This is a genomic window from Oceanospirillum sanctuarii (assembly GCF_002150805.1).
GTDB lineage: Bacteria > Pseudomonadota > Gammaproteobacteria > Pseudomonadales > Halomonadaceae > Oceanospirillum > Oceanospirillum sanctuarii.
The window spans coordinates 576,573-807,258 of the sequence record NZ_MTBA01000004.1; the positions used below are offsets into that span (position 1 = coordinate 576,573).

Annotated in this window: 216 protein-coding genes, 7 tRNA genes, 1 other RNA gene and 3 pseudogenes (2 of these 227 only partly in view); 74 read left to right on the top strand and 153 right to left on the bottom strand. The window is 49.9% G+C overall.

What is annotated here, in order from left to right:
* The 11 genes from BV405_RS09550 to BV405_RS09600 all read right to left on the bottom strand — a co-directional run.
* Positions 1-432: the start of a methyl-accepting chemotaxis protein gene (locus BV405_RS09550; protein ID WP_086480629.1), read on the bottom strand. Its footprint begins 1,206 nt before the window's first position; 432 of the gene's 1,638 nt are visible here — the first part of the coding sequence; it begins with the start codon at positions 430-432; its stop codon lies off the left edge, out of view.
* A gap of 34 nt (positions 433-466) precedes the next feature.
* Entirely contained in the window at positions 467-712 is a 246-nt protein-coding gene (locus BV405_RS09555; protein ID WP_086480630.1) for a hypothetical protein, read from the bottom strand.
* Positions 709-2,679 (bottom strand): NHL repeat-containing protein, encoded by a 1,971-nt coding sequence (locus BV405_RS09560; protein WP_217895619.1) that lies wholly within the window; start codon positions 2,677-2,679, stop codon positions 709-711. Before BV405_RS09560 ends, BV405_RS09555 begins: the two co-directional genes overlap by 4 nt.
* 395 nt (positions 2,680-3,074) lie before the next feature.
* Positions 3,075-4,754 (bottom strand): 30S ribosomal protein S1, encoded by a 1,680-nt coding sequence (rpsA, locus tag BV405_RS09565; RefSeq protein WP_086480632.1) that lies wholly within the window; start codon positions 4,752-4,754, stop codon positions 3,075-3,077.
* Positions 4,755-4,978: 224 nt separating this feature from the next.
* Complete coding sequence (gene cmk, locus BV405_RS09570) at positions 4,979-5,665, bottom strand: (d)CMP kinase (RefSeq protein WP_086480633.1); 687 nt, start codon at positions 5,663-5,665, stop codon at positions 4,979-4,981.
* Between the two features lie 23 nt (positions 5,666-5,688).
* On the bottom strand, positions 5,689-7,896 hold the full coding sequence (locus BV405_RS09575; protein WP_086480634.1) for a bifunctional prephenate dehydrogenase/3-phosphoshikimate 1-carboxyvinyltransferase: 2,208 nt from the start codon (positions 7,894-7,896) through the stop codon (positions 5,689-5,691).
* 6 nt (positions 7,897-7,902) lie between these two features.
* Entirely contained in the window at positions 7,903-9,033 is a 1,131-nt protein-coding gene (gene hisC, locus BV405_RS09580) for a histidinol-phosphate transaminase (protein WP_086480635.1), read from the bottom strand.
* 150 nt (positions 9,034-9,183) lie between these two features.
* A complete protein-coding gene (gene pheA, locus BV405_RS09585) occupies positions 9,184-10,290 on the bottom strand; it encodes a prephenate dehydratase (RefSeq protein ID WP_086480636.1) in 1,107 nt (368 codons plus the stop codon).
* 6 nt (positions 10,291-10,296) lie between these two features.
* Entirely contained in the window at positions 10,297-11,382 is a 1,086-nt protein-coding gene (gene serC, locus BV405_RS09590) for a 3-phosphoserine/phosphohydroxythreonine transaminase (protein WP_086480637.1), read from the bottom strand.
* 202 nt (positions 11,383-11,584) lie between these two features.
* Positions 11,585-14,341, bottom strand: a complete 2,757-nt coding sequence (gene gyrA, locus BV405_RS09595; RefSeq protein WP_086480638.1) for a DNA gyrase subunit A — start codon at positions 14,339-14,341, stop codon at positions 11,585-11,587.
* 288 nt (positions 14,342-14,629) lie between these two features.
* Positions 14,630-16,615 carry a methyl-accepting chemotaxis protein gene (locus tag BV405_RS09600; protein ID WP_086480639.1) on the bottom strand — a complete coding sequence of 662 codons (1,986 nt, stop codon included), beginning with the start codon at positions 16,613-16,615 and terminating at the stop codon, positions 14,630-14,632.
* Positions 16,616-16,918: 303 nt separating this feature from the next.
* Between BV405_RS09600 and rdgC the strand changes: the two genes are divergently transcribed.
* The 4 genes from rdgC to BV405_RS09620 all read left to right on the top strand — a co-directional run bounded on the left by rdgC (position 16,919) and on the right by BV405_RS09620 (position 20,903).
* A complete protein-coding gene (gene rdgC / locus BV405_RS09605; protein WP_086480640.1) occupies positions 16,919-17,839 on the top strand; it encodes a recombination-associated protein RdgC in 921 nt (306 codons plus the stop codon).
* Between the two features lie 184 nt (positions 17,840-18,023).
* A complete protein-coding gene (locus BV405_RS09610; RefSeq protein ID WP_086480641.1) occupies positions 18,024-19,181 on the top strand; it encodes a 1-acyl-sn-glycerol-3-phosphate acyltransferase in 1,158 nt (385 codons plus the stop codon).
* 116 nt (positions 19,182-19,297) lie between these two features.
* Positions 19,298-20,428, top strand: a complete 1,131-nt coding sequence (locus BV405_RS09615; RefSeq protein ID WP_086480642.1) for a cation diffusion facilitator family transporter — start codon at positions 19,298-19,300, stop codon at positions 20,426-20,428.
* 199 nt (positions 20,429-20,627) lie between these two features.
* Entirely contained in the window at positions 20,628-20,903 is a 276-nt protein-coding gene (locus tag BV405_RS09620) for a hypothetical protein (RefSeq protein WP_086480643.1), read from the top strand.
* Between the two features lie 109 nt (positions 20,904-21,012).
* On the opposite strand, the gene BV405_RS09625 is transcribed toward BV405_RS09620, so the two are convergent.
* On the bottom strand, positions 21,013-21,501 hold the full coding sequence (locus BV405_RS09625; protein WP_086480644.1) for a DinB family protein: 489 nt from the start codon (positions 21,499-21,501) through the stop codon (positions 21,013-21,015).
* 6 nt (positions 21,502-21,507) lie between these two features.
* Positions 21,508-21,930, bottom strand: a complete 423-nt coding sequence (locus tag BV405_RS18005; protein ID WP_086480645.1) for a pilin — start codon at positions 21,928-21,930, stop codon at positions 21,508-21,510.
* Between the two features lie 216 nt (positions 21,931-22,146).
* On the opposite strand from BV405_RS18005, the gene pilB reads away from it, so the two are divergent.
* The 5 genes from pilB (at position 22,147) to yacG (ending at position 27,053) form a co-directional block, all read left to right on the top strand.
* Positions 22,147-23,862 (top strand): type IV-A pilus assembly ATPase PilB, encoded by a 1,716-nt coding sequence (gene pilB / locus BV405_RS09635; RefSeq protein WP_086480646.1) that lies wholly within the window; start codon positions 22,147-22,149, stop codon positions 23,860-23,862.
* A 27-nt stretch (positions 23,863-23,889) separates the two neighbouring features.
* Complete coding sequence (locus tag BV405_RS09640) at positions 23,890-25,125, top strand: type II secretion system F family protein (RefSeq protein WP_086480647.1); 1,236 nt, start codon at positions 23,890-23,892, stop codon at positions 25,123-25,125.
* Entirely contained in the window at positions 25,125-26,009 is an 885-nt protein-coding gene (locus BV405_RS09645) for a prepilin peptidase (RefSeq protein ID WP_086480648.1), read from the top strand. The genes BV405_RS09640 and BV405_RS09645 overlap by 1 nt, the downstream gene beginning before the upstream one ends.
* Before the next feature lie 59 nt (positions 26,010-26,068).
* Positions 26,069-26,677, top strand: coding sequence for a dephospho-CoA kinase (gene coaE / locus BV405_RS09650; protein WP_086480649.1), 609 nt, complete (start codon positions 26,069-26,071; stop codon positions 26,675-26,677).
* 169 nt (positions 26,678-26,846) lie between these two features.
* Positions 26,847-27,053, top strand: coding sequence for a DNA gyrase inhibitor YacG (gene yacG / locus BV405_RS09655; RefSeq protein WP_086480650.1), 207 nt, complete (start codon positions 26,847-26,849; stop codon positions 27,051-27,053).
* A gap of 171 nt (positions 27,054-27,224) precedes the next feature.
* Here the strand turns inward: yacG and BV405_RS09660 are convergent, their stop codons facing one another.
* From BV405_RS09660 to BV405_RS18010, 4 genes are all read right to left on the bottom strand, one after another.
* Positions 27,225-28,178, bottom strand: a complete 954-nt coding sequence (locus tag BV405_RS09660) for a Nudix family hydrolase (RefSeq protein ID WP_086480651.1) — start codon at positions 28,176-28,178, stop codon at positions 27,225-27,227.
* Positions 28,179-28,341: 163 nt separating this feature from the next.
* Positions 28,342-29,556, bottom strand: coding sequence for a bifunctional glutamate N-acetyltransferase/amino-acid acetyltransferase ArgJ (gene argJ, locus BV405_RS09665; RefSeq protein ID WP_086480652.1), 1,215 nt, complete (start codon positions 29,554-29,556; stop codon positions 28,342-28,344).
* 74 nt (positions 29,557-29,630) lie between these two features.
* Positions 29,631-32,345 carry a preprotein translocase subunit SecA gene (secA, locus tag BV405_RS09670; protein ID WP_086480653.1) on the bottom strand — a complete coding sequence of 905 codons (2,715 nt, stop codon included), beginning with the start codon at positions 32,343-32,345 and terminating at the stop codon, positions 29,631-29,633.
* Between the two features lie 113 nt (positions 32,346-32,458).
* Complete coding sequence (locus BV405_RS18010; RefSeq protein ID WP_086480654.1) at positions 32,459-33,388, bottom strand: M23 family metallopeptidase; 930 nt, start codon at positions 33,386-33,388, stop codon at positions 32,459-32,461.
* A 67-nt stretch (positions 33,389-33,455) separates the two neighbouring features.
* On the opposite strand from BV405_RS18010, the gene BV405_RS09680 reads away from it, so the two are divergent.
* The gene (locus BV405_RS09680; protein ID WP_086480655.1) at positions 33,456-33,914 is read left to right on the top strand and encodes a DciA family protein; all 459 of its coding nucleotides are present in this window, start codon (positions 33,456-33,458) and stop codon (positions 33,912-33,914) included.
* A gap of 70 nt (positions 33,915-33,984) precedes the next feature.
* Here the strand turns inward: BV405_RS09680 and lpxC are convergent, their stop codons facing one another.
* The 17 genes from lpxC to rsmI all read right to left on the bottom strand — a co-directional run bounded on the left by lpxC (position 33,985) and on the right by rsmI (position 53,484).
* A complete protein-coding gene (gene lpxC / locus BV405_RS09685) occupies positions 33,985-34,896 on the bottom strand; it encodes a UDP-3-O-acyl-N-acetylglucosamine deacetylase (RefSeq protein WP_086481153.1) in 912 nt (303 codons plus the stop codon).
* A 144-nt stretch (positions 34,897-35,040) separates the two neighbouring features.
* Complete coding sequence (gene ftsZ, locus BV405_RS09690) at positions 35,041-36,213, bottom strand: cell division protein FtsZ (protein ID WP_086480656.1); 1,173 nt, start codon at positions 36,211-36,213, stop codon at positions 35,041-35,043.
* A gap of 35 nt (positions 36,214-36,248) precedes the next feature.
* The gene (gene ftsA, locus BV405_RS09695) at positions 36,249-37,520 is read right to left on the bottom strand and encodes a cell division protein FtsA (protein ID WP_245832288.1); all 1,272 of its coding nucleotides are present in this window, start codon (positions 37,518-37,520) and stop codon (positions 36,249-36,251) included.
* Positions 37,521-37,604: 84 nt separating this feature from the next.
* Positions 37,605-38,303 (bottom strand): cell division protein FtsQ/DivIB, encoded by a 699-nt coding sequence (locus tag BV405_RS09700; RefSeq protein ID WP_086480657.1) that lies wholly within the window; start codon positions 38,301-38,303, stop codon positions 37,605-37,607.
* A 28-nt stretch (positions 38,304-38,331) separates the two neighbouring features.
* Entirely contained in the window at positions 38,332-39,279 is a 948-nt protein-coding gene (locus tag BV405_RS09705) for a D-alanine--D-alanine ligase (RefSeq protein ID WP_086480658.1), read from the bottom strand.
* Positions 39,272-40,675: a UDP-N-acetylmuramate--L-alanine ligase gene (gene murC / locus BV405_RS09710; protein ID WP_245832311.1), complete on the bottom strand. Its 1,404-nt coding sequence runs from the start codon at positions 40,673-40,675 to the stop codon at positions 39,272-39,274. The genes BV405_RS09705 and murC overlap by 8 nt, the downstream gene beginning before the upstream one ends.
* Positions 40,676-40,703: 28 nt before the next feature.
* The gene (gene murG / locus BV405_RS09715) at positions 40,704-41,867 is read right to left on the bottom strand and encodes an undecaprenyldiphospho-muramoylpentapeptide beta-N-acetylglucosaminyltransferase (RefSeq protein ID WP_342743950.1); all 1,164 of its coding nucleotides are present in this window, start codon (positions 41,865-41,867) and stop codon (positions 40,704-40,706) included.
* On the bottom strand, positions 41,845-43,137 hold the full coding sequence (gene ftsW, locus BV405_RS09720) for a putative lipid II flippase FtsW (RefSeq protein ID WP_245832289.1): 1,293 nt from the start codon (positions 43,135-43,137) through the stop codon (positions 41,845-41,847). Before ftsW ends, murG begins: the two co-directional genes overlap by 23 nt.
* Positions 43,127-44,461: a UDP-N-acetylmuramoyl-L-alanine--D-glutamate ligase gene (murD, locus tag BV405_RS09725; protein WP_086480660.1), complete on the bottom strand. Its 1,335-nt coding sequence runs from the start codon at positions 44,459-44,461 to the stop codon at positions 43,127-43,129. The genes ftsW and murD overlap by 11 nt, the downstream gene beginning before the upstream one ends.
* A gap of 137 nt (positions 44,462-44,598) precedes the next feature.
* Complete coding sequence (mraY, locus tag BV405_RS09730; RefSeq protein WP_086480661.1) at positions 44,599-45,681, bottom strand: phospho-N-acetylmuramoyl-pentapeptide-transferase; 1,083 nt, start codon at positions 45,679-45,681, stop codon at positions 44,599-44,601.
* A 131-nt stretch (positions 45,682-45,812) separates the two neighbouring features.
* Positions 45,813-47,213, bottom strand: coding sequence for a UDP-N-acetylmuramoyl-tripeptide--D-alanyl-D-alanine ligase (locus tag BV405_RS09735; RefSeq protein ID WP_086480662.1), 1,401 nt, complete (start codon positions 47,211-47,213; stop codon positions 45,813-45,815).
* Positions 47,210-48,823 (bottom strand): UDP-N-acetylmuramoyl-L-alanyl-D-glutamate--2,6-diaminopimelate ligase, encoded by a 1,614-nt coding sequence (locus tag BV405_RS09740; protein ID WP_176330103.1) that lies wholly within the window; start codon positions 48,821-48,823, stop codon positions 47,210-47,212. The genes BV405_RS09735 and BV405_RS09740 overlap by 4 nt, the downstream gene beginning before the upstream one ends.
* Positions 48,813-50,504 (bottom strand): peptidoglycan D,D-transpeptidase FtsI family protein, encoded by a 1,692-nt coding sequence (locus tag BV405_RS09745; protein WP_086480664.1) that lies wholly within the window; start codon positions 50,502-50,504, stop codon positions 48,813-48,815. The genes BV405_RS09740 and BV405_RS09745 overlap by 11 nt, the downstream gene beginning before the upstream one ends.
* Entirely contained in the window at positions 50,504-50,986 is a 483-nt protein-coding gene (ftsL, locus tag BV405_RS09750; protein ID WP_086480665.1) for a cell division protein FtsL, read from the bottom strand. The genes BV405_RS09745 and ftsL overlap by 1 nt, the downstream gene beginning before the upstream one ends.
* Positions 50,987-51,046: 60 nt before the next feature.
* Positions 51,047-51,985: a 16S rRNA (cytosine(1402)-N(4))-methyltransferase RsmH gene (gene rsmH / locus BV405_RS09755; protein WP_086480666.1), complete on the bottom strand. Its 939-nt coding sequence runs from the start codon at positions 51,983-51,985 to the stop codon at positions 51,047-51,049.
* A gap of 78 nt (positions 51,986-52,063) precedes the next feature.
* Positions 52,064-52,425: RNase P RNA component class A (gene rnpB, locus BV405_RS09760), an RNA gene on the bottom strand.
* A 213-nt stretch (positions 52,426-52,638) separates the two neighbouring features.
* A complete protein-coding gene (gene rsmI / locus BV405_RS09765; protein WP_086480667.1) occupies positions 52,639-53,484 on the bottom strand; it encodes a 16S rRNA (cytidine(1402)-2'-O)-methyltransferase in 846 nt (281 codons plus the stop codon).
* Between the two features lie 212 nt (positions 53,485-53,696).
* Here rsmI and BV405_RS09770 point away from each other — a divergent pair, with 212 nt between their 5' ends.
* From BV405_RS09770 to BV405_RS09780, 3 genes are read left to right on the top strand one after another with little or no spacing between them, the layout of a single operon-like run.
* Positions 53,697-55,604: a penicillin-binding protein activator gene (locus BV405_RS09770; protein ID WP_086480668.1), complete on the top strand. Its 1,908-nt coding sequence runs from the start codon at positions 53,697-53,699 to the stop codon at positions 55,602-55,604.
* 40 nt (positions 55,605-55,644) lie between these two features.
* On the top strand, positions 55,645-56,010 hold the full coding sequence (locus tag BV405_RS09775; RefSeq protein ID WP_086481157.1) for a YraN family protein: 366 nt from the start codon (positions 55,645-55,647) through the stop codon (positions 56,008-56,010).
* Between the two features lie 14 nt (positions 56,011-56,024).
* On the top strand, positions 56,025-56,621 hold the full coding sequence (locus BV405_RS09780) for a phosphoheptose isomerase (protein ID WP_086480669.1): 597 nt from the start codon (positions 56,025-56,027) through the stop codon (positions 56,619-56,621).
* Positions 56,622-56,725: 104 nt separating this feature from the next.
* On the opposite strand, the gene BV405_RS09785 is transcribed toward BV405_RS09780, so the two are convergent.
* From BV405_RS09785 to zapE, 8 genes are all read right to left on the bottom strand, one after another.
* On the bottom strand, positions 56,726-57,148 hold the full coding sequence (locus BV405_RS09785; RefSeq protein WP_086480670.1) for a ClpXP protease specificity-enhancing factor: 423 nt from the start codon (positions 57,146-57,148) through the stop codon (positions 56,726-56,728).
* 11 nt (positions 57,149-57,159) lie between these two features.
* Positions 57,160-57,792, bottom strand: a complete 633-nt coding sequence (locus BV405_RS09790) for a glutathione S-transferase N-terminal domain-containing protein (RefSeq protein ID WP_086480671.1) — start codon at positions 57,790-57,792, stop codon at positions 57,160-57,162.
* Between the two features lie 114 nt (positions 57,793-57,906).
* Complete coding sequence (locus BV405_RS09795) at positions 57,907-58,668, bottom strand: cytochrome c1 (protein WP_086480672.1); 762 nt, start codon at positions 58,666-58,668, stop codon at positions 57,907-57,909.
* Positions 58,668-59,924: a cytochrome b gene (locus BV405_RS09800; protein WP_086480673.1), complete on the bottom strand. Its 1,257-nt coding sequence runs from the start codon at positions 59,922-59,924 to the stop codon at positions 58,668-58,670. The genes BV405_RS09795 and BV405_RS09800 overlap by 1 nt, the downstream gene beginning before the upstream one ends.
* Positions 59,924-60,517, bottom strand: a complete 594-nt coding sequence (gene petA, locus BV405_RS09805) for a ubiquinol-cytochrome c reductase iron-sulfur subunit (protein WP_086480674.1) — start codon at positions 60,515-60,517, stop codon at positions 59,924-59,926. The genes BV405_RS09800 and petA overlap by 1 nt, the downstream gene beginning before the upstream one ends.
* Before the next feature lie 330 nt (positions 60,518-60,847).
* The gene (rpsI, locus tag BV405_RS09810; protein ID WP_086480675.1) at positions 60,848-61,240 is read right to left on the bottom strand and encodes a 30S ribosomal protein S9; all 393 of its coding nucleotides are present in this window, start codon (positions 61,238-61,240) and stop codon (positions 60,848-60,850) included.
* Between the two features lie 13 nt (positions 61,241-61,253).
* Positions 61,254-61,682 carry a 50S ribosomal protein L13 gene (gene rplM / locus BV405_RS09815; protein ID WP_086480676.1) on the bottom strand — a complete coding sequence of 143 codons (429 nt, stop codon included), beginning with the start codon at positions 61,680-61,682 and terminating at the stop codon, positions 61,254-61,256.
* Between the two features lie 220 nt (positions 61,683-61,902).
* Positions 61,903-62,994, bottom strand: coding sequence for a cell division protein ZapE (gene zapE / locus BV405_RS09820; RefSeq protein ID WP_086480677.1), 1,092 nt, complete (start codon positions 62,992-62,994; stop codon positions 61,903-61,905).
* Between the two features lie 339 nt (positions 62,995-63,333).
* Here zapE and BV405_RS09825 point away from each other — a divergent pair, with 339 nt between their 5' ends.
* Positions 63,334-63,777 (top strand): Z-ring associated ZapG family protein, encoded by a 444-nt coding sequence (locus BV405_RS09825; protein ID WP_086480678.1) that lies wholly within the window; start codon positions 63,334-63,336, stop codon positions 63,775-63,777.
* Positions 63,778-63,815: 38 nt separating this feature from the next.
* Here BV405_RS09825 and BV405_RS09830 read toward each other — a convergent pair whose 3' ends face one another.
* Complete coding sequence (locus BV405_RS09830) at positions 63,816-64,574, bottom strand: Nif3-like dinuclear metal center hexameric protein (protein WP_086480679.1); 759 nt, start codon at positions 64,572-64,574, stop codon at positions 63,816-63,818.
* A 173-nt stretch (positions 64,575-64,747) separates the two neighbouring features.
* Between BV405_RS09830 and BV405_RS09835 the strand changes: the two genes are divergently transcribed.
* Entirely contained in the window at positions 64,748-65,908 is a 1,161-nt protein-coding gene (locus tag BV405_RS09835; protein WP_086480680.1) for a trypsin-like peptidase domain-containing protein, read from the top strand.
* Positions 65,909-65,982: 74 nt separating this feature from the next.
* Here BV405_RS09835 and BV405_RS09840 read toward each other — a convergent pair whose 3' ends face one another.
* The 5 genes from BV405_RS09840 to folE all read right to left on the bottom strand — a co-directional run bounded on the left by BV405_RS09840 (position 65,983) and on the right by folE (position 68,486).
* Positions 65,983-66,720 carry a TIGR04219 family outer membrane beta-barrel protein gene (locus tag BV405_RS09840; RefSeq protein ID WP_086480681.1) on the bottom strand — a complete coding sequence of 246 codons (738 nt, stop codon included), beginning with the start codon at positions 66,718-66,720 and terminating at the stop codon, positions 65,983-65,985.
* Between the two features lie 119 nt (positions 66,721-66,839).
* Positions 66,840-67,106, bottom strand: a complete 267-nt coding sequence (locus tag BV405_RS09845; RefSeq protein ID WP_086480682.1) for a hypothetical protein — start codon at positions 67,104-67,106, stop codon at positions 66,840-66,842.
* A 50-nt stretch (positions 67,107-67,156) separates the two neighbouring features.
* On the bottom strand, positions 67,157-67,489 hold the full coding sequence (locus tag BV405_RS09850; RefSeq protein WP_086480683.1) for a thioredoxin family protein: 333 nt from the start codon (positions 67,487-67,489) through the stop codon (positions 67,157-67,159).
* Positions 67,490-67,491: 2 nt separating this feature from the next.
* Positions 67,492-67,887: a dihydroneopterin triphosphate 2'-epimerase gene (folX, locus tag BV405_RS09855; protein ID WP_086480684.1), complete on the bottom strand. Its 396-nt coding sequence runs from the start codon at positions 67,885-67,887 to the stop codon at positions 67,492-67,494.
* 44 nt (positions 67,888-67,931) lie between these two features.
* The gene (folE, locus tag BV405_RS09860; protein WP_086480685.1) at positions 67,932-68,486 is read right to left on the bottom strand and encodes a GTP cyclohydrolase I FolE; all 555 of its coding nucleotides are present in this window, start codon (positions 68,484-68,486) and stop codon (positions 67,932-67,934) included.
* A 548-nt stretch (positions 68,487-69,034) separates the two neighbouring features.
* Here folE and BV405_RS09865 point away from each other — a divergent pair.
* The gene (locus tag BV405_RS09865; RefSeq protein ID WP_086480686.1) at positions 69,035-69,556 is read left to right on the top strand and encodes a hypothetical protein; all 522 of its coding nucleotides are present in this window, start codon (positions 69,035-69,037) and stop codon (positions 69,554-69,556) included.
* Between the two features lie 103 nt (positions 69,557-69,659).
* Here BV405_RS09865 and BV405_RS09870 read toward each other — a convergent pair whose 3' ends face one another.
* The 3 genes from BV405_RS09870 to BV405_RS17670 all read right to left on the bottom strand — a co-directional run bounded on the left by BV405_RS09870 (position 69,660) and on the right by BV405_RS17670 (position 72,675).
* A complete protein-coding gene (locus BV405_RS09870; protein WP_176330104.1) occupies positions 69,660-70,982 on the bottom strand; it encodes a murein transglycosylase domain-containing protein in 1,323 nt (440 codons plus the stop codon).
* Between the two features lie 228 nt (positions 70,983-71,210).
* Positions 71,211-72,251, bottom strand: a complete 1,041-nt coding sequence (locus tag BV405_RS09875) for a serine/threonine protein kinase (protein ID WP_086480688.1) — start codon at positions 72,249-72,251, stop codon at positions 71,211-71,213.
* 55 nt (positions 72,252-72,306) lie between these two features.
* A complete protein-coding gene (locus BV405_RS17670) occupies positions 72,307-72,675 on the bottom strand; it encodes a ComF family protein (protein WP_217895620.1) in 369 nt (122 codons plus the stop codon).
* A 579-nt stretch (positions 72,676-73,254) separates the two neighbouring features.
* Between BV405_RS17670 and bioB the strand changes: the two genes are divergently transcribed.
* From bioB to BV405_RS09935, 11 genes are all read left to right on the top strand, one after another.
* Entirely contained in the window at positions 73,255-74,379 is a 1,125-nt protein-coding gene (bioB, locus tag BV405_RS09885) for a biotin synthase BioB (RefSeq protein ID WP_086480690.1), read from the top strand.
* Positions 74,380-74,390: 11 nt separating this feature from the next.
* A complete protein-coding gene (gene bioF / locus BV405_RS09890) occupies positions 74,391-75,590 on the top strand; it encodes an 8-amino-7-oxononanoate synthase (protein WP_245832290.1) in 1,200 nt (399 codons plus the stop codon).
* Positions 75,587-76,384 carry an alpha/beta fold hydrolase gene (locus tag BV405_RS09895; protein WP_086480691.1) on the top strand — a complete coding sequence of 266 codons (798 nt, stop codon included), beginning with the start codon at positions 75,587-75,589 and terminating at the stop codon, positions 76,382-76,384. The genes bioF and BV405_RS09895 overlap by 4 nt, the downstream gene beginning before the upstream one ends.
* The gene (gene bioC, locus BV405_RS09900) at positions 76,381-77,211 is read left to right on the top strand and encodes a malonyl-ACP O-methyltransferase BioC (RefSeq protein WP_086480692.1); all 831 of its coding nucleotides are present in this window, start codon (positions 76,381-76,383) and stop codon (positions 77,209-77,211) included. The genes BV405_RS09895 and bioC overlap by 4 nt, the downstream gene beginning before the upstream one ends.
* Before the next feature lie 63 nt (positions 77,212-77,274).
* Positions 77,275-77,970: a dethiobiotin synthase gene (gene bioD, locus BV405_RS09905; RefSeq protein ID WP_086480693.1), complete on the top strand. Its 696-nt coding sequence runs from the start codon at positions 77,275-77,277 to the stop codon at positions 77,968-77,970.
* A gap of 121 nt (positions 77,971-78,091) precedes the next feature.
* A complete protein-coding gene (locus BV405_RS09910) occupies positions 78,092-78,775 on the top strand; it encodes a DUF1826 domain-containing protein (protein WP_176330106.1) in 684 nt (227 codons plus the stop codon).
* Between the two features lie 111 nt (positions 78,776-78,886).
* Positions 78,887-78,971, top strand: a tRNA-Leu gene (locus tag BV405_RS09915).
* 152 nt (positions 78,972-79,123) lie between these two features.
* Positions 79,124-79,208, top strand: a tRNA-Leu gene (locus BV405_RS09920).
* A 405-nt stretch (positions 79,209-79,613) separates the two neighbouring features.
* Positions 79,614-81,161, top strand: a complete 1,548-nt coding sequence (locus BV405_RS09925) for a lipoprotein N-acyltransferase Lnb domain-containing protein (protein WP_176330107.1) — start codon at positions 79,614-79,616, stop codon at positions 81,159-81,161.
* Positions 81,162-81,304: 143 nt separating this feature from the next.
* A complete protein-coding gene (locus BV405_RS09930; protein WP_086480696.1) occupies positions 81,305-81,778 on the top strand; it encodes a DUF3015 family protein in 474 nt (157 codons plus the stop codon).
* 57 nt (positions 81,779-81,835) lie between these two features.
* Complete coding sequence (locus tag BV405_RS09935; RefSeq protein WP_086480697.1) at positions 81,836-83,683, top strand: Lnb N-terminal periplasmic domain-containing protein; 1,848 nt, start codon at positions 81,836-81,838, stop codon at positions 83,681-83,683.
* A 69-nt stretch (positions 83,684-83,752) separates the two neighbouring features.
* Here the strand turns inward: BV405_RS09935 and BV405_RS09940 are convergent, their stop codons facing one another.
* The 6 genes from BV405_RS09940 to rpsU all read right to left on the bottom strand — a co-directional run bounded on the left by BV405_RS09940 (position 83,753) and on the right by rpsU (position 93,213).
* Positions 83,753-85,549, bottom strand: a complete 1,797-nt coding sequence (locus BV405_RS09940) for an acyl-CoA dehydrogenase C-terminal domain-containing protein (RefSeq protein ID WP_086480698.1) — start codon at positions 85,547-85,549, stop codon at positions 83,753-83,755.
* Positions 85,550-85,909: 360 nt separating this feature from the next.
* Positions 85,910-87,715 carry an acyl-CoA dehydrogenase C-terminal domain-containing protein gene (locus tag BV405_RS09945; RefSeq protein WP_086480699.1) on the bottom strand — a complete coding sequence of 602 codons (1,806 nt, stop codon included), beginning with the start codon at positions 87,713-87,715 and terminating at the stop codon, positions 85,910-85,912.
* A 227-nt stretch (positions 87,716-87,942) separates the two neighbouring features.
* A complete protein-coding gene (locus BV405_RS09950; RefSeq protein WP_086480700.1) occupies positions 87,943-88,728 on the bottom strand; it encodes a putative metalloprotease CJM1_0395 family protein in 786 nt (261 codons plus the stop codon).
* A gap of 289 nt (positions 88,729-89,017) precedes the next feature.
* Positions 89,018-90,844 (bottom strand): RNA polymerase sigma factor RpoD, encoded by a 1,827-nt coding sequence (gene rpoD / locus BV405_RS09955; RefSeq protein WP_086480701.1) that lies wholly within the window; start codon positions 90,842-90,844, stop codon positions 89,018-89,020.
* 99 nt (positions 90,845-90,943) lie between these two features.
* Positions 90,944-92,833: a DNA primase gene (gene dnaG / locus BV405_RS09960; RefSeq protein ID WP_086480702.1), complete on the bottom strand. Its 1,890-nt coding sequence runs from the start codon at positions 92,831-92,833 to the stop codon at positions 90,944-90,946.
* A gap of 164 nt (positions 92,834-92,997) precedes the next feature.
* A complete protein-coding gene (rpsU, locus tag BV405_RS09965) occupies positions 92,998-93,213 on the bottom strand; it encodes a 30S ribosomal protein S21 (protein WP_028304873.1) in 216 nt (71 codons plus the stop codon).
* A gap of 224 nt (positions 93,214-93,437) precedes the next feature.
* Here rpsU and tsaD point away from each other — a divergent pair, with 224 nt between their 5' ends.
* The 3 genes from tsaD (at position 93,438) to folK (ending at position 95,425) form a co-directional block, all read left to right on the top strand.
* Positions 93,438-94,496, top strand: a complete 1,059-nt coding sequence (gene tsaD / locus BV405_RS09970; RefSeq protein WP_086480703.1) for a tRNA (adenosine(37)-N6)-threonylcarbamoyltransferase complex transferase subunit TsaD — start codon at positions 93,438-93,440, stop codon at positions 94,494-94,496.
* A gap of 69 nt (positions 94,497-94,565) precedes the next feature.
* Entirely contained in the window at positions 94,566-94,946 is a 381-nt protein-coding gene (folB, locus tag BV405_RS09975) for a dihydroneopterin aldolase (protein WP_086480704.1), read from the top strand.
* Positions 94,943-95,425, top strand: a complete 483-nt coding sequence (gene folK / locus BV405_RS09980; RefSeq protein ID WP_086480705.1) for a 2-amino-4-hydroxy-6-hydroxymethyldihydropteridine diphosphokinase — start codon at positions 94,943-94,945, stop codon at positions 95,423-95,425. The genes folB and folK overlap by 4 nt, the downstream gene beginning before the upstream one ends.
* A gap of 43 nt (positions 95,426-95,468) precedes the next feature.
* Here the strand turns inward: folK and BV405_RS09985 are convergent, their stop codons facing one another.
* Positions 95,469-96,593 (bottom strand): tRNA nucleotidyltransferase/poly(A) polymerase-related protein, encoded by a 1,125-nt coding sequence (locus BV405_RS09985; protein ID WP_086480706.1) that lies wholly within the window; start codon positions 96,591-96,593, stop codon positions 95,469-95,471.
* A 213-nt stretch (positions 96,594-96,806) separates the two neighbouring features.
* Here BV405_RS09985 and BV405_RS09990 point away from each other — a divergent pair, with 213 nt between their 5' ends.
* From BV405_RS09990 to BV405_RS10000, 3 genes are all read left to right on the top strand, one after another.
* Positions 96,807-97,061 (top strand): hypothetical protein, encoded by a 255-nt coding sequence (locus BV405_RS09990; protein WP_086480707.1) that lies wholly within the window; start codon positions 96,807-96,809, stop codon positions 97,059-97,061.
* A gap of 58 nt (positions 97,062-97,119) precedes the next feature.
* The gene (locus BV405_RS09995; protein ID WP_245832291.1) at positions 97,120-97,710 is read left to right on the top strand and encodes an LPP20 family lipoprotein; all 591 of its coding nucleotides are present in this window, start codon (positions 97,120-97,122) and stop codon (positions 97,708-97,710) included.
* A 126-nt stretch (positions 97,711-97,836) separates the two neighbouring features.
* Entirely contained in the window at positions 97,837-99,066 is a 1,230-nt protein-coding gene (locus BV405_RS10000) for a flagellar assembly protein T N-terminal domain-containing protein (RefSeq protein ID WP_086480708.1), read from the top strand.
* An 83-nt stretch (positions 99,067-99,149) separates the two neighbouring features.
* Here the strand turns inward: BV405_RS10000 and glpE are convergent, their stop codons facing one another.
* The 7 genes from glpE to BV405_RS10035 all read right to left on the bottom strand — a co-directional run bounded on the left by glpE (position 99,150) and on the right by BV405_RS10035 (position 106,554).
* Positions 99,150-99,467: a thiosulfate sulfurtransferase GlpE gene (glpE, locus tag BV405_RS10005; RefSeq protein WP_086480709.1), complete on the bottom strand. Its 318-nt coding sequence runs from the start codon at positions 99,465-99,467 to the stop codon at positions 99,150-99,152.
* Between the two features lie 137 nt (positions 99,468-99,604).
* A complete protein-coding gene (locus tag BV405_RS10010) occupies positions 99,605-100,423 on the bottom strand; it encodes a symmetrical bis(5'-nucleosyl)-tetraphosphatase (RefSeq protein ID WP_086480710.1) in 819 nt (272 codons plus the stop codon).
* A gap of 91 nt (positions 100,424-100,514) precedes the next feature.
* Entirely contained in the window at positions 100,515-100,922 is a 408-nt protein-coding gene (gene apaG, locus BV405_RS10015; RefSeq protein ID WP_086480711.1) for a Co2+/Mg2+ efflux protein ApaG, read from the bottom strand.
* Positions 100,915-101,727 carry a 16S rRNA (adenine(1518)-N(6)/adenine(1519)-N(6))-dimethyltransferase RsmA gene (gene rsmA, locus BV405_RS10020; RefSeq protein ID WP_086480712.1) on the bottom strand — a complete coding sequence of 271 codons (813 nt, stop codon included), beginning with the start codon at positions 101,725-101,727 and terminating at the stop codon, positions 100,915-100,917. The genes apaG and rsmA overlap by 8 nt, the downstream gene beginning before the upstream one ends.
* A gap of 25 nt (positions 101,728-101,752) precedes the next feature.
* The gene (gene pdxA / locus BV405_RS10025) at positions 101,753-102,781 is read right to left on the bottom strand and encodes a 4-hydroxythreonine-4-phosphate dehydrogenase PdxA (RefSeq protein WP_086480713.1); all 1,029 of its coding nucleotides are present in this window, start codon (positions 102,779-102,781) and stop codon (positions 101,753-101,755) included.
* A gap of 12 nt (positions 102,782-102,793) precedes the next feature.
* Complete coding sequence (locus BV405_RS10030) at positions 102,794-104,074, bottom strand: peptidylprolyl isomerase (RefSeq protein ID WP_086480714.1); 1,281 nt, start codon at positions 104,072-104,074, stop codon at positions 102,794-102,796.
* A gap of 20 nt (positions 104,075-104,094) precedes the next feature.
* Positions 104,095-106,554, bottom strand: a complete 2,460-nt coding sequence (locus BV405_RS10035) for an LPS-assembly protein LptD (protein ID WP_086480715.1) — start codon at positions 106,552-106,554, stop codon at positions 104,095-104,097.
* 420 nt (positions 106,555-106,974) lie between these two features.
* Here BV405_RS10035 and BV405_RS10040 point away from each other — a divergent pair, with 420 nt between their 5' ends.
* The 3 genes from BV405_RS10040 (at position 106,975) to djlA (ending at position 109,765) form a co-directional block, all read left to right on the top strand.
* Positions 106,975-108,030, top strand: a complete 1,056-nt coding sequence (locus tag BV405_RS10040) for an aminoglycoside phosphotransferase family protein (protein WP_086480716.1) — start codon at positions 106,975-106,977, stop codon at positions 108,028-108,030.
* A 1-nt stretch (position 108,031) separates the two neighbouring features.
* Entirely contained in the window at positions 108,032-108,748 is a 717-nt protein-coding gene (locus tag BV405_RS10045; RefSeq protein ID WP_086480717.1) for a nucleotidyltransferase family protein, read from the top strand.
* Positions 108,749-108,841: 93 nt separating this feature from the next.
* Entirely contained in the window at positions 108,842-109,765 is a 924-nt protein-coding gene (gene djlA / locus BV405_RS10050) for a co-chaperone DjlA (RefSeq protein WP_176330108.1), read from the top strand.
* 97 nt (positions 109,766-109,862) lie between these two features.
* Here djlA and BV405_RS10055 read toward each other — a convergent pair whose 3' ends face one another.
* Positions 109,863-111,128, bottom strand: coding sequence for a DUF3530 family protein (locus BV405_RS10055; protein WP_176330109.1), 1,266 nt, complete (start codon positions 111,126-111,128; stop codon positions 109,863-109,865).
* Between the two features lie 337 nt (positions 111,129-111,465).
* On the opposite strand from BV405_RS10055, the gene rpe reads away from it, so the two are divergent.
* The 7 genes from rpe (at position 111,466) to BV405_RS10090 (ending at position 120,284) form a co-directional block, all read left to right on the top strand.
* Entirely contained in the window at positions 111,466-112,140 is a 675-nt protein-coding gene (rpe, locus tag BV405_RS10060; protein WP_086480720.1) for a ribulose-phosphate 3-epimerase, read from the top strand.
* 143 nt (positions 112,141-112,283) lie between these two features.
* The gene (locus BV405_RS10065; protein ID WP_086480721.1) at positions 112,284-112,958 is read left to right on the top strand and encodes a phosphoglycolate phosphatase; all 675 of its coding nucleotides are present in this window, start codon (positions 112,284-112,286) and stop codon (positions 112,956-112,958) included.
* Positions 112,959-113,225: 267 nt separating this feature from the next.
* Entirely contained in the window at positions 113,226-114,710 is a 1,485-nt protein-coding gene (gene trpE / locus BV405_RS10070; RefSeq protein ID WP_086480722.1) for an anthranilate synthase component I, read from the top strand.
* Positions 114,711-114,879: 169 nt separating this feature from the next.
* On the top strand, positions 114,880-115,464 hold the full coding sequence (locus BV405_RS10075; protein ID WP_086480723.1) for an anthranilate synthase component II: 585 nt from the start codon (positions 114,880-114,882) through the stop codon (positions 115,462-115,464).
* Positions 115,465-115,639: 175 nt separating this feature from the next.
* Entirely contained in the window at positions 115,640-116,677 is a 1,038-nt protein-coding gene (gene trpD, locus BV405_RS10080) for an anthranilate phosphoribosyltransferase (protein ID WP_086480724.1), read from the top strand.
* Between the two features lie 66 nt (positions 116,678-116,743).
* A complete protein-coding gene (gene trpC, locus BV405_RS10085; RefSeq protein WP_086480725.1) occupies positions 116,744-117,541 on the top strand; it encodes an indole-3-glycerol phosphate synthase TrpC in 798 nt (265 codons plus the stop codon).
* A 334-nt stretch (positions 117,542-117,875) separates the two neighbouring features.
* Positions 117,876-120,284, top strand: coding sequence for an EAL domain-containing protein (locus BV405_RS10090; RefSeq protein WP_086480726.1), 2,409 nt, complete (start codon positions 117,876-117,878; stop codon positions 120,282-120,284).
* Positions 120,285-120,380: 96 nt separating this feature from the next.
* Here the strand turns inward: BV405_RS10090 and crp are convergent, their stop codons facing one another.
* A complete protein-coding gene (crp, locus tag BV405_RS10095) occupies positions 120,381-121,013 on the bottom strand; it encodes a cAMP-activated global transcriptional regulator CRP (RefSeq protein WP_086481160.1) in 633 nt (210 codons plus the stop codon).
* 210 nt (positions 121,014-121,223) lie between these two features.
* Between crp and BV405_RS10100 the strand changes: the two genes are divergently transcribed.
* Positions 121,224-121,643 carry an OsmC family protein gene (locus tag BV405_RS10100; protein ID WP_086480727.1) on the top strand — a complete coding sequence of 140 codons (420 nt, stop codon included), beginning with the start codon at positions 121,224-121,226 and terminating at the stop codon, positions 121,641-121,643.
* Positions 121,644-121,801: 158 nt separating this feature from the next.
* Positions 121,802-122,590, top strand: a complete 789-nt coding sequence (speD, locus tag BV405_RS10105; RefSeq protein ID WP_086480728.1) for an adenosylmethionine decarboxylase — start codon at positions 121,802-121,804, stop codon at positions 122,588-122,590.
* 122 nt (positions 122,591-122,712) lie between these two features.
* Here speD and BV405_RS10110 read toward each other — a convergent pair whose 3' ends face one another.
* From BV405_RS10110 to phaR, 11 genes are all read right to left on the bottom strand, one after another.
* Positions 122,713-123,111, bottom strand: a complete 399-nt coding sequence (locus tag BV405_RS10110) for a hypothetical protein (protein ID WP_086480729.1) — start codon at positions 123,109-123,111, stop codon at positions 122,713-122,715.
* Between the two features lie 214 nt (positions 123,112-123,325).
* Positions 123,326-123,973: a 2-polyprenyl-3-methyl-6-methoxy-1,4-benzoquinone monooxygenase gene (gene coq7, locus BV405_RS10115; protein ID WP_086480730.1), complete on the bottom strand. Its 648-nt coding sequence runs from the start codon at positions 123,971-123,973 to the stop codon at positions 123,326-123,328.
* A 218-nt stretch (positions 123,974-124,191) separates the two neighbouring features.
* Complete coding sequence (locus tag BV405_RS10120) at positions 124,192-125,391, bottom strand: acetate/propionate family kinase (protein WP_086480731.1); 1,200 nt, start codon at positions 125,389-125,391, stop codon at positions 124,192-124,194.
* 30 nt (positions 125,392-125,421) lie between these two features.
* On the bottom strand, positions 125,422-126,396 hold the full coding sequence (locus tag BV405_RS10125) for a bifunctional enoyl-CoA hydratase/phosphate acetyltransferase (protein WP_086480732.1): 975 nt from the start codon (positions 126,394-126,396) through the stop codon (positions 125,422-125,424).
* Positions 126,397-126,593: 197 nt separating this feature from the next.
* Positions 126,594-126,935, bottom strand: coding sequence for a histidine triad nucleotide-binding protein (locus tag BV405_RS10130; protein ID WP_086480733.1), 342 nt, complete (start codon positions 126,933-126,935; stop codon positions 126,594-126,596).
* Positions 126,936-127,131: 196 nt separating this feature from the next.
* Positions 127,132-128,313, bottom strand: coding sequence for a methyl-accepting chemotaxis protein (locus BV405_RS10135; protein WP_086480734.1), 1,182 nt, complete (start codon positions 128,311-128,313; stop codon positions 127,132-127,134).
* A 150-nt stretch (positions 128,314-128,463) separates the two neighbouring features.
* Complete coding sequence (locus BV405_RS10140; protein ID WP_086480735.1) at positions 128,464-129,336, bottom strand: phosphoribulokinase; 873 nt, start codon at positions 129,334-129,336, stop codon at positions 128,464-128,466.
* Positions 129,337-129,345: 9 nt separating this feature from the next.
* Positions 129,346-129,792: an acyl-CoA thioesterase gene (locus BV405_RS10145; protein WP_086480736.1), complete on the bottom strand. Its 447-nt coding sequence runs from the start codon at positions 129,790-129,792 to the stop codon at positions 129,346-129,348.
* Between the two features lie 226 nt (positions 129,793-130,018).
* Entirely contained in the window at positions 130,019-131,311 is a 1,293-nt protein-coding gene (gene purD, locus BV405_RS10150) for a phosphoribosylamine--glycine ligase (RefSeq protein ID WP_086480737.1), read from the bottom strand.
* A gap of 387 nt (positions 131,312-131,698) precedes the next feature.
* A complete protein-coding gene (locus BV405_RS10155) occupies positions 131,699-132,055 on the bottom strand; it encodes a hypothetical protein (protein WP_086480738.1) in 357 nt (118 codons plus the stop codon).
* 222 nt (positions 132,056-132,277) lie between these two features.
* Entirely contained in the window at positions 132,278-132,727 is a 450-nt protein-coding gene (phaR, locus tag BV405_RS10160; RefSeq protein ID WP_086480739.1) for a polyhydroxyalkanoate synthesis repressor PhaR, read from the bottom strand.
* Between the two features lie 332 nt (positions 132,728-133,059).
* On the opposite strand from phaR, the gene BV405_RS10165 reads away from it, so the two are divergent.
* Positions 133,060-133,437 carry a hypothetical protein gene (locus BV405_RS10165; RefSeq protein ID WP_086480740.1) on the top strand — a complete coding sequence of 126 codons (378 nt, stop codon included), beginning with the start codon at positions 133,060-133,062 and terminating at the stop codon, positions 133,435-133,437.
* A gap of 232 nt (positions 133,438-133,669) precedes the next feature.
* Complete coding sequence (locus BV405_RS10170; RefSeq protein WP_086480741.1) at positions 133,670-134,065, top strand: PilZ domain-containing protein; 396 nt, start codon at positions 133,670-133,672, stop codon at positions 134,063-134,065.
* A gap of 14 nt (positions 134,066-134,079) precedes the next feature.
* On the opposite strand, the gene BV405_RS10175 is transcribed toward BV405_RS10170, so the two are convergent.
* From BV405_RS10175 to BV405_RS10185, 3 genes are all read right to left on the bottom strand, one after another.
* On the bottom strand, positions 134,080-134,685 hold the full coding sequence (locus BV405_RS10175; RefSeq protein ID WP_086480742.1) for a YigZ family protein: 606 nt from the start codon (positions 134,683-134,685) through the stop codon (positions 134,080-134,082).
* A gap of 25 nt (positions 134,686-134,710) precedes the next feature.
* On the bottom strand, positions 134,711-135,229 hold the full coding sequence (lexA, locus tag BV405_RS10180) for a transcriptional repressor LexA (protein WP_086480743.1): 519 nt from the start codon (positions 135,227-135,229) through the stop codon (positions 134,711-134,713).
* 98 nt (positions 135,230-135,327) lie between these two features.
* On the bottom strand, positions 135,328-136,671 hold the full coding sequence (locus tag BV405_RS10185; RefSeq protein WP_086480744.1) for an ABC1 kinase family protein: 1,344 nt from the start codon (positions 136,669-136,671) through the stop codon (positions 135,328-135,330).
* A gap of 243 nt (positions 136,672-136,914) precedes the next feature.
* Between BV405_RS10185 and BV405_RS10190 the strand changes: the two genes are divergently transcribed.
* Complete coding sequence (locus BV405_RS10190) at positions 136,915-137,379, top strand: peroxiredoxin (protein WP_086480745.1); 465 nt, start codon at positions 136,915-136,917, stop codon at positions 137,377-137,379.
* Positions 137,380-137,486: 107 nt separating this feature from the next.
* Here the strand turns inward: BV405_RS10190 and BV405_RS10195 are convergent, their stop codons facing one another.
* Both BV405_RS10195 and BV405_RS10200 read right to left on the bottom strand, forming a co-directional pair.
* Positions 137,487-138,326, bottom strand: a complete 840-nt coding sequence (locus BV405_RS10195; RefSeq protein WP_086480746.1) for a CheR family methyltransferase — start codon at positions 138,324-138,326, stop codon at positions 137,487-137,489.
* A 79-nt stretch (positions 138,327-138,405) separates the two neighbouring features.
* On the bottom strand, positions 138,406-139,347 hold the full coding sequence (locus BV405_RS10200) for a chemotaxis protein CheV (RefSeq protein ID WP_086480747.1): 942 nt from the start codon (positions 139,345-139,347) through the stop codon (positions 138,406-138,408).
* Positions 139,348-139,517: 170 nt separating this feature from the next.
* Here BV405_RS10200 and flgA point away from each other — a divergent pair, with 170 nt between their 5' ends.
* The 4 genes from flgA to BV405_RS10220 all read left to right on the top strand — a co-directional run bounded on the left by flgA (position 139,518) and on the right by BV405_RS10220 (position 142,007).
* Positions 139,518-140,210, top strand: a complete 693-nt coding sequence (gene flgA, locus BV405_RS10205) for a flagellar basal body P-ring formation chaperone FlgA (RefSeq protein ID WP_140054546.1) — start codon at positions 139,518-139,520, stop codon at positions 140,208-140,210.
* Positions 140,211-140,376: 166 nt separating this feature from the next.
* Entirely contained in the window at positions 140,377-140,685 is a 309-nt protein-coding gene (flgM, locus tag BV405_RS10210) for a flagellar biosynthesis anti-sigma factor FlgM (protein ID WP_086480749.1), read from the top strand.
* A 9-nt stretch (positions 140,686-140,694) separates the two neighbouring features.
* A complete protein-coding gene (locus BV405_RS10215; RefSeq protein WP_086480750.1) occupies positions 140,695-141,183 on the top strand; it encodes a flagella synthesis protein FlgN in 489 nt (162 codons plus the stop codon).
* A 32-nt stretch (positions 141,184-141,215) separates the two neighbouring features.
* Entirely contained in the window at positions 141,216-142,007 is a 792-nt protein-coding gene (locus BV405_RS10220) for a flagellar brake protein (RefSeq protein ID WP_086480751.1), read from the top strand.
* Positions 142,008-142,050: 43 nt separating this feature from the next.
* On the opposite strand, the gene BV405_RS10225 is transcribed toward BV405_RS10220, so the two are convergent.
* The 3 genes from BV405_RS10225 to arsS are packed head-to-tail and all read right to left on the bottom strand — an operon-like array spanning position 142,051 to position 144,410.
* Complete coding sequence (locus tag BV405_RS10225) at positions 142,051-142,677, bottom strand: TIGR04282 family arsenosugar biosynthesis glycosyltransferase (RefSeq protein ID WP_086480752.1); 627 nt, start codon at positions 142,675-142,677, stop codon at positions 142,051-142,053.
* Entirely contained in the window at positions 142,674-143,438 is a 765-nt protein-coding gene (locus BV405_RS10230) for a TIGR04283 family arsenosugar biosynthesis glycosyltransferase (protein ID WP_086480753.1), read from the bottom strand. Before BV405_RS10230 ends, BV405_RS10225 begins: the two co-directional genes overlap by 4 nt.
* 6 nt (positions 143,439-143,444) lie before the next feature.
* A complete protein-coding gene (gene arsS / locus BV405_RS10235; RefSeq protein ID WP_086480754.1) occupies positions 143,445-144,410 on the bottom strand; it encodes an arsenosugar biosynthesis radical SAM (seleno)protein ArsS in 966 nt (321 codons plus the stop codon).
* Between the two features lie 64 nt (positions 144,411-144,474).
* On the opposite strand from arsS, the gene BV405_RS10240 reads away from it, so the two are divergent.
* The 3 genes from BV405_RS10240 to BV405_RS10250 all read left to right on the top strand — a co-directional run bounded on the left by BV405_RS10240 (position 144,475) and on the right by BV405_RS10250 (position 146,700).
* Positions 144,475-144,551 (top strand) — tRNA-Arg (locus BV405_RS10240).
* A gap of 539 nt (positions 144,552-145,090) precedes the next feature.
* The gene (locus tag BV405_RS10245; protein WP_086480755.1) at positions 145,091-146,152 is read left to right on the top strand and encodes a hypothetical protein; all 1,062 of its coding nucleotides are present in this window, start codon (positions 145,091-145,093) and stop codon (positions 146,150-146,152) included.
* On the top strand, positions 146,152-146,700 hold the full coding sequence (locus BV405_RS10250; RefSeq protein WP_086480756.1) for a hypothetical protein: 549 nt from the start codon (positions 146,152-146,154) through the stop codon (positions 146,698-146,700). Before BV405_RS10245 ends, BV405_RS10250 begins: the two co-directional genes overlap by 1 nt.
* 658 nt (positions 146,701-147,358) lie before the next feature.
* On the opposite strand, the gene BV405_RS10260 is transcribed toward BV405_RS10250, so the two are convergent.
* The 9 genes from BV405_RS10260 to BV405_RS10300 all read right to left on the bottom strand — a co-directional run bounded on the left by BV405_RS10260 (position 147,359) and on the right by BV405_RS10300 (position 154,322).
* The gene (locus tag BV405_RS10260; RefSeq protein ID WP_086480758.1) at positions 147,359-148,933 is read right to left on the bottom strand and encodes a YfjI family protein; all 1,575 of its coding nucleotides are present in this window, start codon (positions 148,931-148,933) and stop codon (positions 147,359-147,361) included.
* On the bottom strand, positions 148,923-149,843 hold the full coding sequence (locus BV405_RS10265) for a primase/helicase family protein (protein ID WP_086480759.1): 921 nt from the start codon (positions 149,841-149,843) through the stop codon (positions 148,923-148,925). The genes BV405_RS10260 and BV405_RS10265 overlap by 11 nt, the downstream gene beginning before the upstream one ends.
* Entirely contained in the window at positions 149,836-150,096 is a 261-nt protein-coding gene (locus BV405_RS10270; protein ID WP_086480760.1) for a hypothetical protein, read from the bottom strand. The genes BV405_RS10265 and BV405_RS10270 overlap by 8 nt, the downstream gene beginning before the upstream one ends.
* Complete coding sequence (locus tag BV405_RS17675) at positions 150,093-150,260, bottom strand: hypothetical protein (RefSeq protein ID WP_176330110.1); 168 nt, start codon at positions 150,258-150,260, stop codon at positions 150,093-150,095. The genes BV405_RS10270 and BV405_RS17675 overlap by 4 nt, the downstream gene beginning before the upstream one ends.
* A 299-nt stretch (positions 150,261-150,559) precedes the next feature.
* Positions 150,560-151,063, bottom strand: coding sequence for an AP2/ERF family transcription factor (locus BV405_RS10280; protein WP_086480762.1), 504 nt, complete (start codon positions 151,061-151,063; stop codon positions 150,560-150,562).
* Positions 151,060-151,380 (bottom strand): hypothetical protein, encoded by a 321-nt coding sequence (locus BV405_RS10285; RefSeq protein WP_086480763.1) that lies wholly within the window; start codon positions 151,378-151,380, stop codon positions 151,060-151,062. The genes BV405_RS10280 and BV405_RS10285 overlap by 4 nt, the downstream gene beginning before the upstream one ends.
* A gap of 13 nt (positions 151,381-151,393) precedes the next feature.
* On the bottom strand, positions 151,394-151,642 hold the full coding sequence (locus BV405_RS10290; protein ID WP_086480764.1) for a helix-turn-helix domain-containing protein: 249 nt from the start codon (positions 151,640-151,642) through the stop codon (positions 151,394-151,396).
* A 167-nt stretch (positions 151,643-151,809) separates the two neighbouring features.
* Positions 151,810-152,652 (bottom strand): DUF6387 family protein, encoded by an 843-nt coding sequence (locus BV405_RS10295; protein WP_086480765.1) that lies wholly within the window; start codon positions 152,650-152,652, stop codon positions 151,810-151,812.
* A gap of 317 nt (positions 152,653-152,969) precedes the next feature.
* Positions 152,970-154,322 carry a site-specific integrase gene (locus tag BV405_RS10300; RefSeq protein WP_086480766.1) on the bottom strand — a complete coding sequence of 451 codons (1,353 nt, stop codon included), beginning with the start codon at positions 154,320-154,322 and terminating at the stop codon, positions 152,970-152,972.
* A gap of 159 nt (positions 154,323-154,481) precedes the next feature.
* Between BV405_RS10300 and BV405_RS17680 the strand changes: the two genes are divergently transcribed.
* Positions 154,482-154,550: transfer RNA gene (locus BV405_RS17680), tRNA-Ser, on the top strand.
* Positions 154,551-154,797: 247 nt separating this feature from the next.
* Positions 154,798-155,940 (top strand): sensor domain-containing diguanylate cyclase, encoded by a 1,143-nt coding sequence (locus BV405_RS10310; RefSeq protein ID WP_140054548.1) that lies wholly within the window; start codon positions 154,798-154,800, stop codon positions 155,938-155,940.
* An 18-nt stretch (positions 155,941-155,958) separates the two neighbouring features.
* On the opposite strand, the gene BV405_RS10315 is transcribed toward BV405_RS10310, so the two are convergent.
* Complete coding sequence (locus tag BV405_RS10315) at positions 155,959-157,044, bottom strand: AI-2E family transporter (RefSeq protein ID WP_086480769.1); 1,086 nt, start codon at positions 157,042-157,044, stop codon at positions 155,959-155,961.
* Between the two features lie 8 nt (positions 157,045-157,052).
* Positions 157,053-157,289: a sulfurtransferase TusA family protein gene (locus BV405_RS10320; RefSeq protein ID WP_086480770.1), complete on the bottom strand. Its 237-nt coding sequence runs from the start codon at positions 157,287-157,289 to the stop codon at positions 157,053-157,055.
* Between the two features lie 287 nt (positions 157,290-157,576).
* Here BV405_RS10320 and BV405_RS10325 point away from each other — a divergent pair, with 287 nt between their 5' ends.
* A complete protein-coding gene (locus BV405_RS10325) occupies positions 157,577-159,106 on the top strand; it encodes a M48 family metalloprotease (protein ID WP_217895622.1) in 1,530 nt (509 codons plus the stop codon).
* 117 nt (positions 159,107-159,223) lie between these two features.
* On the opposite strand, the gene nadA is transcribed toward BV405_RS10325, so the two are convergent.
* From nadA to BV405_RS10370, 9 genes are all read right to left on the bottom strand, one after another.
* A complete protein-coding gene (gene nadA / locus BV405_RS10330) occupies positions 159,224-160,261 on the bottom strand; it encodes a quinolinate synthase NadA (RefSeq protein ID WP_086480772.1) in 1,038 nt (345 codons plus the stop codon).
* Positions 160,262-160,521: 260 nt separating this feature from the next.
* A tRNA-Lys gene (locus tag BV405_RS10335) sits at positions 160,522-160,597 on the bottom strand.
* A 69-nt stretch (positions 160,598-160,666) separates the two neighbouring features.
* Positions 160,667-160,742: transfer RNA gene (locus BV405_RS10340), tRNA-Lys, on the bottom strand.
* Positions 160,743-160,799: 57 nt separating this feature from the next.
* Positions 160,800-160,875, bottom strand: a tRNA-Lys gene (locus tag BV405_RS10345).
* 83 nt (positions 160,876-160,958) lie between these two features.
* Entirely contained in the window at positions 160,959-161,759 is an 801-nt protein-coding gene (gene rluB / locus BV405_RS10350) for a 23S rRNA pseudouridine(2605) synthase RluB (protein WP_086481161.1), read from the bottom strand.
* Positions 161,760-161,831: 72 nt separating this feature from the next.
* Entirely contained in the window at positions 161,832-162,761 is a 930-nt protein-coding gene (gene scpB / locus BV405_RS10355; RefSeq protein ID WP_086480773.1) for an SMC-Scp complex subunit ScpB, read from the bottom strand.
* Entirely contained in the window at positions 162,751-163,674 is a 924-nt protein-coding gene (locus BV405_RS10360; RefSeq protein WP_245832312.1) for a segregation and condensation protein A, read from the bottom strand. Before BV405_RS10360 ends, scpB begins: the two co-directional genes overlap by 11 nt.
* 433 nt (positions 163,675-164,107) lie before the next feature.
* Positions 164,108-164,728, bottom strand: coding sequence for an L-threonylcarbamoyladenylate synthase (locus BV405_RS10365; protein WP_086480775.1), 621 nt, complete (start codon positions 164,726-164,728; stop codon positions 164,108-164,110).
* A gap of 129 nt (positions 164,729-164,857) precedes the next feature.
* Entirely contained in the window at positions 164,858-165,715 is an 858-nt protein-coding gene (locus BV405_RS10370; RefSeq protein WP_086480776.1) for a PHP domain-containing protein, read from the bottom strand.
* A 232-nt stretch (positions 165,716-165,947) separates the two neighbouring features.
* On the opposite strand from BV405_RS10370, the gene BV405_RS10375 reads away from it, so the two are divergent.
* The 5 genes from BV405_RS10375 (at position 165,948) to BV405_RS10395 (ending at position 171,505) form a co-directional block, all read left to right on the top strand.
* Positions 165,948-166,565 carry a septation protein A gene (locus tag BV405_RS10375; RefSeq protein ID WP_086480777.1) on the top strand — a complete coding sequence of 206 codons (618 nt, stop codon included), beginning with the start codon at positions 165,948-165,950 and terminating at the stop codon, positions 166,563-166,565.
* Between the two features lie 58 nt (positions 166,566-166,623).
* Positions 166,624-166,923, top strand: a complete 300-nt coding sequence (locus BV405_RS10380) for a YciI family protein (protein WP_086480778.1) — start codon at positions 166,624-166,626, stop codon at positions 166,921-166,923.
* Between the two features lie 411 nt (positions 166,924-167,334).
* Positions 167,335-169,440, top strand: a complete 2,106-nt coding sequence (gene mnmC, locus BV405_RS10385) for a bifunctional tRNA (5-methylaminomethyl-2-thiouridine)(34)-methyltransferase MnmC2/FAD-dependent 5-carboxymethylaminomethyl-2-thiouridine(34) oxidoreductase MnmC1 (RefSeq protein ID WP_086480779.1) — start codon at positions 167,335-167,337, stop codon at positions 169,438-169,440.
* Between the two features lie 9 nt (positions 169,441-169,449).
* A complete protein-coding gene (locus BV405_RS10390; RefSeq protein ID WP_086480780.1) occupies positions 169,450-170,043 on the top strand; it encodes a class I SAM-dependent methyltransferase in 594 nt (197 codons plus the stop codon).
* Between the two features lie 163 nt (positions 170,044-170,206).
* Positions 170,207-171,505, top strand: a complete 1,299-nt coding sequence (locus BV405_RS10395) for a peptidoglycan DD-metalloendopeptidase family protein (RefSeq protein WP_217895623.1) — start codon at positions 170,207-170,209, stop codon at positions 171,503-171,505.
* Here BV405_RS10395 and BV405_RS10400 read toward each other — a convergent pair.
* The gene (locus BV405_RS10400) at positions 171,467-172,408 is read right to left on the bottom strand and encodes a DMT family transporter (protein WP_086480781.1); all 942 of its coding nucleotides are present in this window, start codon (positions 172,406-172,408) and stop codon (positions 171,467-171,469) included. The two genes, BV405_RS10395 and BV405_RS10400, sit on opposite strands and share 39 nt — an antisense overlap.
* Before the next feature lie 253 nt (positions 172,409-172,661).
* Here BV405_RS10400 and BV405_RS10405 point away from each other — a divergent pair, with 253 nt between their 5' ends.
* Positions 172,662-173,564, top strand: coding sequence for an AraC family transcriptional regulator (locus BV405_RS10405; protein WP_086480782.1), 903 nt, complete (start codon positions 172,662-172,664; stop codon positions 173,562-173,564).
* A 16-nt stretch (positions 173,565-173,580) separates the two neighbouring features.
* Entirely contained in the window at positions 173,581-174,468 is an 888-nt protein-coding gene (locus BV405_RS10410) for a hypothetical protein (RefSeq protein WP_086480783.1), read from the top strand.
* Between the two features lie 21 nt (positions 174,469-174,489).
* Here the strand turns inward: BV405_RS10410 and BV405_RS10415 are convergent, their stop codons facing one another.
* The 17 genes from BV405_RS10415 to ccmA form a co-directional block, all read right to left on the bottom strand.
* The gene (locus tag BV405_RS10415; RefSeq protein WP_086480784.1) at positions 174,490-174,768 is read right to left on the bottom strand and encodes a helix-turn-helix domain-containing protein; all 279 of its coding nucleotides are present in this window, start codon (positions 174,766-174,768) and stop codon (positions 174,490-174,492) included.
* On the bottom strand, positions 174,765-175,088 hold the full coding sequence (locus BV405_RS10420) for a type II toxin-antitoxin system RelE/ParE family toxin (RefSeq protein WP_086480785.1): 324 nt from the start codon (positions 175,086-175,088) through the stop codon (positions 174,765-174,767). The genes BV405_RS10415 and BV405_RS10420 overlap by 4 nt, the downstream gene beginning before the upstream one ends.
* 66 nt (positions 175,089-175,154) lie before the next feature.
* Positions 175,155-177,338 (bottom strand): FAD-dependent oxidoreductase, encoded by a 2,184-nt coding sequence (locus BV405_RS10425; RefSeq protein WP_086480786.1) that lies wholly within the window; start codon positions 177,336-177,338, stop codon positions 175,155-175,157.
* A gap of 157 nt (positions 177,339-177,495) precedes the next feature.
* Positions 177,496-177,738, bottom strand: coding sequence for a YheU family protein (locus tag BV405_RS10430; protein ID WP_217895624.1), 243 nt, complete (start codon positions 177,736-177,738; stop codon positions 177,496-177,498).
* 61 nt (positions 177,739-177,799) lie between these two features.
* Positions 177,800-178,465 carry a transglycosylase SLT domain-containing protein gene (locus tag BV405_RS10435; protein WP_245832292.1) on the bottom strand — a complete coding sequence of 222 codons (666 nt, stop codon included), beginning with the start codon at positions 178,463-178,465 and terminating at the stop codon, positions 177,800-177,802.
* Positions 178,466-178,533: 68 nt separating this feature from the next.
* On the bottom strand, positions 178,534-180,621 hold the full coding sequence (gene ligA, locus BV405_RS10440) for an NAD-dependent DNA ligase LigA (RefSeq protein WP_086480787.1): 2,088 nt from the start codon (positions 180,619-180,621) through the stop codon (positions 178,534-178,536).
* Between the two features lie 226 nt (positions 180,622-180,847).
* Complete coding sequence (gene zipA / locus BV405_RS10445; RefSeq protein ID WP_086480788.1) at positions 180,848-182,497, bottom strand: cell division protein ZipA; 1,650 nt, start codon at positions 182,495-182,497, stop codon at positions 180,848-180,850.
* Positions 182,498-182,578: 81 nt separating this feature from the next.
* Entirely contained in the window at positions 182,579-186,106 is a 3,528-nt protein-coding gene (gene smc / locus BV405_RS10450) for a chromosome segregation protein SMC (RefSeq protein ID WP_086480789.1), read from the bottom strand.
* 252 nt (positions 186,107-186,358) lie between these two features.
* Complete coding sequence (ccmI, locus tag BV405_RS10455) at positions 186,359-187,591, bottom strand: c-type cytochrome biogenesis protein CcmI (protein WP_140054550.1); 1,233 nt, start codon at positions 187,589-187,591, stop codon at positions 186,359-186,361.
* 67 nt (positions 187,592-187,658) lie between these two features.
* Positions 187,659-188,159 carry a cytochrome c-type biogenesis protein gene (locus BV405_RS10460; protein ID WP_086480791.1) on the bottom strand — a complete coding sequence of 167 codons (501 nt, stop codon included), beginning with the start codon at positions 188,157-188,159 and terminating at the stop codon, positions 187,659-187,661.
* A 4-nt stretch (positions 188,160-188,163) separates the two neighbouring features.
* Positions 188,164-188,694 (bottom strand): DsbE family thiol:disulfide interchange protein, encoded by a 531-nt coding sequence (locus BV405_RS10465; RefSeq protein WP_086480792.1) that lies wholly within the window; start codon positions 188,692-188,694, stop codon positions 188,164-188,166.
* Entirely contained in the window at positions 188,691-190,715 is a 2,025-nt protein-coding gene (locus BV405_RS10470; protein ID WP_176330141.1) for a heme lyase CcmF/NrfE family subunit, read from the bottom strand. The genes BV405_RS10465 and BV405_RS10470 overlap by 4 nt, the downstream gene beginning before the upstream one ends.
* Before the next feature lie 127 nt (positions 190,716-190,842).
* Positions 190,843-191,304, bottom strand: coding sequence for a cytochrome c maturation protein CcmE (gene ccmE, locus BV405_RS10475; RefSeq protein ID WP_086480794.1), 462 nt, complete (start codon positions 191,302-191,304; stop codon positions 190,843-190,845).
* Entirely contained in the window at positions 191,301-191,480 is a 180-nt protein-coding gene (ccmD, locus tag BV405_RS10480) for a heme exporter protein CcmD (protein WP_086480795.1), read from the bottom strand. The genes ccmE and ccmD overlap by 4 nt, the downstream gene beginning before the upstream one ends.
* Positions 191,481-191,574: 94 nt before the next feature.
* Complete coding sequence (locus BV405_RS10485) at positions 191,575-192,327, bottom strand: heme ABC transporter permease (RefSeq protein WP_086480796.1); 753 nt, start codon at positions 192,325-192,327, stop codon at positions 191,575-191,577.
* 28 nt (positions 192,328-192,355) lie between these two features.
* On the bottom strand, positions 192,356-193,105 hold the full coding sequence (gene ccmB / locus BV405_RS10490; protein WP_086480797.1) for a heme exporter protein CcmB: 750 nt from the start codon (positions 193,103-193,105) through the stop codon (positions 192,356-192,358).
* Entirely contained in the window at positions 193,105-193,752 is a 648-nt protein-coding gene (gene ccmA, locus BV405_RS10495) for a cytochrome c biogenesis heme-transporting ATPase CcmA (RefSeq protein WP_086480798.1), read from the bottom strand. Before ccmA ends, ccmB begins: the two co-directional genes overlap by 1 nt.
* 321 nt (positions 193,753-194,073) lie before the next feature.
* Between ccmA and fliK the strand changes: the two genes are divergently transcribed.
* Entirely contained in the window at positions 194,074-195,867 is a 1,794-nt protein-coding gene (gene fliK / locus BV405_RS10500; RefSeq protein ID WP_176330112.1) for a flagellar hook-length control protein FliK, read from the top strand.
* Positions 195,864-196,220, top strand: a complete 357-nt coding sequence (locus tag BV405_RS10505; RefSeq protein WP_086480800.1) for an EscU/YscU/HrcU family type III secretion system export apparatus switch protein — start codon at positions 195,864-195,866, stop codon at positions 196,218-196,220. The genes fliK and BV405_RS10505 overlap by 4 nt, the downstream gene beginning before the upstream one ends.
* A 122-nt stretch (positions 196,221-196,342) precedes the next feature.
* On the opposite strand, the gene BV405_RS10510 is transcribed toward BV405_RS10505, so the two are convergent.
* From BV405_RS10510 to BV405_RS10650, 29 genes are all read right to left on the bottom strand, one after another.
* Positions 196,343-196,777 (bottom strand): DUF2802 domain-containing protein, encoded by a 435-nt coding sequence (locus BV405_RS10510; protein WP_086480801.1) that lies wholly within the window; start codon positions 196,775-196,777, stop codon positions 196,343-196,345.
* Between the two features lie 21 nt (positions 196,778-196,798).
* Positions 196,799-197,290, bottom strand: coding sequence for a chemotaxis protein CheW (locus BV405_RS10515; RefSeq protein ID WP_086480802.1), 492 nt, complete (start codon positions 197,288-197,290; stop codon positions 196,799-196,801).
* A 74-nt stretch (positions 197,291-197,364) separates the two neighbouring features.
* Complete coding sequence (locus tag BV405_RS10520) at positions 197,365-198,465, bottom strand: chemotaxis protein CheW (RefSeq protein WP_086480803.1); 1,101 nt, start codon at positions 198,463-198,465, stop codon at positions 197,365-197,367.
* Between the two features lies 1 nt (position 198,466).
* A complete protein-coding gene (locus tag BV405_RS10525; protein WP_086480804.1) occupies positions 198,467-199,267 on the bottom strand; it encodes a ParA family protein in 801 nt (266 codons plus the stop codon).
* Between the two features lie 51 nt (positions 199,268-199,318).
* Entirely contained in the window at positions 199,319-200,455 is a 1,137-nt protein-coding gene (locus BV405_RS10530; protein ID WP_086480805.1) for a protein-glutamate methylesterase/protein-glutamine glutaminase, read from the bottom strand.
* Between the two features lie 17 nt (positions 200,456-200,472).
* The gene (locus BV405_RS10535; RefSeq protein ID WP_086480806.1) at positions 200,473-202,653 is read right to left on the bottom strand and encodes a chemotaxis protein CheA; all 2,181 of its coding nucleotides are present in this window, start codon (positions 202,651-202,653) and stop codon (positions 200,473-200,475) included.
* Between the two features lie 12 nt (positions 202,654-202,665).
* Positions 202,666-203,454, bottom strand: a complete 789-nt coding sequence (locus BV405_RS10540) for a protein phosphatase CheZ (protein ID WP_086480807.1) — start codon at positions 203,452-203,454, stop codon at positions 202,666-202,668.
* Positions 203,455-203,511: 57 nt separating this feature from the next.
* Positions 203,512-203,889 carry a chemotaxis response regulator CheY gene (locus BV405_RS10545; RefSeq protein ID WP_202931181.1) on the bottom strand — a complete coding sequence of 126 codons (378 nt, stop codon included), beginning with the start codon at positions 203,887-203,889 and terminating at the stop codon, positions 203,512-203,514.
* 86 nt (positions 203,890-203,975) lie between these two features.
* Complete coding sequence (locus tag BV405_RS10550; protein ID WP_245832293.1) at positions 203,976-204,704, bottom strand: RNA polymerase sigma factor FliA; 729 nt, start codon at positions 204,702-204,704, stop codon at positions 203,976-203,978.
* A 19-nt stretch (positions 204,705-204,723) separates the two neighbouring features.
* On the bottom strand, positions 204,724-205,992 hold the full coding sequence (gene flhF / locus BV405_RS10555; RefSeq protein WP_086480808.1) for a flagellar biosynthesis GTPase FlhF: 1,269 nt from the start codon (positions 205,990-205,992) through the stop codon (positions 204,724-204,726).
* A gap of 64 nt (positions 205,993-206,056) precedes the next feature.
* Positions 206,057-208,174, bottom strand: a complete 2,118-nt coding sequence (flhA, locus tag BV405_RS10560) for a flagellar biosynthesis protein FlhA (protein ID WP_086480809.1) — start codon at positions 208,172-208,174, stop codon at positions 206,057-206,059.
* A 98-nt stretch (positions 208,175-208,272) separates the two neighbouring features.
* On the bottom strand, positions 208,273-209,409 hold the full coding sequence (flhB, locus tag BV405_RS10565; RefSeq protein WP_086480810.1) for a flagellar biosynthesis protein FlhB: 1,137 nt from the start codon (positions 209,407-209,409) through the stop codon (positions 208,273-208,275).
* A complete protein-coding gene (fliR, locus tag BV405_RS10570; RefSeq protein WP_086480811.1) occupies positions 209,409-210,194 on the bottom strand; it encodes a flagellar biosynthetic protein FliR in 786 nt (261 codons plus the stop codon). The genes flhB and fliR overlap by 1 nt, the downstream gene beginning before the upstream one ends.
* A gap of 4 nt (positions 210,195-210,198) precedes the next feature.
* Positions 210,199-210,468, bottom strand: coding sequence for a flagellar biosynthesis protein FliQ (gene fliQ, locus BV405_RS10575; RefSeq protein WP_086480812.1), 270 nt, complete (start codon positions 210,466-210,468; stop codon positions 210,199-210,201).
* Between the two features lie 2 nt (positions 210,469-210,470).
* The gene (fliP, locus tag BV405_RS10580; protein ID WP_086480813.1) at positions 210,471-211,214 is read right to left on the bottom strand and encodes a flagellar type III secretion system pore protein FliP; all 744 of its coding nucleotides are present in this window, start codon (positions 211,212-211,214) and stop codon (positions 210,471-210,473) included.
* Positions 211,214-211,717, bottom strand: a complete 504-nt coding sequence (fliO, locus tag BV405_RS10585) for a flagellar biosynthetic protein FliO (protein ID WP_086480814.1) — start codon at positions 211,715-211,717, stop codon at positions 211,214-211,216. Before fliO ends, fliP begins: the two co-directional genes overlap by 1 nt.
* Positions 211,717-212,247 (bottom strand): flagellar motor switch protein FliN, encoded by a 531-nt coding sequence (gene fliN / locus BV405_RS10590; protein WP_086480815.1) that lies wholly within the window; start codon positions 212,245-212,247, stop codon positions 211,717-211,719. Before fliN ends, fliO begins: the two co-directional genes overlap by 1 nt.
* 21 nt (positions 212,248-212,268) lie before the next feature.
* On the bottom strand, positions 212,269-213,240 hold the full coding sequence (gene fliM / locus BV405_RS10595) for a flagellar motor switch protein FliM (RefSeq protein ID WP_086480816.1): 972 nt from the start codon (positions 213,238-213,240) through the stop codon (positions 212,269-212,271).
* A 13-nt stretch (positions 213,241-213,253) separates the two neighbouring features.
* Positions 213,254-213,754: a flagellar basal body-associated FliL family protein gene (locus tag BV405_RS10600; protein ID WP_086480817.1), complete on the bottom strand. Its 501-nt coding sequence runs from the start codon at positions 213,752-213,754 to the stop codon at positions 213,254-213,256.
* Positions 213,755-213,831: 77 nt separating this feature from the next.
* Positions 213,832-215,439 (bottom strand): flagellar hook-length control protein FliK, encoded by a 1,608-nt coding sequence (locus BV405_RS10605; protein ID WP_086480818.1) that lies wholly within the window; start codon positions 215,437-215,439, stop codon positions 213,832-213,834.
* Between the two features lie 53 nt (positions 215,440-215,492).
* On the bottom strand, positions 215,493-215,948 hold the full coding sequence (gene fliJ / locus BV405_RS10610; RefSeq protein WP_086480819.1) for a flagellar export protein FliJ: 456 nt from the start codon (positions 215,946-215,948) through the stop codon (positions 215,493-215,495).
* A gap of 10 nt (positions 215,949-215,958) precedes the next feature.
* Complete coding sequence (fliI, locus tag BV405_RS10615; RefSeq protein WP_086480820.1) at positions 215,959-217,317, bottom strand: flagellar protein export ATPase FliI; 1,359 nt, start codon at positions 217,315-217,317, stop codon at positions 215,959-215,961.
* Between the two features lie 16 nt (positions 217,318-217,333).
* A complete protein-coding gene (locus BV405_RS10620; protein ID WP_086480821.1) occupies positions 217,334-218,185 on the bottom strand; it encodes a flagellar assembly protein FliH in 852 nt (283 codons plus the stop codon).
* Positions 218,186-218,223: 38 nt separating this feature from the next.
* A complete protein-coding gene (gene fliG / locus BV405_RS10625; protein ID WP_086480822.1) occupies positions 218,224-219,234 on the bottom strand; it encodes a flagellar motor switch protein FliG in 1,011 nt (336 codons plus the stop codon).
* Positions 219,227-220,963, bottom strand: coding sequence for a flagellar basal-body MS-ring/collar protein FliF (gene fliF, locus BV405_RS10630; protein ID WP_086480823.1), 1,737 nt, complete (start codon positions 220,961-220,963; stop codon positions 219,227-219,229). The genes fliG and fliF overlap by 8 nt, the downstream gene beginning before the upstream one ends.
* Positions 220,964-221,018: 55 nt before the next feature.
* Complete coding sequence (fliE, locus tag BV405_RS10635) at positions 221,019-221,375, bottom strand: flagellar hook-basal body complex protein FliE (protein ID WP_086480824.1); 357 nt, start codon at positions 221,373-221,375, stop codon at positions 221,019-221,021.
* Between the two features lie 79 nt (positions 221,376-221,454).
* A complete protein-coding gene (locus BV405_RS10640; RefSeq protein WP_086480825.1) occupies positions 221,455-222,861 on the bottom strand; it encodes a sigma-54-dependent transcriptional regulator in 1,407 nt (468 codons plus the stop codon).
* Between the two features lie 5 nt (positions 222,862-222,866).
* On the bottom strand, positions 222,867-224,009 hold the full coding sequence (locus BV405_RS10645) for a sensor histidine kinase (protein ID WP_086480826.1): 1,143 nt from the start codon (positions 224,007-224,009) through the stop codon (positions 222,867-222,869).
* Positions 224,006-224,281 carry a hypothetical protein gene (locus tag BV405_RS10650; protein ID WP_086480827.1) on the bottom strand — a complete coding sequence of 92 codons (276 nt, stop codon included), beginning with the start codon at positions 224,279-224,281 and terminating at the stop codon, positions 224,006-224,008. Before BV405_RS10650 ends, BV405_RS10645 begins: the two co-directional genes overlap by 4 nt.
* A 347-nt stretch (positions 224,282-224,628) precedes the next feature.
* Between BV405_RS10650 and hisH the strand changes: the two genes are divergently transcribed.
* The 7 genes and pseudogenes from hisH to BV405_RS18115 form a co-directional block, all read left to right on the top strand.
* On the top strand, positions 224,629-225,267 hold the full coding sequence (hisH, locus tag BV405_RS10655) for an imidazole glycerol phosphate synthase subunit HisH (RefSeq protein ID WP_140054552.1): 639 nt from the start codon (positions 224,629-224,631) through the stop codon (positions 225,265-225,267).
* Entirely contained in the window at positions 225,260-226,069 is an 810-nt protein-coding gene (locus tag BV405_RS10660) for an imidazole glycerol phosphate synthase cyclase subunit (RefSeq protein ID WP_086480829.1), read from the top strand. Before hisH ends, BV405_RS10660 begins: the two co-directional genes overlap by 8 nt.
* A gap of 8 nt (positions 226,070-226,077) precedes the next feature.
* Positions 226,078-227,352 (top strand): N-acetyl sugar amidotransferase, encoded by a 1,275-nt coding sequence (locus BV405_RS10665; RefSeq protein ID WP_086480830.1) that lies wholly within the window; start codon positions 226,078-226,080, stop codon positions 227,350-227,352.
* Between the two features lie 3 nt (positions 227,353-227,355).
* Entirely contained in the window at positions 227,356-228,462 is a 1,107-nt protein-coding gene (locus tag BV405_RS10670) for an N-acetyl sugar amidotransferase (protein WP_086480831.1), read from the top strand.
* A 170-nt stretch (positions 228,463-228,632) separates the two neighbouring features.
* A pseudogene (locus BV405_RS10675) lies at positions 228,633-229,559 on the top strand (integrase core domain-containing protein); the annotation flags it as partial.
* Between the two features lie 27 nt (positions 229,560-229,586).
* Positions 229,587-230,006, top strand: a pseudogene (locus BV405_RS10680) (transposase); the annotation flags it as partial.
* 121 nt (positions 230,007-230,127) lie between these two features.
* Positions 230,128-230,686: pseudogene (locus tag BV405_RS18115) on the top strand (IS256 family transposase) (its annotated part continues 536 nt past the right edge of the window); the annotation flags it as partial.

Consider the following 230,686-nt stretch of genomic DNA (forward strand, 5'->3'; position numbering starts at 1 on the left):
ATCAACAAAACCGCCGCCGCTTTTCGCCTGAGTATATAGCTCCTGCACGAAAGGCTTACCGGTTGGATCCTTCAGACCCATGATATTTTTACCCACCAACGCCTTAACGCCGCTGGCCAGCTGCACCCCCTGATTATCACCGACAAACAGGTAATTGCCGTTATCAAAGCGCATCGCAGACACTGCCGCTAACGCCTGACGCTGAGCTTCAGCTTCTGACAACGTGCCATCCTGACTGAGCTGATAGTAGTGATCAATCACGCCAACACCGCTTTCTACCAGTAGCGTGACCCCTTTCTCGTAGCTTGCACGCAGGTGATCACGCATCTTGGACGCATCCAATAAAGTATTGATCACAAGCCCCAACGCAAACAATCCCAGTATCATCCACGCCCGGGTAGCAATGGATATTCTTGATAAACTGGTTTCCATGATTTTCCCTCTATTCCTTGCCTGAGGCATCTACCTAAGGCCCTGTAATGCACTTTCCGGACAGGAGCTTGTGATGCTTTTCCTGTAACCGGTTCAGATGTTCAACAGCAGCTTCCCGATCCATTTTCGGGTCAGCTGATGTTTTCCGGATGACTTCCCTGATGGTTTCAAGCAGCTCTTCTGAATCTGCTTCGGAAACTGCACCCATGCTGTTCCCTTGTTGCTCTATTTGCTGGCGATCTTTTCTTCGCTTGGCCGATGCACGGGCAAAAACACTCATGCCTGATCTCCTGCTTCAAAGTGGTAAACATTGACCCGGTTGAGCGCACAATCCGGCAGATAGATCCGTTGATTACGAACATGCATCAGATAAGGCATCCATAACTGCCCCTTTGAGCTGTCAGCCCCAAAAGCAGCAAAAGAAGACACACACTCATCATTTCGGTCAAAAACCTTCACCGCACGGTTAACCAGATCTGAAACAAACAGATGCCCCTGCTCAAACTCAACACTGGTTGGCAGCAGAAAATGATCATCATCCGTGCCATAACCCGGTTTTCCAAAGCGCCTGACTGGCTGCCCTTCAAGAGTAGTTATCTGAATTCTGTGATTGAACTGATCTGCGATATAGCAAAGACCGTCCTCGGAAACCGCAATATCTGATGGCGTATGGAACTCATTATCGCCATCACCCTGAGTACCAAACGTATCCACCAGACCAGCAATACCCAGTCCATTCAGACGCCAACGTACAATGCGGTTATTGCCGGAGTCGGCAATGAAGATATCCCGACTGACAGGGTCAATAGCCAGCCCCTGAGGCTTATTTAATTGCCAGGGGGCGCTACCCTGAGCACCAAAAGCGGTATAAGGAATCAGCTCACGGTAGAAGGGATGGTATTGATAAATTGTGACAATTCCACTGAGATAGTTACTGACAACCAAAAGGGGAACATCGGGGGCCAGCTGCCCGGGTAAAGGGTTAAGCGGGGTAAGAGCTGCAATTCCCAATGATCCCGGCAACAAGGGCATACTCGCCGAGCGCAGACTATTGGGTTTCAGATTATCGGTAGATTGCAGCTGATAATTTCCAGCATCCACCACCCAAAGACTTTCATCTTCATCCGCAACAGCAGATGGGATAAATAGAGATAGCCAGCTTCTTTGCCAACGCTGCATCCATTCCATCTGCCAGTTCAGCCCCATATTCAACCAGGTTGGAACGCCGGACATCTCAGTCAACTTCAGGAACTTTTCCTGCTGTTGCTCCAGCTGGTCCATCTGCTGCTGAGCCAACCAATGCATCAGTGTTGGAGATTGCTCATTAGGGAGGTTCTCTTGCGCCGGACCAACATCGCCAGCTGCCGAGGTCGCAAAATGCAACTGACCATGACGATCACGCTCATCACCGATCTGTGTCAAAACAACCGGGAAGACCTCACGCCCACGCTGCACTTGCTTTAGGTTCGCCTTATGCAGCTGAAGTGAAGCAAGAATCGGCTCGGTCACCAGAAAGGTATTTTCCTGTGGAAATTCCGTCAGCTGAATCGGTGAAAAATAGCCAGCCAATGCTCCCTGAGAAACACCGTTCTGGCCGTAAACTGAGATAGCATTAGCCTTACCACCGGTTATCAATACCTTGCCCTGAATGATGGCCACATCACGGGCTAACTCAAGCCCGTCGATGTAGGGTTTTCCGGTGGCAGAAAAGGGAATGCCTTTGCCCTGCCAATCACAACGGACAACTGTATTAAAGCCGGTATTGGCAATATAGATACGCCCCTGACGATCAACGCTCAAGCCCTGAGGCCAGAGTAATTCCACAGGGTTCTTATAGCCTGTGATCTGATGGATATCGTAGAGGTAATCACCCTCATCGCTGAATACCACCAGCCGACTGACACCATCGGGACCTTCATAAAACTCATCAGCAACACAGAGCTTGCCCTGATAGTAAACAATGCCATTCGGGCCTTTCAGATCAACATCTGGCGTATCACCGAAAGTTGAGACGGGCGAAATATTGTCTTCATCGTAGGAGAGAATATGAACACGATAGTTACCGATATCGGTAACGTAGATCAGTTGTTTATCAGGGTGGGCTAACAACCGAAAGGGCATATTAAACTGGCCATCGCCATTACCGACGGTGCCAAAAGAGAGCAATACAGTATCCAGATCAGCATCAAGCACCAGCAATCGGTTATGTGCGGTATCAGCCAACCAGACACGTCCATAATGATCCACGCAGCTGCCAACAGGAGTGTTTAGAGAAAGGTTACCAGAAGCCGATACGGGTAAAGCAGGTAAAGAATGGTCCACGCTTCCCAAATGCGATTTGAACTGAATCCCCACTGGCCACTCCTTGTCCGGGACGTTTAATCATTTTAAGTTCTCACTGCTTTTGCAGTGCAACAGGTGTAAATGTAGTCCCCGAAAAGAGGTATGCCAACTGCTTTATCAATCTGATTAATATAAATGTGATTCAGTTACTAAAATCCCTGCAGGCCACGCCGTACGTGACTCTCAGCTAATATAAAAACCGAACTCATCATTATTTAAATGCTTATAACAAATGTTCCGGCAAAAAAAAACCACCGCTTTCGCGGTGGTTTTTATGGATCTCAGCTAATCAGTAATGATTAGTTGTTTTCCATCTGCTGCTTGATCAGATCACCAATGGTGGTAGGACCAGCAGTTTCAACTTCCTGGCTGCGAACTTTCTGCAGAGCTGCTTTTTCGTCAGCTGCGTCTTTCGCTTTAACAGACAGGTTGATTACGCGGTTCTTACGGTCGATGCTAACGATCTTAGCTTCAACTTCATCACCTTCGTTCAGTACGTTGCGAGCATCTTCAACCTTATCACGGCTGATTTCAGAAGCTTTCAGAGTAGCAGTAACGTCAGTTGCCAGCTCGATAGTTGCTTCTTTAGCGTCTACAGCGATAACTTTACCAGTTACCAGAGCGCCTTTGTCGTTCTCAGCTACGTATTCCTGGAACGGATCGCTATCCAGCTGCTTGATACCCAGGGAGATACGCTCACGCTCTGGATCGATAGACAGGATGATAGTTTCGATCTCGTCGCCTTTCTTGTACTTGCGAACAGCTTCTTCGCCAGCTTCGTTCCAAGAAATGTCGGACAGGTGAACCAGACCGTCGATGCCGCCATCCAGACCGATGAAGATACCGAAGTCAGTGATAGACTTGATAGAGCCAGTCACTTTGTCGTTCTTGTTGAACTTGCCAGAGAACTCTTCCCATGGGTTTGGAGTGCACTGCTTGATACCCAGAGAAATACGACGACGCTCTTCGTCGATGTCCAGTACCATAACTTCAACGTCATCACCCACGTTAACAACTTTAGATGGGTGGATGTTTTTGTTAGTCCAATCCATTTCAGAAACGTGAACCAGACCTTCAACACCTTCTTCCAGCTCAGCGAAGCAGCCGTAGTCAGTCAGGTTAGTAACGCGTGCAGTTACCTTGGTGTTTTCTGGGTAACGGGAGATGATGTTCACCCATGGATCTTCGCCCAGCTGTTTCAGACCCAGAGATACGCGGTTGCGCTCGCGGTCGAACTTCAGGACTTTAACGTTGATTTCGTCACCAACGTTTACGATTTCGCTAGGATGCTTGATGCGCTTCCAAGCCATATCAGTGATGTGCAGCAGGCCGTCAACACCGCCCAGATCTACGAATGCACCGTAGTCGGTCAGGTTCTTAACGATACCTTTAACTTCCTGGCCTTCTTGCAGGTTAGCCAGCAGCTGCTCGCGCTCTGCAGAGTTTTCAGCTTCCAGAACCGCGCGACGGGATACAACAACGTTGTTACGCTTAGGATCCAGTTTGATTACGCGGAAGTCCAGCTCTTTGCCTTCCAGGTGAGTGGTGTCACGTACAGGACGTACGTCAACCAGAGAACCAGGCAGGAACGCACGGATGTTGTGAACGTCTACAGTGAAGCCGCCCTTAACTTTACCGTTGATCACACCTTTAACGATTTCGTTCTTCTCGAAGGCCGCTTCCAGACCTTTCCATGCTTCAGCACGTTTCGCTTTTTCACGAGACAGACGGGTTTCACCGAAACCATCTTCAACGGCTTCCAGAGCTACCTGAACTTCGTCGCCTACAGACAGGGCAAACTCTTCACCTTCGTTAAAGAACTGAGAGCGTGGGATAACGCCTTCAGATTTCAGGCCAGCGTGTACAGTTACCCAGTCGCCATCGATGTCAACAACAGTTGCTGTAACAATGGAGCCTGGCTCCATGTTGACTTCCTGAAGGCTCTGTTCAAACAGTTCAGCAAAGCTTAATTCGCTCATTATTTTTCCTACGTGATCTACAAGTTAAGGGCTTCACAATGCCACCTTTAAAAGGGTTTGGCTTGCGTCACCACAGTCTCCGTATCACCAGCAAATACGGGCTTCATTTTATCCGTACCCAGAAGTGTTAACGCCGGTTCAGGTGAATATCCGTTTATCAGTTAAAGGACAGATATTCCCTATGACACTTTTCTGGGCACCCCCCGAAAATAGAAAACAGAAAATCAGACCAAAGCGCGAGCTTTAGCCAGATCGATAATCTGTGCAACCACTTCCGGAATCGACATTTCAGTTGTATCGAGTGTAATAGCATCGTCAGCAGGCTTTAATGGCGCTACTGCACGGTTCATATCACGCTCGTCGCGAGTTTGTATCTCGCTTAAAATGGCTTGGAATTTAGCATCAATGCCCTTTTCTTGCAACTGTTTTACCCTTCTGCGAGCGCGTTCGTCGGCGCTGGCGGTCAGGTAAATCTTCAGCGGAGCATCGGTAAAAACCACCGTTCCCATATCACGACCATCGCCAACCACACCCGGAGCCTGACGGAAGTCCCGCTGACGCTGCAGCAGAGCATCACGCACAGGTGTCAGAGCCGCCACGATAGAGGCGTTGTTACCGGTTGTCTCGGTACGGATTTCTTTGGAAACTTCTTCGCCATCCAGCATCACACTGACAGGCTCATTCTCTGCACCGGGCAGGAAAGCGATATCCAGATTACGGGCCACTTCAGCCAGCGCAGCTTCATCATCAAAAGCAACACCTTTACGTTCTGCCGCAAGCGCGGTCAGGCGATAAAGAGCGCCGCTATCCAGCAGATGCCAGCCGAGTTTACCGGCGATAATCTGACTGATGGTGCCTTTACCGGCACCGCCCGGTCCATCAAGAGTAATTACAGGTGCAGATGCACTCATTTTCTTTCCTCTGGCCTGACGAATCAGGCTTCTTCAACACTAATATTCATACCTACGCCATTCGCGAGCTCAACAAAGCCTGGGAAGGAGGTCGCAACGTTGGCGCAGTCTTCGATAAAGATCTCGCCTTCAGCACGCAAAGAAGCAACGGCAAAAGACATAGCGATACGGTGATCATCATGGCTGTGGACACGGCCACCACCCAGCTTGCCGCCAACGATGTCGATACCGTCGTCATAAACGGTACACTCGATACCCAGTGCCAGCAGACCATCCGCCATCACCTGAATACGGTCACTCTCTTTTACACGCAGTTCTTCCGCACCGCGCAGACGGGTAACACCTTCAGCACAGGCCGCTGCAACAAACAGCACAGGGAATTCATCGATCGCCAGCGGCACCTGATCCTGAGGAATATCGATACCCTTCAGATCCGCAGAACGCACACGAACATCCGCAACCGGCTCTCCACCCACTTCAGATTCATTCTCAAGTGTAATATCTGCGCCCATTTCACGCAGGATATTCAGAATACCTACACGGGTCGGGTTCATACCCACGTGCTCAATCAGAATCTCAGAACGATCTGCGATAGAGCCTGCCACCATAAAGAAGGCCGCCGAGGAGATATCCGAAGGCACATCGATATCGCTTGCCGTCAGCTTACCACCACCCTGCAGCGCCGCCGTTGCGCCCTCACGTACCACTTCGTAACCGAAACCGGTCAGCATGCGCTCGGTATGGTCACGGGTTGGTGCCGGTTCTGTGGTCTTGGTTTCACCGTCCGCATACAGACCTGCCAGCAGCACACAGGATTTCACCTGAGCACTGGCCATCGGCATCTGATAGTCGATACCTTTCAACTGCTGACCACCACGGATCAGCATTGGCGGACGGCCACCTTCAGCGGTTTCCACAACCGCACCCATTTCACGCAACGGCTTAGCCACACGCTCCATAGGGCGCTTGGTCAGAGAAGCATCACCGGTCAGCTCAACATCAAACGCCTGACCCGCCAGCAAACCTGCCAGCAGACGCATAGATGTACCTGAGTTCCCCAGGTACAGGGCTCCGGCAGGCTTTTTAAGACCATTCAGACCTACGCCATGAATAGTCACTTCACCCTGATGCGGGCCTTCAATAACCACGCCCATATCACGGAACGCCTGTAGCGTTGCCAGACTGTCTTCCCCTTCAAGGAAGCCCTTAACATGGGTAACGCCTTCAGCCAGCGAACCCAGCATGATGGAGCGGTGAGAAATCGATTTATCACCCGGAACACGAATACGGCCACTCAGGGCGGTACCCGGAGCGGTACGGTAGTGGATTAGCTTGTTTTGCATAGGGATATACGCCGAATTGTCCAGAATTCTTGAAAAATGCTCACGGGCGGCTTTTGCCCGGGTAAAGATACCCAGCATAGCGTCACTATCCGACTCTTCAATGGCCGTTCTTAAGCGTGACAAGCCTTGCTCAAACTCCGTAAGCGCTTGTAATACAGCGGGTTTGTTTGCGATGTAGATATCACGCCACATCACAGGGTCACTGGCAGCGATTCGGGTAAAATCGCGGAAACCGCCAGCGGCATAACGAAAAATTTCCAGGCTTTCATCCTGGGAAGCCAGAGTATCGACCAGAGAGAACGCCAGCATGTGCGGTAAGTGACTGGTTGCCGCCAGAACTTCATCATGGCGTTCGATATCCATGGTCAGTACTTCAGCACCGGCGGCCTGCCACATTTCGGTGATGGTCGTGACCGCCTGTGGATTATTTTCCGGTGCAGGCGTCAGAATCACCTTGTGCTTCTGATAGAGATCTACCAGAGCAGCACTGACGCCGCTTTTCTCAGAACCTGCAATCGGGTGACCGAGAACAAAGTTCTCCGGTAGCTGCCCCCAGATCTTAATCGCGGATTCCAGCACAGAGCCTTTACTACTGCCCACATCCGTTACCAGAGTGTCTCTTCGCAGCAGCGGCTTCAGCTGCGCCATCACAGATTCCATGGCGATAACCGGCACGGAAACCACGATCAGATCCGCATCAGCAATCCAGTCTTCAGCCTGAGTCGAACCTTGGTCGATCATGCCGATCTGTATGGCCAGATCGACCTCATCCTGATCCCGGTCACAACCGATGATGGTGCCACCAAGACCTGCTTTACGCAGGGCCAGCGCCAGAGAGCCGCCAATCAGACCAAGGCCGATAACGAGTGTTTTCTTAATGGATTTCACCCGGGGTCAGTCTCCCTGTTGGCTTGCAGCACCAGAAGCCGACAGCACTTTTTCCAGTGCCTCGATAAATCGACGGTTCTCTTCCATGGTGCCGATAGAGATACGCAGATGGTTTGGCATCTGATACGGTGCAACAGGGCGAACAATCACGCCTTCCTGCAGCAGCGCCTGATCAACAGGACCTGCCGGCTGCCCAACATCTACGCTGATAAAGTTGCCAACAGACGGGATAAAATCCAGCCCCATACGTTTGAATTCCGCTTCCAGATACGCCATACCTTCAGCGTTTACCTGAACACTTTTAGTCAGATACTCATCATCATTCAGCGCAGCAATAGCCGCTTCCTGCGCGGGCATATTGGCGTTAAACGGCTGACGGATACGATTCAGAATATCCGCAACCTGCGGATGGCTGACGCTGTAACCGATGCGCAGGCCAGCAAGACCATAAGCCTTGGAGAAAGTACGGGTTACCACCAGATTCGGATAATCTTTCAGCAGGCTGATGCCATCCGGGAAATCCGGCTGATCCACATATTCGGTATAGGCTTCATCCAGCACAACGATAATGCGCTCCGGTACTTTGTCCAGAAACGCGCGAACCGCTTTTTCACTCAGCCAGGTACCGGTTGGATTGTTCGGGTTGGCGACAAAAATAACACGGGTCTTATCGGTGATCGCCGCCGCCATCGCGTCCAGATCATGCCCCCAGTTCACAGCAGGCACCGCAATATGCTGGGCACCAATGGCTTGGGTCACAATCGGATAAACAGCGAAGGCGTGTTGAGAATACATAGAGGCGCTATGCGCGGTCAGATAAGCACGGGCGATCAGCTCCAGTACATCATTGGAACCGTTACCCAGAGTGATCTGATCGATCTCGACACCCAGCTTATCAGCAATCGCCTGCTTCAGACGGAAAGCATTACCGTCGGGATATCGCGTCAGCTCCGGCATTATTTCACGGATCGCATCCAGCGCTTTCGGGCTTGGACCCAAGGGGTTTTCGTTACTGGCCAGCTTAACGATGTTGCTGATACCCAGTTCACGCTCCAGCTCTTCTACCGGCTTACCCGGCTGATACGGCTGCAGACCCTGAACGCCTTTATTTGCTAATTCAATGTAATCACACGCCATAGTTATTCCGCCTTAGCTGCTTGCTTGTTCTTGTTTGTTCTTGCCTGTTTTTAGCCCGTCACAATATGTACCGGAACAGGACAATAAAACGGGAGGCCTAGCCTCCCGTCCGGTTCTTTATTCGTGTTATACGATAACCTCAGGGAGTACTCAGAGCACGCCCTTTGGATAAGAACCCAGAATTTTGATATCGGAAACGCGCTGGCCAATTTCCGCCAGAGCCACCTTAACCTTCTCACTTTCTGCGTGATCCGCAAAATCGATAAAGAAGACGTAGTTCCACGCACCCACTTTAGATGGACGGGTTTCTACGCGGGTCAGGTCGATACCGTGACGGTGGAATGGCTCCAGCAGGTCATGCAAAGCACCCGGCTGGTTACGGGTTGCCACCATCAGAGAGGTTTTGTCTTCACCACTGGCCGGCACTTCCTGATTACCGATAATCAGGAAACGGGTGGAGTTATCCGGCTGATCTTCAATCTTCTCAGCCAGTTTTTCCAGACCGTACAGCTGAGCGGCCATATCACCGGCAATCGCCGCGGAGTGCCACTCGCTCTTCACCAGACGCGCTGCTTCTGCGTTGCTGCTTACGGCAATACGCTCAGCGTTCGGGTAGTGCTGATCCAGCCACTTACGGCACTGTGCCAGAGAAGAGGCGTGGGAGTAGATACGGGAGATCTTGTCTTTACGGGTGTTCTCACCCACCAGCAGGTACTGGTGAATACGCAGCACCACTTCACCGGAGATCTTCAGGGAAGAATCGATAAAGCTGTCCAGCGTGTGACTGATCACACCTTCGGTGGAGTTCTCAACAGGAACCACACCGTAAGCTACTGCGCCCGCTTCCACTTCACGGAATACATCGTCGATTGCTGCCATTGGCAGGCTAACCGCCGAGTGACCAAAGTGCTTCAGCGCTGCTTCCTGAGTGAAGGTACCTTCAGGGCCAAGGAAGGCCACTTTAACCGGCTCTTCAAGGGCCAGACAGGCGGACATAATTTCGCGGAACAGACGCGCCATCTCTTCATCAGACAGCGGGCCTTCGTTACGCTCCATCACACGACGCAGCACCTGAGCTTCACGCTCCGGGCGGTAGAACTGAATATCACCGGAACCGGAAGCCTGCTTAACCTCTGCAACCTGCTGTGCACAACGGGCACGCTGGTTGATCAGCTGCTGAATCTGCTGGTCAATATTGTCGATCTGGTCACGCAGCAGGCCAAGCTGCTCCGCTTCCGTTAGATTTACTTCTGACATGGCAACTTACCCGTGACGTTTCTCGAAATCAGACATGAAGGAGATCAGTGCATCGATCGCCGCTTCCGGTACCGCGTTGTAGATACTGGCGCGCATACCACCTACTGAACGGTGACCCGCCAGATTCAGCAGACCCGCTTTTTCAGACTCCGCCAGGAATACTTTTTCCAGAGCAGTATCTGCCAGAGTGAACGGCACATTCATCTGAGAGCGGTTAGCAACGGCAATCGGGTTACCGTAGAAGTCACTGCCATCGATTGCCTGATACAGCTTCTCAGCTTTACGGGTGTTGATCTCAGCCATCTTTTCAAGACCGCCAACATCATTTTTCAGCCAGTCAAACACCAGACCCGCCAGATACCAGGCGTAGGTCGGTGGTGTGTTGTACATGGAATCGTTATCGGCACAGATGCGGTAGTTCATCATGGATGGCGTTACGGCCATCGCCTGATCCAGCAGATCATCACGGATAATCACCAGAGTCAGACCCGCAGGGCCAATATTCTTCTGGGCACCAGCGTAGATCACGCCGTATTGGGTCACATCCAGCGGCTTGGACAGAATGTCAGACGACATATCACATACCAGTGGCACATCGACCTGTGGCAGGTAATCAAACGCCAAGCCACCGATAGTTTCGTTACTGGTAAAGTGCAGATAGGCTGCATTGTCAGACATCTGAAGCTCAGACTGAGAAGGCGTACAGGTGTAGTTGCGATCTTTACTGCTACCTGCGATATGCAGACCTTCTGCATAACGGGAAGCTTCTTTAATCGCTTTGCCCGCCCAAACACCGGTTTCGATATAGTTAGGAATGCCGCCCTTGCCCAGCAGATTCAGAGGAATCATCGCAAACTGGCTGCTGGCACCGCCCTGCATAAAGAGCACTTTATAGTTATCCGGGATGTTCAGCAGTTCACGAAAATCTTTTTCCGCCTGAACTGCGATCGCCACGTAATCGTCGCTACGGTGGCTCATCTCCATGACCGACAGCCCACGTCCCTGCCAGTCCAGCATTTCGTATTGAGCTTTTTTCAGTACCGCTTCAGGCAGAGCCGCAGGTCCCGCACAAAAATTATAGAGACGTGTCATTTAGGTCTTCTCAAAATCGAAGTTCTGGCAGAACAGCTGCCGCAGGATGATCAAATAGGGTATTGAGCCATCACAGGAACTTCAGGTCGTATCAACGCGGTAAAACCGCATCCGGTATAAAACAGCTCCGGCGAGGAAGCCCTCGCCGGATGGGTAACGCTTTTAAAGGGTACACCCAATCAATTGTGTACCCGGGTCATGATTAACCCTCTGCGTCATCACCCTCTTCAGGGCTTGCGCTTTCGCCGGTCTCAGCATTTTGCTCCGCTGAGTTCTGATCCGCTGCATTCACAGCGTCTTCAGATTCATCAGCCACTTCATCGTCTGTGCCTTCCGGCTCATCGATGCGCACTGCAGTTACCAGGCTTTCGTCATCACCCAGACGAATCAGGGTCACACCCTGAGTATTACGTCCGGAGACAGAGACTTCAGAAACACGGGTACGCACCAGAGTGCCCTTGTCCGTGATCAGCATCATCTCATCCAGATCGCTCACCTGCATCGCCGATACCAGCTGACCATTACGCTCGCTGGTCTGCATGGCGATAACACCCTGACCACCACGGTTACGAACCGGGAAGGCTTCCAGACAGGTACGCTTACCGTAGCCGTTTTCAGAAGCAGTCAGAATGTAGATCTGGTTATCAGACAGTACTTCAGCACCACCTTCTACAGTTTCGATATCGGAAACATTATCCGCATTTTCGTCTTCTTCCGCAGCCACTTCGTTAGTCTGAGGAATAATCAGGGAGATAACCTGCACATCCTCATCTTCCGGCAGGCGCATACCACGAACACCACCAGCGGTACGGCCCATGGCGCGCACGTTAGACTCATCAAAGCGGATCATCTTACCGGCACTGGTCAGCAGCATCACATGGTTGCTGCCGTTAGTGATAGCAGCACCGATCAGACGGTCGCCTTCTTTAATATCTAGAGCGATCAGACCACTGCTACGAGGACGGGAGAACTGGCTCAGAGCCGTCTTCTTAACCGTGCCTTTAGCAGTCGCCATAAATACGAAGTGGTCATCCGGGTATTCACGAACCGGCAGAATAGTACTGATCTGCTCGCCTTCTTCCAGCGGCAGCAAGTTCACCATAGGGCGACCACGGGAACCACGGCCTGCCTGAGGCAACTCGTACACTTTCAGCCAGTACACCTTACCCTTGTTACTGAATAGCAGAATCGTATCGTGGGTTGAGGCAACCAGCAGGTGCTCAACGACATCTTCATCTTTCACGGAAGTTGCAGACTTACCACGACCGCCACGACGTTGAGCACGGTAATCGCTCAACGGCTGAGACTTGGCATAACCACTACGGGAGATAGTGACTACCATGTCTTCTTCGTTGATCAGATCTTCCATGGTCAGATCCAGCTGACTGCTGATGATCTCGGTGCGACGCTCTTCGCCGTACTGATCACGGATCGCTTCCAGCTCTTCGCGGATAACCTGCAGCAGTTTTTCTGCATCAGCCAGAATACCGGCCAGTTCCGCAATCTTCTCAAGGATATCTTTGTATTCGTTGAGCAGTTTTTCATGCTCTAAACCGGTCAGACGGTGCAGACGCAGTTCCAGAATAGCCTGTGCCTGAGCAGGTGACAGACGGTATTCACCATCGTCCTGCAGACCAAACTGAGCTTCCAGTTCATCCGGACGGCAGGAGTCAGCACCAGCACGCTCCAACATGGCAACCACGTTGCCTGGGGTCCAGCTACCGTTGATCAGCTTCTCTTTTGCTTCAGCAGCCGATGGCGACTGACGGATCAGCTCGATCACAGGATCGATATTCGCCAGCGCAATCGCCAGACCTTCCAGAATATGACCACGCTCACGGGCTTTACGCAGCTCGTAAACGGTACGGCGGGTTACCACTTCACGGCGGTGACGCAGGAAGGCTTCCAGCAGTTGCTTCAGGTTCAGAATCTTCGGCTGGTTGTTCTCCAGCGCAACAATATTGATACCGAAAACGCTCTGCAGCTGAGTCTGAGCAAACAGGTTGTTAATCACGACATCGCCGGACTCACCGCGCTTCAGTTCAATAACAACACGCAGACCGTCTTTATCGGACTCATCACGCAGTTCGGAGATACCTTCGATCTTCTTATCTTTCACCAGCTCCGCGATCTTTTCGATCACACGGGCTTTGTTCAACTGATAAGGGATCTCGGTGATGATGATGGTTTCTTTGTTAGTCTTGTCGTCACGCTCAATATGGTGACGGGCACGCACATAGATACGGCCACGACCGGTACGGTATGCCTGCAGAATACCGGCACGACCGTTAATGATGCCCTGAGTCGGGAAATCCGGTCCCGGAATAAATTCCATCAGCTCGTCGATGGTCAGTTCGCTGTTATCCAGCAACGCCAGACAGCCGTTAACCACTTCGGTCAGGTTATGTGGCGGGATATTCGTCGCCATACCTACCGCAATACCGGAAGAACCGTTTACCAGCAGGTTAGGTACACGGGTCGGCAGCACTTCAGGAATCTGCTCAGTGCCGTCGTAGTTGTCTACGAAATCAACGGTCTCTTTATCCAGGTCCGCCAGCATCTCGTGGGAGATGCGCGCCATACGCACCTCGGTGTAACGCATCGCTGCTGCGCTGTCGCCGTCGATAGAACCGAAGTTACCCTGACCATCCACCAGCATGTGGCGCATGGAGAACGGCTGTGCCATACGTACGATGGTGTCATAAACTGCGCTGTCACCGTGCGGGTGATATTTACCGATTACGTCACCGACCACACGGGCCGATTTCTTATACGGTTTGTTCCAGTCGTTACCAAGCTGTTGCATGGCAAAAAGTACACGACGGTGTACCGGCTTGAGGCCATCGCGAACATCGGGAAGTGCACGACCTACGATTACGCTCATGGCGTAATCCAGATAGGACTGTTTCAGCTCATCTTCGATGTTGACTGGCAGAATTTCTCTTGCAAATTCACCCATGAGTATCGGAATCCTTTATCGGCAACACTGCGTTGCAACCCAGTGCGCAACACTCTTATTCAAAATTCACCCGATTATACTCTTTATTCACCCCTTGCAGCAATTTGGTCACTTATGAGCAAGAATTGGCAAAAAGTCCGTAAATCAGTTTGTTAAGGCTTTTCCTGATTCCGAATTGAAAGCGCGGGCTTTTGTAGCGGCATAAAAAAACCGGCCAGGGTTACCAGGCCGGTTTATGGGGCAATCTCAGGTCAAATAGACCTGAGCAGAAGGGCTAGAACTGAAGGATCAGAGCAGAAACTCTTTCTTGCTGCGGGAGACCCCAAGAGCATTGGAGATCCAGAGCACTTTTTCATGCACTTCAGTCTGTACCGAGAGAATCACATCCTCTGCCTGCTGCGCTTGTTTCTCCATCTCTTCCATACTGGTGATAAAGACTTCCACCTGTTCTACCTGATTTCGGGCAACTTTCGCGCCCTGATGAGCAAAGCTGGCGGCTTTATCAGAATGCTCCTGAACCGTCTTCGACATCTCCAGAAGATAGTTTGACGCTTCTTTCTGCTCCTGAGCCGCATCGGAAATATCGGTCATATTGTTTTTCAGGTTACTGGAGGAGTTGCGCAACTGCCCCAGAATACCGCCAATTTTGGTCACCGAGTTCTGGGTTTCCATGGAGAGATTACGTACCTCATCCGCCACCACCGCAAAGCCTCGACCATGCTCACCGGCTCGAGCCGACTCAATCGCCGCATTCAGCGCCAGCAGGTTGGTTTGTTCAGAGATACCTGAGATCACATCAAGAATACTGGTCACTTCATCCACTGCCGTGATCAGCTCATCCAACGACTGATGACCGCTGGATAGCGTCTCAATCGCCTGTTCACTGGCGCGTTCAACATTACGGGCGCTGATCTGACTGTTTTCCATAAAGCTTGCGGTTTCACGGGCAAAGCTCTCTACCTGAGTGGAGCTTGCATCCACATCCTTGGCCAGACGGGTCAGCTCATCGGTAAAGCTGTGGGATTTGGAGATATAGTCACGGGTCTCGTTAGCGGTTTTGCTGATGGTATCGATATCCGTCAGCACCACTTCCAGCGAGTCTGTAATCTGAGTCAGCTGGGCATGTTTTTCTTGTTGCTGGCTCTGCATGGTTTCAATCATGTGATTGAAGTTCTGTGCGATCTGACCGGTTTCACTTTCTGGATTATGCACCTTGATCTGACGCATCTCACCGCTACGTACCAGCGAAGCGATACCGTCTGACAGCTCACGCAGCGTCTTCAGCACAACACGGCTCTGGAACAGGTGCAGAATCACCGCCACCAGAACAATCAGGCCGACATAGGCGATAAAGATCTGCTTCACCTGCTTCTCAAGAGCATGGCGGTGCGCGATCACGTCTGCCTGGCCGGACAAAATACGGGACTCTACATCAGAGATCAGCTGATTAACTGCGGCACGGCTTTGAACGCCGGTTTCAATATTATCCAGCGTATTATCCAGCTCAGTCGGATAGCGGCGTACAAAACCCTGCAGGTTACTGATCAGCTCATCACCCAGATCCACTTTTTTCTGCTCGGTTTCGGAATCATCTCCCCACCCCATCAGAGCCTGCATTTCATCCACTTCAGCCTCTGCGTAGACACCCAGCCGCGGCAAAGCATTCAGCTCGGCCACATCCGCTTTCAACTGAGCAACCTGCTCCAGAAGGGATTCACGGTAACTGATATTGGCGGTATCCATGTACTGTTCACGCAGATACTTCACCTGAACCAGTGTCTGATTCACCCGGTGCAGAAGCTTGAAATAACCGGCCGCGACACGGGGGCTGTCAGCCTCGCCTTCATCAGCGTAGTCATAGATCACATCAGCAGCATCAGCGATCTCTTTTTCAGCCTGTAGCAACAGACCTTTCTGGTTTCCTGCCAACTTGCCGGCACCCCGGAACTCTCCGGTAACGCCTTCTTTAAGACGATTCAGAGAGTCCGCAATATCAGAGGCCAATGCAGGTGGCAGCAGATTAAGACGCTCAGATGTTAAACGGTCGATCTCCTGCTCAGCAGCGCTCAGCTTTAATGCGTTACCGGTCTGGAGGTATTCCTGAAGTGTACGCCGAAGGTCAAGGGCAACCTCTTCTTTCAGCTCGGTATATGACTGGGTCGCCGAGAAAGCGCTATCCAGTCTCTGCATTCCCCAAAACAGCGTTGCTGCCAGAGAAACCGCGATTAAAACCAGAACAACAGAAGTAGCCCGAGTAACCGTAGCAATTTTCATAGATGGGTAGCCTTCATCTGCGGGACTTAGTACCCGCTCATCATTGTGCAGTAGTGGGCATTCGCCCTTTATTCATGTTTATGGCGCACACCTTGCCAAAGCTAAATGACATATTTCTTACACTTAAATGACAGTAATATTTCTGCAATACTCCTGTCGCAGCAAAGCCTTATAGCTGCTTTGCCACTGTGACCACGGAGTTTTGTTACAAAGTGTAATCAAAACACTTTCCTCCCGATTCTCTGGCCTCCGGATGACCTTTATTGGATAATGTCGCGCCCCGAATCTATGGAGCCCTGCGGCATGTGGTTTAAGAATCTTCAGCTGTTTCAGTTAAACAAAGATATCGAGCTGGATCTCAGTAAGCTGGAATCTCAGCTGGAAGCCTTCCGCTTTGAACCCTGCAAAAGCATTGAGACCTATCGTCTGGGCTGGACACTTCCGGCGCCCACTGCAGTTCAACTGCACCATGCCAGTGGCGGAGCCATCCTGCTGTGCCTGCGCCGTCAGGAAAAAGTGATTCCTGCTGCCGTGGTCAATGAAACCCTCAAAGAACGGGTTGAAGAGCTGGAAGCCAAAGAGAATCGTCATGTGGGTCGCAAAGAGAAACTCACCATCAAAGAAGATATTCTCAGCGAGCTAACCCCACGCGCCTTTGTACGCTCAAGCTTCACCTGGGGATATATTTCACCAGCCGATAAACTGGTGGTGGTAGATGCTTCAAGCGCTAAAAAAGCGGATGAGTTTCTGGATCTGCTGCGCCAGACCATCGGCTCATTACCTGTGGTGCCTTTTAATACCGAACAAAGCCCGAGCATCGTGATGACTGAATGGCTTCAGGATGCCAGCAAACGCCCTCAGGGTCTGGAGCTGGACGGCCAGTGTGAGCTTCGTTCCGATCTGGAAGAGGGCAGCGTAATTCGCTGCAAGCAGCAGGAACTGGACGCTGAAGAGATTCTGGCCCACATTGAAACCGGCAAACAGGTGGTGAAGCTGGCGATCAACTGGCAGGAACGCATTCAGTTTATTCTGCAGGAAGATCTGGTCATTAAGCGTCTGCGCTTTGGTGACGACCTGCTGGATGAAGCGAAAGACAGCTATGGCGATGAAGATCCTATGACCCGACTGGATACCGACTTCAGCCTGATGACCCTTGAGCTGAAACGCTTTATCCCGACCCTTGCGGAATGGCTGGGTGGCCAGACCAATCTGGGATCAAACTGATCAGTGCTTTCTTTATAAAAAGAAGCCTGAACAGATACACTGCAAACCCAAAAGATAACCGACCCCGTTTCCGGTTTGGCTGATAAAAAGCTACTAAAACCGGAAGCGCCCCGAAAGGCGATGACCGATAAGAAGCCCAAGGCCAACGGTCAGCCTGACAGAAACCTACGGACACAGAGAGACAATGAACACAACGGAAAACGATAACTTTAAAGAGATTCGCCCCTACTACGACCATGAAGTTAAAGAGGTCGTACAGGAGGTTATCAACAACCCAGAACTGATCAGTGCGATCTGCCAGTTCCGTTTTCCTCAGCTGCATCAGAGTCTGGGCTTTCTGCTGCGCCCTCTGATCCGCCGCAAGCTGAAAAGCCAGTTTGCCAATATCGACCGTGTGGATGTGTTCCAAAGCCAGATCGCGGACTATATGAACCGCATGATCCGTAACTCCACCGATGGTTTTACTGTGTCCGGTCTGGATAAACTGGATCCGAATCAGGCGTACCTCTTTGTGGCGAACCACAGAGATATCGCTATGGACCCGGCCTTTGTCAACTACGCCCTGTACCAGCAAGGTGTAAATACGGTGCGTATCGCCATCGGCGACAACCTGCTGCAAAAGCCCTATGTCAGCGACCTGATGCGCCTGAACAAGAGCTTTATCGTTAAGCGCTCTGCCAAGGGCGTACGTGAAATGATGAAAGCCCTGACTCAGCTGTCCGGCTACATCAACTTCTCACTGCTGGAAGAAAAGCATTCTATCTGGATCGCTCAGAAAGAAGGCCGCGCAAAAGACGGTATCGATCTGACCGATCCGGCCATCATCAAAATGTTCTACATGAGCCGCAAGAAGAAAGGCTCAGGCCCGACTTTCTCTGAAGTGGTTAATGAACTGAATATCGTGCCGGTTACCATCTCCTACGAGTATGACCCTTGCGATGAGATGAAAGCCCGGGAACTCAACGCTGTTGCCACCGAAGGCAGCTATAACAAGGTTGAGTTTGAAGATATCGACAGCATCGTAAAGGGTATCTCAGGCTATAAAGGCCGTGTACACGTTCACTTCTCCCATCCGCTGAGTGGCGAGTTTGCCGATGCCGATGAAGCAGCAGCTCAAATTGATCGTCAGATCTGGGATAACTACTGCTTCTACCCATCCAACTGGCTGGCACTGGAGCAACTGGGTGAGCACGATCACATCAGCGGTAAGCCGATGATCACCGATCAGGAGCGCGCCAAGTTTGAACAGCGCATGCAACAGATTCCTGAAGCGCTGCGCCCTTACGTGCTGAAAATGTACGCCAACCCGATTCTGAACAGCCGCGGTTTAATCAAAGCTTAAGCTTGCTCAGCCAGTATCCCTTTCCGACAAAACCTTCTCGGGACAGTCGGAAAGGGAAACGCTATTCTTTTCCCTATCTTCCCGTTTCTTATCTTCTGTCGTAACAGGACATAGCCATGCTGCAGGAACAGGCAAAAGCTGCTCATAAAGTCACCCTGATTGGTGCCGCTCTGGATGCCGTACTGGGTGTCGCCAAGATTATTGTTGGTTGGATCAGCAACTCTCACGCCCTGATCGCCGATGGTATCCACTCCTTGTCTGACCTGCTGACCGATGCCCTGGTGATTGTGGTCACTCACTATGGACGACAGGAACCGGATAAAGACCACCCCTACGGTCATGCCCGTTTTGAAACCATGGGCACGCTGGTTCTGGGTAGCCTGCTGATCGCCGTAGCAGGGGCGATCTCTTACGACAGCCTGATCAGACTCTGGCAGGCAGAAAACCTGGCTATTCCTGGCTGGCCTGCATTAGTGGTCGCGGCGGCTTCTATTCTGGGTAAAGAGTGGATTTTCCACTACACCATGCGGGTTGCGCGCAAGATTAAGTCCGATCTTCTGGTCGCTAACGCCTGGCACAGCCGAAGCGATGCGCTCTCCTCTATCGTGGTGTTTATCGGTATCGGCGGCACCATGATGGGCTATCAATGGCTGGATCAGGTCGCCGCTCTGATTGTCGGTCTTATGGTGGCCCATATCGGTTGGAAGCTGATGTCCGACAGCATCAAAGAACTGGTGGATACTGCGCTACCGGAAGAAGAAACCCGGGAAATGCTGCGTCATGCCGAGAGCATCAACTGCGTTAAAGCGATCCACAGCTTGCGCACCCGTAAGATGGGTTCTCAGGTGTTTCTGGACATCCATATTGAGGTTAATCCACGTATCAGTGTTTCTGAAGGCCACCAGATTGGCGTTAAGGTCACCCAGATGATTCGGGAGCATCACCCTGAAGTAGCCGACGTTACCTTCCATATCGATGCAGAAGATGATTCCGATAATAGCCTGCCGCCGCTGGATGAGCTGCTACCCTTAAGAGAAGAGATTATTGAACAACTGCAGTACGCGTGGCGCTCTTTGCCCATTGAATTCAAAGCGGATCAGCTGGTGCTGCACTATCTGAATAACCGGATCGATATCGATCTTTATCTGGCGGATTGCCTTCCGGTGACGCTGTCAGAAACGATACTGAAACAGCATCTTGAGGATAAAGCCTGGCTGGGGCAATTAAGGGTCTGGCAGCGAAACTAAAGCAGACTTCAACTGGCACTAAATATCCCTGAGGAAAAAACGTCTATTTAATCTGGCAGACAGCTTATATAATTCTGAATACAGGCGGCTTTAGATACAGAGTGATATAAAGAGAGTATTCCGCCGCATCCACAGAACAATCGACAGTAATACTCTGCAAAACGATTATAAGATTGCGAACGGCATCTAAGGAGCCATCATGAGCAGCGCAAATGAAATGAATAAAACCCGCGTCATCAACGAACTACGTCAGTTCATTAAAAAGCTTCTGCAGGACCCGGAAATCATCCCGGCTTCACTTGAAGTTGCCCGTAAACACTATGGCACTCAGAATGCTTCTGCAGTTATCGCCAGCGAAATCAGCGGCCTGACCAGTGTAAAAATCCCGGATGATCCGGAAGATTTCTCCGACGCAGATCGTCTGTTTCTGGAAGTGCTGAAAGAAGTGATGGATGAAGAGCAGGCGATGTACTGATCGCTAATTCCTAGAATCACATCCATAAAAAAAGCCGAAGACAACCTTCGGCTTTTTTTGTTTCTGGCTTTCTGAGGCCAGACCATCAGCTTCTCTCGAAGATGAATATCTAACGACGGACAAAGTAGTAATAATCCATCTCAGGCACAGGCACACCGAAAGCGACCAGCGCGGCAGAGATTTGCCCGCGATGATGAGTGCCGTGGTTAAACACATGGATCAGCAGATCTCCCGTGTTTAACTTACAAGGCTCATCAGACAGATTACGGAAAGCAATATCCTGAGTCAGGCGACGCTCAGTCAGCGCCGCGCAGGTTTTAAACCAGTTATCACACTGGCCTAACAGGGCGGTTTCAAGAGCTTTAGCATCCTGCTCAATTTCATGACCCAGGTTGTTAACCGTATAAGGGACACCCTCAAGGCGGGCATACCAGAGCTGATCAACCAGCAACAAATGGTTCAACGTCCCGTGGACACTGCCAAAAAACAGATCCGTCGGCTGACGGTACTGCTCTTCAGTTAACAGGGAGACTGATTCAAACAGCTTCTCCGTCGCCCAGCGGTGATAACGGGATAGTTTAGCCAGATGTTGTTGCATGACTTATTACTCTTCTGTCTCAGCCATTGTCCACTTAAGGCCACCATTCACTGCCGATGGAGTATATACGCGCTTCACAGCTTTAGTGCCATCAGATGCTAATCCAGCAACACTTTTCGCGGTAATCACACCGTTCGCAACACCTAATGTATCCAGATTTGAATACGTTCCGGTTGTTACAGCTGACGGGATATTATTAGAGCCTGCATCACAATCTGCAGCAGCATTCATCTGCATACACACAGATACAGCTGTCTTATAGCCATCAACAATAGAATCAAGCTCAGTAAGCTTAGCTTGCTTCGTGTAATCCTGATAAAGCGGAGTACCCACTGCCGCCAAAATACCGATAATCGCCACTACAATCAGAAGCTCTACCAGAGTAAAACCCTGTTGCGCTTTAGCTGCTGCTTTATTAATTGTCTTCATTCTAATCATCCTTAAGTTGGTGAAACCTGCCCATAAGGTGGTAACCTGATTCAGCCTGAACAGAAACCGACTAACACCTGTGTCAGTAAAATATCAAAAGGGCAGTTTAGGCAAGGAGCCCTTTTGTTACAATAGGTAAATTTTTAAAAGTTTATATTTTCTATTTCTTTTCTGACACATCGCAAATACCCTGTGACATCCGGCAGAAATACGCTGATGACATCGATTAAGGAGAGCCCAGTGACGCTAGGTGGAATCGCCAAACGACTGATCATGGAAGGCATTATCAGTGAAGAGCGGGCGCAGACTATCGCCGATGAGGCTAAAAAACAGGAAACCTCCTTTCTGCAATACGCGGCGGCCAATAACAAGGTCGCGCACAAGGCGCTGGCCTTGGCGGCAGCCCGTGAATTCGGCGTGCCTTTTCTGGATCTCTCTGCCTTTGATCGAGAACACTTCCCAAAGGATCTGGTGAGCGAAAAGCTGATTCGTCACCACATGGCACTCCCGCTTTATCGTCGGGGCAGTAAGCTGTTTCTGGCGATCGCGAACCCAACCAACCTTGCCGCTGTTGATGAAATTCAGTTCCAGACGGGCCTCAACACAGAGGCGATTCTGGTGCCTTACGACCAGCTGGCAAAAGCGGTAGACGCCTATCTGGAAGGTGATGAGGAAGCCCTCGCCCGCCTTGAAGATGAAGATATTGAAAGTCTGGATATCTCCACGGAAGACAGCAGCCGGGCTAACGAAGATTTTTCCAGCGGTGCCGACGATGCGCCTATCGTTAAATTCGTGAATAAGGTGCTGTTAGATGCCATTAAGATGGGATCTTCTGATATTCACTTAGAGCCCTACGAGCGTAGTTTCCGCATCCGTTACCGCACCGATGGCATCCTGCATGAAGTGTTGAAACCGCCCTTTAATCTGCGCCACCGCATCACCAGTCGTCTTAAGGTGATGGCTCATCTGGATATCTCAGAGCGTCGGGTTCCTCAGGATGGCAGCATCAAACTGAAAGTATCCAAAACCCGCACCATCGATTTTCGTGTGAATACCTTGCCGACACTTTGGGGTGAAAAGGTTGTACTTCGTGTGCTGGATTCCGGCGCAACCCGAATGGGTATCGATGAGCTGGGCTTTACCGAAGCACAGAAAAACGCTTACGAGAAAGCACTGGCTCAGCCTCAGGGGATGATTCTGGTGACCGGCCCTACCGGTAGCGGTAAGACTGTTACCCTCTATACCGGTCTGAATATCCTAAATACGCCGGAGCGCAATATCTCAACCGCAGAAGACCCGGTAGAGATCAATCTGGAAGGGATCAATCAGGTTAACGTCAATCCTAAGGTAGGGCTCGATTTTGCTGCGGCACTGAGGGCTTTCCTGCGTCAGGACCCTGACATTGTGATGGTTGGTGAGATTCGGGATTTGGAAACCGCCGAGATCGCTATCAAAGCCGCTCAAACCGGCCACCTTGTGTTATCGACTCTGCACACCAATAGTGCTGCAGAAACCCTGACCCGTCTGAATAACATGGGTATTCCTGCCTTCAATATCGCAACCTCTGTCAGTCTTATTATTGCCCAGCGCCTGGCTCGTAAGCTGTGCAGTAGCTGTAAAGCTCCGGCCAATATTCCTGAGCAGATTCTGGTGGATGCAGGCTTTAAAGCGGATGAAGTTCAAAGCCTCAAGCTGTTTGAACCTGTGGGCTGTGAGCTATGCAACAGTGGCTATAAAGGACGGGTCGGCATCTACGAAGTGATGCCGGTGACCACAGAGATCTCACGGATGATTCTGGATGGTGCTAATGCCCTTGAGATCAGCCAGCAGGCTTTAAAAGAAGGTTACCCCAGCCTGAGAGCATCTGGTCTCGATAAGGTACGCTCCGGCGCAACAAGTCTGGCAGAAATTAACCGGGTCACTCAGGACTAAATCAGAGGGATCTGGAGGTAAGGCACAATGGCGACAAAACCGGAAAAAAGCAAAAAACAGCAGTACCACGTTTTCAGCTGGAAGGGTAAAGACAATCAGGGACAGCCGGTAAAAGGTGAGCTGCAGGCACTGAACCTGAACCTCGCAAAAGCCCAGCTCAGAAAGCAAGGTATTACCGCAGAAAAGATCCGTAAAAAAACACCGGCTCCTTTCGGATTGGGTGAAAAGAAGATCACCACTCGTGAAATCACCCTCTTCACCCGTCAGCTTTCCACCATGATTCGGGCGGGCGTACCTCTGGTCCAGTCTCTGAACGTGGTTGCCGAAGGGCTGGAGAATCCGGCCATGCAGAAGATTATTCTGAATATCCGTAACGAAGTGGCTGACGGTAATATGCTCAGTATGGGACTGCGCAAACACCCTAAATACTTCGACAAGCTGTTCTGTAACCTTGTTGAGGCTGGCGAACGCTCCGGTTCGCTGGATGCCATGCTGGATCGGGTTGCCATCTACAAAGAAAAAACTGACCGCATCAAGGCCAAGATTAAAAAAGCCCTCTACTACCCCGTTGCTGTGATGGCAATCGGAGTTGTGGTCATGTTGATTCTGCTACTCAAAGTGGTGCCTCAGTTCGAGTCTCTGTTTAACAGCTTTAATGCTGAGTTACCGATGATCACTCAGGTGGTTATTGATCTGTCAGAGTTTGTACAGCAATGGTGGTGGCTGATTATCGGCATTCTGGTGCTGACACCAATTCTCTTGATCAGAAGCTATAAGTCCTCAGAGCTATTTGCCTACCGGGTCGATGCCCTGACCTTGCGCCTACCCGTGATCGGCCAGATTGTCAGAAAGTCCTCTATCGCCCGTTTTTCCAGAACGCTATCGACTTCGTTTACCTCTGGTGTCCCTCTGGTTGAGTCTATGGCGGCCGCTGCCGGCGCTGCCGGTAATCGTGTTTATTCCCGTGCGGTCTTTCAGGCAAGGGATAATATTTCCGTTGGCCAACAGCTGAACTTTGCTCTGAAAACCACCCATGTTTTTCCGGCTATGGTGACCCAGATGGTTTCTATCGGTGAAGAGTCCGGCTCTCTGGATACCATGCTCGATAAGGTTGCGGGATTCTACGAGGAAGAAGTGGATGATGCCGTTGAGGGTATGACCACCCTTCTGGAACCTATCGTGGTCGCCGTCTTGGGCGTTATGGTGGGCGGTCTGGTACTGGCGATGTATCTGCCAATCTTCAAAATGGGTAGCCTGTTCTGATGAGCGAACTGATTCAACTTCTGGAAAGCTCACCGCTACTGGCGATCACTTTCCTGCTGATTATCGGCCTTTTGATCGGCAGTTTTCTTAATGTGGTGATCTATCGTCTGCCACTGATGATTGAGAATGAGCTGGCAGAACAGTGCCAGTTACTGACGGATTCGAGTGTTACTCAAGCTACAGATCTAGAAGCCGAAGAAAAAAGCTTTAACCTTGCCAGGCCGAACTCTCATTGCCCGCACTGCAAGGTGCCCGTAAAAGCCTGGCAGAACATTCCTGTAATCAGCTATCTACTGCTTAAAGGGCGCTGTCAGGCCTGTAAAACGCCTATATCACTACAGTACCCGCTGACTGAAATTACCGCAGCCTTACTGGCTGTTATCAGCTGGCTGTTATTTGGCTTCAGCCCACAGGGCATAGCTCTGTTTACTGTCAGCCTTGTGCTTCTGGCCCTTAGCATTATCGACTTTAAGACCTTTCTGCTACCGGACCGCTTAACCTTACCGCTACTCTGGGCTGGCCTGCTTTACCAGACGCTCTATCAACCCGGCGAGCTATCTGCAGCTATTTGGGGAGCCGCACTTGGCTATCTGACACTTTGGCTGATCTACTGGTTATTCAAACTGGTTACAGGTAAGGAAGGCATGGGTTATGGCGACTTTAAACTATTGGCTGCATTAGGCGCCTGGCTGGGGGCAACCATGTTGCCCGCCCTAATGCTGATGAGCGCCCTAAGCGGCCTGATCATTGGACTGCTCTACAAAGCACTGAATCGAGATCATCAAGGTGGAGTTCCCTTCGGCCCCGCTTTGGCGCTTTCCGGCTGGTTCTGTCTAGCATTTCCTGATACCGTGCGCTCCATTATGGCTCAGTTATTTCTGTAAATTCCCGGCAGAAATTTAACCTTATAGCCAACTGTTAATCATCCCGACAGATAAAACTTATGCAGAACAAAAAGCTCATCATAGGACTGACCGGCGGAATCGGTTCCGGTAAAACAGCCGCTTCTGATTATTTTGAAACTCTCGGTATCTGTGTGGTCGATGCTGATGTTGAAGCCCGTAATGTTGTTGAGCCTGGTACAGAGACGCTGGAAAAAATTAGGCAGCATTTTGGCTCTGACGTACTGAATGAGGATGGCAGCCTGAATCGCCCCTGGTTGAGGGATAAGGTATTCCAAAATCCGGAAGAGAGAGTCTGGCTGGAATCCGTTACCCACCCTGCAATCCGACAGTGTATTGTGGATAAACTGGCAGCATCCGAGTCACCTTACAGCATTCTGGTTTCGCCTTTGCTGTTTGAAAGCGGTCAGGACAAACTCACCGACAGAGTGCTGCTTATAGATGTTCCGGAAACCCTCCAGATTGAACGTGCAAGCCGAAGAGACCAGAACAGTGAAGCGCAGGTAAAAGCGATTTTAAAAGCCCAGCTATCCCGGGAGGACCGACGTAGCAAGGCGGATGATATTATTATCAACGATCAGGATCTGGGTTATTTGCAGGCTGAATGCCTGAAACTGCACAAGTACTATCTATCTCTGGCAAGTAGCTGACCCATAAAACGACTTGTCATAAGCCACCGGCTATCACAACAGCAAGCCACACATAGCTCTGTTAAAATATCGGACACAGTTCAGGAAGGGTCGATCAGTGACGACCTTTTTCCGATACGGATAAACTGTCCTGAAACGCATTAGAAAGCAGCTAAACGGATAAAACACGATGTCGAAAAAACCTCTCACCGTAAAATGCCCCACCTGTAAAACCGACGTTATCTGGGGTGAAGAAAGTCCGCATCGTCCATTCTGTAGTGATCGTTGCCGTTTGATTGACCTTGGCGAATGGGCCAGTGAGAGTCATAAAATTGCCGGTGAATCTGCCTTTGATGAGGCAAGCAGCGACCTGATGGATCTCTATCCGAAGGATTAAATACTTTATCAGTAAAGGGACACGGCTAAGGACACTTAGCCAAACAGTTCACTGAGAGCAATCTGCTTAGCCCCCCATTAAACGATCTATTAAGAAGTACAGGCAAAAAAATACCCGCACTTGTTATACAAGGCGGGTATTTTTCATTCGGACTGGCAGGTTCGCGTTTAATCAGCCTGCTTTATTTTGCGGCCAAAAGGCACGAATACCAGCAACACCCTGACCACCCAGACCACGGGTACGACGGATATCTGCACGACCCAAGCCTCCGAGAGCATAAACAGGCATAGGCACAGGTTCGACCGCCTCATGGAATGCCTGCCAGCCAATGGGTTCAACACCCGGATGACTTTCGGTTTCCTGAACCGGACTTAAAGTCGCAAGGTCTGCATTCAAAGCCAAAGCAGCCTGAAGCTGAGCCTTATTGTGGCAGGCGCAGGAGAGCCATTTGGCAGCAGGAACAGGACGACTGGCGTAATGGGAAAGACGGTCAGATGTCAGGTGAATACCGTCGGCATCGACACGCTCCAGCATCGAAGGCTCAGCATTCAGAATCAATCGTGCACCTGCAGCCTTAGTCAGCTCTAAAGCCGCCGCAGCACGTTTTGCATATTCATCTTCAGGCAAACCATGGGCACGTAGCTGGACCAGCTCAACACCGGTATTTAGTGCAGACTGTAGCTTCTCAAGCCAATCTTCTTCGCTATCCGCATCACCAGTGATCATGTAGTGATCGGGTAGGCGCAGCGCCTTAAGAATCGGCTTGTTGGCTTCAGGAAAGCTGTACTGAGCCAGATCCTGCTCTTTCACCCAGCGTACAGCCTGACCTTCACGGCCGTAGGCTTCACCGGAAAATGCTTCAACCTGCCAAACATCCAGAAGCACAGCGCGCTCTGGGTATCGATGATGCACACGAATCAGAGGCGATGCGCTTTCAATGCGAATACCCACTTCTTCACACAGCTCGCGATCCAGTGCCTGACGACCTGTTTCATAGGGAGCCAACTTACCGCCGGGAAACTCCCATAAACCACCCTGATCAACAGTAGCAGGACGACGGGCGATGAGAATTTCACCTTTTTCGTTACGCACAACAGCAGCGGCAACATGAAGATGCTTGGGCATAGGGCACCTGTATTTCATAAATTCTAAAACAAAAAAGTGAGGTACCTATTAGTGACTGCGGCTCTTGATGCCCACTAATCTGTACCTCACCCTCTATGATCATCCTGGCTTTCCTATCAGGAAACACAGGATGCTGATCCTTTAACAGCTGATAAAAGCTGGCTTAGCTACGGTAGTCCGCGTTGATGCTGACGTAGTCATGGGAAAGATCTGTTGTCCAAACCGTTTCCGAAACATCACCTCGAGCCAGATCGATACGGATTGCGATGTTTTCTTTAGCCATCACTGCCGCACCAGCTTCCTCTGTGTAAGCTGAACAGCGGCCACCATTTTCAACAATCTGCTCGTCACCCAGCCAGATATTGATCTTATCAACATCCAGCTGCTCAACATTCGCACGACCTACTGCAGCCAGAATACGACCCCAGTTAGCGTCACTGGCAAACAGCGCTGTTTTAACCAGAGGTGAATGGGCAACCGTGAAGGCCACATCAAGTGCTTCTTCATCATTGCCAGCGTGGGTCACTGTGATCTCTACAAACTTGGTTGCACCTTCACCATCTTTAACAATGGCATGTGCCAGAGGCTGTGCCACGCTATCCAACGCTTGCTGGAAAGCTTCAACAGCTGCAGCATCATCCGCTTTGATTTCAGCGGATGCGCCAGTAGCAACCAGCATACAAGCATCGTTAGTCGAGGTATCGCTATCAATGGTAATACGGTTGAAAGAGCGATTCGTCGTAGTCGTCAACATCTGCTGAAGCAGCGCCTGATCAATCTTAGCATCCGTTGCAATATAGCCCAGCATGGTCGCCATATTCGGCTTAATCATACCGGAGCCTTTAGAGATACCGCTGATTTTGACGGTCTGGCCATTGATCTCGACAGTCGCAACAGCACCCTTAGGACGCGTATCCGTTGTCAGGATACCTTCTGCAGCCAAGGCCCAGTTATCTTCCGCCAGATTAGCAATCGCATCGGACAGCACCGCTTCAATTTTCTCAACCGGCAGAGGCTCACCAATCACACCAGTAGAAAATGGCAGCACTTCGAAATCCTGTACGCCTGCCTTTTCGGCCAGAGCAGAACAGCAACGAGTAGCATTTACCAAGCCGGAAGGGCCAGTCCCTGCATTCGCATTGCCAGTATTAACCAGAAAGTATCGTGGCGTCGCTTTCTCCAGATGCTTTTTAGCAACCTGTACAGGAGCTGCACAGAAAGCATTTTTGGTGAAAACGCTGGCGACAGTAGCACCTGCAGGACATTCAATAACCACAACATCTTTGCGGCCGGGCTTTTTAATGCCCGCACTGGCTACGCCTAAACGTACACCAGAGATGATGTTAAATACCGGCAATTCCGATGGGCCAACAGCCATGACCACACTCCTCAATTCACAAATGTCGACTTGATCGCGACAACTAATAACGCACCATAATCAAAGCAATGAGGTTAGCTTAGCTTTCCGTGACACTGCTTGAATTTTTTGCCTGAACCGCATGGGCAAGGCTCGTTACGGCCAACTTTACGGCCTTCACGCACAAAAGGTTGAGCTGCATTTTCATCTTGCTCAGTAGATGTGTCTTCAGAGCCCATTGCACTGCTTTCAGCATGCTGGTATTGATAAGCCTGCTCCGCCTGAGCTTCACGACGACGACGCTCCATCTCTTCAACATCAGATTCCTGCTGAACCTGAACATGACTCAGAATACGGATCGCATCGTGCTTGATATTACCCAGCATATCCTGGAACAGTTCAAAAGATTCTCGCTTATATTCCTGTTTCGGGTTCTTCTGAGCATAACCTCGCAGGTGAATACCCTGACGCAGGTGGTCCATCGCAGCCAGGTGCTCTTTCCAGCGGGTATCCAGAACCTGCAGCAGAACCTGCTTCTCGAACTGACGAATGGTACCTTCACCAACGTGAGCTTCTTTAGCCCGATACACGTTGGTCAGTTCTTCCAGAATCTTCTCACGCAGGCTGTCTTCAAACAGCTGCTGGTCTTCATCCAGCCATTGCTGGATCGGCAGACGCAGTGCGAACTCAGCTTCCAGGTGCGACTCAAGTCCAGCGACATCCCACTGTTCAGGCATACTCTGAGGCGGGATAAAGGTGCTGATCGCATCATTAAGTACGTCACTGCGGATAGAATCAATAATCTCAGCGATCGATTCACTTTTCAGTACTTCTTCACGCTGCTGATAAACAACAGTACGCTGATCGTTCGCGACATCATCGTATTCAAGCAGCTGCTTACGAATATCGAAGTTACGGCCTTCAACTTTGCGCTGGGCTTTTTCAATCGCGTTGGTCACCATGCGGTGCTCAATAGCTTCGCCATTTTCCATACCCAGAGCCTGCATGAAACCACGCACTCGCTCAGAGGCAAACAGACGCATCAGGTCATCTTCAAGCGACAGGAAGAAACGGGTAGAGCCCGGGTCACCCTGTCGTCCGGAACGACCACGCAACTGGTTGTCGATACGACGGGATTCATGACGCTCAGAGCCGATCACATGTAGACCACCGGCATCCAGAACAGCATCGTGACGCTGTTTCCATTCAGTTTTGATCTTATCGATCTGCTCCTGAGACGGGGAATCCAGCTGCTCGATCTCATTTTCCCAACTACCGCCCAGCACGATATCAGTACCACGGCCAGCCATGTTGGTAGCGATGGTTACAGCACCCGGACGACCTGCCTGAGCAATGATGTGGGCTTCTTTATCGTGTTGCTTAGCGTTCAGTACGTTGTGCTTCACACCAGCCTTTGTCAGCAAGCGACTCAGATACTCAGATGCTTCAATGGATGCAGTACCCACCAGAACGGGACGCTGACGCTCAACTTCATACTTCACATCTTTGATGATGGCGTTGAACTTCTCTTCCATAGTCAGGAAGATCAGGTCATTCAAATCCTGACGCAGAATCTCTTTATTAGTCGGAATAACGACAACATCCAGACTATAGATTTGACGGAATTCGAATGCTTCTGTATCTGCAGTACCTGTCATACCAGACAGTTTGTCATACAGACGGAAGTAGTTCTGGAAGGTGGTTGAAGCCAGAGTCTGACTCTCGTTCTGGATAGTCACACCTTCACGAGCTTCCACCGCCTGATGCAGGCCTTCAGACCAGCGACGGCCGGGCATAGTACGACCGGTATGCTCATCAACGATAACAATTTCATTATCCTGCACGATGTAATGCACATCACGCTGGAACAAAGTATGGGCACGCAGACCCGCGTTGATGTGATGCAGAAGTCCCAGGTTCGCAGGCGCATAAAGGCTTTCACCCTCAGGCAGCAGACCTTTCTCAATCAGCAGGTCTTCAACAAACTGGTGACCATCTTCTGTCAGCTCGACAGAACGGTGCTTCTCATCCTTGGTAAAGTGGCCTTCACCACCTTCTTCAACGCATTCCTGCAGCTTTGGAATCAGCTCATTGATTGTACGATACATCTCAGAGCTGTCTTCAACAGCACCGGAAATAATAAGCGGTGTACGTGCTTCATCGATCAGGATGGAGTCAACTTCATCGACAACAGCAAAGTGCAGTTCGCGCTGAACACGATCCTCGAGACTGAACGCCATGTTGTCACGCAGGTAATCGAAACCAAATTCGTTGTTGGTGCCATAAGTGATATCACAGGCGTAAGCACCGCGTTTCTGTTCAGGCGTCATACCCGGCACAGAAACACCAACAGTCAGTCCCAAAAATTCATATAGCGGACGCATCCATTCAGCATCACGACGAGCCAGGTAATCGTTCACAGTAACAACGTGAACACCTTTACCCGGCAGGGCATTCAGGTATACAGCCAGAGTCGCTACCAGTGTTTTACCTTCACCGGTACGCATTTCAGCGATCTTACCGGAATTCAGAGCCATGCCACCGATCAACTGAACATCAAAGTGACGCATTCTCATAACACGGGAACTGGCTTCACGGCAGACCGCAAAGGCTTCAGGAAGGAGAGAGTCTACGTTTTCGCCATTTTCAAGACGTTGGCGGAATTCTGGAGTTTTAGCCTGTAGCGCTTCATCAGTGAGGGATTTGATCTGATCTTCAAGACTGTTAATAACATTAACTGTCTTTCTCAACCGCTTCAGTTCACGGTCATTCTTACTGCCGATAATTTTTTTTAATAGTGATGCAACCATGTTCTTTCTTCAGCTTTGAGAACGCATAAGAGCGTTAAGGCACGGAAAAATAAAAAAATTCTGCCCGCATAGTAACACGTACTTATGCGGGCAGAAATGATTCAAGGCGGGGTTTATCGACTGGCGCGATAAATAAACTTGGCAGGGTCCATGGAACGCCCCCTGTGCCGAACTTCGTAATGGACATGAGGGCCGGTTGATCGTCCACTACTTCCCATCAGCGAAAGAACCTGTCCTTTACTGACAATATCACCGGGCTTAACTAGAGCTTTTTTGTTGTGTGCGTAACGGGTGGTGTAACCATCACCGTGATCAATTTCAACCAGAAGACCGTAACCGTAACGAGGACCTGCCCAAGTCACAACACCAGCAGCAACAGCGATAACATCTGAGCCATCTTTACCGGCAAAGTCGACGCCTTCGTGCCACGCGATTCGACCTGTAAATGGGTCGGTACGCTTGCCATATTTAGAGGACAACCAACCTTTTTTGATAGGGCGACCAGCAATAAAGACGTCATCCTGAATCTTACGGCTACCCAGAAGTGATTCGATAACCTGTAGCTGTTGCTCACGATCATCAATAGTGCGAGCCAGTTCATCGATAGTAGATACAAAGTCATCTACTTCAACACTAACGCCCATCTCCATAGCTTCCGGACCACCAACGGGTGGAGTTCGATCAAAATCAAACTCGCCCTCTTCAAGATCTGCTATATGGGTCAGGCGTTTACCAAGAGCGTCAAGGCGAACCAAACGCGCCTGAAGCTCTGCAATACGAACCGTCAGGGCATCAAGTTGCTCCTGAGAGTTACGACGCAGAACATCGATATCTTCTTTCTGCTGACGAATATCATCCAGCCATTCCTGAGCTGACTCTTCTGTCAGTAACGGAGACTCGTCATTCAGAGCCAAATACAAGCCAACGCCACCAATAGTAAGTGGTACAGCAATGAATACCGTCAGTAAAAGCCCCATCATCCAACCAGGGATGTGTAGGTTTTTAGACGCTGAATGGCTATCATTGAAAATTACGATATTCATCAAACCAACCTTTACTATTTCCGTATACTAAATACTTTTTTACTTGACCCATTAACAGGCACAGTATATGCGATCACACCGCTCGACAAAACGCCTTAATGAGATTATTAACAAAGAAAATACCTTACTGGCAAAGCTGTTTCACAAAGCAGATGTTCTGCAACAGTTAGATACAGATATTACCTCTCTTTTGCCAACAACCTTTGCCGGAAAAGCCAAAGTGGCAAACATTAACCGACGGGAAGTCATTATCCACATCACAACGGCAGCTTTATTGACCAGACTCAGGCTTCAGCAGAGACAAGTGATGCAAAAAATAAACCAACGCTTCTCCTGGGCTCAGATCGAAAAAGTAACCATTAAAGTACGGCCTGAAAAAATTCAAAAAGAAGCGCTAGTCAGGCCAAAGCCAAACCGCTCAGAACAGATCGCATTAGAGGTTGAGCTGGCCGCAGAACAATGCAGCGATATCTCACTAAAAGAGAGCCTCAGCAAGCTCGCCAGCCACATACGTAAGCCCGGGTAAAAGTTTATTACATCAAATCACAGGCATAAAAAAACCTCCTGATCAGGAGGTTTTTTATTAGAGCAACAAATCAAACTGCGGCTGCAGGCTTCATATAAGAAATCGGGGACTTCTCAGACTCTTCAAAAGTCACTACATCATAGCAGTCTTCATTCATCAGCAACTCACGAAGCAGCTTGTTGTTCAAGCCATGCCCCGATTTTATGCCTTTAAACTCACCGACCAAACCATAACCAAGCAAGTAAAGATCACCAATGGCATCCAGAACCTTGTGACGCACAAACTCATCTTCGTAGCGCAAACCATCTTCATTAAGAATACTGTATTCATCAACAACGATAGCGTTATCCATGCTGCCGCCTAACGCCAGATTCTTAGATCGAAGAAATTCAATATCCTGCATAAAACCAAAAGTACGCGCACGACTCACTTCTTTTACAAAGGAAGTGCTTGAAAAGTCGATAGAGATATCCTGACGCTGAGAAGCAAATACCGGATGGTCGAAGTCAATTGCAAAAGAAACCTTAAAGCCATCGTAAGGCACAAAAGAGGCACTCTTGTCGCCCTCATCAACAACTACCGGCTTCTTAATGCGAATAAACTTCTTCGCCGCTTCCTGCTCCTGAATTCCTGCAGATTGAACCAGAAATACGAAAGGGCCAGAACTACCATCCATGATAGGTACTTCCGGAGCGCTTACTTCAACATAAAGGTTATCGATCCCCAAACCAGCCAATGCAGAAAGCAGGTGTTCAATAGTACCGACTTTGACATCGCCATTAGAGATCGTCGTCGACATTGTCGTTTCACTAACATTTGTCGCCGTAGCCTGAATTTCAACCACAGGGTCTAAGTCAGTGCGTCGAAACACGATACCTGTATCAACAGCGGCAGGGCGTAAAGTCAGATAAACCTTTTCACCGGAGTGAAGACCAACACCAGTTGCCCGAATTGTATTTTTAAGTGTCCGCTGTCTAATCATGCTTTTAACTGTCATCTTCTGGGTGAGAAATTGCTGACATTTTAACAGAAAGCTGCACATACTAACCACAAGCTTTGTTGCAGTTTTGTGCAGCTTTTGTCACAAATCGACTAAAAAATTAATTACAGCCATCGCTAAATTAAATTAATCGGCTTGTCGGCGCAGGAATGCAGGAATATCCAGATAATCCATATCAGACTTGTTCTCAGCCTGTTTTTTTACTGCTGCTGCATCCTGACCTTTACGATTAATGGCAGGCTGACGATCCAGCTTAGTATAGTCAACAGGAGCTCCTGACTGAGGCTTAGCCGTAGTAGTCGTTACAGCTGGTTTAGAAGCCTGTGTAACACGATCCTGCTCAAGGCCAGCAGCAACAACAGTTACCTTAACCTCATCACTGGTATCCATCTCAGGATCAATAGAAGTACCAATCACAACGGTTGAGTGCTCAGATGAGAACTCATCCAGAAGGTCACCAACTGCTGTAAACTCACCAATAGAGAAGTCAGCTCCAGCCGAAATATTTACCAGAATACCTCGAGCATCACGCAGATCGATGTCTTCAAGCAGCGGACTACGAATAGCCTTCTCAGTCGCCTCAATCGCACGATTTTCACCACTGGAAGTACCAGTCCCCATCATCGCCATGCCTTTTTCAGACATAACAGTTCGAACATCAGCAAAGTCGACGTTGATCATACCTGGACGGGTAATCAGGTCAGCAATACCCTGAACAGCACCTAAGAGCACATTGTTTGCCTCACCAAAGGCCTGTAACAGACTGGTATTTTTGCCTAGGGCAGTCAGGAGCTTCTCATTGGGAATAGTAATCAGTGAGTCAACATGCTCCGACAATGCCTGAATTCCCTGATCCGCAATCGCCATACGCTTACGGCCTTCAAACGGGAATGGCTTGGTAACAACAGCCACAGTCAGAATACCTAGCTCACGAGCCACCTCTGCGATAACAGGTGCACCACCAGTACCGGTACCCCCACCCATGCCCGCAGCAATAAAGACCATATCAGATCCGTTCAAAAGCTCTGCAATACGCTCACGATCTTCAAGAGCTGCCTGACGGCCTACCTCAGGATTAGCACCTGCCCCCAGACCTTTAGTCAGCTCACTACCCAGCTGCAGAATACTTTTAGCTTCAACTTTCTTCAGAGCCTGAGCATCTGTATTGGCAACAATAAAGTCCACGCCTTCAACATTGTGTCGAAGCATGTGCGTTACTGCGTTACCACCACCGCCACCAACACCAACTACTTTGATGACAGCATTGGCGTTTGCTGCATTATCTAAAATCTCGAACATATCTCAGTCTCCTCAAACGCACTTAACGCAGCTCATCAGAAGTTGCCCTTAAACCAGCCTCTGATTTTATCAACGATGCTTGTATCATCAGCCTGCACAGATGACTGCTCCTCGACATAGGTTGCTCGGGATGACGCTGTAGCCCCCGTATTCTCCAACCCATATACCAGCAGCCCAACACCCGTCGAATAGATCGGGTTCCCTACAACATCTGATAATCCCTTGATGTTATTCGGCGAAGCGACCCGCACCTGCATGTGGAAGATCTCTTCAGCAAGCTGAACGACTCCTTCCATTTTAGAAGTCCCACCAGTCAGAACGATACCGGCAGGGATCAGGTCTTCATACCCACTGCGACGAATCTCATCCAGAACCAGATTAAACAGCTCTTCATAACGAGGTTCTACCACCTCAGCCAGACGCTGTCTTGATAACTCCTGCGGGGCACGTTCACCGACACTGGGCACCTGAAATACATGATCTTCACTCGCCAGCTGCGTTAATGCGCACGCATATTTTATTTTAATCTCTTCCGCATTCTGCGTCGGCGTACGCAACGCCATCGCAATATCATTCGTGACCTGATCACCAGCAATCGGAATCACAGAGGTGTGCTTGATAGCACCTTCAGTGAAGATAGCGATATCCGTGGTCCCGCCGCCGATATCAACCAAACACACACCTAAATCACGCTCATCCTCATTCAGAACAGCGTAGCTGGACGCTAGCTGCTCAAGGATGACGCCATCCACTTCCAGACCACAGCGAGCAACGCATTTAACGATATTCTGAATAGCGTTAACTGCTGCAGTAACCAGATGAACCTGCACTTTAATTTCACGACCCGACATCCCCAGAGGCTCTTTTATGCCTTCATGAAGATCAATCGTGTATTCCTGAGGAATAACGTGGATAATTTCCTGATCGGTCGTGATACGTGATGTTGCTTTTTCCCGTGCTGAACTGACAACACGATCAATATCGTCTTCTGTCACTTCCCGGTTAGATGTCGAAGCAACACCATCGGAATTCATACTGCGAATATGGCTACCAGCAATACCCACATATACCGAATGAATATTACAGCCTGCCATCAGCTCTGCTTCTTCAACAGCACGCTGAATTGAGAGAACCGTGGATTCGATGTTGATCACAACACCTTTCTTCAAACCGCGGGAAGGATGAGAACCTATGCCTACAATTTCCACTTCGCCATCTGGAGTCAGATGACCAACAATGGCAACGATTTTTGATGTTCCGATATCAAGCCCGACAACCATATTGTTGTTCGTCATATTTGCAGCCATAAGCCGGGCATTCTCCTCAAAGCGTCAACGTAAACCATAAAATAAAACTAAAGAAATCCAGAGCTCTGCCGTAGATTATAAATTCTATTGCAACCATTCAACAGAAAAACCGTTAGGATATCGCAGATCAATCAGGCGAACCTCTTCCCAACGGGCCTTCAGACTGGAATGTACGGCACTAATTCGTTCCAGTCGTTCAAACGTCTGTTCTTTTCCCAGCAACAACCATGGGCCATCCTCAATGTGGACAGACCATGCTCCGTGTCTTGCTAATGAAACAACATCCACACTGAGTTCTGAAACAAGAAGGCGTTCCCGCAACTTCTCATAAAACACCCAAACTTCTTTCTCACTTCCGGGTGGCCCGGCAAGTTTCGGTAAGTCACTGAAATCAGGGCGTGTAGCCGGAAAAAAGGCAACTAGATTAGAGTCAAGCAGGCCATTTTGCAACCAATTTGCAACGGGCTGTTTTTCCGTAACTGCAACCTCTATTTGCTCAGGCCAGACTCGCTTTACCTGAGCCTCTGCAACCCAAGGCAGTGACTCAACGCCTTTCTTGACTTCATTCATATCTGAAGCCAGAAAACCTGACGCCAAAGTGTCCGCTAAAACAAATTGCAGACGCTTTTTTTCCACATGATCAATTGTCCCTAAAACGCGAACACCATCAACCGGCCAGAAAAAAAGAGGCTGAATCAGCTTATATCCAGCTACCAGTAAAACAAATACTCCAGTTAATACAAGAGGGTTTAACCAATTGATACGCCCCGGCAAATTAAACACACAACCTCCGGCTTAATAAAAAGCGCAATTAAAAGCCATAACGTTGTTTCGCAGCCTGAATAACCGCTAACACTAACTCAGGGAAACTATATCCCTTCGCTTTTGCCGCCATCGGCACCAAACTGTGATCTGTCATTCCCGGTAAAGTATTAACTTCAAGCAGCTGAGGTTGACCCTCTTCATCCATCATCAGATCCACACGCCCCCAGTCCTGGCAACCTACCGCATTGAAAGCTTCTAATGACAGCGCCTGTATCGCTTTCTCCTGCTCATGGGATAAACCGCAAGGCAGCAGATAGCGGGTATCATTCACCAGATACTTGGCTTCGTAATCATAGAATTGGTGATTGGTCTCCAGACCAATAACAGGCAAAGCCTCACCGTTCAGGATCGCCACAGTGAATTCTTTACCGGTAACCCATTGCTCAACAAAAACACAACTATCAAGATCAGCCGCCTTGGCTACTGCAGCCTGAAGTTGATCCAGACGGTCAACCTTAGACATACCAATGCTAGAACCTTCATGGGCTGGCTTAACCATCAACGGCTTACCATCCAGCTTCTGCCAAACTTCTTCAAGATCAGTAGAAGCATCAATCCAGCAATAACCCGGAGTTGGCAGTCCTAAAGTCTGCCAGACCTGCTTGGTTTTCAGCTTATCCATCGCCAGAGCAGAGCCCAGAACACCGCTGCCGGTATAAGGAATACCCAAGCATTCTAGCAATCCTTGAATGGTGCCATCTTCACCACCACGACCATGCAGCGCAAGAAATGCGATATCAAAATTTGCCTGCTGCAGCTGAGGCAGCCAGTCACCGGTCTTATCGATATCAATACCGATAACATCAACATCAACGCTCTTCAGTGCAGCGATAACCGCACTACCGCTTTTCAGAGAAACTTCCCGTTCCGCTGAAGTGCCACCATACAGGACAGCTACACGCAGCGATGTACTCAAATGCTGAAAATTACTCATCGCCACTATCCTCCAGACCTTCTGCTGCCAGACTAACCGCCAGACCACCAATATCGCCGGCACCTTGCATCAGCAGAATGTCACCATCCTGAAGTACAGATTTGAGCACAGACTTGAGCTCAGCCTTCTCCGGCAAAAATACAGGTTCAACCTGACCACGCTCACGAATGCTTCGGCTCAGAGCCCGACCATCAGCTCCCGGAATAGTCTCCTCGCCTGCGGCATAAACCTCCATCAAAAGAAGTTTATCAACACCGGAAAGAACCTGAACAAAGTCTTCATAGAGATCACGGGTACGACTGAAACGGTGCGGCTGATACACCATCACCAGACGTTTATCCGGCCAGCCACTGCGAACCGCTTTAATGGTCGCTTCAACTTCAGTTGGGTGATGACCGTAATCATCCACCAGCATCGCCTGACCACGTTCGTGCTCCAGTTGTCCCAGAATCTGGAAGCGTCGACCAACACCATCAAAACGAGCGAGGCCAGCTACAATGGCGTCATCGCTTACACCTTCATCAGTTGCCACAGCAATCGTTGCCAGTGCATTCAGGGCATTGTGTCGGCCTGGCATATTCAGCGAGATCTGAAGATCAGCATGACCGTCAGGGCGAATCGCAGTGAAGCTGATCTTCTGCCCCTGCTGACTGAAATCAGTGATACGGTAATCCGCATCATCACTGAAGCCATAGGTCAGGATTGGTCGACTGATCTGAGGAATCAACTCACGCACCACAGGATCATCAACACAGATCACCGCCAGACCGTAGAAAGGCAGGTTGTGTAGAAAATCGATAAAGGTCTGTTTCAGCTTGCTGAAATCACCGCCATAGGTGGACATGTGATCGGCATCGATATTAGTCACAATCGCAACCATTGGCTGCAGGTGTAGGAAAGAAGCATCACTTTCGTCAGCTTCAGCCACCAGATAACGGCTTTCGCCCAAACGGGCATTACTACCGGCACTATTAAGGCGACCACCAATAACAAAGGTCGGGTCAAGCTCACCTTCTGCCAGAACCGTCGCCATCAGGCTTGTAGTAGTGGTCTTACCGTGAGTACCAGCCACAGCAATACCGTGACGGAAGCGCATCAGTTCAGCCAACATCTCAGCACGACGAACGATAGGAGTACGACGCTGAACCGCATAAGCGATTTCAGGGTTATCAGTGTTGATCGCGGTCGAAACCACAACCACATCAGCACCATAGACATTACTTTCATCATGACCGATAAAGACTTCGGCCCCCAAATCCAGCAAACGCTGCACACTGGCTGACTTTTTCAGATCAGAACCCGAAATAGAATAACCCTGATTGAGAAGAACCTCGGCAATACCACACATACCTACGCCGCCGATACCAACAAAATGAATCCGACGAATACGGCGCATTTCCGGGACTTGATAACCCACTCTTTCTTCAGCCAAAACTCTTCTCCAAACACCCTTGAACGACCGCTTCAGTTGCAAGCGGACGCGCAACACGACGGGCATTCTTGCCCATCGCCAAAATTTTCTCCGGATCGCGGAACAGGGACTCCAGCGTCGTCGCCAGAGTCTCAGCATCCATCTCTTTTTGAGGCAGCAGAATACCTGCATCTGCCTCAACTAAAAAGCGTGCGTTTGCGGTTTGATGATCATCCACCGCAATTGGCAAAGGCACCAAAACCGATGCCCGACCAGCAGCCGTCAGTTCTGAAACCGTTAAGGCACCGGCACGGCAGATCACAAGGTCCGCCCAGTCAAAAGCACCAGTCATATCATCAATAAATTCCTGCGTACGTGCCGTGACCTGCATCCGCTTATAGTTTTCTTCCGTCGCCTCAAGTTTATCCTTTCCGGACTGGTGCCAGATTTCAGGACGAATATCATCAGCTAAGTTAGCTATAGCCTCCGGCAGACGCTCATTAAAAACCTGAGCCCCCAGACTGCCACCTATCACCAGCAGTTTTACCGGAGCTTTAATCTCAGATTTGTCCGGAATCGACAACAGGCTTTCACGCACCGGATTACCGGTGACAACGGCTCCGCTTTGTTCTGTAAAGGCTTTCGGAAATGCCGCAAAGGTTTGTCGGGCAACTTTTGACAACCAGCGATTGGTCATCCCGGCCACAGCGTTTTGCTCATGGATGAAAACAGGGATCCCCAGCATACGCGCCGCAATTCCACCGGGGCCACTGGCAAAGCCACCCAGACCAACGACAAAATCCGGCTTGAAACTCCGCAAAATAGTAGCAGCTTGTTTAACCGCCTTCAGAATCAGAAAAGGCGCGACCAGCTTACGCACAATTCCTTTCCCACGAAGCCCAACTACATCAATATGATTCAGCTTGATACCCGCAGCAGGCACCAGACGGTTTTCGATCCCCTGAGGACTGCCCAGCCATTCAACGGCCAAACCTTCAGCGGCAAACCGTTCGGCTAAGGAAAGCGCCGGAATCACATGACCTCCGGTTCCGCCAGCCATCAGCATGACGCGTTTACCACTGTAGCGCCCTGCTGTTAGCTCAGGCTTTACTGATGCGTTTTCTTCCGCCGCCATATCAGCACCTGAAGTTGGTTTATCGACTGTAACGCTGGACATGTTTCGCTCTTTCTTTCTCGTAAAATTCAGCTTTGTGACGGGTTTCCTGATCGATCCGCAAACAGATCGCCACCATGACACAACTGATCAGAAGACTACTGCCGCCATAGCTCATAAAGGGCAAAGTTAACCCCTTGGTCGGCAGTAAACCGGTATTCACACCGATGTTAATAAAGGTTTGTGCGGCAATCACCAGAGCTAAACCAAAAGCGATATAGCAATGGAAGAGCAGCTTTTGCTCGCCGGCTTTGCGGGCAATAACGAACATGCGATAGACCAGCAGACCATAGACAAAGAGGGTCAGTAACGCCCCTAACAGGCCAAGTTCTTCTGCCAGAATGGCAAAAACAAAATCGGTATGAGCCTCCGGCAGATAGAAAAGCTTCTGCACACTGTTACCCAAACCTAAGCCATCCCAGCCACCACGACCAAAAGCGATCAGAGCCTGAGTTAGCTGATAACCGGAGTCAAACTGCGCCGCCCAGGGATCAAAATAGGTGGTCAGACGCTTCATACGATAAGGCTGCATCAGCGCAATAAAGCCAGCAAGTGCAATGGTACTGCTCATCAGAATGATAAAGCGCTTCATGCCAACCCCTGACAGGAAGAGCATCCCCAACATACTGCCAAGGATGACCACGGTAGCCCCGTAATCCGGCTCCATAATCAGAAGCAAGCCCATAAAACCCATCACCGCCAGAGGCTTCATAAACCCAGACCAGTGTTCACGCACTTCGTTCAGACGGCGCACCAGATAGCCGGAGAGATAAACCACCATAAAGAGCTTGGCCAGCTCTGAAGCCTGCAGGTTAACAATACCTAATGAGATCCAGCGGGAGCTGCCATTCACTTCCCGGCCAATGCCAGGAACAAGAACAGCTATCAGCAGCAGGAAGGCGATCAGCAACAACGCGAAGCTGTTGTCATACCACCAGCGAATCGGCACCAGAGCGATAACCAGCCCAAGCCCTAACCCCATCAGCAGGTAGATACCGTGACGGATACTGAAAAAGAAAGGATTACCGTAGCGACTACCAGCGATCTCCATCGATGCAGAAGTCACCATCAGCCAACCCAGGAAAAGCAGAAACAGCGCAGAGAACAGCAACCAACCATCAATGCGGCGGGTCATCTCTTTATTGACATGAACCAGATTGAGCAGAGCCAAGAGAGGTTTCAACGCCTGATAGGTAGCCTGCGAAAGCTGTTGCAGTTTCTCAGAGCTTCGCTGCCACCATTCAGCTAATTGCTGCTTGCGATCAACCTGCACGGCAAAGATCCTTCACAGCTGCGGCGAACACCTGACCACGCACGATATAGCTTTTGAACATATCCCAGCTCGCACATGCCGGAGACAGCAACACCTGATCACCAGACTCTGCCAGCTTAACTGACTGAGCAACTGCTTCTTCCATCGAGGAAACCTGATAAACCGGCGTATCTGCCTTGAGGGCTTCAGCGATCAGATTGGCATCACGGCCAATCAGAACCACGGCTTTGCAGTGCTCCGCCACTGGCTCAGCTAACTCATCAAAGGCTGCGCCTTTACCATCACCACCGGCAATCAGAATGATAGGGCCGTCAACCCCCAGACCATTCAGTGCGGCAACGGTTGCACCAACATTGGTGCCTTTGGAGTCATCGATATACTTAACGCCATCATGTTCGTGCACCAGCTGACAGCGGTGATCCAGCCCCTGGAAATCTTTCAGGGCTTCCAGCATCGCTGCCATAGGAATACCTGCGCCCTGCCCCAAAGCCAGTGCAGACAACGCATTGATCTGACCATGACGACCACTTAATGAGATCTCATCAACAGTAATCAGCAGCTCATCACCCTGAGCAAGCCACAGCTTGCCCTCATGAGAACACAGGCCAAACTGACCGTCTTCCGGCTGATCCAGACCAAAGCTTACCAGTCCGCTCTTAAACTCATGCACCGGTAGAGTTGCTTCATCCTCGCGATTGGTTACCGCAAGCTTGCAGCCGGTGTAGATACGCTGCTTCGCGAGGCCATACTCCAGCATATCCGGATAACGATCCAGATGGTCAGCACTTAAATTCAGAATGGTTGCCGCCTGAGCACGCAGGCTATGAGTGGTTTCAAGCTGAAACGAGGAAAGCTCAAGCACATATAGGGCTTTTTCACCCTCAGCCAGAAGATCAAGTACCGGCAGGCCAATATTGCCGCCAACACCAACATCGATTCCGGCTTTTTTCGCCATGTGGCCGACAAGGCTGGTCACGGTACTTTTTGCATTGGATCCGGTGATCGCGATAACAGGAGCAGAAACTTCGCGGGCAAACAGCTCGACATCACCAATGACAGGAACCCCCGCATCCATCGCTTTGGCAATGGCTGGTTCACTGATCGCAATCCCCGGGCTGACCACCAGCTGCGAAGCTTCGCAAAGCAGTCCCGCATCCAATGGTCCAAGCCAGAGCTCGACATCAGGAAATTCCTGCTCGATCTCAGCCAGCCCCGGAGGATTAAAACGTGTATCCGCAATAGCGAAACGCTCTCCCTTGCTTGCCAGATAACGGGCACAGGACACGCCAGTCTGACCTAAACCTATCACTACGCTATGGGACACTTTGCCATCCTCTCAGTCACAGTCTGCGGCCAAACTTTTCGTTATGACCTGCCGTTTATAGATCTTCGCGTATCAACCTCCTGTTAATACGCATTAACTCAATACGTTTTTTTGCCGTAAATTCTTTATTGATGCAATTAACGCAGCTTCAGGGTCGCAAGGCCGATCAGGACCAGTACAACGGTGATGATCCAGAAGCGAACGATAACACGAGGTTCCGGCCAGCCTTTCAGCTCAAAATGGTGATGAATCGGAGCCATACGGAAAATCCGTCGCCCTGTCAGCTTAAAGGAAGCCACCTGCAGAATAACGGAGACCGTCTCCATCACAAAGACACCGCCCATGATAAACAGCACTATCTCCTGACGCACGATAACCGCCACAACGCCCAGTGCTGCACCTAGTGCCAGAGCACCTACATCACCCATAAAGACCTGAGCCGGATAGGTGTTAAACCACAGGAAACCAAGGCCCGCACCCGCAATAGTGGCACAGAACACCAGAAGCTCACCGGAACCGGCAATATAAGGAATTTTCAGGTAGGTTGAAAACTCGGTATTACCCGAGGCATAAGCAAACACACCCAATGCCGAAGCCACCATCACCGTCGGTAGAATCGCCAGGCCGTCCAGACCATCGGTCAGGTTAACCGCATTACTGGTACCCACAATCACAAAGTAGGTCAGCACGACAAAGAAGATGCCCATTTCCCAGCTGAAGTCTTTCAGGAAAGGCAGAATCAGAGAGGTCTCAGCAACTGTTGGCGCGGTCTGAAACAGGAAAATAGCCGCACCGAAACCCGCGACCGACTGCCAGAAATACTTCCACTTAGCCGGCAAACCACGGGAGTTCTTCTCAACCACCTTACGGTAATCATCCACCCAACCTACGGCACCAAACATCAGAGTTACAACCAATACAACCCAGACATAACGATTGGTTAGATCACCCCACAGCAAGGTACTGATCGCAATAGAGCTGATAATCAGAGCGCCGCCCATGGTTGGCGTACCGCTTTTGCTCAGGTGGCTCTGAGGGCCATCATCACGTACCGCCTGACCGATCTGAGCCGACACCAGCTTGCGGATCATCCAGGGACCTAAAAACAGGGAAAGAGCCAGCGCGGTCAGAACACCCAGAATGGCCCGTAAAGTCAGATAGTTAAAAACAGAAAAAGCGCTGTAATAGTGAGACAGCCAATCGGCAAGAATCAGAAGCATCTGTAGGTTATTTCCCTGGTTATGCCCTCTTCGGGGCTCTTCGTTATCAGTTTTATGTTCACCGGATCAGCCTGAACCTAACCCGGTTACTCCATGTTTTCATTCGGAATCGTCAAGGGTGCTTAAGCAGCCTACTCAGAGGGACAGAGGGCGTTAACCACCTCTTCCATCCGCGAACTACGTGAACCCTTCACCAGCACCGTGGTTTCCGGTGTCAGCAGTGCTGCCACCGCCTCGGCCAAAGCCTCCTTATCGGAGAAGTGCCGTGCCCCCTCACCAAAAGCTCTGGCGGTATGTTTGGTCAACGTACCTGCGGTAAACAGATAATCCACCCGTTTTTCCCGTGCATACTCACCCAGTGCCGAGTGCGCTGAAATCGAGTCATCACCCAGCTCACCGATATCACCCAGCACCAGAATATGCTGTCCGACATAATCCATCAGGGTATCAATCGCCGCCCGCACCGATCCGGGGTTGGCATTGTAACTGTCATTGATAATCCGCGACTGTTTAAAGCCAGTAACGGTTTGCAAACGTCCGCTCACACCGGAAAAAGCCTGCAATCCCTGTGCAATCACCAGAAGTGTCAGCCCCAGCTGTAAAGCCGCAGCAGATGCCGCCAATGCATTACTGACATTATGCTTGGCCGGCACATTCAGTTGAACCGGCTGGACAGCATCCTGATAACAGAGATCAAAGCAGTAACCTGCCAGATGGCCGCTTTCAGCAGAAGACTGAATATTACGCGCAACCAGATTATCAGCTACCAGTTCAGGATCACCAGTTTCCGGTTCCAGGCCATAGCCGGTCAGCACTCGCTCACCCGCCAACTGCTGCCAGTATCCCGCAAAGTTATCATCGTGGTTAATCACCACACGACCCTCAGCAGCAAGAGCAGAGATCAGTTCACCCTTGGCCTGAGCGATATTCTGCATCGAGCCGAATTCACCCAGATGAGCACCGGTCACATTGAGCACCACGCCCACATCCGGCTTAGCCAGACGGGCGCAATAATCAATTTCACCCAGATGATTGGCTCCAAGCTCAATCACGGCAAATTTGTGCTCAGGGGAAAGCCTTAAAAGTGTCAGCGGCACGCCAATATCGTTATTGAAGTTACCTGCGGTAATCAGCACAGAATCGGTATCAGAAGCTGTCGCCAGAATAGAGCCCAGCATCTCTTTAACCGTGGTTTTGCCACTGTTGCCTGTAATGCCCACAACCGGCCCCTGAAACAGCTCCCGGTTGAACAGTGCAATTTGTCCCAGCGCAATACGGGTATCATCAACGCACCATTGTGGCAGATCGATATCCGGCTGGTATTCACTGACCACCAAACCTGCAGCACCCTGTTCGGCCGCCTGCGCACAGAAACGGTGACCATCGAACCGGTCACCCTTGAGGGCAAGAAAGACTCTACCGGCAAGATCTGTACGGGAATCAGTTTCCAGCTGAGTGAAACTCAATCCGTCACCATAGCAGGTGCCGCCAAAGCGTTGCTGGAGCTCACTGAATGAGAGCGCACGCATCATGATTCTGTTGCTCCCCTATGCTGGGCATTCGATAACGCACCAGAAAAGCTATAACCCTCAAGAGCCAGCACCGCCTGCTCCACATCATCAAAGTGATGGCGAATGCCTTTCACTTCCTGATAGGTCTCATGGCCTTTTCCGGCAATCAGAACCACATCTTCCGGTGAAGCACTATTAATCGCACGACGAATCGCTTCAGCACGATCAACCTGAGAGAAAGTGGCTGGTTTCAGCAAACCCTGCTCAACCTGAGCCAGAATGTGAGTCGGATCTTCACTGCGTGGATTATCACTGGTTACCACAACTTCATCGGCTAGTCGGGAAGCCACTTCCGCCATAAGCGGGCGCTTACCGGCATCCCGGTCACCGCCACTACCAAAGACACACCAGAGTCGGCCCTGAATATGCTCTTTCACCGCCAGCAGCGCATTTTCCAGCGCGTCCGGCGTATGCGCGTAATCCACGACCACCTGAGGTTTCTCAGGCTTAGCCATTTCTATGTTCTCAGAGCTCTGTTGAGTGTTTGGTTGAGAACCAGGCTGAACCAGCTGCATACGTCCGGCAACCGGCTGCACCGCTTCAAGCTGAGCCATCACATCCTGAGCATCAAAACCTAAAGCCAGAAGCGTGACCGCAGAGGCCAGAGCATTGGCAACATTAAAGCGCCCCAATAACGGCAGCTGCAGATCAAAGCGTCCCCAGTGACCATCAAGGGTCAGGGCAAAACCACGGGAATTTGCCGAACAGGCTGCACAGTACAAGTCAGCCTTTGAGTCAGTCAGGCTGTAACGATAGATCCTAGGCCGGGACTGAGACTGAGACTGAGACTGAGACTGAGACTGAGCGATATGCTGCTCAAGCTCAGCGCTGTATTCATCATCCGCGTTAATAACGGCATAGCGGATCGGATATTGGGTAAAGAGATGAGACTTGGCCTCACCATAAGCCGCCATGGTGCCGTGATAGTCCAGATGATCACGGCTCAGATTGGTAAAAACACCAATCTCAAAAGGTACGCCTGCGGTACGCTGCTGATCCAGAGCGTGAGAGGACACCTCCATCGCCTGATAGCAGAACCCTTGCTGCTTCAGCTCAGACATCACCTTATGCAGCTGCACCAGATCCGGTGTGGTATGGGTAGCTGTCTGCAGATTATCCAGTGCACCGATACCCACTGTGCCGATTACCGCGGCCTTTTGCTGCAGCCCTTCCAGCATACGTGCCAGATAATGACTCACTGAGGTCTTGCCGTTGGTGCCCGTGATACCGATCAGGTGAAGAGCGTTTTCGTTCAGCTCACCAGCTTCTCCCAGCCACTCACCTAAACGGTGACGCAGGTGGTTTAACGCTACAACAGGAACCTGATCGATCCTGTACATCTCATCCTGATCGGATTCGAGCAAGACAAGACCTGCACCTTCAGCGATCGCCTGAGGAATAAAATCAAGTCCGCGATGGGAAGTGCCGTTTAAAGCAACAAAAATATCACCGGATGCAACCTGACGGGAATCAATGCACAGCCGTCCAACAAGGGTCGGAAGACCTGTAAGAGCAGGAAATAGTTCTTCTACTTTTTTCTGCACCAAGGTAACAAAACGATCACTGGCCACTTGCCACCTCCTTAGCAATATTATCAGGCGGCACATTCAGATAACGCAGCGCGTTGCCCATGATGCGACTGAAGATAGGCGCTGCAACTTCACCACCGTGATACTCTCGGCCGGATGGACTGTCCACCCAGACAATAGCGACCACTTTGGGATCTGAAACCGGAGCGATACCGGCAAATACCGCCATATATTCATATTCGTAACCGGTCGCACCCACCTTATGCACCGTACCGGTTTTACCCGCGACCCGATAACCGGGAATCGCCGCCCGGGTTCCGGTGCCGCCTTGCAGGGTTACTGTTTCCATCATTTCAACCACACGGTTGGCGACGGATTCCGGCAGGATCTGTTCATCAGGCAGGGTGTCACCGCCTTTAATCAGGGAGACATATTTCTTCAGACCGTGATTAGCCAGTACCTGATAGGCCTGTGCCAACTGCAGGGAGGTCACCGCCAGACCATAGCCATAAGCCATGGTAGCGATTTTAGCTTTCTGCCCTTCACGGGGAGCAGTCAGGGAGCCAACCGCCTCACCGGGGAAGCCAATACCGGTTCCCTGCCCCAGGCCCATCTGCTGCAGATAGGACCAGACAGTATCGATCGGCATCGACAACGCCATTTTTGCCACGCCCACGTTACTGGACTTGGTAATAATGGTGGTCAGATCCATCTCACCGTAGTTACGGAAATCACGGATACTCTGGTTACCCAATCGCAGATACCCCGGATTGGTATTCACCACATCGTCAGCTTTGTAATGTCCGCTGGCGATAGCAGAAGCTACCGTCAGAGGTTTAATCGGAGAGCCGGGCTCAAACAGATCGATCAGAGCACGGTTACGCAATGCGCGCAGATCGAGGGAACTACGATCATTCGGGTTGTAGGAAGGCTGATTCACCATCGCCAGCACTTCACCAGTTTCCGCATCCAGCAGCACCACAGAACCGGATTTCGCGCCGTGCTGATCCACTGCCGCTTTCAGTTCACGATAAGCCATAAACTGCAGTTTCAGATCGATGGTTAGCTGGATATTCTGGCCGGGTTCAGGCTGCCTCAGGATCTGCAGATCCCGGAACACATGGCCGCGACGATCTTTCAGCACCCGTTTTTCACCGGGCACGCCCTTAAGCGCATCATTGAAGGCCAGTTCAAGACCTTCCTGTCCTTTATCATCGATATTGGTAAAGCCCACCAGATGCGCTGCCATCTCATGGGCCGGGTAGTAACGCTTATATTCCGGCTGTCCGTAAACACCGGTGATTTTCAGATCCAGAGCCAGATTCGCCTGATCAGGAATCATGTGACGGCGCAGGTAGATAAAGCCTTTACCTTCGGCATCACGCATCTTTTTGTTCAGCGCTGAAACCGGCATCTCCAACACTTTAGCCAGAGCGGTACGCTGCTCTTCAGATGCTTCAAAGTGCTTAGGGTTCGCCCAAAGAGTGGTTACCGGCGTACTGACGGCCAGCGGCTCACCATTGCGGTCCTGAATCATGCCGCGGTAGCCGGGAATTGGTTCATTACGCACACTACGCGCATCGCCCTGTTCCTGCAGGAATTCACGATCCGCAATATGCAGGTGCACCATACGACCTGCCAGCAACAAAGCCGCAGCCAACAAGACAATCAGTGCAATGGGATAACGGTAGCCGATCAGAGCTGATTCTTTTCTGCGATCCATCAGTCAGCCTTTCCAGAAGCATTCGAGACAGGTTGTACAGGCGTGCTTTGGCTTTGAATCGAAAGCGCCTGTTCCGCTTTCAGACTATCGGCATCCAGCACGTGAATGTTTTCCGGCTGGATCAGCTGCATCTGCAGGGACTCACGGGCAAGGGCTTCAATACGACTCGGAGAGGCCAGAGTACTGCGTTCCAGCAGCAGCTGCCCCCACTCAACATCGTAATGGCGCTGCTGTTTTTCCAGCATCTGCAACTCTGCATAAGCGAGACGATTTTCGTAAGCAGCGTAAACGACCAGCAAAGAAGAGATCAGCGTCAGCAGGCTGAAGCCGATAAAAAGACGGGCTGAATAGGAAAGAGAATCCGGCAGAAGTGCCAGAAGTTCGGAACGAACCTGAGCATAAAGCGGCTGCGCTGGCTCAGGGCGACGGGTCGCCCCTTTACCTGATGTGTCGTGTCGTGATGCTACCGGTTCCGAACTCATAGCATTCGCTGCTCTCTACACTAGGTTCCTGACAATTCCAAAACAGTTGGGCGAAGCGGCTTAGGCCACGCGCTCCGCAACCCGCATCACCGCACTTCGGGAACGGGGATTAGCCTGTACTTCCTGCTTGGAAGGTTTAATCGCTTTACTCAGCAGTTTCAGACGAATATTCAGCTGCTCCTGAGTAAAAGGCACGCCCGGCGGCAGATGGGTATCACCCTTGGCCATATCCCGCATAAAGCGTTTTACCAGACGATCTTCCAACGAGTGGAAGCTGATCACGACCAGACGACCACCAACCTTCAGCAGATCCAGCGATTGCTGCAGGCAGATCTCAAGGTCTTCCAGCTCACGATTAATGTGGATTCGGATACCCTGAAACGCACGGGTCGCCGGATGTTTACCCTTTTCCCAGGCAGGATTCGCATCCTTAATGATCTGAGCCAGCCGACCGGTTCGCAGAATCGGTTCCTGCTTACGCTCTTCGATAATCGCACGAGCCATACGGCGGGCAAAGCGCTCTTCTCCGTAATCCTTCATCACACGGATCAGCTCTTCTTCCGGTGCGGAATTCACCCAGTCAGCCGCTGACTGACCGGCATCAGGATTCATACGCATATCCAGCGGGCCATCATTCATAAAGCTGAAGCCACGCTCCGGATCATCCAGCTGAGGCGAAGAAACCCCCAGATCCAGCAGGATACCATCCAGCTGACCAGCCATACCTTCCTGAGCGGCAAACTGATCCAGCTCAGCGAAAGAGCCACGGAACACTTTAAAGCGACTATCTTCGCCTTCCAGTACCTTCGCGGTTTCCAGCGCACGAGGGTCTTTATCGATACCGTACAGCTTTCCCTGCTCATTCAGGTTCTCAAGAACGAGACGTGAGTGGCCGCCCCGACCAAAGGTGCCATCTACATAGGTGCCGGATGGCGTATGAACCAAAGCCTCTACGGCTTCATTCAACAAAACGGTCAGGTGCTGAAAAGCTTGAGTCATGATGAGATCTGATTGTTGATTTGCGGTTAAACCGGATCAACGCCGCGCCAGAAAGCTCTGGCGCGGCGTTGCAAAATGATGTGGAGTCGGCCGATAAGCCGGGTTCTGTCGTAGACAGTCATTCATCTAGGACCAGCGTTACCACTGGTCTCAAGCAACCTACCCGAACCCAGTGCGGGCCGCACCTTAGGGTTCCTATTTGGTCTTGCTCCGAGTGGGGTTTACCATGCCGTGAACTGTTGCCAGTCACGCGGTGCGCTCTTACCGCACCCTTTCACCCTTACCTGTACTTCCGAAGAAGCCATCGGCGGTCTGCTCTCTGCTGCACTTTCCGTAGGCTCGCGCCCCCCAGGCGTTACCTGGCACTCTGCCCTATGGAGCCCGGACTTTCCTCCCCCTTTACAGCAAGCTGTAAAGGCAGCGACTGCCTGGCCAACTCCAAGCGAGCTAGGATATAAGGATCACCGCCCCCAGACAACCAGTTTTTGCCCATAAATCACGGGAAAAGCCCTCAAAAACCAAAGACCTGGAAACTTTTTGCTCCACAGACAACGTCCCGGAATAGCTACCGGAAAAATACAGCTTTCTGAGAACCCTCACAGCCAGAAAAAAGCCCCTCAAACCGAACAGGCCACCCTGCTATAAAGACACGATCAGGACTTTTGCAGTTCAAGCGCCTGTTGATAAAGAGCATTTTTTTTCTGCCCGGTTATCTTGGCGCAAAGTGCCGCCGCCTGCTTCACCGGCAGATCTTCCAGCAGAACCTTAAGCACCTTCTCAGCTGAAACCGCAGCGGCTTCCTCATCCTCTTTCACAGGAGCACCTGCCACCACCAGAACAAACTCACCACGCTGCTGGTTAGCATCTGCCTGCATCCAGGCAATAGTCTTCTCTAAGGTTCCGGTAAAAAAAGTTTCAAAGGTTTTAGTCAGCTCACGGGCAACCGTAATCAGACGGTCTCCCCCTAAGACTTCTGCCATATCGGTCAGAGAATCGACTATACGGTGCGGGGATTCGTAAAACACCAGCGTTCGGGTTTCAGCTTCCACCTGTTGCAGCTGTTTTTTTCGACCACTGCTTTTCGCCGGCAGAAAACCTTCAAAGCAGAAGCGATCCGTCGGCATACCTGCTGCGGATAAAGCGGTCACAAGGGCGCAAGGCCCTGGCACAGGAACCACCTGAAAACCGGCATCACGTACCGCCTGCACCACATGAAACCCCGGATCAGAGATCAGGGGAGTTCCGGCATCAGAAACCAGTGCAATACTCTGCCCTGAAGACAGCTCAGCGATCACCTTTTCGATACGCTGCTGTTCATTATGATCGTGCACCGAAAACAGAGACTTATTGATGGTAAAGTGCATCAGCAACTGACGGGTATGACGGGTATCTTCCGCTGCAATCAGATCCACGGATCGCAGAACACTTAATGCTCGCTCTGAAATATCGGCAAGATTACCAATCGGCGTAGCAACCACGTACAATACGGACTCGGACATCCTGACACCCTGTTTTATCGGTTAATATATCGATTAAAAATCGTTAGAAAACATAGAGAAAGATCAGCTCAGGCAATCTGCAAACACTAAAGTTACGACTTGTTAACTAAACATCTTTGCCTGCTGAACCATTTTCCGGCGCGTTTTATGAAAAGCGCCGGTTTAACCAAGACGATCTTGTGACCAGACGATCCTGAAATAAGAGTTTGACTATGCCTGCTCGTGAACAGCAAACCTGCAATCCAAACCTCAAAGCACCACTGAAATTACATCGCTGGCTGGCTATTCCTGTCATCGCCATGCTGGCAGCCTGTGGCGGTAGCTCTACACAAAAGCCGCAACCGGACAGCACTCCTGAGATTACAGAAAAGCAGGAAGTTAAACTCACCGCAGAAGATCTGTTACTGCTTGCTCAGCAATCCAGCTTCGATCAGGCTCAGGTCTACCAGCTTCGCGCCGCCGAGATTCTAGCACAGGAAGGCAAGCCCGACGCAGCTCTGCGTCTGCTGGCAAAAATTCATGCTTACCGACTGCCATTCAGCCTGCAGAAGCGTTTTGTTTTCCTTTCCGCTGAACTGAGCTTGGGTACAGGTGAAGGCTGGCAGGCCCTGATCGCCCTGAACAATACCGGCAACCTGATTTATGACCGCCTGTCGCCTACTGAGCAGATGTCGCTGACCGCTTATCGTGCTCACGCTTATGGCATTCTGGGTTATCACGAGGCCAGCGCCCGCGAGTACCTGCTACTGGCCCGTCAGCAGACCGGTCAACCTGCGCAACAGGCTTACGAACAGCTCTGGCAGGCACTGCTGAATATCACCCTGAATGATATCCGCTCTCTGATGGACAGTGAAAAGGATGATGAACTGCGGGGCTGGCTGGATCTTGCCCGCGTCCGTAAAGAAGCCGCAAACAATCTGGATCAGTTCAATGCAGAACTGAGCCGCTGGCTGCGCCACTGGAGCGATCACCCGGGCGCTCTGGCACTGCCACGGGATATGGCCTTCCTCGTCGAAATCAGCCGCAACCCGGTGCAGCATATCGCTGTATTCTTGCCTCAATCAGGTCCTCTCGCCCGAGCAGGTAACGCGATTCGTGACGGTATTGTCGCAGCTGCTGTTGATGCCCGCGCGCAATCAGCAGCCACGCCTAAGCTCAGCTTTTACGATAGCAACACCATGAGTCTTGATGAACTCTACCGTGCAGCCATGGCCGCCGGTGCTGAAGTTGCTATCGGCCCGCTGTCGAAAAACAAGGTAACCGAACTTCAGGAACGCGGCGCACTGGCTCTCCCTACCCTGGCACTTAATTACGGCACCAATGCTGAGACAGAAAACAATCAGCTATTCCAGTACGCTATCTCCGCAGAAGATGAAGCCTCTCAGGCCGCTAAGACAGCCTGGCAGGATGGTAAAAAACGGGCCCTGACCCTGACACCTGCCAGCGACTGGGGTGGCCGTGCTCTGACCGCTTTTGAAACCACCTGGTCTGAACAGGGTGGAACCGTTGCGGAAACAGCTATGTACTCAGGCAAAACCAACTTGGGACTGAGCATTGAGAAGATGCTTGAGGTCGATAAGAGCGAGCGCCGCTGGCGTCGTATGAGCCAGATTCTGGATCAGAAGATCGAATTTGAGCCTCGCCGCCGTCAGGATATCGATATGATGTTCCTGGTTGCGACACCGGCAACTGCCCGTCAGGTTAAACCGGCACTGGCTTTCTATTACGCCGCTGACCTTCCGGTTTACGCCACGTCACACCTGTATAACGGCAAAGCTTCACCTTCCCGAGATCAGGATCTTAACGGCATCAACTTCTGTGATATCCCCTGGTTTCTGGAAAACGACTCCAGCCTGAAACGCCAGATCGACAAAGCCTGGCCGGACGAAACCAACCGCTACGGTCGCCTGTTTGCCATGGGCACAGATGCCCTTCAGCTGGCAGGTCGCCTACGCATGCTGCAAGCTCTGCCGGACAGCAAGGTTTATGGCGCGACAGGCGCGCTTTCCATGCAGGGTAACCAGACCATTCAGCGTCAGCTTGAGTGGGCAACCTTTGTTCGCGGCCGCCCGGTAATGCGCCAATACCTGGTATCACCAGCCGCACAAAGCGATGGTTAATCCGACGATAAAGAATTAAAACTCAGCAAGGATGCTGAAAATGACATCACCTACACAGAAAGCAGGTTACAAGGCAGAAGACGAGGCAGAGAGCTATCTGATCTCCCATGGACTGACAGCCTTAGAGCGGAATGTACACTTTAAGACCGGCGAACTCGACCTCATCATGCAGGACAGAGATACACTGGTGTTTGTTGAAGTTCGCTATCGTAAGAACAAAAGATTTGGCAGCCCTGCGGAAACGGTAACCCGCAGCAAGCAGGAAAAGCTGATTCGATCAGCGCTGCTTTATTGCCAGAAAAACAATATTACCTCTCCCTGGCGAATTGATGTCGTGGCTATAAACGATAATCCAAATAGCGTAGCAAGGGAGATCAGCTGGATACCATCAGCCGTCACAGCCTGAATTGAGAACAGACCATGGATTTACAAGACCGCATCATTGCTAATTTTCACAGCAGCATCGATTCTCAGGCCACAGCCAGTGAGATGCTTCCCCCTTTGCTTGAGCATGCCAGCGCACTGATTGTGAACTGTCTGATCAATGACAACAAGATACTCACCTGCGGCAACGGTGGCTCAGCTGCTTTGGCCCAGCACTTTGCCTCAGAGATGCTGAACCGCTATGAAAAAGACCGCCCAAGCCTACCGGCAATGGCACTCTCGACGGACAGCTCCACACTGACCGCCATCGCCAATAGCGGAAGCTTTAACGAAATTTTCTCCAAACAGGTTCTGGCTCTCGGCCAACCAGGTGACATTCTTCTGGTGATTACTTCCAGCTGCAAATCCAACAATGTGGTTCAGGCGGTTCAGGCCGCCCACGAACGAGGCATGACAGTGATCGCCCTGACCGGCGGTGATGGTGGTGATGTTGCTTCACTTTTAAGCAGTGAGGATTTTGAGATTCGGGCACCGGCGGATCAACCAAGCCGTATTCAGGAAGTACAACTGCTGGCTATGCACTGCCTGTGCGATCTGATCGATTACCAGCTGTTTGGTGCAATGGAAGGCTAACCATAAGGAGCCAGTCTTATTCAGGACGGGACAACGAAAACAAAAAAGGCGCCTTGAGGCGCCTTTTCTATATCCGGAAGCTTTATCCCCTTCCTGAAACAGCGTTATTTAACCACCCGCAAAGAAGGGCGCTTAGCCGCTGTTTCTTTTTCTTCCCTGACCGGCTCAGACTCAGTCTCTACCGCAACAGGACCTTTAGGTTCAGGATCCGGTAATTCCGGCTCGTGACCAAAGGCCATTCCCTGACCATTTTCTTTTGCATAAATCGCTAATACCGCAGCTGTCGGCACATAGACCTGCTGTGGAACACCGCCAAAACGGGCAGAAAAGGTAATGGCTTCATTTGAGATATCCAGCTCGCGTACCGCACTCATGGCAATATTGAGCACAATCTGACCATCCTGAATATGCTGAGATGGCACCATCACATTTTCAATGGTGGCATCAACAGCCAGATAAGGTGTCAGATCGTTGTCAGCTAACCATTCGTACAGCCCACGAATCAAATACGGACGACTGGAAGACATAACAGATCCAATTACAGACGCATCTCACGCTCAGCTTCAGACAGGCTTGCCTGGAAAGCTTCGCGGTTAAAGAGGCGGTTATTCATGTAAGAGATCAGAGGCTGAACCTGTTTCTCAGGCAGCTCAATACCCAGAGCCGGAAGACGCCACAGGATCGGAGCGATGCAGCAATCCACAATAGTGAACTCTTCGCTCATAAAGTAAGGCAGCTCTTCGAAAATCGGGCTGATACCGATCAGACCTTCACGCAGCTCTTTACGGGCTTGCTCAACAGCTTTCTCATCCTTGTTCGCTGTGATGATATCAACATGTACACACCACTCACGCTGGATACGGTGCATCCACAGACGGCTCTGTGCACGGGCAACAGGATAAACCGGCAACAACGGAGGATGAGGGAAACGCTCGTCCAGATACTCCATCATTACGTTCGGCTCATACAGAACCAGATCACGATCTACCAGCGTGGGCAGGCTGTTGTATGGATTGATATCGGCCAGCTCAGCAGGCTTATTGGCTTCAAGGCAATCCAGAATATCTACAGCAACTCCCTTTTCTGCTAGCACAATACGAACACGATGGCTGTAATGATCTTCACCGTTGGAATAAAACGTCATCGAAGAACGCTTGGCTGCTACACCCATTGTCTAACCCCTATCAAATTTTCAGGCCCATAATAAAAGCATAACTTTGCTCTCTGAGCAAAAAAAGCGCGCAACCGCAAAGGGCTGCACGCTCTTGTCATCGCCGGCTAACGATTAGTGAATATCGCGCCAGTACTCTTTCTTCAGCAGGTATGCGAAGAAGAACAGAATTACGATGAAACCCAGTACCCATGGAGCGATACGGTTGCTTTCCAGCTTGGAAGGCTCACCAGCATATACCATGAAGTTAGTCAGGTCGTAGACAGCTTTATCAAACTCTGCCTTGCTCATCGCACCCTCTTTGGTGATCTTCAGGCAGCTTTCGCCAACCTGCTTACCTGTCAGAGGATCAACTTCTGCTACGTGATGGTTAGGATCACAAACTTTTTCCTGAATACCCTGCAGAGGAGCCAGAACGTTTGGCATACCTACATCAGGGAATACAGCATTGTTTACGCCCCAAGGACGGCTGTCGTCAGCATAGAAGCTGCGCAGGTAAGTGTATACCCAGTCAGCACCACGCAGACGAGTCTCAAGACTCAGATCCGGAGGAGCTGCGCCGAACCATACAGCTGCATCTTCTTTCTGCATAGCGATACGCATCTGATCGTTATACTTCAGAGAGCTGCTGAAAATCAGGTTTTCTTCAATCACGTCCTGAGGAATACCCAGGTCTTCAGCTGTACGCGCGAAACGCTGGAACTGTGCAGAGTGACAACCCATGCAGTAGTTCACGAACAGTTTTGCACCATTCTGCAGAGACGCTTTGTCGTACAGGTCAGGTTCCATTTTATCCAGGTGAACATTACCGCCACCTGCTGCAAGCGCCGTAAACGGTACCAGCGCTAAAATCAGTGCAATCAGTTGCTTTTTCATTAGCCTGTAACCCTCTCTGGCACTGGTTTAGTGGATTCAAACTTGGTGTACCAAGGCATCAGAATGAAGTACGCGAAGTAGATCGCAGTACACAGCTGTGCCAGAGCAGTACGGCCCGGAGTAGAAGGCAGCGCACCCAGAACACCCAGAATAATGAAGCTGATCGCGAACAGAACCAGGAAGATTTTGCTGATCCAGCCTTTGTAGCGCATAGAGCGAACAGGGCTCTTGTCCAGCCAAGGCAGAACAAACAGAATCGCAATCGCAGCACCCATTACAACCACACCCCAGAACTTAGCGTCTAAGCCAAACATAGGGAAGGTAATCGCACGCAGCATCGCGTAGAACGGCGTGAAGTACCAAACAGGAGCAATGTGATCAGGAGTCTTCAGCGGGTTAGCCGGCTCAAAGTTCGGCGCCTCGATGAAGTAACCACCCATGGTCGGTGCATAGAAAATGATCGCACAGAACACGAACAGGAACACAGCTACACCTACGATATCTTTCAGGGTGTAGTAAGGGTGGAATGGGATACCGTCCAGCGGGATGCCGTTCTCATCTTTGTGTTTCTTGATGTCGTTACCGTCTGGGTTGTTAGAACCCACTTCGTGCAGAGCAATGATGTGCAGAACAACCAGAGCCAGCAGAACGATCGGCAGCGCAATAACGTGCAGAGCGAAGAAACGGTTCAGAGTGATGCCGGAGATCAGGAAGTCACCACGCACCCACTGCGCCAGATCAGGACCAATGCCCGGAATTGCAGTAAACAGGGAGATAATTACCTGAGCACCCCAGTAAGACATCTGACCCCATGGCAGCAGGTAGCCCATGAAAGCTTCAGCCATCAGAGCCAGATAGATCGCCATACCGAAGATCCAGATCAGCTCACGAGGGGCTTTATAGGAACCGTACATCATGCCACGGAACATGTGCAGGTAAACAACCACGAAGAATGCAGAAGCACCTGTGGAGTGCATATAACGCAGCAGCCAGCCGTATTCCACATCACGCATGATGTATTCTACGGAAGCAAAAGCGCCTTCAGCACTTGGGTTAAAACTCATCGTCAGCCAGATACCGGTCAGGATCTGGTTAACCAGTACCAGCAGCGCCAGAGAGCCGAAGAAGTACCAGAAGTTGAAGTTTTTAGGAGCATAGTATTTGCTCAGGTGATCTTCCCACATAGCCGTAGCCGGGAAACGATCATCAATCCAGCCCATCAGGCCCGGATTACCTTTATTACGGTTACCAGCCATTATGCTTTCTCCTGATCTACACCGATTACGATAGTAGTGTCTGACTCGTACTTGTACGGAGGAACCTCAAGGTTCACAGGAGCCGGAACACTCTTATAAACACGGCCAGCCAGGTCAAAACGGGAACCGTGACACGGACAGAAGAAACCACCCAGCCAGTCTTCACCCAGATCAGCAGGAGCCACTTCCGGACGATAGGTAGGAGAACAACCCAGGTGAGTACAGATACCGATCATTACAGCATACTGAGGCTTGATAGAGCGCAGTACACCAGTCACGTACTCAGGTTGCTGTGGAACTTCTGAATTCGGATCAGCTACCTGATCGTTCAGTTTTTCCACGTTAGCGATCATTTCAGGCGTACGGTGAACAACCCATACAGGTTTACCACGCCATTCAATGGTCATTTGCTGACCCGGTTCCAGCTTAGAAATATCAGCCTTAGCCGGTGCACCTGCCGCCCGTGCTTTCGCACTTGGGTTCCAGGATGCTACAAAGGGAACCGCTACCCCAACAACGCCCACTGCACCAACTGCAGATGTTGCGCCGAGAAGGAAACGGCGACGCCCTTTGTTTACGCCGTCATTACTCATCGTAAGGTCTCTCCCATCAACCAACCCGTTAAATTTCAAAGGGTTATGCAACTTAAATTAAGCAACTTAACCCGTTGCCATTTTTCACGGAAAATAAATGGCACAAATAGTAAAAAAATCGGCACCGCAACACAAGGGAATATAACCCTGTAAAAATAATGCCTTAGTTGCATATCCGGCGCGAAGGCAGCAAGGTTAAACCTTACGTTTAAAAGCCGCTTGAGCCAGATCAACTTAGAGATAGATAGTTGTGCTGCGGGCAAAAAAAACGCCCAGACGCAAGGGCCTGAGCGCTTTTTGATAACAAACCGATAAAGGTCTGTAAGCGAATTAACGCTTGGAGAACTGTGGACGCTTACGTGCTTTACGCAGACCCACTTTCTTACGCTCAACTTTACGAGCGTCACGGGTTACGTAACCAGCTTCACGCAGAGACTTACGCAGAGTCTCATCGTACTCCATCAGAGCGCGAGTTACGCCCAGACGGATAGCGCCAGCCTGACCGAAATCACCACCACCTTTAACAGTGATGTTCAGGTCGAACTTTTCAGTGTTCTCAGTCAGCTCAAGTGGCTGACGAACAACGATACGTGCAGTAACACGACCGAAGTATTCATCCAGAGGCAGACCGTTTACAACGATGTTGCCAGAACCAGCGCGCATAAATACACGAGCTGTAGAGGTCTTACGACGACCGGTACCGTAATACTGAGTTGCAGACATGTTTATCTTCCTATTAAAGTTTCAGTTCTTGCGGCTGTTGAGCTGCGTGTGGGTGGTTTTCACCAGCATACACTTTCAGCTTTGCCTGCATTGCACGACCCAGAGGGCCTTTTGGAAGCATGCCTTTAACGGCCAGTTGGATAACACGCTCTGGAGCGTGATCGATCATCTGGTTGAAAGACATAGACTTGATACCGCCGATGAAACCGGTGTGACGGTAGTACATTTTGTCTTTTGCTTTGTTACCAGTAACATTCACTTTTTCAGCGTTAACAACAACGATGTAGTCACCGGTGTCAACGTGAGGAGTGTACTCAGGCTTGTGTTTACCGCGCAGGCGACGAGCCAGCTCAGTAGCCAAACGACCCAGGGTCAGACCTTCTGCGTCGACAACATACCAGTCGCGCTTTACGGTCTCTGGTTTTGCACTAAAAGTTTTCATAATTAATAGCCTATATCGGTCTTACGATCAGAGATTCATTCCCGTCCCGATGGACCAGTTGCCTATTTTTATTGGTTGCAGATCCATTGCAACGTTCATTACCTTAAAAAAGGAGCGCGAAGTATAGCGACTTCATCGGTCAAAGTTAAGCCCCTTAACCGGCAAATCCGTTAAATATTTCGCGCCTCCATCTTTAAGAAAAAAGTGTCGCGGCAAAAGCCTACGGGCGATGCTCACGAGCCAGATATTCATGTGACTGCATTTCCAGCAGACGGGAAACTGTTCGGTCAAATTCAAAACTCAGGTTACCGCCCAGATACAGATCCGGAATACCGGCTTCAGCCGAGATAATCAGCTTCACGTTTCGATCGTAAAACTCATCAACGAGATTGATAAAGCGACGCGCCTGATCATCTGTATCACGTTTCATCTGAGGCACATCACTCAGAAATACAGTGTGGAACTCTTTTGCCAGTTCAATATAGTCATTCTGACTACGCGGGCCATCACAGAGCTCATCAAAGTCAAACCAGACCACATCGTCGTGGATACGCAGAGTTTTCATCTGACGGTGGTTAATCTCGATAGCGATATCGGTCTTACCTTCACCCAAGGCAATACTCTTAAAGCTTTTGGTCAGACTTTCATTGGCTGCCGCATCCAGCGGATAGTGGAAAATCTCAGCCTGCTCCAAAGCTCGAAGACGGTAATCAACACCGCTATCCACATTTACCACTTCAGTGTATTGCTTCAGAAGATCGATCGCTGGCAGGAAACGTGCACGTTGCAGACCATTCTCATAAAGGCCATCAGGCACAATATTAGAGGTAGTCACCAGAGAAACACCGTTTTTGAACAGCTCTCCCAGAAGACCCGCCAGAATCATGGCATCTGTAATGTCTTTTACAAAAAACTCATCCAGACACAGCACACGAATCTCAGATGCCAGATTGGAAGCAACCAGTGTCAGAGGATTCTTCTCACCATCAAATTTGCGCAGATCATCATGAACACGCTGCATAAAGCGGTGGAAGTGGACACGCATCTTTTCGTCAAACGGCAGACTGTCGAAGAAGGTATCAACCAGGTAAGTTTTGCCTCGGCCAACACCGCCCCAGAAGTACAGCCCCATCGCAGGCTCTTTAGCTTCCGGCTTACCAAACAAACTCTTCAGGAATGATTTTTTAGGCGGCTGATACGCAACCAGATCATCGTACAGACGCTGCAGATGCTTCACCGCCATCTCCTGTGCCGGATCATAGCTGAAGTCATCGCGTTCAAGATCTTGTTTGTAGCGCTCTAAAGGTGTCATAAATCTGCTTCCGAAGGTTGTACAGAAAAAACCACTATGTCACTTAAGTTAAGTGCAGCCATCAGCGAAACCTGAAGATAAGAGACGGTGAGGCCAAAAATTAGTGGGCGGCATTATACCGGTTTGCACAGCAACACCCAAACACAGACCTTAGCCTTAAAGAATGAATATCACCCATATATAGAAGAAAGAAGATTTATGGCTCGCATTAAATCCAATATTTTATATATTTGAATAATATGCGGTTGGTCTTCGTGACCGAATACCCTGTATAATAATCAGCACGTTAGGACATCATTGCTCTTTGCCGATGTCATCCAAGTAGTTAAGGAGTCATTTATGGAAGCCAATATCGACTGGACCCTTATTATTCTGACCTTTATCGTGGGCTGTGGTGTTGGTGCGCTGATCTATCACCTGCTGAATGCTAACACTGGTGAAAGCTCGGATCTTAAGCAGCGCATGAATCAGAAAGAGATGGAACTGGCCCGTCTTAATGAGAATGTCAGCGAACACTTTGCCCGCACCGATGAACTGCTGGCAAACATGGAAAAAAACTATCAGAGCCTTGTTGGACATCTGCAGAGTGGTGCTGAGAGCTTCTGCGATGATGCATCGCTTTACAAACGCATCAGCAAAAAAGGTCGCAGCAGCCAACAGGATTCCTTCGACGGTGATGACTATCAGGTACCGATGGATTACGCTCCGAAATCATCAGGAACCCTGTCCGAGGACTTTGGCTTAGAACGGGAAAAAATACCAGAGCCACCTAAAGGCCTCTGACCCTCAAACTGAGACTCCTCCCTGTAAAAAAACCCGGTTTATACCGGGTTTTTTTCATCCAGAGTAATATGTTCAATACCATAATTATCCTGTAGCCATCTGCCCAGCGCCAGCACGCCGTAACGCTCGGTCGCATGGTGACCTGCAGCAATATAGGCCACCCCCAGCTCTCTGGCTGCATGAACGGTGTTTTCCGAGATCTCGCCACTGATATAAAGGTCACAACCAGCATCAGCCGCCTGCTCAATAAATCCCTGCGCAGCTCCGGTACACCAACCGATTTTGTTGATCTCTTTCGACAGCTCTCCAATCACCAGTGGCTCACGATCCAGCTCTCTGTGAATACGCTCTGTAATCTGACCAAGGGTTTTATCCCTTTTAGCGCTTCCCACCAAGCCTATGCTTCTGGGGTTACCTGCGTCCAGACCATCAGTAACCTGCCAATCAAGAATTCGCGCCAGCTCAACGTTATTACCTAGCTCATTATGGGCATCCAGTGGCAAGTGATAAGCCAGCAGACTGATATCATTTTTGATCAGAGTAGAAAGTCTGCGGTATTTCATACCGGTCAATGTCTGAGATTCATTCTTCCAGAAATAACCGTGATGCACCAAAAGCGCATCAACACCTTCTGCCACAGCCTGATCCAGAATATTCTGACTGGCTGTCACTGCAGTCGCAATTTTACGAACCTGAGGGCGACCTTCGACCTGCAGGCCATTCGGGCAATAATCTTTAAACGATTGTGAGTCCAGCAAAGTATCTAACTGCTTAACCAGTTCCTGTAACGCCAGCATCTAACCACTCCAAAACAACTTGTTATACAAACAACATCATAACATGGGTAAAGCGCGACGATTTACCACAGCCAGCCTCTCACTAAAGAGCGACATAGACTGTCATCCGATTGAATTTTACGTTACAAACACCATATAAACTGAACCCTGTCCGAATCAGTAATGAGTTTTTCATGAAAAAACTATTTCGCTATTTATCCATACCGGTATTAGCTGGCGTTGTGATTGGCCTGACCATCAACCAGCAAACCTCGCCTGACAACACCAAAAATGCGGCGAGCCCCAAGCCTGTATTTGTTGAAGCTGCACAGGCCGCTAATACACCGAAACTCAGCGGTCCTTTCAGCTATTCCGATGCGGTAAAACAAGCATCACCTGCAGTGGTGAATATTTATACCAGCAAAATTATTGAACAACGGACCCATCCCTTATTACAGGATCCGGCCTTCCGACAGTTTTTTGGCTACAACGGTGTACCTCGCCAGCAACGACTGCAATCGAGCCTGGGTTCTGGCGTGATCGTCAGTGCGGATGGCTATGTTCTGACCAATAACCACGTTATTGCCGGAGCCGATGAGATCAAAGTAGCCCTGAAGGATGGCCGGGAGACGATTGCTCAAGTCGTTGGTACCGACCCGGAAACTGATCTTGCGGTTCTCAGCATCCAACTGCCGGACCTTCCTGTCATCACGATTGCGCCTTCAGATGATATCGAAGTTGGCGATGTGGTTCTGGCAATCGGCAACCCTTTTGGTGTTGGCCAGACGGTAACCATGGGCATTGTCAGCGCTACAGGCCGGGATCAGTTGGGCATCAATACCTTTGAGGATTTTATTCAGACTGATGCGGCGATCAACCCGGGTAACTCCGGCGGAGCACTCATCAATCCACGGGGAGAATTACTGGGGATTAATACTGCTATCTTCAGTAAATCTGGCGGTTCACAGGGAATAGGCTTTGCTATTCCATCCAACCTGAGCCGCCAGATTATGATCGATATTATCCGTGAAGGTAGCGTAGTTCGTGGCTGGCTCGGGGTCGAAGTTCAGGAGCTGACTCCGGCATTGGCGAACTCTTTCGGCTTTCGGGATGGTCGCGGCATCCTGATTGCGGGACTGCTTCGTAACGGGCCTGCTCATCTGGCCGGTATGCAACCAGGAGATATCATCACTCATGTCGAAGGGGATGCCGTTATCAGCGGGCGAAGCACCATGAACAGGATTGCCCAGAAACGCCCGGGTGAAATGATCGGTATTACAGTATTCCGCTCCGGAGAGACGCTGACACTGTCAGCAGAAGTGGGCAGGCGCCCTACTCCACCACAGAATCAATAATCTAAATACCGGTGACATAAAAAAGCCCCTGCTGTTGAATAACAGCAGGGGCTTTTTTGAATCAGGCGGAAAGCTTAGAAATGAACTGTTGCACTTGCATACAGGCCGCTTGCTGTAATATCAGCGTTAAGATCGCCAACATCATCCAGCTCAATACCAAAGTTACGATAACCAACCTCGGCACCTAAATCCACAACAGCAAGAGGTGCCGCTGCAGCAATATAAAAGCGCTGATCAGAAACGGTTACACCACCAACGCTCAGATAATTAACCAATGCCCCCGCTGAAACAGGGAACGGAGCAAAAGGTAGGTCTACTGCTGCTTTTCCGTAAAATAATGGAACCGGGGTATCAATATCTAATGAGTTACTATCAATCGTAATCTCACCATTAAGCTGACGAATCGTCAGACCTGCATCCAGATTTAACCAAGCTAAGCCATCCAAGAACTCATAATAAGCAGTAAAATCAGTGTGACTCAGATCAACTGTACTTTTTACGGAACCATTATAAGCCTGGCCATTAAAGGTACCCGTAATAGATCCGGAACTGTTTTCTGACAGACTGGTATTTTCAATACGCAGGTTAGGAACAACAGGAATAGGGTGCTCAACAGCAACATAGAATGTATTAGCCGTAGTATCGGAATAACCCAGATCCTTCTCAATATCGAAGTTTGTCGCAGATCCTGAGCTAAAGTTACCACTCAAATCCGGTTGCCACATGCCTAAACCAGCATGCAGACCTATTGTATCTGCCTGAGCACCCATGGCTGCGAACACTAAACTTAAAGGAGCTAATTTTTTCAACATCGAGGAAACCTCTGTCCATGAACTTTAGGGGCTATTGTATGCAAAATTAGTCTTGCGCCCACTTTTATCTGTATTTTTTCAATACCATTCGGTAACTCTGTGATCTGGCTCACAGGCTATTACAAACCCAACTTTTTATACCAAGGCACGGACACCTCATCACTGCTGATCTTTTGAGTCCCCACCGCTTTCAACTGGCCAGCAGGCAGATTAAAGACCTGTTTTGCACGACCATCCGACTGCGCCTCAAAACTGACGGCAACATCCGCATCCGGTAGGCCTCTTCCACGCCAGCCCGTAAGATCAAAAGTAAACTCTTCACCGGATTCGGAGCGAATAACGCCTTCCTGAGTCGCCGCATCAAAGGAAATAATCAGGCCTTGCATAAGACAGGTCTCCAAAAGAAAAATTCAGACAGGGAAATAATGAAGAAATATCAGGGCTCAGACCAGAGAGCTAATGGACGTGCAATCTGCTCCTGAATAAGCCTCAGGTTCACATGACGTAATTGCCGCGTAAGCTCCTGACCATCCAGAGAAACAATCAACGTAGGGACAGACAACACCTGAAAGCGGCTTGAAGCCTCCGGGAAACGAGACAAGTTTAACCAACGAAACTCGGCCTTATAGCCCTGAGACTCAGCCCACTGAGGCAACTTGATTTTCAGGGCATCGCAAACACCGCAATCCGGCGTTGAGAACAGCAGAAAGGCTAAACCGGATGAAACAGCCATCTCATCCGGATTACAAGCCTCTACAAAGGCAGTCATTATCAATCTCTATGATCAGATAAGGTGATCGAGACAGAATCGGAGAAACGAAGTGCATGAGGCTTATCTACTTCAACCTGAGCAACCTGAACCTGCTCATAAGACATGATGATATCGAGAATTTCCCGGGTCAGGCGCTCTAAAAGGGCAAAACGGTTATTTTCCACATGGGCGATAACCGCCTTGGTAATCGTACGATAGTTCAGCGCTTCATCAATATGGTTGAAGCTAACTGCGCGGTCAGCCAGATACTGAATCGTGATATTGATGATGACGTCCTGCTTATTCACAATCTCATCTTCATTGATTCCAATATAAGTACGCAGTCGCAGATTCTTAATCTGGATAGTTGCCAGATTGTGACCACGACTGGCGTTACTTACGGCATGTAATGGCATATCAGATCCTTATCCGGGCAACCGCCCAGGCAAAATAAAAGAGCTTATTTGCTGATCAGCTGCAGGTATTCCATGCGGGTAGACTGAGACTCACGGAAGGCACCCAGCATGACAGAAGACTTCATCACAGAGTTCTGTTTTTCTACACCGCGCATCATCATACACATGTGCTTGGCTTCAATAGTCACCGCAACACCACGAGCACCGGTTACCTGCATAACGGCATCAGCAATCTGTTTGGTCAGATTCTCCTGAATCTGCAGACGACGAGCATACATATCAACAATACGTGCAAACTTGGATAAGCCCAGTACCTTGCCGGAAGGCAGGTATGCGATATGGCATTTACCGATAAAAGGCAGGATATGGTGCTCACACATGGAGTACAGCTCGATATCCTTAACAATAACCATCTCATCGGTTTCTGATTCAAAAACCGCACCATTGGTCACACTTTCCAGTGTCTCGTTGTATCCCTTGGTCAGATACTGCATCGCCTTTGCAGCTCGCTTCGGAGTATCCAGCAGACCTTCACGCTCAGGGTTCTCACCCAGTTCAGTCAGGATAGTTTCGTAAAGACCGGTCAGTTTTTCTGTCATTGCAGTGCCTTAGGGTTAATCAAAATCAAGATATATGATCTCTGACTGATATAGAATCCTCCCGGAACTTTACGCTACAGGCTGAATCCATAAGGCTCAGAGATTGATCGGCTGTTGTAAAAAAGCGGCAATCATAGCGCACTTTCGTCATCGACGGGGTGCGACAATTTGTCCATTTTACCTGACCATCCCAGTCAAGCATAATCTTTGCGCGTAAAATTTAGCCTCGACATAAATATCCGGAAAAAGCTGTTTGTTCAGAGAAACACTGTCGCTGTCTCGGGATATACAGCAAAAACAGACTAATTATCCGGATCTGTTATACTGCGCACGCTTTAAGCCAGATCATCAGGCTGCATCATTTTTTGATGTGATACGGGATTGATTTTGAAGATAAATTCTTCCCGTATACCGAGCATTCTGCAGCCCAGATCATAACAATCGGATACCCGGGCAGAGCATTTCTGCCCCGCATATCCGGCTAATTCTGTACTCCAGCTCATTGACGGAGCGGCGTACAAAACCTGTACTAACTGAGACGGTGAGCTATGAAACGATTACTGACATCTGTTGCCCTGCTAGGAGCCTGCCTACCCGCTTTTGCTGAGTCATCTGCAGCGGAAGGTTACCAACTGCCCACGGACACCGTTCTGAAAGTACAGGTTCTGATCGACAAGAGCATCTCTCAGGGTGAAACTGTTTCTCACCTGCTGCTGAAAGCGACCGGTTCTGAAACCGGTGCAACCCTTCCGGAGCGTTGCCTGCTGTCTGCTGATGCAGAAATTGATAGCGGTAAACTGACTCTGCACGTTAACCGCGCTCTGTGTGTTGAACCTAATGGTCATATCTTTGATGGTGTAATGGATGCGGTTGTGATCAACAATGCGGGCAGTCAGGGTATTTCTGAGCCATGCGTTGGCTCTACCTGCAACAAAGCAGTATTGCAGGCAGGTGTCGATTACCGTCTGAAGCTGCAGCAATCTGCTGATATCGCTCTGGTTGTTAACCAGACTGAACAGATCAATATTCAGCGTCGGAACTACAACCCGGATGCCGCCTCTGCACAGTAATCTGGTCCCGACCTGAATCAAAAAAGCCCCGTGAAGTGATCTTCACGGGGCTTTTTTACAGCTGAAACAAAGCGATCAGCAATTTACTGATCCCGACTTCCGATTACTGATAATGATTTCTGGCCACAGCCATTCCATCGTATTTCTTCTTCGCCTTAACGACTTTCTCGATGTATTTACGGGATTCCGCACTAGGGTGGCTACGATTCAGCTTCACATAAACCTGTTGCGGTGTCAGGCTATTAATCACCTTAACTGCATGTTTACGATCCCTTGAGAAAGTACGCAGTACGTTACCCGCCCCACCGTTATAAGCTGAAATGACACAGTATTCCCGCGCCAGAGGATGCTTAACATCCTTCAGATAGATATCATCCAGAATACTCAGATAAGCGGTTCCGGTATCGATATTATTGGTCGGATTAAACAGATAGCTGCGGGTCGGCTGGTCATTGCGCTTTTTAATACGCTGAAACACATCACGGCCAGCAGTACTCGGCACCACCTGCATCAGGCCATAAGCCGGAATATGACTGGTGGCGTAAGGGTTAAAGTGACTTTCTGTCTCCATAATGCTGTAGATCAGAGATTCCTGTACGCCATACTGCTGTGCCGACTTACGCACCAGATCTTCATATTTCTGCCCACGAACCTGTTCATGGTTCGCCTCCATCGGAATCTCAATCCGATAGATAGTTTTACCGCCGGAGTTAACCTTCTGCAGTTTATTCTCCACCAGCCAATCGGCGTAACGGTTCGCCCGCCACTCCCACTTCACAATCACACCTTCGTGATCCTTAACCTGACCTTCCAATACAGAAGGGCCGCGCAGAGTGATCCCCTGATCCGAAAACAGCTCAGGATCACGGGCGTTATCCGGCGTCAGCAGGGTAGTCACAATCGCTTCCTGAAGGCGCTTCTTATGATCACGCTCCTCAACTGTCTCCACAACGATATTACCCTTGGCGAAATCCACTTCACCACGGCTGGTATAACCGGTGCCATACTTTACGTACTTATCGGAACCTGATTCATGGACATTACCATCACCCCAGTAGCCCCGAGCTTTCTGCTTAAGTTTCTGCACCTTCTGCTCGTACTGGCGATACTCTTTTTCCAGTTCCGACCTGTACTGTTCATACTCCTTAGCCAGGGCGGGATAGCGGGAGATCCAGGTTGCGGCCTCCTCATCCTGAATTGCCTTGGCTACCGGCGAGCTTTCCTGAGCGATACCAGAACTAACCACTGCGGAAGACGATGCCGCTGCCGGTTCACGCTTTGGCGCACTACTGAAGATAGAACTGAAGCCACCCGGTGGCGGTTGAGGCACCAGACTCTTGGGAGGCTTTACCTGTGAGGTATCCTGACTTCTGCTCTGGTGGCCGGAGGTATTCACACAAGCGGTCAACAGCAGAGTGGTACACACCAGCGTAACCGTGCGCCAGCGAGGAAAAAGCCTCTGAAGTGTATTCTGCCCGTCTTGGTGATTTGCCGATGATTTCAACATCCCTGCCTGCTACCTCTGGTACTTCAAATAGGGTTTTACAATGAGTGATACGATCCGGGAGAAATTTTAAAGAGATCCCCCGGTTTGTCCATTCAGACCATCAAAACAATGACATAAGCCTCTGTCTGAGCTTTAGAGCATTACCCCTTACAGGTAAGGATTTAACGCAATGGGAGGTTGTGCCAACAGAGCCTTTTGTTGCTCAAGGCTATTGATATGCTCCTGCCACCAATTAGCTCCACCAAAATGACTGAATGCCGCTTTAAAAGCCGGATCTTCCCAACGCTGCGCCAACCAACCACTGTAATAGATAATGCGCAGGGTGCGTAGCGGCTCGATTAAAGCCAGTTCCTGACGGGGAAACTCACGAAATTCTTCGTAACCTTCTACCACTTCCGACAACCATTGCTGTTGCTGAAGAGCATCACCGGATAACAGCATCCAGATATCCTGCATCGCAGGGGCCATGCGGCAATCATCAAAGTCCAACAGCATGAGTTCATTATCACGCCAAAGCATATTACCGCTGTGACAGTCTCCCTGAACACGAATCAGAGGGGCATCAGTCTGTTGCAACCGTTTTTCACATTCCGTCAGAAGCTCATCCGTAAGGCTGCGGTAGCGCCCTTCAAAGGATTCCAACAGCCCGCTTTTGAGTACTTCCTGCTGACCAATACGGCCATAGTCAGCGACATTCAGTTCCGGACGATGCTGAAATGGTTTAACCACACCAATGCTGTGCAATCGCCCCAGAAAACGCCCCAACTCAAACAGGTGATCTTCATTATCCAGCTCAGGCGCATGACCACCTTTACGGGGGAAGAGTGCAAAGCGATATTCTTCACCACCGGTTCCTGTAAAACGATGCAGACTTGCCTCATTATGCAGAATGGGCGCAACCACATTCATACCCGCCTCAGCCAGCTCCAGAGCAAAGCTGTGCTCTTCCAGTATCTGCGCATCGGTCCAGCGGTTAGGACGATAAAACTTAGCGATTAAAGGCTGACCATCATCAATACCAACCTGAAAGACACGGTTCTCATAACTGTTCAGCGCCATCACCCGGCCATCACAGTAAAAGCCCAATGACTCCACAGCATCCATAACACGATCAGGGTTGAGTTGATAATAAGGAGTCGCCTGAAGCGCAAGAGCCGCTTCAGAAGCTGAATGATCGTGCTGTGACATGATGACCGCCTTTGTCAGAAACTAACCGCAAATAAAACTAACCATAAATAAAGTGTTATCGCCGGGAAGGAGTCCGGGCTAGTGCCCATACCTGAACCGAACGGGCGCCATTATCCCTTAACAGCTCAGCAATAACATCCGCTGTTGCACCTGTGGTGACCACATCATCGACTATTGCGACAGAACAACCTTCCAGTTTTGCTCTATGGGATAACTCGAAACTTGCGGTCAGATTACTTAAACGCTGACGACGGTTGAGCTCATGTTGCGGCGGGGTATACCTCACTTTTTTCAGCCAACTCATCTGAACCGGAATATCCAGTGATCGGCCTATAAAATCTGCAAGCTGAGCAGCCGGATTAAAGCCCCGTTTGAAGCGACTGCGCCAATGGGTCGGAACGGGCAGGATAAGATCTGGCAGCAATAGCCGCTCGGATATGATCTCTGCTTTTAGATGATCACTTAAAAGCGACGACACAAGACGGGAATAAAGCAGGCTGCCCTGACTTTTAAACCGCTGGATAACGAGGCTCAACGGCTCCTGATAAAGGTAGGGACTAATGATCCGCTCATAAGTAGGCTGCCGCTTTTGACAGCGACCGCACATTAGCTTCTGAGATGCATCCTCTCCGTCCTGCGACAGAGGCTCGGCACAGCAATAACAGGAGGCACCGTTGACCAATAAGCTATTTAAGCAGCCTTCACAAAGCAGACCACTGGCACTGTCGATTTTCTCTCTACCCTTGTCAAAGCTCTGAGCGCAACGGCCATGACACAGCAAACACAACCCCGGTAAACACTCTGACCTGATTCTATTCCACAGCATATCTATCATCCATGACACCTATTAGCCCAGCCCCCAAACCCTCGGTCAATCACTGCGTTACCCTAAAGGCGAAAACAGGTTTACGGTAAACCATGAAAACAAAACAAGGTTGACAGCTTCCCTCTGCCCGCTATGATCTCACCATCGAATGGTTTTGAATTTAGCACAGGAATTTCCATGACAGCATCCACTGCGGCAGCATCCACCACGGCACCTCGTCACGACTGGTCTCTGCAGGAGGTAGAAGCACTGTTCGCTCTGCCACTGAACGATCTTCTGTTTAAAGCCCACAGCATCCATCGTGAGAACTTTGATCCGAACGCGGTACAGGTCAGCACCCTGCTGTCGATCAAAACCGGTGCCTGCCCGGAAGACTGTAAGTACTGCCCGCAGTCCGGCCACTACAACACAGGCCTTGCCAAAGAGCAGCTGATGGAAGTGCAGAAAGTACTGCAACAGGCTAAAGCCGCCAAAGAAACCGGTGCCAGCCGTTTCTGCATGGGTGCCGCCTGGAAATCCCCTAGCAAAAAAGACTTCCCGGTTGTGCTGGAGATGGTAAAAGGCGTGAAGTCTCTGGGTCTGGAAACCTGTATGACTCTGGGTGCGCTGGATAAAGATCAGGCCAAAGAGCTGTCTTCCGCAGGCCTTGATTACTACAACCACAACCTGGATACCTCTCCTGAGTACTACGACCAGATCATCACCACCCGCAGCTATCAGGATCGTCTGGATACCCTGTCTCACGTGCGTGATGCCGGTATGAAAATCTGCTCCGGCGGTATTCTGGGTATGGGCGAAGAGGAAACCGACCGCGCCAAGATGCTGATCCAGCTGTCGAACCTGAAACCGCATCCGGAAAGCGTGCCGATCAATATGCTGGTTAAAGTGGAAGGTACCCCGCTGGATCAGGTGGAAGATCTGGATCCGATCGATTTCGTTCGTACCATCGCGGTTGCCCGCATCATGATGCCGCAATCCCATGTTCGTCTGTCTGCAGGTCGTGAAGAGATGAGCGATGAGATGCAGGCGATGACCTTCTTTGCCGGTGCCAACTCTATTTTCTATGGCGAGCGCCTTTTGACCACCGCCAACCCGCAGGCCGATAAAGACCGCCAGCTGCTCACCCGTCTGGGCATCCACCCTGAGCGTCGTGAAGCACCAGTTGATGAAGCAACCCATGAAGCCGCACTGAAAGAAGCGATCACCGATCAGAAGAACAGCGAAATGTTCTACGATGCCTCTCAGGCAACGTCCGGTGAAGCTGCAGGTCGTGAACGCAAGCCTTGTGGCCTGGTGGTTTAAGGCTCTGCTCTGTGACAGCTCAAGCAACCGATCTGCTATCAGAAGCACTGCAACCTGAACTGGAGGCGCGCCGCGAGGCGCACCTCTACCGCTCCCGCCGTACCCTGCAAGGCCCGCAAACACCTGTGACGCAGGTGGACGGCCGCGAACTGCTGACCTTCTGCAGCAACGACTATCTGGGTCTGGCCAATCATCCCAAAGTGATCGAACGCTTTCAGCAGGCGGCCAGCCAATACGGTGTCGGCAGTGGTGCTTCCCATCTGGTTAACGGCCATAGCGCCCAGCACCATGCTCTGGAAGAGGAGCTGGCTGCTTTTACCGGACGGGACAGGGCTATTCTTTTCTCCACTGGCTTTATGGCCAATCTGGGCACGATTCAGGCTTTGGTCGGCAAGGGCGATGCCGTGTTTCAGGACCGTTTAAATCACGCCTCCCTGCTGGATGGCGGCCTGCACTCCGGTGCCCGTTTTAAGCGCTATCAGCATAACGATGCTGAACACCTGAACCGCCTGCTGAGCATGACGGACTCTGAACGTAAGCTCGTCGTCACCGATGGTGTTTTCAGTATGGATGGTGACTGTGCGCCAATGCAGCCTCTGATCGACACTTGTCAGCAACATAGCGCCTGGCTGATGGTGGATGATGCCCACGGCTTTGGTTGTTTGGGCGATAAGGGTCAGGGTATCGGTGCCAGCTTCAGCCAGAATGAAGTGCCCATTCTGATGGGCACATTAGGCAAAGCGATCGGCACCAGTGGCGCTTTTATTGCCGGTTGTGACGCCCTGATCGAAACCCTGATTCAGTTTGCCCGCCCCTATATTTACACCACCGCCATTCCACCGGCGGTGGCTGCAGCAACCCGTACCAGCTTACAGCTGGTACAGCAGGAACCGGAACGAAGAGAACACCTGAATAAGCTGATTGCTCAGTTTCGCTCCGGAGCCCAGCAAGTGGGGCTAGCGCTAATGGATTCACCAACCGCGATCCAGCCGATTCTGATTGGCGATGACGCGGAAACCCTGAGCTGGAGCCGTGAGCTGGAAAACGCCGGACTTCTGGTAACCGCGATCCGCCCACCAACCGTACCGAAAGGCAGCGCCCGTCTGCGGGTGACCCTGAGTGCCAGCCATACCGCAGATCAGGTTGATCGCCTGCTGGCCACACTGGCAACAATCGCTCAACAACGGGGTTTGCCGGAGGTTACGTTATGAGTCAGAAAACCTGTCGACCTCTGGTCTTACTGCACGGCTGGGGGGCAACTCCGGCTATCTGGCAACCTCTGGTCAGCGCTTTAAACGCACTGAATCCGGAGCGCGAAATTCTGACGCCATCAATGCCCGGCTATCAGTCTGATGACAAGCCGTGCCATTGGGCGGGTGAAAAGGCACAACTGCCGGAAGTTATCGCTCAGCTGCAACTGCCAACCGATGCCCACTGGCTGGGCTGGTCTCTGGGCGGCAACCTGCTGCTGGAGATCTCGCACCATCTGGCGAAACATAAGCAGCTACTGCCGCAAAGTCTTACGCTGTTATGCAGCAACCCAAGCTTTCAGCAACGCGAAGACAGCATGGGTATGGCGGAAGATACTTTAAGCCAGTTCCGTTCGGGCTTTGATACACAGCCGGAGAAAACCCTGAAGCGCTTCCAACTGCTGCAGATGCAGGGTGAAAGTGATCTGCGAACAGTCAAAAAACAGCTGGCAGAGCTATCTCCTAAAGAGCTGCCAGCCAAGGCAGAAACACTGGCCAACGGCCTGAGCGCGTTGGCGGTGCTTGATCAGAGAAGATACAGCGATCTGTTAGAATCCGGCTGCCCAACCCTGTGGTTACTGGGCGAAAACGATCCTCTGGTGCCTGCAGCAATAGCTGATCAACAGGACAACAGCCAGCTGCTGCCTGACTGCGGCCATCTGCCGATGTTAAGCCAAAGCCAACAACTAGCCGAGGCATTGAACACTCGCCTTAACCTGCTGGAAGCAGAGATTCCGGAGGCATCAGCCGTATGAATGCCATGACAGCACTGGCCGTTAAGTCTCCAGCCTTCCCAAAAAACCGGGACAAAAGCAAAATCGCCGATGCCTTCAGCAAAGCAGCCGGTCAGTACGATCAGCTGGCAGAAGCACAAAAGCGCATTGCGCAAAAAGTTCTGGATCTCTGCCCTGCGGGCTCTGAACAATCCGCTGTTGAAAGCGTACTGGATATCGGCTGTGGTACCGGATACTGGACCCGTCGACTGCGGGATCACACTCAGGCGCAACAGGTAACCGGACTGGATCTGGCGCAAGGCATGCTCAACTACGCCAGCCAGCAGGAGGGTAATAACGCCATTCAATGGCTGTGTGCTGATGCGGAACAGCTGCCACTTCCGGCAGAAAGCCTTGACCTGATCTTTTCCAGTCTGGCTATTCAATGGTGCAACGATTATCAGGCGCTGTTTGCAAGCATCGCCAAAACACTTAGAAGCGGTGGCGAAGCTCATATCGCCACCCTATTGCCCGGCACTCTGTGCGAACTGGAACAAAGCTGGGCACAGGTGGATAACAAGGTTCACATCAATCAGTTTGCGGAAACAAGCACCTTGATAAGTGCGATCAAAAGCTCAGGTCTTACGCTGACAGCAACCCACGAATATTGCGAAAAGATGTTCTATCCGGATCTTCGTGCGGTATTTGATTCAATCAAAGGTGTCGGTGCTCATCATAACGATGGTGAAGCGGGCCTTACCGGCCGCAGAAGCCTGTTAAAACTGAAGCAGGCTTATGAAAGCCAGCGCATAGCAGAGGGCTTACCGGTCAGTTATCAGGTACTGATTTTGTCGATCCGTAAATCCTGAGATAATCCGCCTGATTTATTCCCTATCCCATGCTTCCTGTTTAACCGCTCATAAGGCCAGACCATGAAGACCTATTTTGTAACCGGAACCGATACCGACGCGGGTAAAACCTTTTCCAGCTGCGCCCTTTTGCATGCCGCAGGCCAGCTTGGCTTTAAAACTCTGACCCATAAACCGGTGGCAGCCGGTTGTGAACAGACCGAAAAAGGCCTTCGAAACAGCGATGCCACCAGCCTTATGGCAGCGATGAATCAGCCGGAAGAGTACGAGATGGTTAATCCTATCGCTCTGGAGCCGCCAATTGCCCCGCATATCGCAGCACAGGAAGCCGGAACTCAGCTGAGTGTTACCCGCAGCGCGGGTTTCGCCCGAGGCATCATGATGGCACGGGCTGACTTGCTGCTGATTGAAGGAGCCGGTGGCTGGCGGGTCCCCCTGAACAGTCGCGAAACTCTGGCAGATCTGGCAAAAAACCTGAAACAGCCGGTCATTTTGGTCGTGGGTATGAAGCTTGGCTGTATCAACCATGCTCTGTTAACGGCTGAAGCGATCAAAGCCGATGGCCTTGAGATTGCAGGCTGGATCGCCAATCAGATCGATCCGGACATGAATCGTTATAAAGAAAACCTCGCCACGTTGGCTCATATGATTCAGGCTCCACTGCTGGCCGAAATCCCCTATACCGAAAACAGTGACTGGAAAGCCGCTGCGGCTCATATTCCGGAGGCTGCAGTTAAATATCTGCTGGGAAGCGCCTAAATAAAACCCAACGATAAGATTTACATCTAAAGCCTGCTTCTGAGAAGCGGGCTTTTTATTGGTTGAGATCCTCTTAATTTTTGATATGTTACATCATAACATTTTGGAATCGAATTCAACGATGACCGCACAACAACCAATCTTTACCAGCACGGATAATCCATCAGAGATAACCAGAGATGCTGAGTATCTTTCGGATCAGGATCCGCTGATTCTCACCGAGATCTATCAACCTGAAGTTCACCTGACCTGCTGGCAAAGAGATCTGGATGAAGCCTGCCTTAATTATGTGCAATGGCTGACAGAGCGCGGACGCTTACTTCCTGTTCGCCTTATCACCAAACCGGAAGAGTTACTCAAACAGCTTAAGCAGGATCTGCCGGATCACCCTAACCGGGATGCTTTTTTGTCTGATGTCGTCCTCCTGGCCGATATGTTTGCCTGCTTGTTCGATATGGAAGAGGTCGGATTGAGACTCTCTTTATTGAAGCAAGCCATGTGTCCCCGCTTCCATGTCGATCGAATCGGCGCCCGCATGGTGTGTACTTATATTGGTCAGGGGACAGAGTGGCTGGCGGCTGAATGGGTTGATCGCTCTAAGTTGGGACATGGCAGCAACGGCCTGCCTGATCATCAATCCGGCCTCTATCCCAAGCATGTAACACCAAACCAAACCTCAACCGGTGATGTCATTATTATGAAAGGTGATACCTGGCCGGAGCATGAAGGTCGGGGTGTCGTACACAGATCTCCTGAATGCAGTGAAGAAACACCCCGATTCTTTTTAAGTCTTGATGTGATGTGAATGTGCTGATGTGATGTGAGTGTGCTTATCTTATTGATGAACAATAATTTTTTGTTTTTTCCGCTTTTAGCTTGACCGAAAAAAACACTTAACTATAATACGCTCCGTGCTGCGGGAGTGGTGAAATTGGTAGACACGCCAGATTTAGGTTCTGGTGCCGTAAGGTGTGAGAGTTCGAGTCTCTCCTTCCGCACCATCTTCTCTTCCCTCCGACATCTTTCTTAAAGATGTCACTGAAGATGGCCCAGCACGGTTTAGGATTACATTTCAAATCCTGAACAGACAATTGCCGATCAATCGAGATCACCTCCTCGGATCAGGCATACAGATGTGTTTCAGACACAAGTTGCGGAAGTGGTGAAATTGGTAGACACGCCAGATTTAGGTTCTGGTGCCGTAAGGTGTGAGAGTTCGAGTCTCTCCTTCCGCACCATCTTTATTTTCCCCCAAGCTTAAATATCATCACTAAGATTAACCTTCTTAGGGATTTTTCTTCTCCGCTGACTAGCCCTCGCCCCATACGTTATCCACACCCTCAATATAAAACTGCCTTGTGGATAATTATCTCTGTTAGCCAAGAGCACTGAATAAAAAGCTTATAGCATTGGCGTAAAATACAAAAAGCGTTATCAGCTAACAGGCTCCATACTAATCCTATCCGGTTTATATCTCGTAAAAAGTCTGTCTGGCCAACAGGAACCAACAGATGCGGCATTTGTTAGGGAATACACGCTTATTTTTTCAGTCAACGACCTTCTGCACACAAAGCGTTCATCGCTCGGTTGCGACCCGCGCTTCTGGCTGTACACTACTCTTACTGTGTGTATTCACGCAGTCTATGCTTTTACTTCCAAAGCAGGTCGTTGCGCTACCACTCCAGGCACAAACCTTCTATCAACAGCTACCTGCTTATGAGAAAGCACGTTGGAAGGCTCTGATTAACGCTGAGCCAAATCAGAAAATCACCGATAAAAGCTTTATTTTAAGCGGATCAGATTTTTCAGCTGAAGATGAATGGCTTGCCAGCTACGCACATCTTCAAAACAATCCGGGAGCTATCTGTCGCTTCCCGGCTCGCTATCGCTTTATGCAAACGTATACCGATCTTCCGGTGAGAAACCCGCTCAATATCTGTCCGGAATACCGAAAGTTTGTTGAAAACGTCCCTTTTGATCAGCTGAAGCTGGTTTACGCCTCTGCAGATGTCTCAAGCCCAGTCACTATGATGGGGCATGTCATGCTGGCCACTGAAGGTATCAACAACAAAGGGCGGCTAACACGAAACTCCATCTCATTTTCCGTCGATCTTGAACAGATCAAGCTACTGAAAGATGGCTGGCGGACACTGGTCAGCGGTAAGGAAGGTTATCTGGCCATCACACCTCTGAAAGAGCATTTCGACTTTTACCAAAATACCGAACAGCGCGATGTGTGGAGTTTTACTCTGATCCTGCCGGAGAGAAATCTTCCGCTGATTCGCGATCATATCTGGGAGCTGAAACAAACACGCTTGGACTATCTGTTCCATAGCTATAACTGCGCAACCTTGATCGCGAATATTCTGAAGATCAGTCAACCAGAGCTGGATGTCAGCTATTGGACAAGTCCGCTGGATGTTGTTCAGGCTGCAGAGAAAAACCAGCTAATCAGCCAAAGTGAGCTTCGGGCCGCCTCCAGATGGCAGCATCACCAGATTTCGGATGATGATTTTCCCTATCCGGCGAAACAAAACAGGGACTCTCAGATAAATATTGGCTTTACTATCAGTAAGAGGCTTGGAGATGTTGCCACCCTTGAATGGCTGCCGACATCTCACACCCTTGAGGATTATCAGCTCAGTCGCTTTAGTGACAGCGAACTGAAAATAGCAGGAATCACGCTTGAACATCAGCTCGTCAACAACCGAACAGAATTACAACAGCTGGATTTTTATTCGGTAGTGAAGCTCACACCAAACAAAGGGCTTTACGACGAACTATCCGGGCGTTTGCAGCTGGGTTATAAGCCCTTCTACGATGCCAAACTGACACGGCAAAAAACCGGTTATATCGAAGCTGGCGTAGGTAAAACCTATCCGCTCACAGAATCACTTTATCTGTTCGGATTGATCAACGCAGGATACCGCCCCTTGAATGATGCAGACGGGCTCTATGTCAGGCCAGAAGCAGGTGCTTACCTCTACAGCTCACCCTTCTCAACCGGAAAGCTAAAAACCCGACTCACAACTTCTGCCCTGAGACTCAAACAAGATCAGTGGCAACAGGATTATCAGTTCACTCAAACCTTCTCTTTTAGCGGGCAAGCCTTAGTCCTGAGTTATCGCCATTTAACCCACGATAAAGACAGCGAGAATATTACTCAGCTTGTCTGGAAACATTATTTATAGAAGAAACACCAAAAAAGAATCTTTTTTATTTCATTTAATCCAGATTTAAATCATCAAAATAAAGGTTTTGGCTAATTGTAATCAAAATAAATGCTCAGTATTATCGGCCAACCTGCTGGAATATATTTTAAAGGAACTAAAACATGAAAAAAATTATCATCGCAGGCGCGATTGCTGCAGCATCTACCCTTTCAATGCAAGCTCAAGCGAACGCATGGGCTGAATGCGGCATTGGCGCAATGATTTTTGAAGATAATCGAGCTGCGGCTGCAATCTCAAACATAGTTTGGGATCTAGGCACAACAGCACTTTCTTCTGAAGCTTCCAGTAAAGATAACTGTGAAGGTAAAAAGTACAATACTGCAGTGTATATCCAAAAGGCATATCCAAAGCTGGAAGAGGAAACAGCTTTTGGTTCTGGTGAATATATGAATGCTATGCTGGAAACTGCTGGTTGCGGTGTAACGGAAACCCAGGCTGCTTCAGCTGCAATTCGCCAATCTTTCTCTAAAGTTGTAGCTTCTCCTAACTTCGACACCATGTCATACAATGAGAAAGCTGAATCTTACTACAACACTGTAGTAAACAGCGCAGCACAAAACTGCACTAACAGCTAATTTCTAAGCAACAAACCAGCAGGCTAAGGCCGGCATTTTTGCCGGCCCTTCAAACCTATGCGTTACTTTCTAATACTTCTTTTTTTCATATCCAATCCAGCTTTATCAATAGACCTAGAAACTGCACAAAAAAGGGCAAAAAGTAACAAAATTTGGCAAAGCGAAGAGTGGTTAGGTTTGCTTTTCTACGAAAAGAGATCGGATGGATACCTCAGTAAAGTCACCTCCTCTGATTTCTTCATTTCGGCAAATGGTTACAAATCCCCTTCATCAGAGGTATCTGAAGCACTAAAAGCTATCTATACGAAAAATATTAAACTGCGATGCCAGTTTATTGCTCGTACCGACTGGCTTATTCAAAAGCTTAATATTCCTGACGAATACCACATCTCCTCTGAATGTAAAGATTTCAATGAATGGGCAAAACCTGAAAAAACCAAAAGCATCAGCCTCGTTTTTGCTACAGGCTACTTTGGCAACCCAGCGTCTTATTACGGACACTCCCTAATCAAATTTGACCAACAAACGGCCGGACAAGGCTTAAACGATACTGTAGTCAACTTTGGAGCTGAAACCCCAGAGAACGAAAACCCTTTAATCTACATCACAAAGGGGATTTTTGGTGGTTATCAGGCACAATTTACCAGTGGAAAACTTTACGAACATGAAACCATATACGGCCAGGTGGAGTTGAGAGATCTTTGGCTCTACCAGCTCAGCCTATCAGCCAAAAAACAACTTCTGCTTCAAAAGCACCTCTGGGAACTTAGAGGGCAAAGTTTCCAATATTTCTTTTCCAGTGAAAATTGTGCCTATTTTATTGCAAGGGCAATTGAGAATGCCTCTGGAAAGACAATTGTTCGTGATCATCCAAGTAAATCTGGCTGGGTGATACCAATTAACGGATTTATGGAACTTTATGAACAAGGAGCTATTAGCAATATAAGCTACATTCCATCAAGAAGTAGTCAGCTTTTAAATGAGCTTCAGCAATTATCAAGCAGCGACAAAAAAACCTTAACAAAGCTTTCCTATTCAGAGTTTGCTAATTTCGAGCTCAAAATACTTACTTCTACTGTTTCGGAAAAACTGTTACAAGCGAGCATCAGCTATGCAACTTATATGGCCAGTGCTGATAAGGATAATAAAAAGTATTGGAAAACCGTAAGAAAGAAACTTATTACACACCGATTCAGCCTCCCCCCGTCCGGAAGAGAAGCTCGGAATACTGAAAATACAAATCAAGCAGAGTCTCCGCCACATCTTGGAGATAGGCCATCAAAGATAGCCATTAGTTCTTGGTTTGAAGACAGCTTATCAGGTCTCACACTAACTTTAAGGGTTGCCAATTCAGATCAACTCTCTAAAAACCAGGGACGAATCCCTTACTCTAGGTTGGAAATGCTCAAGATTGAGATGGACATTGACGAAAGTAGCTTAGATCTACGCCAGCTAACTCTTGTTGATATCAAATCACCCAATATCTCTAAAACAGGCCTAAAGGGTGATGGAGGTTATTCATGGCAACTATCTGCAATAATCGCCCCCTATGATTTTTCCTGCGAATCTTGCCTAACGGCTTCGGGAACCGGAGGGTTCGGTAAAACCGTAGATTTTGGTCAATCAGCGTTATACAGCTATCTTATCGGAAAGATAAACACCCCATATCAGAATGAAAGTCAGTTTTCAGCGGGAATTAACCTTGGATATTTATCTCAGAGCAACGATTATATTCATCCAAAGTTTGACGTTATCTATTTAAAAGGCATTGATAACAAAAGATCGGAAAACCTGATTTGGAAAGCTGAAGCCAGATATATTAGCCCCCAAAATTGGGATAACAGAATAAAGCTGGAACATCACAATGAAACCAGACTTTCCTTCGAGTTTGGTTATCTCTTCTAAACAAAAAACCGGCTGAGGTTGAACCTCAGCCGGTTTTCAGATCAGACAATTGAATTCCGCTCTCAGCGATTACTCACCGTAGAACAGCTCTTCTTCCAGATCCATCAGAGTTTCTGCACCAGCATTAACCTGAGCCGCCAGAGACGCCGCCTTAGGCAGTACTCGGGCGTAGAAGAAGTTAGCAACCTTCACCTTAGAGCTGTAGAAACCGCTGGTGTCATCTGCCGCTTTAGGCGCAGCAACAGATACCATACGAGCCCACATGTAGGCGTAAGTTACCAGACCGAACAGATCCAGATAATCCTGAGAGGCTGCACCGATCTCTTCCGGGTTAGCAGCTGCCTTCTCAATAACACCTTCAGTCACCTGAACCAGAGTATCCAGAGCTGCTGATAGTTTTTCCAGATAAGGCTGAACCAGAGCGTTATCCGCATTAGCTTCGATGAAGCTACGCACATCCTGCTCAAACAGTTTTACGTATTCGCCTTTGTTGGCAACAACTTTACGGCCCATCAGATCTAATGCCTGAATACCGTTAGTTCCTTCATAGATCTGCGCGATACGGGCATCACGCACATACTGCTCTGCGCCCCACTCACGGATGTAGCCCTGACCACCATAGATCTGCTGAGCAGTGATGGTGCAGTCCAGACCACGGTCTGTCAGGTAAGACTTAGCCACAGGCGTCATCAATGCAACCAGTGCGCCTGCTTTCTGGCGAACTTCTGCATCTTCGTGATACTTGGACATATCCAGCTGCATACCGACATAAGAAGCAAAGGCACGACCGGCTTCGTTGAAGGCACGGACATTCAGCGCCATACGACGAACATCAGGATGAACCAAAATGTTGTCAGCCGCTTTTTCAGGGTACTTAGCACCAGTTGGGGCACGGGACTGAATACGCTCCTGAGCGAAGTCCATAGCACTCTGATAGGCAACTTCACCCAGACCCAAGCCCTGAATACCAATAGACAGGCGCTCGTAGTTCATCATGGTGAACATACAGGCCAGACCTTTGTTAGGCTCACCAATCATCCAGCCCTGAGCACCATCAAAGTTCATTACGCAGGTCGCAGAACCCTTGATACCCATTTTGTGCTCGATAGAACCACAGAATGCAGGGTTGCGCTCACCCAGAGAACCATCTTCGTTGATCAGGAACTTAGGTACCATAAACAGGGAGATACCACGGGAACCCGCCGGAGCATCCGGCAGTTTAGCCAGTACCAGATGGATAATGTTCTCAGACAGATCGTGTTCACCACCGGTGATAAAGATCTTAGTACCGCTGATCTTGTAAGAACCGTCAGCATTTGGCTCTGCCTTAGTACGGATCAGCCCCAGGTCAGTACCGGAATGAGGCTCGGTCAGACACATGGTGCCCATCCAGCGACCTTCATACATAGGCGGCAGCAGCTGCTCTTTCATCTCGTCACTGGCATGGTTATCCAGACACAGCGTGGCACCGGAGTTCAGCGCCGGATAAAGAGCGAAAGAAGCATTTGAAGAGTACAGCATCTCTTCAAACAATACGGTCAGCATTTTAGGCATGCCCTGACCGCCAAATTCGATATTACCGCCCAGACCCATCCAGCCGCTCTCAGCCATCAGCTGGAACGCTTCTTTAAAGCCTTTTGGCGTGGTTACTTCGCCATCGTTAAACTGACAGCCTTCTTCGTCACCGGTGCGGTTCAGAGGAAACAGCTCGTTTTCATTGACCTTGGCACCTTCTTCCAGAATCGCATCAACCAGATCAGGGGTAACTTCCTGAGTCGCCGGCATAGAAGACCAGAGCTTATCAGCTTCAAAAACTTCGTTCAGAACAAAACGCATATCGCGTAAGGGAGCTTTATATTTTGCCATGGGGCCTACTTCCTCTTGGTTCTCTTAATTCTTTTAATACATTTCAGCATCATAGAAACCTAGCTGAAACAGTCAGAGATTACTGAATCTGATCCGGGGAAAGCCCCTGAAAAAATTCGACCAGATTTTGAATTTTGGTCATATTACTGAATGAGACTCTGAGCTGCCAGCTTGCTGCGTGACTTACGAGTTCAGGTTTTATGCGGGTTTCAGCCGTTGTGCGCCGCAAGATAGAGCCGGTGCAAACTGCAGAAAAGTCAAGGGGAACAGCTTTATTCTAAGGTCTATGAATTCAAATAAAAAAGCGGGCCCTCCCTGGCCCGCACCAGTCGTTGGAAACAAATCAACGATGCTTCAGGATCAGATTTCGAAACCTGCACCGAACTGGTCTGCATCCATTGCCATCAGACTATCGCCACCTTCTGCCATGGTCGCAACCAGAGCTTTGGTACGCGGCAGAAGCTTGCTGAAGTAGAATTCAGCAGTCGCCAGCTTGCCTTTGTAGAAAGCGGTCTCTGTGGTGCCGTTAGCCAGTGCTTCCTGAGCAACCTTAGCAGCCTGCGCCCAGAAGTAAGCCAAGGTCACGTAACCGGAGTACATCAGGTAATCAACTGAAGCAGCGCCGACTTCATCGCGGTTCTGCATCGCTTTCATACCAATCTGCATCGTGATATCACCCCACTCTTTGTTCAGCTTAGCCAGAGGGGTAACAAACTTAGCCATGCCGGAATTGCCTTCCTCTGCCTGACAGAACTTGTGCACCTGCTTAGTGAACTTACGCAGACTTTCACCCTGATTCATCAGAATCTTACGACCCAGAAGATCCAGCGCCTGAATACCGGTTGTACCTTCGTACAGACGGGTAATACGGGCATCACGTACAAACTGCTCCATACCCCACTCATGGATAAAGCCGTGACCACCGAAGATCTGAATACCTTCGTTAGTCGCTTCAAAGCCAGCTTCGGTCAGGAAAGCTTTAACAATCGGAGTCAACAGACCCAGCAGATCATCTGCCTCTTTGCCCTCTTCACCACCCGCAGACACTTTGTCGATCAGCTGAGCGGTGTAGTAGATCAGAGCACGGCCACCTTCAGCATACGCTTTCTGAGTCAGCAGCATACGACGCACATCTGGGTGAACAATAATAGGATCAGCAGCTTTCTCAGGGGCTTTAGGACCGCTCAGAGCACGCATCTGCAGACGGTCACGGGCATAAGCCAGTGCATTCTGGAAAGAAACTTCGGTCAGGCCCAAGCCCTGAATACCTACGCCAATACGGGCTGCATTCATCATTACGAACATGTAGGACAAGCCTTTGTTCGGCTCGCCAATAATGTAGCCTTTCGCGTTATCGAAGTTCATCACACAGGTGCTGTTACCGTGGATACCCATCTTGTGTTCGATGGAGCCACACTGAACGCCATTGCGCTCACCTGCTTCACCGTTCGCATCAGGAGTAAATTTAGGCACGATAAACAGAGAAATACCTTTAGAACCTTCAGGTGCGCCCGGCAGTTTTGCCAGCACCAGATGCACGATGTTGTCAGACATGTCGTGCTCACCGGCAGAGATGAAGATCTTGGTACCGCTAACCGCGTAAGAACCATCCGCCTGAGGCTCAGCTTTTGTGCGGATCAGACCCAGATCCGTACCACAATGAGGCTCGGTCAGGCACATGGTGCCGGTCCAGCTGCCTTCCACCATTTTGGTCAGGTACAACTCTTTCTGTTCTTCAGTGCCGTGGTGCAGCAGCGCATCCATTGCACCATGAGACAGACCCGGATACATACCCCAAGACAAATTCGAAGAGCAAACCATCTCATTAAGTACCATACCCAGAGACTGAGGCAGGCCCTGACCACCGTAACGGGTGTCCTGAGTCATGGACGGCCATCCACCTTCTACGTACTGCTTGTAGGCTTCTTTAAAACCGGTTGGCGTTGTTACTTCACCATCCTTGTACTGACAACCTTCGCTGTCACCCACCTGGTTCAGGGGGGTCAGAACTTCTTCAGAGAACTTAGCGCCCTCTTCCAGAATAGCGTTAACAATTTCCGGAGATGCCTCATCCCCATTTGGCAGCTGCGCGTAGTGGGCAGGGAAATCCAGCATCTCGTCCATAACAAAACGGATATCACGCAGGGGAGCTTTATATGTTGGCATATCGACCTCGGCTGTTCTTGTTGTATGGCCTGTAGCTTCTCAGAAGAGTGTTGTTTAAGAAGCCAGACAGATCAAATAAAGAAATCTAATTCAAACGTATGTTTGAAACTTAAGACAGACGAAGATCAGGGTCAAGAGGTATTTTGATAAAATTACTGTCCGGTCGGTCGCGTTTTACTGCCCTGCAAACGCAAAAAAACCCCTATTCGGGGCTTTCAGTTTATTTATCAGGCAGTTATCGCAACCTGCTGGCCGGTCACAGTGGGCGGATAGCTCAAACCCAAAGTATCAAATCTGTCCTTCAACTGCTGAGCGGGTGTCATTCCCGCAGCCATCTGTTGATCGGCTCCAACAAAAGTCTGTGGAAAGCTCAGTCCAAAGGAAAAGCTTTTAGGTTCCTTATACATGCCTGAAGGTAACTGGTTATCTTCAGCATCCTCACCAAACAACTTAGGGCCATTTTCCTCTTCTGACTCTTCCGCACCTTCCAGCTCTTCTGACTCATCTGTGCCTTCAAGAGCTTCTGTACGCTCCAGATATTCCTGCTCACGAATATCGATGCGGGCTTCATTACCCATAGCTCGGGCTTCAGAGGCCACCTTCAGATCCTGCTCCGAAGGCTGTGCCGGAGCAAGTGCAGCACGCTCGACAATCTGAGATTTATCCAGAGTCGCTTCGGGGTCATCGGCAACCGGTGAAGTATCAATCGTGACATGACCACCAACCGCATACTCACGACCATCCGGGCCTTCGGTCATCTCATAGGATGGCGCAGAAGCATAGCGACCACCAACAGATGCATGAGCCTGCTCATGAGTGCGAACTTCCTGATCACGCTTGGACAGCTCAGAAATAATCTGCTGCTTTTCCCGCTCAAGGCTCGCCTTCTCATTTTCTGCTTCAGCTTTTTCCACAGAAGTAGCTGTCACGGAATCAGCTGCGCGCTCTTTCTCGCGATAATCCTGAACAAGGCGACTGTATCGCGATGCACTACTGACGGATGGCGTTTCCATAAAAGACCTTTAAACGGACAAATTCACAGAAGATTAATTAAACGATTGATAGGGCTATTATGGCGAATTTTGAACGCTTTTTCACAACCAAATCCCGTGATCTGATTCATTTTTGTAACCACCCATTAGATAGCTAAAAAAAGCATCTTAATAGGATGTTGATATATCAGCGATTATCGGACATCCACGATGTAACAGTACTTTCCTGCCAAAGCTTGATTTATATTCACAAAAAAGCCTCGCAAACTGCGAGGCTTTCATGTTGAGCAGAATATGCTGCCGTAACGACCTATTCGTCGATAAAGCTACGCAGATGCTCAGAGCGGGTTGGGTGACGCAGCTTACGCAACGCTTTCGCCTCAATCTGACGAATACGCTCACGGGTTACATCAAACTGTTTACCCACTTCTTCCAGAGTATGGTCGGTGTTCATATCGATACCGAAACGCATACGAAGTACTTTGGCTTCACGACCTGTCAGGCCACTCAGAACAGAACGAGTCGCTTCGATCAGGCCTTCACCGGTTGCGGTATCGATTGGAGAATCGGTACCAGTATCTTCGATAAAGTCACCCAGATGTGAATCTTCATCATCACCAATCGGGGTTTCCATGGAGATCGGCTCTTTTGCGATCTTCAGGACTTTGCGTACTTTATCTTCCGGCATCTCCATACGCTCACCCAGCTCTTCCGGAGTCGGCTCACGGCCCATCTCCTGAAGCATCTGACGGGATACACGGTTCAGCTTGTTGATCGTTTCGATCATGTGAACCGGAATACGAATGGTACGCGCCTGGTCAGCAATAGAACGGGTAATCGCCTGACGAATCCACCAGGTTGCGTAGGTGGAGAACTTGTAGCCACGACGGTATTCAAACTTGTCTACCGCTTTCATCAGACCGATGTTACCTTCCTGAATCAGATCCAGGAACTGCAGACCACGGTTGGTGTACTTTTTCGCAATAGAGATAACCAGTCGCAGGTTAGCCTCAACCATCTCTTTCTTAGCGCGACGTGCTTTAGCTTCACCAATCGACATGCGACGGTTAACTTCTTTGATCTCGCTCAGGTTCAGGTTAACGTCTTTCTCAACGGCCAGAATCTTACGCTGACAACGCAGGATTTCGATACGCAGTGCTTCCAGAGCATCCGCATACTTCGGTTTATCCGCCAGTACGTTGTCCAGCCATTCCAGGTTAGTTTCATTACCCGGGAAGGAAGTAATGAACTCTTTGCGGGTCATCTTAGCTTTACGTACGCAAAGCTGCATAACACGACGTTCCTGCTTACGGATCTCGTCCATGCTGTCGCGAACACGCGCAACCATGGCATCAAAATTCTTAGGCGTCAGCTTGATCGGCGCAAAGTAATCCGCCAGTGCTAACTGCGCAGCCTGATATTCAGCGCTGTCAGTGCCTTTCTTCTCTGCAACATCCAGTACAACATCGTGCAGCTCTTTCAGACGGGTAAAACGAATGCGCGCCTCTTCCGGATCAGGACCGCTTTCGGTTTCTTCCTCATCATCCAGATCATCATCGTCTTCAGAATCATCGTCGGATTTTGCACTGGCTACAGGACCTGCAGGAACATCACCGTCATCCGGATCGATATAACCGATCAACAGATCACTCAGGCGACCTTCTTCAGTCTGAGTTTGATCGTAGGTGTCCAGAACGTTCTGGATCGTGCCCGGCAGATAAGATACGGCGTGCATAACTTCACGCAGACCTTCTTCGATACGCTTAGCGATAACAATCTCGCCTTCACGGGTCAGAAGCTCTACGGTGCCCATTTCACGCATGTACATACGGACAGGGTCGGTGGTACGGCCTACATCGGATTCCACTGCAGCAAGAGCTGCAACAGCTTCTTCTGCGACAACTTCATCCGTTGAAGAGTCACCATCGGTCATCAACAGGGTTTCTGCATCAGGCGCTTCCTCGGAAACACTGATACCCATGTCATTGATCATGCGAATGATATCTTCAACCTGATCTGGGTCTGAAATATCTTCCGGGAGGTGGTCATTTACTTCTGCGTAAGTGAGGTAGCCCTGTTCCTTTCCGCGGGCGATCAATTCCTTCAAGCGCGACTGTTGCTGCTCATTTCCAGCCATAGATACCCTATCTCAAATGTAGTGCAAAGAACGAGGTGGGAAAAATGCTAAGCGTTCAAATTTAGCATAATTCGGCCTTGACTTCCACCTGATTCTAAATTATTGCGAAACTTCAGCGTCATCACCTTCCGGCTGACTTTTCTTTTTAGCCAACAGGTTAAGCAACATCACCAGCTCTTCATTTTCATTTTTGGTCAGCTTCTGACCGGATCGGCTTTTTCGCGTCAGCTCGTCAAAACGTTGATCGTGCTGATATTCACGCCGCTTAAGCTCCAGTGACCGGAGCCATTCTTTAAATTCTGAGACGATAAACTCTTCGGCGAGCACCTCTTCCAGTGCAATCTGATCCAGTAACCGGCCCGTTTCTGTGCCGTACCAGTGCGCCTGCAATGAGGAAGTGGTGACTCCGGGGGTACATTTCAAGTATTCGAGCACCTGATCAAAAACTTTTCCCCAGAAGAAGCCTTTGTTTTCGTCGATAATCGCCTTTAATTGCTGATGCTCGTCAGCAGACAGTGCCTGACACACATCGGGGCAACGCACCATCCAGACCAACAACTTATAAGCGTAGCTGGTCGATAGCTTTACTTCCGGTTCGCTATCGGCCTGTATCTCAGTTTCTGCAGCATATTCCGGAATAATATCAGCAGGTTGGCTTTGCACAGGCTCGCGCACTACAGGCTCAGGACGGCTTTCAATCTGTCCCTGAAGGTCGCTGTCGTTTACACCAACCAGCTCTGCCAACTTTTTAATCAGAAGCGTTCGTAAGATACCTTTCGGAATTTTCTGAAAGAAAGGCATCGCTTTCTGGGTCAACAACGCCTTGCCCTCAGGTTCCTGAGGATTCAGTCCCTGCTGCAGGAAGCGGAAGAGGTATTCCGAGAGAGAATCCGCTCTGACGATACGCTGTTCGAAAAGATTCTTGCCATTAGCCCGAACCAGGGAATCAGGATCCTGGCCTTCAGGCAGAAACATAAACCGGGCTTGTCGACCATCAATCATGTGGGGCAGAACATTTTCCAGCGCCCGCTGGGCTGCTCGTTCGCCGGCTTTATCGCCATCAAAACAGAACACCACTTCCGGCACGACTTTAAACAGTCGCTCCATGTGCTCAGAAGTTGCGGAGGTTCCCAGTGTGGCAACGGCATACGGAATACCCGCTTCAGCCAGCGCCACCACATCCATATAACCTTCTACAACCAGCAGACGCTCCAGCTGACCGGGTGAGGTTTTAGCTTCGTATAAGCCGTAGAGTTCTTTACCTTTCTGGAAAACCGGTGTTTCCGGCGAGTTCAGATACTTAGGCTTCTCATCACCTAATACCCGACCACCAAAGGCGATGACCTTGCCGCGCCAGTCCCGGATCGGGAACATAATGCGGTTACGGAAACGATCATAAGTACGACCGGTTTCCTCTTTCTGCACCAGAAGCCCCAGACTGATCTGCTCTTTCTCGCTGATGTTCTGACCAACCAGATACTTCTTCAGCAACTCCCAGTCGTCCGGTGCGTAACCGATGCCAAAACGCTCTACCGTTTCCGGTTTAAGGCCTCGGTGCTGCAGATACGCCTGCGCCCGCTGATGGCCTTCAGCCACTTGCAGAGAGTTCCGATAAAACTGGGTCGCCAGCTCCAGAGTTTCAGCTGATTTTTTCGCTGCCTGACGCTTTTTGGCTTCAACAGGGTTTTCGTCACGGGGAATATCCATCCCCATCTGCTTGGCAAGATCTTCTATCGCTTCCACATAACCAAGGCCATCATGCTCCATAAGGAAACCGATCGCATTGCCATGGGCACCACAACCAAAGCAGTGATAAAACTGTTTGTCCTGACTGACAGTAAACGAGGGCGTTTTTTCGTTATGAAACGGGCACAAGCCATGCCAGTTGCGACCGCTTTTTTTCAGCTTAACCGCACTTCCCACTACATCAACGATGTCTGCGCGTGCGACAAGGTCATCGATAAAATATTGAGGAATCCGACCGGCCATAAGGGCACTAACTACCTAACGAAAGTAAGAACTTAGACAAGAGACTGTCGGAGCGACAGTTCAGTTTTGCAGCTTCTATAAAATGAAAAACGGCCGCCGGTTAAGGCAGCCGTTTTTACCCCTAAAAAGACAACCGTGCAGACCGAAATCTGCAGAGAGGTTGCTTAGTACAGACGCTCGAAACGTTTCTGTTCGCGCTGTACCTTTTTAGCGTGACGTTTTACAGCAGCAGCTGCTTTACGCTTACGAACCCAAGTTGGTTTCTCGTAAAATTCACGACGACGAACTTCGGCCAGGATTCCAGCTTTCTCACAAGAACGTTTGAAACGACGCAGAGCAACGTCAAACGGCTCATTGTCTTTAACTTTAACAGCAGGCATTAAAGACTCACCACCTTAAAAGTAATAGGATTGAAATTAGAGATGTCACCAAAAACGGCGACATGCCTTAGGGGACGCATGATTCTATAGGCTTTACCCACCCCATGCAAACGGCTTTAGATCCGCCAATCCCGCTTTTTTCAGCGAATCCACGGCTTTTAGTGCCATTTTGAGATTCACCTAGGTAGAATTGCGCCTATTCTTTCAAGCAGTTAGTGATCCCCATGCGTGTACTCGGAATCGAAACATCCTGTGATGAAACTGGTCTGGCAATTTATGACTCAGAACAGGGGTTGTTAGCCCATGCTCTATTCAGTCAGATCGATATGCATATCCCTTATGGCGGTGTGGTGCCGGAGCTTGCCTCCCGTGATCATGTACGCAAACTCCTGCCACTGACCAAACAGGTGATGGCGGAGGCCAACTGCAACGCAGAAGAGATCGATGCGATCTGCTATACCGCAGGCCCCGGACTGATCGGTGCCCTGATGGTGGGCGCCTCCACTGCTCAGGCACTGGCTATGGCCTGGGGCAAGCCCTGCCTGGGCGTACACCATATGGAAGGCCACCTGCTGGCTCCCATGCTGGAAGAAAAACCACCGGAATTCCCCTTCGTGGCATTACTGGTATCCGGCGGTCACACCCAGCTGATCGACGTACAGGGTATTGGTCAGTACGAAATGCTGGGCGAAAGTATTGATGATGCAGCCGGTGAAGCTTTTGACAAAGCAGCCAAAATGATGGGACTGCCTTATCCCGGCGGCCCTCATATCGCCCGCTTTGCTGAACAGGGAACTCCGGGTAAATATCTGTTCCCACGCCCCATGACCAATCGCCCAGGACTGGACTTCAGCTTCAGCGGCCTGAAAACCTTTACCCTCAATACCGTTGAAGCGGCCAAAGAAGCCAATAATGGTGAGCTGAGCGATCAGGAACGCGCCGATATCGCTCTCGCATTCCAGGATGCCGTTGTCGATACCCTCTTAATCAAATGTAAACGTGCTCTAAAGCAGGCCGGTCGTAAAACACTCGTTATTGCCGGTGGCGTTAGCGCTAACAAAGATCTGAGAGCCAAGCTTGAAGTCACTCTCTCAGGCATGGGTGGCCAGGTGTTTTATCCGCGCAATGAGTTCTGCACAGACAACGGCGCGATGATCGCCTACGCTGGTTGCCAGAGATTGATGGCAGGCCACACCAATGACAAGCAGATTAAAGTCCAGCCCCGCTGGCCACTGACGGATCTGCCGCCTCTGGATCTGCCAACGGACAAAGCGTCAGACTAAAGCTCTGAGGCAACTTTCGCTGCAATCAGCAACTAACAGCAACACTAATCGCAACACATAGGTGATGGTTTGGACCGGGTTTTTATTGAAGGTTTGAAAGTTGATGCCCTGATCGGCGTTTATGACTGGGAACGTGAGATCCTGCAACCTCTGGAATTCGATATCGAGATGGCAACCGATATCCGTCCGGCAGCAGCTGATGACGAGTTGTCACTGACACTGGATTACTTCTCCATCAGCCAGGCGATTACCGAGTTAGTCAAAAACTCATCCTATAAGCTGATAGAAACTCTGGCTGAATCCGTCAGCGAACTGATTCGTGAAAAATTTGGTGTTTGCTGGGTCAAAGTAAAAGTCAGCAAGCCCGGCGCTGTACCAAATGCCCGTAATGTTGCCGTTCAGATTGAAAGAGGCAACCTGGCGCCAAATACTGCGGAGTCCTCACAATGAGCCGCGTTTACCTGAGTCTTGGCAGCAATATCGATGCCCGCAGTAACATCAAAGCAGGTATCGAAGCTCTGAATGCTCGCTTTGGCGAAATGCAGCTCTCTCCAGTCGTTGAAAGCGAGCCGGTTGGCTTTGTTGGCGATCCCTTCATCAATCTGATGACGGTACTGGAAACTGAACTTCCTATCCCAGAGCTAAGTAAACAACTTCGTCAGATGGAATATGACTTCGGGCGGGAAGATAATGCCCCCAAGTTCAGCGGACGCACGCTGGATATCGACATTGTTATGGTCGATCAACTGCATGGCGAACACTTTGACATCCGGCTTCCTCGCAAGGACCTGTTTGAGCACGGCTATATGCTATACCCGCTAGCTCTTATGGAGCCGGATTTAGTGCCGCCTGGTCAGGAAAAAACGGTTCAGGAACTATGGGCTAATTTCCCTTTTCCTGAACAGAAACTCTGGCTGACCGAGCTTTAGCCAAGAATCTTCTCGCTCCTCACTCCCGATAAAGGCGCTCCCGTTAGGAAAGCGCCGCTGTAATCAGCTCCAGGCGTCGCGCTTTAATCGCAGCGCCGATTGCAGGCCCTTTAAGCCCTTGCTCAACAAAACTCTTCGCCGTTACCTGAGCCATCTCTTCAGCAAGCGCCTGCCACCAGTTTTTTAGCGCCTGACAATCCGGATGCCACAGCATCAGCCAGAGATCAAACAGCCCTCCCTGCTTAAACGCACCTGCTTTTTCCAAAAGTGCCAATACCTGTTCAGAATCGGTTACTGGCTCAGCATTCAGTAACGGCCAGAATCTCTGCACCAGCAGAGCAAAATCCTGATAGCGTTTAGGTGCTTTGATACGGGCGCATAAAACATCAATAGCTTCAGACGTGAGGCCATGCAACAGCCATCCCCAGCAAAGCAGAGCTCGAATATCGGTATCAGCCTCGGTCAAAAATTCAGGCAGCTCAAACGCTTGTCCGGCAAGCTCCGCAAACCAGAAATCCAGAGCACCCACTTTTTTCAGCAGCGCAAAGTACTGCTCAGGATTTTTTTCCTGAAGGGCACGCTCTGTTTCTGACCAAACCCGCTCTGCAGAAAGCTGCTGCAGCTCCTCGGCCTCGACCAGAGAGCGCATCAGCTCTTCTGTCTCTTCCGCAACAGAAAAACCAAGACGATAGAAACGAGATAGAAAGCGGGCACCTCTCAGCACTCTTAAAGGGTCTTCTGCAAACGCAGGGGATACATGGCGCAGAATCCTGTTTTCAAGATCATCCAGTCCGTTATAGGGATCGTGAATTTTACCCATATCATCCTTAGCCATCGCATTGATCGTAAAATCACGACGCATCAGATCTTCTTCCAGTGTCACGTCCGGAGATGTGTGACAGACAAAGCCCTGATAACCTTTTCCGGATTTCTTTTCGGTTCTAGCCAGTGCATATTCTTCTTTTGTCTTCGGATGCAAAAAAACGGGAAAGTCTTTGCCGACCTGAACAAAGCCTGCCGCTTTCATCTCATCAGGAGTTGCCCCGACAACCAGCCAATCCCTGTCATGAGCCGACAAACTCAGCAACTCATCGCGCACAGGACCGCCGACAAGATAAATGTCTGCAGATTTCAATACATTATCGTCAGAAGAACAAAGCTGGCTCATTTTTTGCAAAACCTAATCAATGAAACGAATAAAAGTTTAATTTTCTGTAGGTTAACCCCTCAGTGCTATTAAACTTTACGAAAGTGATGCCGATAGTAACCGGTATAATTTTCGGCTCAACTATATAAACGACCTTTTCTGAAGCGGAGCTTTTCAACCCGCTGAATAAAAGACTTTTTAGTTGTGTTCGTATCAGGATGTCAGGAAGAACCGATGTTAAAAACCGTAAAAGTAATCACGGGTACACTGTTTCTTGGATTTATATTGTCTGCCTGTACTATGCCGCATTACGGCTACCAGCAGAACAATCAGCCTCCGGGAACCTATGTACGTATTCCGCCTGCGAAGCCTCAACCGCAACGTAAGGTGATTATCCGCACGGAAACCCATCGCGTTCTGACGCCTCAGATCATTATGGAACCCTGCTGCAACATGCAGCCCGATGTGATCTACCGACGTCGATACTGATTTTGATACGCGTTGAAACACTTTATCGATCTATTTGTGACGGACATCAGGAGTGATGATGATGAAACTTAAACTGGCTTCTCTGGCAATTGCCGGTGCTGTACTGACGGCAGGTTGCGCACCAACTAACCAGCAGGCGATGAACAATCAGGCAAACAGCGATTACGTTGTTTACCAACAGGTTGAACATACCTACAGCCCTAAGGTTGATCCTATTATTGTTCGTGTAACAGGCTACGGTGCTTATCTGGAAAACCCACGTATGTCCAAAGGCCAGAACCAGCTGATGGCGATGCGTGCCTCTAAGCTGGATGCATACCGTGCAATCGCTGAACGTGTATACGGCACCCGTGTAAGCGGTGGATCTACCGTTGAAGCTATGGTTTTGCGTGATGACCGTTTCCGTACCTACGTTGACAGTGTAATCCGTGGTGCAAAAGTTGTGTCTACTTACGAACTGGCTCACAACAACTATGAAACCACTATGGAGCTGGTTCTGGAACCAACTTTCTATGACTGCCTGGGTTCTGCTGATGCCCTGCAATCACCAAACTGTACCGCGCCAACTGTTCACGGCGAGTCTCCGGACACACGTGCTGTGACACGTCCTCTGGTTAAGGTACAGCCAGGACAGTACTACCTTAACTAAGAGTATCTACTGAACTAAAAGTATCTAAAGGCAAACTATCTGAACTAAAATAGCCTGCTGTACAAATATGCTGATACTCAGATCTGTCATCAGCTTGCTATTAACAGATAAATAAGGAGCGGTCGGTTGTTAAACACCCTATTCCGTCACAAGGTGTTGTGGATTCTTTGTCTGATTATCGGACTGGAAACACCTCAAGCAGAAGCCAAATGGCTTGAAGCAACCGGCCAGGCCAAAATTGTACATCAGGATCTGGTCAGCGCCCGCCGTACCGCGATCAGAGACGCCGTCCAGCAGCTTAGCCTGCAGGCCGGCGCTGATGTCAGCAGTTTTCAGCAGATGACCGACGGTGCAATTACCGCTGATAACCTGCGCGTTAGCTCCAACGGCACCGTTCAGGATATCAATATCATTAAAGAGGAAGTGAAAGGCGATATTCTCACGCTGACCATCGAAGCCGATGTACTGATCAAAGATCAGTCCTGCGGCAACGAGTCCAGCAACGCCTACCTGAGAAGCGCCGCGATTACCTCTTTCTATCTGGAAGACCCACAGGCAGCATCTTTCGGCGGTTTCTATAATATTAGTCAGGCTCTGCCTGCAGACCTTTCCCGCCGCCTGGGCAGCTACCAGAAAGTTAAAGCTCTGGATGCCTCCGGCTTTCAGGTTTACACCTCACCAAAAACGATTCCGACCTCTGTAACGACTGAAGGCACTCTGACTACTGCGATTTCTGCATCCGGTCAGCTGGGAGTTCAGTATGTCGTCAGTGGTGTGATCCGTGATATCTCAATGGCCCGACCGGATCTGTTACGGACTAAATCCTATTTCGGTCAGATCAAAGACAAAATGGAACATGGCGATAATCGCTTTGAGCGCCGCTTCCAAATGGATATCTACGTTCACGATGGTTTCAGCGGCGCTATGGTTTACAGTCAACGCTACGAAACTCTGGGCAACTGGAACGTACCTCTTGAAGAAAAACCGGGCTTTGGCTCTGTAGCCTTCTGGAAAAGTGACTACGGCCAGCAGGTCAGCGATGTCTTTGATGAAGTCGTCAGTGACCTGAACAGCACTCTGAGCTGTCAGCCATTTATGGCGAAAATCACCCGTACTGAAGGCAAGAAAATCTATATTGATGCCGGTGCCGGTGAAGGGCTGCGCCCGGGCGATACTCTGAACCTTTATCGTCTGAGCACCTTCTACGATGCAAACCAGAACGCTTTTACCGAGCTTGAGAACACAAAGATTGTGGTCACCCTGAAGAAAGTGCAACCCTTCTTCTCCCGGGGAGAGATCAGTACTGAAACCGATAAGCTGGGTATTCAGCAGGGTGATGTTGTTATCGCCTGGTAAGTGAGTGATCAGTATTCCAATTAAAAAAGGAGCCATGAGGCTCCTTTTTTATTCTCTGATATTACTGCCGAAGCAGTTTCCAATCAGTTGCAGTGCTCAGGACAAACTGTTTTCCACAGCTCATAACCGCCCTGCAAGCTGTATACATCGCTAAAGCCCTGTTCAGCCAGAAACTGTGCCGCAGACTGACTGCTGTTACCGTGATAGCAGCAAACCACCACTGGCTGAGTCTTGTCGGTCTGCTCAACAAACAACTGAACATTATCGTTATTCAAAGGCTGGGAGCCTTTAATAGATCCTGCAGAAAAGCTGGCAGGATCACGAATATCCACAACCACTGCCGCTTCACCGGCTTCCAGCTTGGCTTTTAATTCATCAGGATTCATAAACTGAAATTTCATAGAGACACCTTTTGTCATCACCGGAAGTTATCTGTGGTTTCAGGCTGAAATCCCTTGAGCCAAACCATCAATAGAGCCATCAGCCAAATATAAGTCATCACCCCTAATAGGAATTATCAATCAAATATAAGATATCACTAATGTCTTGTTTGCTGCAAACTTTTGACCGACGTCAGTTTTCCGGTTTCCAGATTTAACGCTGTCAAACTGCCTCCCCAGACACATCCGGTATCCAGTGCATAGATCCCTTCGACATCAACACGACCTTCGAGTGCAGCCCAATGTCCGAAAATGACCTTTTCCTGCATCTTACGTGGATAACTAAACCAGGGAGCATAACCCTCGGGACACTGATCGAGACCTTCCTTAGCATCAAAATCAAGCTTGCCCTTCGGCGTACAGAAACGCATTCGGGTAAAGTAGTTGGTGATCGCACGCAGACGGTCAAAACCTGTCAGATCATCAGACCACTTAGCCGGTTTATTACCATACATATTGTCGAAGTAAGCTTTGCACTGAGAGCCGCGCAGAACTTCTTCAACCTCTTTGGCATAAGCCAATGCCTGCTCAAGATCCCACACAGGAGGGATTCCCGCATGAGTCATCACATACCCCAACCGAGCATCGTAATGACAAAGAGGCTGATGGCGCAGCCAGTCGAGCAGTTGATCTCTGTCCGGAGCCTCAAGAATAGGCTGCAGAGTATCGGAACGCTTTAACCTCGCTCCGGAATAGGCAACTGCCAACAGATGCAGATCGTGATTACCCAGCACACAATGCGCCCTGTCACCCAGAGAGGATGCAAAGCGCAGAACCTCAAGAGACTCAGGCCCACGATTAACAAGGTCACCCGCCAGCCAGAGTTTGTCCTGGTTCGGGTCAAATTGAACAGCATCCAGAAGGAGTTCCAGCTCACTGAAACAGCCCTGCAGGTCACCTACTGCATAAGTTGCCATAACGCTAAATTGCCATCGGTTGTATCGAAAGGATCAGATTGGAATGCGGGATCTTTACCAGCACTCTATCGGCTTATGAGAGATAAGCCGCTCAGTGCAGCATATCCTCTTTAGCCAGCCGGAATGCCGGAATATCCAGCTGCAACGGGCAATCGAATTCGATATCCGTCAGCTCATAGAAACCCTGCATAAAGCCCAGTGGCGTCGGGAAAATAGCCCCGGAGGTATAACTGTAGGACTCACCCGGCGCAATAACCGGCTGCTGCCCTACTACGCCTTTGCCCTTCACCTCATTCACCTTACCGTTACCATCTGTGATGACCCAGGAGCGGGTCAGCAGCTTCACACTGGTACGATTGTTATTGGTGATAGTGACCTTATAGCTGAAAACATACTGATCGCGATCTTCAGCAGTATCCTGTTTGATAAACTTAGGCTCTATTTTCAGATCCAGCAGACCTGCCGATGCCGGCTGATCCTGATCACTGATATCAGTCATGTTTACCCAACCTGTCTGCCAGACAATCACTTAAAGCAACCACTTCCTGCAGGCTGAGGGTTTCCGGACGGCGCTGTGGATCGATGCCCAGAGCTTCGATTTCAGTCACATCCATCAGACCTTTCAGGTTATTACGCAGGGTTTTACGGCGCTGAGCAAAAGCGGTTCGTACCAGGTTATCCAGACACTCCGCAGACTTTGCCGGATGAGGCAACTCTTTGTGTGGCGTCAGACGCACGATCGCAGAGTCAACCTTTGGCATAGGGTCAAAGGCTTCAGGCGGGACAATGAAAAGCGCCTCAACATCACACAGGTATTGCGCCATGATGCCCAGACGTCCCCAGTCATTCGTACCCGGAGCAGCAGCAAGACGCTCAACCACCTCTTTCTGCAGCATAAAGTGCATATCCTGAATATTCTGACGCTGCTCCAGCAGGTGGAAAATCAGAGGTGTGGAGATGTTATACGGCAGGTTGCCCGCAACACGCAGAGGCTTGCCGTCATCGATCAGCTCGGCAAAATCAAACTTCAGCGCATCCGCCTGATGAATCTCAAAACCTTGATGGTTAAAGAATTTCACCTTAAGGCCCGGAATCAGGTCACGGTCGAGTTCAATCACATCAAGACGCTCGGCGGATTCCAGAATAATTTCGGTCAGCGCCCCCATACCCGGGCCAATCTCAACCATGTGGTCATCAGCCTGCGGCGCGATGCTGCGGACAATGCGACGAATAATACCTTCATCCTGAAGAAAGTTTTGTCCGAAGCGCTTACGGGCGCGGTGTTGCTGAGGCTTCTTAGCCATTAATTCCTCTCAGATTCTTCAGGTGTTATCGACTACGGGCTTCTGCCATCAGAGCAGCGTAACCCAGAGCGGTCCAGAGACTGCCTTCATGGGCCTGTCCGGTTCCCGCCAGATCAAGGGCGGTGCCGTGATCTACAGATGTTCTTACAATAGGCATACCGAGGGTGATATTGGCTGCGCGGCCAAATCCGGCATGTTTGAGTACCGGCAAGCCCTGATCATGATACATCGCCAGTACGGCATCTGTGTCTTTCAGATGATGCTCGGCAAACAGAGTATCAGCGGGTAGCGGACCGGTCAGAGCAATACCCTCTTCTGCCAACTGCTGCAGGGTAGGAATAATCACATCCAGCTCTTCACGGCCCAGATGGCCATCTTCACCGGCATGGGGATTTAAGCCACAAACCAAAACTTTAGGTTGCTGCAAGCCAAAATCCTGCTGCAGAGAACGGTAAAGCACGCGACTTACCCGGGAGATCCGCTCAGGAGTTACAGCGTCAGCCACATCGCGCAACGGCAGGTGGGTAGTTACCAGAGCGACACGCAGTCCCTCGGTTGCCAACATCATGACTACCTGTTCAGTTTTCGTTCTTTCCTGCAAAAACTCAGTGTGACCGGTAAAAGGCACGCCTGCTTCATTGATCACACCTTTGTGTACCGGAGCCGTTACCATGCCCTGCCAGCGACCGGACAGGCAGCCATCGGTTGCCAGTTTCAGCGTTTCGAGCACATACGCGGCGTTAGCGGAATTTAACCGGCCTGCCTCTTCCTGCTCCGCAAGGGCAACAGGGATCACGGCTAACTTATTAGCCTGCATCAGAGGCAGCTCGTTATGGGCCTCCACCTCAGTCAGCTCTACCTTGAGGCCAAGATCTTCAGCACGGCGCTTAAGAAGAGCAGGATCCGCTATCACACCTAAACGCAGATGACGGCAATCGACGCCACTCCAGCTCAAGCGCTCAGATGCTTCTTCCCAGCCAGCTGCAAGCTTTAATACCACATCAGGGCCGATACCTGCAGGCTCGCCAGCTGTGATTACCAGAGAAAGACTCACACACTCGCCCTCTTAACGAATCTCGATATAAGCTGCGGCTTTTTGCTCACGCAGCCAGTTATCCAGTTCAGTATCAAATTTACGCTTAAACAGCTGCTGACGCGCCTGCTCACGAACCAGCTGATCGCCAATATCCTGACTACGACGACCTTCTACCCGCAGAATATGCCAGCCGAACTGTGAACGGAATGCAGGGCTGACGCCATTAACGGATGTATTGTTAATAGAGGCTTCGAACTGGGGTACATACTTACCCGGCTTCGCCCAACCCAGATTACCGCCATCACCCGCAGATGCTTTGTCATCGGAGTAAGTCCGCGCCAGCTCGGCAAAATCTTCACCTTTCATAATGCGCTGACGCAGCTTGTTCACCAGCGTACGGGCCTGAGCTTCTGTTCTGAGAGCCGTAGGCGAAATCAAAATATGACGCACCAGAGTTTCGGTCACCAGCTTGGTTGGTCCGCCGCGCTTTTCCAGCAAACGGATAATATGGAAACCGGACGGGCTACGAAGCGGCACTGAGGTTTCATTGATATCCATAGCCGGAACCTGATCGGCTAAAAGCACAGGCAACTCGCTGCCACGACGCCAGTCCATCTCACCACCCTGCAGTGCATATTCGTCTTCAGAAACCCGAATCGCCAACTGGCTGAAATCTTCGCCCTGAACCAGCTGCTGATAGATCTCCTGGGCTTTCTGATCGGCTGCGGCCACCTGTTCAGGAGTTGCCTTTTCCGGAATCGATACTGTGATCTGCTGCAGACGATAGTCTGTACTGCTCAGCTCGGTTTTCTCCTGAGCCAGGAAGTTATCCACCTCCTGCTCAGAGATTCGGATACGCTCACCAACGCGGCGCTGACGTAACTGACTAATTAGTAACTCACGGCTGATCTGGTCACGCACACTGCTGAAAGGAATACCCTGACGTTCCAGAACCTGACGGAACTGATCAACCGTCATCTTGTTTTGCTGGGCGACACTGGCCAACGCTTTGTTCAGTTCAGCATCAGAAACCCGCATACCGGACTCTTCCGCTTTCTGCATCTGGATCGTGTCCAGAATCAGACGATCCAGTACCTGCTTACGCAATACATCACGGGCAGGTGGGGTGATATTCCGCTGACGCAAATTCTGATAAACCGAGTCCAGCTTGGCTTCCAGCTCAGACTGCATCAGGGCTTCCTGATTCACGACAGCCACAACCTGATCCAACGGCTGACGGGCTGCATAAGCTACCGAAATGATACTGATGCTTAGAAAGGTACCTATCAGTAATCCAATATACTTTTTCATAGAACTCTCAATCGTCTTCACTAATAGCTGGAACGAAAACCAGGAATAAATTCCGCAGCTCGCTCATAAGGTTCTTCTTGTCCAATACCACCAAATCCCTTAAGTAGAAGCTCAAGACGGACATTGTTATCGAAAGCTTCCGGGTCGTCGTAATCATCTCCGGCATAGAATTGATGACGAGCTAAACGAATGGCCCAACAACAACTCTCATATTCAATACCCGCAATCCGCTCCAGATGGCGACCTTCCTGAATATCTCTTCGGATCACACCGAATGCTTTCCAGTTTTCATTCAGAGGGGCAATTACACCTAAATCAGCAGTTTCGGTATAGGTAATATCCTGGGTGTCGCTGCAATCCTGGTTAAGCATGCAACCCGTGTAATTTTTTGTGTGTCTCAACAGAAACGCTAATCCCGTAGGATGCGTGCCTGTAATCTTAGTTTCGCGCTGTTCCATAAAGAAAAAAGCTTTATCGGTATTCCACTGGGAGCTTAAATCAACCGTTAACCAATCCAGTGGATAATAACCAACAGAGGCCACTAAGGGAGATACCAGTCGGGAATGTTGGTAGTCAGGTTCATAGGTTGGATCTGTAGATAAGGTCACCGTGCGCTCCTGCATATAAAGCGCCTGCCCAAGGGTAAGGTTCAGGACTTCCCGGCCAGATGCATCATTAATGAAACGCGAAGTAACTCCAAACGCAAGCTTCTGCAAATCACCTTGCCTATCTACGCCAGAAAACCGGGAATCTCTGAAAAGCTGGTTACGATCGAATGAATATTCTGACGTATCGAACACAGGGATATCATACTGATCTTCAGTCGGTGCATAGACCAACTTAATTCGTGGTTCGAGAGTCTGAATATAATCAGATCCAAAGCCTGAAGTTTCACGCTCAAAAAACAAGCCCGAGTCCAATGCAAACGTTGGAAGCAGTCTCTGTTTGCTGCCACTAATACCATCCGGCTGACCTGAAAGAGCATATTGACTATAGGCCGCTTTCAGATCGAGCTGAGTGTATCCCCAGAGCCTGCTTGCACGATATTGGGCGAATGGTTCAAGGTGGGTTCTCTGCGCGATTAAAGCACTGCCCCACGTGATCGCCCCAGTCGTTGGGCTAACAGAGCCCTCTATATCGCTACCATCAAGAATATCTCTATCAAACCAAACCGCCTGATTGTGACTACCGAAACTTAGATCACCGATTCGGTTGGCGTAATTAGCCTGCAACTCTGGCAATTTATAATATTCACGACCCGCATCTGTCAGATTTGGATCAAGCTCCTGAAAGCCCTGGGCTCTGGCTAGATAATGCCAATTTCCATTTCGGTACTGAGTTTCAGAAAGTTGATCCAACTTTTCTGTATTTGCTTCGATAAAGTTGGTCTCAAAAGCTCGGAAATAATAGTCATCCGATGCTTGCCCATAATCGACACGATATATCCAATTGTCAGTCAGGCTTCCTTCTGACTGATATGCAAAGAACTCACGCTTTTTATCTTCAAACAGTGGGTCTGCTTCCAAGAAGTCGTAAGTAATAATCCCATAATGATTATCTGGGAAAAGATAGCGAAACTCTGTACCTAAATGAGTGCCTCTCTCCCGATACCAGTGAGGCGTCAAAGTGGCATCATAGTTAGATGCAAGATTTAGGTAGAGTGGCTGTTTAAAGTGATCCAATCCTTCTTCATCGATGGCAAAGGATGGCATCAAAAGACCTGTATGACGGCGTTCATCAATGGGGAATTTCAGATAAGGCCAATAGAAAACAGGTATATCAGCCAGTTCCAAACGAGCATGAATAGCCGTTCCGAAGCCAGACTCATTATCAAGCTCAATTTCTGAGCCTACTAACTGCCAACTTTTATCATCAGGAGAACAGGAGGTATAACTGCCATCCTCAATAACCACAAGACCGCTATCGTTTCTTTGAATTCGCTCCGCCCTTCCCCGGAAGTTATCCTGAAAAATCAGATATTCAGCATTACGGATATCAAAGGTCTCAGACTGATTATTTAATGTTCCGGATTGGCCATAAACAATACCTGTAGCCTGTCGAACAACGAGATTGCCTTCAGCTGAAATATTGGAACGGTCAGAGCTAATCTTCGCTTTATCTGCCTGCAATATTCCATTTGGGGTGTATGCCCTCACATCCCCCATTAACTGAACTTGCCCATTAGCCTCATAAGTAGCTTCTTTGGCAGTAATTTCACTATCCTGACGGGAAGCAACCTCAGGATGGACATACAGGCCTCTGCATAAACCTTTGGTTTCTCTTTTTTGCTCAGGAGTTAACTGATCAAAAGGTACCCAGTCCAAGTGATAACTTGTAGCCTGGGCTTCATCAGAAGCATAAGTAACAGCAGAGCCAAGCACCAAAAGACTCACAACAGCTAGGCCACATGTCCTCCCCAATGCGCTCTGTTTCGCAGAAGGAATAGACACAAGATCTGAAGATGAAGATGGCAATTTCAAACAAGATCCTTACTTGGCTGGTGTCCGGGCTGAACCTTAAAGGTGTTCGGCCTGAATGAGTTTGGCTGAAATCAGTGTGACAAAGCTAAAAACGCAACATTATAGCGACTTTAAAATATTCCGGCTCTAGGAAATATTTCAGGCAGAAAAAGTATAACGGCTCGGGGAGTTTACTTCATCGCCTGATACCGGCTAATGACAAAGCAATATCCTGCAAACCACTGAAATTGATCAAATATCATGATGCAACAGTCCATTGCCCACTGACGGATTCCTGCTCTGCATCCGCCTGTGAACGCCATTTAACAGAACCACTTAACAGTGATAACAAAAGCTTCCGCCTTCTGTATGGGCAGTGGCAGGCGCTTTTGCCATAATACAGCCGCTTCCGGAATAACACGGCCACGATAAGGAGAGCCGATGACCCCTCGATACACCCAGCTTTGTCAGTGGCTGACTCAGGCAACCAATATCAGTCAGCCTGAGCTTGAGATGGTAGCAGGCGATGCCAGCTTCCGTCGTTACTACCGCCTGAACTGGAATAACGGCCGCACGGACGGTCAGGCTACCTCCTATATTGTGATGGATGCACCACCGCCGGAAGAAGACTGCGCACCTTTTGTCCGTATCGCCCGTCATTGGTTCCGACAGGGCGTCCATGTTCCTGAAGTCATTGCTCAGGATCTGGAGCAAGGCTTTCTCTTATTACAGGACTTTGGCGACAACCAGTTACTACCCAATATCCGCGATGATCAGCAAGCGGCGGATCGCCTGTACAAAGATTCCATCGACGCTCTGATCCGGATTCAGCAAACCTCAGGACTTGAACTCCCCGCCTACGATCATGAACTTCTGACCCGGGAAATGGAGCTGTTCAAAGAGTGGTTCTGCCTGAAATGGCTGGAGTTGGACCTGAGCGACGAAGAGATCAGCCTGCTGGATCACACCTTTGAGCATCTTTGCCATAGCGCGCTGCAACAGAAACAGGTTCCGGTTCACCGTGATTACCACTCCCGCAACCTGATGCTGACCACTGATCATAAGATCGGCATTATCGATTTTCAGGATGCCGTTATTGGCCCAATCAGCTACGACCTGGTGTCCCTGCTGAAAGATTGCTACCTGCACTGGCCCGCATCATTAGTAGATCAATGGCGCAACCATTACCTGCAGGAAGCTAAGAACGCAGGTTTGTTGGCCAGCGATTATTCAAAAGACAAGTTCCGGCAGGAGCTGGATCTGATGGGTGCTCAGCGCCATATCAAGGTGCTGGGAATCTTCTCCCGACTCTGGCTGCGTGACGGTAAGTCCGGCTATCTGAACGATATCCCGCGCACCCTACAACATCTGCTGGAAGCGACCGGTGAATACCAGAACCTGAGCCGTTTCCATCAATGGCTGCTGGATCGCATCGTTCCGGCGATGAATCAAAAACAGCAGAGCCAGCACGAAACTCAGCAGACAGAAGGCGCATAACATGCAGGCGATGATTCTGGCGGCAGGACTTGGCACCCGGATGCGGCCACTCACGGACCATACTCCCAAACCTTTACTCAGGGTTGCAGGTAAGCCGTTACTGGAACACCAGATCAATCGCCTGATCGATGCCGGCGTAGACTCTATTCTGATCAATATCAGCTACCTGGCTGAACAGATTGAAGACTTTATCGCCTCACGTCTGTGGCCCGTTTCCATCACCCTCTCCCATGAGCAGGAACCTCTGGAAACCGCTGGTGGCATCCAGAAAGCGCTGGAGCAGGGCGATCTTGATCCTGAGCAGCCGCTGATTCTGGTGAATGGCGACATCTGGTGTGATTATGACCTCAGCCAGTTACCAGAGTTAGCTCCGGGGGCTTCGGGTCATCTGGTCCTGACCACCAACCCGGAACATAATCCGACTGGGGATTTTCTGTTATCCAATGATGGACAGGTGCATCGCAAACCCTCATCAGCTGAAAACACCGACATGCCCGCCTATACCTTCAGCGGCATCAGTCTGCTTAATCCCGCGCTGATACCCGATAGTCAGACCGCACCACCGCCAGTGGCGTTAGGCCCCTTGCTAAAACAAGCTGCTGAAGAAGGCCGAATTACCGGAGAGTATTACTCCGGTTACTGGCTGGACGTGGGTACACCGGAACGGCTGAATCAGCTGGAGCAGCATCTTTTAAGCTCTGATTTTAAGTGCCGATAACGGCCTGATGTTAAGTACCGATAAGCCCTGACTACAACCCCATACTGTGAACACAAACCGACCATGAACAGCCGCTGGTTTATCTCGTTTAAGATGACAGGATTCTTAACCGGTCTCCTGACCTGGGGCTGGCGGGGTATGCTGATCGGTTTTGTCCTGGGGTATCTGATCGATAAACGTCTGGGTCGTTATCTGGAAGCCTCTCAGGACGCGCCTTACGGCAAGCGCTATCGCAGCAGGGATGAACTGCTTTTCTTTCAGTTCACCTATCAGATGCTGGGCTTTCTTGCCAAGGCTGATGGGCTGGTGTCTCAGCAGGAAATTCACGCCACAGAACACATCATGTCGTCCATGGCACTGACCTCTGATGAACGACTGGCAGCAATCGAAGCATTTAATACCGGTAAATCTCAACCGGAACCGCCCAAGCATCTGATTAAGCAGTTCAAAAAGCGCTTTAAAAACCGCACCGGTAAAAAGATGGAGTGGCTGCATTATCAGTTTCAGCTGCTTTACGCCGAAGGTAAGGCGCATACCAGTCTGGTCGAAACCCTCGGAATGACCGCCTTTTACGCCGGAATCAAACCCGAACAGTTTCAGACGATTCGACAGCAATACCGAAAAGCCTGGCAGGATCAGTTCGGCAATCGGGGACAGGGATTCAGCAACGGCCAGCAAAAACAGGGCAGCCGTGAACAAGCTCAGAATAACCGATTCGAACAGGCTGACTCAGGTGATGATTCGGCATATCAGTCGTATTCCCGTTATCGACGTCATTCCAATGCTTATCAGAGCTTTGGGCAGGAGCTAAATGCCGCTTATCAGTTACTCGGCGTCTCACCGGATACAGATCTGGCATCATTGAAACGCGCCTTCAGACAGAAGATCTCCAAGGTTCACCCGGATAAGCTGGCGGGTCAAAATGCCAGCCCGCAGGAACACGCCAGAGCCAAGGAGCTTTCCCAGCAGCTTCAGGCCGCCTATCAGCTAATCAAAAAGAGCCGAAAAGCTTACTAGCCCACGATTAGCTCTATCCCTACGGACATAAAAAACGGCCAGTCTGACAGATCAGACTGGCCGTTTGCTGTTAGCACCTAAAACCATCACCGATTAATCAGTAACGGGATCGCTCCATACGCTCTTCATAAAGGGAGCGAATCGGCCCTCGAATATAGGAGTCTGCAGGTTCGCGTTCTTCTCCTTCAAACTGATAGAGATAATCCAGCCAACCCCGCAATGATTGAACCACGCGTCTGTCTTTCGCTTCTGACTGACCGGACTGCAACCCTAAGCCACCCAAACGTGTCTGGCGGTAATGAGGGTTACCGGAGCGACGGGCAAAGTTAGCCCGCTCCGTGGCAAAGCTCTTATCGAAGCGATTATCGTCGTAATAAAGATCCAGAATCGGACGCTGCTGCTCCAGCAGAAGAGCCGGCAGATCAACCTCAATCTGACGCTGTGGCATACGCGCCTGAATCATCACCACAGCCTGCTCAGGTGGAGCTGGATTGTCTTTCAGGTAATCCATAATCCAGACTGCGCCAACACCGTGGCCCACAAAAACGATCTGCTCATAGCCCTGACTCAGCAGTTGAGAAACAGCGGCATTGATACGGGCATCGATACGATCCGCTAACGGGCCACGATCCTCCACAGGCACAAAGGTTGGCTTTGGTGGTGGCCAATCAGGATTTGCTGCACCTTCACCATCCTTGCTCTCTCCCAACTCGTCACCTTCCTCATCAGCCGGAGCCTGAGGTTCAGCAGCGGCTTCCTCCGGAGCATCTTCTGCTGCAGCCTCGTCACCGCCCTCACCTTCGCCTTCCGCAGGAGCCTCTTCCTCTTCGCCCTCACCTTTTGGCATCCCCGCAAGCACCTGAGTCGCTGGTAAAGTACGCTCAGGAATTTCAGCAGGACCGGGACTCGGAATCGCAACAGAGAGGGTCGCCCAACCAAAATCAGGCATCTGGGTACGAACAGGATTAACCACCATAGGCCAGTCCGGATGACCATCTTCAATATGCAAAATCACCAGAGCGCCATGGGCTTTTGGCGTATTTTCCGGACGATACAGAGCCAGAAACTCTTCCTGATTGGCTGTCAGCTTCATCACTTCTCTGGGATTCGCCTGACTGGCCAATACATCAAAACGGGTCTTCTCAGCATCAGGGACCACATAAGGCTTTGGCGGCTCTTTTGGTTTTGCCGGTTCTTCCTGAGCCTCTTCACCATCAACCGGTTCCTCCTCTTCAGCCCATACCGAAGGCGCTGAAACGGCAAGAGCAACCAGCAGACTCAGCGCAAAGCCACGTACCAAAAAACAACGCCGCAACGCTTCACGCTGCAAACGCATCGGAGCTGTACGCAGAGCCGATAACAATGAATTTAATTTCCACCCTGAACAAACCATGCCGCTATCCCGTTACTGTGACCATGGCACAGGCAGAGGTTTGCCTCCTGCCTGCGGTAAAACTGAAACCTTTGCATTTCAATGCATTAACTGTGCCTTAAAATCCGTAGCCAGTATAAATAACATCCTGTCGATTAAGAACCCGGTTCCCCTCCCAACAACAAAAAGAAACGCCAGCCATACAGACCATTCTGCCGGACAGCACTGCGCCTCTGTCGTAGCACTCTGGGCGGGCTTTGGTTAAAATGCCCGCACCTGAACCTCAGCCTGTGGCTGCCTTCTTATTTAAGACCGATGAGAGAACCTGATGTCTGATTTCAAAATCGCACCTTCCATTTTATCCGCTGATTTCGCCCGTCTGGGTGAGGAAGTCGATAACGTACTGGCCAGCGGTGCTGATGTTGTTCACTTTGATGTGATGGACAACCACTACGTTCCGAATCTGACCATCGGTCCTATGGTGTGTAAAGCGCTGCGCAACCACGGTGTTACTGCACCGATTGATGTCCACCTGATGGTTTCTCCGGTTGACCGCATGATCGGTGACTTCATCGACGCCGGAGCCAGCTGGATCACTTTCCACCCGGAAGCCTCTGACCATATCGACCGTTCCCTGTCGATGATCCGTGACGGCGGCTGCAAATCCGGTCTGGTGTTTAACCCGGCAACGCCACTGCACTATCTGGACTACGTGCTGGATAAAGTGGACGTGGTTCTGCTGATGTCAGTAAACCCGGGCTTTGGTGGTCAGAAATTTATCCCGGGCACACTGGATAAACTGCGTCAGGCTCGCAAAATCATCGATGAAAGCGGTTACGACATCCGTCTGGAGATCGACGGTGGCGTTGGCATTCAGAATATCCGCGAAATCGCTGAAGCCGGTGCCGATACCTTTGTTGCCGGTTCTGCCATCTTTAACACCGACGACTACAAAGCCACTATCGATGCTATGCGTGCCGAGCTAGCTCAGGTTAAGAAATAAAAAGTAGCTCAGGCCAAAAAATAAATAGTGGCTCGGGTAACGCGTTAAAACCTGATTGACCTGAAAAAGGCATCCATTAGGGTGCCTTTTTTATGTGCCCGCTTTTAAATTGCTTCCCACTCCTCATACAAAAGGTATTCGCTATGCACCTGCTGCTGTCCGATATTCAGCTACTGGCCTTTGATCTTGATGGCACGCTCATCGACTCGGTACCGGATCTGGCGGATGCCGTCGATCAGATGCTGACTGAACTGGACCGACCCAAAGCAGGTCAGGAGAAGGTGCGTAGCTGGGTAGGACAAGGCGCGGTAGTACTGGTCAAACGGGCGCTGGCGGATAGCCTTGAAATTGATGGTATCGATGAAACTTCTGAGCTGTTTATGCAGGCTTATCAGACCTTTCTGACCGCCTACGATGCCAACAAGGGTGCAAAAACCCGCTGTTACGAAGGTATTTTTGCTCTGCTGGATGCAGCAAAAACCAAAAAGATCCCAATGGCGCTGATCACCAATAAGCCATACCGTTTTGTGCCAGAGATTCTCGAACAACTCAATCTGGACGGCTATTTCGATCTGGTATTGGGTGGCGATTCCCTGCCGGAGAAAAAACCATCACCGATGCCTCTGCTACATGCCGCTGAACAACTGAATGCCGATCCGGCGCTATGCCTTATGATCGGAGACTCCATTACTGATATCTCTGCCGGGCAGAAAGCTGGCTTTAAAACAGTGGCGGTTCGATACGGATATGACCATGGAGTTCCAGTAGACCAATGTGGGGCTGATCTAGTGGTTGATTCATTGGCTGAGCTGGTATAACTTAACCGCCTTAGTACTAACAAAAGCCAATTTATCAATACGTTAGTACTTTAGGTTATAAAAAATCAGACTTTTTTATCTTCTTCAAAAAAACGGATCAAATATGTTTCCTGATAAATCACTGGGATTGATGCGCGAGGTAAAACGCTGGCGATGGTGAAGCTCACATTGCGTGGTTAATGCTGCCTGTATGTAGCGAAATCATGCCCTCTGCTTTATCTAAGTTTGTGTTTTATTTTTCCATTTATACCGTGACAGGAAGACATCATGACTCCGGAACGCTTCTCCGAGCTGGCCGCAGCAGGCTACAACCGCATCCCACTGGTACGTGAAGTACTGGCTGATCTGGATACCCCGTTAAGCACCTATCTGAAACTGGCTGACCAGCCTTATAGCTATCTGCTGGAATCCGTGGAAGGCGGCGAAAAATGGGGGCGTTATTCCATTATCGGTCTGCCTTGCCAGCGCCGCCTGCAGGTGCGCGGTCACGAAGTCACCCTGTTTGATGGCAATGCAGTAATCGAACAAAGCCAGCAGGATGATCCGCTGAGCTATATCGAAGAATTCCAGAAACGTTTCTCTGTTCCTGAACTGGACAATCTGCCCCTGTTTACCGGTGGTCTTGTGGGTTACTTCGGTTATGACACCGTACGTTATGTGGAAAAGCGTCTGGTCAATATTCCGGAAAATGATCCGATTGATGTGCCGGATATTCTGCTGCTGATCTCAGAAGAAGTGGTTGTTTTCGACAACCTGAGCGGCAAGCTCTACCTGATCGTTCACGCCAATACCGAACACAAACGCCCGCTGGAAAAAGCCCGTCAGCGCCTGAATGAACTGGAGCGCCAACTGCGCTCCCTGGCAGTTTCCTCCTACAGTGTTGGTACTGGCCGTGTTACTCAGGAAAGCGACTTCAAATCGGGATTCACCGAAGAGAAGTTCAAAGAAGCGGTTAGTAAAATCAAAGAATACGTGCTGGCAGGCGACATCATGCAGTGCGTAATCTCTCAGCGTATGTCGACGCCGTTTGAGGCTCAACCGCTGGAGCTGTATCGCGCCCTGCGCTGCCTGAACCCTTCCCCTTATATGTTCTTCTTTAATCTGGATGACTTCCATGTGGTGGGTTCCTCACCGGAAATCCTTGCCCGCGTTGAAGACAATCTGGTTACCGTGCGCCCTATCGCCGGCACCCGTAAGCGCGGAGCAACCGAAGCGGAAGATAAGGCTCTGGAAGAAGAACTGCTGGCGGATCCGAAAGAGCTGGCCGAGCATCTGATGCTGATCGATCTGGGCCGTAACGATGTTGGCCGAATCGCTCAAACCGGTAGCGTTACCCTGACCGACAAAATGGTGATTGAACGTTACTCACACGTGATGCATATCGTATCCAGCGTCACCGGTCAGCTGAAAGAAGGCATGAGCGCCATGGATGTGCTGAAAGCGACCCTGCCAGCGGGTACTTTAAGCGGTGCACCTAAAGTGCGTGCCATGGAAATTATCGACGAGATGGAGCCGGTGAAGCGCGGTGTTTACGGCGGCGCAGTCGGTTATCTCTCCTGGAACGGCAATATGGATACCGCTATCGCGATCCGTACTGCTGTGATCAAAGATCAGATCCTGCACATTCAGGCCGGAGCCGGTGTGGTTGCCGATTCTGAACCTCGCCTTGAGTGGAAAGAGACCATGAACAAAGGCCGGGCAATCTTTAAGGCTGTTGCGATGGCAGAAAAAGGGCTGGATAACCCCGAGTAATCAACTCGGGAAGCATCCTGATTAGCTTTTTTTCGGCCAAACTGACATTAAAGATTACCGAGTAAGGCAATACGTTTGTTGCGATATTTATCATTTAGACAAACGCCTTTTTTCAAAGACTTAAGATAATTTTAACTACCAATAGGTAGCTAAAATACAGGTACAGACCATGCTGTTAATGATCGATAACTACGACTCTTTCACTTATAACGTTGTGCAGTATTTTGCCGAGCTGGGCGCAGACGTTCAGGTTTACCGCAACGACGAAATCACTATTGAGCAGATCGAAGCCCTGAAGCCGGATCATCTGGTGATCTCACCGGGTCCCTGCACACCAAACGAAGCGGGTATCTCAGTAGAAGCCATTAAGCACTTCGCCGGTAAACTGCCGATTCTGGGTATCTGCCTTGGCCATCAGAGCATTGGTCAGGCCTTTGGTGGCAAAGTGATCCGCGCTAATGAAGTGATGCACGGTAAAACATCTCCGGTGCATCATATTGATGATGGTGTTTTCGCCGGGCTGAATAATCCGTTTCAGGCAACCCGTTACCACTCTTTGGTAGTTGAACGCGCTACACTGCCGGACTGCCTGGAAGTGACCGCCTGGGTGAATAACGAAGACGGTACACCGGGTGAAATCATGGGCCTGCGTCACAGGACACTGCCGATTGAAGGCGTTCAGTTCCACCCTGAGTCAATTCTGACCGAACACGGTCACGATATGCTGCAGAACTTTCTGAATCAGACGCTCTGATTTATTCAGAGCTCTGCTTCTTTTGAGGACCGCACTTTCCGGAAAGTGCCGATTTCTTAAAAAGACTGACTTTCTGCAAGAACAATCGAAGCAGCCCATAAGAGGCTGCTCCAAAGCAAGCTGACAGAGCGCTGCACATCAACAGCGCAACGAAGACGAGACAGGACCCGATACCATGAACATTCAAGATGCCTTGAGCAAGGTGGTAGAACAGCTGGATCTGAGTCGTGAAGAGATGCGCGATGTTATGCGCCAGATCATGACCGGACAATGCACAGATGCACAGATCGGCGGCTTTCTGATTGCCCTGCGCATGAAAAGCGAAACCCTGGACGAGATCACCGCCGCTGTTGAAGTGATGCGAGAACTGGCCACGCCGGTTGAGCTGGATATCCCCAATGCGGTGGATACCTGTGGTACCGGTGGCGACGGCGCTAACCTGTTTAATGTCTCAACTGCGTCTGCTTTCGTTATTGCAGCAGCAGGTGGCCATGTTGCCAAACACGGTAACCGTTCTGTTTCCTCTTCCAGCGGTAGTTCTGACCTGCTGGAAACTGCCGGTATCAACCTGAACCTCAAGCCTGAACAAATTGCCCGCTGCATCAGTGAAGTGGGTGTCGGCTTTATGTTTGCCCCCAACCATCACAGCGCGATGAAATACGCTATTGGTCCCCGTAAAGAGCTGGGCATGCGTACCCTTTTCAATATGCTCGGCCCCATGACCAACCCGGCAGGTGTTAAGCATCAGGTGATCGGTGTCTTTACTGAAACCCTGTGTCGTCCGATGGCAGAAGTTCTGAAAGCACTGGGCAGCAAACATGTTCTGATTGTTCACGCTAAAGATGGTCTGGATGAGTTCTCTCTAGCCACCAGCACCCATGTGGCTGAGCTGAAAAATGGTGAAGTGACAGAATACAAGGTAACACCGGAAGACGTTGGCCTTAAGAGTCAGAGTCTGGTGGGGCTGGATATTGCAAGCGCCGAAGACTCCCTCAACCTGATCAAAGATGCTTTGGGTAAACAAAGCACCGAGAAAGCGGAAAAAGCCGCTGATATGATCGCGCTGAATGCCGGTGCAGCTCTCTACGCAGCAGATGTTGCCGATAGCCTGCAGGAAGGTGTCGCCATGGCGCAGGACGCCATCGCCAGCGGCCTGGCCGGTGAAAAAATGAAAGAGCTGTCCAGCTTTACCAGCGTCTTTGCAGCACAATAACCGGAACCGATTTCAGGACTTTAACCCTGACATTCAGACCAGACCCAAGGTCTTCAGGAGAACACTTTGAACACCCCGACTATTCTGAAAAAAATTGTTGATCGCAAATGGGAAGAGATCAAAGAGCGTAAGCAGAGCATCTCTCTGGAAGAGATGCGTGATCTGGCTTTTGCTAATAAGGATGCACCTCGTGGCTTTGCTGATGCACTGGCTCGCAACCTGAAAGCCGGTCGCTCTGCCGTGATCGCTGAGATCAAAAAAGCTTCTCCAAGCAAAGGCGTTCTGCGCGAAGATTTCCGCCCTGCCGAGATCGCCGCCAGCTACGAAGAAGGTGGTGCCAGCTGCCTGTCGATTCTGACCGACCGCGACTTTTTTCAGGGCCATGAAGATTATCTGAAAGAGGGCCGTGCAGCCTGCGATCTGCCGGTCATCCGTAAAGACTTTATTGTCGATCCCTATCAGGTGTATGAAGCCCGTGCCATTGGCGCTGACTGTATTCTGCTGATTGCCGCCTGTCTGGATGATGACACCATGCGCGAGCTGAATCTGCTGGCCCATGAACTGGATATGGACGTACTGATCGAAGTCCATGATGAAGAAGAGCTGCACCGTGCGCTTAAACTACCGAACCGTCTGATCGGTATTAATAACCGTAACCTGCATACCTTCGAAGTCAGCCTGCAAACCACTTTTGATCTGCTGGATCAGATTCCGGATGATCGTATCGTGGTAACGGAAAGCGGTATCCTGAAGCAGGAAGATGTTGATGCGATGCGTCGCCATAATGTTGACAGCTTCCTCGTTGGAGAAGCCTTTATGCGCACCGAAAATCCGGGTGAAACGCTGGCCGAGTTCTTCAACTAAGACCCAATCAACGCTAAGCCTGCCCTTCCTCTGTTCAGATGCTCATTCATACTGAGTACCTCTTTATAAATAAGCTTCTGAACAGAGGCTGAGAAAAAAACCACCGCCCCCCCCTCAGCCGCCCTTTTTTTGGGCAGGATTCAGCCAGTAACACACTGACCTGAAAACGTAACAAAGCTTTAAAGAAACCCCATGGGTCAAAAGTATAAACTACTTGCCTGTTGTGGCTCGGTTTCGCATACTGAAGCTATCTCTCTAAAACTTAGATACATCTTAAGTAAGCTATCTTATTTCAGTTTAAAACTTGCAGATTCATGCAATAACGGATGTTCGTTTGAAAAAATCAGCCCTGCATAAACGACTTTCTTACCGGCAAGCGAAATTCACGGTCATTGTCGCCCTTGTGCTTGGTCTGGTGTTCAGTGGCATTCAGATTGCAATCGACATCAGTCACAGCCGCGAAGGTATGAACGACAAGGTTCAACAGGTGATTCATCTGGTGGAAGAGTCTGCAGTTCAGGCGGCTTACAATATCGATAAAGATCTGGCCGAGCGGGTTGTTAAAGGACTGATCAACCACGCCTATATTCATTACGCCCAAATCCGTCTGGACGATAACAGCGTCTTAGCAACGTCGGATGCCCCATCGATCGGTGGCGGGATGATGTCTCAGATTATGGAAGAAGAGCGCCGCTCCTACGCCGTCCCCCTGATCACTGTCTTTGAAGAAGCACCGGTCGGCACCCTGATTGTTGAAACCGATCCTGATGCTCTGAGCGAAGATATCTTTGACCGGGCTATCGTTATTCTGACCACAGGTTTCCTGAGAAATGTACTGCTGGCGATCTGTCTGTTCTTCGTTTTCCATACTCTGATCAGCCGTCCGCTGACACGCCTGTCAGACAGTCTGATCCTGCTGAAAGATAACCACAACAGCAACAAGCAGATACCCGCCTTAAAAGGTCATACCGATGACGAGCTGGGTTTTCTGGTTGATAGCTTTAACGAGTTATGGAGTTCACGAAACAAAGCTGAAGAAGCCCTGAGAAGCAGTGAACAGTTCAACCGCGATGTGATGAACAGTATCAGTGATATGCTGATTATCTGTGAGACTGACTTTAAGATCTACGATGCCAATCACAAAGCCTTTCAGACGCTGGGCTTCGACAAGAAAGATCTGGTTGGCCTCAATATGGAGCAACTGTTTAATGCCAGCAAATTACCCCATACGCTGGCAAGCCTTGCCTCTTCCGATGACCTGATGCATGAGGTCTCTCTGGAAAGCGAACTGAAAGGCCACAACGGTCAGCAAATTCCGGTTGAGATAAAAGCCCGCAGTATCGATCTGTCCGGCAAGACCTATATTCTGGCGCTGTCACGGGATATCTCACTGCGTAAAGCGCAAGAAGCACGTATTCACCATCTGGCCTATTTCGACTCACTGACCGACCTGCCGAACCGAAGTTTGTTTCTGGATCGCCTGCATCAGGTGCAATCCAAGAGCATGCGCCACAATATGTTTAGCGCGCTGCTGTTTCTCGACCTCGACCGCTTTAAAAACATCAATGATTCTCTTGGTCATGATGTTGGCGATGAACTTCTTGTAGTTGTAGCTTCGCGCCTGAAAGAGATGATGCGGGAAGAAGATACCGTTGCACGTTTAGGCGGTGATGAGTTTGTTGTCATCCTGCCGGAACTGGCAGAAGATCAGGAACCAGCGGCGCTCAACGCTCAACGCATTACCACACGTATTCTTGAAGTGATGGCAAAACCCTTTCATATTGGCCAGCACGTACTCCACATCTCTGCCAGTGTCGGTATCCGACTTTTCCCGGATGATGACAACGACATCAAGAACATCGTTAAACAGGCTGATACGGCTCTGTATCGGGCTAAATCCAACGGTAAAAACACGTTCCACTTCTATCGCCCCAGTATGCAACTGCTGGCAGACCAGCATCTGGCGATGGAACGCGCACTGCATACCGCGCTGGAGAACAATGAGCTTTACCTGCACTATCAGCCACAGGTCGATCATAACTTCAGCATTATAGGTACTGAAGCTCTGATCCGTTGGCAGCATCCGGAACGCGGTTTTGTCCCACCGGATCAGTTTATCGGCCTTGCCGAAGAAACCGGCCTGATCATTCCGATTGGTCGCTGGGTACTGGAACAGGCCTGCTCTCAGCTGGCTCAATGGCAGAATGATGGTTTCTGCCCGGAAAACTTCCGCATGGCGGTGAATATCAGTGCCAAGCAGTTCGACCATCCTCAGTTTCTGAACGTGCTATCAGAAGTCATCGATAACACGGGGGTTGATCCCAACAAACTGGAACTGGAGCTAACGGAAAGTCTCTTGGTGAAGAATATGGATGCCACCATCACCCGTATGGATGCAATCCGCGCAATGGGTATCGCACTCTCCATTGATGACTTTGGAACCGGCTATTCATCGCTGAAATACCTCAAGCAAATGCCCATCAACCAGCTTAAGATCGATAAATCTTTCGTGATGGATCTGCTGACCGACTCCAACGACAGAGCGATTACCGAAACCATCATCGCAATGGCATCCCACTTGCAAATGGAGATTATTGCCGAGGGTGTGGAAGACGCTGCTATTATGGATCTGCTGGTAAAACTGGGCTGTAAGCACTTCCAGGGTTACTACTTCAGCCGTCCGGTCAGCGCAGACAACTGCTCACAACTGCTGCAGGTTCAGAAGCTCCCCCTAGGCAGCTAGCCAACCACCAGAGCTTCTGAAACACCCCATAAAAAAACGCCGCTTCCTGTCAGAAGCGGCGTTTTTATTGAATCAGCGGGTGTACCGAATAACGAGCTATCGCGTACCGTAAACCACCATGGTTTTACCGCTTGCGGTTACCAGCCCCTGCTCTTCCAGATCCTTCAGTACTCGCCCTACCATCTCACGGGAGCAACCGACAATACGGGCGATCTCCTGTCGGGTCACCTTGATCTGCATACCATCCGGATGGGTCATCGCATCAGGTTCTTTGCACAGATCCAGCAAAGTACGCGCTACGCGGCCGGTCACATCCATAAAGGCCAGATCGCCCACCTTCCGGGTAGTATTGCGCAAGCGGGCTGCAACCTGATTCCCCAGCACATACAACAGGCGGGTGTCTTTCTCTGTCAGTTCCGTAAAGCGGGTATAGCTGACTTCAGCAACTTCCACATCGGTTTTTGCTTTTACCCAGGCACTGCGACGACTGATCTCATCAAACAGTCCCATCTCGCCGAAAAAGGAGCCTTCGTTCAGATAAGCGACAACCATCTCATGGCCGTCTTCATCCTCGATGGAAACCGTGACGGACCCTTTCACCAGGTAGAAGAGAGAACCACTTTCGGCTCCTGCTGAGATAAGAGTTGAACGCTTAGGAAAGCTGCGTCTGTGACTGATCGCCAGAAACTCGTTCAGTCCCGGAATCTCCTTTTTACTGGCAGGCAACATAACAAAAAACCCTTTTTTACGTGCAAACAGAAAGCTACCGAAGCAGACAATACCTGATCTGCAGGAAAACAACAAAAAAAGCCTGTTTTTAGCAGGGCTAAGCAGCGGCCTTTTTTGGCGTGAAAACTTGCGTGACCATGCTATATCAGCGATATTGCCAGCTGAATTTCATTTAACAATATCAAATACTAAGCAGGAGAATAGAGCGGAATGAAAGCAGTCGTAAAATGGACAGATGGCGTTCAGTTTCTGGCAGAATCCGGCTCAGGTCACGCAATTGTGATCGATGGTCCACCGGAAAAAGGCGGTCGAAACACCGGCCCTCGTCCGATGGAACTTCTGTTGATGGGTTTAGGCTCCTGCAGTTCTTTCGATGTGATCGGTATTCTGCAAAAGTCCCGTCAGGATGTCAGTGACTGCTATGTTGAAATAGAAGCAGAACGAGCAGATGCCGTTCCTGCTTTGTTTACGAAAATCCACCTGCATTTCGTTGTTAAGGGCCGTGGCATTAAAGAAGTACAGGTCAAGCGTGCGGTTGAACTGTCCGCTGAAAAGTACTGCTCAGCATCAATTATGCTGGCTGCCGGTGGCGTAGAAATCAGCCACGATTACGAAATTATTGAGCTGTAATAATGCAGCCAAAAATTACCCTTATGACTCAAAAATAAAAGGGTAATTTTTTTGTGCAATAGCCACTTTTTATAGGCATAATACGCGCCTTTCAAAAGTGGCTAGCCAATAAGGTTGGTGGGTAATTTCACGAATTTGCATTACGCGAGGTCTCGGGCGTGAAGGACAATATCAGGCTTCATGGGTTTAACAACCTTACCAGTTCCCTGAGCTTTAACATTTATGACATCTGCTATGCCAAGACAGAGCAGCAACGTGAAGAGTATATCGATTACATCGATGAACTTTATAACGCTGAACGCCTTACGCAGATCTTAAAAGATGTGACCAATATTATTGGTGCCCACATTCTGAATATCGCACGTCAGGATTACGATCCCCACGGTGCCAGTGTGACCGTACTGATCGCAGAACATGAACTGACTGACGAATCAGAAAACGAAGTAGGCCCGGGTCCTCTGCCGGAAACGGTAGTTGCTCACCTGGATAAGAGCCACGTGACGGTTCATACCTACCCGGAAAGCCACCCAGATGGCGGCATCAGTACTTTCCGTCTGGATATCGATGTATCCACCTGCGGTATGATCTCTCCACTGAAAGCACTGAACTACCTGATTCACAGCTTCGATTCCGATATCGTGACCATGGACTACCGTGTACGTGGTTTCACCCGTGACGAATCCGGTCGCAAGCTGTTTATCGATCACCCGATCACTTCGATCCAGGACTACCTGTCTGAAGATACCAAGAACGCGTATCAGATGATTGATGTGAACGTTTACCAGGAAAATATGTTCCACACCAAAATGCTACTGAAGGATTTTGAGCTGGACAACTACCTGTTTGGTATCGATAAGAACAAGCTGACCTTTGAAGAAGCGGCTGATATTGAAGCCCGTCTACGCAAAGAGATGCTGGAAATTTTCTACTCCCGTAATATCGAGTAAGTATTTCCGGATACAAAAAAACGCCTGTAAGCGAAAAGCTTCAGGCGTTTTTTTATGCTCAGAATCTGTACTCTGTTATCACAAACTTCCCCGCGAAACAGATCTCTAGATTGCCAGCGCTATCAGGCGCGCCAGATCAGATCCAGCACATAAGGCGCCAGAAACATAATCATCATCCCGGACAAAACCACACCGATCACACAACCGGTAGCCATTGCTTTATCACCTGGGAAGAGAATGCGGGTCACCTGACCACCAAGACTGGCCATCACCTGAGAGAAGAAGATTGCGCCGTACATCAGCGTACTGATCACAACAAACAAATTGATGGTGTTCAGCGCTTCCCACCAGATACCTTCCGGCTGGCTGATACTGATCAGAAACTTAACCGCACCTAAAATCATCAGGAAGGCACAACCAACCAGAGCATGGTGACGGAAAGGCAGAGAGGCGTAGGCGGATAAAAAGGCGATTACACCACTTGGTGATGGTTTATCGGCCTGATTTAATGAAGCAGTCATTGCTTTTCTCCTGAAAAGTAAGGCATCACGTCCTTGAATCCATGATGCCTGCTTACAAGAGTTAACAGGCGGATTTGCCTGCTAACCTTTATGATTCCTGCCTTGGCGGCTTTTGGTCGCCAAGCGGATTACATTCTGCAACAAAAATTGTCTGATAGCGATCATCAGAAAGTCAAATACGGCAATTCAGCTGTCAGATTCGATAAACAGACTGTCAAATACGATATACAGACTTAGTCATCACTTTTGACATCAGCTTCATCGCCATCTTAACCGGAACCGGGAAACGGACACCGCCCGCATCCAGCGCCTGATTCGCGTGCTGCTCTTCGTCGATATACATCTGTTCCAGAATCGCACGGCTTTTCTGATCTCCAGATGGCAGGTTTTGCATATGAGACTCCAGATGTTTACACACCTGCTGTTCAGTTGCTGCGACAAAGCCCAGACTGTACTTATCACCGGCGGCGCCAGCGACGGCACCAATTCCAAAAGATAGACCATAAAACACAGGATTCAACAAACTCGGACGACTGCCCAGCTGGCGGATACGCTGTTCACACCATGCCAGGTGATCAATCTCTTCACGGGCAGCTTCTTCCATCTGCTCACGTACTTCAGGTAGCTTAGCCGTAACCGACTGCCCCTGATAAAGCGCCTGAGCGCATACTTCTCCGGTGTGGTTAATCCGCATAAGACCGGCAGCATGTTTGCGCTCAACAGGAGTCATCTCCTGCTCTGCTTCACTACGTGCCGGATTCGGACGGTAGGGTTCTGCAGCACCCGGGATCAGGGTTTTAAGAACGGTATCAGCACCAATCAGGATTTTGTCCAGCGGTGTGTGTTGACGAATATTTTGCATGGGTAAAACCTCACCTGTATCTGCAGGGCATGTTAGCGAATGCCCGCTCATTCGGCTATGGCTTTATACGGACTTTTTAAAAAGCCGATGAGATAAATCAAAAGAGTTTCCAAGGAGATACGCGCCGTATTAACAGACCGCCTAAACGCAAAAAGAGATGCAGGATCTCTCCTGCATCTCTTGCGCTAAATCACTCAATATATGAGAGAAAATAAAGTCTAACGTAACAGACTCGATGTATGGCGTGCGATCATCAGTTCTTCATTGGTCGGAATCGCGAATACCTTCACTTTGCTGTCATCAGCACTGATCAGATACTCGTTAGCCTTATTGCGCTGAGCATCCAGTTTCATACCCAGCCACTCATTCTGATGGGCTACCTGAGCACGAATTTCTGCATCATTTTCACCAACACCTCCAGTGAATACGAAGGTATCCATGCCCCCCATAGCAGCAACCAGAGAGCCTGTCTCACGGGCAATGCGATAGACAAACATATCGATCGCTTCCTGAGCATGTCCTGAGGCTTCTTTGTGCAGAGTCAGCATATCGCTGCTGATACCAGAAACGCCCTGCCAGCCACTCTTCTTGTAAAGCAGAGACTCGATAGCATCCACATCCATCTTGTGCTCACGCATCAGATACAGGAGCACACCAGGGTCGATCTGACCGCAACGGCTGCCCATCGGCAGGCCATCCAGTGCGGTAAAGCCCATGGTGGATGCGATACTCTCACCATTTTCTATAGCACACATACTGGCACCGGCACCTAAGTGAGCCACCACCAGTTTACCCTGCGCCAGATCACCATCCAGCTCGGTCAATTTCTTATGGATGTACTGGTAAGACAGACCGTGGAAACCGTAACGGCGAACACCTTCCCGGGTCAGTGCGCGAGGAATAGCAAAGTTGCGCGCCACATCCGGAATTGTGCTGTGGAAAGCGGTATCGAAACAGGCCACCTGAGGCAGTCCCGGAAGAAGGTCCTGACAAACCTTCACCAGCTTCAGGTTGTAAGGCTGATGAAGTGGTGCCAGTGGGATCAGCTTAGACAGGTTTTCCAGAACCTCGTCAGTGATAACCACAGGCTCAGAATAGAAGTCACCACCGTGCACAATACGGTGACCAACCTGAGTTACCTTAAATTTAGTATTCCGGTCCAGCCAGTTCATGACTACAGACAGAGCCTGATGGTGCGCCTGACTGTGAGCGACATCCAGCTCTTCCGCTGAGATGTCCATTTTATCCACCAGAATGCCGTCCACTTTTTCGCTGTGGTCGTAAATTTCCAGATGAGCAGGGCCTGCCAGATTGGCCACTTTGACCCGGAAATGCTGACGGATCTCGCCGCCGTCCTCATCAAAAATTGAACACTTGAGACTTGAGGAGCCGGCATTAACAATCAAAATTGAGTTCATAGGATCCTTTTCCTGTTCAGCACACCGTGATTAAAGCGTCAGGCCTTGTTTATGGGCAACCAGAGATGCCACCGCACAGGAGCTTAAACGCTCCAAAGGCTTGGCCGCGCGGCTGGTCAGAATCACCGGCACTTTAGCGCCCAGAACAATACCCGCTGACTTGGCTCCCGCCAGATACTGCAGCTGTTTCGCCAGAATATTGCCCGCTTCCAGATCAGGCACCAGCAGAATATCCACATCACCACTGACTTCAGAATCGATGCCTTTATCCAGCGCCGCCTCTTGGGAGATAGCGTTATCAAAGGCCAGAGGGCCATCCAGCAAGCCACCGGTGATCTGCTTACGATCGGCCATCTTGCACAGCGCCGCTGCATCCAGCGTACTTTGCATACCCGGCTTAACCTTTTCAACAGCCGCCAGAATCGCAACCTTAGGTTGTTCAATACCCAGTGCACGAGCGCAGTTGATGGCATTCTGCGCGATATCTTTTTTCGTCATCAGATCCGGAGCGATATTGATCGCCGCATCCGTCACAATCAGAGTTTTGTGGTAGCTTGGCACATCCATCACAAAGACATGGCTCAGGCGATATTCAGTACGCAGGCCCGCTTTCTTGTCTACGATAGCCGCCAGCAACTCAGAAGAACCCAGACTGCCTTTCATCAGCGCGTGAACCTCGCCACGATGCGCCATCTGAGCAGACAGCTCAGCAGACTCATGGCTATGTGCCGTAGGGATAATTTTATACTTGCTCAGATCCACGCCACACTCGTCCGCAATAGAGCGTATCTTGGCTTCAGGGCCTACCAGGTAGGGAATAATCAGTCCTTCTTCAGCGGCTTCAATCGCACCCAACAGGCTATTTCCATCAGCAGGGTGTACCACTGCTGTTGGAATAGGCTCATACTGCTTAGCCTGCTCCAGAAAAGCATTCAGCTGCTCATGATGGTGGTCTTCTACCCGAGGTGCGCCCGGCACCAGAATTTCGCGAATCACCTGATCCATAATTAAGATTCCTACTTCAAAGTTTAAGTCTGACAGGCTTCCGGCCTGATCTCAGTATCCCTACTGATTGTGACGTTTTTCTGATTTTGCACTAACGCTTAGCTCCGCCAATGACGCATGAGTCAGATCAAGATCTGTACATTTCATTGCGGACAACGAAAAACGGGTGTCTTGCGACACCCGTTTTTGTTTTGATTTTAGCCTGGAGGCCAGGTCATGGACCGACCGCCCAGCAGATGCATGTGAATATGGTAAACCGTCTGTCCACCATCCTCGTTGCAGTTCATCACAACACGGTAGCCATCTTCTGCGATGCCTACCTCTTTTGCGATTTTCTGAGCCGTAAACTGAAGACGGCCAACCAGTGCGCAGTCTTCTTCCGTCAGATCATTCAACGTCGAGATATGACGCTTAGGAATGATCAGAATATGGGTCGGTGCCTGAGGGGCAATGTCACGAAATGCGATAACATCATCGTCTTCAAAGACGATATCGGCCGGGATCTCACGGGCCACTAACTTACAAAACAGACAATCCATAGTATCGGTTCCGCTTTAATCTGTTAAAACCAGCTCGCAGTACAGAGCGGGCTTGTCATATAAGTCACTAAGCTAATTACTGCAATCCGGTAAACAAAACCAGACAACAGATGCTTGCGATAAAAAACTCATTGTAGACCTGTGTCGTAACGCTTCCTAGCCCCTGCAGCAAAAGCCGATATCGACTTAAGGCTAATCAGGAAACCCGATAGCGTTGTACCCGCTGTTGCAAACCTGAAACCGCTTCTGACAGAGACCGGGAAGCCTGCTCCGCCGCATCCGCATCGTGCTGAGTTTCTGACACCATCGACTGCAGCGACTGCATCTGGATTACGACTTCTTCAGCTGAGCTGCTGTAAGCGTTAGCAGTGCGACTGATATCAGAGTTCATCTCAGCAATATCGATAACCGCCTGAGTAATACTTTCCAGCGCTTCTCCGGTTTCACGGATCTGATCCACACTGGACTGGGCGCTGGCCTGACCGTGGCTCATAGCACTTACCGCATCCCGGGATTGTTGCTGCAGACGATCGATCATGCCATGAATATCTTCTGTCGCCTGACGGGAACGACTGGCCAGAGTGCGGACTTCATCCGCAACAACGGCAAAACCTCGCCCCTGCTCGCCAGCTCGTGCTGCCTCAATAGCAGCATTCAGCGCCAGCAGATTCGTCTGCTCCGCGATGCCTTCAATGATATCCAGCACTTCACCAATGTTTTCCGCTTCACGAGCCAGCCCCTGAAGCGTTTCGCTAACGGTATTCACATCATTGATCAGCTGACTGATACCACTGATACCTTCCTGAACCACTGAGTTACCGTTACGGGCTTCCTCTTCCGTATGCTGAGCAACCCCTGCGGTAGACTGGGCATGGGATGCGATACTTACCACCGCATCCGCCATGGTCGCCACGGTCTCATTGATCTGGGAAAGACTCTGATTCTGACTGACGACGTCCTCACGGGTACGCTCGGTCTGACGGTTGAGAGCTTGCATGGAGGTATGGATGATATCGCCACTGGCCTGAACCGCTTCCACCAGTTCACGCTGACTCTGATTCATCTGGTTGAAATGGTGGATAATCTCACCAAAGGTGTCATTGCTCTTAATATCGCAGCGCTGACTCAAGTCACCACTGGCGACCGCTTTGGATACCTGTGCAATCTGCTCCAACTGCGCCAGCACCAGTCGCTTAAATAACCAATAGTTGAACAGGCCAATCACCAGCCCTGCTCCCAGACAGCCAATAACAAACCAGGCTTTCATGCCTTCATTGAAGGTTACAAAGCCCTGGGCATAAAGGGGAAATACCGCCCCCATAAACAGGCCAAATCCGATAAAGGAGTACAGTAGCCGCTGCTGAATACTCTGCTTCATGCAACCTTCCTCTGCTCAGCTATCCACTGATGTCAATTAAGTTAATCTGCACATAATGAGGCAATAAAAAACCTCCGTAAAGGAGGTGTCGGCGGTTAATCCCGTTTCTTTGGGATGAATCACAAAGAAACCAGTTTATTCGGTCAAAACTTAGCGGAAACGGCGATTTTCCAGCAATTCATGAATACGGGGAGTCAGGATCAGTTCCATCGCCAGACTCATCTTACCGCCGGGGATTACCAGAGTATCCGGACGGGTCATAAAGGAATCTTTCACCATCGCCAGCAGATAAGGAAAGTCAGTGGACGAGCGATCCTTAAAGCGGATGATCACCATACTTTCATCATTAGAGGGCACATCCTGCAGCGCCAGCGGATTTGAAGTATCCACCGTGGGAATCCGCTGAAAGTTAATATGAGTACGGCCAAACTGCGGCAAAATGTACTGCATATAATCCGACATACGACTCTGGATGGTATCGATCACCGCTTCCTGAGAATAACCGCGCAGATTGGTATCCCGGTCGATCTTCTGAATCCACTCAAGATTGATTGTCGGCGCAACACCAACCAAGAGATCCACATACTGGGCGATATTGAAATCGTCTGTTACCAGGCCTCCGTGTAGACCTTCATACAGCAACAGATCCGTTCCCTCCGGCAGTTCAGTCCAGGGAGTGAACGTACCGACCCGATAGCCCTGCTCCAGCATCTCGATATCTTCCGCATGGATATAATGACGGTAGATACCTGTACCGTTATCAGCATAAGAGCCAAACAGTCTATCCAGCTCATCCAGCATGTTGGCTTCAACCGCAAAATGGCTGAGGGACTTTTTACGCTCCGGGGTTTCCCGCAGGATTTTCGTCATCTCCTCACGGGTGTAACGGTGAAAACTGTCACCGTGAACAAAAGCGGCTTCAATCTTTTCACGATTGAACATACGCTCAAAGGCATCCTTAACCGTTGTGGTACCTGCGCCGGAAGATCCTGTCACGGCAATAATCGGATACTCTCTAGACATACGCGTCCCTTAAGAATTACCTGAACCAGCCTGAGCAACCATCTGCTTAAAGGCCTCAGGTACATTCACAGCAACACGTTCCTGATAGTCAAAAAAGACGATACCGGTTTTTGCCAGCGCCACCAGACCACCATCAGAAGCTTTGGTCACACGATAGATCAGATCACCACCTTTACGGGACAACTCATCGGTTGCGATCTCAATAGTCAGGGTATCCGGGTAAAAAACTTCTGCCCGGTAACTGATGGCAAGGTCTGCCACCACAATGCCAACCCCTTCGATATCGATCTCTTTATGACCATGGGCGATAAACATCTTAGCGCGCGCCTCATGAATCAGAGAGATCAGGGTATCGTGAGCCAGATGATTACCGTAGTTAAGGTCGGTAATACGCAGCTCAAGTGTCTGAGTATGCAGAGTATTCGCTTCGGGATACTCAATTCGGATACGGGCCATGGACACAGCTCCTTGTTTATTATTTTGCCAAATCATTTACCGGTTCACGGTAAGCTCGGCCAACGGCTGTCATCACTACTTTCTTTACAGAAGGCCACTTGCTAAACAGCAGCCTGAAAGACATTGATGACAAACGATGGAAACAGATCAAAAAAGCCGGAGGGATACTCCGGCCTTTCTGGATTTAAGGCAATCTGCTTTCCCGCAGGAAATGGCAGATCAAGCCTTATGCTTCACCCTGTTCGCGGGCGATAGCGCGGTAACCGATATCGGTACGGTAGAAAGAACCGTCCCAGCTGATACCTGCAGCCAGTTTATAAGCGTTGGCCTGAGCTTCGCTTACAGTGTTGCCCAGTGCGGTTGCACAAAGTACGCGACCACCGCTGGTAGCAACCTGGCCATCGATCAGCTGAGTACCGGCGTGGAATACTTTCATGCCTTCCAGTTCTGCTTCCGGCAGACCGGAGATCACATCACCTTTTTTGTAATCGCCCGGGTAACCGCCAGCAGCCAGAACCACACCCAGAGAACGACGCTCGTCCCACTCAGCAGATGCAGTATCCAGTTTCTCATCGATAGCGGCTTCACACAGGGCCACCAGATCAGATTTCAGACGCAGCATGATCGGCTGAGTTTCAGGATCACCGAAACGGCAGTTGTACTCGATCACTTTTGGCGTACCGTCTGCCATGATCATCAGACCAGCGTACAGGAAACCTGTGTAGTCGTTACCTTCCGCAGCCATACCTTCAACGGTCGGCATGATCACTTCCGCCATAATACGGTCATGAATATCAGGTGTTACCACTGGAGCCGGAGAGTAAGCACCCATACCACCAGTGTTAGGACCGGTATCTTTATCACCGACACGCTTGTGATCCTGACTGGTTGCCATTGGCAGAACATTTTTGCCATCAACCATCACGATAAAGCTGGCTTCTTCGCCATCCAGGAACTCTTCGATCACAACACGGCTGCCCGCATCGCCAAAAGCATTACCGGCCAGCATATCTTTAACCGCGTCTTCAGCTTCCTGCAGAGTCATCGCAACGATAACACCTTTACCCGCTGCCAGACCGTCCGCCTTGATTACGATAGGCGCGCCTTTTTCCTGCAGGTAAGCCAGAGCAGGTTCGATTTCGGTAAAGTTCTGATATTCAGCAGTAGGGATCTTCTGACGGGCCAGGAAGTCTTTCGTGAAGGCTTTGGAACCTTCCAGCTGTGCAGCACCTTTGGATGGGCCAAAGATACGCAGACCTTCATCACGGAAACGGTCAACGATACCGTCAACCAGTGGTGCTTCAGGGCCAACGATGGTCAAACCGATCTCGTTAGACTTGGCAAAAGCTACCAGACCATCAAAATCCAGCACATCCAGCGCGACATTTTCCAGTTTAGGTTCAATAGCCGTACCCGCATTACCCGGCGCAACAAATACCTGTGTTACGGATTCAGACTGCGCTGCTTTCCAGGCCAATGCGTGCTCACGACCACCACTGCCGATGATTAAAACCTTCATCTTTGCCTCATCTCACTGTAAACGTTGATGTGCTAACGGAACGAAATGTCCTGTTTGCCGTAAAAAATTGGTGGGCATTATCGCAAAAAAAGCAGCAAAGTGGGAGAAACTTACCTGAGACTTTCAGACCTGAAGCTTAAATCTGATCAAACTATTGTCACTCCCGGATAAGAACACGACCCCGGACTTCAGAGCCTGACAGCAAACAGCAGGCATAAAAAAAGCCCCGATGACGGGGCTCACTCTGTACCCGGCAGAGGGAGGGAAGAGCGGGTAAAGAGCAAAAAGTGTCAGTAAAACTGACAGGGTGATCACTCAATTGAACACTACCGGACTTCCGCAACCTTGTGAGTCACACCGAAAGCCCGAACGGAGAACAACAAGTGTTCAGCGAGTAAAAACAGAATTCATTTTTTCAGTCATCAGCTCACGGGCTTCACCCATCAGATCCAGCGCAGACAGGTATTGGCTGCTCGCTTTCACCTGCTGATCACAAAAGAAGCTGTAGTTAGCTTCTGCAGCGGCGATAGGGTCTGTTTTAGACATCATATCCATCATGTGCTTACTGAACTGGCTTACGGAGTCCGTCAGGTAACGACTCTGCTGATGCACCAGCTTTTCAGCAATCTTAGCTTCTGAAGATGCCAGATCGCCCATCACTTCAACAGGCTTCCAGTTGGCAGACTCAGAAAGGGTCTTGAAGGTTTTCTGCAGATCTGTGGACCACTGATCAAATAAACTCATAACGACCTCCGCATCGGTCATAACCGATAAATTATTTTGCACCGCACCATTTGTTAATAAGCAATATAGTGCAGCGCACAATTCACTGTCAAACAGATTTGTTCGCAGTTGCGATATAAATTTCAGATATATTTATAAGTCTTTGATTGCAGTATAAATGGCAAATTACAGGCGAAAAAAAACCAGCCATCTGGCTGGTCTTTATCATCGAAAAGATGTGTCTTATTCGTCATCTTTTGGCGATTTGCTGGGCTGAAAGCTCTGCCACAACTTCATGTTCTGCTCAGCAACGCGACGCATCAGCTCCATCGGAGTCGCAGTCATCGCAGTCTGCATCTGCTCTCGCAGCGCTTTTTGCTGCTCAAGGAAGGTATTGATGCTTTCCTCAAGGTAGTTGCTCATGGTGCCCTGCATGCTGTCGCCATAGAAGCGGATCAACTGCTGCAGCACCTGATTGCTGAACATAGGGTTACCACCAGCAGGGTTACCGTTTTCCTGCTCAGTAATAATCTGCAGCAGAATGTTGCGGGTTAAATCTTCGCCACTTTTAGAGTCCTCTACCCGGAACTCTTCCTTGTTAATCACCAACAGCTTAATATCTTCCAGGGTGACATATCGGCTCTCTGATGTGTCATATAGACGGCGGTTGGCGTATTTTCTGATAACTCGCAAAATGATGACTCTCTCTTCCGACCCAATTATTAGCTCTTCTCTCGCCTGCGAGATCTATTGTAATCAGTTTGCGTGACTGCACAATGACTCAGTGGTGTTGTTCTGTAAAAATCACCGACTTTAACTGACATCTCCCCTTATTTTTGTGCCAACTCGCCTCTGCAGCAAAAAATCAGTAAGCCCTTCATCAACAGCTATGCTCATAAAGCAGGTTGAACAACAGCTGTCACAAAAGCATCACACAGCTGACTTATTCTCGCTGAGGTTCGTGAAGGTATCTGACTGCGGATGCCAGAACTTCACACCATGAAGTCAATAACAGGAAGGCAGATATGTTTCTGAAGGTTCGCAAAAACTGCGGCATTTACATGCAGAACAACGAAAGTGGAAAGAAGGTTATTGCACCGGTATCCAGTCACTTCTACATCAATCTCAATCTGGTTACCGAAATCTCTTCCTACAGCCTGAAAGACCCGAAAGAGAAACAACAGCTGGATGGCAGTATCTTACCTATTCCACCCGGTACCCGTGTGCTGCACTTCACCATGAGCAGTAACTTCAGCAGCAGCAAAGAGAAGGTTAAAGGAGAGGACAGTAAGCGGGTCCTGTTCGAAAAGATGTTCTGTACGCTCTACTTCCTGCCGGATAATCTGGTGGAATTCGAGCGTCTGAAAGGCGCTATCGATCAGAGCACCTTAAACCGGGATTAACCACTAGAGTCCGGCTGATAGTATCAGCCGGACTCTCTGTAAATCAGTTTAAGGTCAAATTGCCCCCATCTTCCTCAATCATCTCCCAAAAGATTCGAACGCACCATAAAAGTGCGACAAATCAAAAAAGCCTCTTGCCGGATTAAACTCTGTTACCAGAGCATCCTAGATTGTCACCGACATCTTCTTCATACTGGTCCAATCATAAAAACCGGTCGTGGAGAAAAATCACATGCAAGCTTTGAAAGAACGTCGTCGATATCCAAGGTACAAAGTCGCGGTGACGGCAAAGCTGCAACTCTCTTCCGGTGAACTGGAACTGCGCTCGACGGATATCTGCTATCAGGGTATCCGATTGCAATGCCCTAAGGATGATGTGCTCAAGGTTGTTGCTCGTGGAGCCCAGTTCACACCCGATGAACACATCAGTATTCAGATGCAACTGGCGCTGGGGAGTGACAAGCCGTTTGAGGTTTCCGGTCAGGTGATGTTCTGTCACCGCCAATCTCAGACGATGTTCCTGCTAGGCTTTAATTTCGAGAAACTGACAGCAGATCAGAAAGAACAGCTGAAAAATTATTTGGATAAACTGGATGGTGTTGCGGTTACGCCAAGCCTGTTCAGTTAAATGTCCACCTAAGGCTAGTCCTGAGCTTTAAAGCGAATCCGCCCCTGACCGACCTGCTGCATCCTTTCAGCCAGTAGGTCCGGTTCTTCCACTTCTGCGGTCAGAGTGACGGACTGACCGTACTGGCATTCAATTTTCCGGGCATTCAGCTCTGTCAGCCAATGTCGAATATCCGATTCAAAGGCGTAATCCCCTTCAATCTCCACCGCAAAATGCGGACGCACTTCCCGAGTTTCCAGGGCATCCAACACCATCTGTGTCGCCTGAGAATAGGCTTTTACCAGACCGCCAGTCCCCAGTTTAATACCGCCAAAATAGCGCACGACAACCACAGCCACTTCACCTAAGCCGCTGTGCATCAGCACATTAAACATCGGCTTACCTGCTGTACCGGAAGGTTCGCCATCATCACTCATGCCATAACATTGACTGTTATTAGGTGCACCGGCGATAAAAGCGATGCAATGGTGTCGGGCATCAGGAAATTCATCTTTAACCGACTGAATAAACGCCTGACAGGAGGGAATGTCATCCACCGGCGCTGCAATTGAGATAAAACGACTGCGTTTGATCTCAAGTTCTGTTCGGACTTCTGCGGCAGGCTTATGGTAGATGCTCATCGGTGACGGGTTCGCTCAAAAGGCCCTATTGTAACGAATGGGAGCGCTTAAGACCCATAACAATTCCCAGAACCTGCACATCTTCATTTTTCAGGGTAATAGGAGACATGCTGCTGTTAGCCGGGTCCAGACGAACTCCGGAGCGGTCGATATAAAGACGCTTCAGGGTGACATGCTGATTGTTGATCATCACGACACAGGTCTCGCCATTTTCCACACTCTGACGCTGCTCAATGACGATGATATCGCCATCATGGATATTGGCTTCAATCATGGAATCGCCTCGCACCTTCAGGGCGTAGGTGTTCTTTTTTACCAGTTGCTGCGGAACCCTAACCTGCTCGTGATTCTCGCAAATCTCCATAGGCAAGCCGGCTGTAACCCAGCCCAAAAGCGGGATTTCACCCAACGAGCTTTGATCCTGCCCCTCTGTCTCTGCATCTTCCGGCAGATAAAGTGCATCCTGCCAAAGCTCATTGTGATCCTGACTGCTTGCCGCCCGCAGTAAAAACAGCGTTTCTCGTTTCTGTTTACCTGTATCCATAACCGTTCTCTTCCTGGCTTATGGTGTGCCTGATATCAGATCTATATATTTATACAGTATTCCATACAGGTAAAAAACTGTTTTTTATTTTCAGACCCTCAAGCATGGAAAACACAATCAGAGCGCACAGAGCTTTCAAACAGAGTGGCAACATTAACCTGAGCATTAAGGCGGGCAGCCATCAGATACAAACCAGCCATCTTCCGATGAAGAAACAAAACCTCAGGTGGTGGCGTGTGCCAGGCATCCGGATTGCTGCTCACCTCCAGACCGCGCTGATGTATCCGCTGAGCAAGATCTGTCCGGCCAAAGTGGTATCGTCCACCAAAACGTAAAGGTTCGGCCGCCAGAATAAAGATATCCAGAATCACATCCTGATTGGCAGATTGCTTACGACTGGCAAAAAAGCCTAATTCCTGTAACGCATGATTCAGTTGCTCCCGGTTCTGATCACGGGCAGCTATCAGAGCATTACGATAACGGGCAACAAAGTCATCGCCATAAAAGCGAAGTGCACCTAAATCCAGCAAGACAATTCTCTGGCTTTCGGTATCCAGCAGATAATTGGCCAAATTCGGATCCGTTTGCACCGCTTTAAAAACAAAGAGTTCAGCAAAAAACAGCTCAAAGAGTTTTGCCATGATCTGGTCAGACCATTGAGGATGAATGCGCAATACCTCTTCAAGAGGCACACCCTCCTGCCAGCTCATACAAAGAATCGAATCCGTGGAATGTGACTCAAAGTAGCCTGGGACAACAAAGCCCGCTTCGCCCAGATTTCCGTTGACCAACTCACCATATTGCTGCAGATACTCGCCCTCTAATCGGTAATCAGCTTCCCGATGCAGCTGGGTTCGTGCCTCCTCAATAATGGGCTCCAGATCGAGATCTTTAGGCAAAAGCCCGGACATTTTCAGCAAGCCCTGCACATTACGGATATCACTATCAATACTGTCCCGCACGCCGGGATACTGAACTTTTACGGCGACAGGCTCACCGCCAGCCAGTACGGCTTTATGAACCTGGCCGATAGACGCTGCAGCACAGGGTTCAAAACTGAATCGGCTGAACTTTTCGTCCCAGCCAGTTCCCCACTCTTTTTCCAGTACCGCCATCAGCTGACTCGGAGGCATGCGGTCTGCATCAGCCCGAAGTCTCTCCAGCAAGGTCGCCAGCTCTTTCGGAATGATGCCGCCAGTATCCATCGAGATCATCTGCCCTACTTTCATCGCCGCACCACGCATTTTCGACAATTTATCCGCCAGATCCCGTGCATTGGCGGGACTGATCAGAAGCTGCTGCAAACCGGGATTTTTGCCCCTGATCCAGTGTTTACTGCCCTCGGCAATCACATTACCTGCAACTTTGCCGGCTAAAGATCCAAGCTGTGCAAAACGGGAAAGTCGGGAACGGGGTACAGAAGAAAATCGCTTATCAGTCACGGTAAATTCCTATCGGTGGCTATCCCATATTTAAAGTCTTACGGTACAGAAACAGGATCAGAGCCGGATCAGTTTTCTCCCGATCTTCTGCAAACGATATCCCGTCCGCAAAAGCAAAATCCTTGACGAGAAGGAACCAAACTACAATCGCCTCGGTATAAACGGCATAATAGTTGGCATAAGCCTATCTGAACGAGTAATGGCCTGCTCTTGGTCTGAAACTATAAAAATCAGGAAAGAATAATGACTGTTGAACTGAATCAACCCGTAGCCGATTTCACTGCCGAAGCCACCAACGAAACAACGGTAAATCTCGCAGCCCTCAAAGGTAAGAATGTAGTGATCTACTTCTATCCGAAAGACAATACACCGGGCTGTACCACTGAGGGTCAGGATTTCCGTGACCACCATGCTGAGTTTGAAGCAGCGAACACGGTTGTTTTTGGTGTATCCCGCGATAGCCTGCGTGTCCACACCAACTTTAAAGCCAAACACGAATTTCCTTTTGAGCTGATTTCAGATCCTGAAGAAGCACTGTGCAAACACTTCGATGTAATTAAGCTGAAAAAGAACTATGGCCGTGAATACATGGGAATTGAACGCAGCACGTTTCTGATCAATGCCGAGGGTGTTCTGGTTCAGGAATGGCGTAAAGTGAAAGTTAAAGGACATGCTGCAGAAGTTCTGGAGGCTGCACAGGCACTCTAAGCATCTGTCAGAAACCAAACTGCAGAAACAGAAAATCCCGCTGATTGCGGGATTTTTTTGGAACTGTTGGCTATCGAGGCGGCTAGCTCAAGACATGATTCTCAAAGCTATTTCGCGCGATAGATAATACCCGGACGACACTGCACCATCTCATACAGGTCCGGCATATTACTCAGAGCTTCAGAAGCCCCTAGGAAGAGATAACCACCCGGTTTCAGCACGCCATGAATACGGGTCAGAATGTCTTTCTTCAGATCAGCTGAGAAGTAAATCAGTACGTTACGGCAGAAAACGATATCGAACTTGCCCAGCATAGAGTAGCTGTGCAGCAGGTTCATCGGACGGAAATCCACCCGTTGCTTAATCGGTGCTTTAACTGCCCAACGACCATCACCGGTTTGCTGGAAGAATTTAGTCAGACGATCCTGGGACAAACCACGACCCAGCGCCAGCATTTCATATTCACCGCTACGGGCAGAATTCAGTACAGTAGAAGAGATATCGGTTGCAACAATACGTTCACCGGAACGGAAAGAGCCCGGATTCTTCAACTTAAACTCATCAAGAATCATACTGATTGAGTAGGGTTCCTGACCGGTTGAGCAGGCCGCAGACCAGATTTTCAGCTGCTGACTCCCCAGAGTCTTGCTCAGTTCCGGCAACAGCTGATTCTGCAGAATATTGAACGGATGAATATCACGGAACCAGAGGGTTTCGTTGGTGGTCATCGCATCGACAACCGCCTCTTTCAGGCCCGAGCGAGGGTGAGAGGTGATCGCTTTGATCAACTCACCCAGAGTGGTCATCCCGTGCTGAGCCATGATCTTATTCAGACGACTGGTGACAAGATATTGCTTGTTGTCACCGAGCAGGATGCCGCAAGCGTCCTGCAGAAACTTGCGAAAAGCATCATAGTCTTTGGAATCAATGGTTCTGACTGTTGACATTCTCTGAACTCACTCAAACAGCGTTACGTTTTTTAACAGCTTATCACAAATTAGGAAAATACAAGGTATTTTATCCGTATCAGGCAGGTTCAACCTGCTGTAACGAATTGATTCTGTTAACAACTTTCCGTGCTAACTCATCCGCATCGTATTTTGCCAAAAAGTCATCCGCACCTACTTTCTTCACCATCGCCTCGTTGAAAATACCGCTCAAAGAGGTGTGCAGCAGTATCTGCATACGGCTCAGATCCGGATCGGATCTTATCTCAGTAGTAAGAGTGTAGCCGTCCATTTCTGGCATCTCGATATCAGAGATGATCATCAGGACTTCATCATCCACTTCTTTGCCTGAATCAACAATGCTCCGAAGGTATTTGAGTGCTTCCAAGCCGTTGCTCAAACCGGTGGTCTGCACACCAACCTCATCAAGGCAACGAATCACCTGATTACGGGCCACGCCTGAATCATCAACCACCACAACATGGTACTTGGAAGAGATGAGTTTCAGAGTCTCATCTACAACCCCTTTGCTGACGCGCTCATTCACCGGATGAACTTTAGAGATAACCTTCTCAACATCAATGATCTCAATCATGCTTCCGTTGAGTTCGGTCACAGCGGTCAGATAATTATCTTTACCCGTCGCCTTTGGTGGCGGATGCACATCTTTCCAGTTGAGGTTAACAATCTTATCAACCTTAGTAACCAGAAAGCCCTGTGTCACACGGTTGTACTCGGTGACGATAACAACGCCGTCTTTCAGATCTTTTACAGGCGGCAAACCGATCGCCATACCCAGATCAATTACAGAGATCGTCTCACCACGAATGCTGGCCACACCACGCACAATCGGCTCATGATGAGGCAGGTTGGTCAGGTGAGGGCAGGGAAGAATCTCTTTAACTTTAAATACATTGATCCCGTAACTCTGGCGTCCCCTGAGATGAAACAGGAGAAGCTCCATACGGTTACCACCAACAAGTTGCGCACGCTCTGCTAGGCGGCCTGCTTGCTCATTCATAAAGTTATCCGCTGATAGGAATTCAATTCAGAATGTGTAGACTACCCTTTTATACCTTGGGGTTGAACTGGGGATTTCCCCTTTAGCCATACTTTGACAATTTCTAACATAACAATTACGAGGCAGTTACATTGGGTTCCATCGGCTTCATTTCATTCTGGCGTACCACCTTGATTACGACAGTTTTTTTCTTCGCCATGATGGCGATAAGTACTGTCAGCCAGGCAGATGAACTGGAAACTCAGGAGAGTCTGAGCCAAGCCGTAACCGCCTTTCTTAAACCCAAACTTGATGCACTTAACGCCAGCCGAATTGATATCGACATCGGCAGCGTTGACCCTCGCCTGCGACTGAAAAAATGTACTGTCCCCCATGAGCTGGAACAACTGGGTAACAAGGGGCTGTCCGGCAAGGTTAATATCCGTGTCCGCTGTCCTACTGCCAGCTGGGGAATCTTCGTTCCGGTGGATATCCGCATCTTCGAACCTGTTGTTGTCAGTCGCGCTACCCTGCCAAGAGGTTCGGTCATCAGTCGCCATCTGCTGACCCTGAGAGAAGTTGAAAGCTCTTCTCTGAACTACAGTTATTTCAGAGATATTGATCAGGTCGCCGGCACCGAAGCCACCAAACCGATTCAGGCCAACAGTGTTATCTTTACCAATATGGTTCAGGCAGCCGATGCGGTTCGTAAAGGCGATGAAGTTATTATCAAAGCTCAGGTCGGTCCACTCTTCGTCAGAATCAAAGGATTAGCTCTGCAGGATGGTGCTATTGGCGAGCAAATTCAGGTGCGAAACATCCAATCCAGACGTATAATCAGAGCAACAGTAACTGGTCCCGGAAACGTCTTAGTGCCGATGTAAAAACAGGCTATAGCCCTATGCGCACTTGTTTTCCGTGTCAGGAACTCAGGTATTCTGCTTTATTTGTTATACTTGCCTGTAAATCCGTTAATTTTTATTAAAGCTTTCACAAGAAGTGCCGATAACAAGTTCAAGTTATTGATATTTCTCAAAGAGGTCAGTCCTTATGGCTATCGATCTTAACAGCCTGTCCAGCAGCTTAGCGGGAAATCGGGTCCGTACTTCCGGACAGACTTCCGGCAAAGATGAGGTTTCTAAAAACGAAACCCAGTCTGCTGCATCTCAGACAAGCACCAAGAGCGACAGCGTACAGCTGAGCGGTGAAGCACTTCGTCTGAACAGCCGTGCACAGTCTGCTCCCGACATTGATGAAAGCAAAGTGAGCGCAATCAGATCTTCTATCGAAGATGGCACTTACAAAATTGACTATCAGGCACTGGCGAAAAGCATTATTCAGTTTGAAAACGAACTGTAAGGTCAGCCCGTGAGTGAAGTGCTTTCACAAACTGTAAAACAACACCTGCTTAACAGCATTCAGAACATGAAGGCTGTTAAGCTGTGTATGGAAAATGAAAAAGAAGCTCTGAAGGTTCGCGATATCAAGCAGATCCAGGAGCTGACTCTCGAAAAGCAGAAGTTGCTTAAACTGATTGAGGCTGATGTCAGCCAACGTCAGGAGCTTCTGACCGAACAAAACCTGGAACTCGATGACGAAGGCATGCTGGCTCTGATCCGCAGTTTTCCTGAGAAAGTTTCAGCTTCCTTGTCTCAGGGATGGCAGCAGCTGGTGTCGCTGCATGACGATGTCAAAGAGATCAATCAGGCCAACGGCATGATCATCAACAAAGGATTACAACAGGTTGATGCCATGCTCAGCATTCTGCAGTACAACACCGAAGCCAGAACAGCACGGACCTACAATGCGAAAGGCCGTTCTGTTGCTCAATCTTCGCGCGATCTCGGCCAGGCCTGAGATACATTCTTTAGCACGTACAGGGTTTCTTTATGACTGGCACTGTTGATTCAGATGCTGCGGTAAAACCACAGCCACCAGCAATGGAACGAAAAGAAGATGACCGTCGTCATCTTGTTACCCGTAAAGCCAGTATCTTTGGCGTGCTTCGCTCTCTGCAGAAAAAGCGCTCCCCACTGACCATTACCTTCCGCGGACAGGACAAACAGTCCTATACCAGTATTGTGCTGAAAGTAGACCTTGATGAGGGCTACTTCATTCTGGATGAAATCGCTCCGCCAAGCGGCCATAAGAAAGCGATGGACGGGGCTGTATTTACCGTTCAGGCCAATGACAAAGGTGTCCAGGTTGTTTTTGGCAACAATACCGTTGTTGGTGCAGGCCGTAATGATGGCGCTGCAATCTACAAGATTCCACTGCCAAAACAGTTGCTTTATAAACAGCGCCGTGACGCTTTCCGTGCCCATATCGCCATTGCTGATCAGGCCGAGGTTAAGCTGACCTCTTATGAGCGCCAGAAGCCACTCTTAGGTCGCATCATCGATATCTCTTCAAGCGGCTGCAAAATCGAATTTCCTTATCTGGTGGATCCTGCCTTTGAAGATCTGGAAGTTTTTGATGAGGTCAGCTTTGATCTGCCGGAAAGCGAATTCGACACCTCAGTACTTTGTGCGGCAGAAGCCCGCCACGCTGTCTACTTTGAAGATAAAAAGATGACTCAGTGCGGTTTCCGTTTTCTGAGTCCTGATGGTCGAAACCAGCGGGAGATCGACCGCTTTGTGGCCTACCTGCAACGGGAAGCCCGACGTCGCGGGCTGGAATAACATCAGCCAGACACAATCCGGCTCTAAAGAACTTTGACGACCATCAGGCAGCTCCCTGTTGGTCGTTTTGCCATCTGCGCCAACGATTTACATCCTCGGGATAATCCACATCCCACAGCTCAGGCAAGAGCGCGACCGAAACCCCCAAAGTCTCTGCATTTGCCAGAGTTTGCCGCAATACAGATTCCGTACCCCAGCTAATTCCAGAGAACAGCATATCAGGCATGTTTTTTTGGCATCCGATCAGCACATAACCGCCATCTTCCGCTGGGTTCAATACCAGATCATTTCCGGCCTCAAAAGCCTGAAATGCCTGATCAAAAACTTCCGGAGACAGAGCAGGACAGTCACTGCCGACCAGTAATACCTGATCAAAATCATGCAATGCGCCATTCAGACTCTGAAGCATCTTGCGTCCCAAATCGCCCTCTACCTGAGGCTTGAGAATAATCCCCTGATCCGATAAGCGTGCAAAAAATGGATGCCGGGTATCACCGCCAATATGCAACTGAAGCTCATCACAATCACTATTCAACAACGTCTCCGCAGTCGCCAGAACCAACTCACAATGCAGATCTACGGTTTCTTCCGGCTCAAAACCACTCAAAAGCCTAGTCTTAACTTTGCCCTGAACAGGTTCTTTCGCAAACTGGATAATCAGACGCTTCATGGCAGATAGATACTCTCTTTTTTGTCCGGAGCCTTAGCTGGTTTCGGATGCAACTGTTCAACTTTCAGATCAGCAACCGGTTTGATATTGGGATAATAAATAGCGGCTAACTGCTCTGCCGGTGTCCCCATAAAGTAGGCCAGACGAAAGCGCCACATAAGAACAATCGTCTTCCAGACACCATGCTTCTGCCAACGCCTTGAAGAGGTCACTACTTTATCTTCCAAACATGCCGGAGCGGCCAGCCTGCGAAGACGGGAGCATAACTCCACATCCTCCATGAGAGGCTGAGCCGGAAAACCACCCACCTCATCAAACAGAGAGCGACTGATAAAGATGCTCTGATCACCGGTCGCAATATGGGTAAAACGTGAGCGCCAGTTCATCAGCCGTGAGATAACCGGAAACATCCAGTGCCCGGATGTTAAGCGGACATCAAAACGCCCCCAAACCGGCTCATCAGAAATCGAAAGACCATTTAAAACAGATTCTGCATTATCCGGTAGCTGGGTATCCACATGCTGAAACAGTAATAGATTGCCTTGTGCTGCATCCGCCCCCGCATTCATCTGATACGCTCTTCCGGGGGATGTTGCCAGCACCTTATCGGCAAAAGGCACGCACTTCACAGGCGTACCATCTGTACTGCCGCCATCCACCACAATCAACTCATGACCTGAGTTGCGAAAAGGCTGCAGATGCCGAAGGAAAGCCTCTATCGTCTCCGACTCATTCAACACAGGGATAATCACGCTGATCATGGACGATTATTCCGCCAAGGCACCGCCACAGCTACTGCCCTGCCCCGCTGTGCAGCCATAGCAGTGTTCACCGATCACAATTTCATCACCTTCAAGATCGGTATCCAACAGCTCTGACAGATAGGTTTCCGGCCGGTCTGACGCGATCAGCGGCATGTGCAGCATCTGGTTAAAGTCACAATCAAACACACGCCCCTGCCAATCGATACTGATCAGGCTACGACACATCACCCCCGCCAGATTCTGCTCAGAGAAGTTATCTTTCAGCAGCTGCATATAGTCTTCAAACTGCCCTTTGGAAATCAGTATGCTACCGAAGCGACTGATCGGCATATTGGTGATGGTCAGTAATTCGTTAAAAACAATGCCATAAGCGTCGCTTAGCTCGCGCTGATAATCCGCCTGCAGCATCGCCTGAGACGGCGGCAGGAAAGGGCCTCCCGGGTTGTAAACCAGATTCAGCTGCAGGCCTGAATCTTCCTGCCCATAGCCCAGCGAATTGAGCTTTTGCAGCGCCTGAATGCTCTCAGCAAATACGCCCTTACCACGCTGCTGCTCAACATTCTGCTCGGAATAACAAGGCAGAGAAGCAGTTACAATCACCTGCTGATCGGCCAGAAACTGCGCCAGATCTTCATAACCCGGCTCATTCAGAATGGTCAGATTACAGCGGTCGATCACCTCAACATTGCGCTTACGGGCTTCGGTCACCAGATAACGAAATTCCGGGTTCATTTCCGGTGCTCCGCCAGTGAGGTCCAGCACCTTAATATCCTTCTTATCGATAAACGCCAGCACCTGGTCGATGGTTTCCCGACTCATCAATTCCGTTCTTTTCGGTCCGGCATTCACATGACAATGCACACAACTGAGGTTGCACAGATAGCCCAGATTAACCTGAAGAATCGAGAGCTTACCCCGAAAAATCCTCGGGAAATCAGTCTCTTCCAGTAACGGGCGGGTATCAAGCATGACAATTCCTCGGTTTGGTTTTTTTATTAGAACTCATTATAATGGCCGCACTTTCAAAGTCAGTGCCTCAATAGCTCAGCTGGATAGAGCGTCCCCCTCCTAAGGGGAAGGCCGCAGGTTCGACTCCTGCTTGGGGCACCATTTAACACTTTAAAATCAATACGTTACGCACACCGCTAAAACTCTTCAAATCCTGTTTTCCGCTCTAGGTACAGCATAGGTACAGAGCGGCACAAACAAAGACCCACTCAGCTAAACATTGTTCCTTCCTAAATACGATCATTGCCCCCGTATTGGATTCAATTTCTCTAAGTGATTTCAGGCTGAGGGCTGGCCATGTTGAAGCGCCAGCAAGAGGGTGTGAATAAGTCCCTGACAAATGCTGAAATTGGGAAAGAAAGAGAGAGTCACTAGAAGGAAAGAAAGAAAAACACAGACATTTGAGTTAATCAGAGGACAGTGACACCAGGTACCCGGCAAAAAGTTTCATACACGCTACGTAAAAAACATCGGTTAGAGCCATCATTCAAACCAAAACATCTTTAACCTTGCCTTTAGCTGACAGCAATAGAAAACACTAATAAACGTATAACCATAACTATTTGGTATGAAGATCCCTACCATTTGCGTTAGAAATACCTTAATGTCAGCCACCTCATATAGCTCATAGGATGGCCTTGATGACAACAGAAATTAAACGTAAAACCCTTCACTACAAAAGGGCTGTCATTACCAATCAAAAGCTGACGTTGCAAAGCCTTTTGTCCGCTACGTTTAAGCAAAAAGCTGCGACCAAGGCTAAGAGCAGACGAGAGTTCTTAAACCCAGAAGATGAAAGCTGCCGTCTAATAAACCATCACAAAGAGCAGAACGGAATGTTTTTTGGAGAGTTGGTTTTCTTCGAAAAGGGACGAGGCCAAGCCCTTATCACTTTAGATGATGAAGCTGAGTCGTATGAGATCAACACAATTGGCACCGACAGCATCAAGACTGATGAGCGCGACCCCAAGAGCCAAAAAGAAAAATCGAGTCAAAAAGAATTTATCGACTCCATTCTGTACTTCGGGGTGTTGGATAACCACCTTGTAATTCTCCAATCAGCAGCTCTAAAGGCCAGAGAGCTGGAAACCCATTTAGCTTGGCTCATGGGTACTTGCACAAATGTTATTGGCAAGAATCAAGCTGTAATCCTTCAGGACAAACCCACAGAAGAAACTATTAAGCGGATTGAAAAAGCACCTGTGAAGACAGTTTCTCTGGGAGCTCCTATTCAAACTGTACCTGTAATGTCTGAAGATTTTGAGAGCCATCACGATAGCGATAACACTCAAGCAGCCAAGAGTGTCAAATGGATTCCCAAAGGGGTTGGAGTCGACATTATCAAAGCACTCTTGAACGAAGATTGGCTTAACAAATTAGACCTCAAAGATTCCCTAGATGAGTCAAACCTTCAAGTCAGTCTCGAAATATCGTATCTGAGGAAAACGACCAAAACAGGACAGACTATGCTTAACAATATCGCTACAGCACTCCGGCATACCGAGGAATCCGACGTATCCATTCACCTAAACGGTGGCGGAACAATCAAAGGGAAAGATCTAAAGCTATCCGGGGTGATTTCTGTTAAAACCAACAATGGGCTTGTTGACCAATCCGACCTGTTTCACCAAATGCATTCATGGATGGTCACTAAAGTTACAAGCGCGGAATTAGAACTAGAATCTTCTGAAAGTAGTAAATAATGATTTCCAAAAGACATTCGGAAAATGGCTGGACGTTGATAGGAGTGCTAGGAGTTATCCTATCATGCGCTCTGGGGGCTGCTGTTTTCTCCCAATTAGCACTTTGGCTTTCTCAGAATGTATCCGGTTCTGTAGCCGTGCCTTGGCTTCTAGTGTCTCTGTTTATGATGCCTCTGACCATTACCTTTCCCCTTTTGCTAAAACTATGGGAGCTCAAAGATCAGCAAGGAATGAGCCGTTCTGAGGTTAGAAGGCTAAAAGGGATTATTGAAGGCAAAACAAGACAGCTTTACATAGCTATTGGCTACTACATGCTGTCAGCCGTTACTGTCGCAATAATTCTCTTCCTTTCTTCTAGCAATCTCATTCTTTTCAAAGTGGGGTTTGTACTTGTCGGTGGTTTGCTTGGCATTAGCCTGTTCTCAGTTGGCTTAATTATCAATGAATCTCACAAGATTTCAGAGTTTAAAAGCTGTCTAGAAGAAAGGTCGAGAGAGAAAAAGCAGCAGGAAGCTACCTTGAAACGCCTAAATTCAAGTGACGACTAATTTCGGCACCTTCGCCACCTCGAAAAGGCTCTAGAATGCGGGTTTGACTGGGGTGCTGCTGACGACGCTACAACCCCGAAATTTAGCCGAAATCCGAGGTTCTGCGCCCCCGTGGACATGAAATATGCCCCAGGAAGAACCTAGGTTTTTTTGCTGGCGCTCCGTTGATCTGCTGGCCAAAGCGATAACCCCACCTGCTGCGGATATTGCGGATTTGCGGAAAACCTCATTCCCAGGCGGTTGCGGATCTGCGGACGTTTTGCGGATAACTGCGGATTTCAGAAATAGCCACTTTAGCCACTCCCCCAAAAAAAGAACCCCAGACCGGCAATCGCTAATCTGGGTTCTCTTTTACTCGCTGGCCTGTCGGTACTGCTGATACAGCTTACTTCCGGCTAAGCATGGGTTGTTAGGTGGCCTGCTCTTATGCCCCCTGTGGTAGATCTGACAAGCCTTACACCTGAAATAGTGCCGGTGCCAGTTATCCCGGGCAGTAATCCAATCAGGGTCAAGGTGGAGCTGGCGCTTTTCCGCAAAGCTTACCGGCTGCGGATATTGCGGATTTGCGGAAAACGGCACTCCAGAGCAGTTGCGGCTCTGCGGACGTTTTGCGGATAACTGCGGATTTCCGGTTACCCGGGCACCATGGGCAATCAGATCAATCATCCCCAGCCCCTCCCGCTAATGCTTTCCAGGCTCGGGATCTACCATTGCGGCCAAAATCAGAGACTTCTATATAGCCCTCTGCGTCCAGTTCCTCCAGCAATGCCCTTGCCTTTTTGGCTGACCGGTAAGCCATGGGTAAGCGTTTAAACTCAGCTGACGTAATGGTTCCTCCGTTTCTCCGGATCCACTCCAACAGCTCCCGAGCCTCTATCCGCTCCTGATCTTCGGCTGCGTTATTCGTCTGCGCCAGCATGGATTCCAGATAGTAGGCAACCAATTTGCCCGCTCGCTGAACATGCCCCGGGTCTATGGTGTCTCGACCTTCTACCCTGGATAAGATGGCGGCAATACGGGCGGCCTGTTCTGCGGCCTTAGATCCAAACCCTTTGATTCCGTAATAACGCCCCTCAGGGTGAAGCTCACTTTCAATCCCATCATGGAGCAGCCGCCATGCGTCCAGCGCCTCCCCCTCAAGTTCCAGGTGGTGAAAGATCAAACCTTCGTCCGCAGAATCCGCAGGCTGTAGCTGATCATTAAGCAAGCGTTCTACCTGGGTGAAGTATCGGGTAATCCTTGGGTCACTATAGGCACCTTGGTCACCTCCCCGATTACTGATAAACCGGGTTCCCGCCATAGAAGGTTCAGCCACCACCAGAAAGCGGGGCAAAAACCCCTGATCCCTTAACAGGGGGTCTCCTAAAACGTCCGCAGCAATAACCGGTTGCATCATCAGGTGTGCCGTTAAACGCCTGCCGGAAATATGCTCTTTGAATTGAGCCCGACTTTTATCAGCCGCCCCTGAATCCCAAATCTTACAGATCAGGCTGATTGTCCGGCCTCTGGCCTCCTGGGTCATTCCGTGACCGCCAAAGAACCCCACAGCCTCATCGTTGAATAGGCCGCTACTGTAAGAGCAGTTCTTTAGGTGCCAGAAGATACCCTCGGCTGTTGGCTCACTCATCAGCATAGAGGGGTCATTCATCGAGACCGGGCGCTTTGTCTCATGGTCAGTTAAGAGCTGCGCCAGCTCCTGCTGTTTTGCCTCGCTGATCTGCTCCTGCTTCTTTGGCTTAAAGGAGTCCTCTATTGATTTCCTCCGGAGATCCCAGGCAACTTGCTCTGACTCAAACCGCTTTCGGGATTCTCTGAACAGCTCTCTTTGTTTCTGCTCAAAGTCTCTAACCGGTTTCAGAGCAATCTTATCCGCAGATGATTTACGGTCTCCGGATTCAAGGATACTCATAAAATAAAGGCTTACAGGATCATGGCCGCTATAGTGCCCCCGCTTAACGGTGATATGCCCTTGGGTCACCAGTGACGCAACGGACAATACGGTCTGGGCGGCAACCGATAACGGCAACTGAACATGCTCAGCAATGGCCAAAGCCGCATCAGACAACCAGCCGCCCAAAGCATCAACCGGATAAGCTGGCGCAATCTCCCTTTCTGGTAATGGATCAGGCTTAGGCAGAGGAACGACATTCATAGGCAGAGCCTGGGACATCACCGCCCCTCTTTGAGACTCACCAATATTCTGAGGACTGCTCTTTGCTTGGTTAGCTCCCATGCCCACCCCCTGATTTCATCCAGTTGGCCAGGTCGTTGAAGTCAGTCAGAGAATCGGGCGCATTATCCGGCCACTGAGGGAGCGCCAGCTGCGCACCAGTCTCAATAGATGCCTCCCGGGCTTTGGTCGCTCCGGTGTTGATCTCTTTCTGCCGGTCATCATCCCCACAAATCAGTAAACGGGACTCAGGCCACTTTTGACGGGCGGCCTTCGCCACAGGCAACAGGTTCCCGGCATCCAGTGCGGCCAATACCCGGGACTCCGGATAAAACTCAGCCAAAGTCTGACCGGTTGCCCATCCTTCACAAATCATGGTGTTGCTGGCGGTATCCGGCATCTGTACCGGAATGAAACACCCTTTCTTCCTTCCTCCGGACAGAAACTTTTTACCACCATCAGGGGCGATAAACTGCAAGCTCCAGAGCTGACCTTCAGTATCTTGTAGAGGAAATAACAGACAAGGGCTTGCTGGCATCTGACAGGCAACCCCTGGGAGTACCTGTTTTTCAGCTAAGTAGGGGTGTTGTGGATTAGGAGGCAAACGCCTAGCCCAGAGCGAAACCGCCCGAGCTTGTGCTGAACGCTGCTGCTTTTCTCGCTGGCGCTCTCGGTCTGCCTTTGCCTGTTCAATCTTCTGGCGGAAGTGGTGGCGCTCAGTGGCGCTCATAGTGGAATAACCACCCATTACCCAGGTCTCATAGTGCCCGGTGCGCCAGTTGCCAAAGTAACCGGCGGGGTGACCATCTGTGAACAACTGACAATAGCAGGCTTTATTTCCTTTTGCCGCCTTCGGATCATCAAAGCGGGTGATCTGCGCCAGCTCCACAGTATCAGGTACTGCCCCAAGGGCTTTGATCATTGCCGCCTTGAAAGCATCAACAACCTGAACCGGTGTGAATAACTTACCCATGATTCACCTCCGGATTGCGTGCCTCGCTAATCTCTTCAATACGGGCGGCAATCTCTGCCACCTGATCAGCGATTGATTCAAGAGCATCCATCAGAGAAACAGTCTCATCATCACTCAGGATTCTTTCCTGGCTCTCCAGGCTGCGTGTCACCAACCGGGTGATAGTTACGGCTCCACTATGGGCGGTAAGCAGTTGTTCAGAGTATTTCTGTAGGAGTCCGGCCTGAAATGCGGTTTGTGTATTGAGGCTCATTGCTGACCCTCCTTAACCGGTTTGCGACAGACAAGCGCCAGCGATAGACCAGCAAAAGAGGAACGGGCTTGTTTGAGATTTGAGGCATAACAACTAACCAGGCGAACACGGCTAAGCTTAGCCACCATCACCCACTTAGGGGCAATCAGGAAGGTATAAATCATGTGAAGTTTCCCTATGTCATTGAACTGACGCAGGGTGGATCGGGCATCCGCAAAACAGCGCCGACATAGGAGGCGCAGCGGGGGGTTTGCGGTCAAGCCGCTTGGATCCCGACCCATGCCCCCAAAACAGGAGCGGCTAGACGGAATTATCCCGTCTAGCTGGAATGGGGGTATGCTGAATTTTCCTATGTCGTCATCTGCCTGTGGGTGTTTAATCCACCTGCCTTGCTGGGTGTTTAAGCCAGCAGTCGGGATACTAGCGCCAGCCCCAACAGAACACAAGGACAGGAAGGGCTGAATCATGCGGCCACCTCTGATAGTTTGTTAACACGCGCAAAACTCCCATGAAGCTTTATTGCTGCTCTGTCATAAGCTTGAGCGGCAAGATCAGCAGTGAGAAACGAGCCCAGGTTGTACCTGACGCCCTTCGCAGTAATAACAGCCCTGAAGTTGCCCCTATGAGCACTTACACCTTTGTAACCTGATACAGCCTTCCTATTTCTCATATTTTGAGCATGAGAGGCTAAGCGCAAGTTAGACCAGGTGTTATTGGATGGATTACCGTCTATATGGTCAACACACTCACTTGGCATCTCTCCCATCATGTATAAGAACGCTAATCTGTGCGCCAAATACTTACGTCCCAAAACCCGAATCTGGATATAACCATTCAGCATCAACGAACCGGCAATCGCTCCTTGTTTAACTCCTGGGCGCTTCGTTTTTTGAGTAAAACTCCCTGTTTCCGGATCGTAATCCATAAGGCTTTTGAGATCGGATTGATTTAAAGAGGGCTGAATCATGCGGCCACCTCCGGAGGGGCATATTTGTCTAACAGTGCCTGGGCTGCTGATCGACTGCTCTCTTTCAGTGTGTAACGGGTGAAATAAGCAGTTCCACCATGGCGGTGTTGGTGTGGGTGTGATTTACGGTCAAATTCCAGACCATGCCGGTGACAAAGTTCGCTGATCGTTGAATGTAAGCAGCATTCCCCATAAAGATTCAAAGCCTCAAGCTGAATCATTGATCGCGTCATAAGATAGCGAAGGGCTATAATCTTTTTCGGTGGCTTACGGCTGGCGGCTTTCTTAACGGGGGTCGCTGGTTGTAACTCTTTCATCTAGCCCCCTCCCCTATGCCGCAGACATGGCGGCCATCTCGGCCTGAGCTGTGTTGGTGAAAGTGTCGAACTGCGCCAGCCATTCAAACAGATCAGCTTGCTTATATCGCACACTGCGCCCCACCTTTAAAAATGGCGGTGCCTGAACGCCTGCCAGCTTTCCGGTGGTACGGCTTAAACGAAGAGTGTATTCACTGAAACCCAATGCTTCGGCAGCTTGGGCACTTGTGATTAAAACTGTGTGAGTGTTTGGTGTACTCATGTTTTACCTCGAGGCTCTACGTTGGTTAGTGTGAGCAGAGGTTAAACAGGGTTATAGAGAGCTTCGAGGTAGGTAAAAAAGGGATTTTACTGCCGGTATAGATCCCAGAAAAAATTTACCGGCATGATCTCAAAAGAAAAACATACCGGTATTATTTTCCAAAAATTCTATGCTACTGCCTTAATTTTTGCTCGCCAGTCATCAGTAAACCCATCAGCCATAACTTTATCTAAAAATGGCTTGAGCGTTTTCCGGATGTATTCTTCTCCTTTCTCGCCATTCTGAGCCTCTTTGAAAAGGGCTGCGGCATAAACACGATAAGGGATCTCTTTACCCTCAACCTGAGCCCAGTAAGACAAATCCAGAAACGGGATAACTTTATGCTCCGATAACCGGTCTCTAATGGATGGTGTGTGTTTGCCCTTAGCAACAGCAGGCCAGTTCATTTGCTCCCGGAGCTTTGGAAGCAGCTGCTTCAATTCTTTTAGAATCAAGTCATCTGAGTAATCCAGGTTGATAGAGAGGTTCAAAGTCTGACTCTCAGAAGCAATGGCATTCAAGCTGTTGTTAAAGTCAGCCCGGAATTTTGCGGATGCCAGGTGCTGCGGCTCAATCCCTACTGAACCGGACAGCCCCATAGCTTCCCTAGCCTGTTCACCAATAAAGTAAGCCTCAAATAGAGAAACCGGGCGGATAGCATCGCTGGCGCTTCTGGCCAGTTGTTTACCCTCTGACTTGTTTCTTTGGTTCCAGTAAGCAAACTCTTCTGACTGTAAGTTGGTGCCAATGGATTTCCTTGCTTGAGCGTGGCAATGCTCGAAGTTGATCAGCGGGTTTTCCATAATGCTCTGATAATAGAGTTCATCTTCAATGGAAGAGATCTCTTCCCTCATCAGCAGCCTCGCCTCCAGCTGCTCCAGCAGCTCCAGATCCCCCAAAGCATCAAAGACCTGATACTTATCGACATCGAACCACTCCGGCAACTTGCCGGTATCCTTGATAACGTCCATCAGCCGTCCCCTTAACAGCAACCCTCAATTAAGATCACCAGCCCAGGCAAAGAGGGTGCTTTGCTCTTCGGGTCGTCACCCTATGGCTGGTACTGTATATTTTTACAGCACTGTCAAAAAACAACAACAAGAAACAAAGCAAAAGGGAAAGAATCCGCAACTTTTCCGCAAATCCGCAGTTATCCGCAAAACGTCCGCAGGGCTGAAAAGTCTCTGGAATGGGATTTTCCGCAAATCCGCAAAATCCGCAGCGGGTTAGGAATTGCGGAAAAACGAAAGAAAGCTGGAAGGGATCAACATGCGCCAGCCAATAAAGATTACTCAATCTGCTGGCGCGAACTTTCTAGATCATCAGGTTGATCAGGTGCCGTTGCCCGACTGGCAAAAACCTCTACAGCATTGCGCTTGTGGTTCGGTCTCAAGTGACCATAGTTTTTAATGGTGGTCTGAATATCGGTATGCGCCATTAGCTCAGATACTGCCAATAGGTCTATTCCCGCCATGATCAGCTGACTGGCGAAGTTATGCCGGAGCGTATAAAGCACAAGTTCCCCAGGTAAACCGGCCAACGTCCGGACTTTTGCCCAGGGACTTTGCATCGAGGTCTTATCCATCCTTCCGCCTGTTCTTTCAGACGGAAACACATACCCGCTTTCAGGTCTGCCCTTTTGTTCATGCCAGGTTGTCAGAACATCAATCACCGGCTGACTGACCGGAAAGGAACGGGGCTCAGGTTGGTGGTGGGCAGTCTTTTCGATTGTCTTTGTGATCGTGGCAAAGTTCAGGTTCACATGCTCCCAGCGAAGCCCAAAGAGGTCACCAGGTCGAAAACCAGTGAAGTACATGGTCAAGATCCAGGGCTTAACGTGATCCACATAAGGCACAGCATCCAGATCCGGCAAATGAGCCTTACCATGCGCTCTGCTATTTCTCCGTTGCTGGCGTTTCTCTTCCTGGTATAAGTCCAGCCCCCTGAATAATGCCTCTGTTTCGTGCTGCTCCAGATAACGCCTTCCTTGAGCAGCTGACAATTCAGCCTCTGTCATTGCGGGTTTTTCAAGGCGGTGCCCCTTGATCGGGTTAGCCTCAATAAAGCCTTTCGTCACAGCATGATTAAGCAAGGTATTGAGCGCACCATAAATCCGTTCAATCGTTGGCCATGCTAAATCCTGACTCTCTTTCTGGATCTGCCACCGCTCAATATCTCGGGGTGTAATTTGGGACATTGATTTGGGGAGCAGATCAGCAAAGTGATTGCGGATCATGGTTAGGGTTTCACGGCCTTTCTTTCTCCGGTTCTGATAAACCGAATAAGCCCCATCCAGATAAGCGGATACCGTCAGTTGCTTTTGAAGATCAGATTCCTTTTTGGCGTTCTTCTTGATCTCCTGAATATCGACACCTCTCGCCACTCTCCCCAACAGATCCTTAGCCAACTCTCTGGCCTGTTCTGCCGAAAGATCCGGAAAGCGCCCCAAGGTATAAACTTTTTGGTTGTTGGTGCCGGGTGCCAGGTACTTAATCCGAAAACTAATACTCTTTTTCCCTGGGCGAACATGGAATCCCATAATCTCGGTATCGAAAACATCCCCCACAGCCTGACCTGAGGAAATTGTTCTCGCCATTTGGAGAAGTTTTTTAGCGGTGATTTTTTCGGTGGTTTTGGCCATTTTCCTGTACCTGAAAATTTCTAGGTACAGCATAGGTACACAGCGGCACAACTTAGAGTCAACACCCTAAAACAATCATAAACGACAAAAAATAGATTAACTAATTGATATTAAAGGATTTTTTGAAATGAAAAAATTGAAATTGATTGTGACTCGTTTGCCCTTGTTTGTCCAAATTACCCCCTCCTAAGGGGAAGGCCGCAGGTTCGACTCCTGCTTGGGGCACCATCTCTTCGCTTTCTCTTACCCTTTCCAGCCGAAATAACCTGTTTCAAAATCTGTTCGGCCAGCTGAACACTATCCATTAGCGACTTTAGCCTGCCATTCTCTGACTTAAGATACGCAGACAAGTTGCAGCCGGATTCAAACAAGGTATTTTTCAGACCTGTTTTCGCCAAAATTGATCTGCAACGGATAGTTTGCAGCGCAGCTGTGTCATAATGATTCCAAAAGTTAGCTTTTGAAAAGGATTCCTGTGTTAAGAAAGCTGCATCTGACAATAACAAGAACTTTGCTACTGACTCTGACAGCACTTGCAACGCTAACTCTGATTCCTGATGCCTATGCCGCTCAGGAGCAGGCGGTTAATCGTGTCTACCTGCAATGGATGTTCTTTGTTACCGCTCTGATTGTCGTGGTGGTTTACTGGAATCGCCGCCTCTCCAATGAGGTTGAAACCCGGGAAACCGCTAACCATCTGGCGCAGTCCTATCTTGGCATTATCAACCGCTACGTCATTACCTCCCGCACTGATCTGTACGGCAATATTACCGATGTCAGTAAAGCCTTTTGCGATATCTCGGGCTATTCCCGCGATGAACTGATCGGCAACAGCCATGGTGTTATCCGTCACCCTCAAACCGATAACAAAGTTTATGAAGAGCTTTGGCACACCCTGAATCAGGATCAGAGTTGGTCCGGTGAGATGTGTAACCGTCGCAAAGACGGCACCGCCTACTGGGTTGCCGCTTCCATTACGGCAGATTATGACCAGAAAGGTAAAAAGACAGGTTATATCGCGGTACACCAGGATATTACTGACCACCGCATCGTGCGAGAGTTATCTCTTCGTGATCCGCTTACCGGCCTCTATAACCGCCGCTATTTCAACGAACTGTTTGAATCCATGCTCAAGGGCACCTGTCACCAGTCCTCCCATATCGGGCTGGTTCTGCTGGATATCGACCACTTTAAAAAATTTAATGACACCTACGGCCACCAGAAAGGTGATACCGCACTGGCTCAGGTCGCTTTCTGTCTGGAGGAAGTCTGTATTCGTCTGAATAAGGATAACCATACAGCTCAGGCACACGCTTTCCGCTTGGGGGGTGAAGAGTTCGCATTACTGGCATTGCTGGATGAAGAAGAAGCAGAGCAAGCTTCAGAAGCGATCCGACAGCAGGTATTTGATCTGCAGGTTGAACACGTTAATAACGAAGGCTTTGGTGTGATGACCTGCTCTTTAGGCTGCTACAGCGCTCGGGTAAACCCGGAGCTGCCGGCAGAACCCGATGAGCTTTTCCGTATTGCGGATCAGGCGCTCTATCGGGCGAAGGATCTGGGCCGAAACCGAACCGAATCCGCCAACACTCAGTTAGCGGATATCGAACTCTTCTGACCCACATCCTGAATTGAATTACTCCGCAACAGCTGCAGGTTCTGTGGCATCCACCGCCCTTGGCCAGGCATAAAGGATCGCCTTCAGAAGCGTTGCCAGAGGAATCGCAAAGAAGATCCCCCAGAAGCCCCAGATCCCGCCAAAAGCCAGCACAGCCACGATGATTGCCACCGGGTGCAGATTCACCGCCTCAGAGAACAGCAGAGGGACCAACACGTTGCCGTCCAGCGCCTGAATCACGCCATACACCAATAACATATAGAAGAAGGTATCGTTCAGGCCAAACTGGAACATACCGATCAGCACCACAGGTACCGTGACCACGGCAGCACCGATATAAGGTACCAGAACCGAAAGCCCCACCAACACCCCCAGTAGTGCTGAATACTGCACACCAAAAGCGATAAGCCCCAGATAAGTTGCTACACCAACAATCACGATCTCAATGAACTTACCGCGAATGTAGTTCGCCAGCTGCTGATCCATTTCACGCCAGATCCCTGTCATAAAGACACGCTTTTCCGGCAGGTGGCTGACAAACCAGTTGATCAGCAGATCACGGTCTTTCAGCAGGAAGAACACCAGAATCGGCACCAGAACCAGATAGATCATGATGGCAAACAGATTCGGCACAGAAGCCAAAGACAGAGACACCAGTTTTTGGCCCACCTGACCGATCTCAACGGCAGCAACACCGATCAGCTCCTGCATCTGCTCCTGACTGATCAGGCTCGGATACTGCTCCGGAAGTAGCAGAAGCAACTGCTGTCCCGTGGACAACATACCGGGCAATTCATCAATCAACGCCATCAGCTGCCGCCATACCAGCGGAAAGACCACCAGCACCAAAGCGGATAAGAGGCTGACAAAGACCAGAAATACCAGCACAACGGCCAGTTTAAAGGGCACATGAATATCTTCGAGTTTTCTGACCACCCCGGCTAAAAGGTATGCCAGAACCACACTGGCCAGAAACGGAGCCAGCATAGTGCCCATAAAGATAACGATGCTGAATCCACCGATCAGCAACAGAAAGAAAATAACTGCTTCTTCATCCGAGAAATAACGCTGAGCCCAATAACGGGCCACATCCTTCATCGCCATGACGCTACCTATTCCCCTTTCCGGATACAGTAGACAAATTCGTCGCCTTCCTGCTCACGACTGATCAGCTCATGAGGGCTCTGGCGCACAAAAGCCTCAAAGTCATCCCACGAACCCGCATCTGTTGCCACAACCCGAACGACCTCACCAGCCTGCATCGAATTAAGTGCTAACTTCGCCTTCAACAGAGGCATCGGGCAGTGCAGACCTCTGGTATCCAGCTCTTGATCGATTGCTTGCGCCATTTGTTCCCTCGGATTAACTATCTGTTTTTATTGGAATCATGCTTGTAAAAAACAACGACTGATTAAAGGGGATCACAGCTTAAAGTGCAAGATAATCCCTGTTTCAGGACCAGCTTAACAGTCCTTAACTTTTGCATCAGAAACTGATGAGGTAACCTGTTGTCTCAACTAAAGGTTTACCTTAAAAAGATGACCGATCGGCGATGTTCTCCAGAAACCGACAGATGCACTCCAGTAAACCAACAGTAGTTACCGACTTACCACAGGGATCTCACGTGCCACTCCTAATGCCCAGAAAAACCCAGCATCAGCTTAAAGCTTTCGGACACCAGTGCAAAAAAAGTGTTCAGGCTGCCGGGCTAAGTTTTGGCTTGCTACTGACAGGATCTGCACTGACGGCCTCGGCACTTTACAGCCCTCAGCTGCTGGCTGAAACCAATCAGAATAAACTGCCCAGTATCGGTAGTGATCAGCCGGATCGTATCACCACCAACCGTGAATACACGCTAGGTCGTGCCTGGTTACGTCAATATCGCGCCAGCAGCCCCATTATTTATGACCCGATTCTACAGAGCTACCTTGAAGGTCTGGTGGATAAACTGGCCGTTGAAGCCGAGCTTTATGAACGCCGCCTGAACCTTGTTGCCATCAACGCTAAAACCATCAACGCCTTTGCGGTTCCCGGTGGTGTTATGGGAGTGCACAGCGCTCTGCTGCTGAAAGCGGAAGATGAAGATATGGTCGCCTCGGTTCTGGCACACGAACTGGCTCACCTGAGCCAACGCCACTACGCCCGCCGTAAAGACAATGCCGAAGGCCAGAGTCTGCCGCTATTAACCGCCATGCTGACGGGTTTAGTACTGAGCGCCAACGGCCACACACAGGCCGGTGTTGCCGCAATTGCCAGTTCTCAGGCCGCAGCGATTCAGAATCAACTGCAATTCAGCCGCTTACATGAACAGGAAGCCGATGCCGTTGGTTTTCAGGTGCTGACCGATGCGGGGTTCGACAGCAGCGGCATGGCACGCATGTTTGAACTCCTGCAGGCAGAAGCGCGCACCAATGGCGGTAATGCACCTGAGTTCCTGCTGACCCACCCGCTGACCCAAAGCCGGATCGCTTTCGCCAAAGAGCGGGAACGGGATACCGATCTTCAAACCTTTTACAGCAATCTTGAGTTTCAGCTGATCCGGGTTCGGGCGTTACTGCATCAGACTCAGGTCAAAGACAGACCTGTCGCCCTGACCGCTCTGCTGAAAAGCGTACCGGACAGTATGAAGGAACCAGTCAAACTCTATGCTGATATTCTTGATGCTCTGGATCAGGGTAAGCCCGACAATGCCCGTCAACTGGCTGAACAGCTGGCACTGCAACCGGATCATCTTTATTTCCGCCTGCTGACCGCCAAAGTGTTGGTAGCGATTGGTCAAAGCGATCAGGCATTTGCCCTGCTCGATGCCCAACTGAAAGAAACACCGGACAAAATGGCAGTAAAAGCCTTTATCGCCCAGACCTATCTCAATGCCGGTAAAACGGCAGAAGCCGTTGAAGCTTTTAAAGCGTTGAGCAAAGAGCGCCCGGAAGATCCCTGGGTGTGGCAGCAGTTGGCTAAAGCCGCTACCGATGCCAAAGATCTGCTGACGGTATATAAAGCCAATGCTGAATTTCACCAGCTGACCGGCGACATTCCCCATGGCGTCAAGGAACTGAAACTGGCACGGGAATACGCCAGTAATGATCCCATCGAATTTGCCCGTATCGATCACCGCATCAAAGACCTGGAAACCCTGTTCAAAGAGCTGGACTTCAACAAGTAAGACAGCCTCCCCGACCAGACACAAAGCCAGATTTCAAACGCAAAAAGGCCCGATATTCGAGAAGAATATCGGGCTTTTTCTATGCAGCACAGCCAGTTAACAGGACATGAAGCCTGCTTATTTAGCGGCGGTGAACTGCAGCATACGGGTCAGTGGACGCATCGCTTTTTCACCCAGCTCCGCATCAACAAATACTTCCTGATCTCCGGTTTCCAGCACATGAACCAGAGACTCCAGTTCATTCATCGCCATCCAGGGGCAGTGAGCACAGCTACGACAGGTTGCACCGCTGCCAGCGGTTGGTGCTTCAAGGAAGGTTTTTTCCGGGCACAGCTGCTGCATTTTGTAGAAGATGCCGCGATCAGTCGCCACGATAAAGGTCTGGTTATCCATCTCTTTAGCTGCGTTGATCAGCTGAGAAGTAGAGCCCACCACATCAGCAATCTCGACAACCGCTGCCGGTGATTCCGGGTGAACCAGAACAGCGGCATCCGGATAAACTTTCTTCAGATCCAGAACACCTTTGGCTTTAAACTCTTCATGCACAATACAGGCGCTGTCCCACAGAATCATATCTGCGCCGGTTTTGTTCTGCACATAACCGCCAAGATGCTTATCCGGAGCCCAGATAATTTTCTCGCCTTTGTCTTTCAGGTGCTCAACCACCTGCAAAGCGATACTGGAGGTTACCACCCAGTCTGCGCGGGCTTTAACCGCAGCAGAGGTGTTCGCGTAAACCACAACGGTACGGTCAGGATGCTGATCACAGAAAGCACTGAACTCATCAACAGGGCAACCCAGATCCAGCGAGCAGGTCGCTTCCAGAGTTGGCATCAGAACGCGCTTTTCAGGACTCAGAATCTTAGAGGTTTCACCCATAAACTTAACACCGGCAACCACCAGTGTTTTCGCATCATGGTTAGCACCGAAACGAGCCATTTCCAGAGAATCCGCTACACAACCGCCGGTCTCTTCTGCCAGCGCCTGAATCTCATGGCTGCAGTAGTAGTGCGCCACAAGAACCGCATCCTGCTCTTTCAGAAGTTGCTTGATACGTGCAGTAAGCTCTGCTTTTTTCTCGGCGCTCAGTTCTTCCGGTGCCCCCAAATTGGACAGGTGTTCCCGAACCAGTGCCTGGTCTGCTTGCATAGTCATGGGCTGGATTCAACTCGTCTATAGGATTCAGCACTTCGCAGGTTTCACGGCACAGCGGATGGCTGGCGGCAACCTCTTGGCGAAGCGGTAATCAAACAAAAAAAGATGGCTGCGAATTTTAGCACAAAATCCTGACAACAGATGAAGCTTTCAACTGCTGTGAAGCCTTTCGTTCCGAAAAGCACCTGTGGATAAAGTAAATCGAAGGAAAAACTCTGGGCAAAAAAAATCCCGCATCAGATGCGGGATTTTTTAGAATCTGGTGGGTCGTATAGGATTCGAACCTATGACCAATTGGTTAAAAGCCAACTGCTCTACCGACTGAGCTAACGACCCTTTACTTATGACACTGATACGAAAGTTTATGCATAAAGCGGTAAAAATTCGAGGTCAAAAAAGCAAAAATGGTGGGTCGTATAGGATTCGAACCTATGACCAATTGGTTAAAAGCCAACTGCTCTACCGACTGAGCTAACGACCCACGACTTACTGAAAATATAAACTTACGTTCAGAATCAGCAAGTTAGGAAAGTTGAATTGGTGGGTCGTATAGGATTCGAACCTATGACCAATTGGTTAAAAGCCAACTGCTCTACCGACTGAGCTAACGACCCATTCAACTTGGGGCGCATTATACGCAGCTTTTCAGGATGCGCAACCCCTTTTTTAAATCTATTTTTCTTTTTTTATCAAAACGTTATTTCGAACGCTGGTTTTTATTCACGTTACGAATCGCACGGGTCTTTTTACGCTGACGCTCAATACGGTCACGGTTATCGATGGTGTCACGCACACGACGTTTTTCCAGTCCCGCCATCTCTGACAGCTGGTCGATCTCCTGCTGAGTCAGCTCGATCCACTCACCGGCACGGGCACGTTTATCCAGGAAGATGCTGCCATAACGTACACGCTTCAGGCGGCTTACGGTCAGGCCCTGAGATTCCCACAGACGACGAACCTCACGGTTACGACCTTCCATAATCACCACGTGGAACCAGGTGTTGATACCTTCACCACCGAACTCCTGCACGTCGGTAAAGTTCGCCATGCCATCTTCCAGCATCACACCTTCCACCATCGCTTTTACGTGTTCAGGTTTCACATCCCCCATAACACGAACCGCATACTCACGCTCAATCTGCTGAGACGGGTGCATCAGACGGTTTGCCAGCTCACCATCAGTGGTGAACAGCAGCAGACCACTGGTGTTGATATCCAGACGACCGATGGAGATCCAGCGCTCACCTTTCAGTTTTGGCAGACGATCAAATACGGTACGACGACCCTGAGGATCGTGACGGGTACACAGCTCACCTTCCGGCTTGCTGTACATGATCACACGGCGCGGTACTTCTTCTTCAGAAACCAGCTTCACCAGACGACCGTGAACGGTCACGCGATCATTAATAGAAACACGGTCACCCAGCTTAGCGGTCTGGCCGTTAATCGCCACCTCACCGGTTTCGATCAGGCGCTCCATCTCACGACGGGAACCCATACCGGTACGGGCCAGAACCTTTTGCAGTTTCTCAGTTTTTACTTCGTTGATATCTTTCACAGAATTAACCTTTTATTCACTATCAGGTATCGGAGGCAAATCATCCGCCGATACAACCTGTCTTGTTTCATCATGGGATGCGGTTTCAGTAACCCCATCCGCAGAATTTGTTGTTTCCGATGCAGCGTCATAAGACAACCCGGCCTGACTTTCCTGCTCAGCTTTCTGACTCATGCGCTCATCAAAACGCTGACTCAGCTCCGAGAAGGTCAGAATCTCCGGCAAGTTATCCAGATCCACATCGGATCCTTCGCCGTCATCATCCTCTTCGTCATCATCTGCGACGTTCAGTCCCTGAGCTTCCATCTCCGCCCGGGCTTCTTCCATCATCTGACGACGCTTCTCTTCCTGAGCCGCCAGCATGCGGGCCTCTTCATCAGCAATCGCCTGCTGCTGCTCTTCCTGCATGCGATCACCCAGCTCCCTAATCTCATTCAGGGTAGGCAACTCATCCAGTGTTTTCAGATTAAAATAATCCAGAAAATGTCGGGTGGTGGCGTACATCGCCGGTCTTCCCGGCACATCGCGATAACCCACAACACGAACCCACTCCCGCTCCACCAGTGTTTTCATAATAGAACTACTGACACTGACACCACGGATCTCTTCAATATCACCACGGGTTACCGGCTGGCGATAAGCGATCAGCGCCAGAGTTTCCAGCAGGGCGCGGGAATACTTTTGCGGCCGCTCCGTCCAGAGACGGGCGATACGGTTCGCGTGTTCTTTACGCGCCTGAATCCGCCAGCCACTGGCCACTTCAATCAGTTCGATACCACGCCCCTGATAATCATCACCCAGTTGGCGCAGCACATCTTTCAGCACACCTTTAGAGGGGCGCTCGTATTCATCAAACAACTCGGCGATCTGATCCAGCGCCAGCGGCTGATCCGACACCATCAATACCGCTTCAATAACGGGCTTCAGCTGTTCAGTTTTCATCCGTTACCTCTTTAGGGATCGCGCCTTCAAAGGCTGCTCCGTCATCCTCTTCAATATCGTCTTCCGCTCCGGCTTCACCCTCTGTACCCGACTCAGTCAGAATACGCGAGCGGACATGGATCGGGCTGAAGGGCTCATTCTGAACCAGTTCAATGGAGCGGGCTTTGATCAGCTCCATAATCGCAAGGAAGGTCACCACCACCCCCATTCGCCCCTCTTCCAGCGTAAAGAGGCTCTCAAACGGATAGAATCTGTCTTCAGTCAGAGACTCCAGAATCTGACTCATACGCTCCCGGGTTGACAGGGGTTCCAGTTCAATGTGGTGATGGGTCTGCAACTCAGCACGCTGAACCACCTGCGCCATCGCCATCAGAATCTCCTGCAGATCCACCTCAGGCGGTGCCCGGTAAACCTCAAATTCCGGCGGTGCCAGCTGAACCGGTGTAACGTCACGCTCAACCCGGGGCAGCTCATCCAGCTTTTCAGAGGCTTCTTTCAGCTGTTCATATTCCTGCAAACGACGCAGCAGTGTCGTGGTCGGATCATCTTCGTCCTCTTCACCTTCCACATTCTGACGGGGCAGCAGGCTACGGGATTTGATCTCTGCCAAAAGCGCCGCCATCACCAGATATTCACCGGCCAGTTCAATCTGCAGCTCACGCATCAGGTCGACATATTCCATGTACTGACGGGTGATCTCAGCAACATTAACGCTGAGGATATCCAGATTCTGTCGACGGATCAGATACAGCAGAAGATCCAGCGGACCTTCAAAGGCTTCCAGAAAAACCCTCAGGGCTTCCGGCGGAATGTAGAGATCCTGCGGCGGCTCGGTAACGGTTTCATCACCGATACGCGCCCAGAAGTCGAGCTGTTCCGGCTCAACAGGGATGGATGAAGGCTCAACGGCTATAGACACAGGTTCAACACTCCCTGTTTAACATTTGCATCTCTTCTCTCTGATTGCAGACGGCAGAAAACCTCAGCGGATTCAGCTGATCGTCATACAGAGATAAAGAGGAAAAGTGTCTGTTGCAGTCAACCATCTCGGCCGTCTGTCTCCCGGTGATTTGCCACTTACTCAGCCGATGTCATTTATTAAAGAAGGGCTGAAAAAGCGGTCTGAAGAGGTGAATCATTCAATCAATGTGTGCCGCATTCTAACACACAAAACCTTCGTCACCAGTTCAGGAAGGGTTCGCTGAAAAGAAAAAGCCCCGTGATCTGAGATCAGATGGCACGGGGCTTTTACGCTTTGCGGAGCTGATTTGTGAAAGGACGCTCTAACTCATTCATCCCACAGGATTTTTCTGTACCGCAAGCGATCTGAAGGTCTGCTCTACAGGTTATTCAAAAACGCTGACATCACCTTTACCCTCACGGATCACCGTTGGTGGCAGCTCACGAACATCCACCACAGAGGTCACATCCATCGAGCAGGCACCGCCATCAATGATCAGATCCAGTGCATGCTCCAGCACATCACGAATTTCATAAGGATCAGTCTGAGGATGCTCATCTCCCGGCAGGATCAGGGTGGTGCTCATAATAGGTTCACCAAACTGCTCCAATAGCGCCAGCGTAATCGCATGCTCCGGAATACGCACCCCGATGGAACGACGTTTCGGGTGCAGCAGCAGGCGCGGCACTTCTGTGGTGGCGTTGAGAATAAAGGTATAAGGCCCCGGCGTATGGGCTTTCAGTAACCGGTACAGGCTGTTATCCACCTTGGCATAGGTGGAGATATCCGACAGATCGCCGCATACCAGCGTAAAGTTGTGCTTCTGATCCAGCTGACGGATACGCTTGATGCGCTCTACCGCTTTCTTATCCCCAAGGTGACAACCCAGGGCGTAGCCGGAATCGGTTGGGTATGCGATCACGCCACCCTTGCGGAGAATCTCAACCGCCTGACGAATCAGACGGTCCTGAGGATTATCCGGATGAATCTGAAAAAATTGGCTCATGGTCACATCCTCATCAATCGTTGTGTTTGTTCTTTATCTCTTTTCGATGCCATTTTATCTGTGGCATTTCTGTTCTGGCTGCTCTGAGAGCAGCTAGCCGAGACTGGTCTGCTGAATATGGCCTTCTGCCTAGTGAGCAGGCTCATCCTGCCATAGCATCCAGACAGGGTTGACCGTCTCCGGCAGATGATTGGTTTTACCCGGCTTCTGCCACTGGCTCGGAAAATGGAAGTCACTGCCGACACTCGCCGCCAGATCATACTCTTTTGCCAGCTGCGCCATATAGTTGGTCTGATCCCGGGACTGTTGAGAACCGGAGACCACCTCCATCGCTTCACCGCCTGCATCTTTAAAGGCTTTCAGCAACGCACGACGCTTCATATTAGTCATTTTGTAATGCAAAGGGTGAGCCACCACTGCAACACCACCAGCGGCCTTAATCCACTCCACCGCTTTTTCCACCGTCGGCCAGAGACTTTTCACATCACCCTTCTTACCGGCACCCAGATACTTCTTAAAGGCTTCCGGCATATTCTCAACCACACCTTCATCCACCAGTACCTGAGCGAAGTGTGGGCGACCCAACTCAGCCCCTTTTGCCACCGATTCAGCCTTTTGCAGAAAGTTTTCCACACCTAAAGAACTGAGTTTTTCGGCAATAATCTCCGCCCGCTTCTGGCGCGCCGCCTGCTGCTCTTTCAGACCTTCTACCAAAACCGGATTGTCGATATCCAGATTCAGGCCAACAATATGCACGTTGCAGCCGCTCCAGGTGGTAGAGATCTCAACACCTGCGATCAGACCGATACCTGCAGCCTCTGCCGCCTGACGGGCTTCAGGAATACCCTGAACCGTATCATGGTCAGTCAGCGACAGGGTGTGTACGCCTTCGCTGGCAGCCAGCTGCACCAGCTCTGTAGGCGATAAGCGCCCGTCTGAGCAGGTAGAATGGCTGTGCAGATCAAATCCGGACCAATATGCGTTCATGGAAAACCTTTTACAGAAAAAACACTCAAAACATTTCAGCTCTGCACCGACCTGATTTCCGGCTTAACAGGTAAAACCGGCAACTATCGGGCAGACACTTATTTGGGGGCATCGCTGTAAAATAACAGCCCAACATGCGAAGATTGCCCGAACTTTAATCACAAGCCTGCTGAACCTTTCTCAATTCAACAGGCTTACCAACTGAGTATGAAAGACTCCGTCTGATAACACCATGAAATTACTCTTAGATTTTTTCCCGATCGCCATCTTCTTTGGGGTTTACCACTACACCAAGGATATGATTCTGGCCACCGCCGTTCTGATTCCCGCAACCATCCTGCAGATCGCTATCTCTTGGTTTAAAACCCGTAAGATCGAAAAGATGCACATCGTCACTCTGGTGCTCATCATCGTCATGGGTGGCGCTACCGTTCTGCTGCAGGACAAAGCCTTTATCCAGTGGAAACCGACCGTGGTGAACTGGCTGTTCGCAGCCGCCTTTATCGGTAGCTACGTGATCGGCAAGAAACCTCTGATCCAGCGCATGATGGAAAGCCAGATTCAGCTGCCATCGGCACAGTGGAATACGCTTAACGCCTATTGGATCATCTTCTTTCTGGCGATGGGTGCCATCAATATCGCCGTGTTCACCTTCTACAGTGAAGAAGCCTGGGTGAACTTTAAGCTGTTCGGTATGCTGGGGCTGACTCTGCTGTTTATCATTATTCAGGGTATCTGGCTGGCGAAGCATATTAAGACTGACGACGATGCTTCTGATAGCAAAGACTCAGACAGCACTGCAGCAAACGATAGTGCTAGTGCTAACAACAGCAACAAAGAACTCCCTTAATTATCCTGAGCCGAATCCCTGAGATTCGGCCATCGCAAGAGACTGAGGAATAGAACCCATGCTTTACGCATTTATCTGTCAGGACAAAGAAGGCACTCTGGCCCAACGTATGGAAGCCCGTCCGGCGCACCTTGAGCGCCTGCAAAAACTGCAGGAAGAAGGTCGCCTGATTCTGGCTGGCCCACACCCCGCTATCGACAGCAACGATCCGGGCGAAGCAGGCTTTACCGGCAGCCTTGTGGTTGCTGAGTTTGATTCTCTGGAAGACGCACAAAGCTGGGCAGATGCAGACCCTTACTTTGCTGCTGGCGTTTACGAGAAAGTGACCGTTAAGCCGTTCCGTAAGGTTCTGCCTTAAACCGGTAGTCACTGGCTCCGCCTGTGCAGGAAAAGACCTGTCATAAGGTGGTCAAAAATGCTTTACAGAAGTCTGTTATCTAACCGACTGAAAAAGCAGAAAGTTCAAAAACGGGTTTGCAATTTGCGCCCGTTTTTGCATTCTAAGCCTTTGCTATAACTGCATGAATTTCTGACGATTTTTGACTTTTCCAACAGTTTCTGTGGATAACTTTGTGGATCTAAGCAGGATACCGAGCGCAAACGGTTGCACGGTATAGCAGAGCCTCAGATTGTCTATTTTTTAACCAATTTTTAGCCGCCTTCTTTATTCAGGCAAAGGCACCGTTGTCTTCTCAGACAACAGCGCCAAACAGTTACTAACAGCACTGCTAGCAACAGCGCAAAGCTATCGAATCCGGATCACACCTCTATGGCTAACAATCACTACCAAACCCTGAACCACGCCGAGCTTAACTGGGACGAAAACCAGCTGCCGATCTCTCAGGCCTTTGATGATGTTTATTTCTCCAAAGCCAGTGGTCTAGATGAAACCCGCTATGTCTTTCTGCAGCATAACCGTCTGCCGGAACGCTGGCAGGAGCCGGAGTTTAGCCAGCGTCCCTTTGTGATCGCCGAAACCGGATTCGGCACCGGCCTTAACTTTCTCTGCGCCTGGCAGGCGTTTGAAGCGTTCGCCCCGAAAGATGCCCGCCTGCACTTTGTTTCTGTGGAAAAGTTTCCCCTGAGTTTTAACGACCTGAAGCAGTCGCTGGAACTCTGGCCGGAACTGAAGCCGCTGGCAGATCAGCTGATTGAGGCTTATCCCCTGCCGATTCCCGGTAGCCACCGCCGCCACTTTGATAATGGCCGTGTACAGCTGACCCTGCTGCAGGGCGATGCCAGCGAGTGTTTCTCCGCCCTTGAAGCCAGAATCGATGCCTGGTTTCTGGATGGCTTTGCCCCGGCGAAAAACCCTGAGATGTGGACTCCGGAACTGTTTCAGGCGATCCGCCGCTTAAGCGATCACGGCACCACTGTAGCCACCTTTACCGCCGCCGGTATCGTGCGTAACGGTCTTAAGGGCGCAGGTTTTGAAGTGAAAAAGGTGAAAGGCTTTGGCCGCAAACGCCACATGGTGTGCGGCGAGCTGATACTTGATGCCGAAGGCAATGCGATCCAAAGCGTTAATCCGGCACCGGATGTGATTCCGGTCGAGCCGCTGCCACTGGCAACCCCATGGCAGGATACGCCCTGGTTCCGCCAGCCTGAAAACAGCTGTCAGCAGAAGGCACAACATATTGCCGTGGTCGGTGCCGGTATCGCAGGTACCACAACAGCTTATGCGCTGGCTCAGCAGGGCTTTCAGGTCCGCCTGATCGAACAGCATAAAAGTGTGGGGCTTGAAGGCTCCGGCAACCGTCAGGGCGTACTCTACGTCAAGCTGGGCACAGAACCTTCGGCCCACAGCCGTTTCTATCTGAGTGGTTTTGAGTTCTCCCGCCACTACTTTAACAGCCTGCAACAGCAGCTGAATCAGCACGATCAACAAACCGATTTTTCACAATTGCTCTGGCAACCCTGTGGTGTGCTGCAGCTGGCTCACACCGAGAAAGAGGTGAAGCGCCAGCAGAGCTTTATGGAACGTAATCAGTTCCCGGCGGATCTGCTGCAGGCGGTTTCAGCGGAACAGGCCTCTGAACTGAGCGGCACAGCATTGCATCAGAGTGGTCTCTGGTTTCCACAGGCGGGTTGGGCACGACCGAACCTGATCTGTCAGCAGCTAAGCCAGCACGACAATATCCGCCTGATCACAGGTCAGTTTGTGGATAAACTGCAGAACACAGAAACCGGCTGGCAGCTGTTGGATCAGGCAGGTCAGGAAATTTTAAGCGCAGATCAGGTAGTGATCGCCTGTGCCGCCAGCGCCAAACACTTCGATCAAACCAGATGGCTGCCTACCAAAGCGATTCGCGGCCAGACCACCTATCTCGCCACTCAAGCGGAAACGCCGGAGCTGAAAACCGTTATCTGCCACGAGGGTTATATCGCCCCGGCTATCGATAACACTCTGTGTCTCGGTGCCAGCTTTAATCTGAAAGATGAAGAAACCGAACTCAGAGACAGCGACCAGCAGCACAACCTTGAGCTGATGCAGCAGGCGATGCCGGAGTTCTCCAACCAGCTGGCAGAAAGCGGAGTGGATACAGCAGCCCTCAACGGCAAAGTGGGTTTCCGCTGCGCAAGTCCCGACTATGTCCCACTCACCGGTCCGGTGCCGGTTTATGAAGCCATGCTGGAGCGCTTTGCACAGCTTCGTCACGACGCCACGAAAGTGCCTGATGAGCTACCACAATATTACGGCGGTCTCTGGCTGAATACCGGACACGGCTCCCGTGGCCTTGCCAGTGCGCCTCTCTGCGCCGAAGTACTGGCCGGTTATATTGCCGGACAACCCATGCCGCTGGAGCGCGAACTGATCAGCGCCCTACAGCCCAGCCGCTTTATTATTCGCGGGCTGATTCGTGGCCGCCTGTAAGTCGTAACGATGGCCTGGCCGGAAGCATTGCAACTGGGGCTGATCGTTTTAGCCCTTGTTGCCGTTCTCAGTATTCTGATCGGCAGCTTGCGGGCGGGTATCTCCCCCATGCCCAGCTCCCGCAAAGCCCATCAGGCCGTGCTGTTTATGCTGGAAATGTCCGAACCGGTTAAGGATTTCCATAACGGACGCGGCCTGACACTGATCGACTGCGGTTCCGGCTGGGGGCATCTGGTATTCCAGCTCGCCCGCCGATATCCCGAGGCTCAGGTGATCGGCTACGAACTCTCTTTTATCCCCTGGCTGGTCAGCCGTCTGCTGGCTCGCTTTTTGCTGATGAATAACCTGACGATCTATCGGGAGAACTTTTCAGGCACCAATTTGCCGGTGCCGTTAAGTCACGGGGATATTCTCTTTACCTACCTCTACCCGAAGGGCATGGCCCGGCTCTCAGAACTTTTGACATCAGAAGAGCTATCCAGACCCTCAGACCGATCGCAACAACTGATCAGCATCTGCTTTGCCCTGCCGGGGTTTGAACCGGATGAGCAACAGACACTGAACGATCTCTACCAAACCCGCATCTATCGCTATCGTCTGTGATCCGATGGCTGGTTTAGGAAAGACGATTTAGGAAAGACGGTTGAGAAGGCCGCTTAAGCGGTCGCTTAAATGACAGGCAGGCGTTTAACCCGTATCATCCTGCGCTTTGCTTTTTATTGAATCCGAAACAACGCCAAGTCACCGGCAAGGATATGAGCCCGATATGAGCCAAACCAACGTACGCTTTTTCACCGCACGGAACAAAATTCTACTGGCTGTTGCCGCTACTATGCTGGCAGTGGCAACCCTGATCCCTACCGCTAACGATACCGAACTGACACTGCCCATTCTCAACTTCAGCAGTGACAGCAGCGAGGATGGCTCCGACAACGAAGCCGCAGCAGCACTGGCAGCAGAGCTTAACGATAATCTGTGGCAGGTCGAACCGGGGGATAACCTCAGCTATATCTTCAAACAGAAGGGTATTCCGGCCACAGAGCTGCATCAGATTATGCTGACCGATACCGAATATCTGGATCTGGAAACCCTGCAGCCCGGTATGCGTCTGGGCTTAGAGTTTGCCGACAACGGTGACTTTCACCAGCTGACTCTCTACCGTGATGCAGCCCGCCAGATCACCTACACCCGTCAGGAAGATGGCAGCTACCAGCATCAGGCAGAGACCGCCGAAACCTACTGGATCTCTGAGGTGCATCGCGGCCAGATCGAAGGCAGCTTTTACCTTTCCGCCCGTGATGCCGGTCTGAGCGAAGGCCAGATCGCCCTCAGCAGTCAGCTGCTGGGCTACAAACTGAATTTCCGCCGTGACCTGCGCGCCGGAGACCGTTTCACTGCGGTAATCAGCCGTGAGATGACCGGCAACGAGATCACCGGCCAAACCCGCGTTGAATCCCTCTCCCTCCAGCGCCGTAACCAGACCCACTACGCCTTCCGCTTTAAGGGTCATTACTACGACGAAAACGGCAAAAGCGTGACGCCGGCTTTCCTCCGTTGGCCAACCCAGAAGCGTTATCGGGTGAGTTCCTCATTTAACAAAAACCGTCTGCATCCGGTGACCAAGCGTCGCTCCCCGCACCACGGTGTTGATTTTGCCGTGATGACAGGCACCCCTGTGATCAGTACCGGTGACGGCATTGTGCGCCGTGTGGGTAATCACCCTTATGCGGGAAAATATATCGAGATCGATCACGGCGGCAGCTATACCACCCGTTATCTGCACCTGAACAAGATTCTGGCCAAGCGTGGCAGTCGGGTGAATCGTGGCGATAAGATAGCCCTGTCCGGTAATACCGGCCGCAGCACCGGCCCGCATCTGCACTTTGAACTGCATATCGATGGTAAGCCGGTGAATCCGGTGACGGCGGATATTCCCACCGATGCTGCGGTTAAGCGTAAAGATCTCGCCAGCTTTAACGACTGGCGGGAACATCAGTTAGCGGTGATGCGTGATGCCGCCAGCACCTCAGGCCTGCAAACGGCGCAGAACACCCGGCAGTTTTGATACCGGCCAGCGGGCAAAGATCATCACGTTCCCCAGCACCACCAGACCGAAGCCGATCAGTGACAGCTCTGTCCATTGGTAACCTTCATAGAAGGTGGAGATGGTCAGAGCCACCGCCGGAAACAGTACCGTGCTGTAGGCGGCTTTATCCGCACCGATACGCCCCACCAAACTCAGATACGCAGTAAAGCCGATCACCGTTCCCGGAATCGCCAGATAAAGCAGCGAACCGATATAACTGCTCTCCCAGCTGAAGCTGAGTGGCACACCCTGCAGCATAATAATCACGCTCATCATCAGCACGCCGTAGAACATACTCCAGGCGTTGGTGGTTGGGGTTTTCAGTCCCTTCTGCTGATGACGTACCGAAACCATATTGCCGCTGGAGAAAAGCCAGGTTCCCAGTAACGACAGCCCCATACCAAAGAGCACGCCGGTATCCAGACCGGTACTCGCCCCGTCATCCCCAACAGCGCTATCAATAGCCAGTTCCGGCCAGAACAGCGCAGCAACACCTGCAAGCCCCAGTGCCGACCCCAGAAGCGTACGCAGCTCAGGCTTCTTACCGAACCAGATGCGGTTGTTGATCACGTTCATCACCGTCGCCATGGAAAAAATCACAGAGGCCAAACCGCTGCTGATGTAGCCCGTTGCGGTGTAGAAACAGAAAAAGTTAAAGCAGAACAGACAGCAGCCCTGAATAAAGCAGAACAGATGGTCGCTGCGCTCAATCTTCTGCAGACGACGGCTTAACAGCAGCACCGCAAACAGCACCAGCGCCGCCAATGAAAAGCGGTAAAGAATCGAGGCCTGAACAGCCACCTCACCCAGTTGTAGCTTGATCGCAATCCAGGTCGTGCCCCAGATCAGAACCGTCAGCAGATATAAGCCTGTGTTTACCATTAGAATTTACCCGAACAGGTGCGCACCAGTTGTTAAAGTGGCTAAGGTTGTAAAAGGGTTTAAGGGTGTTAAAGCGCGAGTATCCGCGATAAGCGTTCGGGAAAATTGCAGATTGCTGCGCTTTTGTCAGATCCTTGCGCTTTTTTATCGCCATCCTGCGATTTAGCCGCAACAAGCTCTGCCCAAGGCTTGCCTGCCCCCAAGGCCGCGAGTAGCATGTGCTGCCAGCAATCAGTTTTTTCATAGGCTTTTTGTGTCCGACAAAATCTCTCCAGACACGCTTTCTGTCTCGCAACCGGTCTTTCAGTGCCTATCCAACACTCAGGCGCGACTGGAAAACCATACCGAACTGACCAACGGTGCCAGTGCTGCTATCTGGCGTCGTGAAGAAAGTGATCTCACCCGCTATCAGCATCCCGGCCATCACACCCTGAGTTGTTATCTGGGTGGCGGTCATGCTATCCGGCGCTTATTTGCCAACCGAACTCAGGGCGGCGGCGGCCCCGGCCGTATCTGTCTGATGCCCGGTGACGGGGATTCCCACTGGGATGTAAACGGCCCGATTCACTTTATGCACCTCTACTTTTCTGAGCAGCATCTGAAGGATCTGGCAGGTCGCATTCAGGACAGAGGCAGCGATCATCTGCAGCTGCAGGATATGACCTTTATGGAAGACAGCTGGATCAGCAGCCTGTGTCAGCAGGTGATACGCCCGCTGAACTGGCAGGACAACGCGGATCGCATCGCCCTGAGCAGCGCCAGCGATATGCTGATGGTGCATCTGTTGAAGAATTATTGTGGGGATTACAGCAGCCTGCCGGAGAGCAAGGGTGGCCTGTCACCGTATCTGCAGCGACAGCTTTTGGACTATATCGAACAGCATTTGGATCAACCCCTGACACTGCAGGAGCTGGCGGCTTTTGCCCAGCTGAGTGAATACCATTTTGCCCGCATGTTTAAAGTGAGCTTCGGGCAGGCACCCCACCAGTACGTTACCGAGCGGCGGTTAAACCGTGCAGCTGATCTGATTCGGGATAAACGCCTGTCACTGGCAGAGATCGCCCTGCGCTGCGGCTTTTCCAGCCAGAGCCATTTTAGTCAGAGGTTTAAGCAGTTTTATCATGTGACACCGGCTCAGTATCGGAAGGGGCATTGAAGATAAAGGGATAATCATGCAAAAAAAACAGAAAGGGAAAAATGGAAAAATCAGCTTGATCGTAGGAACAACCGCCAACAGCTATAGCATAATTGATCGTAGGTTAATGAAACCTATATGCCACCAAAAATTAGATAATGCTAACCTACAAGGAAGCATGCTTTTACAAGAGATAGACCAAGTATCACTAAATCGATCCAGAAAAATCAGTTATTTCGTCCCAAACAACATTTCTCTTCTGCTATCCGTGAGCGAAAAGTCTCTAAAAGAAGCGCGTATGATTCACGCCCAATACCTGAGCAACAAAGAAATCGAATTTGATTTGAATAACATGACAGAGGATAGGAAGGGGATGATGGGGAAAGCATCATCATTAGTTTGCGACTATCTGGAAAGTATCCAAACTTCTATTGTATTTGGATATACGGCGCTTGAAGCTTTCGTCAACTTAAGTATCCCATCCGATTACACCTACAAGACTGATAAAAACAACAAAGGAATATGCGAAATATTTGATAAAAACGCTATTGAGAGATGGCTTCCACTCAAGACGAAAGTAAAGTCTGTATTGTCTGATGTTTACAGTACAAAAAGCGTTACCAGCCAAAATTGGTGGGATAATTTTATCTGCCTGGAAAACTATCGTAATGAGATTATTCACCAGAAAAGCATCAATCATACCGAGTTTTATAAGGTCTATTTTAAGCCAAACATTTTCAAAATATGTGAATCACCAAGTGAGCTTATCCAATTTTTTCATGATTCACATATAAGTATGAATAGAACCAACCCTATCTGGCCTTGGCTCAAAGATGACGAAACATTACCGGTAAACACTACATATAATGCCAGTCAGTTTGAAGTAATTGGCAACCTATACGAAGGCTTTAGAACACGTAATTGAACAAAGCAAAATGCACTGAAATCAGTGCATTTTTTGTGCTTGTAACGAAAGCTCAAACCCGCAGGCGTGGGCATATTTCAGAAGCGTTGACCAACTCGGATTAGCATTACCCCGCTCAAGACGGCTGATATTGCTCTTATTGGTTTGCATCCGCTCTGCGACCTGCTCCTGAGTTAGCCCTGCTTTGCTTCTCATGGTCAGTAACTGGTCGATCAGATTGAACTCATCTTCCAGTTTGTCGTATTCCGCTTTTACTTCTGGATTTTTCAGCACTCGCTGTTTCAGTCGTTGCAGACTCATAAGGACTGAACCTCTCTCTGACGATCCCGAGCCAATTTCAGCTCACTCTTCGGTGTTTTCTGTGACTTTTTCACAAAGGCATGCAGCACATAAATATGCTCGCCATGAAGGTAACAAAACAGCCCTCTGCCAATACCTTCCTGAGCTTTTGCCCTCAGTTCAAAAAGGCCATTGCCCATCGCCTCCGTGTGGGGCGAGCCAAGGTTAGCACCATGCTTCGCCATCATCTCAAGCAGCTTAACCATTCGCGCCTGGATTTTAGGTGGCATTTGCTCAATCTGGTCTTCAACCCCTTCGTAAAAATCGATCTTCCATGTCATCGGAAATCCTTTTCTTGGTTATCATATATGATAACTCTAGTTCACAGAACAAAAAGCAGCCAACTTTTACCCCCGCTTCCAGCGGTGATACTTCTCCACCCATGCCAGCAGTTTCTCCGGGGCATGGGCTTTCTTCCACTCCCCTGCGGCAAACTTATTGGCCTCAGCCAATGTGGGATAGGTATGAATAGTGCCGAGGATCTTGTTCAGCCCCAAGCCATGTTTCATGGCTAACACATACTCCGCCAACAGATCACCGGCATGGGTGCCGACAATGGTAACGCCGAGGATTTTGTCTTTACCCGGCACGGTCAGTACCTTCACAAAACCCTCATTGCTGCTGTCGGCGATAGCGCGATCCAGATCATCAATCCCGTAGCGGGTCACTTCAAAAGCGATACCGCGTTCGCGCGCTTCAGTCTCAGACAGGCCAACCCGGGCAACCTCGGGATCAATAAAAGTTGTCCAGGGAATCACCGAATAGTCCGCCTTAAAGGCTTTCCACTCTCCAAACAGGGCATTCACCGCCGCGTACCACGCTTGATGGGCGGCAGTATGGGTAAACTGGTACGGCCCCGCCACATCACCGGCGGCATAGATATTCGGGTACAGGGTTTCCAGATATTCGTTGGTGACCACGGTTCGGTCGGTCTGAATCCCCAGCTCCTCAAGACCATAACCGGTCAGGCGAGCAGTACGACCCACGGCACAGATCAGGTGATCAAACTCGATCACCTCTTCGATACCGGCGCTGTTCTTCACGATCAGGCGTTTCTCACCATCGACATCATCATCCAGCAGCTCGCCATCCCCCGACAATTCGCAGCGCACCGCCTCGTAACCTGTCATCAGGCGAACGCCGCTTTTACGCAGGGCGTCTGCCGCCAGCTCAGAGACTTCCGGGTCTTCCCGCATCATCACGCGTTCGTTGCGCTCCACCTGAATCACGTCACTGCCCAAGCGGGCAAAACTCTGCGCCAGCTCACAACCGATGGGGCCACCACCGAGCAGCACCATACGCTTGGGAATTTCATCCTCTTTCGCCAGCTGTTCCCAAAGGGTGTCGCTGGTGAGATAACCCACCTGCTCCAGCCCCGAAATATCCGGCACGATGGGTTTGGCACCGGCAGCGATGACAATACTGCGCGCTGTTAGACGCTGGCTGCCGCCATCATTGAGCTGAATCTCCACCGTCCAGGGATCAATAATTTTGGCGTAGCCCTGCAGCACCTCGACACCAAGACCGGTATAACGCTCGACACTGTCGTGGGGTTCGATGGTGGCAATCACATCATGGATACGCTGCATCACCTTTTTAAAGCTGAAGGCAGGCGTTGCAGCTTCCAGCCCGTAGCGGTCAGCATGACGCATCTGCTCCGCCACCTTGGCGCTTTTAATCAGCGCCTTACTGGGCACACAACCGTAGTTAAGACAGTCGCCGCCCATCTTATTGGCTTCAACCAGAGTCACCTTGGCCTTTACCGCAGCGGCGATGTAGGCACTTACCAAGCCAGCAGCACCACCACCAATCACAATCAGGTTGCGGTCGAATTTGGCGGGTTTGTTAAAACCTTTGTAGACCCGGCGCTTTTTCACCACAGCGACGATTTTCTTGGCAATCAGCGGGAAAACACCCAGCAGGGCAAACGAGAGCAGAATCTGTGGCGAGACAATACCGGACAGGGAATCCAGCTGACCGAGCTGAGTACCGGCATTCACATAAACCAGCGTACCTGGCAGCATACCGATCTGGCTCACCCAGTAAAAAGTTCGGGCTTTGAGCGGGGTTAAGCCCATCAGCAGGTTGATCAGAAAAAACGGAAACACAGGAACCAGACGCAGGGTAAAGAGATAGAACGCACCCTCACGCTCCACGCCCTGATTAAAGGCAGAAAGACGATCACCAAAACGCTGCTGCACGCTGTCCCGCAGAACAAAACGCGCCATCAGAAACGCCAGCGTCGCACCAAGGGTCGAGGCAAAACTTACCAGAATCAGACCTTCAAGCAGGCCATAAACCGCGCCAATCGCCAGCGTCATAATAGTGGCTCCCGGCAGGGAAAGCGCCGTTACCGCCACATAGATCAGGAAGAAAACCGCAGCGGTGATAACGGGGCTCTGATCCCGAAACTGTGCCAGCTGATCCTGACTGTTTTTCAGGCTGTCCAGTGTCAGATACTGGTTCAGATCGAAGGCGAAAAAGACGGCGATCAGTGCCGCGATAAGGCCAATAAGTAGAATTTTTTTCATCGGGATTCCTTTCGTAGGATCAGCCGGAAGGTTTTGATTTGTAAGAAAATACGCAACAGATGACGTTTAAGATTCAACCCTTAGCAATAAAACATGAGCTTGTTCACAGTTTCATTGCTACAACCTAGTTCATTTTGTCGGTAATAAAAAAGCCAGCTCAAAGGCCGGCTTCCTGTACTCGGGTTCTGTATTCCTGTTTGGTGAGAATAGTCACCGACTCTGTCAGCGGATCAAAGACGATAGTCAGCTCGCCTTTCACCAGCTGCTGGCGTACCTGCTGTACCCAGTCTTCAAGACCGGCATCAACCTCTGTGGTGTCATAACCCTGACGGGTAACAAAATCTTCCAGCAATCCCTGCAGCGCATCCGGTGAAATATCCCGGTAGGGGACTTCGATCATAAGGTGTCTCTTTCTCTCAAAGTGTCAGTTTCTGCAAATATCATCAGTTCGCGGTAAACGATCAGAACACCCACCAGCTGGCTCCGCGATTCAGTGTCGCGCGGCAACCTTCCAGCTGTTTGTGATATTCAATGGCGCGGTTGGCGACCTTGGTTGAGACATCCTTCAGCCAGGATTTGTTCTTCCAGGTTTTGTCTGCGTAACCACCATGGCCTTCGTGATAGGCGATATACATGTAGTAGGTGTTGTTCCGCTCGATGCCGTTTCTCAGGAAGCCCTGATAGTTGTACCAACCGATAAAGTCCACCGCATCATGGAAGCTGCCGCGACTGGCGTGACGGTTGCCGGTTTTGTCCTGATACTCTTTCCAGGTGCTGTCCAGCGCCTGGGTGTAACCATAAGAGGAAGACTTACGCGGCCCCGGAATAATCCCCAGAAAGGTGGTTCGCTCCGGCTGAGCATCCGGTTTGAAGGATGATTCCTGATGGATAAAGGCCATCAGGATAGGCACAGGGGTGCCCCACTTCTCTTCCGACTGCTTGGCGGAGATATACCAGTCAGGATACTGACGGAAAATATCACAGGCACTATCCGGCTTCTGCGGCGGAGCCACGGCACAGCCGGTTGTTACCAGAGTCAGTGCAAGAGCGATTAAACCCAATCCCTGTCGTTTAACCCGCCCGAAGCGTTTGAACAGATGTGTACGCGTGTTTTCCATTTTGCTCATCAGTATCACTATCGGTTGCTATTGCTGTTTCTGTTTCCGGAAGACTCTTGCAGGTGTCTTAGGGAGACTTAAAGCTTACCGTGCTCACGCAGCAGCGCCAGAAGTCCCTCTTCATCGGTGACCTCAATACCCAGCTCCTGAGCCTTGGTCAGCTTGGAACCAGCGGCTTCACCGGCGATCACCAGATGGGTCTTTTTGGAAACGCTGCCGGATACCTTGGCCCCCAGCTCCTCCAGAGCGGCTTTGGCATCGTTACGTTTTAGCTGATTCAGCGTGCCGGTCAGCACCAGTGTTTGTCCCGCTAACGGCAGCTCTTCCGCCGGTGGACGGGCTTCAATGGCAGGCCACTCGATACCTTCTGCCAGCAAGGCATCCAGCGTTTCCAGATTATGCGGCTGACGGAAGAAGGTGACGATATGGTGCGCCACAATGGGGCCAACATCCGGTACTTCCAGCAACTGTTCTTCGGTCGCGTTACGGATGGCAGCCAGATCACAGAAATGCAGCGCCAGCTGTTTAGCGGTCACTTCACCCACTTCACGAATGCCCAGCGAGTAGATAAAACGTGGCAGTGTGGTTTGCTTGGCTTTCTGCAGGGCATCCAGCAGGTTCTGGGCAGATTTTGGCCCCATGCGTTCAAGGGCAGAAACGTCTTCCACCTTCAGATGGAAGAGATCCGTCAGACTGTTGACCAGCCCCTGATCCACCAGAATCTCCACCAGCTTGTCACCAAGACCATCAACATCCAGTGCTTTACGGGCGGCAAAGTGTTTGATGCCTTCTTTGCGCTGAGCCGCACAAACCAGACCGCCGGAGCAACGCACGACGGCTTCGCCTTCGGCACGTTCGGTTTCTGAGCCGCATACCGGACAGGCCGCCGGGAAAAGCACATCACGAGCATCGTCGGGACGCTTTTCAGCGACCACAGAAACGATCTGCGGGATCACATCACCAGCACGACGCACGATAACGGTATCACCGATTTTCACTCCCAGACGCGCCACTTCATCGGCATTGTGCAAAGTCGCATTGGAAACGGTGACACCACCGACATAAACCGGTTCAAGACGGGCAACCGGGGTAATGGCACCGGTACGGCCCACCTGAAACTCAACATCCTTCAGTAGAGTCATCTCTTCCTGCGCGGGGAATTTATACGCAATCGCCCAGCGCGGTGCGCGGGAAACAAAGCCAAGCTCTGCCTGCAGATCCAGTCGGTTGGTTTTAAAGACGATACCGTCGATCTCAAAGGCCAGCTGATCACGGCGCTCGCCCAGGTCACGATAATAATCCAGACAACCCTGAACACCAGTCACTACCTTGAGTTCCGGATTCAAGCGGAAACCCAAACCGCTCAGTTTCTGTAACACTTCGCTGTGATGTTCCGGCATAAAGCCATCACTCACCTCACCCACGCTGTAGGCACAGAATTCCAGCGGGCGCTTGGCGGTAATCCGGCTGTCCAGCTGACGCAGACTACCCGCCGCTGCATTGCGCGGGTTCACAAAGACTTTCTCACCGGCTTCTGCTGCGGCCTTGTTCAGTTTCTCGAAGCCCGCCTTTGGCATATAGACTTCACCACGAACCTCCAGCACCTCAGGCAGTTCACCACTGGCATCATTCGCGGTCAGACGCAGAGGCACGGAGCCGATGGTTTTCACATTCTGGGTGATATCTTCACCGGTTGTACCATCGCCACGGGTGGCCGCCTGCACCAGCAAACCCTTCTCGTAACGGATACTCAGGGCGATACCATCCAGCTTGGGTTCGCAGGCGTATTCGATCTCATCATCCATACCCAGACGCTCTTTCACCCGCTGATTGAAACGGTTGAACTCGTCATCATCAAAGGCGTTATCCAGCGACAGCATAGGAATGCTGTGGGTGATCTGGCTGAAAGCCGACAGGGGCATAGCACCAACCCGCTGAGACGGTGAATCCGGTGACTGCAGTTCAGGATGTGCCTCTTCCAGCCCCTGCAGCTGTCGCATCAGGCGGTCATATTCTGCATCGGGAATGCTGGGCGCATCCTGCACGTAGTAACGGTAGTTATGTTCGTTCAGCTGCTGTCGCAGGCTTTCAATCTGCTGAGCGGGTGTCTGCTCACTGTTGGCTGCAGAGCTGGATTCAGGTGAAGAACCGGACAATAGAGGCATAGGTATCCCGAAACTGATGTAGAAAGTAAACCCTGTCCCGGCCTGACCGTGAAGGGTGAAAAATCCTTATGAGGTAAAGGTGCTGTCGCCATCACCTTTACCCTGAAACTTAATGTCAGCCTGTAAGCTGAACGGGTTAGCTGTGATTATAAAGACCAGAAACAACAAAACCACCCTGAGGTGGTTTTGTTGTGTACGCCAGCTGTAAACCTGATGAAATCAGGTATTAACGCATGCGCGCCAGCTGTTTGCGGCGCTCAAATTCCTGAATACGCTGCTTGTAGTGCTCGATGGTCTGAGGTGTCATCACGCTGCGGTCTTCATCCCGCAGCTCACCATTCAGATGGCGAACAATCACCTTCGCGGTTTCCAGCATCATGGTGAAGCATTCCTGACTGCTGCCCGGAGACGGTAAGCCCATGACGAAGGACACACTCGGAATATAAAGCTCGTCGATCTGATCAATATCGAACACACCCGGATTAACCGAACTCATCATGGAGAACTGAATCTGAGGGCCATCTTCGGTTTTAACGAAGCGGTGGAACACCTTCATATCTCCGATCTGCATGCCACACTGCATTACCACATGCAGCAGGGCAGCACCGTGGAATCCACGCTCATCTTTGCACTTAACGTGCATCACCAGCAGCTCATCGGCATCAGCGATCTGTTCGCGCTCTTCATCCGCCGTCATCAGCGGCTTACGGGTAACCGGGCGCTCTTTAAAGGTGGTGCGCTTTTCTGAGAACAGAGGATCCTGCGTATCCTGTCGGCTATGCTTCGCCTCGCGCTCTTTCTGAGCAGCAACATCACGGGCTTCCTGTTCCGCTTTCTCCTGTTCCTGCTTCAGATGCTCAGCCTGTTTCAGCTGTTCCGCTTTCAGTTGTTCGTTTTTCAGCTTCAGCGCCTGAGCCTTATGAGCGGCTTCCTGCTGCTGAATATACTGACGCTCTGCCAGACTCATCTCTTCTGCCGGAGCCTGCATCTTCATACGCTCTGACGGACGCGGGCCTGTGTGTTTGCCCTGAATACGACGGGCAGCGGCTTTAACCGGATCAAGCTCTTCAATGGCTTCAGCTTCTGCCTCGGCATCAGCCTGTTTCTGCAGCGCCAGACGCTCCTCTTCCTCAAGACGGCGGGCTTTAGCTGCAGCAAAGCGTTGTTCCAGCGGCTCAAGAGGTTCCAGATCATCCATGCTGGAATCAACCGCATCAAATTCAGTAATGTGCAGATCATCTTCTGAAGGCGATGAGATACTTTCAGATAGCGCAGGAACGGGGTCCGGCGCATAGGTCTCAGCGTCGTCTGCAACAGGCGCTGCAGTTTCAAAAACGGGTTCATCCGGAATCGCTTCAGCATTTTCAGCTTCAGCCTGACCGTTGATCTCTGCTAACAGCTGCTCTTCAGACGGATGCAGTTCCACATCTTCCGGATAAGAAGTGTCAGGCTGCTCAGTCGTTTCTGGCTGAAGCGCATCCTGTTCAGATATTTCCTGATGCTCAGACTCATACTGATGTTCTGCTTCAGGCTCAACAGGATAAGACGCTTCCTCAGGCTCTGGTTGCAGAGATTGAGTCAGCTCTTCCGAAGCGCGGGAATAAAGCGATGAGACAGGAGGCGGCTCCGCCGAAGGGATCTCAACCTCATGACGCAGAACCGGAATCGGATCATCATCAAAGACTTCAACATCGTGGCTTTTTACGACGCGGGCACCACCGGAAGGTAGTTCCCTGCGCAACTGTTCCTGTCGCGCCCGTTCTTCTTCATCCATTTGCTCATTCTGGTCGACTTTGCGCATACGCCGGATACCATCGGCTATGATCAGCAACAAAATCAGTCCACCCAGAATCATCAGCCACTCACGTAAGCCCATGCAGTGAAAACCCTGTATAAATAATTAATTGTTGACTCAGACTAATTGACTTTCGCTATTTTACGCTACAAAAAGAAACATTTATACGTCTACTAGTGCAGTTGCTTCATCAATGTCAACCGCCACAATTCGGGATACCCCCGGTTCCTGCATAGTAACACCCATCAGGTGATCCGCCATCTCCATGGCGATTTTGTTGTGACTGATGTAGATGAACTGAAGATGCTCTGACATTTCCTTAACAATATTGGCATATCGACCAACATTGGCATCATCCAGAGGAGCATCCACTTCATCCAACATACAGAACGGAGCCGGATTGAGCTGAAAAATTGAGAAAACCAGTGCAATAGCCGTCAGCGCTTTTTCACCACCGGATAAAAGGTGAATGGTGCTGTTTTTCTTACCCGGTGGACGTGCCATGATGGAAACACCGGTTTCCAGCAGATCATCACCGGTCAGCGCCAGCCAGGCACTACCGCCACCGAAGACTTTCGGGAACAGTCTCTGCAGCCAGCCATTCACCTCATCAAAGGTCTGTTTGAAGCGCTGGCGGGTCTCTTTGTCGATCTTACGGATCGCATTTTCCAGCATGCCAAGCGCCTGAGTCAGCTCATCGTGTTGGGCATCCAGATACTGTTTACGTTCCAGCTGAGCTTCGTACTCTTCAATCGCGGCCAGGTTGATCGCACCCAGACGTTTAATCTTTTCGCTGACCTCGTTCTGCTGTTCCTGCCAGCTGTTGGCCGTGGCATCTTCCGGCAGGCCGTTAAGCAGATCGTCCAGATCACCACCAATCTCATCCAGCTGTTCGTTAATGCCTTCACGCTGAACCGAAAGCGCCTGCTGCTGCATACGCATTTTTTCCAGCTCGGTACGTACCCGCTCCAGATCACGTTCATGTTCGGTGCGGCTTTTCTCCAGCTGACGCATGGCATCATTCAGCTGATGAGCACGTTCACGCACGCCCATCAGTTTCTGTTCCTCTTCCGCTTTACGCTCGATCAGCTCATCCAGTAAGAGTTCACTGTCTTCCTTCGGCTCCTGCACATCTTCCAGATGCATCAGCAGGTCTTCGCGTTTTTCCCTCAGGCGTTCAAGCTGCTGCTCGATGCGCTCAATGCCTTTCTCTGCCAGCTGTTTCTGCCCGGTCAGCTCCTGACGGCGCAATGCCAGCTGGTGCAGTTTGTCACGCTCAAGGCGAACCGCCTGACGCTTCTGCTCATACACTTCTTTTGTCCGGTTACGATCCGCCTGCAGATGCTCACGCTCTTCGGAGAACTGCTCCACCTGCTCCAGTGCCAGCTGCCAGTTTTCACGGGCCTCTTCCAGCAGGTTCTGTTCTTCCTCTTCCCGGGCCTGAATCTGCGCCAGCTCTTCGTTCAGGTGGCGCTGACGCTCGTTAAACTGCTCCTGCTTCAGTTGACGGGTACGGATCTGACCGTCCCATTCACTCTTCTGGCGCTGTACCGACATGCGCTGATCCGCCAGCTGGCCGCTGCGGTTTTCCAGATCCTGCTGCTGGTTTTTCAGCTGATCCAGTGTTTCGTCCAGCTCCGCCAGACGTTCCCGACCGGCTTCCAGATCCAGTTCCAGCTGCTCAATATCCCGGGCGCGGTTCAGAACACCGGCCGCCTGAGTATTACCTTTGTGATAACGCAGCCAGCCATGGCCCAGCCAGATACCCTCTTCGGTGATCACCGAGTAACCCAATGGCAGCTGCGACAGACGGGTGACACCGGCTTCAATAGAATCAACCACCACCACCTGTAACAGGCGCTCCGGCAGTTGCCCCTGACTGACCGCCACCTGAGCGGCAAGAGTCTCGCTTTCGCTGACATTACCGGCCAGTTGCGGCTGGGGATAATCTGAAGCGATAAAGGTGAAATCCGCTTTGTCGTGCTCAAGCAGGCCAGTAGCCAGTTCCGGCAGTTGCAGCTGCTTGCAGGTTAAACCCTGCAGCTGAGCTTCCAGCACGGTTTCCACCGCCTGCGCCCAACGGGGGGCAACATCCAGCTGTTCGGCAAGCTTAGGAACCTGAGACAAACCATTACTGGCCAGCCAGCGCTCCTGGGCGGGATCATCTTCCGCCAGAGCAGCATCCTGCAGCGCCTGCAGAGAGGCCAGACGACCGGAATTGACCTGCAGTTGCTCCTGCAGGGCTTCCCGTTCTTTCTGGCGCTCAGTCAGCTGTTCACGACAGGTCTGTAACGATTCTTTCTGAGACTCAGTTTCCTCTTCCAGAGATTCCAGCTGGAGTTCAAATTCCAGCGCGGTCTCCTGCATCAGCTCCAGCTCTTCATCATTCTCTTCCGGTGCCTCCAGACCATTAAGCTGGTCATGGACACGAGCATGGCGTTGCTTCAGGTCGTTCAGTGAGCGCTCATGCTGCTGAATATTGGATTGTGCCAGCTCCGCATCACGGCGGTACTGCTGGTCTTTCTGGTTGAAACTGTCCCAACGGTGCTGCCACTGCTGCACGTTTTCTTCCGCTTCTTCCAGCGCCATCTCCAGCGCTTCGCTGGCTTCCTGCTGCATCTCAAACTCGGGTTCCAACTCATCCAGCAGCAGAAGTACATCCTGCAGGCGTTCCTTATCCTGCTGTTGCTCCTGATGGTTTTCCTGAATCTGACGATCCACATCCAGAAGATCGGTATGCAGCTGCTGCCCCCGTTGCTTCTGGTGGGTCATCTGCTGTTCAAGGCGGGAGATCTGGTTGCCCAGCTCGTAGAAGCTGGCCTGAAACTGTTCCAGCTGCTCGTTGGATTCCTGATGCTGCTGACGGCTCTCTTCGATCTCACTTTCTGCCCGACGCAGGGCAAAGAGGTGCTTCTCAGAGCGGATCTCAAGATCGCTGATCACGGCGGCGTACTGACGGATCTGTACATCCAGATCGCGCCAGCGGATCGCCCGCAGCTGGCCTTTTAAGCGGCGTTCCTGTGCTTTCAGTTCACGGTAACGGTGAGCAGCTTCCGCCTGACGCTGCAGGCGTTGCAGCTGGCGTTCCAGCTCATCGCGGATATCCTGCAGACGCTCAAGGTTTTCGTTGGTGCGGCGCATCCGGTTTTCGGTTTCCCGGCGGCGCTCTTTGTATTTGGAGATGCCGGCAGCTTCTTCGATGGTGTTACGCAGCTCTTCCGGTTTGGCTTCGATAAGACGGGAGATCATGCCCTGTTCGATAATGGCGTAACTACGGGAACCCAGGCCTGTGCCTAAGAAGATTTCGGTAATGTCTTTACGACGACACTTGGTGCCGTTGAGGAAGTAGTTCGACTGACCATCACGGGTCACCTGACGCTTCAGGGCGATCTCCGCGTATTGGCCGTACTGACCTTTCAGGGTGCCATCGCTGTTATCAAACACCAACTCAATAGAAGCCTGCCCGACCGGTTTACGGGCGGTGGAGCCGTTAAAGATAACGTCGGTCATGGACTCGCCACGCAGATGCTTGGCAGAGCTTTCCCCCATCACCCAGCGCACGGCATCGATAATATTGGACTTACCACAGCCGTTCGGCCCCACCACACAGGTCATATTTTTGGTGAAAGGCACCGTGGTGGGATCGACAAAGGATTTAAACCCCGCCAGTCGAATACATTTTAGCCGCATAACCTGCTGTGTCCTTTTTACCTGATGTCAGGTCCTTCGGGAGCCTGTCCGATCGCTAATCGGGTATCTGAAAGTCGTTTTTAAGGTGACCAACAAAAGCAAAGCAGGGCTGAATAGCCCTGCTTTGCTTGTTACCGGATGCTGCCGATTAGGCTCGGAGCATCCGGTCTTAGAGTCAGTTCGGGGACGCAAGCCAGATCTGAAACGGTTCCGAAACCGATCAACTAGTGGATAAGCGTCCAGCCGTTAAGATTACTGAATCTGATCTGTGATGACCAGCTTCACAACCTCTTTATGACTCACCGGATACGGACCACTCATGCCCTGCCAGTCACCGGACTGAGGCTCAGGTGTTCCGCCCTTGGCGATACGGGCCGTCAGGTTGACCTGCTCGGCACTGGACAGACGCGCCATCGGCGCTACCGCCATGGAATCATCCAGCGTTACCACAATCGGCAGATCAGCAACGGTCAGACGAGCTGCTGCCAGCGGCATTGGCGGACCACCCTGAGGCGCACGGGCAAAGATAAACACGGTATCCGTTGGGCTGGCACCCGCTTTCGCAGCAGCACTCAGATCCACTTCCACCTTGATGGATGGGCCCGCGATAGCAACATCAACGGTTTCACCCTGCTCTTCCAGACGACGTACCGCTTCACTCACACCGGCACGGATTGCATTAGCACTGTTCGGATCGCTGATAAACTTCAGCGCTTTCTGCCAGTAATCGATCGCCGCACGATACTCACCGGCTTCAAAGGAGGAGATACCACGCAGACCCAGAGCCGCAGCTTCATTCGGATCCGCCTGCAGGGCTTCATCCAGCAGAGCATCGATCTGAGGCGTCATCACATTCTGGTTAGCGAAATACAGCGCCTGAGCATGTTGCGCCAGAGCCACAGCGGTACGACCTTCGATACGGATCACTTCTTCAATCGCCGCAGCGGCATCAGCGAAGCGTCCCAGATTCATATAGGTACGGGCCAGCAGGAACCAGCCATCGGCACTGTCCGGATTCTGTTTCAGGCTCTGTTCCAGACGACTCACCAGCTCTTCCACCGATGGCATCTGACCACTCTGACGATCCATCGCCAGTGCAACACCGCCGCTGTTACCCTTGATGAAGTACCAGCCAACTGAACCCACCAGAATCAGGGCAACCAGTACCAGACTCAGTACAATACCCGGACGGGTGGAACGCAGTACCGGAATCTCTTTATCACCCACATCATCCAGCAGGGTCTGTTCCAGTTCTGATTTCATCTGCTCAAACTGTTCCGGCAGCAGGTTGCCCTGCTCCAGTTCGTTGTTCAGTTCCTGCAGACGCTGGCGAAACATCGCCACATTTTGTTCGGTTAATTCTTCTTCCGTCAGGCTCTGAGCCTGATTTCGGTTTCTTACCAGCGGCAGCAATACAAAGATGGCTGCCAGTGCAGACAAAGCTGCAATACCGATCCAGAGAGGTGTCATATCTCTAAAACTCAACTATCGGTGAATCCAACGCCGGCGAGCCGGCGACGTGTGGTGTTCTTAAACTCAGGTACTTCTGAGATCAGCCCGAATGCTTATTCAGCAGCTTGTTCAGACGCTCACGGTCATCCTCTGAGATCTGCTGAGCATCTTGAGCTGCCTTGCGATTGCCCCGCAGCAGCATAAAGACTACCAGCCCGGCCAGAAGCAGCAGAGCAAAAGGGCCAAACCACAGCAGATAAGTCAGAGAGTTCATCGGTGGTTCGTACAGCACAAAGTTGCCGTAACGTGCCACCATAAAATCCAGAATCTCTTCGTCGGTGTAGCCTTCATTCAACAGACGATAAACCTGCTGACGCAGATCCGCCGCGATACCGGCATCGGAGTCGATGATGTTCTGGTTCTGACATTTCGGACAACGCAGTACTGCTGCCAGATCCTGATAGCGGGTGCGCAGCTCGTCGTTTTTGAACTCGAAGGCATCAATGGTCGCCTGCGCCACCGGAGCGTAGGAAAACGCCGTGACCAGAGACAGGGCAACCAGCAGAGCTAACCACAGGGCTTTTATCTTATTCAGCGCCATTTGCTTATCTCCACTTGTTCACTTCTGGCAGCAGTTCGTTCAGCCAGATCTGACGATCGATCACACCAACAAAGCGGTAACGGACGATGCCGTCTTTATCGACAATGTAAGTTTCCGGCGCACCATAAACTCCAAGATCCAGACCCACACGGCCATCTTCATCAAACAAGCTGAACTGGTAAGGATCCATATATTCATCCAGCCAGCGGATCGCTTCCGGACGCGTATCCTTGTAGTTCAGACCGAAGATTTTCAGACCGCTCTCTTTGGCGATGCGCACCAGCTCCGGGTGCTCCTGACGACAGGAAACACACCAGGTTGCCCAGACGTTCACCAGAGAGACTTCACCCTTGAGGGCATCCTGAGTGATGGTCGCGTTCTCATCCTTTACCGTGCTCAGGTTAAACGCCGGGAAGGGTTTACCGATCAGAGCAGAAGGCAACTCGCGCGGGTCCAGTTTCAACCCTTGCCAGAGGAAAATGCCCATGACGAAAAAGATCACCAGTGGAATAAACAGCATCAGGCGACGTTTCATGCGGTAGCTCCTTCTGCAGATGAATCACTGTCTTTGGATGCAGACTTGCTTGCAGATTCAGTACCGGCTTTCGCTTTCACTTCACGGGCAGCCATACGGCGGTAGCGCTTATCCACAGCAGCCAACAGGCCACCCAGAGTCATCACCACACCACCGATCCACAACCAGCGTACATAAGGCTTGTGCTGAACACGCATCGCCCAGGCATCACCTTCCAGCGGCTCCCCCATGGCAACATAGATATCGCGGAAGATACCCCAGTCGATGGCCGCTTCCGTCATCACCTGATTACGGGCGATGTAACGGCGCTTCTGCGGGTACATCACAGCTTCCAGCTTGTCATCCAGGTAAACACGAATTTCTGCCTGATCTGCGGTCCAGTTCGGGCCATCAACGTGTTTCACTTCGATCATTTCAAAACGGTAGTCACCGGCTACTGCGCTGCCACCCGGTACCAGACGCACATCACGCTCCAGGGTGTAGTTGGACACCATCGCCATACCGACAACGGTAATGGCCGCACCGATATGACCCAGCACCATGCCCCAGTAACTACGGCCAAGGCCTTTCAGACCCGCGTAGTTCCAACCTTTGTTTTTCAGCTTCTCGTTCATATCACGCAGCTGAGTAAAGGTGATCCAGAACGCCAGTGTCATCCCCACGAAAACGTAGGTGTTCCACTCGCCGCCAGCGATAAACGGCAGCGCGGCACCCAGAACCAAACTCAGTACACCGGATAACCAGATGCGTTGTTTCAGAACCGGCCAGCCAATATCTTTCCAGCGGGATACCGGGCCAAGACCCATAAAGATACCCAGCACACTCATCAGAGGCACAAACACGGCATTAAAGTAAGGAGGGCCTACGGAGATCTTACCCAGACCCAGCGCATCCAGCAGCAGCGGGTAAAGCGTACCCAGCAGCACGGTCACCATCACGATAACCAGCAGGATGTTGTTCATCAGCAGGAAGAACTCACGGGAGATCCAGCTGAAACCGATTTTGGCTTTTACATCCGGCGCACGCAGAGCGTACAGCACAAAAGAACCGCCGATACAGATCACCAGCATCGCCAGAATGTAGTAACCGCGCTCAGGGTCGGTGGCAAACGCATGTACCGAGGTCAGAACACCGGAACGCACTAGGAAGGTACCCAGCAGACTCAGGGAGAAAGCGATAATCGCCAGCAGTACGGTCCAGTTTTTGAACACGCCACGCTTTTCCGTTACTGCCAGCGAGTGCATCAGAGCTGTACCCACCAGCCATGGCATAAAGGACGCGTTCTCAACCGGATCCCAGAACCACCAGCCGCCCCAGCCAAGCTCGTAGTACGCCCACCAGCTACCCAGTGCGATACCCAGCGTCAGAAACGCCCAGGCTACAGAGGTCCATGGACGGGACCAGCGCGCCCATGCGGTATCCAGACGGCCACCGATCAGAGCGGCAATGGCAAAAGCAAAAGCAACAGAGAAGCCCACATAGCCCATGTAAAGCATCGGCGGGTGAACGATCAGACCGAAATCCTGCAGCAGCGGGTTCAGGTCACCACCATCCGCTGGGAAGGTCGGCAGATAGCGATCAAACGGGTTCGAGGTCAGCAGTACAAAAGAGATAAAACCAACACTGATCATACCCAGCACTGAGATAACTCTCGCCAGCATATCGTCAGGCAGGCTGCGACTGAAGATGGTTACCGCAAAGCTCCAGGCCGCCAGAATCCAAACCCACAGCAGCAGAGAACCTTCGTGGCCGCCCCAGACCGCACTGATTTTATAGGCGGTTGGCAGAGCACTGTTGGAGTTATTGGCCACATAGGCAACGGAGAAATCATCCGTCACAAAAGCGTACGCCAGAAGAACCAGAGCCAGAGAGACAAAGAAGAACTGCCCCCAGACCATAGGAGAGCCATAGCTCATCCAGCCGGTCATTCTCAGCTGAGCACCTAACAAAGGAACAACAGACTGAACCAGCGCCATGACAAGCGCGAGAATCAGCGCATAGTGCCCCAGTTCAGGGAACATTAGTGCGGTCATAGTAACCTCGGTGATTTAAAAGGGTATTCTTTGCTGCAGCCGGTCCGCTGAATCCGGACACAGGCAAATTTTGGATAGAACAAGGCCCGAATCAATCGGGCCTGCTCATTGTGCGTTATTGTGCCGGCGCGCCACTCTCGCCATAAGCGGTTTTACCACTGGCTTTCAGTGCAGCTTCCACTTCAGGCGGCATATAGTTCTCATCGTGTTTCGCCAGTACTTCAGATGCTTCAAACTGGCCATCGGCATTCATAGAACCCATAGTCACAATACCCTGACCTTCACGGAACAGGTCCGGCAGGATACCGCTGTATTTCACAACCACTTCGTGCTCGTAATCCGTTACCGCAAACTCAACATCCAGACTGTCAGGTGCACGTTTGATACTGCCTTCAACCACCATGCCACCGGCACGGATACGCTGACCAACCGGCGCTTCGCCCTGAGCGATCTGGGTCGGGGTGTAGAAAAGATTGATGTTTTCCGACAGGGCAAACAACACAAGACCCACAGCCACCGCCACCGCAGCGACCATAGAACTTAACAGGACAAGTTTCTTTTTACGTTTCGGATTCATGATGTTTTTTGCTCCCGGCGCAGTTTACGCGCCTGCTCTTTAACCAGCTGACCTTTGTGCATGATGGGCAGCACAACATTGATTGCCAGCAGTACGGCACTTAACCCATAGGCCATCCAGACATAAAGTCCGTGACCGCCCATATTTAAAAACTCAGAAAAAGACTCAAAATACATAATGTTTTCTCGACAGACTCTTTATGTACCGCAGCACGCTGCCCCATATTCGACAAGCAAAATGCTCAGGGTTCAATTACCGGTTAGGTTCTGCTCAGCCCTTCTCACTGAGCAGCCCCTGAACCCACTGAGTGCGTTTTTCCCGCTCCAGAATCTCGTTACGGGTTCGCATCATCAGAACAACGGCAAAGAAACAGTAGAAGCCGATCACCATCACCAGAAGTGGCATCCACATCTCAGGCGGCATGGCAGGTTTTTCGGTCAGCTTGAACGTCGCTGGCTGGTGCAGAGTATTCCACCAGTCAACGGAATACTTAATGATCGGAATGTTCACCACACCAACCAGAGAGAGGATCGCACTGGCGCGGGCTGCAGATTGTTTGCTGTCAAAAGCTGACTGCAGCGCAATCACACCAAAATAGAGAAACAGCAGAATCAACATGGATGTCAGACGCGCATCCCAAACCCACCAGGCACCCCAGGTTGGTTTCCCCCAGACCGCACCGGTAAAGAGTGCGATAAAGGTCATGGTCGCACCGATAGGCGCACAGGATTTGGCCACCATATCGGCCACTTTCATCTTCCAGATCAGGCCGATGCCACCGGCAATCGCCATAGCGAAGAAGATCGACTGAGCCAGAATCGCGGCAGGAACGTGGATATAGATAATTCGGAAGCTATTACCCTGCTGATAATCCGCTGGAGCAAAGGCTAATCCCCAGGTCGTACCAACCGTAATCAGAAGAACGGCTGCTGCTGCAAACCAGGGAATCCAACGCCCGGTAATCTCATAAAACCACTTTGGCGAGCCCATTCGGTGAAACCAGGCGACAAATGTTTTCCACATGATGCTAACTCAAACTCTCTTCTTTCGATTAACCGTTCAGGCTGATGCGCAGTGCCGCACCGGCAGCCAAGGGGGCCAGAACCAACGCCGTCATAAACATAGCGCCCATAATGGCCAGATGACCGGCCACCGCCATTCCATTTACCGCAGCGATCACAGAGCCTGTTCCGAAGATCAGAACAGGAATATACAGCGGTAAAATCAACAAAGTCATCAGTACTCCGGTACGACGCAGCCCCACCGTTAGTGCTGCTCCGATGGCACCTACCAGACTCAGAGTCGGTGTTCCCAGTAGTAAACTCAGAAACAGAATGCCAAAGCCATCATCCGGCAGGAACATCATCACACCGAGTAAAGGTGCCAGCAGCGTCAGAGGTAAACCGGTTACCAGCCAATGCACTAAAACCTTGGACAGCACCATCACCGCTAGCGGGTGCGGGCTGATCACTAACTGCTCCAGCGAGCCATCGGCCATATCCTGCTGAAACAGACTATCCAGAGACAACAGAGTTGCCAGCAGCGCTGCAACCCAGAGAACACCAGCGGCAATCTGCGCCAGAAAATCAGATTCCGGGCTGATACCAAGCGGAAACAACGTCACCGCGATGGTGAAAAACAGCAAAGGGTTCACGATGTCTGAACGACGTCGGAATACCAGTAACAGATCCCGCTTCAGTGTGCCGGTAAAGGCGCGCCAGCTACTGGTCCGCACACCGTCTTCCCGGCGTACAACACGCTGTTTTTCGTGAGCAAGTTGAGGGTTCGCATCGTTCGCCATCAGGCTTGCTCCGTTTCAGATTGGTGACTCTGACCCAGTTGAATCACGTTAAGTTCCGTCGGCAGGGAAAGATTGTGGTGGGTGGTCAGAATGACGCCACCGCCCTGCTGAGCATGATCTGCAATTAACTGCTCAATCTCTTTTACACCGCCCTGATCGATCGCCGTAAAGGGTTCATCCAGAATCCACAGAGGGGCTGCATGCAGGAACAAACGCGCCAGAGCAACGCGACGATGCTGACCCGCAGACAGGGTATAACAGGGAACATCTTCAAAGCCGGTCAGTTTGACCTGAGCAAGGGCATGATAGATATGATCAGTATCTGCCGGATGATAGAGCGACTGATACCAGCGCAGGTTTTCTTCCGGCGTCAGGTTCAGTTTGATTCCCGGCTGATGGCCGATAAAAAGAAGGTTTTCACGAAAATGGTCAGGGTCATCAGCAACCGGCTGACCTTTAAAAAAGAGTTCACCATCAAAGTCCGGCAGCAGGCCGGCAAGAATTCGCAGCAAGGATGTTTTGCCGGTTCCATTAGGTCCGGCAATCTGCAGTACGTCTCCGCAGTGCAGCTTAAAATCGAGATCACTGAACAGCAACCGGTCATCCCGCTCACATGCCAGCCCCTGCCCTGATAGCAATTCTTGCACGTATCTAACCTTTTTGATGGATCTGCCGATATAGCTTCTGTTCTGCTTTTTAGTATTTGGCAATGCACCTTGGCTCAAAACAGAAGTGACCCAAGCGTCTAACTCAGCCTAAACTGGAACAGATCGGACGAAAAAATTGTTGGGGTTTTACATCATCCGGCCGAAGTCAGATAAACCCACAAAAGAGCGCACTTTACTACGATTCACCCAGTTGCGCCACAGACCTGCATCAAGGTCTGACTCGTCATAAGTGTCTATAAACATGCTGAAAAACAGGTTGTTATGCTAGAACAAGTCACACAGACACGGATAGACCAACAGATGGCCGCACTGATGGGAGCGATCCGTGCTGCCGTCAGTGGCAATACTGGCCTGAATCAGGGACAAACAGCCTTGGCGGTGGTTCAGGTGCCGCAAAATGCGGCTGCGCAGAACCAGAATCCCGGCACTCAGAATCAACAGGGTCAGGCGCAATCAGGCCAGCCCCAATCAGGTCAGACAACGGCTACTCAATCCGGATCGGCTCAAGCGGCCTCAGGTCAGACATCGACTCAGGTTTCAAATGGCCAGCTTGCAACCCAAACCAACACGGGTCAGGCCGGCGCACAAACAGCAGCAACTCAACAAGCCGTTCAGACTCAGCCAACTCAGGCACAAACTACGCAGGCTGCGGCTCAGGCAATGGTGAATCAGGTTAAAGCGCAGACATCGGCCACTATGGCTGCCGCCGTTGCCAGCGCCACATCAGCTCTAAAACCCGGCGCGAATGGTCAGTTGCAGGCTACTCTTTCGGCAACGAGCAACCCTGTCTCAACATCCACTCAAAACGCGGCAGCAGCACCCCAAGGGCAGACAGGGCTACAAGGAGCAGCATCGTTACAGGCACAAGCTCAGGCTGCTCAACAATCAACGACCGCGTCGCTGAATCAGCTGCTTAACCCCAATGGCAGCGGAAACAATCCGGTGCGGGTTCTGATTCCACAGACAGGCCAGAGCGTTGAACTCCCGCAGCTAAAACCTCTTCCTGCAGGCACTCAGATTACCTTGCGTCAGGCGGGCAGTGCCCAGGTCGACATTATTAAGGTACAGCTGCCTCAGAATCAGTCTGTTTCTCAAAACCAGCAGACATCCCAGAATCAAGCCGTACAATCGAACAGTGCAATCGCAAATCAGGCAGCACAAAAAGCGGCTCTTCAGCAAACTGCTATGACAGCACTGAGAGAATCCCTACCGGTTCAGCAGCCTGTGGCAGAAACTCTGGGCAGAATTCAGTCTCTACTGCCTCAGCTCAGTTCAGTACTCCGTGATAACCCGGCATTGCAGCAAGCAATGCAGATTATCGACAAGGCAACACTCAAGCTGTCCACTGAAGCGTCCCCTACTGGGCAAGCCGTTAAACAAAGCATTCAACGCAGCGGTGTTTTCCATGAAGCAGTCATGATGCAAGCTCTGCAACAGGCAGCGATGCCAAGTGGCGCGCCCATTACTCCGGTGGGCGATGATCTGAAAGGGGCTTTTTTCCAGATTTTCCGCCAGCTGACCCGAAGTGGCAATCAGGCAGAAGGTAGCTCAGAGCGCCCGCCCAGCAACAACGCTAAGGTAAGCGCCGAAGCGACTGCCGATGGCAAACAAGCTGCGCAGACTCAATTGGCAAGAAGCCTTCAGGAAGGACTTGCTCGTATCAGGAGCAATCAGCTACAGAGCAGTCCTGCAACCCGGGGAGCAGAACCTGCCGCAGGTGCAGCCATACAAACTGATATTCCCATTGCACTGAACGGACAACTATCTGAGGTCAGAGTTAAAATTGATCAGGAGGTTTGGCCCGAAGAACAGAATCTTCAACCGGGTGAAGAATACAAACGTCGCTGGGTAATTGATCTGAGCTTTTCACCACCGGAACTGGGCAATCTGCATGCACGTCTGCTTTATCAGAATGAAAAACTGAAAACACACCTTTGGGTTGAACAGGATGAGCAGCTGCCTGGTGTGAGTAAAAAGCTACACGAATTAAAAGAGCGCCTCAGCGCTTTAGGTATCGAAATTGAAGAGGTTCGCTGTCAGGCAGGAACGCCACAACAGCCGCCCAAACCTGGTGTTCTGAGTCTTAAAGCATGAGTACAGAAAACTCTATACTGAAAGCCCGTGCTCAGGGCAGTAAAAAAGCGGTCGCCTTGCAATACGAAGGTTACAGCACTCCTCGCGTGACGGCTAAAGGCGAGCATCTGGTTGCTGAACAGATTGTCCTGCTGGCACGGGAAAATAATATCCCCGTCTACGAAGATAACAGTCTGGTGCAGGCACTGGCGCAGGTCGAGCTTGGCGAGGAAATTCCGGAACTTCTTTATATGGCGATTGCCGAGATTATCGCTTTTATCTATCAGCTGGAACGATCACAAGGGGGGGCCGAGAAGGTTCGTAAAGATGTTCTGACCCGCCGGGATATGCTAAAAAACCGTTATCGCCCCTAAACAACTCTGCCCAAGAAAAACGACAAGCAACAAGTATCAGATAAGCAAACCTTAAACGCAAAAAGCACCCTAACGGGTGCTTTTTCGCATGGTCGGCACTTTATTTCAGCAAGAAACTAAAATCAGAAATTTTCCAGACTAGTATCAGCTCTCTGGCGATTTCTAAGCTCAGTGTGGACCAAAGCAATCAAGTCTGCCTCTACACGGGCAAGGCCACAGTTTTCAACCAGGTCATCAGATGTGGCGCCCATCTCAACTAAGCGAATCGCATAATTGTAGGGAAGACTACCGACATCTTTCTGCTCGAGATCAGCCTGACGCTCCATAGTTTGATTGAGCTTCTTCTCAACTTCCAACAGACGCTGTCCCACACCAATTGAGCCACTGCCCATGGCGTGAGTTTCATTACGAAGCGACTGAACCAGCATCTGAGTCTCGTGCTTATTACGATCCAGCAGACGACGCAAAGTCAGAACCTGCATAAAGCCGTAGACTGCAACCAGCACGGCTATAATCGCAACAGCCCAAAGAATGAGATTTGCCAAAGAATCCTGCATAAAACACTCAAAAGCCGCAGATTAAAGCGCTGCGACTTCTGCCCACTCCTCGTCACTCATCAGCTTGTTAAGCTCAACCAGAATAAGTAGCTGGTTGTTCTTATTGCAAACACCCTGAATGAACTTGGCGCTCTCTTCATTACCCACATTAGGCGTGGTTTCGATCTCAGACTGACGCAGATAAACTACTTCAGATACCGAATCAACCATAATACCTACAACCTGCTGGTCTACTTCGATGATTACGATACGGGTTGAATCGGTCGTATCAGCTGTCATCAGACCAAAACGCTGACGGGTATCGATAACGGTTACAACATTACCACGCAGGTTAATAATACCCAGCACGTAGGAAGGAGCGCCCGGAACCGGTGCAATCTCGGTATAACGCAGTACTTCCTGAACCTGCATCACATTGATGCCGTAAGTTTCATCCGCCAGGCGGAAAGTTACATACTGCAGAATCGGATCATCAGAACCTGCTGCGTTTTTAGCTTGAACAACATTTGCCATGCGAATGCTCCATCTAAATCGTTAGTTTTGCTTCGTCAAAACTAAGCTCTGTTCATAACCGGTAGACCGGCCAATTATTCTTCGTCAGCCATCAGAGCCTGTAAATCTACAGGCACTTTATCGCTATCCAGCAAGCGGGCAAAGGCCGCTACATCAATCAGGGCGCACATATGATCAACAACAGTACCGGCCAGCCAAGGACGACGTCCCAGTGACGTTCTCCACTTCACCTCATCAGGATCCAGAGAAATGGCTTCTGCGACCTCATGACAGGCAAGGCCCCACTCACTATTATGAATTCGGATAGCGAAGCGGAAGTCCGGCTTATGATCATCATTAATATGTTCAGACATCACCCATTGCGCGGTATCTACCAAACCAACATTCATGTTGTTGGTACGAACAATACCCAGAAACCACCCCGGTTGGCCAAACAATGGCGTTGGCTCTTTTTCAAGCTTGTGGATACCGCCGAGCTCTGCCAGCGGAACAGCCAATTTCAAACCTTTTACAACAAACAACAGACACTCAAAACGCCCCTGTGCCCAGTCCGGCCGACCATTAGTCCAGCCTTCATTCTCTTTGGCTTCAAGTGCTGTATCCGTTTGTTCAGCAACCAGATTGTCCTGTTCGATTTCAGCCTGAATATCAGCAATAGGATCAGCAACAGAAACCTCTGGCTCAGCCTGCTGGATTTCAGGTTCAGCAATCTCAACTTCTGGCTGAACTTCAATTTTCTCTTCGACAACTGTTTCAGTTTTAACTTCTACTTCAGGCTCTGCCACCTTCAGTTCCGGCATAACAACGGCCGGAGCTTCCTGATAGGCGACATCTACCTTGGGCTGCTCAGCCTCAACAGCTTGCTGACGCTGACGAATCTGTGCTGCGGCTTCCCGGGCGTATTCACGAGCCGAAGGTGGTGCAAAAACACGAGTGCCTTCATCTTCCGGGAAGGACATCTCTGCTTCAGCCTTAGCATCAAGAGCAGATTCAGGACTATCAACGGGCTGTTGAGCAACCTTAACAGCCTCGGTCTGCCGAGGAGCAGGGTCTGTTGATGCTTCCTCAACAGTTACCTCAGGTTCGTCGTATTCAGCGACATCCTGCAACAAAGCCTCAAGATAGCCTTCGATCGCTTCCTGAGGTGATGTAAAGTCCTGAGAATCGTGAGCCATTCTACTGCGCCCCCGGTTTTTGTCTGTGATCAGTTTGCTTCTCTAACAGGTGTTTTAGCAACACATTGTAAGCATGTACACCACGACTCTGTGAATCCAACATTGAAGGCGGCATTCCTGCCATACTGGCATCCCTGAACTTGGTGTCGACAGGAATCATGGAGTTCCAGATGTTCTCAGGATAGGTATTTCTCAATAGTCGCAAACTCTGCACTGAAGCCTGAGTCCGGCGATCATAAAGTGTAGGCACTACCGTATAAGGTAATTCATTTTTGCGGGCACGGGTCACCATATTCAGGGTCCGCATCATCCGCTCAAGACCTTTAATCGCCAGAAACTCAGTTTGTACCGGAATAATCAGGTGCTGAGCAGAAGCCAACGCGTTAATCATCAGCAGGCCCAATACAGGAGGGCTGTCGATCAAAACGTAGTCAAAACGATTCCAAAGCAGAGCTAAAGCCCGAGAAATCACTAACCCCATGCCACCCTGTGCGCTTACCTGGCGTTCCAGAGTTGCCAGCGCTGTAGAAGCCGGAATCAGTTTCAGGCGATCATGACCAGTGTCCATCAACAGACTCTCTGGCAGATCTTTAGGAATATTCTTACCCTGCTGGAAAAGGTCATAAGCACTCTTTTGCAGCCCATCAGGGTCATATTTGAAATAACTGGTCAGAGACCCATGCGGGTCCAGATCAAGCAGCAGCACCTGATGCCCCTGATCAGCCAAAAGGCCACCAAGGGTTACGGTTGATGTCGTCTTACCAACGCCACCTTTCTGATTGGCAACTGCCCAAACATGCATGTAAGTGTCCCTTATTTGCCAGTTATTATTGCTTTATCGTTATTTTGAATTTTAACGGGATACATCTGTCGACAGTCGGTAACCGATGTCGTTCAGGTTAAGCACTTCATCAGATAAACCGGCTTTTGCGACAGCCATCGGCATCCCGTAAATAACCGAGCTATCTTCATCCTGAGACCAGATTGTCGCGCCGTGCTCTTTCAGCATACGGCAACCGTCACGGCCATCAGCACCCATACCAGTCATAATCACGCCAAGTATTTTGCCTTTGATGGCATTAGCCGCAGAACCAAAAGTTACGTCGACACAAGGCTTATAGTTCAGACGCTCATCACCCGGCAAAATCCGAACACAGTTACCACGCTTATCCACAACCATCTGCTTACCACCTGGAGCCAAAAGCGCAAGCCCCGGCTTAAGCAGATCACCATCCTGAGCTTCTTTAACCTGAATTTTGCAAAGACTGTTCAGACGCTCAGCGAAGGCCGCTGTAAACGCAGCAGGCATGTGTTGCACAAGAAGCAAAGGTGCAGGAAAGTTCTCAGGCAATTGGGTCAGCACCGTCTGAAGTGCCATTGGGCCACCAGTAGAAGTACCTATTGCAACCAGATCAAAATGACGCGGTTGTGGTTTACTTGGCTTAGAAGCAACAACAGGTTTAGCAACAGTATCGGCCTTTAAACCAACAGCTGAAGGCGAAGTTACAGAGCGTGTCGGGCGACTGGTAAGAGGTCTGCGAGGCTCGACACTTCTTGCAGCAGGACGACTGGCAGATGCCAATGCACCGCGGCGACTGCGAGATACTTCAATAACCTTCTCACAAAGTGCTTTTGCTAACTCATCAGGACGTCGGGAAATATCTTCAAAATTCTTTGGAAGATAGTCGACCGCACCTGCCTCCAAAGCCCCCAGAGTGACACGGGCACCTTCATGAGTCAGTGATGAAAACATCAGCACAGGTACTGGTGCTTTCTGCATAATTTCCCGAACAGCCGAGATGCCATCAAGCACAGGCATCTCGTAATCCATCGTGATCACATCAGGCTTAAGCTCAATCGCTTTTTCAACAGCCTCACGACCATTGCTGGCTGTACCGATCGGTTTAATACGAGGATCAGTACTTAATAACTCACAGACCCGACGACGGAAAAAACCAGAATCATCGACAACTAAAACCGTAATTGGCATATCAGGTCCTTAAAACCCTAGCGTGAACTTCTGGCGTAATGTTTCAGCATGCCCGGAATATCAAGAATCAGAGCAATTCGTCCGTCACCGGTAATGGTCGCGCCCGCCATACCTGGAGTGCCATGCAGCATCTCGCCCAGCGGCTTAATCACAACCTCTTCCTGACCAATAAGCTGATCGACAACAAAACCAACTTTCTGGGTACCGACTGAAACCACAACAACATGAGCGTTTTTCAGTTCACGACTGACATCAGAGCCCTGAATTAACCACTCTTTCAGATAGAACAGTGGCAAAGTTTTCTCGCGAATCACCAGAACTTCCTGACCATCTACAATGTTGGCACGGGAAATATCCAGCTGGAAAATTTCATTCACGTTAACCAGTGGCAAGGCAAAGGTTTGCTGCCCCAGCATTACCATCAGAGTAGGCATAATCGCCAGCGTCAGAGGTACCTTAATAATAATCTTGGAGCCTTTGCCCTCTTCCGACCAGACATTAATAGTACCGTTCAGTTGTGAGATTTTTGTTTTCACAACATCCATACCGACACCACGGCCGGAAACATCTGAGATCTCTTCTTTGGTTGAAAGACCCGCAGCAAAAATCAGGTTAAAGGCCTCCTGATCCGTCAGACGATCAGCCGCATCCTGATCTAGCTGACCTTTTTCGACTGCTTTATTTCGCAGTACCTGAGGGTTCATGCCGGCACCATCATCACTGATAGTCAGAAGGATATGGTCACCTTCCTGCTCTGCGGACAGAATCACTTCACCAACACGTGGCTTGCCTTTCTGTTCACGCACTTCTGGACTTTCGATACCATGGTCAACGGCGTTACGCACCAAGTGAATCAGAGGATCCGCAAGGGCCTCAACCAGGTTTTTATCCAAGTCGGTCTCTTCACCAATCAGGCGAAGGTTGATCTCTTTCTTCAGCTTACGGGACAGATCGCGCACCACCCGTGGGAAGCGGCCAAATACTTTTTTGATCGGCTGCATCCGGGTCTTCATGACCGAGGTTTGAAGATCCGCTGTTACCACATCAAGATTGGAAACCGCTTTAGCAATTTCAGAATCAGAACTCTGACCACCAAGACGAACCAGACGGTTACGAACCAAAACCAGCTCGCCAACCATGTTCATAATGTCATCCAGACGACTGGTATCAACACGAACCGTTGTTTCCGCAGCTGGGGCAGTCTCTTTCTTTGGAGCGACCTTCTTTTCTGCAGCTGGTGCCGCAGGTACTGCAGCCTTGGCTGCTGCTGCTGGTTTCGGCGCAGCTGGGGCAGGTTCTGCTTTAGGAGCCGGGGCAGCAGGAGCTGCCGCTGCAGGACTAACAGGTGCACCACCTTTGCCATGCAACTCATCAAGAAGAGCTTCAAACTCGTCATCTGTGATCAGGTCATCGCCACCTGAGCTTGCTGGAGCAGCCTGCTTAGGGGCGCTTTCTGGCGCCGGAGCAGCAGGCGCTGGCGGCTTGCCTGAACCATGAAGCTGATCAAGGAGAGCTTCAAACTCTTCCTCTGTAATCTCATCGCTTCCAGATGCGGCATCAGCTACCGGATCGCTTTCAATAAACATTTCAGTGGACGAATCTGAAGCAGCAGGGGCTGCAGTTGGTGCCCCACCGTCATGCAGAGCATCCAACAGCGACTCAAACTCCGCATCGGTAATGTCGCCTTCCGCATCCTGAACCGCAGAAGCGGGTGGTTCAACCGGTGCAGCAGGAGTCTCAACTACAGGCTCAGGGGCTATCTCAGCAACAGGAGCTTCCGCTGGAGCAGGAGCCGCACCAGCCTCAGATTCTGGCTGGGCAAAAAATTCAAGCTGACTGATCAGTGAAGGATCCGCACTGTCCGGCATTTGACCGGCGCGTACCTCTTCAAACATTTCATTAACGGTATCCAGTGCGCTCAGCACGGTATCCATTAATTCAGGCGTTACGGAACGTTGATGTTTACGCAACGTATCGAACACGTTCTCTGCAACGTGGCAGCAGTCCACTAGGGGTGTGAGCTGGAGGAAACCCGCACCACCTTTTACAGTGTGAAAGCCTCGGAAAATAGCATTCAGGAGATCAGGGTCATCCGGAGATTGCTCCAGATCGACTAACTGCTCAGACAGTAATTCAAGGATCTCACCTGCTTCAATTAAGAAGTCCTGCAAAATATCCTGATCGACTTCAAAGCTCATCCATACTTCTCCTTAAAAGCCGAGACTCGACAGCAGGTCGTCAACTTCATCCTGCCCGGAAACAACATCTTTCCGTTGTTCTGCATTAACAATCGGGCCTTCAGGAGCATGAGCTTCCTCAGCGATCCGATCACTGGTGTCGTGCTGAATACCTGTGATCTGGTCGACCTGTCCGGCCATGCATACCAGATTCACAAGGTTTTCTTCAATTTCCTGAACAAGAGTGATCACTTTAATAAGCACCTGACCGGTCAGATCCTGATATCCCTGAGCAAGAAGGATGTCATTAAAGTTGCTGGTGAGAGTACCGGCCTGATCTTCGGTCTCTTTCAGAAAATCATCAATTTTACGATAAAGATCCCGGAACTCATCCGGCTTCATTTCCCGGCGAACAAGACGCGCCCAGTCCTGACGCAACGAAGTCGCCTGCTCTCGCAAACGCTCCGCAACAGGGGCGCTCTCATCAACCTTGTCCATGGTTTGGTTGGCGGCATCCTGTGTCATCTTGATGACGTAGTTCAGACGGTCCGTCGCATTGGCCATTTGCGACATCTCTTCCGAGGCAGGATTACCGGCACCAACATCAATATGGAAATTGGTAATAGCGTCATGCAAAGCACGGGTCAGACGACCCACTTCCAGGTACAGATTGCGGTTTCGCTCATCATTAATCCGCTGAATCAGGTTTACGGCATCGCCTAACTTGCCACTTTCAACCTTTTCCAGCAGTTCTGAGGTACTTTCTTTGAGTATCTGTTCGAACTCACTTGTTTGCTGTTCACCTGGGCTTTTCAGAGCCATAACCTGAAACCTTTATCTTAATGAATGTCTTTTCCGGCCAAAATTCCCAACAGCAGATTACTGTTGTTCAATGCGCTCAAAAATCTTCTCGATTTTTTCCTTGAGCACAGCAGCAGTGAAAGGCTTAACAATATAACCATTAACACCAGCCTGAGCTGCCGCAACAATCTGCTCACGTTTAGCTTCTGCTGTAACCATCAGAATAGGCAGATCTTTCAGCTTAGGATCGGCACGACAGGTTTTGAGCAGGTCAAAACCTGTCATACCCGGCATGTTCCAGTCCGTAACCAGAAAATCAAAGTTGCCCGTTTCCAACAGAGGAATAGCGGTCAGACCATCATCAGCCTCATGTGTATTGGTAAAACCCAAGTCACGAAGCAGGTTTTTGACAATCCGTCTCATGGTGGAAAAATCATCCACAATGAGAATCTTCATATTCTTATCCAAGGCAACCTCCACTTACCCAATTTGCCACTACTAGAATACTACAATTATTCATTTATCAAATATATATAATGTGATTACTTCCATTCAGATAAACGAGATCTCAGCCTAAGTGCGGCCTGACTGTGTATCTGACTGACTCTTGACTCGCTTACATTCAACACTGAACCGATTTCTTTCAGGTTCAGTCCCTCTGTGTAATACAGCGCCAAAACCATTTGCTCCCTTTCCGGAAGCCCAGCGATGGCATCAGCCAAAGCCTTCTGAAATGCATTGCCTTCTACAGCTTCGTCGGGATCCGTTGAATCCTCATCAGCCACTTCAAAGCTGTTATCTTCGTTACCGGTTATCTCATCAAAACTGAAAAGCTTGGTGCCCGCAGTATCCTGCACATAGTGATTGTACTCTTCTACCGAAACTCCCATCTCAGCAGCAATCTCACTATCACGGGCATCACGCCCGGTTCTGCTCTCAACCTGCTTAATCGCCTCGGAAACACGACGACTGTTTCTGTGCACGGACCGCGGCGCCCAGTCATAACGACGAACTTCATCAAGCATGGCACCGCGAATACGGATCGAAGCATAAGTCTCGAAACTGGCACCTTTCGAGCCATCAAACTTCTGCGATGCTTCGATCAAACCTATCATGCCTGCCTGCACAAGATCATCCAGCATAACCGTCTGAGGAAGACGCCCCAACAGATGCTGTGCAACCTTCTTTACCAGAGGGGCGTGCCTGTCAACCAGATCGCTCGATACTGTCTTGCCGGAATAATACATACCTGCACTCATTACCAGAGCCATAGATAGCGACCTCCTGTCTCTATCGTTCCGGAGTTTGATTGGTTTCGTTTTTCTCCAGCAACTCTAGCGCTTTGCTGACCAGAACACCTGAATCCCCGGTTCTCAGATCATCAGGAATCTTCTGTCCACTGGAGAGATAAGCCAGCGGTAAACGATTATCCGCCACAAGACTAACCACTTCGCCGGCACTACTGGCTTCATCAAGCTTAGTCACTACACAACCATTTAGACCATGACTGCGATAGGTATCGTATGTTGACTGCAATACCTGCTGCTGACTGGTTGCACTTAGAACCAGATACTTACGGATTCGCACTGATGCGGTTTCGAGCAGAGCAAACTGCTCTTTCATATTCGGATCCTGAACGCTCAAGCCAGCTGTATCAATCAGAACCAGCGCTTTACTCTTAAGGGATTTAAGGGTCGCATCCAGAGTGTTCTTTTCATCAACCACCCGAACAGGGATCCCCAGAATACGTCCAAAGGTTCTCAACTGCTCATAAGCAGCAACCCGGTAACAATCTGTCGTCACCAGCGCCAGACTATCCGGACCATATTTCAGGACATAGCGGGCTGCCAATTTACCAATCGTAGTGGTCTTACCAACACCGGTAGGGCCCATCAAAGCAACAATCCCGCCCTGATCAACAACATCAGAGCCAGTAGTCAGCACACCTGTACGAATCTGCTCTACCGCTTTTTCCCATGCCGAAGAGAACTCTGCATCATCAGCAAGAGAGATACTTTCAATAATCCGGGCCGAAAAATGTTCGGAGAGCCCCATACGGCGCAGACGCTTATAAAGCATCGCCTCGACAGGCTTACGCTCGGACATTGTCTCCTTCATTTGCTCGCGAAGCAGCTCTCTTAATCCCTGAATCTCAGATTGCATGGCTCGGATTGCAGCATCTTCTGGACTTTGACGCCGGGATCTAGACTCAAGGGTATCCATCATAGCTTCAGCCTGATCAAATTGACGCTCTTTAGCCTTGACCTGAAAAGCATTTTCCAGACGATCAGACTTCTGCTCGTTACCGGCACTTTCAATAACATCTTTAGCTTTCGCCAGTGCATCTGCCAAAGAGTCCGTAAGCGCATCACTGTTTTCCGGATCAATACGCTCACTCGGTTCACGAAGAATACTGGCGTCGTAATCCACTGCGGTCACAATTTCAACGCCGCCGGCTACTTTGTTATTGGACAAAATAGCAGCGTCAGAGCCAAATTCATCCCGTACCAGCTTCATGGCTTGACGCATATCAGGAGCAAAGAAACGTTTAACTTTCATAAATACCCATATCCTTCGTTATTCCGGCAGCCATGGTGAAAGCCTAACCACATAAAATATAAGTTTATTGTTGTCCTACAGTAGCCACAATAGTTATCTGTTTATTATCAGGAATTTCCTGATAGGAAAGCACATGAACAGACTGGGCACTGTAACGAACAAATCTGGCAAGAACTTGCCGTATCGGTGCCGCAACAACCAATACAGCAGGATTACCCATCATCTCCTGCTGCTGGGAAACTTCAGCCAGTGATTGCTGGAGTCGTTCAGCCATTGCAGGTTCGAGAATCAAATTATCTTCCACATTGGACTGCGCTGCCTGCTGAACTGATTGTAGCAAGATCTGTTCCAGCTGAGGCTCAAGGGTAATAACCGGAAGATCTGTACCCGGCCCGCAAATGGACTGAACAATAGAGCGCGACAGTGCAACCCGAACCGCAGAGGTCATTTGACCAATATCACGGGTCGACTGCGCGGTTTCAATTAGCGATTGCGCAATGGTACGAAAATCCCGGATAGAAACACTTTCCTGCAGCAAACTCTGAATAATCTTCAGCAGCTGATTCAGACTGACGCAATCCGGGACCAACTGCTCCGCCAGTTTCGGCGAGTGACTGGAAAGCGCATCCATCAGATGCTGGATATCATCATGCCCGATCAATTCGTGAGCATAATTCTGCATAATCTGGTTCAGCTGGGTAGCAATAACAGTACTGGAATCAACCACTGTGTAACCAAGAGCCTGTGCTTCATCTCGATCCTGAGCCTCAACCCATACCGCATCAAGACCGAAAGCAGGGTCTTTGCCTTCAATACCCGAGATCTCACCAAATACCTGTCCGGGGTTAATCGCCATTTCACGGTCCGGATAAACCTCAGCTTCCGCTACTACAACGCCCTTCAGAAGGATTCGATAGATCGTAGGGGATAATTCAAGGTTATCCCGGATATGAACCGAAGGAACGAGAAAACCCAACTCCTGAGACAGCTTCTTTCGAATACCTTTAATCCGCCCAAGCAGCTGACCACCCTGGTTTTTATCTACCAGCGGGATAAGACGATAACCTACTTCGAGACCTAAAAGGTCGATCATAGGTACATCGCTCCAGCCCAGCTCTTTCTGATTCACAGCGGACTCATCAGGCAGGGGCATATCCGGAGCTTTTTGCTTCTGAGCAATCTCCTGAGCTGCTTTTTTCTCAGTGTAGTATTTGATGGCATAGGCTCCCAAACCAGCAACAGCCGCCAGGCCCAGGAACGCAAGATGCGGCATACCAGGGATAATACCCATCAGAGCCAAGATAACAGCGGTAATGGTAAGCGCCTGTGGAGTGGCAAACATCTGCCCCCCAACCTGCTGACCAATACTCTGGTCACTGTTCACACGGGTAACCATGATAGCCGCTGCAACAGAAAGCAACAGGGAAGGGATCTGCGCTACCAGACCATCACCGATGGTTAACAGCACATATTTTTCTAACGCATCGGCAAACTCAAGGTCATGCTGCATGATACCAATGCCAAGACCGCCAATTACGTTAATTACAAGAATCAGAATACCGGCAACGGCATCACCACGAACAAATTTACTGGCACCATCCATTGCACCGTAGAAGTCAGCTTCATTAGCCACATCCGCACGACGCTGCTTTGCCTCTTCCTGATTGATAAGGCCAGCATTAAGATCAGCATCAATTGCCATCTGCTTACCCGGCATTGCATCAAGGGTAAAACGAGCGCTTACTTCGGAAATACGGCCCGCACCCTTAGTAATTACCACAAAGTTGATAATCATAAGGATCAGGAATACCACGAGACCGACAACATAATTACCGCCAATCAACACGGCACCAAAGGCTTCAATCACCTTACCGGCAGCGTCGCCACCTTCATGACCGTTAAGCAATACGATACGGGTCGACGCAACGTTTAACGCAAGCCTCAGAAGTGTTGCAACAAGCAGGATGGTAGGAAAAACAGCAAAGTCCAGAGGCCGCAAAGAGTACACAGCCACCAGAAGAATAATGATCGACAGGGCGATATTGAAAGTGAAGAGCATATCCAGCAGCAATACAGGCACTGGAAGCGTCATCATCCCCAGCAAAACAAGGATAAGAACAGGAATCCCCAATCCTGTTAACGGCAAGCTTTTTAACCTGTCTATTATTTGAGTACGTTCCATCATTGCCCTTGTTTGCTGGCATTCAAAAAAATAAAATTTTGGCTATGCTACCAACAATACTATAACAGGCAAAGCGTTAAGCAACTGCTTAAATTTCTTTACTTTTTGTACTCAGAGGGGATTTCAGGAGATGGGGTTTTCCCTGGATGACTTGCCTTACCGCTCTTCGACTGTTTCAGCTGATAAACATAAGCCAGTACTTGCGCTACGGCCATATAAAGCCCTTCGGGAATAATGTCTCCAATTTCGGTACTGTAATAGATCGCCCGGGACAAGGGAGGAATCTGAAGAACAGGAATATCGTTAGCTTCTGCGATTTCACGGATCTTCATCGCAAGCTCATCCCCCCCCTTGGCCAGCAGCTCAGGCGCGCCCAAGACACCACTCTCATCATACTTCAGCGCGACCGCGTAGTGGGTCGGGTTGGTAATAATCACATCAGCTTTCGGAACATCCGCCATCATCCGACGATTCGCCATCTCACGCTGCAACTGACGGATACGACCTTTAACCTCTGGCTTACCTTCCGTATTTTTCATCTCATCTTTTACTTCCTGCAGCGTCATCTTCATCTTTTCATTGTATTGATGGAGCTGAAACGGAACGTCAATAAGAACAATCAGAATAAGTGAAGAACTGATCCAGATAGCGACCCAGGCGAGAATTTCAACCATGCGCCCGAAAGCCAGCTCCGGTGCCATCCAGGCCAGATAGGGCAATTCCATGCGATAGGCCAGAAAGACTAGAACTGCTGACACACCAACAACCGCCACCTTGGCAATGGACTTCAGCAGCTCAACCAATGAATTCATGGAGAAAAGCCGCTTAATACCTTCGATAGGATTCAAACGACTGAACTTAGGTGCCAACGCTTGTGTGCTGAAGTTCCAGCCACCCAGAGATATGGGCGCGATTAACGTTGCCAACACCAGAACCGCCATGGTTGGCAGCATTCCCGTCAGGCTTTCTTTAACTGAATGTGTCAAATGACGGAACATTCCCTGAGTATCAAACAGATCGCCGCGGGATATTGAGAAGTTATAGCGAAAAACCTCCATCAGGGCTTCCGCAATAATAGGCCCCAGGGTCAAAAGAGCAGCCGCTGCCACAAGGGTCAGCAACATCGTATTCAGGTCTTTCGATCGGGGAACATCGCCCTTCTCGCGCGCCTCCTGAATTCGTTTGGGGGTGGGGTCTTCGGTCTTTTCCTGCCCGTCTTCGTTCTCTTTCGCCATCAGGCCCTCGACTCTATCCAGTCGTTAAGAAACGATAATCCAAATTCAAAAACGTGCTCAAAATGAGGTGTCAGTGTCGTCAATCCAATCCAGGCAATCAATAGACTGAACGTCATCATAAAAGGAAAACCCAGAGAGAAGATGTTCAACTGAGGGGCTGCACGGGTCACAATACCCAGCCCCGCCTGAACCATCAGAAGCGCCGTGATACCAGGAATTACAATCAGAAAGGCCGCCGCAAACATCCACCCCCCCAGATTCACCAGCTCCCAGAAAAACTCACGATCGATACCGGAAAAACCAATAGGTATCATCCTGAAGCTATCCGCCAGGATCTGAATCAGTGCAAGGTGGCCGTTCATGGTAACAAACAAGAGATTCGCGCCGATCACCAGAAACTGAGCCATCACCGTGGTATTCACACCATTGGCGGGATCAGCCATAGAGGCGAAGCCAAGACCCGCCTGCATCGCATACATCTGCCCCGCAAGAGCAAATACCTGATAGATAATCTGAACAACGAAGCCAAAAGCCACACCAACAAGCACCTGCTGAGCAATCACCAGAAATGCCTCAAGTGAAATCAGATCTATCTGTGGAACATCCGGCACCATAGGGAGTATTGCCAACGTCACAACCAGAGCAAGCAACAGGCGAATATTGGCTGGAAGCGTCTGGGATCCCAACAGAGGGACCGCCATAAAAAAACCCGCAACGCGAAAAAATGGCCAGAGAAATCCCCCAACCCACTGAATAATCATGGCATCCGTGATCTGAGATGGCATGTTATCAGCCTATAAGAAAGGGGATATTGGAATAAAGACGAGTTGCAAACTCTGTCAACGAACGCACCATCCAGGGACCGGCAATCACAATGGCCAGCAGGGTCGCAAACAGACGAGGAAGGAAGCTCAAGGTCTGCTCGTTAATCTGGGTAGCCGCCTGAAATACACTAATTACCAGACCGACCAACAAACTCGGCACAACCATCACAGCAACGATGATCATAATCAGAAACATCGCCTCTCGAAGAATATCGACTACTACGGAAGGTGTCATCGCTAACCCGCTCCAAAACTCGATGCCAGAGTGCCCATGACCAATGCCCAGCCATCAATCAACACAAAGAGCATAATCTTAAACGGCAGAGAGATAATGATAGGGGACAACATCATCATACCCATTGCCATCAGAATACTGGCAATCACCAAGTCGATCACAAGAAAAGGGATAAAAACGATGAAGCCTATCTGAAACGCTGTTTTCAGCTCACTGGTCATAAAAGCCGGAACAAGGACACTGAATGGGATATCGTCAGCTGACTTAATAATGTCGTAACCCGCGATACGGGCAAATAGGTCGACGTGATCCTCCCGTGTCTGAGCCAGCATGAATTCAGTCACTGGCTTTCTGGCCAACTGAACTGCTTCAAGCGCTGTGACTTCTTCCGACAGATAAGGCTGCAGAGCATTAACATTTATATCCTCCCAAACAGGTGTCATGATGAAGAAGGTAAGAAATAAGGCCAAACCTATCATGATCTGATTGGAAGGCGATTGCTGAAGACCAATCGCCTGACGAAGAATAGCAAAGACAATGATAATGCGGGTAAAAGAGGTCATCATAATCAGGGCTGCCGGTATAAAGGTCAGCGCCGTCATGATAGCCAGAATTTGAATCGTTACGGTATAACTTTGTGAGCCGTCCTCACCCGTAACCAGTGTCAAAGCAGGAATGCCAGGCTCCGCATAGGCACCACTACTCGCCGTAATACCCAATACAAAAAGCAATAGATAACGCAGCATCAACTCTTTTCCCTATTCGCTGTAAAACCCTGCAATATTTTGCCAAAACTATTATCTGAAGGAGCATTTTTGTCTGTAAGATTGACAACGGGTTCTGCAAATACATGCAGGCAGGCCACTCCTTCCCCTGACACTCCCAGAACCATCTGAGTGCCCGCCACATCAACCAACATTAACCGCTCTTTACTGCCAAGAGTCAGTGTCGACAGAACCTGCATATGCTTTGCGCCAACACGTCCAGCACCTGGAGCAAAACGCTTCACCAACCAAGCTAACGCAAAAATAAGCACAAGGACAATCGCAAGGGAAAAGGCAACATCTTCAATCCCTGCTGCAGGGTTTCCAGAGGCAAAAGCTGAGACGTTTTTTTCCGAGGCATCAGAAACAGTTTGAGCCCGCAATTGCGAGCTCAATCCGAATCCTGAAAGAAAGATCAGAGTTTGCACTGACCGAGACCACATAATGCGGGCATCTCTTTTCAGATTTAGCAAAACAGAATCCATTAACGCAACTTGCGAATACGCTCAGACGGACTGACAACGTCGGTCAGACGGATACCGAACTTTTCATTCACCATCACAACCTCGCCGTGAGCGATTAGAGTACCGTTAACCTTAACATCCAGAGGCTCACCCGCCAGACGATCCAGCTCAATCACAGAACCTTGGTTCAGCTGAAGCAGGTTACGAATCGCAATCTCGGTACTGCCAACTTCCATAGCAATCGTAACCGGAATATCCATAATGACATCCAGATTAGGATTATCATCATCCATACTAGCTACACTGTCATCTTCTAGATATTCAAGCGGAGCGGTTTCAATATCATCTTCCGAAAGGCCATCATCAGCAGACTCCTGCTCTGACAAAGCAGCCGCCCACTCATCTTCACCGGAATCTTCAGAAGCACCCTGCTCTTCCATTGCCGCAGCCCAATCATCATCAGAAGACTCAGCACCAGTCTGTTCATCCATTGCCGCAGCCCAATCGTCACCCATCTCTTCCGGGTTCAGTTCATTATTTTCGTCACTCATAACTCACCGCCAGTCCTGTTGTTATCGCTGCAGCTTTACCTGCTCTACAATTTTTAGTGCTAAATTTTCACCGGAACGACCGAGCTTACACTTAAATGTCGGTACGTTGTTGGCGAGAAGGGTTACATGCTCAGGCATTTCTACGGGAATGATATCCCCTGCCTCAAGCCCCATAATCTCACCAAGATTGATCTGTCGCTCAACCACTTTAACGTTCAATGGGATGTTCGCTTCCATCACATCCTGACGCAGGGCGCGAACCCAGCGCTCATCCACATCATCCACGTCACTCTGCACACCGGAGTCAAGTTCCTCACGAACAGGCTCTATCATGGAATAAGGGATGGTGATGTGCATATCACCACCGCCACCATCAAGCTCAACATGGAAAGTACTTACAACCACCACTTCACTTGGACTTACGATGTTTGCCATGGAAGGGTTAACTTCAAATCCTATGTATTCAAAGTTAAGCGGCAGAACCGTGCTCCAGGCTTCTTTCAGGTCAACAAAGACCTGCTCAAGAACCTTCTGAACAATACGAATCTCAGTGGGCGTAAATTCACGGCCTTCAATCTTGGCGTGACGACCATCTCCACCAAAGAAGTTATCTACCAGTTTAAAAACAAGCTTTGCGTCCAGTACAAACAGAGCCGAACCACGCAATGGGCGCATCTTTACCAGGTTCAAACTGGTTGGTACGAATAGCGTATGAACATACTCACCAAACTTCATAATCTGAACGCCGCCAGCCGTCACATGAGAACTCCGGCGCAACAGATTAAAGAGACTGATTCGCGTATAACGGGCAAAACGCTCGTTAATCATCTCAAGAGTTGGCATCCGCCCACGAACGATACGGTCCTGACTGGTAATGTCATACGACTGGACATCACTACCATCACCGTCATCATCGCCACCGGATGGCAGATCGTCATCCTCTACACCATGCAGAAGGACATCAATTTCATCTTGAGAGAGTAAATCCTGCATAACAATTCCGCCCTTACTGCATTACAAGATTGGTGAACAACACCTGATCAATGGTCTCACCATTCCCGTACTTAGCTAATACATCCTGAACCGCCTGAGTTGCAGCCTGACGCATCTCCTCTTTCCCTTCCGGCGTCTGAATACTCTCAAAATCCTGCTTTGCAAATAGCTGGTTCAGATTATTACGGATGACAGGAGAATGCTGAGAAACCTGGGCAACTGCTGATTCTGTCTGAGCCTTTACTGCAACATAAACCTGCATAAAACGCTGCTTACGACCTGCGTTAAAGTTAATAACAAATGCGGGCTCCAACTCAAAATAGACAGAACTGCTCGGTGTAATTTGAGGCCCTGAAGGGATACTTAACTGGTCAGACCCAGAATTCATTCCAGGTATCTTCCCCATAAAGAACAGCGCCCCGCCTACAGCAGCAGCAATCGAAAGCAAGACAACAGCAACAATAATAATGATGGTTTTCTTATTGCTTTTCTTCTGTTCGTTTAAGTCTTCCATTTCCAGCCTCTTGCTTTCAATTGATTGATGCTAATACAAAAAGTTATGACATATTTTGGCATAGGATAATGCAAGCCCTAGGCAAAGTAGTCAACTAATCCTAAGCCGGATTGCGTCACCCCCCCTGCAATCGCACCTTGCTCAGAAGCAGCACCATCCGCTTCAGAATCACCCTGACCTCCGGATGAGCCTCCCGATGAAGCAAAAGCTTCTTCAGCGTTTTCTGACAGAGACTGATCAGACACATCTACCTGGCCGAGATTCACTCCAGCTCCCTCCATCATTTCACGAAGCCGGTTAACCTGTGCTTCCAGAGCCTCGCGAACACTTGGATTAGGACTATGGAACTGGATTGTCGTTGTATCACCAGAGACACGAACCCTGACTTCAAGACTCCCCAGATCCGGCGGGTCCAGCCTTATCTCTGCCGTCTGAATACCTTTGGAGCGCATCATCATGATTCGCTCGTTCAGCGCTTCAGTCGCTCCCGGCTGCCCCGGCAAGCCTCTTAAAACAGGCAACTGAGGCAAGTTCTGAGCTTGAGCATTTAGACCAGAGCGCTGAGCCAGCCCATGAAGACCTTCAGCACTACCAACAGCAGCAGCCCCTGCACCAACACCCGCCGTACCTAACAAATTAGACCCAACACCTTCTTTAAGCATGATTCCAGCAAAGCCGGATGCTTTAGCTGACGGATCTGCTGTTTTCTGAGCCAATAACTGCTCAAATAAGCGATCCTTATCAAACCCTGCTTCAGAATCTTTTCCTGCACCTTGCTCCTGAAGGAGCTGAGAAACCAGATTACCCGCCTGCTGCGATGCATTTGCCTCAGCTTTAAGCACATCTGCAAAGCGAGGCGCTGAATCCTGCTGAATACGGCTATTCATAGCTGCAGACAAACGGGCTGCTACATCAGCTTGAAGACCTAGATCCTTAAGCTGCGCACTTAAGTCAGAACCCGGCTTAATCGCCTGTTGTAATTGAGCGATCAGAGCCTCAGGATCATTCAGAAGCTGGTCGAATTTATCCGCTGAAAGAATATCGTTTTCTTCCATCAGTGCTTTTAGGTCATCAAGGGATATTCCCTGAGCTTTAAGCACCTGCTCCAGCTTCGCCAGAAAATCCTCACCACTTAAATCTTCGGATTTAAGCTCTTTAAGTAGCTGACCCTGATCTTTCTCCGTCAAAGCGATTACGGAAGAATCACCTTCTACAGCTTCAGCTTGCTGCTCACCATCAACCGATACAACAGAGCCGGATTCAGAGCCAGGATCTTCACCTTTAGAGTTCGCATCCTGTTTAACGCCTTCATCACCAGCAACCGAGTTAACCTTGACATCATTTTGCTGTGATCTCTGACTTTCATTAACAGCATCTTGATCAACGGAAGCCGTATCTCTGGCCGATACGTTATCTGGACGCTTGAGCTCTGCTTTCTGCGACTGCTCTGGAACTTCTTTGCCGTTTTGCGGAACAGCCTTGCCCTTAGCCTCTGCATTATTCGCAGCTACATCCTGTTTGGCTAGTTTGTCATTCCCTGAGGCTTGAGCAACCGACGACGAAGCACTCTTTAAAGCGACATCAAACATAGCTTGGTTGGTGCTACTATTTTGATTGCGCTTGGGTGCAACCGAGCCGGAGGCGGGTAATAGGTCGAGAACTGTTTGTGACTGACTGACACCCATATTGAAACCTCTCTGTTTAGTCCTAGGCCTAGAGCAGCAAGGGTTATGCCAGATTAATAATCAGAAGAAGAATTTCTTCTCAGGTAGGCTTGAGCGGCGAACTCGTCCAGTATTTTTTGCTCCTGCTTATCGGCCGCAAGAGCCTCCTGGTGTTCGGCTTTTTCAACCAAACTCTCGAACGCTTTTAACTTTCCCCGGGTTTTAAACCAGTATTGCTGAACCTGATCAACTTGCTGTTCTAGTTCCGCAATATGCCCAACCTGTTGATTTGCAGCGTCGCTGAGTTTATCCATAAAACCAAAATAAGTTCTCAGGGTTGCCCCATTGATCCCGGAACGACCGGTCTCAATGATCTTTTCATGATACTCAAGCTCATATTCGAGCAGCTGCTTACGCTTCAGCTCTTCGTTGGATATTTTAGTATTCAGATATCCGAGAGCATTAGCGGCATCCTGCTCTTTCTTTTCAGCCATCGCCATGATGTTTTTCAAACGCTGAGAACGCTTCATTAATCAGCCCTCACGACTGCTGCTGACCCGGGGTCTGGGGCACATTATTCAATGCCTGATACATTTGTTGATAACTGGAAACAATATCAACATTTTCCCGCAAACTTTGCTGCAGGAACTGCTTAATACCCGGCATTAGCGCAATAGCCTGATCTACAGCCGGATCACTACCTGCGTTGTATGCCCCAACCGTAATCAGATCTTTATTTTGCTGGTATAACGCATACAGCTGCTTGACCGAATAAGCCAGTTTAAGATGATCATCCGAAACAACCTGCGGCATTACACGACTGATAGAAGCCTCAACATCGATAGCCGGATAGTGCCCCTCTTCAGCCAAACGACGAGAAAGAACGATATGACCATCAAGAATAGCCCTGGTCGCATCGGCAATAGGGTCCTGTTGATCATCGCCTTCAGTCAATACGGTATAGAAAGCAGTAATTGAGCCTCCGGTCCCTTCATTACCATTACCGGCGCGCTCAACGAGTTGGGGAATCTTAGCAAATACAGAAGGTGGATAGCCTTTGGTGGCAGGGGGTTCACCCACAGCAAGGGCAATTTCACGCTGAGCCTGTGCGAATCGGGTCAAGGAATCCATCAGAAGCAAAACCTTCTTCCTCTGATCCCGAAAGTACTCAGCAATGCTTGTCGTTAACATCGCTGCACGCAAGCGCATGAGAGGCGCATCATCGGCAGGCGAAGCAACAACAACAGAACGCGCCATTCCTTCGTGCCCGAGAATCTCTTCGATAAACTCTTTTACTTCTCGTCCTCGCTCACCCACAAGGCCAACAACAATAATGTCGGCTTCGGTAAAACGAGTCATCATGCCAAGCAGCATACTTTTACCAACACCACTACCGGCGAAAAGTCCGATACGCTGCCCTTGCCCAACAGTAAAGAGAGAATTAATAGCTTTAATCCCAACATCCAATGTTTCTTTGATTGGCTTACGGGCAAGAGGGTTAATTATTTTTCCGTGAAGACTCGTAGTATCTTTTGCAGCAATAACCCCTTTACCATCCAAGGGTTCGCCAATACCGTTAAGCACCCGCCCTAGTAATTCCGGGCCAACCGGTATATTCAGCGCCTTATCATTCGGAATTACACGCCCACCAGATTTCAGACCTTCAGCAACACCTACCGGCATCAGAAAGGTTCTCTCAGAAGCAAAACCTACAACTTCTGCCTCAACAAAGCCACCATTGGCTGTCTCAACATTGCAATAACTGCCAACAGGCATATCACAGCCGACCGCTTCCAGCGTCAGGCCAACCATTCTCACCAAACGGCCTTCGGTTCGAATACGAGGCTGCAATTTTTTTTCAGGCTTATAGAGACGAAGCCTTTGAGCCAAATTATCCATCTAGAATCTCTCGAACTTAAGCCTGATCTACATTTTCCTCAGACACAGAGGAGCTATCAGAAACTTGGGCAGCAGATGCCGAAGCTGCAGCATAACGCTCGGCTACAACCTGCTGCAGTAAATCTTCGAGACGGGTTTCAACGGAACTATCAACCAGCGAACTCAGAGTTTCTACACGACATCCACCGCGGGCCACACCTTCATCAGCAAATACCTGCCAAGGGTCAATTTGACGACTGGCCTGCTCTTGAGCCAACGAGTAATCATCAGGATTCACAAAGACGCGAATACGATCACTATTCCTTGGCAAAGCGGCAAGGGAGTCCTGAATGATCTGTGTAACGACAGAAGAATCGATACTTAATTCCTGACGAGTTACCAGGGTCACCAAGTGTGTCAAGAGGTCGTACAAAACGGCTTCGAGTTCTTCATGCTGAGCCGCAATCGGTTCATGCAAAAGAGCCAGGATACTGTTTAAACGTGAGAGAATATCGTTTACCTCACGCTCCCCCTGTTGCATACCATCTGCATACCCTTTCTCAGAACCTTCCTCGTAACCCTCAGCCTTTCCCTTGAGAAAACCATCTTCTCGGCCCTGTTCGAAGCCATCCAGACGCCCCTGTTCCATACCTTCTGTATAGGCGGCGTCATAGGCTTCTTTCCGAATCGCCTCGACCTCTTCAAGAGTTGGAAGATGAATCTCTTCTTCCACCTCTTCTTCAGGCTGCTCTTCAGGGTCTACAATTTCATCTGAGATTTTGTCTCGCCCTAAACTACGAAGGGAGACGCCGGTTAAATCCGGCATCTCCCAACGTTCAAAGGCTTCAATCTCTTCACTCGACCATAGATGTCGTTTATCCAGAGACATAGTATCCACTCATATACTGACCAGCGACGGCCGAAGATTTACACCATCTGGTCGGCACCGCCGCCCAGAGTAATCTCACCATCCTCTGCCAAGCGACGCGCGATCGCCAGAATCTCTTTCTGAGACTGCTCAACCTCACTGACACGCACCGGACCTTTCGCCTCAAGGTCATCACGTAACAGCTCACTCGCACGCTTAGACATATTCTTGAATATTTTTTCCTGAACCCGTGTATCTGCACCTTTCAACGCAAGCACCAGACTATCAGGGTTAACCTCACGCAGCAGAATCTGAACGTCGCGATCATCCATATCGACAAGGTTATCGAATACAAACATGAGATCTTCAATCTCTTCACCCAGCTGCTCATCAACCTCTTTAATGGCTTCCATGAGCTCACCCTCAAGGGCACTTTCAAGGTTGTTCATAATATTGGCAGCAACTTTTACACCACCCATACTTGTAGTCTGGGTACCCGTACTACCGGAGAACTGCTTCTCAAGAATATCATTCAGCTCCTGAAGAGCCTGAGGCTGAACAGATTCCAGCGACGCAACGCGAAGAATCACATCCAGACGTACTTTCGAGTCAAAGAAGGCAAGTACTTCTGCTGACTGATCCGAGTCCAGATAAGACAGAACAATAGCCTGAATCTGAGGGTGTTCGTAACGGATAATATCTGCGATTGCACGAGGCTCCATCCACTTCAAGGTATCCAGACCCGTGGTATTACCGCCGAGAAGAATACGGTCAATCAGGCCATTCGCCTTATCTTCACCCAGCGCCTCAGTAAGCATGCGGCGAATATAACTATCCGCGCCAACACCAAGGCCTGTTACGTTACCGGCAGAATCCAGAAAATCAGATAAAACCTCTTCAACCTGATCCTTGGATACATGCTGCATCTGCGACATAGCCATGCCCACCTTCTGAACCTCTTTAGGCCCCATATGACGAAGGATTTGCGCTGCATCAGACTCTCCAAGCGTCATCAGCAAAATTGCTGCACGCTGGATAGAGCTTAGGCTTTGATATTCATCATCACTCATCGGAGATCACCCACTGCCTTACAACCTGCGCCACACGCCCCGGATCTTCAGCAATCATTGCACGAATAGCATTCAATTGACGTTCATAAGCCTCATTCGGGCCAGCGAGTAGAGGATCATCAGCTGCCGACAGAGTAACCTGGTCATCTCCCAAATCCTCAAGAGGAGTCAACATCTCATCCTCAGCATCAGCCCCATCGTTGGCATCGCGTGCTGTAGCAAGGCTCCGAAGAATAGGCCGCAGCACACCAAAAATCAGAATAAGAACAAACAAACCAGCAAGAACCTGCTTTGCAATTTCCCAGAACCAAGGCTCTTGATAGAACGGCAGTTTCTCAATTAGGTCGCCACCACCATCAGCAAAAGGGGAGTTGACGACATTAACACTATCGCCCCGCAACGCATTGAAGCCCACAGCGTCACGAACCAGCACCTCCAATCTCTTAAGCTCATTCTCATCCCAAGCACGACGCACCACATCGCCACTGGAAGGATCACGAATAATAATATCGTCAACTACAACAGCAACCGTCAGACGATCAACACGTCCTAGATTATTACGGGAATAACTTACTGTACGGTCAAGTTCAAAGTTTCGGGTTGCCTGTTTACGGCTATTTACTGACTGAGTATTAATAGGATTGCCGTTTTCATCCACCGTTTGCTCTGGCACATCGGTAGGAGTCGGAGGCTGATTAGACAGGGCCCCGGGAATACCTCCCTGGCTCATATCACCAATACGCTGTTCATTGAGCACCTGCTCACTACGAAGGGCTGGCAAGTCAGGGTTATAAATTTCTTCGGTTTGCTCTGTTTGAGTAAAGTCGACTTCAGCAGAAACAGCAGCCTGATAACGACCAGGACCAAGAACAGGCTCAAGAATGCTCCGGACTCGCTCAGTAAGTACTCGCTCAAGTTTTCGGGAGTATTCAAACTGACGCTGAATCTGCTTATCAGACTCTTTCGCTTCTGATTGAGATAAGAGACGTCCACGCTGATCAACAATCGTAACGTCTTTTGGGTCTAGCTCTGCGACGCTGGTTGCCACTAGATTGACAATAGCATTAGCCTGACTAGCGTCCAAAGCGGCACCGCTATGAAGATTCAAAAAAACGGAAGCTGATGGCTTACGATAGTCACGAACAAACACCGACTGCTTAGGCATCGCCAAGTGAACACGAGCACCACGAACAGGTTGTAAACTGGAAATAGTTCTCGCAAGCTCACCTTCGATACTGCGTCGGTAACGTGCAGACTCCATAAACTGGCTGGTGCCCAGCCCCTGCTCCTGATCAAGAAGCTCATAGCCGACAGTATTAGAACGGGCAACATCGGAAGCCGCAATTTTCATACGAGCTTCGTAAATCCGATCGGACAAAACAAGAAGTGCGCCAGACTTAGGATCAACCTTGTAGCTAATCCCATTTCGCTCAAGAATTTCAACTACAGCTGGAGAATCATACTCACCGATACTGCTTAACAGAGGCCGATAATCTTCTTCCTGAGACCACAATACAATCGCAAAGCCTATAGCAATACTTGCAGCAAACCCAGCAAGAAGACCGAGCTGACGCATCATATCCAGATTGTTAAACCCGTCCATAACACCAGTAAAACCACCGCGACCTTTAGACGGGTCTGATGTCACTTGCGGCTCTGCAGTCTGGCTTGGTGCTGTTGTTGAAGTATCTGCTACTTCATTGCTCGCATCAGCAGAAGGGTTATCCATGCATCAAGTTCCTAAATCCAGATGTGTACAGGTCAGATATATCGCTACCAATCAATTAAACAGGCATACGCATAATTTCCTGGTACGCAGATACCAGCTTATTTCGAACTTGGCTCATCGCCTCAAAAGCAACTGTCGATTTTTGCGATGCAATCATTACCTGAGTAATGTCCACTTCAGGATCACCCATTTCATAGGATTCACGAAGTGCACTTGCTGTTTTTTGAGTTTCATTAACCTTGTCAATAGCAGCCTTCAACATCTCCGAGAAGTCAGGCGCATCAGCAGGCTTTGCACCGTCAACTGCACCAGCAGGCTTAACTGAAGGAGCAACACGGCTTGCCTGATGGATTTCAGACTGCATAGATCGAATCTGATCCAGCACACCTGATATATCAGCTCTATCAACCATGACTCACCTCATTACTCATAATTATAAACGACAATCTATTAATTCTATATCGGACTACACATCCATTGCCAGCCCAGTGCTATGCAATTTCAATTTCCCTTTCAACATCTATGCCATTGTCACGCATCTTTGCCATTTTATAACGTAACGTTCGAGGGCTAATCCCTAATTTCTCAGCAGCCCTGTTCTTTCTTCCGCGGCACTCTTTGAGAACAGCAATAATCATCTGAAACTCTTTCACCTGAAGATCATCACCAAGGGTACCCGTGACACCAGCAGCTTCAGGATTAGCACTAAAACCAGCAGGCTCTGAGGCAGCAGCAACTTCAGAATCTAGGCAAATATTGTCCGCAACCGCTGCAGGCTCTATGCAAAGATCTGCCGCTTCAACGATTGCCCCCATCTGAAGAATGAGCGCTCTTTGCACCACATTCTCCAGCTCACGAACATTACCTGGCCAAGAATAACTTTCCAGAGCCTGCTTCGCATCTAACGCTAAGGAGACAGCTGATCGGTTCATTTTTAAGGCATGCTTAGCAAATAACTTTTCTGCCAAAGGAACAATATCCCCTACACGCTCGCGAAGTGGAGCCAAGGTCACTGGAAACACATTTAAACGATAGTACAAATCCTCACGAAAACGCCCTTCTGAAATGTATTCGCGCATGTTTCTGTTCGTGGTCGCGATAACACGAACATCAAGCTTAATAATTTTTCGACCACCAACACGCTCAACTTCCTGCTCCTGCAATACACGCAGTAACTTGGACTGAAGATCAATAGCCATTTCAGAAATTTCATCAAGCAACAAGGTCCCACCGTTTGCTTGCTCAAACTTACCCGGAGCACTCGAATGAGCTCCTGTAAAAGCACCCTTTTCATGACCAAAAAGCGTTGCCTCGAGCATCGTCTCAGGAATAGCAGCACAATTGATTGCTACAAATGGTTTGTCAGCACGCTGTGAGTGCCGATGTATATATTGAGCAATAACTTCCTTACCAGAACCGCTTTCACCAGCAATCAGCACTGTTGAATCAGTGACAGCCACTCGTTTCGCTAATGCAAAAGCATGACGGCTTTTTTCACTAACCATAATTGGTTCATCAGACTGAAGCACACCAACGCTTTGGCAGTATTTATCAACTAACTCAACCAACTTTTCCGGTTCAAAGGGCTTAACCAGGTAATCAACAGCCCCCTGCCTCATCGCATCAACAGCATTGGAAATCGAACCATACGCAGTAATTAGAAGAAAGCTTAGACCCGGATATTTTACAGCAACATGCTCTAACAACTGATGTCCATCGATACCAGGCATATTGACATCTGAAACCACCATATCGAAGCTTTCCTGAGCCAACCTGACTATGGCAGACTCACCACAATCTGCATCTTTTACGTCATAACCTGCGAGCTCGAGAGTATCGACCAAGGCCTCTCTCAGGTCAGCATCATCTTCAACTACAAGTAGCTTTCCTTTATGCATAACGACTATCCGCCAACTCCAATTACCGGTAACGATATTACAAATGAAACACCTTCGCCCAGAACAGAATCAACGCTCAACTTACCCTTATGGGCGCTAACAACAGACTGGACAATAGCTAAGCCTAAGCCAGTACCCTGACTTTTGGTAGTAAAAAAGGGTTCAAGGATTTTTTCAAGCTGATCAGCCGGAATGCCAGGACCATTATCACAAACTGTAATCTGCAATATACCATTCGCCTCAAAAGCAAAACCAACATCTACTTTTTCAGCCCCAGCCTGAACGGCATTATTCACAAGATTAAGAATCGCACCAGACAAAGACTCCTGATGCCCAAGCAGTGTGCCACTAGCATCACAACTAACAAGAACATCCGTACTACTTGACATTGAAATACTCTCTGACTCAGTCAGAACTGAATCAGCTAAAGAGGCAACTGAAAAAGGCTCTGCAACCGTACTCCCACCACGCGCAAACTGGAGCATATCACCGATCTGCTGCTCCAGATTCTGCAAACGATCTACAAGCTTAGAAGAGAACTTCAGGCGCTTATCTTCGGGCAGCTCGCCCGACTGAAGATGGCCGGCATACAGCATCGCAGCCGATAATGGTGTCCGGATCTGATGCGCCAGAGAAGCTACCATCTGCCCCATTTCAGTCAGACGCTCCCCTCTGCTAACCTGCTCCTGAAGCCTCCGTGTCTCGGTCATATCATTGATAACAATCATCTGACCAGGCTCTTTTTCTAGGGAACGAGTCGATATAGAAACAAGACGCCCATCCTTCAGTGATATCTCATAGCCATCCCCCTGACGCGGGGCAAAACAGCGCTCAATGACATCAATCCATGTATCACCAATTAAATCGCCGCCCAGGAGATCGCAAGCAGTTGGATTTGCACTACTTACAAAACCACTACCATCAATGACAACCACACCTACAGGTAACAAAAAAAGCAGATGTTCAAGCTTTTCAGCCACCTGCTGCTTTTTGGTTAACTCTTCCGAACGCTGCCGCTTAGCCTCTTCAAGCTCGGATGTCAAAGAGACAATCTTTGACTGAAGCTGGTCATAAGAACTCGTCAGCTGCTTGGATAAAGCAGAAAATTCAAGAAAAGCAGCTTGTAACTCTTCTGCAGAGGCACTCATACCCCCCCCTTGTATGCCCTAATCCCAGCCTGGGCCCTAAAAACCCCTCTCATCTTATCACGCCTTTCATCTCGAACCTGATTCAGTCTAAGATACAGCTGCTTGAGACCGTCAAGCATCTGACTTAGCATAACATTGTCTGCATTACCTGATTCACAAAGAGATTTTGTTTCTTTATCCAACTCATCAGCTAATTGCTCAAGTTCTTCAAAGCTTTCACTCTTGAGAGCAGACTGAAAAAGATCCATATACGTATCAACAGGGCTATTCATAATTACAGGCCTAATAGTTGATGACACAAAATCGGGAGCCACTCTAAGCAGCACCACACATTACCGTCAAGCCAATCCAAAACAATCATTTAAAAAGCAATTTTACAGTCCTGATCCTGAAAACAACCAGAGCAGTGAATGCCCCCCCTTATCCTCACAGCTCAGCACTTCAGACCGAGAAGAAAGCTATCTTTAATACCTTCGAGTGAGACTAACCCATCGTGAATTTTAAATAACTTCAGAAAACCGCTAAATTGCCGACAATGGCAAAACATAGTCTAGCCTCTGGACACTAGGGTAGGCAAAAAATCATCACTACATTATTACAATTAAAGCCGAGGTGACAATTGAAAGATTTAGAAATTGTTATTGTTGACTATGGTATGGGAAATATTCGATCAATCGAAAATGCAATAAAGAAAATTGGTTACAAAAAACCAACAGTTACCTCCGATCCAACAATAATACAAAATTCGGAATGCATAATTCTACCAGGAGTTGGCGCATTCCCAGACGCAATGTATAAGTTGCAAGAAAAAAAACTGATAGAACACCTAGAAAATGCCGCGGTGGTAAAAAAAACCCCAACACTAGGAATATGCCTAGGAATGCAGCTTTTATTTGAATATTCAATAGAGAAAAAATTGACAAAGGGTTTAGGTTGGATTCCTGGTACAGTTGAATATATAAAACCTAGCAAAGGTTTAAGAGTTCCTCACGTGGGGTGGAACTCAATAAAAAAAACAGATCACGGCGCAATTTTTAACTACTTAAAAACTGACAAAGACTTTTACTTTGTTCATAGCCTACATGCTAAATGCGAAAAAAAGCATATAATTGCAGAGTTCGATTACGGCGAAACAATGGTAGCAGCCGTTAAAAATGACAATATTATCGGAATGCAATTTCATCCGGAAAAAAGTCAAGAAAACGGATTAAATGCTTTAAAAGAGTTTTTCAAATGGGCTAGCAAATATCATGATTAAAACACGACTAATTCCATGTGTAATCACAAAAGGTGATCTAGTGGTACAGAGCTTTAATTTCAATAAATTCTTACCTATTGGCGATATAAAAACCGCAATTGAATTTTTTGCTAACTGGGATGTAGATGAAATAATAGTCATCGATATCGATGCAAGCAAAGAAAAAAGAGATCCAAATTTTGACCTTGTATCATGGGCTTCAAAGGAATGCTTTGTACCACTTACTGTTGGAGGTGGAATTAAAAGCCAAAGACATATCGATAAACTGCTCAAGGCCGGTGCAGACAAAGTCTGCTTGAACTCGGTTGCAAGAGAAAACATTGAATTTATTACTGAATCATCGAACACCTTTGGCAATCAATGTATAACTGTTTCCATTGATATTAAGATGGTCAATGGTAAATATTTCATTTATGACTACACTAAAAAAGAAATTGTAGATTCGGACGTGCGCCTTCATTTACAAAATATTGAATCTGCTGGCGCTGGTGAAATATTAATAAACTCCGTAGACAGAGATGGCAGTCGACAAGGCTACGATATTGAGCTTCTGAAACAAGCAAGCTCATCTGTTACAATACCTGTAATTGCACTCGGAGGAGTAGGCCGATTCGAGCACCTGTCTGAAGCAATAACAAATGGTGGCTGTCACGCAGCAGCAGCAGCAAACATTTTCCAACATGTCGAACACAGCACAATAGCAGCCAAATCACAGATGCGCGCTGCAGGTATTAATGTGCGCCTGAGTTCCGATGTTAAATATGAAGACTTCTCACTCGATATCCTAGGACGCCCATTTTAGGTGACAAGATGAAATTCTGTAATCGTTGTTTTTATCCTGATAACCATGCATTAAATATCATTATTGATGATCAAGGTGTTTGCAGTGGTTGCCGTGTACATGAAGAAAAATACAGTATTGACTGGTCAAAAAAAGCGGAAGAACTATCCAACATATTGGATCAGTATAAAAACAGACCAGGTACATCATACGACTGCGTCATACCTGTAACCGGGGTAGGCGACGATTTTTTTGTGGTAGATTTGGTGAAGAATACGTTTGGACTAAACCCTCTTTTAGTAACATACAACACCCATTTCAATACTAAAGTTGGTGTCAGGAATTTAGCCAGACTGATCACTAAATTGGACTGTGACCATATGATGTCGACAGTTGGCCCGGAAACTATAAAAGAAATAACTCGTATTACTTTGAAAGAATTTGGCGATATGTATTGGCATGTATTAGCCGGGAGCCAAACGTTTCCTGTTCAGGTTGCTACAAAGCTAAATATTCCATTAGTCATTTGGGGAGTAAATGGCTGGCTGGATCAAGTAGGAATGTTTAGCCATTATGATAATGCCGAGATGACCAAGAAAGTAAGGAAAGAACACGCTATGCGTGGCTATGATGCAGAATCACTATTAGGAATGTCTAAAAACATTTCTAAAAAAGACCTTCAAGCCTTTACATACCCATCTGATAAACAGCTAGAAAATTCAAGAGTTCGTGGTTTATATATAGGAAACTATGTCTTTTGGGATTCTAAAGAGCAAACTGAAAGCGCTATAATAAATTTCGGCTATGAGACCCACCTTCAGGAACGAACATATAATACTTACGAGTCTATTAACTGCTTTAACAATGCCAGCGTACACGACTACATCAAATACCTTAAGTTTGGTTACTCAAAAGTTATCGATCATGTAGCCAGAGACATCCGATTGAAAAGACTATCACGAGAAAAAGGCTATTTATTAATAAAGGAGTACTTAGAAAAAAAACCAGAATCACTCAGTACATTTTTAAAATGGATCGATATGAATGAAGAAGAACTCCTCGCCCACATAGATCCTTTCAGAGATCCAAAAGCTTGGTCTAAAGACTGCAATGGGGAATGGTTTTGCCACGGAAGCATTTTAAATAGTAATATAGAAATAGATACAGGATTTGATTATAAGCCAACCGAAACCCAACCATACCTAAGAACAGAGCTTCTTGAAGAACAGTCTAATTCTGATGAATACATTTTATTAGGAAGAACCTACATGGACAAAAACAACTATAAAGCCATTGAGGGTTGATTGATGAATTTTTGTTCAAGCTGTGTAATGCCAGATACCAAACCCGGCGTTGTGTTAGACGAAAATGGTCACTGCAATGCGTGTCGAACTAAAAAAATAAAAGAAGGTATTGATTGGACTGAGCGCTTTAAGCAGTTGGAAAATATTGTACATAACATAAAGAATCAAGAATACCCTTTTTATGACTGCATTGTAGCTGTTAGTGGTGGAAAGGATAGCTGGTATCAAGCTGCGATGCTCGCTGAAAATTTTGGGCTTAAAGTTCTTTGCGTAACTCTTGGTGCTCATTTACCTACAACGGAAGGTATTGAGAACCTGAACAATATGATCAAAGATTTAAACGTTGATCATATGAAAATCACAATTAAGCCTAGCACATTTAGAAAAATACGGAAAAAGTGCTTTTTACGCCAGGGTGAACCTAACTGGGCTGAACACTGCGCAATGTTTTCTTCTGTTGTTAACACAGCACTTATCTATGAGGTCCCACTAGTCATCTGGGGAGAAGATATTGCATTTGAGTTTGGTGGCATACAGCGCTCTGATAGCAAGCCGTCTGCACTAGCGATCGATAAAAGCGACTTAATTAAAGAAAAAACAATATTTGATTGGATTGATAACGATATATCTGAAAGAGATATATTTTTCTACAAGTACCCTGACTATAAAAAACTTGTAGATGCCGGCATTCAAAGCATTTATCTAGGTCACTTTGTAAAGTGGGACGGCAGAGCCAATTATGAGTTCGTGAGAGAACGGGGCTTTATCAGTAGAAAGAAAGGTCCATTGCCAGGTAATTTCTTGGACTATGATAACATTGATGAAAAACTCTGCGAAATCAATATCTGGTTCAAATACCTTAAATTTGGTTTCTGGAGGCCAACAGATCAGACCTGCTATGATATCTGGAATGGCAGACTGTCTCGTCATGACGCTGTAAAGATCGTAAATCAGCTCCAAGATCAAAAGCCATTTAATGACCTTGATGATTTCCTTAATTTCCACATGATAACAAAGGAAGAGTTTGATCAAACAGTAGAGAAGTTCAGAGATAAAGGCATTTGGAAACTGGTCGATGGAGAGTGGGTACTAAAGAACAAGCTGAAGTAAAGTGAAGGCCATGTTTGACATGGCCTGAGACTATAGATAAAACTGTGTAACTGCCTATCATTTAGCCAGTAGTGCTAAGTGTCAAGTTCCAGATGATCAAATTTCATTAAGGAGTTATCCTTTGCTTACTGCAAGAGAACTCCTTCACCAGATCATTCAGGAGCATCTGCATGAACATCAAGTTACATAAGCAGGCGACGACGCCCCCCAGGATCAGAGCTGAGATACAGTAAGCCCCAGAATCCGTCAGCAACAAAGAGCTGGCCAGCCAATATGGCGTTATCGTAACGATGTTCTTGATCGCCCTCATACCCTCCATAGTCTTCTGGCAACACTGACACCCGTACAGGAAGGCATCTTGATTGCGGCTCGTGAACATCTCCATCTGGGCTTGGATGACCTGTTGGCTGTGGGTCGTTAATTCCTTAATCCGGCGCTATCACATTCTGCCCTTCGTATGTTAAAACGAAGACAGGTACCACCTCTGGCAGAACTGACCAGACAGGACAAAGCACTCAGCCCGGATCTAAACTCTGGCCACAAGCCTTTTAAAGCATATGAACACGGTTTTGTGCACATTGATATCAAGTACCTGCCACAGATACCGGATGAAGCGCAGCGCCAATATCTGCATGTTGACATTAACCGCGCAACACACAGGGTTTATCTGGAGGTATTATCCAGTCAGTCTGCGGAAGATACCCGTGACTTCCTGAAGCGCATGATCGATATACCGCTCAGAAGGTGCTGACGGACAACAGAAAATGCTACACAGACCGTTTCACGGTAGGCGGTGAGCGCAAGCCCGCTGGTAAGCATCTTTTTTTATAAGATCTGTCTGGAGCACGAGATTGAACACGGCCTGATCAAGCCAGGGCGCCCTCAAACCAATGGTATGGTGGAGCGTTTTAATGGTCGCATAAGTGATGTGCTGGTAACACGTCGTTACGAGTCATCAGAAGATCTGAAACAGACGTAAAACGCTACTGTTGGTTGTATAATCATCATATATCGCAGAAAGCACTGAACCATCAGCCTCCCATCAAAGCAATGAAGGAATGGCAAGAAAAAACCCGGAATTATTCCATAAGCGGGTGGGGACCCGACAGCTAAGGATAGGCAGTATGTACAAGCAACAACTTGAAGCTTTCGCTCGCGAAGTCGCTAAAACAATTAAAACTGAAAGTGATCTGAACGACTTTCGGCAAATGCTCACCAAGATCACGGTTGAAACGGCACTTAATGCCGAACTTAATGACCATCTTGGTTATGATAAGCATGCCCAAAGCCCCTCTGACAACAGCCGTAATGGTTATTACAGTAAAACGTTAGGCACTGAAGATGGCCAGTTCAAGATTGAGACAACACGGGATCGAAACGGCAGTTTTGAACCACGACTCGTCAAGAAGCAGCAAACCCGCTTTACCTCCATGGACGATAAGATCCTCAGCTTGTATGCCAAGGGTATGAGTACTCGAGAAATCGTTGCATCGTTCCAGGAAATGTATGGCGCCGACGTATCCCCTAGTCTTATCTCCAAGGTGGGCAGTGTTCAAAATTCTGTGTCAACCCCGATAGCTTATCCTCTACAGGGAGTGACACATCATGCCCGATAAATATGAAATCGACATCCAGGCCTTCGCTAAGGCCCTGCAGTCCGATTAGGATCTCAATGGCAAAGACGGTCTGCTTACATCTCTGATCAAGTAGATCACCGAAGCAGCATTAGGCACTACACTGGATGAGCATTTGGGGCCGGATTCCCAGTCTAATCGTAAAAACGGAGCCTCCCGAAAGCAATTAAATGGCTTCTGGCTCTTTTGAGTTGGAAACACCTCGTGATCGCAATGGCTCGTTCGAACCGCAGACGGTTAAAAAGTACCAGACCCGACTGACCGATGAGATGGAACGCAATATCATCTCCCTGTTTGCCTTGGGTAACAGCTACCAGAGCATCCGGGAATATCTGCTGAAATTGTACGGCACCGAAGTCTCTAAGGTAACATTAGCGCCATTACCGACCGGTTGCCCGAGTTAAGAGCTTGGCAGGAACATAAGCTGGGGGCCGTTTACCCCTTTGTCTGGTTGGATGCGACTCACTACAAAATCAAAGAAAACGGCCGCATCGTCTCAAAAGCTCTGGACACGATTTTAGGCCTGAACATCGAAGTGAAAAAGGAACTATTGGGACTCTGTCTCTCTCAGAGTGAGGGTGCTTGTTACT

Coding starts and splice junctions, on each gene's coding strand:
- fliO (WP_086480814.1), bottom strand. CDS start 211,717: ATGGATTCTGTTTTGCTAAATCTGAAAAGAGATGCCCGCATTATGTGG.
- fliQ (WP_086480812.1), bottom strand. CDS start 210,468: ATGACACCTTCCGTAGTAGTCGATATTCTTCGAGAGGCGATGTTTCTG.
- BV405_RS09640 (WP_086480647.1), top strand. CDS start 23,890: ATGGCGACAAAACCGGAAAAAAGCAAAAAACAGCAGTACCACGTTTTC.
- BV405_RS09775 (WP_086481157.1), top strand. CDS start 55,645: ATGACATCACCTACACAGAAAGCAGGTTACAAGGCAGAAGACGAGGCA.
- BV405_RS10220 (WP_086480751.1), top strand. CDS start 141,216: ATGACTGGCACTGTTGATTCAGATGCTGCGGTAAAACCACAGCCACCA.
- BV405_RS10030 (WP_086480714.1), bottom strand. CDS start 104,074: ATGAAAAAGTATATTGGATTACTGATAGGTACCTTTCTAAGCATCAGT.
- smc (WP_086480789.1), bottom strand. CDS start 186,106: ATGCGGCTAAAATGTATTCGACTGGCGGGGTTTAAATCCTTTGTCGAT.
- BV405_RS10460 (WP_086480791.1), bottom strand. CDS start 188,159: ATGGCGCTGAATAAGATAAAAGCCCTGTGGTTAGCTCTGCTGGTTGCC.
- tsaD (WP_086480703.1), top strand. CDS start 93,438: ATGCGTGTACTCGGAATCGAAACATCCTGTGATGAAACTGGTCTGGCA.
- lexA (WP_086480743.1), bottom strand. CDS start 135,229: ATGGATACAGGTAAACAGAAACGAGAAACGCTGTTTTTACTGCGGGCG.
- BV405_RS10165 (WP_086480740.1), top strand. CDS start 133,060: ATGTTTCTGAAGGTTCGCAAAAACTGCGGCATTTACATGCAGAACAAC.
- BV405_RS10325 (WP_217895622.1), top strand. CDS start 157,577: ATGCCCAGAAAAACCCAGCATCAGCTTAAAGCTTTCGGACACCAGTGC.
- gyrA (WP_086480638.1), bottom strand. CDS start 14,341: ATGGGTGAATTTGCAAGAGAAATTCTGCCAGTCAACATCGAAGATGAG.
- rsmH (WP_086480666.1), bottom strand. CDS start 51,985: ATGACTCAAGCTTTTCAGCACCTGACCGTTTTGTTGAATGAAGCCGTA.
- BV405_RS09865 (WP_086480686.1), top strand. CDS start 69,035: ATGAAACGATTACTGACATCTGTTGCCCTGCTAGGAGCCTGCCTACCC.
- ligA (WP_086480787.1), bottom strand. CDS start 180,621: ATGCCTCTATTGTCCGGTTCTTCACCTGAATCCAGCTCTGCAGCCAAC.
- BV405_RS10420 (WP_086480785.1), bottom strand. CDS start 175,088: ATGACATGGAAGATCGATTTTTACGAAGGGGTTGAAGACCAGATTGAG.
- ftsL (WP_086480665.1), bottom strand. CDS start 50,986: ATGAGTTCGGAACCGGTAGCATCACGACACGACACATCAGGTAAAGGG.
- fliM (WP_086480816.1), bottom strand. CDS start 213,240: ATGCAGGATTTACTCTCTCAAGATGAAATTGATGTCCTTCTGCATGGT.
- nadA (WP_086480772.1), bottom strand. CDS start 160,261: ATGACTATGCAAGCAGACCAGGCACTGGTTCGGGAACACCTGTCCAAT.
- BV405_RS09835 (WP_086480680.1), top strand. CDS start 64,748: ATGAAAAAACTATTTCGCTATTTATCCATACCGGTATTAGCTGGCGTT.
- BV405_RS09875 (WP_086480688.1), bottom strand. CDS start 72,251: ATGTCACAGCACGATCATTCAGCTTCTGAAGCGGCTCTTGCGCTTCAG.
- BV405_RS10605 (WP_086480818.1), bottom strand. CDS start 215,439: ATGGGTGTCAGTCAGTCACAAACAGTTCTCGACCTATTACCCGCCTCC.
- BV405_RS10665 (WP_086480830.1), top strand. CDS start 226,078: ATGAAATTCTGTAATCGTTGTTTTTATCCTGATAACCATGCATTAAAT.
- rpoD (WP_086480701.1), bottom strand. CDS start 90,844: ATGGCTGGAAATGAGCAGCAACAGTCGCGCTTGAAGGAATTGATCGCC.
- rluB (WP_086481161.1), bottom strand. CDS start 161,759: ATGGGTTCCCGTCGTGAGATGGAGCGCCTGATCGAAACCGGTGAGGTG.
- BV405_RS10390 (WP_086480780.1), top strand. CDS start 169,450: ATGGCCTGGCCGGAAGCATTGCAACTGGGGCTGATCGTTTTAGCCCTT.
- BV405_RS10285 (WP_086480763.1), bottom strand. CDS start 151,380: ATGAAAGAGTTACAACCAGCGACCCCCGTTAAGAAAGCCGCCAGCCGT.
- BV405_RS10520 (WP_086480803.1), bottom strand. CDS start 198,465: ATGGCTCACGATTCTCAGGACTTTACATCACCTCAGGAAGCGATCGAA.
- cmk (WP_086480633.1), bottom strand. CDS start 5,665: ATGAGTGCATCTGCACCTGTAATTACTCTTGATGGACCGGGCGGTGCC.
- BV405_RS10260 (WP_086480758.1), bottom strand. CDS start 148,933: ATGGGAGCTAACCAAGCAAAGAGCAGTCCTCAGAATATTGGTGAGTCT.
- BV405_RS09790 (WP_086480671.1), bottom strand. CDS start 57,792: ATGGGTGTAGCAGCCAAGCGTTCTTCGATGACGTTTTATTCCAACGGT.
- BV405_RS10650 (WP_086480827.1), bottom strand. CDS start 224,281: ATGAATAGCCCTGTTGATACGTATATGGATCTTTTTCAGTCTGCTCTC.
- BV405_RS10670 (WP_086480831.1), top strand. CDS start 227,356: ATGAATTTTTGTTCAAGCTGTGTAATGCCAGATACCAAACCCGGCGTT.
- BV405_RS09830 (WP_086480679.1), bottom strand. CDS start 64,574: ATGCTGGCGTTACAGGAACTGGTTAAGCAGTTAGATACTTTGCTGGAC.
- BV405_RS18010 (WP_086480654.1), bottom strand. CDS start 33,388: ATGAATATCGTAATTTTCAATGATAGCCATTCAGCGTCTAAAAACCTA.
- fliF (WP_086480823.1), bottom strand. CDS start 220,963: ATGGATAACCCTTCTGCTGATGCGAGCAATGAAGTAGCAGATACTTCA.
- BV405_RS09780 (WP_086480669.1), top strand. CDS start 56,025: ATGGATTTACAAGACCGCATCATTGCTAATTTTCACAGCAGCATCGAT.
- BV405_RS10375 (WP_086480777.1), top strand. CDS start 165,948: ATGAAATTACTCTTAGATTTTTTCCCGATCGCCATCTTCTTTGGGGTT.
- zapE (WP_086480677.1), bottom strand. CDS start 62,994: ATGACACCTTTAGAGCGCTACAAACAAGATCTTGAACGCGATGACTTC.
- BV405_RS09940 (WP_086480698.1), bottom strand. CDS start 85,549: ATGGCAAAATATAAAGCTCCCTTACGCGATATGCGTTTTGTTCTGAAC.
- BV405_RS09825 (WP_086480678.1), top strand. CDS start 63,334: ATGGAAGCCAATATCGACTGGACCCTTATTATTCTGACCTTTATCGTG.
- BV405_RS09800 (WP_086480673.1), bottom strand. CDS start 59,924: ATGGCTGGTAACCGTAATAAAGGTAATCCGGGCCTGATGGGCTGGATT.
- petA (WP_086480674.1), bottom strand. CDS start 60,517: ATGAGTAATGACGGCGTAAACAAAGGGCGTCGCCGTTTCCTTCTCGGC.
- purD (WP_086480737.1), bottom strand. CDS start 131,311: ATGAAGGTTTTAATCATCGGCAGTGGTGGTCGTGAGCACGCATTGGCC.
- bioB (WP_086480690.1), top strand. CDS start 73,255: ATGACAGCATCCACTGCGGCAGCATCCACCACGGCACCTCGTCACGAC.
- BV405_RS10400 (WP_086480781.1), bottom strand. CDS start 172,408: ATGGTAAACACAGGCTTATATCTGCTGACGGTTCTGATCTGGGGCACG.
- BV405_RS10100 (WP_086480727.1), top strand. CDS start 121,224: ATGAAAGCAGTCGTAAAATGGACAGATGGCGTTCAGTTTCTGGCAGAA.
- BV405_RS10600 (WP_086480817.1), bottom strand. CDS start 213,754: ATGGAAGACTTAAACGAACAGAAGAAAAGCAATAAGAAAACCATCATT.
- BV405_RS10645 (WP_086480826.1), bottom strand. CDS start 224,009: ATGAGTGCCTCTGCAGAAGAGTTACAAGCTGCTTTTCTTGAATTTTCT.
- BV405_RS10040 (WP_086480716.1), top strand. CDS start 106,975: ATGACCCCTCGATACACCCAGCTTTGTCAGTGGCTGACTCAGGCAACC.
- BV405_RS09620 (WP_086480643.1), top strand. CDS start 20,628: ATGAGCAGCGCAAATGAAATGAATAAAACCCGCGTCATCAACGAACTA.
- bioC (WP_086480692.1), top strand. CDS start 76,381: ATGAATGCCATGACAGCACTGGCCGTTAAGTCTCCAGCCTTCCCAAAA.
- coq7 (WP_086480730.1), bottom strand. CDS start 123,973: ATGCAAAATATTCGTCAACACACACCGCTGGACAAAATCCTGATTGGT.
- BV405_RS10075 (WP_086480723.1), top strand. CDS start 114,880: ATGCTGTTAATGATCGATAACTACGACTCTTTCACTTATAACGTTGTG.
- serC (WP_086480637.1), bottom strand. CDS start 11,382: ATGACACGTCTCTATAATTTTTGTGCGGGACCTGCGGCTCTGCCTGAA.
- rpe (WP_086480720.1), top strand. CDS start 111,466: ATGTCTGATTTCAAAATCGCACCTTCCATTTTATCCGCTGATTTCGCC.
- BV405_RS10065 (WP_086480721.1), top strand. CDS start 112,284: ATGCACCTGCTGCTGTCCGATATTCAGCTACTGGCCTTTGATCTTGAT.
- folE (WP_086480685.1), bottom strand. CDS start 68,486: ATGACAGAAAAACTGACCGGTCTTTACGAAACTATCCTGACTGAACTG.
- dnaG (WP_086480702.1), bottom strand. CDS start 92,833: ATGGCCGGTCGGATTCCTCAATATTTTATCGATGACCTTGTCGCACGC.
- BV405_RS09660 (WP_086480651.1), bottom strand. CDS start 28,178: ATGCCCAAGCATCTTCATGTTGCCGCTGCTGTTGTGCGTAACGAAAAA.
- BV405_RS10660 (WP_086480829.1), top strand. CDS start 225,260: ATGATTAAAACACGACTAATTCCATGTGTAATCACAAAAGGTGATCTA.
- BV405_RS09625 (WP_086480644.1), bottom strand. CDS start 21,501: ATGCAACAACATCTGGCTAAACTATCCCGTTATCACCGCTGGGCGACG.
- BV405_RS10395 (WP_217895623.1), top strand. CDS start 170,207: ATGAGCCAAACCAACGTACGCTTTTTCACCGCACGGAACAAAATTCTA.
- trpD (WP_086480724.1), top strand. CDS start 115,640: ATGAACATTCAAGATGCCTTGAGCAAGGTGGTAGAACAGCTGGATCTG.
- BV405_RS17675 (WP_176330110.1), bottom strand. CDS start 150,260: ATGATTTATACCTTCCTGATTGCCCCTAAGTGGGTGATGGTGGCTAAG.
- BV405_RS09930 (WP_086480696.1), top strand. CDS start 81,305: ATGAAAAAAATTATCATCGCAGGCGCGATTGCTGCAGCATCTACCCTT.
- BV405_RS10170 (WP_086480741.1), top strand. CDS start 133,670: ATGCAAGCTTTGAAAGAACGTCGTCGATATCCAAGGTACAAAGTCGCG.
- BV405_RS10230 (WP_086480753.1), bottom strand. CDS start 143,438: ATGATCAGCGTGATTATCCCTGTGTTGAATGAGTCGGAGACGATAGAG.
- BV405_RS10195 (WP_086480746.1), bottom strand. CDS start 138,326: ATGTCAACAGTCAGAACCATTGATTCCAAAGACTATGATGCTTTTCGC.
- secA (WP_086480653.1), bottom strand. CDS start 32,345: ATGGTTGCATCACTATTAAAAAAAATTATCGGCAGTAAGAATGACCGT.
- rpsI (WP_086480675.1), bottom strand. CDS start 61,240: ATGTCTGCAACTCAGTATTACGGTACCGGTCGTCGTAAGACCTCTACA.
- BV405_RS09770 (WP_086480668.1), top strand. CDS start 53,697: ATGCCTGCTCGTGAACAGCAAACCTGCAATCCAAACCTCAAAGCACCA.
- flhF (WP_086480808.1), bottom strand. CDS start 205,992: ATGAAAGTTAAACGTTTCTTTGCTCCTGATATGCGTCAAGCCATGAAG.
- folX (WP_086480684.1), bottom strand. CDS start 67,887: ATGCCATTACATGCCGTAAGTAACGCCAGTCGTGGTCACAATCTGGCA.
- pilB (WP_086480646.1), top strand. CDS start 22,147: ATGACATCGATTAAGGAGAGCCCAGTGACGCTAGGTGGAATCGCCAAA.
- BV405_RS10315 (WP_086480769.1), bottom strand. CDS start 157,044: ATGGCGATGAAGGATGTGGCCCGTTATTGGGCTCAGCGTTATTTCTCG.
- BV405_RS10190 (WP_086480745.1), top strand. CDS start 136,915: ATGACTGTTGAACTGAATCAACCCGTAGCCGATTTCACTGCCGAAGCC.
- BV405_RS10620 (WP_086480821.1), bottom strand. CDS start 218,185: ATGTCTCTGGATAAACGACATCTATGGTCGAGTGAAGAGATTGAAGCC.
- djlA (WP_176330108.1), top strand. CDS start 108,842: ATGACAGGATTCTTAACCGGTCTCCTGACCTGGGGCTGGCGGGGTATG.
- apaG (WP_086480711.1), bottom strand. CDS start 100,922: ATGACTGATATCAGTGATCAGGATCAGCCGGCATCGGCAGGTCTGCTG.
- crp (WP_086481160.1), bottom strand. CDS start 121,013: ATGTTGCCTGCCAGTAAAAAGGAGATTCCGGGACTGAACGAGTTTCTG.
- flgM (WP_086480749.1), top strand. CDS start 140,377: ATGGCTATCGATCTTAACAGCCTGTCCAGCAGCTTAGCGGGAAATCGG.
- folK (WP_086480705.1), top strand. CDS start 94,943: ATGAGCCGCGTTTACCTGAGTCTTGGCAGCAATATCGATGCCCGCAGT.
- hisC (WP_086480635.1), bottom strand. CDS start 9,033: ATGGCGTGTGATTACATTGAATTAGCAAATAAAGGCGTTCAGGGTCTG.
- ccmE (WP_086480794.1), bottom strand. CDS start 191,304: ATGAATCCGAAACGTAAAAAGAAACTTGTCCTGTTAAGTTCTATGGTC.
- BV405_RS09945 (WP_086480699.1), bottom strand. CDS start 87,715: ATGCCAACATATAAAGCTCCCCTGCGTGATATCCGTTTTGTTATGGAC.
- murG (WP_342743950.1), bottom strand. CDS start 41,867: ATGTCCAGCGTTACAGTCGATAAACCAACTTCAGGTGCTGATATGGCG.
- BV405_RS10125 (WP_086480732.1), bottom strand. CDS start 126,396: ATGGATCAGGTGATTCGCGAAATTCTGGTGCCGGGCGCACCTCGGGTA.
- scpB (WP_086480773.1), bottom strand. CDS start 162,761: ATGAAAACTGAACAGCTGAAGCCCGTTATTGAAGCGGTATTGATGGTG.
- BV405_RS10530 (WP_086480805.1), bottom strand. CDS start 200,455: ATGCCAATTACGGTTTTAGTTGTCGATGATTCTGGTTTTTTCCGTCGT.
- BV405_RS09840 (WP_086480681.1), bottom strand. CDS start 66,720: ATGTTGAAAAAATTAGCTCCTTTAAGTTTAGTGTTCGCAGCCATGGGT.
- rplM (WP_086480676.1), bottom strand. CDS start 61,682: ATGAAAACTTTTAGTGCAAAACCAGAGACCGTAAAGCGCGACTGGTAT.
- BV405_RS09785 (WP_086480670.1), bottom strand. CDS start 57,148: ATGTCTTCCAGTCGTCCGTATTTGATTCGTGGGCTGTACGAATGGTTA.
- BV405_RS10435 (WP_245832292.1), bottom strand. CDS start 178,465: ATGAGCAAAATGGAAAACACGCGTACACATCTGTTCAAACGCTTCGGG.
- arsS (WP_086480754.1), bottom strand. CDS start 144,410: ATGCTTGATACCCGCCCGTTACTGGAAGAGACTGATTTCCCGAGGATT.
- murC (WP_245832311.1), bottom strand. CDS start 40,675: ATGCGCCGTATTCGTCGGATTCATTTTGTTGGTATCGGCGGCGTAGGT.
- BV405_RS09705 (WP_086480658.1), bottom strand. CDS start 39,279: ATGAGTAATTTTCAGCATTTGAGTACATCGCTGCGTGTAGCTGTCCTG.
- BV405_RS10280 (WP_086480762.1), bottom strand. CDS start 151,063: ATGATTCAGCCCTCTTTAAATCAATCCGATCTCAAAAGCCTTATGGAT.
- BV405_RS09600 (WP_086480639.1), bottom strand. CDS start 16,615: ATGAAAATTGCTACGGTTACTCGGGCTACTTCTGTTGTTCTGGTTTTA.
- flhA (WP_086480809.1), bottom strand. CDS start 208,174: ATGGAACGTACTCAAATAATAGACAGGTTAAAAAGCTTGCCGTTAACA.
- bioD (WP_086480693.1), top strand. CDS start 77,275: ATGAAGACCTATTTTGTAACCGGAACCGATACCGACGCGGGTAAAACC.
- flhB (WP_086480810.1), bottom strand. CDS start 209,409: ATGGCGAAAGAGAACGAAGACGGGCAGGAAAAGACCGAAGACCCCACC.
- BV405_RS10155 (WP_086480738.1), bottom strand. CDS start 132,055: ATGAGTTTATTTGATCAGTGGTCCACAGATCTGCAGAAAACCTTCAAG.
- ftsZ (WP_086480656.1), bottom strand. CDS start 36,213: ATGTTCGAGATTTTAGATAATGCAGCAAACGCCAATGCTGTCATCAAA.
- BV405_RS10545 (WP_202931181.1), bottom strand. CDS start 203,889: ATGAAGATTCTCATTGTGGATGATTTTTCCACCATGAGACGGATTGTC.
- BV405_RS10485 (WP_086480796.1), bottom strand. CDS start 192,327: ATGTGGAAAACATTTGTCGCCTGGTTTCACCGAATGGGCTCGCCAAAG.
- BV405_RS10270 (WP_086480760.1), bottom strand. CDS start 150,096: ATGAGCCTCAATACACAAACCGCATTTCAGGCCGGACTCCTACAGAAA.
- BV405_RS18005 (WP_086480645.1), bottom strand. CDS start 21,930: ATGAAGACAATTAATAAAGCAGCAGCTAAAGCGCAACAGGGTTTTACT.
- BV405_RS10505 (WP_086480800.1), top strand. CDS start 195,864: ATGAGTACAGAAAACTCTATACTGAAAGCCCGTGCTCAGGGCAGTAAA.
- BV405_RS10425 (WP_086480786.1), bottom strand. CDS start 177,338: ATGAAAAAAATTCTACTTATTGGCCTTATCGCGGCACTGATCGCCGTC.
- BV405_RS10510 (WP_086480801.1), bottom strand. CDS start 196,777: ATGCAGGATTCTTTGGCAAATCTCATTCTTTGGGCTGTTGCGATTATA.
- rsmI (WP_086480667.1), bottom strand. CDS start 53,484: ATGTCCGAGTCCGTATTGTACGTGGTTGCTACGCCGATTGGTAATCTT.
- BV405_RS10175 (WP_086480742.1), bottom strand. CDS start 134,685: ATGAGCATCTACCATAAGCCTGCCGCAGAAGTCCGAACAGAACTTGAG.
- BV405_RS09745 (WP_086480664.1), bottom strand. CDS start 50,504: ATGGATCGCAGAAAAGAATCAGCTCTGATCGGCTACCGTTATCCCATT.
- BV405_RS09645 (WP_086480648.1), top strand. CDS start 25,125: ATGAGCGAACTGATTCAACTTCTGGAAAGCTCACCGCTACTGGCGATC.
- BV405_RS10370 (WP_086480776.1), bottom strand. CDS start 165,715: ATGAACGCATATTGGTCCGGATTTGATCTGCACAGCCATTCTACCTGC.
- BV405_RS10200 (WP_086480747.1), bottom strand. CDS start 139,347: ATGAATGAGCAAGCAGGCCGCCTAGCAGAGCGTGCGCAACTTGTTGGT.
- BV405_RS10290 (WP_086480764.1), bottom strand. CDS start 151,642: ATGAGTACACCAAACACTCACACAGTTTTAATCACAAGTGCCCAAGCT.
- BV405_RS10045 (WP_086480717.1), top strand. CDS start 108,032: ATGCAGGCGATGATTCTGGCGGCAGGACTTGGCACCCGGATGCGGCCA.
- BV405_RS09610 (WP_086480641.1), top strand. CDS start 18,024: ATGAACACAACGGAAAACGATAACTTTAAAGAGATTCGCCCCTACTAC.
- fliP (WP_086480813.1), bottom strand. CDS start 211,214: ATGCTGCGTTATCTATTGCTTTTTGTATTGGGTATTACGGCGAGTAGT.
- BV405_RS10300 (WP_086480766.1), bottom strand. CDS start 154,322: ATGGCCAAAACCACCGAAAAAATCACCGCTAAAAAACTTCTCCAAATG.
- BV405_RS09850 (WP_086480683.1), bottom strand. CDS start 67,489: ATGACTGCCTTTGTAGAGGCTTGTAATCCGGATGAGATGGCTGTTTCA.
- BV405_RS09925 (WP_176330107.1), top strand. CDS start 79,614: ATGCTTTTACTTCCAAAGCAGGTCGTTGCGCTACCACTCCAGGCACAA.
- BV405_RS10540 (WP_086480807.1), bottom strand. CDS start 203,454: ATGGCTCTGAAAAGCCCAGGTGAACAGCAAACAAGTGAGTTCGAACAG.
- BV405_RS10550 (WP_245832293.1), bottom strand. CDS start 204,704: ATGGCTCTGGTAATGAGTGCAGGTATGTATTATTCCGGCAAGACAGTA.
- fliK (WP_176330112.1), top strand. CDS start 194,074: ATGGCCGCACTGATGGGAGCGATCCGTGCTGCCGTCAGTGGCAATACT.
- BV405_RS10135 (WP_086480734.1), bottom strand. CDS start 128,313: ATGAAGCAGAGTATTCAGCAGCGGCTACTGTACTCCTTTATCGGATTT.
- rpsA (WP_086480632.1), bottom strand. CDS start 4,754: ATGAGCGAATTAAGCTTTGCTGAACTGTTTGAACAGAGCCTTCAGGAA.
- BV405_RS09895 (WP_086480691.1), top strand. CDS start 75,587: ATGAGTCAGAAAACCTGTCGACCTCTGGTCTTACTGCACGGCTGGGGG.
- BV405_RS10415 (WP_086480784.1), bottom strand. CDS start 174,768: ATGAGTCTGCAACGACTGAAACAGCGAGTGCTGAAAAATCCAGAAGTA.
- ccmB (WP_086480797.1), bottom strand. CDS start 193,105: ATGGCGAACGATGCGAACCCTCAACTTGCTCACGAAAAACAGCGTGTT.
- BV405_RS10295 (WP_086480765.1), bottom strand. CDS start 152,652: ATGGACGTTATCAAGGATACCGGCAAGTTGCCGGAGTGGTTCGATGTC.
- BV405_RS10245 (WP_086480755.1), top strand. CDS start 145,091: ATGACAACAGAAATTAAACGTAAAACCCTTCACTACAAAAGGGCTGTC.
- BV405_RS09935 (WP_086480697.1), top strand. CDS start 81,836: ATGCGTTACTTTCTAATACTTCTTTTTTTCATATCCAATCCAGCTTTA.
- BV405_RS10410 (WP_086480783.1), top strand. CDS start 173,581: ATGCAAAAAAAACAGAAAGGGAAAAATGGAAAAATCAGCTTGATCGTA.
- trpE (WP_086480722.1), top strand. CDS start 113,226: ATGACTCCGGAACGCTTCTCCGAGCTGGCCGCAGCAGGCTACAACCGC.
- BV405_RS09910 (WP_176330106.1), top strand. CDS start 78,092: ATGACCGCACAACAACCAATCTTTACCAGCACGGATAATCCATCAGAG.
- BV405_RS10265 (WP_086480759.1), bottom strand. CDS start 149,843: ATGGGTAAGTTATTCACACCGGTTCAGGTTGTTGATGCTTTCAAGGCG.
- fliG (WP_086480822.1), bottom strand. CDS start 219,234: ATGAGTGATGATGAATATCAAAGCCTAAGCTCTATCCAGCGTGCAGCA.
- BV405_RS10120 (WP_086480731.1), bottom strand. CDS start 125,391: ATGAACTCAATTTTGATTGTTAATGCCGGCTCCTCAAGTCTCAAGTGT.
- BV405_RS10380 (WP_086480778.1), top strand. CDS start 166,624: ATGCTTTACGCATTTATCTGTCAGGACAAAGAAGGCACTCTGGCCCAA.
- BV405_RS10320 (WP_086480770.1), bottom strand. CDS start 157,289: ATGGCGCAAGCAATCGATCAAGAGCTGGATACCAGAGGTCTGCACTGC.
- ftsA (WP_245832288.1), bottom strand. CDS start 37,520: ATGGCTGCAAATATGACGAACAACAATATGGTTGTCGGGCTTGATATC.
- mraY (WP_086480661.1), bottom strand. CDS start 45,681: ATGCTTCTGATTCTTGCCGATTGGCTGTCTCACTATTACAGCGCTTTT.
- BV405_RS09735 (WP_086480662.1), bottom strand. CDS start 47,213: ATGATGCGTGCGCTCTCATTCAGTGAGCTCCAGCAACGCTTTGGCGGC.
- BV405_RS10430 (WP_217895624.1), bottom strand. CDS start 177,738: ATGATCGAAGTCCCCTACCGGGATATTTCACCGGATGCGCTGCAGGGA.
- ccmD (WP_086480795.1), bottom strand. CDS start 191,480: ATGTATTTTGAGTCTTTTTCTGAGTTTTTAAATATGGGCGGTCACGGA.
- mnmC (WP_086480779.1), top strand. CDS start 167,335: ATGGCTAACAATCACTACCAAACCCTGAACCACGCCGAGCTTAACTGG.
- fliN (WP_086480815.1), bottom strand. CDS start 212,247: ATGAGTGACGAAAATAATGAACTGAACCCGGAAGAGATGGGTGACGAT.
- BV405_RS10465 (WP_086480792.1), bottom strand. CDS start 188,694: ATGAAACGTCGCCTGATGCTGTTTATTCCACTGGTGATCTTTTTCGTC.
- BV405_RS10535 (WP_086480806.1), bottom strand. CDS start 202,653: ATGAGCTTTGAAGTCGATCAGGATATTTTGCAGGACTTCTTAATTGAA.
- fliI (WP_086480820.1), bottom strand. CDS start 217,317: ATGGATAATTTGGCTCAAAGGCTTCGTCTCTATAAGCCTGAAAAAAAA.
- BV405_RS10365 (WP_086480775.1), bottom strand. CDS start 164,728: ATGAGCCAATTTTTTCAGATTCATCCGGATAATCCTCAGGACCGTCTG.
- BV405_RS09615 (WP_086480642.1), top strand. CDS start 19,298: ATGCTGCAGGAACAGGCAAAAGCTGCTCATAAAGTCACCCTGATTGGT.
- BV405_RS09950 (WP_086480700.1), bottom strand. CDS start 88,728: ATGGAAACGCCATCCGTCAGTAGTGCATCGCGATACAGTCGCCTTGTT.
- glpE (WP_086480709.1), bottom strand. CDS start 99,467: ATGAAATTTCAGTTTATGAATCCTGATGAATTAAAAGCCAAGCTGGAA.
- BV405_RS10515 (WP_086480802.1), bottom strand. CDS start 197,290: ATGGCAAATGTTGTTCAAGCTAAAAACGCAGCAGGTTCTGATGATCCG.
- pheA (WP_086480636.1), bottom strand. CDS start 10,290: ATGTCAGAAGTAAATCTAACGGAAGCGGAGCAGCTTGGCCTGCTGCGT.
- zipA (WP_086480788.1), bottom strand. CDS start 182,497: ATGGGCTTACGTGAGTGGCTGATGATTCTGGGTGGACTGATTTTGTTG.
- rpsU (WP_028304873.1), bottom strand. CDS start 93,213: ATGCCTGCTGTTAAAGTTAAAGACAATGAGCCGTTTGACGTTGCTCTG.
- yacG (WP_086480650.1), top strand. CDS start 26,847: ATGTCGAAAAAACCTCTCACCGTAAAATGCCCCACCTGTAAAACCGAC.
- BV405_RS09845 (WP_086480682.1), bottom strand. CDS start 67,106: ATGCAAGGCCTGATTATTTCCTTTGATGCGGCGACTCAGGAAGGCGTT.
- BV405_RS10225 (WP_086480752.1), bottom strand. CDS start 142,677: ATGAAGCGTCTGATTATCCAGTTTGCGAAAGAACCTGTTCAGGGCAAA.
- argJ (WP_086480652.1), bottom strand. CDS start 29,556: ATGGCTGTTGGCCCATCGGAATTGCCGGTATTTAACATCATCTCTGGT.
- rdgC (WP_086480640.1), top strand. CDS start 16,919: ATGTGGTTTAAGAATCTTCAGCTGTTTCAGTTAAACAAAGATATCGAG.
- BV405_RS10130 (WP_086480733.1), bottom strand. CDS start 126,935: ATGGATTGTCTGTTTTGTAAGTTAGTGGCCCGTGAGATCCCGGCCGAT.
- BV405_RS10145 (WP_086480736.1), bottom strand. CDS start 129,792: ATGGCCCGTATCCGAATTGAGTATCCCGAAGCGAATACTCTGCATACT.
- BV405_RS10140 (WP_086480735.1), bottom strand. CDS start 129,336: ATGTCTAGAGAGTATCCGATTATTGCCGTGACAGGATCTTCCGGCGCA.
- BV405_RS10525 (WP_086480804.1), bottom strand. CDS start 199,267: ATGCATGTTTGGGCAGTTGCCAATCAGAAAGGTGGCGTTGGTAAGACG.
- BV405_RS09990 (WP_086480707.1), top strand. CDS start 96,807: ATGTTAAAAACCGTAAAAGTAATCACGGGTACACTGTTTCTTGGATTT.
- BV405_RS10640 (WP_086480825.1), bottom strand. CDS start 222,861: ATGCATAAAGGAAAGCTACTTGTAGTTGAAGATGATGCTGACCTGAGA.
- fliE (WP_086480824.1), bottom strand. CDS start 221,375: ATGGTTGATAGAGCTGATATATCAGGTGTGCTGGATCAGATTCGATCT.
- BV405_RS09555 (WP_086480630.1), bottom strand. CDS start 712: ATGAGTGTTTTTGCCCGTGCATCGGCCAAGCGAAGAAAAGATCGCCAG.
- BV405_RS10470 (WP_176330141.1), bottom strand. CDS start 190,715: ATGTTCCCTGAACTGGGGCACTATGCGCTGATTCTCGCGCTTGTCATG.
- rsmA (WP_086480712.1), bottom strand. CDS start 101,727: ATGGCTAAGAAGCCTCAGCAACACCGCGCCCGTAAGCGCTTCGGACAA.
- BV405_RS09985 (WP_086480706.1), bottom strand. CDS start 96,593: ATGAGCCAGCTTTGTTCTTCTGACGATAATGTATTGAAATCTGCAGAC.
- BV405_RS09795 (WP_086480672.1), bottom strand. CDS start 58,668: ATGAAAAAGCAACTGATTGCACTGATTTTAGCGCTGGTACCGTTTACG.
- lpxC (WP_086481153.1), bottom strand. CDS start 34,896: ATGATTAGACAGCGGACACTTAAAAATACAATTCGGGCAACTGGTGTT.
- BV405_RS09995 (WP_245832291.1), top strand. CDS start 97,120: ATGATGAAACTTAAACTGGCTTCTCTGGCAATTGCCGGTGCTGTACTG.
- BV405_RS09680 (WP_086480655.1), top strand. CDS start 33,456: ATGCGATCACACCGCTCGACAAAACGCCTTAATGAGATTATTAACAAA.
- fliR (WP_086480811.1), bottom strand. CDS start 210,194: ATGCCATCTCAGATCACGGATGCCATGATTATTCAGTGGGTTGGGGGA.
- fliJ (WP_086480819.1), bottom strand. CDS start 215,948: ATGAAGCGTTCTCAGCGTTTGAAAAACATCATGGCGATGGCTGAAAAG.
- coaE (WP_086480649.1), top strand. CDS start 26,069: ATGCAGAACAAAAAGCTCATCATAGGACTGACCGGCGGAATCGGTTCC.
- BV405_RS10110 (WP_086480729.1), bottom strand. CDS start 123,111: ATGACTGCTTCATTAAATCAGGCCGATAAACCATCACCAAGTGGTGTA.
- BV405_RS10250 (WP_086480756.1), top strand. CDS start 146,152: ATGATTTCCAAAAGACATTCGGAAAATGGCTGGACGTTGATAGGAGTG.
- BV405_RS10010 (WP_086480710.1), bottom strand. CDS start 100,423: ATGGCAACTTATGCAGTAGGTGACCTGCAGGGCTGTTTCAGTGAGCTG.